This window comes from Actinophytocola sp. (genome assembly GCF_036378875.1).
Lineage (GTDB): Bacteria > Actinomycetota > Actinomycetes > Mycobacteriales > Pseudonocardiaceae > Actinophytocola.
The window spans coordinates 57,672-254,004 of sequence record NZ_DASUVO010000073.1; the positions used below are offsets into that span (position 1 = coordinate 57,672).

Consider the following 196,333-nt stretch of genomic DNA (forward strand, 5'->3'; position numbering starts at 1 on the left):
GCGGACCATGAGCACCAGTGCGGAAGGGACCGAGTACCAGATGGTGATGCGTTCCTCGTACAGGAACTGGACGAGCTGGGCGGGTGCGTAGGCGAGCTCGGCCGCCAGCAGGTGCACCGAGGCCCCCACGGCGAACGCGGCGTACAGGTCCAGCACCGACAGGTCGAACACCAGTGGCGCGTGGTTGGCCAGCCGGTCGTGCTGGCCGACGGCGAGTTCGGCGACGGCCCAGTCGACGAAGGCCCGCGCGTTGCGGTGGCTGACGCACACGCCCTTCGGCACCCCGGTCGAGCCGGAGGTGTAGAGGATGTAGGCGAGGTCGCGGTCGTCCGACTCCTCGTTCACCGGGTCGATGTCCATGGTGGACGGACTGTGCAGGTCGAGGCACGGCGCCGATCCGGCGATCGCCGTGCCCGCCTCGGCGAGCCGGCCGGCGTCGGTGCACACGGCGGCGGCACCGCAGTCCGCGGCGAGCATCGTCACGCGGGCCACCGGGGACGTGCCGTCCATCGGCACGTAGGCGGCGCCGAGCCGCAGCACACCCTGCATCGCGGCGATCATGTCCACGGACTTGTCCGACCACAGCACGACACGGTCGCCTCGGCCGACACCGTGCTCCCGCAACCGGTTCGCGAACCGGTTCGCGGCGTCGTCGAGTTCCCGGTAGGTCAGGGTGTCGCCGCCGCAGGACACGGCGAGCCGGTCCGGGTGCCGCGCGGCGCTGTCGATGGCGAGTCGATGCAGTGTCACAGGCCCGTTCCCCTCGCGACGATGCTCAGGTGGATCTCGTTCGTGCCGGAGAAGACCCTGCTGGGCAAGGCGTCGCGCAGCTGCGCTTCGATCCCGGTCTCGGTGAGGTAGCCGCTGCCGCCGAACACCTGCATCGCCGCGAGGCCGTTGGCGACCGCCGCCTCGGACACCGCGACCTTCGCGAGCGAGATCTCCGTGACGTCCGCGCGGCCCTGGTCCATGTGCCGGCAGGCGCGGTAGAGCAGCAGCCGGGCGGACTCCAGCCGTAGCCGCATCGCCGAGATCGAGTGTGCGACGGCCTGGTACTCGCCGATCCGCCGGCCGAACTGGCGTCGCGAGCGAGCGTGCCGGACGCACCGGTCGAGCTGCTCGGCCATCAGGCCGAGGTAGATGGCGAACAGGCAGGCCCGCTCCCAGCCCATGGAGTGCTGGAAGATCGCCCCGCCCTGGCCGGGCTCGCCGAGCAGGTGCGTGGCCGGCACCGGTGTGCCGCTCATGGTGAGCCGTCCGGCCGGACAGCCGTGCAGACCCATCTTGGCCATCGGCGGTCCGATGTGGACACCGGGCAGGTCGCGGCCGACCACGAAGCCGGAGGTGCCGAGGAAGCCGGCGGCCGGCTCGGTCACCGCGTAGGTGACGAACAGGTCGGCGATCGGCGCGTTGCTGGCGAAGGACTTCTCGCCGGTGAGCAGGTAGCCGTCGCCGTCCGGGACCGCTTTCGCGGTCAGGCTGGCGACGTCCGACCCCGCTTCGTCCTCGGTGATCGCGTTGGCCGCGACGAGACTCCCGTCGGCGAGGCCGGGGAGGAGCCGGGCCGCGAGTTCCGGCGTGGCGAAGTCCCGGATCGCCACGGCGCAGGCGAGCAGGTGCGCGGCGACGCCGAACACCAGGCCGGTGTCCGGGCAGGCTCGGCCGAAGGTCTCCAGGCACAACGCGGTGTCCAGCGCGCCGAGGCCCTGCCCGCCGAGGCCGGCCGGCAGGCACAGCCCGGTCAGGCCGAGTTCGGCGGCGACCCGCCAGCGCTCCCTCGTGACCTGTTCGTCCGATGTGGACGGTCGGGAGTCGCCGAGCCGTTCGCGCACCGCGGCGTCGAGTTCCTCGCCGCGGCGGCGTTGCTCGCGCGTGAGATCGAAGTCCATGTCCTTCTCCGGTTCGGCGGCACGACACGTCCAGCGTTGATCGGCGGGCTATATTTCGGCACTACATCCGCTCTGGCCGGGACGGAACGCGGCCCCGGCTCTGGTCCGGTGTCGGCAGCGCGGCCCGGTTGACCTTGCCGTTGCCGTTCGTGGGGAACGCGGTCATGCCGAGATAGCTGGCCGGCAGGTGCGTTCCGGGCAGCCGTTCGGCGAGATACTCGTGCAGCCCCGATGGCACGTCACCGTCGTCGGTGTGCACGTACGCGGCGAGTCGTGTGCCGCCGGCCGCTGGAAAGCCGGTGACGTGGACGCCGCGGATCCCGGGATACGCGGCCAGCGCCGCCTCGACCTCGCCTGGCTCGATCCGGACGCCGTCGACCTTGACCTGGTGGTCGATGCGACCCAGGTACTCCAGCGTCCCGTCGGCGCGCTGCCGGACGAGGTCGCCGGTGCGGTACAGCCGTGCCCCGGCCGGGCCGGCGGGGTCGGGCACGAACCGTTCGGCGGTGAGGCACGCCCGGCCGAGGTAGCCGCGCCCGACGCCGACGCCGCCGGCGAGCAGTTCGCCCTTCGCGCCGGGCGGTAGCGGTTTCCCGTGCTCGTCCGCCACGGTGGCGCGCATCCCGTCGATCGGCGTGCCGATCGGCACCGGGCCGGACCGTTGCGCCGGGTCGAAGCGGTGTGCGGTGACGTCGATGGCGCATTCCGTTGGGCCATAGGTGTTCCACACGTCCACCGCGGCCGGTTCCGGCAGCCGTTCGAGGAACCGGTGGACCAGTTCGGCGTGCAACTGCTCGCCCGCCGAGAACAGCAGCCGGAGCGTGCCGCAGCCCGACCAGCCGGGCTCGTCGATCAGGGCGGGCAGCATCGACGGGACGACCTGCAGGATCGTGATCTTCCGCTCGGCCAGGACCCGCATCATGATCGCCGGATCCCGCTCGGCACTCGTCGGTGCGAGCACGACGGTGCCGCCACAGACCAGCGGCGCGAAGATCTCCCAGCCGGACGCGTCGAAGGTGAGCGCGGTCTTCTGCAGCACCCGGTCGTGCGGGCCGATGCCGTGCGTGCGCACCGTCCAGAGCACCCGGTTGGCGATGCCCGCGTGGTGGATGACCACGCCCTTCGGTGTCCCGGTCGAGCCGGAGGTGTGCAGTACGTACGCGGCCCGGTCCCCGGTCACCTCGACGGGCTCCGTCGCCGGCCGGCCCGCGGCGACGGTCAGGTCGCGGTCCAGCATGACCGTGTGCACACCGGCCGCAGCCACGAAGTGGTCGGTGATCGTCTGGGTGAGCGCCACCCGCACGCCGGCTGCCCGGAGCATCGCCTTGACCCGCCTGGCGGGATCGGTGGGATCGAGCGGCAGGTACGCGCCACCCGCGCGCCACACGGCCAGCAGCGCCACGACCAGCGCCACGCCCCTGTGCAGGCACACGCCGACCGTGGTCTCCGCACCGTCGGCGCCGATCCCGTTGGCGCGCAACAGGTTCGCCAGCCGGTTGGCGCGCTCGTCGAGCTCGGCGTAGGTCAGCGAGCCCGCCTCGTCGACGACGGCGACCGCCGCCGGGGTGGCGGTCGCCTGCCGGGCGACGAGCACGGGGATCAGGCCGTCGAACCGACTCATCGGGTCTCCTCGCCGGGTGCGCTCAAGCCAGGACGTGCCCGTCCAGTTCTCGCATCGGGCGTGAGCGCCGGTGGTCGAGATGCACGAAGGTCCGGTAGAGCCAGCGGTCAAGGCCGTCGTAGCGCGGAGTGAACAGCGTCCGGCCGTGCAGCGTGACCCGGTTGTCCACGATGGCCAGGTCACCTGGCGTGAGCAGCAGCGTCTCGGCGATGGAGACGACGGCGTCCCGCAACAGTTCCAGTGCGTTCTTGGCGTCGGTGTCGTGGCCGTAGGTGGCATGGAAGTCGACCTGGACGTCCGGGTCGGTGGGCTCGCCGGTGAGCACCGCGTGCAGCGGGGCCGCGTCGTCCGGCCTGCCGAACGACGGCGGCGCCTGGGTGGTGAACCGGGCCTCGGCGAGCACGGCACGGATCTCGTCGGGTAGCACGTGCACCGCCCGGCGGACGCAGGCGAGCTGCAGACCGGCGACGCGCTCGTGGTCGGCGCGCACACACATCAGGCCGACGTAGTCCGGCCTGCGCGGGTGGAAGGCGTTCTCCACATGCATCTCCAGCGGAGCGGAACCCGCGTTGCTCTGCTGGGTCTCCTGACCCGGCACCGGCACCACGTTCTGCACGAGCGCGCCGGACTTCTCGTTGCGGTAGGCGATGACCTCGCCAAGCTGCATCGACACCAGGCTGATCACGGCGGCCCCGACGGTCGCGTCCCGCTCGACCGAACCGGGCTCGTTGGGGGTCGGCCGGTCGGCGGCGCCGGGCAGGTTGCGGATCAGCAGCGCGCCGTACTGGCCTGGGTCGCGGCGGAACTCACGTAATCGCACGCGAAGTCGCCTCGGCAGCGCCGTGGAGGCCGTCCGGCAGGCGTCGACCCACGTGGGCTCGTCGACTTTGCGGGCGGGGATCCCGGTCAACCCGTCCGCCACGGACCTGGTCTGCGCGCTTTCCTCGGCGGTCAAGGTGAACACGGCGTCGTCGTCCATCATTCTCCCTTCACCGCACCGATGGCGGTTCCTACGCGAGGTCGAATGGTGGGCGTGGTGCCTATGCCTGAGCTATACGGCCGGCGGACACGCTGATATAGCTCGACCATAGCCGTTCGAGCTAGGTATTCCCGGAATTGTGGACCATGCCCCTTAGGGGGTTCACCTCGGGGAATGTCAGGGGATGCACCCGATTCCGTCTTTTCGCGGCCCTGTTGTACTCGATGTACAACCCGAAGGGTGACGTGAATGGCCTACTGGCTGTGTATCGGGTTTGTGCTGGCATTCGGCATGGCGGTTTTTCCGTTCGGTAGCATCGAGGTGTTTCTCATCGGTCTCGCCGTCAACCGGCCCGACATCCCGTGGCTGGCTCTCGGCGCGGCGGTGGCCACCGGCCAGGTCCTCGGCAAGCTGGTGCACTTCTATGCCGCCAGGGGCGCGCTGCGCCTCCCGGCGCTCATCCGCCCTGCCCCGGACGCGACCCCGGAGCGCGGGCGCCCTGGTTGGCGCACCCGGCTGACGGCGACGATGGCATCGGCGACGGAGCGGGCGGAGCGGCATCCGGGCTGGCTGCACGCCGTGTTCGCGGTGAGCGCGCTCGTGGGCCTGCCGCCCTTCGGCGCCACGACAGTGCTCGCCGGGCTGGTGGGCGTACGCCCCGGCGTGTTCCTGGCGGTGGGCCTGCTGGGCAGGATCACCCGGTACAGTGGTCTGGCCGCGGCGCCAGGCCTGCTGACGCACGTGTTCTTCTGAGCCCCGGTGACTTCTGGCGAGGGTTTCCGATTGACCGGTCGGTGTGGAACGATCGCTGCGGCTGTAGCGACCGGAAGGTGCCTGCCTCGATCAGCCGAAGAGGAGTCGTGGTGCCCAAGCGGTGGTTGGTCGCCTTGATGGTGGTCGGATTCCTGGTGACCACGGGCGCGGTGGTCATGGTCATCGTGCCGAGCCGGACGAGCGGAGAGGCTCGTCCCGCCACGACGGTCGATGTGGACGGAGACGCCCCGGTGCGGACGGCCACCACCACCCCGTCCCTGAGTGCGACGACGACCACGACGAGCAGTCCGGTCCCGACGTCGACGCCGTCCTCGACCCCCGTGTCGGTGCCCGCACCGCCCGCCGGCGACGCTCCCCTGTCCGGGCGGATCAAGCCGGGGGTCGACTACGACGGCGTGGCGACCTTCTACAGCACCGACGGGAGCGGTGCGTGCGGGTACGACCCGAGCAGTGATCCGATGACCGCGGCGATGAACCAGACGGACTACGAAGCCAGCAACGCGTGTGGTGCCACCGTCCTGGTCCAGGCGGCCAACGGCGCCAGCGTGACGGTGCGGATCACCAACCTCTGCCCCTCCCCGTGCCGGGTCGGGCAGTTGGACCTGAGCGCTGAGGCGTTCGCCATGCTGGCGGAGCCCAGGCTGGGGGAGATCCCGATCACGTGGAAGCTGATCAGCCCGAACGCGACGGGAAGTATCTCCATCCGCTACAAAGTCGGCTCCAGCCAGTACTGGTGCGGTATCCAGGTGATCAACCACCGCAACCCTCTGGCGCGTCTGGAGGTTCGGGCGGGTGCGGGCTGGAAACAGCTGTCCCGTACCGACTACAACTACTTCCTCTCCGAGGACGGTTCCGGCTGCGGCGGCGCCATCGCCCTCACCGACATCTACGGGCAGCGCCTGGTCGTCGATCCCCTGCCCGTCAGGGCGGACGTTGTGCAGCCGACGAGCGTGCAGTTCGACCAACGCTGACCAGGCCACACGGTGGGCCACCGGTGATCTCGCTGTCTCCGGGCATCGCGGAAGTACTGGTGATGGGCGCTCGCGGGAGCTAATCTGGGAGCGCTCCCAATGACTGTTCGGAGGGGTGAGATGTTCGTGGTTCGCGCCGTTCGCGGTGGGCTGTTGTTCATCTGACCAGACTCGTTGCCCAACTTCTCAAAGGAGAGAGCATTGACGCAACGGCTGACGGTTCTGTTCGCCCTTCTCACGGTCACGCTGGCACTGTGCGGTGCGCCGACGCAGGCGGCCGCCGCGCAGGTGAGTGGTACAGGCACCGGTTACCTGCACACCAGCGGGAACAAGATCGTCGACAGCACCGGTGCGACGGTCCGGCTGACCGGTCTCAACTGGTTCGGGATGGAGACCGACAACAAGACCTTCCACGGCCTGTGGGCGAACGTGACGTGGAAGTCCCAGATCGACCACATGGCCCAGCTCGGCTACAACACCATCCGTGTGCCGTTCTCGAACGACGCGCTCAAGCCGGGCGCGGTGGCGACTGGCATCAACGACTGGACCAATCCGGACCTGGTGGGCCTGTCCCCGTTGCAGATCCTCGACCAGGTGGTCGCGTACGCCGGGCAGAAGGGCATGCGGATCATCCTCGACCGGCACCGGCCGACCAGCGCCCAGCAGACCGCCCTCTGGTACACGTCGGCGGTGCCCGAGTCGACGTGGATCAACGACTGGAAGGCCCTCGCGCAGCGTTATGCCGGCAACACGACGGTGATCGGCGCGGACCTGCACAACGAGCCGCACGCCGAAGGCACCAACCCGAACGCGACCGGCGCCTGCTGGGGCTGCGGTGTCACCACGCGCGACTGGCGGCTCGCGGCCGAACGCGCCGGCAACGCGATCCTCTCGGTGCAGCCGAACTGGCTGATCTTCGTCGAGGGCGTGAGCTGTCCGAGCGGTGGCTTGTCGAACGTCTGGGACGGCGACCCCAGCAACGACGAGGACTGCGGTTGGTGGGGCGGCAACCTGTCGAAGGCCGGCGAGTTCCCGGTACGCCTGTCGGTGGCGAACCGACTCGTCTACTCACCGCACGAGTACGCCACGTCGGTGTTCGACCAGACGTGGTTCCACGCCCCGAACTACCCCGCCAACATGCCGGCCATCTGGGACAAGTACTGGGGTTACCTGCACAAGCAGAACATCGCCCCACTGATGATGGGGGAGTTCGGCTCGACCCTCGCCAACCCGATCGACAAGGTCTGGCTGCAGAACCTGATGCAGTACACGGGCAGTGGGGTCGACGGGATGTCGTTCACCTACTGGGCGTGGAACCCGAACTCGGGTGACACCGGCGGCATCGTCAAGGACGACTGGGTGACGGTGCAACAGGAGAAGCAGACCATCCTTCAGCCATACCTGATTTCCCCGAACCCATAGCCGAGATGCTGGCGAGTATCTGTTACGGGATGCCGACCCGCTGCTGGGCGATGTGCGGGCGCGCGACGGCCTCGGCCCGGCGGTGTGCGCCGAGCTTCTGGTAGAGGTTGCGGATGTGGGTCTTGACGGTATTCCGCGAGACGGACAGTTCGTTGGCGATCTCGGGTGCTGACAGGTTGGTCGGCAGATAACGCAGCACGCGAATCTCGCTGTCGCTGAGCGGCTCGAGTACCGGTAGCGGCGCGATGCGGGTGTGAAAAGGTTGGACTATCAGCTGAGTGCTTGAATCTCGGTCGCTAGCTTCTCCTGGCTGGCCGCCCACGACGCCAACAGGGCTAGACCGTCCGCGGTCGCCGTGCCAGCGGGCGCGGTGTAGACGGTCAGGAGCAGGCCGGGTTCGGCAGGCAGCTCCATCGACTCGACGTCCAGGTCGAGCTGGCCCACTACCGGATGGTGCACACGCTTGCGTCCGGACCGGTGGAGCCGAACGTCCTGAGATGCCCACCGCTGCCGAAATAGTTCACTGCGTGTCGATAACTCACCGACTAGGGCGATCAGCTCCTCGTCGTGCGGATTGCGGCCCGCTTCCATGCGTAGCTTCGCGGCCACATCGCAGGCGATTCGGTCATAGTCGACAAAGAACGTTTTTGCCGATTCGGGATCTAGATACACGAACCGCGCGGTGTTCGCCGGCCGTCGCGTGTCGGCCAGCACCGGTGAATACAGCGCGCGGGCAAGGTGATTCATGGCCAGCACGTCATAACGGCCGTTGCAAATCCACGCCGGCGCATCGGTGATGGCGTCGAGCACCTGCTGAAGCGTCGGACGCACCGTCACGGCGGGGCGCCGGCGGCGTGGACCGCCGGGCGCCCTGGACTGCCGCGCAAGGTGGAACAGGTGATCGCGCTCGGCCTCGTCAAGTTGCAAGGCAGAGGCCAACGCGTCGAGCACCCCGTCGGAGGCGCCGGCGAGGCTGCCGCGCTCCATACGCACGTAGTAGTCGACCGATACCCCTGCTAGTAGAGCTACCTCTTCGCGACGCAGACCTGTGACCCGGCGGTTGCCGCCGTAGGCGGGCAGTCCGGCCCGCTCGGGCGTGATCCGCGCGCGACGCGAGCTCAGGAATTCCTTGATCTCAGTGCGCAGGTCGATCGTGGCCACCCCTTCACCGTAGGCCCTGTCCGGAGGCGAAGGGAGGTACTGCTGGTACCCCCGTTGAGACCCGACTTTGGAGCTATTCACGAGGGCCCGTCGGCCGCCGGCAAAGCCTCGCGTCGACGCCTAGGTACCCGATGCGGTCGTCGCGGTGCCGCCGTCGACCGGGACGATGGTGCCCGTCAGGTAAGACCCGGCCCGGCTAGCGAGGAACACGGCGACACCTGCCATGTCGTCGTCGCGGCCGAGCCGGCGCAGAGGGGCCTTCGCCGCGATCGTGTCGCCGATGGCATCGATCGTGGCCGCCATCATCTGCGACGGGAACACTCCCGGGGCTACCGCGTTCACCGTGACGTGCTGTGGGCCCAGTTCCCTGGCAAGCACCCTGGTGAGTTGATGGAGTGCCGCTTTGCTGCTGGCGTACGAGTAGTTGGGCGCCTCGGCGACGTGGATGGCGGCGATACTACCGATGTTGATGATCCGCGCGGGATCATCGGCGGTGCCCGCCCTGCACAGTGCGGGCAGCAGCGCCTGCACCAGCCAGAACGGCGACTTGAGGTTGAGGTCGATCACTGCGTCCCAGGCCTCGGCCGGGAACGTCTCCAGCGGCTCGCGCCACATCGCTCCCGCGTTGTTGACGAGGATGTCCAGGCGTTCCGAGTCGGCCTTGACCAGATCAGCGAGGCGCTGACACTCGTCGTACCTGGACAGGTCGGCGGGGATTGCTTGAACGTCGCCGAATTCGGACAGTAGACGCTGTGCCTCCGCGCACGCGTCTGCCTTGCGTGAGCTGACGACGACGCGGGCGCCCGCCTGCAGAAGGCCGCGCGCGATCATCATCCCAATGCCCCTGGTGCCGCCAGTGACAAGTGCGTACTTCCCACTCAGATCGAAAAGGTCTGAGTGAGTGGTGAACTGGTTGTCCGCCATTGGTCTTCGTCCGTTCTATCGTGGAAGCATGTGCTGACACGGTCGCGCGTCCGGTGCAGCTGAATTAAACTGATGGGGGTAAAGCTGCGGTGCGTGTCCATGAAGTGTTGTCGGCGCTTTCGTTCAGGGCTCCTGGGACTGATTCTCGGGCGGCCGCCGTGCGCCTCCCGTGGATCCATTACTTCTCCTCCGTGTATCAGGAAGCCGGCTCAAACAGGTTGACAGGCGTCCTGGACGTCTGGGAGACCCTGGCGATACAGGTACTGTGAGAGCCTCCCTTGCCTGGCGCGCCGGCCCACGCCGCCACAATCCCTCCTGCACGGTCATTTCCTTGATGCCGCTGGAGCACTAAGCCCGTCGACTTTCTGCGCCGGTCACCTCGTCAGCCGATTCCGGCGCAACCCCAGAACAACTTTGGCGCAGGGGTATCACGTTACCGGTGCGCACGCAGGCTGTACTCACTTAAAAATGATGTTGCATAGGGTTAATCAAGCCACTTGATATTTCAGGCCGTTTTCCCGCTGGCCTGAAGACGCCCACCGCCCGAATGGATCGACTGGGACGACAACTCCGAACCCGGTTCCAGCGCCGGCGACCGTCACTGACGATCCGTACGATCTCGTCGGCTGTCGAGAAGTCGAGTAACGGGCTATGCGACGTGTACTACCGTTCCACGTCGTCCGAACGGCCGCAGATATCTTTAGGGGACGGTGCTATCCGTAACGCTGTGTTCGTCTTAGGTCCCAGATCGTGCCATCACGTCTGCTTTGCGGCTTGATCGACATCGTTCGGGGTCGTGTGTTTTGAGCTGGACCCGTGCGCGGGGACGTTGTTGCTGGGCTTGGCCAATGTGGTGGTGACCGACCTTCACATCGACCCTGGGGAGCTGTGGATGACCGTTCGCTCCGACGCCGCCGGAGCGAACTGCCCAGCGTGCGCGGCGTGGTCGGCGAGGGTGCATGGGCGGTACTCGCGGTCGTTGACCGACCTTCCAGCGGTTGGTCGACGCACGGTGCTTGTTATGCGGGCGCGACGGTTCGTGTGCTTCACCGTCGAGTGTTCGAAGAAGACGTTCGTGGAACACGTCGTCATCGAGGAAGACCACCGCGCTGTTGGTCTCGCCATAGCTCAGGGGCGGCATCCACCGGCCTGGGTGGACCGCGGGGTCTGTGAACCACCCAGGTGCCCGGGACGAACTCTCCAGGGCTGCTACCGCTGCGGCGAGCCCAGGGTCCGACTCCTGCGCGGCCTTGCCGACCTTGAACCCGCCTAACGATGTCTTGACCTCGGCTTCCATGTCCCGTAGGCGGTTCGATCCTTTCGGCAGATCCGGTGACAGTTGCCGAAGCTTCGTCTCTGAGACGTGGACCAGTTCGCGCATGATGAATGCCGGTAGAACCGACCGTCGTCCCGCGATCTGGATCCGCACCCGGCAAACTTCAGCCGGACAGGACACGGAGGTTAGCGGCTCGCCCGCCTGCGGAGCTCGTGTCTCAGACCGTCTGGAACACCCACTTCTGGTCCGGGTAGTTCAGGCAGTCGAACTGGAACGCCGGTGAGCCGTTGTAGTTGTCGGCACCCCGGATGATGAGGCAACGCTGGGTGTAGGAGTTCTGGATCCTCACGTACCGGCCGCCACTTCCCTCGTCGAAGATGTTCCAGTTCTGGTCCTCGTAGCCGGCGCAGTCGTGCTGGAAGGCGGGTGCGCCGTTGACGTTGTTCGCGCCCCGGACCGCGAGACACCTGCCGGTGTACGCGTTGCGGATCCGGCTCCGCCCAGGGGTGATGTACTCGATGTTCCAGTGCTGGTCCGCCGCGCTGCCGATGCAGTCGTACTGGAACGCCGGTGAGCCGTTGACGTTGTTGGACCCCTGGATCGCGAGGCAGCGGCCGGTGTGGAGGTTGATGATCCTGACGGACGCCAGGATGTTCACGTCGTCGGTCGTCGCCTGGACGGCGGGCGTTAGACCGAGTGTGAGAACGAGTGTCGCGAAGGCGACGAGAGCATGACGAAACAAGGACATGGCAACCCCCAGTTACTCCTTGATCAATGCCCCTGCAGCGTACATCTCCGTGAACGCCGCCGCTACGCGGTGAAACCGGCGAGATGCTCGCGGAGGCCCGGAAGACCCGTCTCGATCTTGTTCATCCCGGCGCCGGTGCCCACGCCCTCGGCCGTGACTCACCACATGGTCAGATCCAGCCGCGGGCAATGCCGCGCACACTGGTTACTACCGGTCCGACAGGGGACTGGCGTGGGGCTGGGTGTTCTGCGGTGCCTTGTCCGCCGGACGGAGTGGAAGTGACCGAAGAGCGCTCAGGTGGTGTGGGACGGGGGCGTCGTCCGTCGTGGCAAGCAGTCGGCGTCCGGCGGACTCCGGTCGGACGTTCGGGCCGTCGCGTGTCGGGGTGCCCGGTCGGCAGGTGGCAGTCCGGATCATGTGCTCGTCGACCTGGATGCCGATGCCTGTCGAGTCGCCGAGGACGAACTGGCCGTCCTCGACGTATAGGTCGAGGTAGACGCCGACCGGTGGGTGGAGGTCCTGCAGTTCGCTGACCAGGTGGTTCGGTGTCGCGGTCGCGGCGTGCAGGAGGCCGACGGAGGTGTTCCCGACCGGGCTGACCGGTAGGTCGTGTGCGTGGGCCAGGGTGGCGACCCGCAGGAAGTGGGAGATGCCCCAGACCGCGCCCGTCTGGACGATGTCGATCGCTCCGGCGGCGAGCAGTGGGCGGAACTGTTCGAGGCCGGTGAGGTTCTCCCCGCTGGCCACCGAGGCCCGGATGCCTCTGCCGACGACGGCCATGCCTTCGGCGTCCCAGCGGCGGACGGGTTCCTCGACCCAGGTGAGGTCGAGGCTGCGTTCCAGTTCGGACACATGGCGGACGGCCTGTTTGCGGGACCACGCCTCGTTCGCGTCGAGCATCATGGCGGGGCGCGGTCCCCGGCCGGCGTCGGCGTCGGTCAGGACCTCGCGTACCAGGGTCAGCCGGTGCCGGTCCCGGTCGACGTCCAAGCCGCCCTTGAGCTTGGCGGCGCGCAGGCCGTGCTCGGCGTAGGTCTGGTACACCCCAACGAGTTCGGCGTCGGTGAGGCCGATGTCCAAACCGGACGCGTACGCGGGCACCGTGCGGTCACGGCCGCCCAGCAGACGCCAGAGCGGTTCGCCCGCGGCCTGGGCCTTGATGTCCCACAGCGCGGTGTCGAACGCGCCGATGGTGCCGAACACCGCTCCCGCGTGGCCGGCCTTGAACGTCTGCCGCAGCATGCGGTCGTAGAGTGCCGTGACGCCGCGCGGATCCTCGCCGTCGATGGCGGCGAAGACCGTCTCGGCGCCCGCGTGCGGGCCGAAACCCACGCCCGTGATCCCCACATCGGTGTCCACCAGGATGATCGGTACGGGGATGAGCCCGTCGGCGAAGACGCCGTTGGCGTCACCGACCGGCCGGCCCCATTCCTGGACCGTGTTCAGGCTTCGAAACCCGGTGATCCGCATGTCAGCCTTTCGTGGAACCGGCCGTGACGCCTTCCGCGATGTGGCGCTGGAAGAACAGGTAGATCACCAGCACGGGCACGGCGGCGATCAGGACGCCTGCGGCGAAGGTCGGGATGTCGTCCGAGTACTGCCCGCGGAGCGAGGTGACCCCCACCATGAGGGTGCGGTTCTCGGCGGACGGCATCATCAGCAGGGCGATGAGCACGTCGTTCCAGCAGAACAGGGCGTTGAGGATGCCGACCGAGATCAGTGCCGGGGCGCCGATCGGCAGCATGACCCGCCGGTAGACGCCGACCAGGGTGTTGCCGTCGATCCTGGCCGCGTCGACGATCTCCGCCGGGACGTGCGCGTAGTAGCTCGCCATCAGGAAGATCGTGAACGGGAGGAACTGCGCGACGTAGGCGAGGACCAGCCCGGGACGGGTGTCGATCAGGCCGAGGGTGGCCATCGTGCGGGCGAGCGGCACCATGATGACCTGGAACGGCACGAACAACGCCGCGAGGCAGCCGAGGTAGAGCGCCCGCGAACCACGGAACCGAAGCCTGCCAAGGGCGAAGCCCGCCATCGAGCCGAGCAGGAGCAGCAGTGCCACCGCACACGTCACCACGATGAGCGAGTTGGTGAAGTAGCGGGCCATGCCGACGCTGCCCCACGCGGTGGCGAGGTTGTCCAACCGTGGGGAGTCGGCGGGGGAGAAGCGGTCGAGGACGTACTCGTGCCGTGTCTTGAGCGCCACGTTGGTGGTGAACACCAGCGGGTAGATCGTGGCCAGCGCGAGCGCGGCCATCGGAACGGCGGCCAGCCACCTGCTCGTCCGCATCATTCCGCCCTGTCGGACCGGCGGAGCACGCTGATCTGCAGCAGTCCCACCACGACCATGACTCCGAAGAGCACGGTGGACGCGGCCGAGGCGAGTGCCGGGCGGTTCATCTGGCCCTGCTGGATCCAGATGTAGTACTCGGGCAGGTAGGTGGTGCCGCCGGGGCCGCCGCTGGTCATCACGTAGAGCAGCCCGAACATCGACGTCAGCATCCCGATCATCGTGGTCACGAAGACGAACTGGATGGTGCGGGACAGGCCCGGGATGATGACGTGCCAGATGATGTGAGGCAGTGCCGCGCCGTCGATCCGTGCGGCGTCCAACAGTGATGAGTCCAATGTGGAGAATCCGGCGAGGAACACCACCAGCGCCATCCCGAAGGTGGCCCAGACGTGGACGCCGACAACCGTGTAGATCGCGATGTCCGGGTCGCCGAGCCAGTCGACCGGGCCGAGTCCGACGGTGTCGAGAAGGGCGTTGAGGGGGCCGTCGAAGGCCAGCAACAGGTTGAAGATCGCGCCGACGATCACCGGTGACAGCACGGCTGGGAAGAAGTAGACGCCGCGGAAGAGCCGGTGCCCCGGCACGCGCAGGTAGATGAACGTCGCGAGCAGCCCGGGAATCGCGACCGCCAGCGGGAGCAACAGCACCAGAAGCCCCACGTTCCGCAGCGCGCCGAGGAAGAGCGGGTCGCGCAGGAGGGTCACGTAGTTGTCCAGCCCTACGGTCGTTCCGTCGCGTTCACCGTCGCCGGTGAAGGAGAAGTTGACGCCGAGCACCAGCGGGTACAGCCGCAACGCGACGATGACCAACACGGCCGGGGCCACCAGCACGTAGGGCGCGAGGCGGTCCGTGTTCGTGCTGCGGGACACCGGGCGGGCGCCCGCCCGCTCGGCCAGGCGGGCGCCCGGTCCGGCTGTCGGTCCGGCCGGTGCGGGACGGACCGACGACGGTGTGCCCCCGGTCGGCACTCGGTCAGCCTTCGTTGTCCGAGGCGGCGAGCTGCCCCAACGCCTCGTCGAGGGTGACCGACCCGCTCAGCAGCTGCTGGGACAACCGCCCCATCAGGTCGAGGGTCCGCGAGGACAGGGCCACGTGCAGGGCTGGTTCGCCGCTGGAGATCCCGGAGACGATCTCGGCGACGGCCGGTCCGCCCTTGGACACGTCGATGCCGGTGTCGGCGGCGACCGCGCCCGCGTCGGCGTAGAACGCCGTCAGCGCGTCCCTCGAGGTCAGCGAGCGAACCAGGTCGGCGGCGAGCGCCGGGTCAGCGGTCCACTTCGCGACCGCGTACCCGATGCCACCGTCGTACGGCAGGCTCGGCGTCGCCCCGGCGGTGATCACCGGCGCAGGCATGACGCCGATGTCGCCCGGGTCGAGGAACTCGCCGAAGTCCTTCCAGTGCCCGACATCCGACATCAGCCCGATGACATGGACGGCCTTGCCAGAGGAGAAGAGCGCGAAGGCGTCGTTGAACAGCGCCGTCGAGTTGGCCCCCTCGTTGTTGAGGCCCGCGCTGTTGACCTCCGTCCACAGCTGGAAGATCCGCTTCACGTTCGGCGCGGTCCAGTTCCGCTTCCCGGCGATCCAGTCGTCGTACTCCTGGTCGGTGAGCGCACCGGATCCCAGGCCCGACAGGAAGAACTGGATGCCGATGCCTTCCTTGTTGCCGAGCGCGAAACACGTGGTCCTGATCGTTTCGCAGCCGCTGACGAAGTCGCTCCAGGTCGCGGGTGGACCGTCGAGGCCTGCTTCCTTGTAGAGCTTCTTGTTGTAGTAGATCGGGTGACCCTGCAACGTGACCGGCGAGGCGTAGGCCTTGCCGTCCTTGCTGAACGCGTCCCAGCCTGCCAGGCGGTCCCGGTCCTCGGTGACGTAGGAGTCCAGCGGCACGAGCGCGTCGACCCGGTCGCGGATCTGGCCGCCGCCGTTGAACAGCATGACGTCCGGCCCTTTGCCTGCCTGGATGGCCGCGCCGAGCAGCGTGTAGTACTGGTCGAACGGTTGGGCCACGAACTCGACGGTGACGCCCGTGTGCTTCTTCGCGAAGTCGGCCTTCGCCTTCGCGATGTAGGCGGCCGCGGCGTCGTCCCCCGACTTCCAGTCCCACACGACCAGCTTGTTCTCACCACCGCCGGACGACGAGCCCGGCCCCGCGGCGCTCCCGCAGCCCGACAACACCAGTCCCGCTGCCAGGGCGACCGTCCACAGTGTCCGTTTCCTCATCGCAGGCTCCACTGCTGGTTCGTTCCGCCATGACACGACCAGAGATGGAGCAGGGTGCCGTTCGCGGTGCCGTTGCCGCTGGCGTCGAGGCACAGGCCGGACTGCACGCCGGTGATCGTGCCGTTGGCATTGACGTTCCACTGCTGGTTGGTGCCGCCGTGGCAGTCCCAGATGATCGCCGCGGTGCCGTTGGCGGTCCCCGCCCCGGACGCGTCGAGGCACTTGTTGCCGTACACGACGAGTTGCTTGCCGGCGGTGTAGGTCCATCGTTGGCTGGTGCCGCCGTTGCAGTCCCAGAGCCGCGCCCTGGCGTTGTTGGCCGTGCCGTCGACGTCGACGCAGCGGCCCGACTGTCCACCCACGATCGCGCCGGCCTGCGGGTTGCCGCCGGTTCGAGGCCCGGCGTTCGCCATCACGGCCTGGGCGCCGGCCGGCCAGTTGCCATTGGTGACCGTGACGTTGCCGGACACGACGTTGCCTCGGTCGCCGTTGGTGACGTTGGTGCTGCCGTTGGTCGACCAGTTGTTGGTGACCGTCCAGTTGCCCATGTTCTCCCCACCCCAGTAGTTGGCGGTGGCCCACGTGCCGGTGGCGGAGAAGACGTTGTTGGTCGCGGTGTAGTACTTCGAGCCTTCGTCGAAGTAGATCCCGAAGTAGCCGTTGGTGCGCAGGCAGTGGTTGCCGCTGATCACCGCGTTCGGGTTCCACGCCAGCGTGTAGATGCAGCCGCCGTCGTTCATCTGCTGCATGACGTCGTGGACGTAGTTGTTGACGAGCTTGTTTCCCGACGCGGTGGTGGGCGTCGAGTACCTCGGCTGGAAGTTGTACAGGCCGCGGCCCGCGTAGTGGTCGCTGCCGCCCGCGTCGTTGCTGCCCCAGCCGTAGCCGATGGACATGCCGGAGTACGGCATGTTGTAGACCTCGTTGTGCGACACGTCGGTGGTCGTGACGTAGGTGGTCAGGACCGACACGTTGCCCCGGTACTCCACGCCGAGGTCGTGGATGCGGTTGTCGGTGACGGTGATGTTCCGGTTGACCATCCGCTGGTCGCTCGGGTGGTGCGCGTCGGCGCGGACGCCGCCGGCGATGATGCCGCCGGCCGAGTTCCTGGCGATCTCGGACCGGGTGACCGTGATGTCACTCGCGCCGAGGCCGACACCGCTGGCGTGTGCGCCTGTGTCGTTGCCGATGCCGATGGCCGTCTGTCCCAGGTTGACGAACGCGGAGTCGGTGAAGGTGATGCCGCGGGCGGCGGAGACCTGTACGGCGGCGGGCATCTGGGACCAGTGCGGCCGGACGGCCTCGAACTGTTGGCAGCCGTTCTGGCAGGACGTCAGCCGGTCGGCGGGCCAGTTCCAGTTGCCCGCCATGTAGGCGCCGGTCTGCTGGTCCGCGTACCCCTGGTTGCTGCTGGGGCCGAGCCAGCTCGTGCCGGTGAACGTGATCCCGCTGAACGTGATGTCGTGCGCGGGCGCGTCGTAGGTGCCGCCGACGTTCACCAGCGACTGCAGCACCGGCAGCTCCACGCTGACGTTGCTCATGTTCTGCCCGGCCAGCGGGATGTAGAACAGCGTGCCGGCCTGCGGGTTGACGTACCACTCGCCGGCCGAGTCGAGGAACTCGTACGCGTTGGCAAGGTAGAAAGGGCCGGCCCGGTGCGGGGCCGTGAGCGTGTCGTACCCGAAGGTGTTGTTGTTCCACGCGGGTTGCTGCATCGTGATGACGTTCCCGCTGATGCTCTGCACCGGCGAGTACCGGTCGGTGAACGAGTTGACGCTCTCCACCTCGACCCGGTTCTGGTTGGCCAGGTTGTTCAGGTAGCTCAGTGCGCCGCCGGCGAACGTCATGCCCGAGTTGGTGAAGGTGAACGAGGACCGGTTCACCTGAGTCCGCGCGCGGGTGGCGATCGCGCCGTCGACGTACAGCTGCCGGGAGTCGATCCCGGTGCCGACGTTCGCGCGCCAGATGTTCTTCCCCGCGTCGGCGACCGACCAGCCGGTGACCGCGCGGGCGCCGCTGAGCACCGGACGCGCCGACGGGGCCGCCCGCCACACCACCTGGTGACCGCCTGTGCCGGAGTCGGCCGCGGTCAGCCGCAGTGGCGCGGAAAGCCGGTACACCCCGCCGGCCAACTCCACGACGATGTCGTCGGACATCGAGCCGGTGAGCGACCGCACCGCGGCCTGTGCCGAGGACAGCGAGCACGGATCGGCGGCGGAGCAGCTGGTGCCGGTGCCGGACGGGGAGGCGTACAGGGTGGTCGTGGCCGCGGAGGCGGAAGGAGCCGGGCCCACCACGGCCAGCGCGGCGGTCAACGCGGCGGCCCACGCCATTGTGGACGAGGACGCGAACACAGGATCTCCTTACATGGGGGGATGTGCTCGGCGAACGCCCTGCAGGGAAGGTCAGTTCACCATACGAATGACACATACGCAAGCAACGAGAGTCGATGGATCGTACTTATTGGGAGCGATCCCTTGACGTCGCGTCATATGACCGCTGTATGGTGTGATTCGGGCGCCTCAGCTCACCGGCAATAGATCAGATTCATCTGAACGGTGTCATCACAACAAAGGAGTTGTGTGCTGTTGAGGTACAGATCCTTCTTCAGATCCGTCGTGGCCGCGGCGCTTCTGGTCGTCGCCGTGGGGGGTGCGGCGTACGGCAGTCAGACTCGCGCCGCCACGGCCGGATGTGGCACCGCCCCGACGCTGACCAGCGGGACGCACACGATCCAGAGCAACGGCAAGGGCCGCGGCTTCATCCTGAAGGTCCCGGACAACTACGACAACAACCACCCCTACCGGTTGGCCTTCGGGTTCCACTGGTGGGGCGGCACCGCCAACGACGTCGCGTCCGGCGGGAGCGACGGCTACGCCTGGGCCTACTACGGCATGCTCTCCCAGGCCAACAACTCCACGATCTTCGTCGCACCCCAGGGTATCGGCAACGGGTGGGCCAACTCGGGCGGCGAGGACGTGACCTTCACCGACGACATGATCAGGGTGATCGGGAACGCGCTCTGTGTCGACACGTCACAGGTATTCTCCGTGGGGTTCAGCTATGGCGGTGCCATGAGCTACGCGCTGGCGTGTGCCAGGCCGACCGTCTTCCGCGCTGTCGCGGCCATTGCGGCCCCTGGCCAGATCAGCGGCTGCAGCGGTGGCACGCAACCCGTGGCGTACATGGGAATTCACGGCATCTCGGACAACATCCAAAGTGGACGATCGTTGCGGGACAGGTTCGTCCGCAACAACGGCTGCACCGCACAGAATCCGCCTGAGCCGGCACCGGGCAGCCGGACCCACACGCTCACGACCTACTCGGGGTGCCGGACGGGCTACCCGGTCGTCTGGGCCGCGTTCGACGGTGGTCACCAGCAAGGTCCGGTGGACGGGTGCGCCGGCTGTGAGAGCGGCGCCAGGAGCTGGGCCAAGCCGGAGGTGTGGCGGTTCTTCACCCAGTTCGGCAGCGACCCGACCCCACCGACGAAGCCGGTCCCCGGGGTGTACTACCGGTTGACGGCCGCGCACAGCGGCAAGGCGCTCGACGTCAACGGTGCGTCAACGTCAGCGGGTGCGCTGTTGGTCCAGTGGTCCGTGCACGGTGGGCTCAACCAGCAGTTCGACTTCGTCTCCTCAGGCGGTGACCTCTACCGGATCCGGGCGCGGCACAGCGGTCTGGTGCTCCAGGCGGCGAACTCGAGCAGCGGCGCCGACATCGTCCAGCAGCCGGACACCAACGCCGCCAGCCAGCAGTGGCGGGTGGTCGACCAGGGCGGTGGCGCGGTGAGCCTGGTGAACCAGCCGAGCGGCCTGGCCATGGACGTGTGGAACACCTCGACCGCCGACGGTGCCCGCATCTCCCAGTGGACACCGACCGGCGCCGCCAACCAGCGCTTCCAACTCCAACGCGGCTGACCTGGAACAGGAGAAGAACAGCAGAACACCGTGTCCGCCGTGGCGGACGAACACCTCGCCCCGCGCATCGTTCCGATGCGCGGTCAGGTGGCGTGCCCCTGTTTCGATAAAAACGTATCAAGGTGACCATTTAGTGGGAGCGCTCCCGATAGCTGGAGTACACCATTGTCGATGGCAGATGTTCACGCTAACCGCTGCTAGGCTGCCATTGGCGAAACTTTCGCAATTCAGCTGTAAACGGGAGCTTGTTCTGGCAGTGGAAGTCGTGTTAGCGTTCACATAGAAGTCAATTGGATTGGCGACGTGTTTCCCGCCATTCAATCTCCCGTACACGATGGGAAAGGGGCGACGATGCCCGCGCGACCCTGCATGCGCCCAGTCCGCCTGCTCGCCGCCGCGGTCGTCGTGGCGATGGCGCTCTTGGTACCGCACCAACCGTCAGCCAAGGCCGCGCCAGGCAGCCCGGCGGTGACGCCGCCGTTGGGGTGGAACAGTTGGAACAGCTTCGGGTGCGGTGTCACCGAGACGGCGGTCCGGCAGGCGGCCGACGCGATGGTCAGCTCGGGGATGCGTGACGCGGGCTACCAGTACGTGGTGGTGGACGACTGCTGGTTCGACCCGAACCGGGACGCCCAGGGCAACCTACGTGCGCATCCGACGAAGTTTCCCAGTGGGATGAAGGCGTTGGGCGACTACATCCACGGCCGTGGGTTGAAGTTCGGGATCTACCAGGTGCCGACCGAACGGACCTGTGCGCAGCGGGTCGGGACACATCCCGGATCGACGGGCAGCATGGGGCACGAGGTGCAGGACGCGAACACGTTCGCCTCGTGGGGTGTTGACTATCTCAAGTACGACTGGTGTTCCCCGGACGGGACGCGTGACCAGCAGGTCGCCCGGTTCTCGCTGATGCGTGACGCGTTGCGGGCGACGGGACGGCCGATCGTCTACAGCATCAACCCGAACAGCTTCCACGCGATCACCGGTGACAAGTACAACTGGGGTGAGATCGCCGACCTGTGGCGGACCACGGAGGACCTGCTCGACATCTGGCAGAACGGCAACGTCAACAGCTACCCGATGGGTGTCGGCAACGTCGTCGACGTGAACGCCCCGTTGGCCGCGCAGGCCGGGCCGACACACTGGAACGACCCGGACATGCTGGTGGTCGGGCGGCCAGGGCTGACGTTGACGGAGTCGCGGTCGCACTTCGCGTTGTGGGCGCTCATGGCCGCTCCGTTGATGGCGGGCAACGACATCCGCACGATGTCCGCCGACGTCAGCGCGATCCTGCGCAACCCGAGGTTGTTGGCGGTGAACCAGGACCGGCTCGGCGCGGGCGGGCGACGGGTACGCGACGACGGCAACACCGAGGTGTTCGCAAAGCCGCTGTCGGACGGTTCGGTCGCGGTCGGGCTGTTCAACCGGGGTGGTGGCACCACCACGGTCACCACCACGGCCGCGCAGGTCGGGTTGTCGGGTGGCTCGTTCACGTTGACCGACCTGTGGACCGGTGGCACCTCGACCACCGCCGGCCAGATCTCGGCGAGTGTGCCGGCGCACGGCGTGTCGGCGTTCCGGGTGTCCGGCGGTTCCCTGTTGGCGAGCGCAACCGCCCGGCTCCGTGGCGAGGGGTCAGCACGCTGTCTGGACGTCGACAACGCCTCGACCGCGACCGGAACGGGCGCGCTGATCTGGGACTGCCACACCGCGGCGAACCAGCAGTGGACGACCTGGACGGGTGGGGAGATCCGTGTCTTCGGCGACAAGTGCCTCCAGGGCACGACCAGCGGTGCGCGGGTGACCATCTCGCCGTGTACCGGGCAGAACAACCAGAAGTGGACCCTCAACCCGAACGGGTCGGTCACCAACACCGGTTCCGGGCTCTGCCTGGACGTCAACGGAGCAGGCACCGCGAACGGCTCCACCGTGATCCTGTGGACCTGCAACGGACAGGCCAACCAGCGATGGACCCGCGTCTGAGCCTGTGCGACAACAGGGAAAGGAGTACCGATGTCGCGTCGACTGTGGATGGTGGGGAGAAGAAGGCGGCGGGCGGTGCTCGCCGCGGTGACGGCGTCCGTGGCGGATGGGTCTGCTCACCCAAACCAACTCACCCTGTTGAGATAGGCGCCGCCGCCCCACCGCTGGGAGCGCGGTGGGGCGGCGGATCTCTTGTGGACTCTCGAACAACCCGACACTTCAACGACGAACCGAGGGTTACGATGATCAACAGTTCACCCGCGCGCCGGCGCGGTCTCCTCAGGACGGCCGCCGCCGTCCTGACGACCTCCGGGCTCGCGGCGGCCTGCCTGGTGCTGTCCGCCGGGACCGCCAGCGCCGCCGACACGCTGGGCGCCGCCGCGGCGCAGAGCGGCCGGTACTTCGGCGCCGCCGTCGTCCCCAACCTCCTGGGCGACTCCTCGTACTCGGGCACGCTGAGCCGCGAGTTCAACAGCGTCGTCGCCGAGAACGTGATGAAGTGGGACGCCACCGAACCCAACCGGAACCAGTTCAGCTACGGCGGCGGTGACCAGATCGTCAACTACGCCCGCGCCCGCGGCATGACCGTCCGGGGACACACCCTGCTCTGGCACGCACAGCAGCCCGGTTGGGCGCAGGGACTTTCTGGCAGTGACCTGCGTTCGGCGGCGCTCAACCACGTCACCCAGGTCGCTACCCACTTCCGCGGTCAGATCCATTCTTGGGACGTGGTCAACGAGGCGTTCGCCGACGGCAACAGCGGCGGCCGGCGGGACTCGAACCTGCAGCGCACCGGCAACGACTGGATCGAGGCCGCGTTCCGCGCCGCCCGCGCGGCGGACCCGAACGCCAAGCTCTGCTACAACGACTACAACACCGACGGCATCAACGCGAAGAGCACCGGTATCTACAACATGGTGCGGGACTTCAAGGCCCGGGGTGTGCCGATCGACTGCGTCGGCATCCAGAGCCACCTCAGCTCGAACTCCAACCTCAGCAGCTACCAGGCGAACCTGCAGCGCTTCGCCGACCTCGGCGTCGACCTGCAGATCACCGAGCTTGACATCGGTGGCTCCGGCTCCGGCCAGGCGAACGTGTACCGGCAGGTCACCCAGGCGTGCATGGCCGTCGCCCGCTGCACCGGCATCACCACGTGGGGCATCACAGACCGGCACACGTGGCGGCCCAACGACACCCCGCTGCTGTTCGACTCCAACTACCAGAAGAAGCAGGCCTACCAGGCCGTCCTCGACACGCTCAACAGCGGCGGCGGTGGGGGCGGGGGTGGCGGCGTCGCGGTGCGTGCGGTGAGCGCGAACAAGTGCCTCGACGTGCCGGGCCAGTCCACCGCGAACGGCACACGGCTGCAGATCTGGGACTGCCACGGCGGCATCAACCAGCAGTGGATCCGCCAGACCTCCACCCAGGAACTGGCCGTCTACTCCGGAGACTCGCGGCGGTGCCTTGACGCCTCGGGCGCCGGAACCAGCAACGGCACGACGGTGATCATCTGGACCTGTCACGGCGGCGGCAACCAGAAGTGGAACGTGAACGCGAACGGCACGATCACCAATGTCCAGTCAGGACTGTGCCTGGAGGTCACCGGATCGTCGACGGCCAACGGCGCACTGGCGCAGCTGTGGAGCTGTGGCAACGGCACGAACCAGCAATGGGCCGTCCAGTGAGCGAGATGCCGGATCTGACGCGTCGGCAGGCGATGAAGCTCGGCGCGGCGAGTGCCCTGCTGGCGCAGGCCGGGTGGACGGCGACCGCCCGCGCCGACTCCACCGCACCGAGGGAAGTCCGGGCGGCGGGCGACCTGGCGCTGTGGTACGACGAGTCGGCCGGTTCGGACTGGCTGCGCGCGCTGCCCATCGGCAACGGCCGTCTCGGCGCCATGGTGTTCGGCAACACCGACACCGAACGCCTGCAGCTCAACGAGGACACGGTCTGGGCGGGCGGGCCCCACAACTACGACAACCCGCAGGGCGCCGGCGCGCTGGCGCAGATCCGCCAGCTGGTGTTCGCCAACCAGTGGACACAGGCGCAGGACCGTATCAACCAGACGATGCTGGGCAACCCGGCCGGACAACTGGCCTACCAGCCCGTCGGAGACCTGCGACTCACCTTCCCGGCGGGTGCCGTGTCGGGGTATGAGCGGTGGCTGGACCTCACCACCGCCACGACGGTAGCCACCTACGTGGCTGGCGGTGTCCGGTACCGGCGTGAGGTGTTCGCCAGCGCGCCGGACCAGCTGATCGTGCTGCGACTGACCGCGGAGACACCCGGCTCGGTCACGTTCTCGGCCACGTTCAGCAGTCCCCAGCGGGTGACGGTGTCCAGTCCGGACAGTGCGACGATCGCGTTGGACGGGATCTCGGGCGCACAGCGGGGGATCGCCGGCACGGTCCGGTTCCTCACGCTGGCCAAGGCGGTGGCCGAGGGCGGGAGCGTCACCAGCTCCGGCGGCACGCTGCGGGTCTCGAACGCCAACGCCGTAACACTGCTGGTCTCGATCGGCACCAGCTACGTCAACTACCAGACCGTGAACGGCGACTACCAGGGCGTCGCCCGGAGACACCTCGCGGCGGCTCCCGCGTACGACACTCTCCGGAGCCGGCACGTGGCCGACTACCAGGCGTTGTTCGGACGGGTCACCCTCGACGTCGGGCGCACGCTGGCCGCCGACCAGACCACCGACGTCCGGATCGCCCAGCACAACACCGTCAACGATCCGCAGTTCTCGGCGTTGTTGTTCCAGTACGGCCGCTACCTGCTGATCTCGTCGTCGCGACCGGGTTCCCAGCCGGCGAACCTGCAGGGCATCTGGAACGACCAGATGGCCCCGTCGTGGGACTCGAAGTACACGATCAACGCCAACCTGCCGATGAACTACTGGCCGGTGGACACGACGAACCTCGCCGAGTGCTTCGAGCCGGTGTCCCGCATGATCAACGACCTCACGGTGACCGGCGCGCGTACGGCGCAGGCGCAGTACGGCGCCCGGGGCTGGGTCACGCACCACAACACCGACGCGTGGCGCGGGTCGTCGGTGGTCGACGGGGCCGTGTGGGGCATGTGGCAGACCGGCGGCGCGTGGCTGTCCACAATGGTCTGGGACCACTACCGGTTCACCGGTGACGTCGAGTTCCTCCGGCGCAACTATCCGGCGATGAAGGGCTGCGCCCAGTTCTTCCTCGACACTCTGGTGACCGAACCCAGCCTGGGGCACCTGGTCACCAACCCGTCGAACTCGCCGGAGTGTCTCCACCACGGAGGCGTGAGCGTGTGCGCGGGGCCGACGATGGACATGCAGATCCTGCGGGACCTGTTCGACGGCTGCGCCGGCGCCAGCGAAGTGCTCGGCGTCGACGCCGGTTTCCGCGACCAGGTCCGGGCGGCCCGCGGACGGCTGGCGCCGATGAAGGTCGGCTCGCGCGGGAACATCCAGGAGTGGCTCCACGACTGGGTGGAGACCGAACCGGGCCACCGGCACATCTCCCACCTGTACGGCCTGCACCCCAGCAACCAGATCACCAGGCGTGGCACGCCTGCGCTGTTCACCGCCGCCCGCCGCACCCTCGAGCTGCGGGGTGACGACGGCACCGGCTGGTCACTCGCCTGGAAGATCAACTACTGGGCGCGGATGGAGGAGGGGCGCAGGGCCCACGACCTGGTCCGCCTGCTGGTGCGGCCGGACCGGTTGGCGCCCAACATGTTCGACCTGCACCCGCCGTTCCAGATCGACGGCAACTTCGGCGCCACCTCCGGTATCGCGGAGATGCTGCTGCAGAGCCACACCGGCGAGCTGCACGTGCTGCCCGCGCTACCACCGGCCTGGCCGGCCGGCAGCGTCCGAGGGCTGCGTGGGCGCGGCGGGTACACGGTCGGCGCGGCGTGGAGTGGTGGCCAGATCAGGGAACTGACCGTCACCCCCGACCGCGCGGGTGCCGTCCGGGTCCGCAGCCGTATGTTCACCGGCACTTATCAACTGGTCGACCAGACGACCGGTAGCGCGGTCCAGCCGACGAAGCCCGAGACCGACCTCATCGCTTTCACCGGCGAGGCCGGCCACACCTACCGTGCCACCGGCCAAGGATCAAGCCAGGTGGTGGAACCCGGCGTGTACTACCGCCTCGTCGCCCAGCACAGCGGCAAGCTGGCAGACATCTCCGGAGGGTCCACCGCCGCGGGCGCCGTGCTGCACCAGTGGTCGGCGACCACGGGGCAGAACCAGCAGTTCGACTTCCTCGACTCGGGCAGCGGCTACCACCGGATCCGCGCCCGGCACAGCGGACTGGTCCTCCAGGTGGCGAGCTCGAGCAGCGGCGCGGACATCAACCAGCAGCCCGACACCAACGCCGCGAACCAGCAGTGGCAGGTGACGGACCAGGGCGGCGGTCTGGTCAGCATCGTCAACAGGCAGAGCGGCCTGGCCATGGACGTGTGGAGCGGGTCGACCGCCGACGGTGCCCGCGTCTCCCAGTGGACCCCCACGGCCGCCGCCAACCAACGGTTCCAACTTCAGCGCGTCTGATGCTCCGGGAGAACAAGCCGCCGGCCCTGTTTCGCCGTCATCGGTGAAACAGGGCCGGCGGCCGTTCTCACGCCGGGATCCTCGCCTTCTCGAGCACCTGCATGAAGGCGCGGGACCACTGGGGCAGGTCGGGCCAGCCGCGGCAGGACACCATGGCCCCGTCGACGACGTCCGGGCCGTCCACAAAGGTGGCGCCGGCCAGCTCCATGTCGACCTTCAGCGGCGGGAACGCGGCCGTGGTACGGCCGCGGAGGAGTCCCAGCGCCGCCGGCACCTGTGGACCGTGACAGATCGTGCCGACCGGGAGACCGTGGTCGAAGAAGTACCCGACGATGCGGGCCACGTCCGGGTCCGTTCGGATGTATTCCGGCGCCCGGCCACCCGGGATCACGAGCGCGTCGTACTCCTCGGGTTTCACCTCGCTGAAGGCAACATCCACGGGTAGTAGGTGGCCCGGCTTCTCGGTGTAGGCGTCACAGTCGGGTTCGAAGTCGTGCACCACCAGCTTCACCGGCCGCGTTGTGGGTGCGGCCACGACCGCCTCGTGGCCGGCCTCGCGCAGGCGGAAGACCGGGTACATCGAGTCGAGTTCCTCGGCGGCGTCGCCGGTCAGGATCAGAACTTGTGCCATTACGGGTCCTTTCCGTGTCAGGGCAGGGTCCAGCGTTGGTTGGTGCCGCCGTGGCAGGTCCAGACGATGAGTTGGGTGCCGTTGGCGGTGCTGCCACCGTTGGCGTCGAGGCACTTGCCGGAGCTGACCAGTGACCCGTTGGCACCGGTGGTCCAGTTCTGCCCTGCGCTGCCGTTGCATGTGGACAGTTGGACGTTGGCGCCGTCGCTGGTACCGGTGGTGGTCATGCACTTGCCGAGGCTGCGCCACGTGTTGCCGTCGCGGGCCCACTGCTGGTTGGTGGCGCCGCCGCAGGTCCACAGCTGGATCTTCGTGCCGTCGGCGGTGCTGGAGCCGCTGACGTCGACGCACTTGCTGCCCGGGCCCACGATCGGACCGCTGGTGGGGGTGGTGCCACCCAACTCCTTGATCCGGATGTTGCGGAAGGACACGTCGTCGCCGGCGCCGTGGTTCTGGATGCCGACGTGCCCGGAGGCCAGTGAGCGGGCCGGGTCGGTGTTGGTGAAGTCGTTGATCCTGACGCCGTTCAGGAACACCTGCACGCGTTCACCTTCCACCAGTGCCTCGAAGGTGTTCCATTCCCCCGGCGGATTGAGCGCGGCATCGCGGGCGGCGACGTCCGATGTCTTGAAGCCGTAGATCGAGCCGGTGGTCCGGTCCGGAGTGTCGGTGGCGTCGATCTGGATTTCGTAACCCTGGTTGATCGCCGTGTTCGGGTCGGAGCTGGGTGGGAAGCCGATGAACACGCCGGAGTTGTCGTCGTCGGCCATCCGCCAGTCCAGCTTCAGCGAGTAGGAGCGGAACTCCCTGGTGCTGTACCAGAGCATGCCCATTCCGCCGGACGAGCTCAGCGTGCCGTTGCTGTTGGTGAAACCGCCGGGACCGGCTTGGGACCAGCCGGTGGTGGCGCCGTTGTACAGGGTGGTGTAGCCGTTCTCCGGCCGGCAGTCCGCCTTCGTCCGGTTGGCCGCGTACCGGATGCCGCCGAGTACCAGCGACCGGAAGTTCGCCTCGGTGTAGCTGGCCTGGGTGTGGCCGCTGCCGGTGTAGAAGGATCGTCCACTCTGGACCGTCTTGCACCAGGTGTGCGGGTGGTCCGCGCCCATGGCGCCGCCGGAGTACGTCGACTCGTCCAACGTGGCCAGCACGCGGGCCGTCGATCGGACGTTGGTCCGGAAGTTGTACCACTCGTCGGTGCGGACCCAGGTGGGGTTGAGGTGTTGGGTGGCCTGGTGCGCCCGGTTCTCCACCCGGACGGTGGCCTGCTGGATGGCCGGGTGCGAGGCGAAGTACGCGCCGACCAGCTCTCCGTAGAACGGCCAGTCGTACTCGGTGTCGGCGGCGGAGTGGATGCCGACGTACCCGCCTCCGCTCCGGATGTAGGACTCGAACGCGCTCTGCTGGCTGGCGTTCAGCACGTCCCCGGTGGTGTTGAGGAACACCACGGCTTCGTACCGCGCCAGGTTGGTGAGCTGGGCCGAGTCCTCGGTCACGGTCACCGTGAAGTTGTTGGCAGCGCCCAGTTCCCGGATCATCGCGATGCCGGCCGGGATGGAGTCGTGCCGGAAGCCGGTGGTCTTGGAGAACACCAGCACGTCGTACGGCGCGTCGGCCGCACTGGCTGGCGGGCTGGAGCTGCACGCGAGGACGGCGAGCGTGGCGGCGGAGACCCCGAACACGCGCCGGATGTGCTTCATCTCTTGCCTCCCAAGGAAAGCGTCCACTTCTGGTTGGTGCCGCCACCAGTCGTGCCGAAGGTGAAGGCGTCCAGGTCGAACAGGAAGCCGCTGCCGCCGGAGAACGTCAGGTACAGCGTCACGGTTCCGGCTGGGACGTTCGAGAGGGTGGTGGACACCTCGGTGAAGACGTCCCAGCCGCCCGTCACCGGCACGGCGACCGAGCCGAGCACGGCCCCGGTCGGCGAACCGGTCCGCACGGACAGCGTACCGCCGGAGCCGGCGGACGACACCCGCGCGGTGAACCGGGTCTCCCCGCCGAGCGCGTAGGGCTGGAACGCGATCCAGTCGCCGTTGTGTATGTCGCCGACCGTCCTGCCGCCCTCGGCGGTCGCCTTGTCGTACAGGCCGGTGCCGGACTGGGTGGCGCGGTGCTCGGCCTGCCGGTGTCGGGGCTGCAGGGTGTGCTGCTTGTGTGTCGTCAGCGCCGGTTGGCCGTTCCCACCGAGGTCGGTGTACTCGGCGTCGAAGCCCGCGTACAGGTTCGCCGCCGTGTCGTGCTCGCCGTCCGTCGGGATCTGCAGCGTGCCGGAGCAGCCGGTGCGAGAGGTGATCTCGTGGCCGTGTTCGTCGTGGCCGAGGTTGTAGGTCAGCTTCACCCGGTTGCAGTCGATCGTGCCGTCCTCCGGGTCGGTGACGGTGATCGTGTACGGCACGGCGTCGCCGAAGGTGAACAGGGACCCGTTGATCGGTGTGTTCAGCGTGACCGTGGGTGCGGTGTTGCCGACCGTGATCGTCACGTTGGCCGTCGCGGTGCGGCCGGCCGGGTCGGTGACCGTGAGGCTGGCGGTGCGCTGGCCGTTGGTGGTGTAGGTGTGGCTCGGGTTGGCCGAGGTGGACGTGGTGCCGTCGCCGAAGGTCCAGCGGTAGGTGAGCGCGCCGCCCTCCGGGTCCGATGAGCCCGCCGACGAGAAGTTGACCGTCAGCGGCGCGGCCCCGGACGTGCGGTCCGCGCCGGCGCGTGCGACCGGCGCCTGGTTGCCGGCCGGGTTGTACTCGATGCGGTACAGCGCCGACTCGGCGTTGCCGCTGCCCCAGCCACTGCCGTAGTCGAGCACGTAGAGGGCGCCGTCCGGGCCGAACGCGGTGTCCATGACCTGGGTGCCGCGCCACGGGAAGTCGTTGACCTGCCCGGCCGACCCGTCGGCGTTGACGTCGACGGTCTTGAGCCAGCGCCGACCGAACTCGGCGACGAAGACGTGCCCGTCCAGCGCGGGCGGGAACTTGACCGTCGACGGGTTCGCCGCGTCGTAGCGGTACACCACGCCGCCCATGGGCGACTCGGATCCGCAGCCAAACGCCGCGAACGAGCAGTTGTCGTAGTTGATCCACGCCGCGCGTGCGGCCGGCAGGTTGGTGAGCCCGGTGTTGCGCTGTGAGTTGTTGACCGGTGCGGCGCAGTTGAACCGGCTCCCGGACGGACCGGACGGGAACGTGTAGTCCACATAGGTCTCGGCGGTGGTGTTCTTGCCGGTGCAGTAGGGCCAGCCGTAGTTGCCGGCCGAGGTGATCCGGTTGAACTCCACCTGCCCGCCTGGCCCACGGCTGTTGCTGGCCGTGCCGGCGTCCGGGCCGTAGTCGCCGAGGTAGACCGCGCCGGTCCCCTTGTCGACGCCGAACCGGAACGGGTTGCGGAAGCCCATCCCGTAGATCTCCGGCCGGGTCCCCGCGGTGCCCTGGGCGAACAGGTTGCCGGCCGGGATCGAGTACGTCCCGTTGGCGTTCACCTTGATGCGCAGCAACTTGCCACGCAGGTCGTTCGTGTTGCCGCCACTGCGTTGCGCGTCGAACGCGGGATTGCGGTTGGTGCGCTCGTCGATGGGGGTGTACCCGTTGGAGGCGAACGGGTTCGAGTCGTCCCCTGTGGACAGATACAGGTTGCCGGCCGCGTCGAAGTCGATGTCCCCACCGACGTGGCAGCACATGCCACGGCTGGTCGGCACGTCCAGCACGGTCACCTGGCTGGCGGTGTTGAGCGTGAAGTCGGCATTGAGGGTGAATCGGGACAGCCGGTTCACCCCGTTCCACGCGGAGAAGTCCGTCCCGTTCTCCGGCGCGTCACCGCTCGGAGTGGACAGTGGTGGCGCGTAGTACAGGTAGATGAACCGGTTGCTGGCAAAACCCGGGTCCACCCCGACCCCCTGCAGGCCTTCCTCGTCGTGCGTGTAGACCGGCAGGGTGCCGATGACGCTGGTGACCCCGGCGGCGGTGGTGCGGCGTAGCACCCCGTTCCGGGCGGTGTGCACCACCGAGCGGTCCGGCAGCACGGCCATCGACATGGGCTCGCCCACCTCGGCGACGCCTCTGGCCAGCTCGACCTGCTGGAAGTCGGCCGGGTTCACCGCGTGCGCCGCCGCCGGCGTTGGCGCGGTGACCACGGGTAAGATGGCCGCGACCAGTACGGCCGCCGCAAGAGTTCGCACGAATGGGACTTTCGCTCGGGTCCGTGCCGCACGAATGGGACTTTCGTGCAGGACGGGGGAGCAAGATGGACGGTTCGCTCGTTGCCATGGAATGAGCGTCGGGCAGGGCGGGAGCGGGCGAGGGGACGTCGCGATCGACTTCGGCATGAGGACTCCGGTCCGGGAGCGGGTCAGGGCAGGATCCAGCGTTGGTTGGTGCCGCCGTGGCAGGTCCAGACGATGAGCCTGGTGCCGTCGACGGTGCCGGCGCCGTTGGCGTCGAGGCACTTGCCGGCGTTGGTCAGCGACCCGTTGGCGCCGGCGGCCCAGTTCTGCGCGGCGCTGCCGTTGCAGGTGGACAGTTGGACGGCGCTGCCGTCGGCCGTGCCGGCCGCGGTCATGCACTTGCCCAGTGCGCGCAAGGTGTTGCCCTCACGGGCCCACTGCTGGTTGGTGCCGCCGCCGCAGGTCCAGATGACGAGCGGGGTGCCGTCGGCGGAGCTGCCGCCGTTGACGTCGACGCACTTGCCGCTCCCGCCCGTGATCGGACCGCCGGTGACCGGGCCCGGGGTGCCGACACCTGGCCCGACGAACGTGATCGAGTCCAGGTCGTACGGGGCACTCGCGCTGGACTTGAACACCACGAACAGCTCCACCGTGCCCGCCGGGCGGGTCACCGCGACCGGCGCCAGGCTCACGTAGTTGTCCCACCCGCCCGTGCTGCCCACGGTCGCGGTGGCCACCAGCGTGCCGGTCGGTGAACCGGACCGCAGCTCGATGGTGCCGCCCGGTCCCGGCGAGGACACCCGGAACGAGACCTGGTTGATGCCGGTCAGGTTCATCGGGGTGAACGAGATCCAGTCGTTGTTGTTGATGTCGCCGATGCGTGCGCCGCCCTCCGCGCCTGCCTGGGCCACGACCCGGATCCCGGACGAGTTGGTGAAGTGCTCGGCCTGCCGGTGCTTGGGCTGCAGCACGACCTGGGCCCGTCCGGTGAGCGCGGGGACGCCGGACGCGCCGCTGTCCGTGTACACGGCGTCGGCCGCGTAGAACAGGTTGGCGTCGGAGCTGTGCCCGCCGTCCTGGGTGGGGATCACGCCGGAGCAGCCCGGCCGAGGGTCGAGCGGGTGCGCGTGCTGGTCGTGCCCCAGGGCCGGTGTCGTGATCACCCTGGCGCAGTCGATCGAGGCGTCCTCGGCGTCGGTGACGGTCACCGAGTACGGGATCTCGTCGCCGAAGTCGAACATGCCACCGTGTGGGGGCGTCGTGATCCGGACGGTCGGTGCGGTGTTGCCCACGGTGATCGTCACGTTGGCCACGCCCGTCCGCCCGTTCTGGGCGGTCACGGTGAGCTGCGCGTTGAACTGGCCACTCGTCGTGTAGGTGTGCGACGGGTTGGCCGCTGTCGAGGTGCCGCCGTCGCCGAAGGTCCACCGGTAGGTCAGCGCGCCGCCGCCCGGGTCGGACGATCCGGTGCTCGAGAAGCTCACCGTCAGCGGCGCTCCGCCGGACGACGGGTTGGCGATCGCACGGGCGATCGGGGCGCGGTCGCCGGAGGTGTAGTCGATCCGGTAGAGCGCGGAGTCTGGGTTGTCCCTGCCGAACCCGCTGCCCCATTCGAGCAGGTACAGCGAGCCGTCGGGGCCGAACTTGGCGTCCATCGGGGACCTGAAGGTCAGGTTGGCCAGGAACCTGTTTATCTTCAACAGGTTCCCCGACGAGTCGAGCCGGAACTCGTGCATGGTGTTGCGGGACCACTCACCGAAGAACGGCGTCTTGTCGAAGTACTGCGGGAACTTGGTGTCCGACGGGTTGTTCGGGTCGTAGCGGTACACGGGGAAGGCCATCGGGGCCTCGCCGCCACTACCCATCTCCGGGAATGCGTTGCCGTTGCTGCCGTTGCCGTACCAGACGGTGGCCGGTCGCGCCGCGGGCAGAGTGGTGAGCCCGGTGTTGTTGGGGGAGTTGTTGACCGGCGCGGCGCAGTTGAACTTGGCGCCGGAGGTGTTGTTCGCGAAGTTGAAGTCGTTGTACGGGACGTTGTTCGCGACGCAGTACGGCCAGCCGTAGTAGCCCGGCGACTTGATCACGTTCCACTCGACCAGTCCGCCCGGGCCTCGGTTGGCGTTGTCGGCGCCCGCGTCCGGGCCGTAGTCGGCCATGTAGATCGTGCCGTCGGTGTCCACTGTGAACCGGAACGGGTTGCGGAAGCCCATGGCGTAGATCTCCGGCCGGGTTTGTGCCGTGCCGGGGGCGAACATGTTGCCGGCCGGGACCGTGTACGTGCCGCCCGGTTCTGGATGGATCCGGAGAATCTTGCCGCGCAGGTCGTTGGTGTTGGCCGCGGTCTTCTGCGCGTCGAACAGGCTTCGGCCCGAACGCTCGTCGATCGGCGCGTAGCCGCTGGACTCGTGCGGGTTGGTGTCGTCGCCGACGCCGACGTAGAGGTTCCCGCCAGGACCGAACGTCAGGTACCCGCCGGTGTGCCCCGGCTCGGACTGCCGCGCGCCCGGGAAGGACAGCAGGACCCGCTCGCTGGCGAGGTCCAGCGCGTCACCGTTGACCGTGAACCGCGAGACCCGGTTGACCTCCTGCGAGCCGGCCGGCGCGTAGTACAGGTACACCCAGTTGTTGGTGGCGAAGTTCGGGTCCAGCGCGACACCGGCGAGGCCGTCCTCGCCGCCGGTGTAGACGTTGAGAGTGCCGGCGGTGACCGTGGTCCTGGTGCTCGGCTTGTAGATCTTCAGTTGTCCGCCGTACTGGGTGTAGAACACCCGGCCGTCCCGCGCCACGTCCAGCGTGCCTGGCGCGACCGTGTTGCCGTCCAGCTCGACCTTGTCGTAGCTGGACCACACGGTGGGACCGCAGTCGGCCGGTAGTGTGCCGGCCGCGGTTCGCACACCGCCCAGGATGTGCGTGCGGAACAGCGGCTCGGAGTACGCGGAAGCCTGATGCCCCATGGCGGTCGCCCACAGCCGGCCGCCTTCGACGTTGCGGCACCAGGAGATCGGGTGGTCGTGGCCCATCGCCGACGAACCGGGGTTGTACGTGGTCTCGTCCGCGGTCACCAGCACGTGCACGTCGCCGCGGGCGCTGCGGTTGAAGTTGTACCACTCCTCGGTACGGTTCCACCGCTGCGGCAGACCCTGTGCGGACGGGTGGGCCTGGTCGGCGACCTTGGCCGTGCCCGCGACGATGGCCGAGTGCTGGGTCATCGTCATCCCCAGCATCTGGTCCCACCACGGGAACTCGTTCTCGATGTTCATGTCCGTGGCGTTGTGGATGGCGACGATGCCGCCCCCGTTCCGCAGGTAGTTCTGGACCGCCGTCCGCTGCGCGGCCGTGGTCCAGACCATGCCGGACGTCTGGAACATGATGACCACGTCGTAGGTGGCCAGGTTGGCGTCGGTGAAGACGGTCGAGTCCTCGGAGTGGGTCAGCTGCCACCCGTTCTCGCCTGCCATCTGCTGGAACATCGCCACCCCGGCCGGGATGGAGTCGTGCCGGAAGCCGACTGTCTTGGTGAACAGCAGCACCTTCTCGCCAGCGGCCGGCGCGGCCGGTGCGGTGGGGGAGGCGAGGATGATCAGCAGCAGTGCGCTGACGATCGCGATCGCGTGTCTCATGGTCAGCTCACGCTCCATTGCTGGTTGCTGCCGCCGTGGCAGGTCCACAGCTGGACCAGTGCTCCGTTGGCGGTGGACGCTCCGGACACGTCGAGGCACAGCCCGGACTGCACGCCCGTGATGGTGCCGTTGGCGTTGACGTTCCACTGCTGGTTCGGCTGGCCGTTGCACGACCAGATGATCACCCTGGTGCCCGCGGCGGTGCCCTGGCCGTTGGCGTCGAGGCAACTGGCGCCACCGTTGACGGTCAGTTGACCCGACGAAGTGCGGCTCCACGCCTGGCCTGCGCCGCCGCCGCAGTCCCAGATCCGCGCCTGCGTACCGGCCGACGTGTTCGGGACGTCCAGGCACCTGCCCGCGCCCACCGCGCGCACCGTGCCCGTCGGGCTGGTGCTGCCGCCGTAGCCGGCCGCGACGATGTTGGCCTGCACCGCGTTCTCGGTCGCGTCGGACGGGTAGCCCGAGACCATGGCGCCCTCGTAGAAGGTGCCCGCGCTGAGGTTGGCGCCACCGCCTGGCTTGCAGCAGTCGCCGCCGCTGCCCAGGATGATCGCCCCCTGCTTCTTCATGGGGCTGTAGCCAGGAGGAAGGGCACCGTCCCACAGCGTGAACAGGGTGCCGGACTGCGCGTTGCTGCCCTTGATCGCGAAGCGGGTCGTGCCGTTGTTCTTCAGCGTCGCGGTGACGAACCGGTGGGGGAACGCCCGCTGGTTCGGGTTCCAGGCCTGGCTCCCGCCGGGGTAGAGCCCCCATTCGAGGTCCGCCTGGACCCACGGACCGGTGCCTGAGCACCCGCCGAACCAGCACTGCGTGCTGAAGTTGATCGCGTCCATCGCGCCGGCCGCGTCGGCGCTCCTGGTCGTCTCACTGTTGCCGTAGTCGAAGCAGCAGCCGTTGTTGACGTGCGTGCCGCTGGTGACCATGTACATGCCTTCTGGCGCGCTGCCGGTTGGCACGCCGGTCAGGTGGCCGTCGCGCCAGTAGCTGTTGCCGGGGTTGATGTAGAGCGAGTACGCCTTGCTGCCCCCGACCGTCAGCGACTCGGAGGTCGCGCTCGCTGGCCTGCTCTGGTTCGAGCCGGGCACCACGCTCGAACCCTGGTACCACAGGTCGTTCCCGCGACCGGACTGGTCGTAGACCACCGTGATGACGCACGAGGTGCCGGCGCAGAAAGAGTCCTGTGTCGCAGCGTTGGCCGCGCCGCCCTCGGCGAGCACGCCGACGTCCCTGGTCGCGTTGTCCGACGAGCGTCTGACCTGGTACAGGTTTCCGTTGTACGAGCCGTAGAGCGCCCGCACCGTGCTGTGCGCGGCAACGCAGGGCGTGCCGCCCGAGGCGTAGATGTCGCACGGCCCGGAACCGGCCGCGGGTGCCGCCGTCGATGCCGGTGCCGACCACGTCACCGTGGCTGCCGACACCATGGCCAGTGCAGCCGTCAGCCGCGCTGCTCGCGCACGCCACCCGCGGCCCGGCGAATCGGATGAGAACCTCATTGTTCTGCTCCTCGGGAAGAACTGCTCAAGATGCTGGGAGCGCTCCCAGATCGCGCCGCCCCCGGCTTTTCGTGACAGTGATCATGGGAGGGGTATGTGTACGCCTTATGGAGGCCGAGAGCGTGACCCGAATCTCACCATAGCCTGGTCCGGTGTCGGATAGTCAAGACCGGGCCACCGAATAGATCAGACTTATCGTCGCTCGGAGTACCTTCGGGGTAAGATCCTTCGATGACCGGAGGTCCAGTCGTACCAGTCTCCACGCCTGCTGTGGACGCATACCGGCCTGGCTACGAGCTGGTGGCCGAGCGGATCCTGCTGCTGATCTCCGAGTCGGGACTGCGGCCGGGTGACCGGATGCCGACCGAGAACGAGTTGGCCGCCCGGTTGGGCACCAGCCGGAGCATGGTGCGTGAGGCGGTGAAGATCCTCTCGGCGATCGGCAGGGTTCGGGCGCAGAAGGGTCGTGGCCTGTACGTCGCCGACGACGAGGGCATGCTGGGTTCGTCGCGTTGGGGAGGGTTCTTCCTCCCGACCGATCTGGACCACGTGTACATGCTGTTCGAGTTCCGCAGGGTCCAGGAGACGGCGGCGAGCCGGCTCGCCGCGACCAACGCGACGCCGGCGGAGCTGCGTGCGGTCGAGGAGGCGGCCGAGACATGCCGGCAGGGTCATGTGACCGGGGAGGCGGCGCTGTTCGACCGCGGTGACGACGAGTTCCACCTCGCGATCGCGGCGGCCTCGCACAACCAGTTCCTGGTCGCGGCCGTGCGCGAGGCCCGGCGCCTGCAGCGCCAGTCCAACATCATCGGCATGCACGGCGCGGTGGGCGGTCACGCGCCGGAAGCGATCGAGGAGCACGCGGCGATCCTCCAGGCCATCCGGGACGGCGACCCGGACGCCGCCGCCCGCGCCACCGCGACCCACCTGGACAACACCCTCGACGACTACCGGAACGAGATCCAACGCCGCCTCTTCGGCTGACCCGATCGCGGCGGCCCTGGCAGCGCCAGTCCACCATCAACGATTTCGGTCCATGCGCACGGATCATCAATCCATCGAACATTGATGCTTGCCGCGATGGATGGCTGATCGGGAAGGTGAGCACACTCGAAGCTCGCCGCGGGCACGGTCGACGGCGGCGTTGGAGGTCTGACATGAGAACTCTCGCACTGGCCGTCGCGCTGGTGTTGTGCGTCCCGGCCGTCGCGGCTGCCGAGACGAACAGCACGGAGCCACCACCACCCGCGGACCGGTTCTTCTCCTACGACCGCCCCGCCACCTACGGTGTCCACATCGGACGGACCGAGGTCCCGGTGCGGGACGGCAGCCACCTCGCCTGCGACGTGCACCGCCCGGCCGGCGTCGACGGACAACCAGCACCGGGCCGCTTTCCCGCGATCGTCTACGACTACAACGCCTACGACCAACTCGAGGCCCTTGGCGAGGCCGCGCGGTACTACGTGACGCGCGGCTACGTCGCCGCGGTCTGCAACGCACGCGGCTCCGGCGACTCGCCCGGTCACCTCGACCCCTTCAGCGCCCAGGAACAGCGCGACAACTACGACCTCATCGAGTGGCTCGGCACCCGGCCGTGGACCAACGGCCGCGTCGGCCAGATGGGCGTGAGCTACGGCGGCCACTCGTCGGTGCTGGTCGCGGTGAACAAACCGCCGCACCTGGCCGCGATCATCCCTGTCGACGCGATCAGCGACTGGTACGAGAACACCATCTACCGCGGCGGCATCTACTCCCCGCGTATCCGTGCCTGGCAGCAGAGCACCGCACCGGACACGCTGGTCACCTACGCGCAACATCCGCTCTACGACGACTTCTGGCGCGAGCGCAGCGTCAAGGCCCGTTGGCGCGACCTCGACGTGCCGACACTCCAGATCGCCGGCTGGTACGACCGCTACCGCGACGGCATGGTCGCGAACTACCAGGCACGCAAGGAAAACGTGTGGCTGGTGGCCGGCCCGTGGCAGCATGGCATGCCGGCCGGCCAGTACGCCGACATCGGCACCGGCGGGTTCCTCGCCTGGTGGGACCGCTGGCTGGGCGGACGCCGAGCGCCACTGCCCGCGAAGAAGATCACCTCGTTCGAGACTCCGGCGGGCGGCTGGCGCCAGTACGACGACTGGCCGGCGGCGAGTACACACACCAGCCGCCTCGCCCTCGGCGCCGACGGCCGGCTCGTCCCAGGGGCGGGCCGCCCGTTCACGGCCTCGTTCGCGGTCAACACAGAACCGGCGCCCGGGACACCCGACGAACGGCTCGTCTTCGCTACCGGCACACTGCGCCACGACCTCGTCCTCGCGGGCGGCATCGAGGCGAGCGTGCGAGCGACGTTCTCGGCGACCGACGGCAACCTCGCGGTCGTCCTGTCGGACCTCGCACCGGATGGCACCACCACCCGCATCACGCAGGGTTGGCTGAAGGCGAGCCACCGCAACGGTCACGAGCGGCTCGCCCCGGTCCGTCCCGGTGTCACCTACGACCTCCCGGTCCACGTCTGGCCGACCCACTACCGAGTCGAAGCGGGACACCGGCTTCAGGTGACGGTCAGCAGTGACGACTACCCGGAGATCGACTCGGACGCACCGGCCGGCCGCGTCACCATCACCCGCGGCACGGTCGCGGTCACCACGTTCTGACTGGGCGGCGTTACGAGCGTGTGGCCCAGAAGGCGCAGTGGTGTTCGGTGGCCAGGTCGACGTCGGTGATGTTGTCGGGCGCCAGTGACTGGACGTATGGCCGGCGGAGGGAGAAGCTCGGCCAGTCCGGTGCGTCGGCGTGGTTCGGGTCGCCGGTCGTGGCGAACGCCGCCCAGTAGTCGATCATCTGGTGGACAGTCGCTGTTGTGCCGGCGTGAACGGGGGCTGGTAGCCGCCGAGGTCGAAGAACGACCACAGGTCCGACGCGTGCTGGGCGCCCAGCGGCATCGTGGGCGGCGCGGGTGACAGCGGCGGCGGGGCCGGGTCGGCGAACTCGTACTGGTGCACCGTGGTTCGGGCGGCGAGCCCGCCGGAGGTCGTGTACTGGGGACAGGTCCACATCCGGTCGGTCACGATCGCCGCCCAGGTCAGGGCCGCCGAACCGTACTCCCTGGTCGGGTACGTCGACCGCACTTCGCCCGCGCTCGTACCGAAGGTCTCGTCGAGCACCTCGTCGAAGGTCTGCTCGCTCATCGGCGCGCCATGGTCGTAGGCGGCGATCCACGGCCTCGCCTCGTCGCGTGTGGTGCCGGACAGGACCGGGACCCGGTGGAACCGTCCGTCGCGCACCGCGTCACCCGGATACCGCGGCAGCGCCGGCGTGTCGTACGCGGGCAGGATGAACTCCTGCTGCACCGCCATCAGATCCGTCGCCGGCAGCTTCCGAAGGCATGCCACGTCGGCGCACCCGAGATCCGCCGCGACCTCCTGGCCGTGCTCGGTGACCGAGGACAGCGGCTGGAAGATCGTCGCCGCCCGCTCGCCCCGGTACTCGAAGTTGTCCAGGTACTCGGTCGCGCAGGAACCGCTCTGTAGTACGGCTTTGTGGAACAGCCCGGCCGCCGGGGGCGAGGTGAGCTGCGCGCACACGCTCATCGCCCCTGCGGACTGCCCGGCGATGGTCACATTGTGGGGATCCCCGCCGAACGCGCCGATGTTCGCCCGCACCCACCGCAACGCGGCCTGCTGGTCGGCCAGCCCGAACGTGCCGGAGCCCGCGAGTCCGGGCATCCCGAAGAACCCGAACACCCCGAGCCGGTAGTTGATCGTCACCACGACCACGTCCCCGCGCTCGACGAGCCGGCGTGCGTCGTAGTTGGCACCCGCGCCCATGAAGAACCCGCCGCCGTGCACCCACACCACCACGGGCCGGTGCTTGGCCGTGGCCGGCGCGGTGACGTTCAGGTACAGGCAGTCCTCACTCGTGCTGCCCTCGGGCAGTTCCCCCGGCAGCTGCGCGCACGCCTGCCCGGGCCTGGTCGCGTCCCGCACGCCCGACCAGCGCGTGTGCGGTCGCGGGTTACGCCACCGCAGCCCGCCCACCGGCGGCGCCGCGTAGGGAATGCCCTGGAACACATGGGTGGTTCCGAGCACCTGCCCACGCACCACACCGCCCCCGGTCCGCACGACCGGATCGACTGCCGCGGCCGCCGAACCACCCGGTACCAGCACCGCGGCCGCCGCACCGGCCGAGACCAGCGTCATCAACCATCGTCGTCGCAACACGACCTCCTTCGAGTCGGACGAAGTCCACCTGAACGGAGACCGAAACCGCGACGGCACATGGTCTAACCGCACTTCGACCAAAGTCGAACACCGACCGGCGTCGCGGCCTGGCTAGCGAAGGCCGGCCAGGAACCGGACGACTCGCCGGCCGATCGACGGGCGAGGTCCAGGGTCGGCGGTCCGTTCCGCGATCAGGTGGTACGCCTGCAGGGCGTTGCTCCGGAACGCGTGTGTGCCGCCCCAGAGGTACAGGCGGAACGCGCGGTAGGTCTCCGCGCCCCACCGGGCGGTGATGTCCTTCTCGGCGGCGTCGAGGCGCTTGGCCCACTCTCGCATCGTCAGCTCGTAGTCGCGTGTTTCCCTGGTGACGTCGACGATCTCGAAGCCGTGGTAGAGCAGCTCGGCGAGGACGTCCTGCAGCGTCATGAACGTGTGCGCGCCCGGCCAGATGTACTCGCGGGTGAACGCGCTCACCGAGAACTTCTGGACCGCCGCGGAGCCGTCCAGGTAGAGCCGACCGCCCGGTTTCAGCATCCGCCACGCCTGCGCGGCGAAGCGGCGGTAGTTGGGCAGGTGCTCGATCACCCCGTAGATCACCGCGTGGTCGTAGGGTTCCGCCGGCCGGTGGTCGAGGAAGTCCTCGAGGAACACCTCACCCGGCAGGCCGTTCTCGTCGATCAGGCGCCGGATGTAGCGTGCCGAGTCCTCGGCGATCGTCAACGTGGTGACGTGCACGCCGCGGGCGCCGCAGTACTGGGTCACGCCGCCCCAGCCGCCGCCGATGTCCAGCAGGCGCATGCCGGGCTTCAGGCCCAGCCCGTCGACCATGGACTCCAGCTTGTGCTCGGCGGCCTCCTCCAGCGTCTCGTCCGGCGACCGGAACAGTCCCTGCGAGTAGAACCGGAACCGCTTGTCGATGAACGTCAGGTAGAAGTCGTCTCCCCGGCCGTAGTGCCGGCCGATGGCCTTCGCGTTCATCGCCGTCGCGGTGCGGGCGAGGTCGAACAGGAACCGGACCTTCTGCAGGAGCGGGACTTTCGTGCGCAGTGCGTGCCGCACGCCGAACAGAGCGCCGAGGTCGCCGGTGACGTCGAGGTCGCCCGACACGTACGCGCGGCCGACGCCCAACTCGGTGAGCGGGGTGCGCAGCGCGCGGTCGGAGCGGAACGTCAACGCGTAGACCGGTTCCCCGGTGCCGACGGTGAACGTGGTGCCGTCGGGAAGGTGGATCTCACCGGGTATGTCGATCATCGCCAGCAACGCGGCGAGACTGCCGCCCGGTACGGCCTCGGTCATTCCTGTTCCAGCCCCCGTTTTCTGTGAAAACGGGTTGAGCGTAGCCGTGATGTCCGCTCACTCGGCAGCGTTCGCGCCAGAGCGGACACCAGGTCTGCCCGTTCGATCATTGGCTGGGACGTGGTGCTGCCGGCCACCTTTGTTCGGATGGCCGGCAGCACCGGTGTGGGACCGGACTGCTCCTCAGCGCAGCCACGGGTTCTTCTCGACAATGCCGAGCCTGGCCCAAACCTTGCCGAGCCCCCAGGTGTTGCCGGCGGCGACGATGGCCAGCCAGATCATCACGAGGGCGTAGAGGATGTGGTAGTCGAGGACGGGGTTGGTGGACATGGTGGGTTCGCCCGCGTCGGTGAACCGGTCGAGCGGCCATTCGGCTGCCCACATGAGCAGCATCATGAGCGTGCCGGACACGGCCGCGATCCGCAGCCCGACGCCGAACACGAGCGCGATGCCGATGCCGGCGAGGCCGAGCATGAACAGCCAGTCCGCCCAGCCGTCGCCGGCCCAGCCGCGGAAGGTGTCGGCGAAGGGACCGTGGTCGATGTTGCCGAGGAAACCCTTGGTGGGCGAGCCGCCGTTGATCCAGGCCCGCTCGTCGGGTGTGGCGTAGCCGAGGCCGAAGGTCTTGTCGAGGAACGCCCACAGGAAGACGAGTCCTGTGGCGATCCGGACCACGGCCGCGAAGCGCGCCGCGACACCCGGCGTGGTCGTGGTGACCGCGGTCGGGGTGGTGGCGGGTCGCACCGGGATGTTCTTGTTCTGTTGCGGGTGGTCCTTGATGGACATTGTCAGCCTCCTTCTCGGGTGGGATGGCTTCAGTGTTGGCCGTGCTCCACGCACGGGTCTGGAGTCCAAGGTCCTTTCTGTCGAAAGCGTTGGTCCCTGTTCGTGGGCACTGCGCACAGCGACCCTCGAACGCCGGACACATCGGGTACACCGGCCGCGGCGCTCACCGGCGCACTACGGGTCCGGGGGCCAGGACCCTGGTGAGCCGGCACACGGCCGGTTATGGCGCGAACACGGGAAGCACCGCCGGACGCGAGGGGCCGGCGGCGCGTTTCGATGGGATCAGCGGTTGATGTGGGCGCGCTGCTCGAACTCGCGGCCGGCGCGCAACTGCTCGTCGTCGTCCGCTCTCGCTGGAAGGTGAGTCCCCGAGGGAAAGGAGATCAGATGACGAGCACCGACAGCCGCGGCAGGTAGCCCAGCTCGACGGCGGTCCACTCGACGTGGCCGGGTCCTATCAGGACAGTGGCGAGTGTCCCAACCATGTTCCGCACGGCCGCTGGGTGGTGGGTGATCGTGGTCGTCATCTCACTGGTCCGTGTCGTCGAGACGAGCTGCTTCACGGTCCACTTCGGCCTCGGTGATCGGCCTGGCGAAGAAGGCGTTCCAGGCGTGCATCAGCAAGCCCGCGCCCCAGAACAGGATGGGGAAGACCGGCCAGAAGAAGCCGTCCGGGTTGGTCGCCGTCCAGATGACGATCAGGCCCGTGTTGATGACCAGGAACATGATCAGGTGCGGGAAGAACCCGCGCCGCTCCTCGATCCGTTTGCGTGCGGTCTCACGTACGTCGGGTGTGCCGGTCATGGCTCACACCTCCCTGGCTCGACTGTCACCTCCGAGCCTCGGCCGCGTGCGGGCCCCAGAACAGGGACCTCGGTAACCGAAGGAAGGACCCGAAGTCCCGACCGGAAGCTAGCGGGCGGGTAGTGGGAATCCGAGTTGGCGGCCGGCGTCGCGGAGGTGGTCGCGGGCGTTGGGGTGGGCGACGTGGTCGATGATCTGTTGGGCTTGGTCGGCCGCGTCGTGGCCCCAGATGGTGGCGGTGCCTTGTTCGCTGACGATGTAGCTGTGTTGGAAGGAGGTCACGGGTCCGGTGAGTCGGGGTACGACGGTGGACACGTCGGCCTTGGGGTGCCAGGAGGGCAGGGCGATGATGGCTTTGCCGCCGGGTGAGTGGAGTGCGCCGACGACGAAGTCGGTTTGGCCGCCGAAGCCGGAGTAGATGGCCCCGTGGACGCGGCTGGCGTTGGCTTGGGCGTAGAGGTCTATCTGTAGCGCGCTGTTGATCGAGACCAGTGATCGCTGGCGGGCGATCAGGCCGGGGTCGTTGGTTTTCTCGGTGCGCAGCAGCCGTACCCTCGGGTTGCGGTCCACCCACTCGTATAGCTCGGTGGTGCCGAACACGAACGACGCGGTCACCGGAGTGTCCGCGTCGAGGGCACCGGCCCGCTCCAGTCCGAGGACGCCGTCGCTGAACATCTCCGACCACACGGACAGGCCTTGCCGGTCGGTCAGCGCGGCGAGGACCGCGTCGGGGACGGCGCCGATGCCCAACTGGAGGGTGGCGGCCTCGGGGACCAGGGCGGCCACGCGGGTGCCGATCTGCTGGGAGACCTGGCTGGTGGGGCGTGGTGTTGGTGAGGTGAGTGGTTCGTCGGCCTCGATGGCGTAGTCGATTTCGTCGCAGGCCAGGACCGCGTCCCCGTAGGTGTAGGGCATGCGCGGGTTGAGTTGGGCGACCACGATGCCGCCGCGGGTCCGTGCCGCCTCGATCGCGGCCGGCAGGATGTTGACCTCGGTGCCCAACGACACGGTGCCGTCCACGGGGGACGAGGTGTGGATGAGCACGATGTCCGGCGGCAGTGACTGGGTGAGCAGGTGCGGTACCAGTGACAGGCGGGACGGGAAGTAACGCAGCCGGGGCGTGCCGCGCATACCCGCGCCGACGAACGGGGTCTCCAGCAGCACGCCGTCGCGGTCGGGCATGCCGGGTTGGGCGTTGAGCGCGAACAACCGGTACTCGGCGAGCGACTTGTCCAGCACCGCCAGTGCGGTGGCGGGTGTGGCGAAGTTCCCGCTGACCACCACCCGCGGTGTTCCGGCCACTCGGGACAGCACGGTGGCGAGTTGGGACTCGGAAAGAGTACGCATGATCCCTCGATGCTATGTCACGTGGTGGTGATGCCGGCGTCGCCGCCGTCCGGGTCAGCACTCGATTCAGCACTGAAGACCAGCCGGGCCATCCCTTCGCCGGCACGGCACCGGACGCCGCCGCTGGGCGACGGTCCCGGTGGTCCGTCGTCATAGTCTGATCAGCGTGACCGAACGAGCATTTCCCCTAGCGACCTTGGCCAGCGAACGACTGATGCTGCGCCCGTTCCGGTCGGATGACGCCGTCGACGTGCATGCCGTGTGGAACGACGAGGCCTACCTTCGCTTCGCGCCCGCGGGGTTGGCCACCGCCGGAGCTGACCTGCCGCGGGCGGTCGAGTGGTGTTCGAGTGGGCCGATCTTCGCCGTCGAGCGGGGTGCGGACGGGCGGCTGGTCGGCCATGTCGCGCTGTTCGGCACGGACTGGGTCAGCATGGTCACTGAGATCCACTACTGGACCGCGCCTTGGGGACGGGGCAACGGCTATGCGGCCGAGGCGGTCCGTGTCGTGGCCCGGTGGGCGCTGACCGCGCAGGGCCTGGCCCGTATCGCACTGAAGGCGGTGGTCGACAACGCCGCGTCGATCCGGGTGGCCGAGGCCGCGGGGTTTCGTTTCGAGGGCATCCTGCGCAACGCCGCTCTGACCCGGTCCGGCCGCGGCGACTTCGCCGCCTACAGCCTGATCCCCGCCGACCTCACCGCGTAGGACGCGACACGAGTAACACCAGGCGCCTACTGGTGGTGGCCGAGCCCGACCCATGTCACGGGCAGCCACACGCGCATCACGTCAGGTGCTCGGGGTCCTTGGGCCGGGTGGACAGGGACCTCGGACACTGCGACCGCCGGCCGCGATGCGCGACGATGCTCGGGGGAGCGGCGTGTGCGCACACCGCGGAGTGCGAAGGAGCAGGCGGTGAGAGAGACGACCATGACCGTCCACGCGGGACTGGCGGCGCGTGCGGTCAACGTGAGCAAGGTGTTCGGGTCGGGCGACACGGCGGTTCGTGCCCTGGACCGGGTCAGCGTCGAGTTACCCAGCCGGCGGCTCACCGCGGTGATGGGGCCGAGCGGTTCGGGCAAGTCCACTCTGATGCACTGCATGGCGGGGCTCGACCGGGTCACCGAGGGGGAGATCTGGATCGGTGACACCGCCCTGAGTGGACTGTCCGAACGGCAGCTCACCCTTCTGCGGCGCGAGCACGTCGGGTTCGTGTTCCAGGCGTTCAACCTGCTGCCGACGCTGACCGCCGGGGAGAACATCGAGCTGCCCATGGCGATCGCCGGCCGCAAGCCCGACAAGGCGTGGTACGACAAGGTGATCGACGCGGTCGGGTTGCGTCCGCGCCTGGGGCACCGGCCGGCCGAGCTGTCCGGCGGCGAACAGCAGCGGGTCGCCGGCGCCCGTGCGCTCGTCGGCAGACCGACGGTGATCTTCGCCGACGAGCCGACCGGCAACCTGGACTCGCGGGCGAGCGCCGAACTGCTGCGGTTCATGCGCCGGTCGGTCGACGAGTTCGGGCAGACCATCGTGATGGTCACCCACGACCCGAACGCCGCCGCGTTCGCCGACCGGGTGCTCTTCCTCGCCGACGGCCGGATCGTGGCCGAGATGCTCGAGCCAACGGCCGAGAAGGTGCTCGAGTACATGAAGCACGCCGGGGACTGATCCGCGATGTGGAAGGTCGCTCTCCGTGGCCTGCTGGCGCACAAACTACGGTTCGTGCTCACCGGGCTGTCCATCGTGCTCGGTGTCGGTTTCGTCGCCGGCACGTTCGTGCTCACCGACACCATCGACCGCACCTTCAGAGACCTGTTCACCGAGACCACGAAGGGCATCGATGTCGCGGTCCGCGGCAAGGAGGCCTTCGCCGTCGCGGGTGGCGGCGAGTTGCGGGAACCCGTGCCGGCGGCCCTCGTCGAGCAGGTCGGTGACGTTCCCGGTGTCGCGTTCGCGGAAGGCTATGTGTTCAGCTACGCGCAGTTCGTCGGCAAGGACGGTGAGCCGGTCACCACCGGTGGGGCCCCGACTCTCGGGATGTCGCTCCACGACTCGGCGCGGCTTCGGGCCGGGGCGACCATGCGGGAAGGCGAGTATCCGCGCGGCTCGGACGAGGTGGTCGTCGACCGGCGTACCGCGGACAAGCAGGGATACCGTGTCGGTGACCGGGTCCAGATCCAGTTCCAGGGCGGGCCAGGCGAGTTCACGATCAGCGGCATCATCGGCTTCGGCCCGGCCGACAACCTCGCCGGCGCGACGATGGCGGGCTTCGACCTGACGACGGCCCAACGGGTGCTCAACCGGGAAGGCGTCTTCGACCAGATCGACGTGGTCGCCGAGCCGGGGGTGGGCCTGGAGGTGCTGCGGGACCGGATCGCGGCCGCGGTCGGCCCCGGCTACCAGACCCTCACCAACTCTCAGCTGGTCGAGGAGATCGCCGCGGGGATCGCGCAGTTCACCGACATCATCAACTACGCGCTGCTGGCGTTCGCGTTCATCGCCCTGTTCGTCGGCTCGTTCATCATCGTCAACACCTTCACGATCATCCTCGCCCAGCGCACCCGTGAGCTGGCTCTGCTGCGTTGCATCGGGGCGTCACAAGGGCAGGTGCTCGCCTCGGTGCTGGCCGAGGCACTTGTCATCGGGCTGGTCGCGGCTGTGGTCGGACTCGGCTCCGGTGTGCTGATAGCGATGGGACTGCGGTCCGTGTTCGCGCTCGTGGGTGCGGACCTGCCGACGACCAGCCTGGTGGTCGAGCCGCGCACCATCGTGGTCGGGCTGGCCGTCGGCGTCGGCGTGACGTTGCTCGCCTCGCTCGTCCCAGCGCTGAAGGCGATCAGGGTGTCACCGGTCGCGGCACTGCGGGAGCGTGCCGTGACCACCACCCGGTCGCGCGCCGGCCGGCTGCGCGTCGTCACCGGCGCACTGGTCACCGCCACGGGCGTCGCCCTGCTGCTGTTGGGGCTGTTCGGTTCCGCGGGCAACGAACTGCTCACCATCGCCGCAGGCGTCGTGGCGATCTTCATCGGTGTCGCCGTGCTCAGCGCGCTCGTGGCCAGGCCGATGGCCAGGCTGATCGGCTGGCCGTTCGCCCACTGGTCCGGGCAGCCGGGCAAGATCGCCCGAGACAACTCGATGCGCCACCCACGTCGTACCGCGTCCACCGCGGCCGCCCTCATGATCGGGCTCGCGCTGGTGAGCCTGGTGACCATCTTCGCCGCGTCTCTCAAGAAGACGGTGAACAGCACGTTCGACCAGGCGGTCACGGCCGACTACGTCCTGGCCACCTCGAGCACCAGCGGCCAGGGGTTCAGCGCCGAGGTCGCCCGGCGGCTCGCCGAGCAGCCCGAGATCGCCGCGGCCGCGGGCGTCCGGATGGGGCCGGTCAAGGTCGATGGCGTCAACCAGCCGCTCTTCGGCGCCGACCCGGTCGCGTACGACCGGACCACCAACCTCACCATGACGGCCGGCAGCCTCACCGACCTCACCGCGGGCGGGGCAGCGGTACGCGCGGACGTGGCCGCGGAGCACGGCTGGCGGGTCGGCGACACGGCGACCATGGACTTCCCGGTCGGCGGTGCCCAGCGGGTACCGGTCAGGGCGATCTACGAGGGCACCGACTTCGACCAGCCGTTCGTGCTCGCGCTGTCGGACTTCGAGCGTTACTACGCCGACCAGCTCGACCTGTTCGTACTGGTCAAGGCCGAGTCCGGAGTCCCGGCGGCCGTCTCGAGGGCCGCGGTGGAGCGGGTGACGGCCGACTTCCCGACCGTTCAGGTCTCCGACCACGCCGAGTACAAGGAGCAGCAGACCAACCAGATCGACCAGATCCTGATGCTGTTCTACCTGCTGCTGGCGCTGGCCGTGGTCATCGCGTGCATCGGCATCGTCAACACGCTGGCGCTGTCGGTGCTCGAGCGGGTGCGCGAACTCGGTCTGCTGCGTGCCCTGGGGATGACCAGGACCCAGCTGCGCGCCATGATCCGGTGGGAAGCGGTGATCATCGCCGTGCTCGGTGCGTCGCTGGGCCTGGTCGTCGGCACGTTCTTCGGCTGGACGCTGGTGCGGGCGCTACGTGACCAGGGCGTCACCGAGTTCGCCCTGCCCGTCGGCACGCTCCTGCTGTTCGTGCTCGCCGCCGCGGTCGCCGGCGTCCTCGCGGCGATCCTCCCCGGCCGGCGTGCCGCCCGGATCGACATGCTCCGCGCGATCACCACGGAATGAGCGGAGCTCGTTCAGCTGGACCGGCCACGCGCCTGTCCCGAGTCGACCCCTGGTTGTCGAGGCGTTAGTCGAGTGTCCAGTACACCGCGTGGGATTTCCCGGCAGCGGTGGTGGCGTCACCGATGACACGGCCGCTCTCGGTGATCAGGTAGGCGTCGCTGCGGTTGCCGCCGGGCAGCATGCCGAGTTGCCTGCGCTCCCCGTTTCGGTACCAGACGGTCGCTTGACTCCGGAGACTGCCCACCACGGTGCCGTGTGCGTCGACCCCTCCGACGTTGGCGCCACGGCCGTCGTCGGGCAGGACGGTGAGGTTGCCGTCGGGGTCCCAGAGCACCGCCGATCGGGCAGGGGCGTTGAGGTAGCCGAAACCGACCACGTAGCCGGTAGGGCCGATCTGTGAGAGCCAGACCGAATGAGGGCTGGGCCATTCCAGCCTGCGTATCGTGCCGTCCAGATCCCAGGTCACCGGGATGGTGGGACCACTCATGGTCTCGTTCATCGTTCCACCGGCCACACCGTGTTCGTTGATCTTGATGGTCCCGCTGCTCCAACTTTGTGGCGCCAGATCGGTGATCGGCCCGCCGTTCACCCACCGCACGGCGTGGTTCGCCCCGGCGCGGTTGGCGAGGCCCACGATGATGCTGCCGTCGCTGGAGATGTCCTCGACCATGCTCCAGGTGTCGCCGGGCAGCACGCCCAGGTCGGTGGCCTGGCCGTCCGGGTCCCAGCGGAAGGCGTGATACTCGTTGTCCGGCGTCGACCAGTTTCCGACGACGACGCCGGTGTCGCTGATCGCCCACGCCGTGGCGTTGTGGTAGCCGGGTGGAATCTGCAGCGTGGTCGGCTGGCCCTGGGCGTCCCAGCGGGTCGGCACGGCGGCGGTCGGGGTCAGCACGTAGCCGGCGGAAACCCCGTGATTGTTGATGTCTCGCACCTGCCCCTCGCTGCCGCCTGGCGTCGGCAGCGCCATGATCTGCCCGTCGGCGTCCCAGCGAACCGGACGACTGCGCCGCGGAGTGGGGCCTGCCAACGACAGCCCCACCATCTCCCCCGCGTCATTGACCGCCAGGACCCTACTGTCGTCGTCGCCGGGCAACGTACCGAGATCCACCGGCCCAACCGGGGAGGCCTGCGCGATCCCCGTCAGCGCGCCGGAGAAAACGACAAGAGCCGCCACCAGCGACGTCGCCGGTCTTCGACCACCGGTCACAAGATTCCTCATCATGATGACTCCCATTCTGTAGCAGTGATCGCCTTCCACGCGAATAGCCGACTGATTCAACGATCTGAAAGAAACCGGCGTGGCGCGAATTGGCAATGACGCCCTCACGCGGCAAGGCTGGCGTCTGAAAGCGCGCTCTGTTCAGCCACCGAACCAGGCGAGGCACCACTCGCCGTTCTCCCTGATCAAACCTATCTCGGTCTGACTGGTCGAGTCGGTGTAGGTCACGGTGACCTCGCCGACCGCCTTGTCGCCGCCATCGAGGCGGACGGTACCCAGTTCGGCACCCACCAGCGGGGAAGGGGCGACCTGGTCGAGTGGATTTGAGGCATCGGAACACAAAACGGCGGCGAGCGCCTCAGCGTCCTTGTCGGCGAACGCGTCGACAGCAGCCTCGGCCGTGCCCTCCGGTGTGCTGGTATCCGGTCCGTTCGTGAGCACGACGACGAGAACCACGACCACGGCGATCACGAACACGGCCACGCCCGAGAGCAACCACATCTTCTTCTTCACGCCGACAATCTTTTCAGCTCGACCGCCAGTTTGGCGGACTCCAGCCGACGAAGCCGCTCGGACGCTCCACAAGTAGCTGCCGCGACGCACGCCGAGGAGTGTGCACATCACGGTCCTGATGATGGATTGGAGAGTCAGGTCGGTTTGCGGCCCCATGCGGTGATCATCGGTGCGAGCATGAGGTGTAGGTCGCCGCTGGCGAGGTTCGCGAGGTGTGTCTCGATCTCCTCGGGGGTAGCCAGTTCCGCGGCCAGCAGCTGGTCGCGGACGTGCTGGATCGTGGCCGCCTCCAGGATGGTGCAGGCGCGTGATCCGATCGGGAAGTAGGCCTCCGCGCTGACGTCCTCCAGGTCCGACTCACGCAGCAGCCTGGGCAGCGTGCGACCGTACGCGAGGTCCGCGCCGCGTTCGGCCAGCAGCGTGCGGATGTGGGTGCGCAGCCGGTTCGCCAGCTCCTCGGCGGGGCCGCGCTCGTCCGGACAGGCGAGCGGCTGCAGCGAGGGGTCCGCATCCTCGATCACCAGCCATCCGCCAGGCCGCAGCGCGTCGATCATGACCCGCAGCGCGGCCGCGCGATCCTTCAGGTGGACCAGCACCAGTCGGGCGTGGACCAGGTCGAAGGTCTCCGCTGGCGGCGGGTCGCTTGTCACGTCGTGCCGACGTACTTCCAGTACACCGCCTGCCGCGGGCTCGGTCCACGACACGTCGATGTCGGTGGCCAGCACCCGGCCGCTGGATCCCACGCGCTGTGCCAGGCCGTGCGGTACCGAGACGCCGCCGGCACCGACCTCCCAACACCGCCATCCTTCGCCAAGCCCTATGTCGTCGAGGTGGCGAAACGTCCATGGATCGAACAGTTCGGCGAGCGCTGCGAACCTTTCGCCCGCTTCCGGGCGACGGTTGTCGAGCAGATAGCGGTTCACCGCAACAGCATGACCCCGTCACCGTCGCGCGAGAACTGACGTTGACCAACATCACGCGCCCGGCCAAGAGCCGCGCGCCCGGACTTGAATCGGTCGGGCGGTGTCGTAGGCGGCCCAAGTGTCGGCGGTATGGATTCCTGCCATCGGAGTCGGGGTTCTGGCGCGGTCACGTGAGCGGCAGCGCCATCAGTCGCACGTGGTAGGGGTCCCAGCGTGACATCGCGAAGTGCAGTACCGAGCTGTTGGCGCTGTCCGGGTGCAGGAACGCGCCGTACAGACCGGGATGTTGAGTGCCGTCCGCGACGACCTGTCCGGTGGTCCACGGTCCGGTCGGCCGGGGTGCGGTGCGCAGCACGATGGCCGCGCGGTGCTCGTCCAGGTACAGCGCGACCCACTGGCGGGTCACGGTGTTGTACTGGACCGACAGCTCGCCGACGGGGCCGTTCATGACCGGCGCGGCGTTGTCGATCGCCGCCTCGTCCTCCCAGGTGGTCCCGGTCCAGTACCTGTACGCGGTCAGCCGACCGACGGCCGTCTCGGTCACCCTGGCCACCCTGGCATCGCCGAGTCGCCCGTTGGGGGTGCCGAACAGGTAGACGTGGCCGTCGTGGCGTGCCATCGCACCGAGTTGGAAGCCGCTGCCGACGCCCTGGTTCGGCCATCGTGCGGTGCTCGGCTTGGTCCAGGTCTTTCCGCCGTCGGTGGAGACTGCCAGACCCGCGTAGTTGGTCGTCCACTGCCCACCGGTGCCCCATTCCCGCACGGACATGTAGTGGATGTAGTCGCGGTCGCGCGAGGAGATCGCGGCAGTGGGGATCACGGTCACCTCGGGCACGCTCGGGTCGCCGGCCAGGATCTGCGCGGCGTGCCCCGGCCGGTCGGTGATCATCGAGTCGATGCGAAGCCCGTCGGACAGCGTCGGGTCCACCGAGTGGGCGAGGGTGTTGAAGCGCCAGTCCGCCGTTTCCGGGCCGGCACCCTGGCCGCCCCACCCAACGCCGTAGGTGTCGCCGAACGCCATAGCGACACGGCCCCTGCTGTCTCGCCACATCACACCGAGATCTGTGGCGTGCACCGCGAACCGCGTCGCCGTCTGGTTGATGTCACCCGTTCCCTGCCCCGCGATGAGCCCCACCACCCGGGCCTGTGCTGGTCGTCCCATGAACCCATCATCACCCGGCCAGGACCGTTGCGCAGCAACCCGTCTGACCGCTGCGTTCCCCTTCCGCTCGGTGATCTGCCTACGGCAGAAGGGTTTGTCACGGTCGGCGAGGCTTAGTGTGTCGGTTGTGCGTCCGATGACCCGAGAGGAACGAGAGGCCTTCCTCGCAGAACCGTATGTCGGAATCCTGAGCGTCACGGCCGAGCCGGAACGTGCCCCGCTGACCACCCCGATCTGGTACGAGTACCAGCCGGGCGGGCTCGTCAAGGTGATCACGGCCCCCGGCCTGCGCAAGGTGCGGCTCATCGAGGAGGCGGGCCGGTTCGCGTTGTGCGCGCAGGTGGCCAATACAACGCACGCTCATGCCGATGTGCGGATGGATCGTACAGGCGGGGGGATGGTGGTCTGAGGTCAGCCTGGTGCGGTGACGATCGGTCCCAGTGGGCTGGGGAGCGCCGCCAGGTCGCGCAGCCGCTGGGGCGGGAAGTCGGTCCATGTCGGGCTGGGGTCGCGGGCGGCGTGCAGGTGCTGGTCGAGGAAGTGTTGCCAGCGCCGCAGTCCGTCAACGGCGGTGGCTATGTCGAGTTCTCCTGCTTCGATCGCGTCGGCGAACTCGTCGAGATCGAGCAACCGCTGGTGGCGGCCGTCAGTGGGTACCAGGACATCGGCGTAGAGGTCCCGGACGGTGATCGAGTCCCGCGTGGTCGAGACGTGCACGAGGTCCACATACCAGGTGGTCGGTCCGGCCTGGGCGCGGTCGGTTCCACGGGTGGACCGCCAGGCGGGAATGGACATGCTCACCCCGAGGTCGAGCAACACGAACACGCGTTCCAGCAGCGTCCGACCGGGCCATGGCACGAAGCTGTCCGGCAGTTGGAACTCGTAGGCAAGCGTGTCACCGAGGCGGACGCCGGGCAGCGGCCCGAACAACGGTCTCGCATCGCCGTGAGCGCCTCGCCAGACCTCAACCTGTTCATGAACCATTCGTACCCGACACGGCAGAAGGATGCGGCGGTTCCCTCCAGACGCGCACATCGTGATCGACAACGTTGTTCGCGAACACCATCGCCGACAACGCACTGTCATGCCGCTTATCGAGCGTTCGAGAACGCAGCCCTCGCCAATCGACAGCGCGATAACCTGTTCCACTTCTGCGCTGCTGTCGGTGACCCACCACTGGCAACGCGGTGGTCCCGCAACGAGGCAAGTCACGGGTGGAGCGCCCAGCTGAGGACGAACGACCTGGAGGGTGCGCCGAGTAGCGGCCAGACTTGATCGCGAGGAACCATGGGTGCGGTCGAAATTCAACGACATTGATCACGACAGATGATCAACATGTGCGTTCAGAATCCACAAACAAGTGCGGTCAACTCGCGGACATAATCACGTGGTTTTGTCGGTCGGATGCGACCGCGTTTCCCCGCGACAACCGACCGCACCCTGTTCGGTGGGGAGGCTTGTGTTCGTGAGGTCCGACCGCACCCGATCCCGCGGCTCGCGAGGCTGGCACACTCCGCCCTTCCTCGATCCCGCTGCCGCCCTTGGCTGTTGCGAAGGCGTAGATGCGAGGGGTGCCGTTTGCCACCTGTTGCGAGATCACCACGTTGCCAGTTGGTGGACCATCGACGGCAGGTGATCCACCGAGAGAACGTGTTCCAGATCTGCCGCGTGGATCGATCATGTCGACGGCGACTGAATGTCCTGTCATGTCGAGCTGAGGACGGGTGAACGATCTCACCGCCAGCTTCGCGGGCCAAAACATCCGTCCGGCCCATCTACGCCCGGCGGCCGGGAACGGTCCCGGCGGCGAACCGTTAGCGTCGAACGTCCCTGCTGGAGCTGTCGAAAGGTACCGGATAAACCAACGCGGGTTCCCCATCCACACGTCGACCACGGTCTGGCGATGTTTTGTCAATCGTCGGGCGACGGCGTCGTCGACGTGGACGAGAAACCTGACTTCGCACTGATCAAGGAAGGATCCTCATGGCAAAGAAGGATTTCCACGTTTCCTTGTCCGACTGCTGGCTGTCCTCTGCGTGCCTCTTGTTTTGAGGACGGTATTCGCGTCAGCCGCGCCCGCCGACACCCGACGTGGCGCGGGACCGCAGAACGCGCGGTTCGACGGCAGGTCGATCGACCTCTCGAAAGGCTGTGGAAACGCCCAGAGCTGTGTCGTTCTGACGCCGGAAGTCCGTTGCTTCACCACCCACGCAGAAGCTGACGCCTTCCTCGGATACGACCGCGCGAGCGACCAGGCGGCCCGGACCGCCCAGGCCACGTCCTGTCCGAGCGGCTGGTTGTGCCTCTACGACGGTCTGAACGGGGCGGGCAGGCGTTTGCAGTTCCGGGATGAGTACTGGAACAACCTGTGGGAATACGACTTCGCGCGCAAAGCCTCTTCGGTGTGGAACAACCAAGGCTGTTCTGACGGCGGCGCGCTCGATGAAGTGCCTCCCGGCAACACCGTGGAAATACTCTCGTGCGCCTACTACTCCAATCTTCTCAATTGGGACAACCGGGCAACGGGCGTCCACGGCTGATCGACGTCGAGTTCTCGAACCACAGCAAACTCTGCACGCCGACTGACAGTAAGAAAGGCGGACCCTGAGTGGGGGATACCCCACAAGTCGGCATCCCCCACTCGTCCGTCAGATCTCCCGGTGCAGCGGTGAGCGCTGTCCGGGTGCGGTCGGCACCGGTTTCCTCGCGGTGCGCGACTTTTCCTGTCGACTTGTGCGACGAACAGAAGGAAGGACCCATGATGCTGTACCGAAGGAGATGGCTCGCCGGTGCGGGTGCCCTCAGCGCGGTGGCCGCGCTGGTGGTGGCCGGTGTGGCGATCGCGCAGCCGCCGACCGGGGCGGGCACGGACGTCTCGACGTGCAACAACCCGGTGCTGAACAAGACGCTCGCCGAGTGGGGATCGCTGCGCGGGGCGAGTGCGGTCCGCGAGGCCGTCGTCGACCACCAGTCGGCGAGGTTCGCCTACGCGCAGAAGAACAACTCCGTGCTGAACCCGTCGTTCTACCTGCCGCAGCAGCACGTCGTGAGCGGTGAGGTGTGGACCTTCGCCTACGACGTCGCGGCCGAGCAGAGCGGACGTGCCCGCGTAGAGGTCGACTGGTACTCCACGCCCGAGGGTGACAACAGCGGGTACCTCGGGAACGTCCCCGGCGCGTGGGTGTCGTTCGCGGCCGGTGGGTGGACCCGTGTCGCGAGCGAGTTCACCGTCCCGCCCGGCGCGGTGCGGGCGAACGTGGTCTCCGACCACGATTACGCCGCCACTGGTGCGAGCTTCCGGGCGACCGCGTGCGACTACCGCGTGGACTCCAGCCCCACGGTCCCGCCCACCGACCAGACGCAGGCCGCCGTTCGGCACGGCTGGGGTGCGCCGCTGCCGAGTTCCGACGAGTTCGGCAACACCGGTCCGGTCGATCCGGCGAAATGGTCGGTGCCCAGCGGCACTGTCGGCGGGACGGCGGGTTGTTGGGAGGGGCACAACGGCAACGGTCGGCGCTGCGCGAAGAACGCCTTGGTGGCGAACGGGATCATGAAGATGACCGGTGAGGCGAACGGCGACACGGGGTGGCTCAAGCACCGGCTCGACAGGCAATACGGCCGTTGGGAGATCCGGTCGCGTTCGCAGAACACCGGCGCCTCGGGCGGCCGGTACCACCCGCTGCACCTGATCTGGCCGACCTCCGAGCGGTGGCCCCAGGACGGCGAGTACGACTGGGTCGAGTACACCGATCCCGACGCCCAGTGCCTGTCGGCGTTCCTGCACTACCCGCACCCCTCGAACGTCGGCGTCCAACAGGAGTACCGCGAACGCTGTCCGGTGGACATGCGCCAGTGGCACAATTTCGCCTTCGAATGGACCCCTTCCGCGGTGGTCGGCTACGTGGACGGCGTCGAATGGTTCCGCGTCTCCGGCGGTGGCGGCCCGAACGGGCGGCAGAACATCCAGACCATGCCGTCGGGGCACCTCAACATCCAACTCGACAACTTCACCGGTAGTAGCGGTCTGCGTCCGGCGGTGTTCGAGGTCGACTGGGTCCGCGTCTACTCCTGACCCTCGACAACGAGAAGAGCCTGCCGAGAAAAGGGGGGTGCGTGGGGCGCAGCGGTAGGTACGCTGCGCCCCACGCGGCGGTGCGACTCCCGGCGGCACAGGGCCGCCATCAGCAGCCCGTGCAGCCGCTCGCGCTGCGGGTAGCAGGCGGCCAGAACTCGCAATTCCGGGACCGGTTCCGCGTCCCGCCCGCGCCTCCAAGTCCGGGCGTTCTTCCAGTACTGCCAAGCACTCCTCGGTCAACGCCTGTTTGATCGAGGCGACGCAGGGAGCGTTCACGTCCTCCAGCGGCTCACCCCGCCACAGTCCCAGTGCACGGCGCAGTACCGACGCCCTTCCCTCACCGCGGGACTGCGCGACCAGTGCGCGATCTGCCACAGACCCGATACGGCCTGCTGCAACACGTTGCGCGCCGTTCGCGGCATCCGGTCGTCGTCCCACAGCGCATCGACGAACCGGTCGAACACCACCACCCGACTGGCGTACCTCAGGAGCAGTGTCAGCACGCACCGTTGCCGCGCTTAGGGAATCGCGACCTCCACACCCGGTGCCACTCCGTGACCGGCCCCGACAAAGCCTGGTTCGCGTTGAACCGTCTGCTCACTTTCGGTAGACAGGACGGGTGGCGAGAGACGGCGGCCGGGGCGCACCACTGCCGTGGAGGTCATCGCGCTCGTGGGCATGTCCCACCACGTTTCTCCTCTCCGGGAACGAGCTACCCGCCAGCATGCCGCGACGGTCCGGGAGGATTTCCCTGCGAAAGCCCGGAAAAGCGGCTCGTCCGACCGGATACGACGCGACGAGGGAGAGCGAATCGTGCAGACGGAGCGAGTCGTGGCCAACAGGTACCGGCTGGAAGAACAGATCGGCTCCGGGGGCGGCGGAGTCGTGTGGCGGGCCACCGACGAACGCCTCGGCAGGCCGGTCGCGCTGAAGCGAGCCCTGTCCGGGGACGGGGACCCGCAGCGGTTCCGGCAGTTGGAGCGCGAGGCGAAGCTGCTCGCCCAGCTGAACCACCGGCATGTTGTGACGATCTACGACGTGCTCGACGACAATGGCGAGTGCTGGCTGATCATGGAGTACGTACCGGCGCGGAGCATGGCCGAGCTGGACGTCGTCGCACCTCGGCAGGCGGCGAAGCTGGGCGCGCAGATCGCCGACGCGCTCGCGGCGGTGCACGCGAAGGGCATCCTGCACCGCGACATCAAGCCCGGCAACGTCCTCATGATCTCCGACGACGAGGTGAAACTCGCCGACTTCGGCATCTCCCGTGACGCCGCGGGTGACGCGACCGTGACCGGCCCTGGGCTCCTCACCGGGTCACCGGGGTACGTGGCGCCGGAGGTGGCCAACGGTGCCGCGCCGACGGCGGCGTCCGACGTGTTCTCGCTGGCATCCACACTGTTCGCCGTGGTGGAGGGCGAGTCACCAGTCGGGTCGACGACCGACGACATGCGGCTGCGCCTTCGACGAGCCGCCAACGGCGCCATCGCCACGCCGCGCAGGAGCGGCCCGCTCGCGCCGGTACTGGAGCGAATGCTGCGGGTCGACGCCGGACAACGTCCCACCGCGGCCGAGGCGCACGAGATCCTCGCGGACATCGCCGGCGTGCAGACGACCCGGCGCGCAGACCGCCCGAGGTTCGCTGGGCGCCGCAGGCTTCTCGTGACTGCCGGAGCGCTGGTCGCGGTCGTGGCAGTGGTGGCGACCTGCATCCTGTTCTTCGATGAGCCAGGGACACCGACGGGGCCTGTGCTCGGTCCCGACGGGCGCACCGCCGATCCGTGCTCGCTGATCCGTGACGCGGCTCTGGAGCCGTTCGGCAATCCCAACCTGGTCTCGGACGATTCCGGGTTCAACCAGTGCAACGTCATCGTCAAGAAGGGCGGGAAGGAGGCGAACCTACGGGCGTTGATCGACAGCACTCCCGGCGAGCAGTCGCCCGTGCAGGCACAGGACAAGGGCCGGTACCGGCTCGTGACCGAACCGGCGGGTGAGGGGTCCTGCAGGCGCCGGCTGCTGTTGCCCGACGGCTACGAGATCCGGATCGAGGTGACCAGAGCCAACGCGATCGACGCCGACGCGTGCGCGATGACCGACGTCGCCGTCCGGAGCGCCGACGCGGTGATCACCAAAGGACCGATTCCGGAACGCCGGCCCGACAACCCGACGTTGCAGCTGAACTCCTTCAGCTGGGAGGACGCCTGCAGGGCCAAGGACTCGCCGTCGTTCCCCAACCGGCCCGGGATCGACCGCGAGAACCCGGAGGTCGGCTTCGGAGGCTGGACGTGCACCTGGACCAGTATTGCCGACGGGATCGTTTACCGGCTGCGCTTCACCCGGGCGAGGCCGTTGGTCAAGTCCGGTGCGACGGAGGTGGTGATCGACGGCCGGTATTCCGTGATCGGCTATCCCGGAGACGCACCTGGCGACGACACATGCGAGATCGAAACGCACAACCTCACCTACGTGGACGCATACGGCTATGACAAGGACGAGGTGTTGGAAACCACTGTTATCGGCAAGAGCCTGTCGCCGGACGAGCGGTGCCAGCTCGCGACCCGGTTGGCCACCGCCTTCTTCCCACCACGGTGACGCGGGAACCCTCCCGCCGGTCCCGGACAGGCTGGCGGGCATGCTGCTCACACGAGGCGCCAGGAGGCGGACATGCCAGGACAACGGCTGAACGAGCTCCCGGCGAACCACCACAGCTTAGCCCTCGGAGTCCCCGTCAGCGTCGCACCCGGCACGCTGCACGTGCTGGCTGCGACCGGCGGCATCACCGTCGGCTCAAAGGAGGGGCGGACTATCCTCTTCGGACGGAGCAGACCGGATGTGCACGTCTGCGTCGGCGAGGACGACCTGCGCATCAGCAGGGAGCACGGGGCGCTCACCTGTTGCGGTGACCAGTGGTGGATCAGCACCCTGGGTCGCCTGCCGTTGCGGCTGCCCGAATCCCGCCTGTTGTTCCGCCAGGACGAGCCGATCCCGTTGCGGACGGGGTACACCCCGCTGTTCGTCCGCGGTTCCCACGAACGACTGCACCTGCTCGAAGTGCACGTGCAACCAAGGGACGGCAACCGACCACCGGCCGACCACCACGCGCCGACCAGGCCTCCACGCACCTGGCACCTCACCTCCGTGGAGAAGCGCGTGGTCGTCGTGCTCGCCCAGCGGTACCTCCTGCACGAGCGGCACCCGATTCCCCTGTCCTGGCGTCAGGTCGCGGAACACCTCAACGAGATCCGGCCCGCCGACGACTGGAACCACAAGAAGGTCGAGCGTGTCGTCGCCGAGGTGCGGAACCGGTTGAGCGGCAACGGTGTGTCCGGCCTGACCCGTGAAGAGGTCGGTGAGCCCATCGGGAACACGCTGAACCACAACCTCATCCGCGAACTGATGGAGAGCACCACTCTCGTACCACCGGACCTGCGCATCCTCGACCACGACGGCTGAGACCTGCACGGTGCCGGCCTCAGACACCCTCTTCTGCCGCGAAGCGGGCGACCGTCGTGGTCCAGCAATGCACTCTTACGCTGATGTGGTGTGTGCTCTCCGCCGGCTCGGTAATGGAAACCCCACCGGCCGCCTCTACAGCTGCCAGTCCCTGGAAGGGATCCCCCTTCGAAGGTGAACTTTCGTATTCGGCAACGTCTGTGAAGAGGTTTGATCCCGTCGGCTGCGGCGCTACACGTAAGCAGTAGCCTTGTTATCACCCTCGCTTTGATTCGCCCCGACAGACAATGGGACAATAACTGGGCGTCCTGGGCATGAGCGGGACGGAACGGCTAGCGTGGAACCACGGATCCTGCTGTGGTGCGTCGGCCGGACCTTATGTGGTACACGATCGCGCGCGGCGCCGGTGGATCTTCCTTGCCCAAGGCCTCGATTCCGGGCACGCGGTGGGTGCGCAGTGCCAGCCCCGGCATGGTGGTCACGCCCATGCCCGCGGCGACCAGTGCCTGCTTGACGATGATGTCGTCGCTCGTGTCCGCGATGGGCGGGACGAAGCCCGCCTTGTCGCAGGCCTCGAGGAACCCGCGGCGGCAGTTCTCGCAGCCCGCGATCCAGGCGGAGTCGCGATTGCGGAAGACGACCGCGACGTCGACCTGCCCGGCTCGCAGCAGATCGAGTGCCACGCGCGGGTGGGCCTCGATCAGGTGCAGTTCGATGCCGGGGTGCTCGCGGCGCAGGGTGCCAGCGGCGTGCGGCACCAGCGCGGCGAGCGCCGACTGGAAGCCGGCGACCCGGACGCGGCCGGTGCGCAGGCCCACCATCGCGGACAGTACCGCGGCGGCGGAGTCGACCCGGCCGACGATCTCGGTGGCGCGCCGGGCCAGGTGCTCGCCCTCCGGGGTGAGCCGGATACCCCGGCCGACCCGCTGGACGAGCCTGGCGCCGGTCTCGGCCTCCAGCCTGGCCAGATGATGGCTGACGGCGGGCGAGAACCCGTAACCGCAGGACGAATGAGTCGGAGTGCGGGAGGCTGCGAGGAGCTCATGCAGAGACAGAAGGAACACCAGGAGATCATCATGAACGAAACCGACCAGCGAGGTCCTGGGCGCGGGACGGTCCAGCGGATGGACAACGTCGCCATCGTCGTCGACGACCTCGCGGCTGCCAAGGCGTTCTTCGCCGAACTCGGACTGGTGCTGGAGGGCGAGGCGACAGTCGAGGGCAGCGCGGTGGATCGCCTCGTCGGGCTCGGGGGAGTCCGATCGGACATCGCGATGATGCGCACCCCGGACGGCCACGGACGGCTCGAGCTGACCAAGTACCACACGCCGTCGAGCCCAGTCGGCGACCCGCGCGCTCCGGTGAACACGCTGGGCGCCCATCGCATCATGTTCGCCGTCGAGGACATGGACGACATCCTCGATCGCTTGCGGCCACACGGAGCCGAACTCCTCGGCGAGCTGGTGCGGTACGAGAACAGCTACCGGCTCTGCTACCTCCGCGGCCCCGCAGGCATCCTCGTCGCGCTGGCCGAGCAGCTCAAGTGACCGGTCGCCAGCATCGGGGCCACCCTTCAGTTTCTGCGGCGTGTCATTGGTATGCCTTGGCCATGGCGTGGAAGGACTGTTTGGGGGCGAGGCTGCCGTCGGGCATGAGTTTGCATACCCCGTAGGAGGCCATGTCGAGGTCGAAGCGCGGGTCCGTGCGGTGCGGGTACTCGTAGCCGGCGAAGGTGAACCAGAAGGCGGTGTCCACGCCTTCCTCGTCGAAAACTGCCAACATCTCACGCAGGTAGCGGGCCTGTTCGTCCTCGTCGCGGGTGTAGTCGCCGTCGAGGCGGGGCGGGTCGGCTTCGTGGTCGACGATGGCCCAGCCGAGGCCGCCGCGTTCGGCCGCGCCTCGGTAGGTGCAGCAGCCGAACTCGGTCGCCGCGAGTGGTTTGCCGTGCCGGAGGTATTCCCGCACGCCCTGGCGGAAGGCGTCGCTGGTGTCGCCGTAGGCGTCGACGCTCACGATGTCGAAGGGCGCCCAGTCGATCTGTTCCCATGTTCCGGCGGCGTAGGTGACTTTGCCGTGGAACCGTTCGCGCACCGTCGCCGCGGTGTCGGCGAGCACGGCGTCCAACCGGGCGGGGAGTTCGGCGAGTCGGGCCAGTGCGTCGGGGTCGCCGTTGGTCAGGGCCTTGATCCTGGCGAGGCTGTCGTCTCCGGGGAGGAAACCGGCGGCGAACAGGCTCAGCTCGCAGCCGGCGACGAAGACCTCCGCTCCTACCTTCTGGGCGCGGTCCGCGCAGTCAGCGAAGTACGGCAGCAGCTCGGATGCGGACAGTTCGCAGGGGAACGGGGAGTACCAGACCTCCAGCCCGGCGTCGGCTGCGTGTCCGGCGGCGACCGCCAGCCGCTCGGGGTCGCCGCCGGTGATCCGCACGGCATCGCAGTGCAGATCGTCGGCGATGACACGGATCTCCCGCCGCACCGCGTCGGCGTCGAAGACAGGCCGCGAACTCCGCCCACCGGGAGTGAAGCCGGTGTCGTAGGTGATGCCCTTGACTCGCATTCATCGCTCCTCATCAGGTGACCGAAACGCGGTCACCCCTCATCCGCTGTCGGATCCGAACGTTAGGCAGAGCGCGAAACACCGGTCAACGAAACCTCTCCAGGATTCGCACTGTTTCCGCTGTTCACAACCGTGATCGGCGATTGCAATGACAATGCCGGCTAATGCACACCCGAGACCGCCGTTGCAACGGTTGACGACTGGCTCGCATACTGGCGCCCGAGAACGACCGAAGAGGAGGGGCCGGCCGGATGCCAGGACGCAGGCTGACCAGCGCCGACCGCCGGCAGATCGCCGCAGGCTTGGCGCGGGGCCTGGACTACGCCGGGATCGCCCACCAGTTGGGTCGTCCCACCTCCACGGTGAGCCGGGAGGTCGCGCGCAACGGCGGGCCGGGCCGCTACCGAGCGGACCTGGCCCAACTCGCCACCACCCACCGCGCCCGGCGCAGCCCCCGCCCGCCGGCAGCCGCGCAACGGGCCAGCGAGCACAGCGGTCCCGACCCCGACGCGGCGGCCGCGTTCATGACCGACCTCACCACGGCACTCATCGAGACCGGCATGCCGCGCACCGCCGCCGGGGTGATGGCCTGTTTGTTCACCTCCGACACCGGCAGCCGTACCGCCGCCGAACTGGCCCAGCACCTGCGGGTCAGCGCGGCGACCATCTCGCACGCGGTCGGCCTGCTGCACCAGCACGGGCTGATCCGCCGCGACCGCGACGGCCAGAGCCGGCGCCACCGGTACTTCCTCGACGAGAACGCGGGCCTTCGCTCCGCGGTGGTCGGCGTCCGCGCGAACCAGCGATTCGCCACCACCGCCCTGCGCGGCGCCGACATCTTCGGAACAGACACCGCTGTCGGAAGCCGGCTCGCCGCCGCGGGCCGATTCCTCGAACAACTCGGCAACGACATCCTCCGCGCCGCCGAAAAGCACTGGCGCACCACCGTGGGCGCCGGGTCAACGCACACGCGGACAACCCACCCCACGACGATGCACCAGCGGTAACACCCGGTCACGTAAGCACGTTTGCTCATGTTCACGCGGAACCTGCAGCCGCGTAACGGTTCTCGCGTCCTCGCCGTCGCCAACGCCCACGCCGAGCATGGCGTGGAACGGCCGGGTGTCCAGTCGCTGTCCAGTGCGGGCGGTGATGGTCGGGCTCTCACCGAACGAGGAGGGAACATGGCCGTTCGATACAACCTGGTCGTCCGCGTCGTCGTTGCGTTACTCGGCTTCGCCGCGACCACCGCCGTGTCCGCATCGCCCGCGGCGGCCAGCCCGGACGCGGGACGGGCCGCCCCGGCAGGCACGGTGACCTACGTCGAGCAGGGCCACCGCACCGACAAGGGCACCTGTCGGTTCGAGTCCGAGGGCGAGCGGCACGTGGACGACGGGGCGGTGGTGCTCTACTTCACCGAGCTCGCTTACGATCCGGCGACCTGCGTACGCAGGATGGCGAGAGCGGAGTACAGACCCGACGAGGTCCCACCGGCCATCGCGAGACAACTCGCCGCCGGCTCGTCGAAGGAAGCCGCCGGGCAGCACCGCGCGGAGAGCGGGCAACGCGGTTCGGCCGCGCGGCCCGGTGTTCAGGCCGTCATCCCCTACACGATGACCGTCCAGGTGTGGTGGGAGGATCCCGTCTACATCGACCTGACGATGACCCGCTCGACCCTCGGGTGGGCATACAGCACTCCGGATCTGCTGCTGTACGGCCCGAGTTACCACGAGGCCTACTGGTACTGGTTCGACGCCAGCGGCTGGAAGCGGGACCACGCCGACTACCTGTTCTACGACGACGGCGCCAACACCGGCACCAACACGGTGGGCCGGTTCAGCAATTCCAGCTTCTACCTTCCCGTCATCTGCGACACCGTCGGCGGTACGACCTATGCTGACCACGCCCTGACCTACGCCTGGGCGTCCAACTACGGATACTTCGGCTACAGCCTCTACAGCGAGAAGTCGGGCAACTGCGCCGACGGCATGTACGGCAGCTACATCGTCACCCTGGCCTGAGCCCCGCAAGGGACACGAGGGCGCGCCAGGTCATGGTCTCCTTCGTGGAGTCGAAGTGGACGGACGCGCACGGTGCGGTGGTACTGGTGGAGTGCTCGTCCAGCGCAGTGCGAGCCACAGTTCGGTGCGCACGTCCGGGTCGTCGAGGTCGACGTCGAGCATCGTCGTGAGCCGAGTGATTCGGTGTCGGACAGTGTTGCGGTGCACGCCGAGCGCGGCGGCGGTGGTCTCCCAGTTTCCGTTGTGGGCGAGCCAGGACCGCAGTGTGCCGAGCAGGTCGGGCGGAACCGGGGCGAGCAGCGCGTCGGCGAACGCGGTCGCGTCGCGAGGCGTGACCAGATTGTCCACTCCGGACTGATCGGCGATCGTGCGGCGGCGGCCGTCCAGTAGCGCCTCGGTCAGTAGGCGGTCTGCCTGGCGGGCCGCCGACGGCAGGTCACCGACGGCGACAGCGCCGCTGATGGTGGCCAGCCATGTCGGGTCGAGCACGATGTCGATGTCGGCGGGTACGACGGCGATCAACCCACGGTCTATTGTGGACGCGACAAGTGGGGAGTCGAGTTGGTTGGCGAGTTCGGTCACCGACTCGGTGCGGCCGCGCCGGACCGCGCGCAGCACCCGCCAGTGAACGGTGCCGGTCATGGCGGCGAGCAGCTCCGTTGCCGGGCCGCAGGCGCCGTCGGTGAGCAGTGTGAGCAACAGAGGTATGACGTCGGCCGGTGGGTGCCGGCGGTCCGTGGTGAGCAGGCCCAGCAGGGCGCCGCCGACTCCGAGTACTGCTCGGTCGCTCGGTCGGAACGGTGCTGGGCGGCCGGCGACGAGCACCGCGTCGGAGCCGAGGCGTTGCACCACGACCTGGGTGTCGCGGTGGTGTGTCGTCGCCGATGCCGGGCCGTGCGGCGCACGCACCGCCGCGGTCAGCTCGGCCACCTCGTCGGCCAGGCTGGCGGGCACCTGGCTGCCCGCCATGTGGCGGTTGGCCGCGTCGGTCAGCAGTACCCACCCGTCGAGCTGCCTGGCCAGTTGGGCGACCACCGCGTGGAGGCCGTCCGGCTGGGCGGCGGCCTTGGTGAGGGCGGTCTGGGCGGTGGCGAGCCGCCGCGCGTCGGCGCGCTCGGTCGCGGCGAGCATGCCGGAGACGGTCTCGCTGATCCGCAGGAACGACACGTCGGCCGGCACCTCGAGCAACGGCAGGCCGTACCGGGCGCACGCGGCCACGAGCGAGGCGGGTACCGCGTCGTACACCGGGGTCACACCGAAGCCGAGCGCGGCGGGGTCCGCCTCGACCAGCCGCGCCACGTAGTGGTCGATCTCCTCGTCCTTGGTTGGAAAGTTGACACCCGCGGTGAGCAGCAACTCCTGGCCGGTCAGGTACAGCTTGGGGTGCGGCAGTTCGCAGATGTGCACCCAGCGCACCACCCGGCCGTCGACATCGCCGGTCAGCACCCCGAGCCGGAGGTCGGTGCGTGCCACGACATCACGGAGCGGGACAGTCATGGGCGATCCGTCCAATCTGTGTGGACTGATTGTACGGATCGGCTACTGGGCCTGTGCGGCTTGACGTTCCTATGGTCGAAAGATGGCCGCTGACTACGTGGTGATGATCAGCTACCTGGTGGCGATGGTCGCCATCGGTTGGTACGCGGCGAATCGGGCGCGTACCAAGAGCGATTTCCTGGTCGCCGGTCGGCGGCTCGGCTACGTCATGTACTCGGGGACGATGGCCGCGGTCGTGATCGGTGGCGGCTCCACGATCGGCGGTGTGCGCCTCGGTTACCTGTACGGCATTTCCGGCGCCTGGCTGGTGCTGACGATCGGCCTCGGCGTGCTCGGGCTGAGCCTGCTGTTCGCCAAACGGATCAACCGCCTGAAGATCTTCACCGTCTCGGAGATGCTGCAACTGCGCTACGGCGGCGCGTCCGCGGCCATGTCCGGCGTGGTGATGTGGGCCTACGCGCTGATGATCATGGTCACCTCGACGGTGGCCTGTTCGACGATCTTCGGGGTGCTGTTCGACCTGGACAAGACCGCGTCGGTCGCGCTCGGCGGCGGCATTGTGGTGATCTACTCGGTGCTCGGTGGCATGTGGTCGATCACGCTTACCGACATGGTGCAGTTCGCCGTGAAGACCGTCGGCGTGCTGCTGGTCCTCACCCCGGTCGCGGTCGGCAAAGCGGGTGGCTTCGACGGCCTGCGCGCGGCCGGCCCGGAGACGTTCTCGCTGTGGCACATCGGCGCCGAGACGATCTTCACCTACGTGCTCATCTACTTCCTCGGGTTGTTCATCGGCCAGGACATCTGGCAGCGGGTGTTCACCGCGCGGGACGACCGGGTGGCCGTCATCGGCGGGTCGGTCTCCGGGCTGTACTGCGTCGCGTACGCCTTCGGCGGCGCGCTGATCGGCACGGCGACCAAGGTGCTCTACCCCGACCTCGCGCTACCTGACGACGCGTTCGCCACGGTCGTGAACGGCGTGCTGCCGACCGGAGTGCGCGGGCTGGTGCTGGCCGCCGCGCTCGCCGCGGTGATGTCGACGGCCAGCGGCGGGCTGCTCGCCTGCGCGACCGTCGCCGGGAGCGATCTGTGGCCACGACTGCGCCGCCTGCTCGGCCGTACCGGCGACTACGACGAGGTACGCGCCAGTCGGGTGCTGATCCTGCTGTTCGGCATCACCGGCATCGTGATCGCCGCCTTGCTGAGCGACGTGCTGGAGGCGCTCTCGATTGCCTACAACCTGCTGGTCGGCGCGCTGCTGGTGCCGATCATCGGCGGCCTGGTGTGGCGGCGCGGCAACCGGCAGGGTGCGATGGCGGGGATCGTCGCCGGTGGGCTGGTGGTGGTCGTACTGATGATCACCGATGGCCCGCTGGCGAACGAGCCGATCATGTACGGCCTTCCGGTGAGCCTCGTCGGCTACGTCGTGGTCAGCCTGCTCACCCCACGCACCGAGGCGGCGGTGCTGGAGGCGTGGCAGCGGCGGTTGGCCGGCGCCGCCGCCGAGCCGGACGAGGTGGTGACGACGTGAGCGTTGTCGTGGAGAGCGAACGCCGGACGGTCCTCACCTGCGGCTGCCCGCACGAATGGGACTTTCGCTCGGGTCCAGGGCGCACGAATGGGACTTTCGTGCAGGTCCAGGGAGCGGAATCGGCGGTTCGCTCGTTGCCAAGTGGAAGGCGGCGCGCGCGGGCGAGGGGGCTTCGTGAGTGATCCGGTCGGTCCCCTCGACGCGTCGCGGTCCCCCCGGTTCGCCGGGCCGGCGACGTTCGCCCGGCTGCCCCGCCGCGACCAGGTGGAGCGGTGCGACATCGGCGTGGTCGGGATCCCGTTCGACGCCGGGACGAGCTACCGGCCTGGCGCCCGGTTCGGGCCGGCGGCGATCCGGGAGGGCAGCAGGCTGCTGCGGCCCTACCACCCCGGCCTGGACGTGGCGCCGTTCAGCCGTGCGCAGGTCGCCGACTGCGGTGACATCGTGGCGAACCCGTTCGCCATCGACGAGGCGCTCGACCAGATCGCCGAGGGAGCCCGCGCGCTGCTGGCCGACGGCACGGTGCCGATCGTCCTCGGCGGGGACCACACCGTCGCGCTCGGCGTGCTGCGCACCATGCCGGAACCCGTTGCCGTGCTGCACTTCGACGCGCACCTGGACACCTGGGACACCTACTTCGGCGCGCGGCACACGCACGGCACCCCGTTCCGCCGGGCCGTCGAGGAAGGGCTCGTGGACACCGAGCGGCTCGTCCACGTCGGTATCCGCGGCCCGCTGTACGGGTCGGACGACCTCGACCGGGACGCGGCGCTCGGCTACCGCATCCTGTCCACAATGGACGTCGCGGAGATGGGTGTGCGTGCGGTGGCCGCACGGGTGCTCGAGATCGTCGGCGACGCGCCGCTGTACGTGTCGGTGGACATCGACGTGCTCGACCCGGCGCACGCGCCGGGCACCGGCACCCCGGAGGCCGGCGGGCTGACCAGCAGGGAACTGCTCGGCATCCTGCGGCTGCTGACCGACGCGCGCATCGTCGGGGCCGACATCGTCGAGGTCAGCCCGGCCTACGACCACGCGGAGATCACGTCGATCGCCGCCGCGCACGTCGCGTACGAGCTGATCTGTCTGGTGGCAAGGAGAATCGGTTGATCACCCGGGTGAGTACCAAGGTAGCGTCGTTCACCGAGTCGGTGATCCGCGAGATGACCCGGCTGTCGGACGCGCACGGCGCGGTCAACCTCTCGCAGGGGCTGCCCGACTTCCCCTGCCCGCCAGAGCTGAAGGAGGCCGCGGCGGCCGCGGTCGACGGCGACCGCAACCAGTACCCGACGACGTTCGGCGAGAGCGCCCTGCGCACGGCGATCGCGGCGAAGACCGCGCGCGTCTATCCAGGGTGGACGGTCGATCCGGAGACCGAGCTGTGCGTGACCTGTGGCGCCACCGAGGCGATGGTGGCCACCATGCTGGCGCTGGTCGAGCCTGGCGACGAGGTGATCCTGTTCGAGCCGCACTACGAGAACTACGGACCGGACACCGTGCTCGCCGGCGCCCGCCCGGTGTACGTGCCGCTGCGGCGTCCTGATTGGACGATCGACGAGGACGCGCTACGTGCCGCGTTTTCTCCGCGTACCAGGGCGATCGTGGTGAACACGCCGCACAACCCGACCGGAAAGGTGTTCAGCCGCGCGGAGCTGGACCTGATCGCCGAGCTGTGCCAGCGCCACGACACGCTGTGCGTCACCGACGAGATCTACGAGCACATCCAGTTCCTCGGCCCGGGCGGACACATCCCACCGGCGACCGTGCCGGGCCTGGCCGACCGTACGGTCACGATCAACAGCCTGTCCAAGACCTACGCCGTCACCGGCTGGCGTGTCGGTTGGACCATCGCGCCGGAGTGGGCCACCCGCGCCATCCGCACGGTGCACGACTTTCTCACCGTCGGTGCGCCGACCCCGCTGCAGGCGGCCGGGGTGACCGCCATGGAACTGCCCGCGACGTACTACACCGACCTTGCCGAGCACTACCGCGAGCTGCGCGACACGCTGTGCCCGGCCCTGGCGGACCTCGGTTTCGAGCTGCGCGAACCAGACGGCGCGTACTACGTGTTGTGTGGCACCGGCGCGTTCGACCGCGACCGCGACGACGTGGCGTTCGTGCGACGGCTGGTCACCGAGATCGGCGTCGCGGCGGTACCGGGATCATCGTTCTACGCCGACCCCGCGCAGGGCGCCGACCTCGTCCGTTTCGCCTTTCCGAAGCGCCAGGACACGCTCCGCGCCGCCATCGAGCGTCTGAGCGATCTGCGTTAGTGGCGACGTGCGATTAGGCTGGAAGAAAATACCGGTCGAAATCTGGGGGTGCTTGACTGGTGGGGGCACACGTCCGAGTGCGCGAACGGCTTCCGCTGCCGCGTAGCTCGGAAGGGGACGTGATCACAACCGCTGACCGGCAGGATCGGTACACGGTATTCGTATGCCGGCACGAGCGAGCCGCGGTCGACCGGCTCCGTGCCGAGATCGACGGCAGACGGGTCGCGCTGATCAGCGATCACACGGTGACGAGGCTGCACGCGCGACGCCTCGCGAACGCACTCGCCGACAGCGGGCTGGAGGTCACCGCGACCTCGTTCCCGTCCGGCGAGGCCAGCAAGAGCATGGCTACCGCGACCTCGTTGCTGGACTGGCTGGCCGGCACCGCACTGGCACGGCGGGACATCGTGCTCGCCGTCGGCGGCGGGGTGGTGATCGACACCGTCGGCTGGGTGGCCAGCGCGTACATGCGCGGCGTGCCGTACATCAACGTGCCGACCACACTGCTCGCGCACGTCGACGCCGCACTCGGCGGCAAGGTCGCGGTCGACCACGCCACGGCGAAGAACCTGATCGGAGCTTTCTACCAACCGAAAGCGGTCGTCTCCAACGTCGGCTACCTACGTACGCTGGAACCGCGGCAGATGCGTGCCGGGCTGGCCGAGGTGATCAAGAAGGGTGTCATCGCGTCGCCGGAGCTGTTCGAGTTCATCGAGCGCCGCCACGCCGACATCCGGGCAGGCGACCCGGCGACCACGGCGCGTCTGGTGCATGGCGCGAGCGTGGTCAAGACCAGCCTGGTCGCCAAGGACCCGTACGAGCTGGACCTGCGGCGGCCGCTGAACTTCGGGCACACCATCGGCCACGCGGTGGAGACCGTCACCGGCTACGGCCCGATCCTGCATGGTGAGGCGGTCGCGTTCGGCATGGCGTGCGCGGCGCGGATCGCCGAGCGGCGGGGCCTGCTGGACCGGCGGACGAGGGCGCGGCTCACCAACCTGCTGGCCGCGGTAGGCCTTCCGGTGGTGCTCGACGACCTGCCCGTGTGGCTCGACGTGCCGGCCGCGTTGGGCGCTCTGCGGCAGATCCGCAAGATCCGCGACGGTGTGCTGCGCTTCGTCCTGCCGGTCGCCCTCGGCGAGACGGTGATCGCCGACGACGTCACCGAGGCGGAGATCCGCGACTCGATCATGGCCGGGGCGGCCGGATATGGGCGGCTGCGCACGGGCTGAGTCCTGAGTGGACGATGACGGAGGAGAATGTGGTGGCGGGGGAACTGCGCGCCGACGTCGTCGTGGTCGGGGGTGGTGCCGCCGGATGTGTGCTCGCCGCCCGGCTCAGCGAGGACGAGCGCCGTTCGGTGCTGTTGCTGGAGGCCGGCCCGGACTACGGGCCGCACCGGGAGGGTCGGTGGCCGCCGGATCTGCTGGACTGCCGGGCCGCCGCACGCAGCCACGACTGGGCACCCGGCGGGCCGTCGTGCTGCTCGCGTGCCCGGTTGGTCGGCGGGTCGTCCGCGCACAACGGTTGCTGGGCCACCATCGGCGTCCCCGCCGACTACGACGCCTGGCGCGCGTACTCCGACGGTGCCGTGGACCACGCCGCCCTCGCCCCGCACCTTGCCGACGCCATGCGCACGCTGCGGGTGCGTGACGTCCCGGAGGCCGACCGCACCGCCTGGCACCGCGCGGTGCTGGCCGCCTCGGCGGAGCTGGGCCTGCCGTCGCTGACCGACGTCAACGGCGCCGACGCCAGGGAGGGTGCCGGCTGGGTGCCGCTCAACGCGGTCGGCGACACCCGCTGGCACGCCGCGTTCGCCTACCTCGACCCCGCCCGCGGCAGGCCGAACCTGCGGGTGGTGGCGGACGCTCTCGTCGCGAGCCTGGTGGTGAAAGGGGACCGCGCCACCGGGCTCGTGATCGTGCGGGACGGGCGGGCCGAACAGGTCGCCGCGGACACGGTGGTGCTGGCCGCGGGCACCTACGGCAACCCGCCGCTCCTGATGCGCAGCGGGATCGGGCCGGAGCCGGTGCTGCGCGAACTGGGTGCGCCGGTGGTGCTGCCACTGGCCGGGGTGGGGGAGAACCTGACCGACCACCCTTCGGCCGCCGTCGAGCTGACCCCCACCGAGGCACTCGCACACGCGCTGCCGGACCGCGACATCTACCTCGCCCAGACGGTGATCAAGGCCCGGTCGAGCATGGCGGGCGACGAATGCTGGGACCTGCACATCGTGCCGTCCGCCGGGCCGGGCGAGGACGAGCACCGCAACTACACCGGACCGCTTGCGGCCGGGCTGTACGTGTCCGTGATGGCGCCGAGATCCCGGGGGACGGTGCGTGCCCGATCACTGGACCCGTTGGCTGCGCCGCTGATCGAACACCGCTTCTTCGCCGACCCGGACGGCCACGACCGTCAGGTGGTCCTCGACGGTGTCGACCTCGCCCACGCGCTCGCGGAAACCGCGCCGTTGAACGAGTTCGCAACGCTCACCCCGTGGCCACCGGCACGCCGGGAGGCCGGCGCGGTCGCCGAGATGTCGTTCGGGTACTGGCATCCGGTCGGCACGTGTGCGATGGGGCCGGTGGCCGGCGGCGACGGGCGCCTGCACGGTCTGTCCAATGTGTACATCGGGGACGCCTCGCTGATGCCGGTGATCCCGAGGGCCAACACCCACGTGACCACCGTCGCGGTCGCGTCACTACTCGCGGAGTCGGTTCGATGAGGATCGGGTTGCTGTCACCGAACATGCCACCGTTCGACACGCCGGAGGCGAGTCGGGCCATCGCCGGGCTGGCCGAGCGGCACGGGGTGGACTCGCTGTGGGTGCCGGAGCACGTGGTGCTGCCGGCGGAGTACCGCACGCCCTACCCGTACGCCGAGGACGGCCGGCTGCCGGTGCCGGCCGAGTGGCCGTACCCGGACCCGTTGGCCTGGCTGGCTTTCGTGGCCGGGCTGACGAGCCGCGTGCGGCTGGTCACGGGGATGCTGATCCTGCCGCAGCGCAACCCGGTGGTGTTGGCCAAGCAGGCCGCCACCATCGACGCGTTGTCCGGCGGCCGGCTGGAGCTCGGGCTCGGCCTCGGTTGGTTTCGCGAGGAGTTCGCCGCGGTGGGCGTGGAGTTCGCCGACCGCGCGGCCCGGTTCGAGGAGTACGTGGCCGTGCTGCGTGCGTTGTGGAGCGACGACGAGAGCTTTCACGGGCGCTACCACGACTTCACGTCGATGCGCTGCTACCCGAAACCGGTCGGGCGCATTCCGATGATCATGGGTGGCCACACGGTCGCGTCGGCCCGCAGGGCCGGCAGGCTGGCCGACGGTTTCTTCCCGGCGGTCGCGGACCCTCGTGCGCTGTTCGCCGAGTGCCGCGCCGCCGCCGAGGCCGCCGGGCGGGATCCGGACGGGATCGAGTTGGTCGCGGAGGCGGCGCCCGCGGTGCCGGAGCGGGTGGCGGAGTTGCGGTCCTGGGGTGTGACTCGCGTGGTGGTCTACCCCCCGCAGGTGCCGGTGGGGGTGCTGCCAGAGGCGTTCGCCGAGTTCGCCGAACGGTTCCTGCGACCGTGCGCGGACCTGTGACCGGTCACGCGGCGAGGCCATTCCGGTCCGCGGTGACCGTCTCTCCTTCGAGCACGATGGTGTCCGCCACCGTCACGCCCTCGGCGATCGTCGCGCCGGGTAGCACCACCGAACCGCGTACCACGGCACCCGGCTCGAGCCGGCAACCCGGGTGGAGGACGCTGCTGTCCACCGTCGCGTCCGGCGTTGGGTCCTCGCCGACCAGGCTGTGGTGCTCCGGCAGGTAACGCGGCGGCGACCCGGAGAGGGTTCGTGGCATGGCCATCGGGTCCATCGGCAGGTCCAGGAGCTTGAGCTGCTCCAGCAGGTACCGCTCCACCGTGCCGATGTCCGCCCAGTAGCAGGAGATCGGGAACGCCGACACCCGCCGGCCGGTGGTGATCATGTGCGGCAGGACGTCCCTGCTGATGTCGTGCTGCCAGCCGTTCTCGCCGAGTGCGGACAGCTCGGCGAGCACCTCGCGCAGCGCGTCGATGCGGAACAGGCAGAACGCGGTGAAGATCAGGTCCGAGGTCGGGTTCGCCGGCTTCTCCACGAGCGCACGCACCCGCGACTCACCGTCCACTTCGACCATGCCGAACAGCGACACGTACCGCCGCTCGATGCGTTGCACGCCGATCGTGCACCCCGCGCCGCTGTCCCGGTGTGCGGCCACCATCGGCCCGTAGTCCATCAGGTACACGTGATCCGCGTGCTGCACCAACACGTCCCGTGCCCCCGGCGCGAACAGGTACTCGGCGTTGGTCAGCAACGCGTCCGCGGTGCCGTGTTCCGCTGGGCGTGGTGGCAGCGGCTCACCGTCGGCCAGCCCGCCCGAGTGCACCAACTCGTCGTGCGGTCCGAAGTGGATCCTCGTGTTCCCCTGGTTCGTCCAGTGCCGCAACAGGTGCCGTGCCAGGTCGGCCTCGCGGTGCAGCGACAGCAGCACCACCTCGGGGATCCCGGACCGCACCGCGTTGACCAGGCTGAAGTCCACCAGGCGGCACGACGCCGCGTACGGCACGAGCGGCTTGCACAGCCGGTCGGTGAGCGGCCCCATCCGCTCACCGAGCCCGCCCGCGAGCAGGCCGGCCCGCACGCCGTTCACCATGTGCGCCCCTGCGGCGCCCCGGCCGGCAGCAATGTGCGCAACGCCGCCACCGACGTGGCGATGCCCTGTTCCGTCGGCAGCAGCGTGTCCTCGTGCTCCACGTAGATCACCCCTCGGTAGTCCTCGTCCAGCAGCGTGGCAACGATCTCTGCCCACGGCAACTCGCCGCAGCCGAGCGCGCGGAACCGGATCGGCGGCCCCGGCCCGTACCGCGACCACCCGGCGCCGCGCGGGTCGTCGGGTAGGCGCCACACCTGCAGGTCCTTGGCGTGCACCGCGGCCAGCCGGTCGCCCCAGCCCCGGGCGGCGTGCACCGGGTCGTGCCCGACCGCCGCCAGGTTGGCCACGTCCAGGCACAGCCCGATCTCCGGCGCGGCGGCCAGCAGCGCCCTGGCGCTCGCCGGGTCGTAGACGACCTGCTTGGGGTGCGGCTCCACCACCACGCGCACACCCGACTCACGGGCAAGGTCGAGTGCCGGTGCGGCGGCCTCGACCCACGCGGACACGTTGTCCCGCCAGGACACCTCGCTGCCCCACCAGGACAGCCACCGGCCCAGGTCCGGCACTCCCAGCATCAGCCGAGCCAACGGCGCTCCGAGTGCTGCGGCCAGCGCGACGGTACCGAGCGCGGCACGCTGCCCGTACGCCCGCTTGTCCCCCGTCGAGCCGGCCAGCACCGGATCGGTGTGCGGCCCGTGCGGACCCAGCGCGAGCTGGGTGTCGCGGCTGTTGCTCACACACCCGACCCGCGCTCTCGCCACCCGCAGCAACGCACTCACCTCGCGGTGGTGTTCCGGATCGGCCAGCCGGTCGGCGTCCACCAATCCGAAGCTGCGGTCCGCGGGCAGGTCCACCACGTCCACACCGACCCCGGCCGCGGTGGCCAACGCCCCGCGCAGGCCCATCGGTGACAGCGCCGCGAGACACACCCCGACCTTTATGGGCTCATTCATCAGACCCCCAGGTTCCTGGGCCAGGCCCAGCCGGCCAGGTTGTCAGGAAACGCGTCGCGATGCGCGGTGGCCGCGGCGAGCACCATCCCGGCGGGGTCGTCGACCACCGTCGGGGATGTCGCGCCCAGCTCGGTGGCGAGCCGGTCGGTGAGTAGGGCGGCGAACTCCGGGCAACCCCGCACCACGCCGCCGGACAAGACCGCGGACCAGGTCCCGCCGTCGAGTCCGGCGCGGTCCCTGGCCGCACGCACGCCCGTCACCAGGTCGTCCAGGGCCGTGTCGATCACCGCGGCGGCCACCGGGTCGCCGCCAAGCCAGCACCGGAACACCGCCGGGGCGAGCGCGGCGACGGCGGCCTTCGGGAACGGTCGTGCCGCGAGCGCTCTGGCCAGCTCGGTGATCGAACCACCGGACGTCAGCTCACGCCCGAGCGCCGTCGCCGGACCTCGGCCGTCCGCACCACGAACGGCCGCCCGCAAGCCAAGGAGCCCGATGTCGAACGCGCCGCCTTCGTCGCTGCCCAGGTACTCGCACCCGCCGACGGACACCGGCGCATGACGGCCGTCGCCGGCCAGAAAACCCGATCCAGTGCCGCACACGACCGCGACGCCCCGTCCGCGCAGTGGGTCCGCGGCGAGCAGCGGCACGATGTCGCGGGAGATCACCAGCGTCCCGGCGAGCCCGGCCTCGACGGCCAGGCCGGCCAGCCGGTCCAGCTCCGGTTCCGGAGTGCCGGCGTCCACGGTGGCGGTCGCGAACCAGCCGAACGCCGGTCTCGGACCCAGCTCGTCGGCCACGGCCGCGAACAGTGCTTTCAGCTCGGCATCGGCGACCGGCGCGCCGACGGAGGCCGGGTTGACCGAGCCCCGGAGCCACCGTTCCCCACCGTCTACCAGGGCCGTCGTACTGCTGCCCCCGGCGTCGATCCCCCAGCACCTCACCGTTTGCCTACCTCCCCCGTCAACGTTAGTGACGGGTGCCCGACGGGTAATCGGGCAAACGTGGCCATTGTCCGGAGCGGTACGGTCACGGACCGTGCCGAATGATCACGACGGAGGCCACGTGCGGGGGACCACTGGAGGGGTGCTGGGGCTGCTGGCGGTGGCCGCGAGTTGGGGAGTCTTCTGGGGCGGCTGGGCCGCGCTGATCCCGGACCTCAAGGCCACTCTGGGGCTGGACACCAGAGAACTTGGGCTGTCGCTGTTCGCGATCCCGATCGCCGCCGTGCCCGCGATGGCGTTCACCGGCCGGCTCGCCAACCGCGTCGCACAGCACACCCTGCCGCTGGTCACCGCGCTGTTCGCGGCCGGCATCGGGGTGGTCGCGTTCGCCGGCACGGTGCCGGTGTTCGTCGCCGGGCTGCTGCTGGTCGGCGCGGCGAGCGGCGCCATCGAGGTGGCACTGAACGCGACCGCCGCCGCCCACGAGGCCAGGGACGGCGTGCGGCTGTTCAACAAGGTGCACGCGGCGACCCCCCTCGCCATGGTGCTCGCCGGGCCGTCGGTGGGCCTGGCCAGACAGCTCGGCGTGAGCCGGACCGCGGTGCTGCTCGTGGTCGCGGCCGTCGTGCTGGGCAGCGCGGCGCTGGCCGTGGACCGGCGCGGCTGGCGGGGCGCCGACACCTCTGCTGAACACGGGACCAGGCGAGCACCGGTGCGGTGGATGCGCCCGTTCCTGCTCGTCGGCGCGGTCGCGGCGGCCGTGCTGCTGATGGAGAACGCGGTGGAGCAGTGGGGTGCGGTGCACCTCGAGCAGAATCTCGGCGCGGGGCCGCTGCTCGGCAGCGCCGGTCCGGCGGCGTACATGGCGGGCCTGTCAGTGGGTCGGATGCTCGCGCAGTGGAAGGGCGCTCTGCTGCCGGATCACACGCTGGTGCGGCTGGGCGCGGCGGTAGGCGGTGTCGGCCTGGCCGTCGGCGCGTTCGCGACGTCGCCGTACCTGACGCTCGCGGGGTTCGCGTTCGCCGGGATCGGGCTCGCGCCGGTGGTGCCCACGCTGCTCGCCGCCGTCGGCAGGGCGGCCGGACCTCGGGACCGGTCGACGGCCATCTCGGTGGTGACCACCACCGGGTACGCGGGTTTCCTGGCCAGCCCACCGCTGGTCGGGTTGCTGGCCGCGGGGATCGGCCTGCCACCGGCGCTGGGTGTGGTGGCCGGCCTCGGACTGATGGTCCTGCTCGGTGCGCACGTGCTTCGCCTGCTGGCGAATAATCAGCCTGCGGAGTACCAGGTCCCCGGTTAGGGTGACTGTAGTGGCCTGATCAGCCACAGAACGTCACCGGCTTCACGGGGGAGTGAACGCATGCGGGTGCTGGTGGTCGGTGCCGGTTACCTCGCCTCGCACGTCGCCCACCGGTTGCGGGCGGCGGGCCGACGCCCGACGCTGAGCTCGCGCCGCAAGCCGGACACACCCGAGACCGCTGACCTGCCCTGGTCCCCGGTCGACGTCGCCGATCCGCTGCGGGTGCGTGAACTGGTCGACGAGGTCCGCCCGGACGCGGCGGTCGTGGTGCACGGCCCGTCCGACATCACCTGGTGTGAGCGCCACCCCGAGGAGGCCGACGCCGCACACGCGGGCGGGGCCGCGCACCTGGCCGCCGCGCTCGGCGGCAGGCGGCTGCTGCTGATCTCCACCGACAACGTGTTCCCCGGCCACAAGGACAGCTGTGCCGAGTCGGAACCCCCGGCGCCGGCCAACGCCTACGGGCGCGCCAAGCTCGCCGCCGAGAAGGAACTGCTGGGCACCGGGGCCGCGCTGGCGCTGCGGGTGAGCCTGGTCTACGGCTGGGATCCCGCCGGTCTGCGCCCGAACTTCTTCACCACCTGCGTCCAGGGTCTGCGGGCGGGCCGGCCGGTCCCGGTGCCGGACGACCACTGGAACAGCCCGGTGCTCGTCGACGACGTGGCCGCGTGGACCGACGCGCTGCTGGACACCGACCACACCGGCGTACTCCACCTCGGCGGCCCGCGCCGGCTCAGCAGGCTGGACTGGGCACGCCACCTGGCCGCCGTGTGCGGTGCCGACCCCGCGCTGGTCCGGCCGGTGCCGAGGAACTCCAGCGAGTACGCCTGCCGGCCACGCAACGCCTGCCTGCACAGCGAACGAGCCTCCCGACTGTCCGAACTGGACGGTCTCGACCCGGTTGACGTCCTGTCCGCGAGCACCCGCCTGATCACTGGAGGAACCGCACCGTGACCGACCGCCACCTGTTCCTGGCCAGCAAGCGGGCCGCGGTGAGCTTCGCACCCGACCCCGACACCGGGCAGCTGAAGCCGTGGCTCGCGCCCGGCGGCACCGGCAACGTGGTGGCCGACCAGGCCGGCGTGCTCGGCGTGTCCTGGATCGCGAGTGCGGACACCGACGACGACCGGCGGGCCGCGGCCGAACACCCGGACGGCCTGGAGATGCGGCTACCGTCGGGTCGGGACATCCGCATCCGGCTGCTGCGGCACGACCGGGAGACCTTCGCCGTGGTGCAGAACTTCCTCACCGCGGAACTGTTGTGGGCGGCCAACAACTACGGCTGGGACAAGTGGACCACCCCCACCTTCGACCGGCGGACGCGCGAGGCGATGGACCACTTCGCCACGTTCACGCAGGACTTCGCCGGTGCCATGCTCGACGCCTCCGCGGAGGTGGCCGACCCGACCTACCTCGTGCACGACTACCAGCTCGTCGGTGTGCCCGCGTTGCTGCGTGAGCGCAGGCCCGACGCGCCGGTGCTGTTGTTCGTGCACATCCCGTGGCCGAGCGCGGACTACTGGCGGATCCTGCCGAAACCCATGCGCACCAACCTGCTGATGAGCATGCTGCCGGCCACGACGATCGGGTTCTTCGCGCAGCGCTGGGTGCGAAACTTCCTCGACTGCGTCGCGGACCTGGTGCCGGACGCGGAGGTCGACCGCGACTCCGGCGTGGTGCGCTGGCGGGGCAACCGGTGCCGGGTGCGGGCCATGCCGCTCGGCTACAGCCCACTCGCGCTGCGCGGGCGCGAACCCCGGCTGCCCGACGGCGTGGGGGAGTGGGCCGGCGACGACCCACTTGTCGTCCACAGTGGACGAACGGACCCGATGAAGAACGCCGAGCGTGCCGTGCAAGCGTTCGTCCTCGCGGTGCGCTCCGACGAGCGAATGAGTGCCGCGAAGCTATTGGTGCGGATGAATCCCAACCGGCTCTACGTGGAAGCCAACGCCGACTACGTGCGGCGGGTGGAGGAAGCGGTCGTGTGGGCCAACGGCGAGCTGGGTGGTGAGCGGGTGCGTAGCCACTGCGACAACGAGGTGGACCACAGCATCGCCTGCTTCCAGCGTGCAGACCTACTTGTCTTCAACTCCACGGTGGACGGTCAGAACCTGAGTACGTTCGAGGCGCCGCTGGTCAACGAGCGGGACGCCGACGTGATCCTGTCCGAGATGTGTGGCGCGGCCGAGGTGCTCGCCCCGGTGTGCCGGACGGTGAACCCGTTCGACCTCGTCGAGCAGGCCGAGGCGATCGTCGCGGGCCTCACCGCGCCTGCCGCAGAACGTGCGGAGTCGGCCAAGCGCAGGCGCGAGGTGGCCGCCCCGTGGACACTGGAGGAGTGGGTGCGGGCGCAGCTCGATGGGCTCGCGCGGGACCACGAGGACCGTCATGGTTGAGGCGCCCGACCCACAGGACGTCGCGCAGTACCAGCTCGGGGACGCGCTGCTGGTCGGTGGGTCGGGTGTGCGTGCGTGGGACAGTGCCGGCCGCGAGTACCTGGACTGCGTGTCCGGCACGTTCAACCTGCTGCTGGGGCACAACCACCCCGAGGTGATGGCCGCGGTCCGCGAACAGACCGAACGGCTGGTGTTCGCCAGCTCCTCGTTCCAGACCGAGCCGACCAACGAGGTGATGCGGGAGCTGGTCAGGATCAGCCCGGACAACCTGACCAGGGTGAACCTGCGCAGCTCCGGCGGTTCGACGGCGAACGAGGGTGCGATCAAGATCGCCCAGCACCATACGGGGAAGCGGGACGTGATCGTGCCGTTCCGCGGCCAGATCGGCCAGACGCTGGCCGCGGCCAGTCTCAGTGGCAGCAGTCGCATGCGGGCGCCGTTCCCGTACCGGTTCCCGGGGTCGGTGCACGTGCCGGAGCCGTACTGCTACCGGTGTTTCTACCGGCAACACCCGGACACGTGCGGTTTCTGGTGTGTGCGACGGATCGACGACTTCATCGACTACGCCAGCTCCGGCAGCGTGGCGTGCCTGATCATCGAGCCGGTGAGCGGCGTCGGCGGCAACGTGATCCCGCCACCCGGCTACCTCGCGGACCTGAAGGCGTTCTGCGAGGAACGCGAGATCCTGCTGATCTTCGACGAGATCCAGACCGCGTTCGGCCGCACGGGACAGATGTTCGCCGCCGACCACTTCGGCGTCTCACCACACATCATGACCGTCTCGAAAGGACTGACCGGTAGCGGGCTGCCGCTCGCCGCGATCCTCACCGAAGAGCGCATGGCCGGCTGGGACCGCTCGCTGCACGGGTTCACCTACGGCGGGCACACGCTGTCCGCGGCGGCCGCGGTGAAGACACTGGAAATCGTGCAGCGGCCCGGATTCCTGGAGAACGTGCGGGCCAGCGGCGCGGTGCTGCTCGACCGGCTGCGTGCGCTGCAGTCGGATCACCCGGTGCTCGGCGACATTCGAGGCCTCGGGTTGATGATGGGGGTGGAGCTGGTCACACCGGACGGCGGCAAGGCCACCGCCGCGACACACGCACTGCAGCGCGAGCTGCACCGCCAGGGCGTGCTCACCCGGGTTTCCGAGCACGGCTTGGGCAACGTGATCGAGCTGCGCCCGCCGCTGGTGCTCAGCCCGGCCGACGCGCACCTGGTCGCCGACCGGTTCGGGGCCGCGCTGGACGAGCTGCGATGAGGGTCGAGCTGGGGCCGGACGGCCCCGTGTTGTCGCACACGCCGCCCGAGCGCCCGCCGGACGGACCCGCCGTGCTGGTACGGATCGAGCTGGCCGGACTGTGCCGGTCGGACCTCAAGGAGGTGGCCGGAGCACGGCACGGCGCGAGCCAGTTCGGCCACGAGATCGTGGGTGTGGTGGCGGAGTCCGGTGTGCCGGGGCTGCCGCCGGGACGCCGGGTCGGCCTGGACCCCAACGTGGCGGCGGTGCGCCGTGGCTCCGGGTTCGCCACCGCGATGTGGGTGGCCGGTCCGGCCGAGAAGTTGCTGGCGGCCCTGCCGACGCTGCCCGCCGGGCTGTCCGCGCGTCGCCTGGTGTTCGCCGAGCCGGTGGCCTGTGTGCGGCACTGTCTTTCCGCGCTCACCACGCATCTCGGCCGGCCGTTGCCGGGTGTGAGACTCGCCGTGCTCGGCGCCGGCACCGCCGGGGTGCTGACCGCGGGACTGGCGCAAACTCTTGGCGCGTCGGTGATCCTCGGCAACCGAGGCGGTGACCGCGTCGCGTTCCTGCACGAGCGTCGGCTGCTGGACGCGCCTGTCGGGCCCTTCGAGGAGCTGCCGTCGAACGGCGTCGACGCGGCGGTGATCACCACCAGCTTCGTGCGGCCGGACGTGTTCACCGAGGCCCTGCGCGTGGTGACGCCCGGCGGGTTCGTGCTGCTCTACGGCGGCACCGCACCGGGCGACAAGCTCGACGGCCTCGACTGCGACCTGGACACCGTGCGGCGCACCGAGACCGTGGTACCCGTGCGGTGGCGGGGCAAACCGGTCCTGGTCGGCGGCAGCTACGGCACGGTGCGGTCCGATTTCGCCGCCGCGGTCGGCGCACTGGCCGACTCCGCACTGCCGGTGGAACGGATGATCACGGGCGAGGTGCCGCTCGCCGAGCTTCCTGGAGTGCTGCGCGAGCAGGTGACCCGCCGCGTGCTCGGCAAGACGCTGGTCGTGCCGTAGGGATCAGCAGCCGGCGAGAGCGAGCACGCCAGCCAGCCCGCGTGGCCGGTCCGCCGCGCGGTCGTGCGGCAGCAGGTACACCGGCATGCCGACGGCCGTGGCCGCACCGTCCCGAACCGGGTCGTCCCCGACGAACAGCGTCCGCGCGGCCGGCACGCCCAACCCCGCACACCCCGCCTCGAACATGGCCGGCTCCGGTTTGACGACGCCGTGCTCACACGACAGCGTGAAGCTCGGGATGAGGTCGACGACTCCGAGCGCGGCGAACGTGGGCCGGATGTCCCAACCGATGTTGCTCACCACCCCGAGCCGCACGCCGGCGTCGTGCAGTTGTGTGAGTACCGAAAGGGTGTCCGGATAGGGCCGCCAGCTCAGCGGGTCGGTCAAGCATGCGTACACCGCGTCGGCCAGCGTCTCGGGTTCCTGCCCGGGCAGGAACCCGGTGGCCGCCGTGGTCAGCAGCTCCGTCCACACGGCACGGTGCCGATCCGCCGATCGGTCACACCCTTCGCGCCGCGCCCGCCCGTCGGGGGAGTCCGCCGTGGCGAGTGACATCTCGATGAGCCGAGCCGCCTGCCCGTCGTCCAGTGCCACACCCCGCGCACCGGCCGCGGCCCGCACCCCGGCAACGGTCAGCACGGCGGCGTCGTCGAACAGGGTCCCCGAGAAGTCGAACAGCACGGCGTCCACGTGTCTGGTCACTACTCAGACGTTACCTCCACGGTGGCCGCCTAGATGAGGACCTTACTTTCACGAGCAGGCTTCGACTGCCGCGCCGAACAGCGCGCCGAACACGTCTTCCGCGTGTTCCAGACCTTGCCCGTCGGCCAGGTTCGGGTTCGCGCTACCGGCGCCGATGGTCTTGTCGGAGCGAACCGTGACCGACTCCGGTCCGCCGTTCGCGAGCCAGAAGGCGGCGAAGCAGGCCTGGTCGGTTCCGGGTGGGGCGAACCCGGCGATGTCCTGCGCGGTGAGGATCGTCCACACCGTCGAATTCGTGCCCGCCTTGGCGTCGCCCTGGTCGGAGCGGTTGTCGATGAAGCACTCGTGCGCTGACGCCGTGCCAGCGAACAGGAGCAGTGAAGCCAGTGTGGCGACGCCGGTCATGAGGATCTTACGCATAGTCAGTTCCTCCTTTGAGGACCAAGAGTGTGTGTCAAGTAGACCGTCGCGGCGACATGTGCCCTGTTACAGGCCGGTCCCTCGTGCGAGAAGGCGAGCACATAGCGTGATTCCGGTGAAATCGGCATGGAAACCACTGTGCACTGGGAGTAGGGGAAACTTGCGAACTCCGCATACCTAGTACTACGATGCATCATGCTTCTAGGGTTGGAGGTCGGGTGAAGGTCACCAAGGATCTCGTCGCCGCCTCGGCGACGCCGATGGTGTTGGGGATCCTCGCCGAGGCGGACAGCTACGGGTACGCCATCCTGAAGCGGATCAACGACCTTTCCGGCGGTGAGCTGGATTGGACGGAAGGGCTGCTCTACCCGTTACTGCACCGGCTCGAACGGCTCGGGCATGTCGAGTCACGGTGGCAGTCGGTCGCCGGGGAGCGCCGACGCAAGTACTACCGCATCACCGACACCGGGCTGGCCGAGCTGACCGAACAGCGCCGGCAATGGGACACGGTGGTGGGCGCGCTCACGGAGATCTGGCGCGGCAATGGGGGTTCCCAGTCGCTGACCCTGTTTCCGTTGGGGGGCACCGCATGACCGGGCCCAGCCGCGACCTCGAGGCGCAGTTCGCCCAGTGGCGCCACTATGTGGAGCGTCGCCGTGAACTTGGGCCGGCCGACGCCGACGAGCTCGAAGATCACCTCCGGGGTTCGGTCGACGAGCTCGTCGCCGCCGGGCTGCACGACGACGAGGCGTTCCTGGTGGCGGTCAAGCGAATGGGCAGCCTGGACGACCTGTCCCGCGAGTTCGCCAGGGAGCACTCCGAACGGCTGTGGAAGCAGTTGGTGCTGACCGGCGGGACCGACGCTCCGGCGGCGGGCGTCCGGTCGCGGCGGGATCTGCTCGCGATGGGGATCTGCGCGGTGGGCGCGGCCGCGTCGATCAAGGTGCCGGAGCTGTTCGGCAAGCACATCGATCGCGACATCGCCTTCTACGCACCGAACTTCGGCCTGTTCGCGCTGGCCTGGCTCGCGGGTTTCCTGGCATGGCGCCGCCGGGCGACGACGGCGGTGATCGGTGTTCTGGCGACGTTGTTCGCGCTCGGCGCCGTCGCGGCCAACGCCTACCCGCTCCGCGACGACTCCCAGTCGGTGGTGCTGACCACGATCCATCTCCCGATCGCCCTGTGGTTCGCGGTCGGGCTGGCCTACATCGCCGACGATCTTCGGTCGCCGCGCAGGCGCATGGACTTCGTTCGCTTCACCGGCGAATGGTTCATCTACTACGTGCTCATCGCGCTCGGCGGCGGTGTGCTGATTGCCTTCATGATCGGCACGTTCAACGCCATCGGGATCTCCCCCGAGACCTTCGTGGGGGAGTGGCTCGTGCCGTGCGGCGCGGCGGCCGCGGCGGTGGTGGCCGCGTGGCTCGTCGAGGCGAAGCAAAGTGTCGTCGAGAACCTCGCGCCGGTCCTCACGCGACTGTTCACCCCGCTCTTCGCTGGGGCGATGATGGCCTTCCTCGTCGCGTTCGCCGTCACCAGTGACGGCATCGACATCGAGCGGGACTCGCTGATCCTGTTCGACCTCCTGCTCGTCGTGGTGCTGAGCCTGCTGCTCTACTCGATCTCGGCGCGCGACCCGCTGGCCCCGCCCGGGCTGTTCGACAAGCTGCAACTCGCCCTCGTGCTCGGCGCACTCGCCATCGACGTGTTGGTACTGCTGGAGATCACCGGTCGCATCACGGAGTTCGGCACCACGCCGAACAAGGCGGCCGCGCTCGGCGAGAACGTCATCCTGCTGGCCAACCTCGCCTGGTCGACGTGGCTGCTGCTCAGGCTCGTCCGCCGGCACACGTCCTTCGCGACGCTCGAGCGCTGGCAGACCACCTATCTCCCGATCTACGCCATCTGGGCGTGGATCGTGGCCCTGCTCTTTCCTCCGCTGTTCGGCTATCTCTGAGCGCCGTCGGCAATTCCCGCGGCGGGTTGATCCAGAATTTGCGGAATATGGAATTACATACCGGCGAGGGTGCACGTAACCATGCGTCGGAAAATACCGCCTGATCAAAATGTCGGCGCTACTTCGGTGTGACACTTCGTCACACGGATGGCGGTACGCCGCGCATCGCGTTGCTCCCTAACCTTTCGACTGCAACGTGAAAGATTCTCAACATCGAGGACGGCGACCGACACCCTGCTTTTCATCGCCACGTAGTCCGTCGTCGGTTCCGTAATTTCCCCTGCACACGATCAAAGGAATAACTCATCATGAAACGCACCGTAGTGGCGCGTTTGTGCGCGGCTGTCCTGCTGGCCACCGGACTCGGCGCGGCCAGCCTCACCTCCGCATCGGCGTCCGCCAAGCTCGCACCGGTCTCCCCGCTGACGGCGCCGAGAATCACGCAGGCCATGTCCGAGGCCATGCAACGCGACCTCGGGCTGTCCTCGGCTGAGGTCAGGACCAGATTGGCCCAGGAGGAGGCCGCACGCGCGGCCGAGCAGAGCGCGCGGACGCGGCTGGGCGACAGCTACGCCGGCAGCTGGTTCGACCCGAAGTCCGGCACCCTCGTCGTACAGACCACCGACCGTGCCAGGGCCGCACGGCTCGGCACGGGCGTGACGGTCCGCGTCGTCGCCAACAGCCGCGCCGAACTCGACGCCGTGAAGACCGGCATCGACCGGTTCGCCGGCAAGGCGGCACCGGCCGCGATCAACGGCTGGCACGTCGACGACAAGACCAACAGCGTGGTCGTGGCGGTCAACCGGCACAAGATCGACGCCCCCGCCAAGTCGTTCCTCTCCTCGGTGACCGCCATGCACTCGTCGGTCCGCGTGGTCGAGGAGGACAGCTCGCCGCAGACCGTCGCCGACGTCGTCGGCGGCTGGCCGTACTACATCGACTTCGCCGCCCGCTGCTCGGAAGGCTTCGCCGTCCACGGCGGGTTCGTCAGCGCCGGCCACTGCGGCGTCGCGGGCAGCACGGTCAGCGACCACACCGGAGTCGTCATCGGTTCGTTCGCCGCGTCTTCCTTCCCCGGCAACGACTACTCGTTCGTCAGCACCGACCCGAGCGTGACCCTGTGGGGGTACGTCGAGGGCTACAACGGCTTCTGGTACTACGTGTACGGCTCGGCCCAGGTCCCGGCCGGCTCCGGCATCTGCCGTTCCGGCTCCACCACAGGCATGTGGTGCGGCACCCTGCTCGACCGCGGCTGGACCGTCAACTACCCGCAGGGCACCGTCTTCAACCTCACCCGCACGAATGTGTGTGCCGAGCCGGGTGACTCAGGCGGCTCGTGGCTGAGCGCGAACCAGGCCCAGGGCGTGACCTCCGGCGGATCGGGCAACTGCAGCGTCGGCGGCACCACGTTCTACCAGGAGATCAACCCGATCCTCGCGGCCTATGGCCTGACGCTCGTCACCAGTAGCTGACCCAACCACCCTGGCGGCTCCGGCTTCGTGCCGGAGCCGCCACATCGAGCATTGACCTTGACGTAACGTCAAGCTTTAGCGTCGGCGAACGTGACGATCACCGTTCTCGACACCTACTCCACGATGAAGCAGATCCTGCGGGCTCCGGCCGAGGATCGCGTCGACCTGCTGCGCTCGATGATCGAGCCGGTCAGCGGCATGTTCCGTTACTTCCCCGGTGACGTCGACCTGGTGGCCATGCACGGGATGGCGTCCGGCTTCCCCGTCGACCGCGACGGGGAACGGTGCCTGGACGCGCTCGAGACGTTGGCGTCGGCCCGTGCCTGGGAGCGGATGCGGGACGCGCTCGACCAGGCGCTGGCCGCGCAGCTGGCGGCCACACCGGAGCTGACGGTCCCGGACATCACGGTGCTGGTCGTGCTGGGTGACCCCGGCGACGCCCACTTCATGGGTCCCAGCCTCGGCCTCACGGGAAACGGGGGGATATCGGGCTACATCCTGATCACGCTGTGGCCGTTCCCCGAGAACGTGGCACGGCTGGAGGCCACCGCCGTGCACGAGCTCAACCACAACCTGCGCTACGGCCCCGGTGGGGTCGTGTGGGACCCGATGACCGTCACGGTCGGTGAGCACGTGGTCTCGGAGGGCCTGGCCGACGCGTTCGCCCGCCAGCTCTACGGCGACGAGCTCGGCTACACCCGCATCGGCGTGCCCCCACTGCACGACGACGCGGTCTTCGCCAAGGTGGTGACCGGCCTCGACGTGACCGGTATGCAGAACTTCACCGCCTGGGTACACGGCGACACCCACGCGAAACGCTTCGGAGCCACCCCGGTGGGCCTGCCGACCGGAGCGGGCTACGCCGCCGGTAACCGGCTGGTCGACGCCTATCTGGCGGCGACGGGACAGACAGCGGCGCAGGCTCTGCACGCCCCCAGCTCGGACATCATCGCCACCGCACTCGACCGTTAGAGGCACGCGGACAGGGCCTCCATAGTTGACAACTACCGTCACAACACAAGAGCATCCGGTGATCACTTCACGCGTCGCGATCACGCAAGGTAGTCAGGAGGAGTTCGCCGCATGCCCTTTGCTCTGCCAAGGAGAAGGTTCCTGAGTCTCGCCGCCGTAGCCGCCGGGATGGGAGTGGCCGGCGCACCACGCGCCAGCGCACAACCCGACGGATGGCAGGCGATCGCAGACGACGTCCGGCGCGAGACCCAATGGGCCTGGCAATCTTATGTGGACAGAGCGTTCGGGCGTGACCAGATCAAGCCGGTTTCCGGCGGCGGCGAGGATTTCTTCGCGCAGGGCCGTTCGGTCGGGCTCACGATCGTCGAGGCGCTGGACACCCTGTGGTTGATGGAGCTCGACGCCGAGGTCGAGCAGGGCGTCGATTGGGTGAAGAACAACCTGAGCTTCGACATCGACGCACCGTTCCAGGTGTTCGAGACCAACATCCGCCTGGTCGGCGGCCTGCTGTCGGGCTATCACTGCACCGGCGAGCCGCGCCTGCTGGAGCTCGCCGTCGACCTGACCGACCGGCTGATGCCGGCGTTCACCTCGTCGCCATCCGGGGTCCCCTACCGGTATGTGAACCTGCGCACCGGAGCGGTGAGCCGTCCGGACACCAACCTCGCCGAGTTGGGGACCTACATCACCGAGTTCGGCACGCTCTCGGAGTTGACCGGTGACCGCAGATACTACGACGCGGCAAAGCGCGCCCTCCAGGTGACCTTCGACCGGCGCTCCCCACTCGGCCTGGTGCCCTACTCATGGCTGGCGCCGACGGGGACGTGGCTCAACACCACGGCGACCGTCGGCCCGCCCGCCGACTCGTACTACGAGTACCTGTGGGACGGCTGGTCACTGTTCGGCGACGGGGACCTGAAGGTCTGGTACGAGACGCTGGTCTCCGCGATCCTGGCCCGCCAGTCCGAAGTGGTCGACGGCCGGCTGTGGTTCGCTCAGGTCGACGCGCTCACCGGCCTCAAGCTCAGCCGGGAGCAGAGTGAGCTGGCGGCCTACTTCGCCGGGCTGCTCGCCGAGGGTGGCGACATCCAGAACGGCCGCAGGTACCACGACTCGTGGAACGCCGTCCAGGACCGCTACGGCGTGCTGCCCGAGGCGATTGACTACTCCAACATGTCGGTCGTCAGGAAGGGAAACCTGCTCCGCCCCGAGTTCGCCGACGCCGCGCTGAACCTGTGGCTGGCCACCGGCGACGACCTCTACCGGCACCGAGCGCAACGCCACTACGAGCTGATGAAGGCGACGTCCAAGGTCCAGTACGGCTACACGATCCTCAACGACGTGACCACGAATCCGGTGGTGCGCGGGGACTCCTGCCCCGGCTACTGGTGGTCGGAGCAACTGAAGTACTACTGGCTGATGTTCGGGCAGGCGCGCCGGTTCAACTACGACGACCACTACCTGTCCACCGAAGGCAACCTGCTCAAAGGCGCCGTGCGGCAATGAAACCCTGACAGGCCGATCAGTGCGGCGCGTCCTGGCGCGGTGGGAGTTCGATGTGGACACACGCACCCCATCCCGGCGGCGGGTCGACGAAGCGAACGGTGCCGCGGTGGGCGTGGACGGTGTTGGCCACGATGGCCAGCCCCAGGCCGGAGCCCGGTAGGGCACGGGCGGAAGGGGTGCGCCAGAACCGGGCGAACGCCTGCTCGCGGTTCTCCGCTGGGATACCCGGCCCCTGGTCGGTGACCACGAGCCGGCCGGGCTCACCGTGCACGGAGACCGTCGACCCGGGGGGCGAGAACTTGATCGCGTTGTCGAGCACGTTCAGCACTGCCCGTTCCAGGGCAGCGGCGTCGCCGACGGTGGACCACGGTGTCAGCTCGACGGTGAAGTCGTGGTTCGCCGTGCGGCTCCGTGCGCGGGTCAGGGCGCGTTCGACCACGGTTGCCACCGGCACTTCCTCGTGGGCCAGTTCGCGCGCGTCCCTGGCTAGTTCGACGAGTTCGTCGACGAGGTCGCTGAACTCGGCGGTCTGTGCCTGCAGCCGGTCGACGATCCTGGCGCGCTGACCGGCTGGGATGGCGCGGCCGGTGCGTTCGCTACGGGCCAGCAGGTCGACGTTGGTGCGCAGGCTGGTGAGCGGGGTGCGCAGCTCGTGGGCGGCGTCGGTGACCAGTTCGCGCCGCCGTTGTCGGGACTCCCGCAACGCGGTCGTCATGGCGTTGAACGCCCGTCCCAGCCGGCCGACCTCGTCGCGGCCGGTGACCGACACCGGTGTCTCCAGGTCCTCGGTGTTGGCGATGTGTTCGGCGGTGGCGGTGAGCCGTGCCATGGGCGCGAGCGTGCGTCGGGCGAGCAGCAGGCCGATCGCGCCTGCGATGACCACACCGGACACGCACACCAGGATCAACAGCGTGCGCAGGCCGGACAGCGTCTCGTCGACGGGGACGAGGCTGCGGCTGATGGCCACGACGTCACCACCGCCGACCGGGCGCAACATCACCCGCGCCGGCACTCCCGACTCGGTGATCCCGTCCCGCAGCGTCACCGCCGTCACGGCGCGGTCCGCCGGCGTGGTGACCACTCCGTCCACACCGTCGGGAACACAGGCCGTGCCGTCGGCCCGCAGGAGCTGGATGCCCTCCAGGAAGCCCTGCAACTGGTGCTCCGGCGGATCACACAGCAACGCCTTCTGGGCCAGTGTGGGCTCTGTCGCTCCCGTGTGGATGGTGGTGAGTGTCGGGAGCTTCCTGTCGAGCAGGGTCTGGTCGAGCTGGGCGAGGAGGTGGTGCCGGGTCGCGAACCAGGTGATGGCTCCGATGCCGACGACGGCGGCCGCGACCACACAGGCCGTGATCGCCGCGACCCGACCGCGCAACATCATTCGGCCGTGCGAAGGACGAAACCGACACCACGCACCGTGTGCAGCAGCCGGCCACCGCCCTCCGCCTCGGTCTTGCGGCGCAGGTAGCCCACGTAGACGTCGAGGGTGTTCGTACCCGGCGTGTGGCCCCAGACCCGCCGCTGGAGGTGCGCGCGGGGCAGCACACGTCGTGGGGCGGCCAGGAACTGGCGCAGCAGGTCGAACTCGGTCGGCGTCAACGCGATCGGCCGGCCGTTCCTGGTGACCTCGCGGGTGACGGGATCCAGCGCCAGGTCCGCGTACCGCAGTGTCTCGTGGTGGGATCGGCGGTTGTTCCTGAGCAGCGCGCGCAGCCGGGCGAGCAGTTCCTCCAGGGCGAACGGCTTGACCAGGTAGTCGTCGGCGCCGGCGTCGAGGCCGGTGACCCGGTCACCGAGACCGTCCCGCGCGGTCAGCATCAGCACGGGCAGCCGTGCGCCGCTCGCGCGCAGGCGTCGGCACACCTCCATACCGTCCATGCCCGGCATCATCAGGTCCACAATGGCGAGATCGGGGCGGGGCTCGGCCAGGAGCCGGTGCAGCGCCCGCTCGCCGTCGGCTGCGGTGTCCACCGCATACCCCTCGAACTCGAGGCTGTCGCGCAGGCTCTCCCGCACGTCCCAGTCGTCATCCACCACGAGAAGTCGCACGGCCACAACGTAATCCGGCGAACCGGAACAGCGGCCCGCTCTCACGATCTTCTCAGTTTCCGGCCAGGTTCCTTTCACCGTTCCACTCCCACCATGATCGCCATGAACGATCTCAGTCGCCGCACGTTCCTCATGGGCGCCGGCCTCGCCGCCGCCGCGCCGCTGTTGAGCACTGGCACGGCGAGCGCCGCCACCGAACCCGACCAGCTGTTCTCCGACGGCTGGTTCAGCGCCGCCGACCGTGGCTACGCCCGGATCCTGCGTGAGAACCCGGCCAACGCGCACGCTGCCGCACAGCGGGGCTACATCGCGTTGCTGGGCAACAGGTTCGCCGACGCGGAGAAGCACCTGTCACGGGCGATCAGCCTGGGAGACCTCGTCTCGAGGCAGCGGCTCGCGGAGTGCTTCGTCCGCCAGGACCAGCACGCCCGCGCGGTCCCCCTGCTCCGTGCCGGCAACCAGCGTGACCAGGCGTACGCCGAGCTGTACTCCCGTCTCGAAGGCCCGGCGTGGCAGGTGCACGGCGCACGAAGCACACGCGTCCCGTTCCTGATGACGGATCCGGTCCCCGCCGTCCAGGCGTCACTGAACGGCGGGCCGCCCAAGGGTTTCCTGCTCGACACCTACTCGACGCTCGACCTGAACCAGGCTGACGCGGAGGAGGCGGGGCTCCGCTCGGTCGCGACCGTGACGGGCGTGGCCATGGGCGGGCCCGTCACGATCCACCTGGGCATCCTGGATTCGATACGCATCGGCGACATCGAGCTGCGCAACATCCCGATGCAGTGGATCGACATGCGACGCCCGGCCCTCCCGGACGGCTCGCAACCGGCAGGCGTGCTCGGTACCACGACCTTCTACCACCTACTGACCACAATGGACTACGCGGGCCAGTCACTGGCGCTGCGACGCAAGACGTCCGGGTTCCGGACCTCCGGCGACCGGCTACCCCTGTGGCTGGCCGGCGACCACTATCCCTGCTCGCTGGGCAGCATGAACGGCTACGGTCCACGAGTCGTCACCCTCGACACCGGCGGGCTCGCCCACGGCCTCGACACCACGGTGGAGATGGCCGAGCGAGTGGGCATCACCGTGGACTACGACCACCCACGCCAGATGGGCGGGACCACGGTCTACCCGATCACGGCGGACCGGATCAGCCTCGGCCGGGCGGTCGGGCACGACGTGCGCGGGTTCGCCAGCGAGAGAGGCGGCATGGGCATCCCCGGGCCCGGCCAGGCCGCGCAGTTCGGGTTCACGCCCATCGCGAACTTCACCCACGAGTTCTTCAAGCCGTTCGCCGTCACGTTCGACTACACGGACATGCACGTGTACATCCGCTGACCGGTGACGACCCCGCTGGGCCGGTGGATCACGGTATGTCCACCGGCCCAGCCGGCGTGGTGCCTGCCTGGTCAGGCATGAGGGAACCGAGGGCGCGGTAGAGGTCGTCTGCTTGTTGGAACAGGGCGATGGCTTCGGCGTTCTTGCCGCTTCGGACGAGGCATCGGGCCTGTCCTGTGAGGGCGTGTGCTTCATGGGCGGTGGTTCCGATGTCACGCGCGATGGCGAGTGCACGGCTGAACCTTTCGAAGGGATCGCCGGCGGCGGGGTGTTCCAGAGCGAGGTCGCCGAGGTAGTTGAGTGCCTCAGCCTGCCCGTCCGGCTCACCCAACTCGGTGTACATGGTGTGGGCGCGGGTCAGGGTGTCGGTCGCCGCCGTGTACGCGCTCTGCAGGTACTGCATGCGCCCGAGATTGGTGAGTACGTTCGCTTGCCCCAGTCGGCTGTCCAACTCGGTGACCAGGTTCTGGGCGTGGGTCAGGGTGTCCGTGGCCTTCGCGTACGCGCCCTGGAGGTACTGCACGCGTCCGAGGTCGTTGAGCGCGTTGGCCTGCCCCAGTCGCGCACCCAGTTCCGTGTAGAGGTCGTTGGCGCGGGTCAACATGTCCTCGGCGCTCGGGTAGTCGCCTTGCCGGTACCGCACGCGTCCGAGGCCGAGGAGGGCGTTGGCCCTGCCCCGCCGGTCACCCAGCTCGGTGAACAGGTCGTTGGCGCGGGTCAGCGTGTGGTTCGCCGCCGAGTAGTCCCCCCGCAACTCCTGCACGTAACCGAGGTCCTCCAGAGTGTTCGCCTGTCCCAGCAGGTCATCCAGCTCGATGAACAGGCTGTGCGCACGAGTCAGCGTGTCGGCCGCCAGCTCGTACTCGCCTCGAAGATCCTGCGTGCGTCCGAGGTCGTTGAGCGCGTTGGCCTGCCCCCGCAGATCACCCAGCTCGGTGTACAGGGTGTGGGCGCGGACCAAGGTCTGTTGTGCCGCGACGTAGTCATCCAGAAACTGGTGCAGTTGTCCGAGGCCGAGGAGGGCATTGGCCTGCCCCAGGCGATCGCCCAGTTCGGTGTACAGGTCATGGGCCCGGGTCAGGTTCTCGGTCGCCGACGCGTACTCGCCCACGAGCCGCTGCGTCAGTCCGAGGTTGGTGAGAGCGTTGGCCTCGCCCCGCCGGTCCTTGACATGGGTGGCTGTGGTGAGGGCGGCACGGTGGATGCTGAGTGCTTGGTCGTGGTAGCCGTTGAGGCGGAGGAAGGGTTGGAGCGTGGTGGCGAGTCGGAGGACCTGTTGCCGGCGGCCATGGGATGGGGAGTGGGTGATGCAGGCGGTGAGGGTGGGTAGTTCGGTCGTGAGCCAGGCGTGCGCGGCGGAGGGGTTGTCGAGCCGGGGTGCGTGAGCTGGGGTGGTGAGGGTGGGCCCGTCGGGGAGCGTGTTGTGCTGGGGAAGGTGGGAGCTGGCGATGGCTGCCGTGTGCAGGTAGTAGTCCAGCACGCGGTGCAGCGCGTCGTCGCGTTCGGTGGGCTCGAGGCCGGTGCTCAGGGTCGTGGCGTAGGCGCGGATGAGGTCGTGGAGTTGGTAGCGGCCGGGGCTGGTTTCCTGGACGAGGTGATCGGCGTGCAGGGCATCGAGATGCCGGTGAGCGTCGATGAGGGTGTGGCCGGCGATGGCCGCGGTCGCGTAGGCGTCGATCTCCGGACCGGGGTGGAGACCGAGGAGCCGGAACAGGTGTTGTCGATCTGGGGGCAGGTGACGGAACGACGTTTCCATCGCGACGGTGACCGAGCGGTCATCGGCATGGAGGTGGTCGAGCCGTTCGTGTGCGTCGGCGAGGAGATCGGCAAGGTAGCGGGCGGTCCAGCGCGGGTGGCTGCGCAGCCGGGCGGCGGCCACCGCGATCGCGAGGGGTAGGCGGCCGCACCGGTCGACGATGTCGGCCACCGCCTTCTCGTCGTGTCGATGTGGTTCCTGCCCACCGATGCGGAGCAGCATCTGGACGGCCTGCGCACGGGACAGGACGTCCAGGGTGAACGGCTGGACCCCGTCGAGCGCCGGCATGCGATGCCGACTGGTGATCAGCACGAGACTTCCGGACGTCCCCGGGATCAGGGGACGAACCTGGTGGTGGTCGAGAGCGTCGTCGAGGACGAGAAGGATCTTCTTGCCGGCCGTGTGGCGACGCCACGCGCGTGCGCGGTCGTCGAGACTTCGCGGGATCGCTGTGGGGCCAAGACCGACCTCCAACAACAGCGAGTGCAACGCCTCGGCCGGTCGCGTGGAATCACGGCCGGGTGTGTGACCGTGCAACTCGACGAGCAGGACGCCGTCGGGGAAGCGGTCCGCGATGTGGTGAGCGACATGCACGCTGAAAGCGGTCTTACCAACACCGGGCATACCGTCCACGGCGTGGATCGCGATCGCGTGGACCGACCGGTCGAGCTCGGTGACCACGGCGTCGACGAAGTCGCGCAGTTCGTCGTGCCGTCCGGTGAAGGTCGCGATGTCCGCGCGCAGACTGAAACTCCCTCGCGTCGCGGGAACGGAGGGCGGCTGACCCGACGCCCCGAGACCGGGATCGGAGCTCAGGATGCGGCTGTGCAGTTCGCGCAGCGGCGGGCTGGGGTCGGTGCCGAGCTCCTCGCGGAGTGCCGAGCGGATCAACTCGTAGTGCCGTAGCGCGTCGGCCTGCCGACCGGAGCCGCACAGCGCCCGCATGTACTGACCCGCGACACGCTCGTTCATCGGATGTGCTCGAGTCAACGCAACCAGTTCACCCAACACGTCCTCGTGCCGTCCGGTTCGGAGCGCGAGGTCATTGCGCTCCAGCGTGGCCGCGAGGCGTTCAGCGTCGAGCTCTGTGCGCACACTGCTCAACCAGAGGTTGTCCGAGGTCGCGAAGGCTGTCCCCTGCCACAACGCGAGCGCACGGTCGAACGTGTCGAGGGCCGCCGTGTCGTCGGTCTCGGCGCGTCCCGCAGCGATCAGGCCGCGGAAACGGTGCAGGTCAACGGACTGCGGATCGACTACGAGCCGATAGCCACCCTTCGCGCGGCCGATCTCGACCTCACCAACCCCCGCGAACACCTGCCGGAGCCGGGACACATAGCCCGACAGGGCGTTTCGGGCGTGTCGGGGCGGGTTGTCCGCCCAGACACGGTCGACCAATGTGTCCACCGAAACAACCCGACCGAGGTCCACCACCAACGCCGCCAGCACCACACGCTGACGCGGATGCCCGAGATCGATCTCCTCACCGTCGTGGAAGGCGGTGACCTCGCCGAGTACCTGAAGCTGCAGCGCCGCCATCCAACGCCCCCAAGCGATCAGGACCTCGGGGCCATCCTTCCACAGCAAAGGTGCCGCTGTGCAGGCACTTCATGATTCCCGAAACATCCTCGAAGGGGAGTGTCGCAGACTGTTTCCACGATTGGGTGTGTTCGCGCAGGGGGTGCGGCGGTGGTCGTTCTGGTGGCAAGGTGAATCACCAGGTCGACCACCGCCACCCCGAAGGCCGGCGCGCGCCTCAACTTGTCATGTGTCGACGCCGCCGCTGCACCAGAGGCGCAGGGTTTGGCTCGTGGATCCCATGGCGTTGCTGACCGTCACGGTCAGGTCGTGGTAGCCCTGGCCGCAGGGGACGTACATCCATGCCGTTCCGTCGCCGACGGGGGTGCCGTCGAGGATCCACTGGATGTTGGTGGAGCCCTGGTAGTTCGCGTCGACCTGGCACATCAGGCTGCCCTCGCAGCGGACGAGCTCGATGACCGGTGGTGGTGCCGGGTGCGTGATCAGGGTCAGTCCGTAGGCGGCCAGGATCGGTGCGATCGGCTGGAAGTAGGTGGTGCCGCCTGTGGTGCAGTTGCCCGAGCCGCCGGACGTGACGCCCTGGGCCTGCTGCCCGGCGAGCCATGAGCCGCCCGAGTCGCCGGGTTCGGCGCAGACGTTCGTGCGCGTCAGGCCGTTCACCACGCCTTGGGGGTAGGCCACGGTGGCGTTCTTGGCCTCGATGATGCCGCAGTGCCAGCCGGTCCTCGAGCCGGACCGGCACACGGCCGCCCCGACGAGAGCTTCCTGAGCGCCGGCGACGCTGACGTTGCCGGCGACATAACCGTGGGAGTTGACCCAGGAGGCCGTTGCCCACCCGCCGTTGACCGCCACCCAGCCGTAGTCCGAGCCGGGGAAGACCCGCGCCTGCACCGTGCCCTGCTGGCCGATCTGGTTGTAGCCGTAGGTGGCCGCGCCGGGCCCGCCGCAGTGCCCGGCCGTGACAAACCCGCCGACCACGGCGAACCCGATGGAGCAGAACTGGTTCAGGTTGCCGATGTAGTACCGGTCACCGCCCCGGACACCGTACAGCGGCCTCGGCTTCTCGCCGCCCGGCACGACCCGAACGGCACCTTGGCGCATCGCCTCGGCGGCGCCGGCTCGCTCGACGAACGCCGTGGCCGAGCCCACGTTGCCGGCGGTCGCCTCCACGACGACGGTGTCGCCGGCCAGGTCGACGTACCAGCCGGCGACAGACGCGGGAACGCGGCTCGCCGCCCGGTCCAGGGTCCCGGCGACCGCGGCCAACTGGTCCCGCCCGTGGGTGACGAGCCGGGGCTCGGCGCCTGCCGCCCGCACCACAGCCGCCGCACCGGCATCGGTGACCGCCACGACCAGTCGCCGGCCATCGTCGGCCAGCCACGCACCTCCGTAGGCGGCACCCAGAACCGCGCGCAGCTGCCCGTCGGTGGAGGCCGCCGACTCCTGTGCGGCCATCCGCTGGCGGGCCGCGGCCGCGCTGATCCCCAGGTCCCGCTCCATGGCGGTGTACAGGTCGCCAGCTCCACCCGCGTTCGGCGCCGCGACCACGGGGCGTTGCGGCGTGGCGGCGGCGGGATCTGGAAGCACTCCGACGGTGACGACGAGCGACGTCGCGAAAATCAGGGCCATTTTTCGGCCAAACATCACAACTCCTTTTCACGCGAGCGGGTTACGCATGAATGAAAATCAGTTCGGCGTCAACGGTGTGAATACGGCGGAACTCAGCGCTGGGAATCGGCGGTGAACAGTCGTCCGATCGGGCATCCAGCGTGAGAATCTTCAACCATCGGATCCGACCAACGCAAGGTGCGGTTGCGTCAGCCGTCTGGACGGCGGCACCCGTCGGACCGAACCACCGAAGATCCGTTGCGCGGAAAGCAGGAACGATCCGATGCTTGCTTGTGCGGCGCGTTGACGTTCGTGCGGCTGGGCAGGACCTCTCACAGTAGTTCCGCGGTTGCCCGGCGGAGTCGGCTGTCACAGGCCAACCGCGATCGAACAGCTTGCAGAAGGTAATTCCCTGTCATGCAAGGGGGGAAGGTTGTTGTGTTCGACCGGCCACAGTATTGGAATCCCAGATCGAATGTGTTCGGTGGCTGAGTATCGGGGTAACCGTCTGGTTCGGCCCGGCCTGGTAAGGGAGAGTGAGATGTCGTTACAAACTGCGATACGCGATGGGATCAACCGGGCGCTGCGGCCGATGGGAGTACAGGTGGTGCGCGGGTACAGTACCGACCGCGCGATTCAACCGTTCCTTTCCGCACACAGAACCGAGACGGCCGCCCGGCGTGCCGGACTGTCGATAGAGGACTACATCGACCGGTACAGTGCCGCGCCGGGTGCGACCGCGGAGACGGTGGAGGTGTTGCTGCGACTGGCCGACCTCGGCGATCACGTGGCCCGGGTGTGCGAGATCGGTGCCGGGACAGGCCGGTACACGGCACGGGTGATCGGCGCGCTGCGACCGGATGTGTACGAGGTGTACGAGACCGCGCAGGACTGGCTGCCCCGGCTGCGCGCATTGCCGAACGTGATCATCCAGCCCGCGGACGGGCACACACTGCGGGCGACGAGGACAGCTTCGGTCGATCTCGTGCACGCCCACAAGGTGTTCGTCTACCTCCCGTTGGTCGTCACCGTCGGCTACCTGGAGGAGATGGTCCGGGTTGTGCGGCCGGGCGGCGTCGTCGCCTTCGACATCGTCACCGACAACTGCCTCGACGAGCCGACCACGAAGGCCTGGGTGTCCTCGGGCGCGACCCTTTACGGCATGATCTCCCGCAGCTGGATCGTCGACCTGCTCGCCCGGCGGAACCTTTCCCTGGTCGGCGGTCATTTCGTGCCATTGAGCGAAGGAAGAACCGAACTGCTGGTGTTCCGCCGCGACTGAACGCCACAGCGGGCCGGCGTCGATCACACAGGTAATCGGGCTTCTCGCCCATGGCTCGCGCCGGGGCGGTCGTGTTCACTAAGTGTGATCGGAAATCCATCGGAAGGGCCGTGATGAGCACCGACGCCGGTTCGCTGACCGCCGAGGACCTCGAGTTCCTCCAACGCCCCCTGCACGGGTTCCTGTCCGTGGCCGCGGGCCCGATCCCGGCGCAGCCTCGACCGGTGTGGTTCGAGGCCACCGCCGACGGCACGGTCCAACTGTTCACCGGCCCGGACACGCTCAAGGTGCGGCGCCTTCGCCGCGATCCCCGTGCCTCGATCGTCGTCGCGGCTCCGGTGGATGAACGCGAGCGCTGGGTGTCGATCGCGGGCGGTGTCACGATCGAACTCGACGGAGCGCACGACCTGGCTTCCCGCCTGGCCGCCCGTTACTGGGACCTCGACGACCCGACCCGCGCCGCCGACCTCGCCGGGATCCTGGCCGAGGACCAGGTCCGCCTGGTCATCCACCCGGAAACCGTGAACCGGTACGCGTACTGACCGGTCAGCGACCGAATCGGGTCGCGAGACCGTCGAGCACGCACTCCAGACCGAACGCGAACTCGACGTCGGGGTCGGGTTCCTCGGCTTCGTGGACGCGGCGGGCGAGCATCGGGTGCTCGCCCGCCGCGAGGACCTCGCTGATGTAGGGGCCGAAGCTGCGCTGCCACTGCTCCTCGGTCAGGCCGGTGCGCTGCTCGGCGCGCCGAACGGCCTGCTGGGTGGCCACCGAGCCCAGCACGTACGCGCGCACGGCGCTGAGCGCCTGCGAGGCCAGGGTGATGTCGGGCGTGAGCGCGACGGCGGCGCGCAGCGCGGATTCCGACCGCCGCAACGAGTTGGGGCCGAGCGAGGGCCTGCCCGCCAGTTCGCCCGCCAGCCACGGGTGCCGCAGTAGGGTCGCGCGCAGCGTGTGCGCGACCGCGGCGAGGCCGGCGCGCCAGTCCTGCGTTGGCTCGGGGAGCGGGTCCTCGCCCTGCGCCGCGTCGATCATCAGGTCCACCAGTTCGTCGCGGCTGGCGATGTAGCGGTACAGGGTGGCCGTCCCGGAACCGAGGTCGCCCGCGACCCGGCGCATCGACACGGCTTCCAGGCCCTCCGCGTCGGCGACGGCCAGCGCGGCCGCCACGTACTGGTCCACCCCCGGCGCGCGCCTGCGCGGTTCGGGGCGCGGCCTGGTCCACACCGACGAGGGAGCGGGTTCGGTCATCGAGTGGTTCCTTTCCTCGTTTGACCGGCATCCTACCTTCTGGATACGGTGTAGCCATGACGGAAACAGCGTATCCAGAAGTGTCGGTGCTCGTGGTCGGAGGCGGTAGCGTCGGGCTGCTCACCGCGGCGCTGCTCGCCCACCACGGCGTCCCCGTGACGCTCGTCGAACGCCGGTCAGGGCCGTCGGTCCACCCGCGCGCCACCGGCATCGGGCCGCGCACCGTCGAGATCCTCCGCGAGCTCGGCCTCGACACCGCCGTCGACGCCGACGCGGTCGACCTCCGGGGCGCCACGGCCAAGGCGGTGGCGCGGACCGTCGTCGAGATGGGGGCCGGCGACGTCGTGGCCGTGCCCATGCCGCCCCCGTCCGCCGCCGAACTGGACACGACGCCGTTCAAGCTGCGCGGTGTCTGTGCGCAGGATCGCCTCGACGCCGTGGTGGCGGCCGACCTGGAACGCCGCGGAGCGGATCTGCGCTGGTCGACCCGTCTGGTCGGCATCGCGCAGGACGTCGACGGGGTCGACGTCGAACTGGAGGGGCCTGACGGCCGCTACTCACTGCGCTGTGCGCGCGTGGTGGCCGCGGACGGCGCGCACAGCACCGTGCGGACCGCGCTCGGCGTGGGTACCTCCGGGGCGGGCGACCTGGGCAAGTCGAAGATCAACATCCTGTTCCGCGCCGACCTCCGGCCCCACCTGCGGGGGATGTCCTTCGCCACCTGCACGATCACCACGCCGGAGGCGCCCGGTCTGCTGGTGACCGTGGACGGCGAGACGAACTGGGTCTTCCACATCGCCCGCGACGTCGACGGGGGAGAGCGCCCCGAGGACTTCACTCACGAGCGCTGCGCCGCGGTCGTCCGCGCGGCGGTCGGCGATCCCGACCTCGATGTCGAGGTGCGCAGCGTGCTCCCGTGGCGGCCCCGCAGCTCCCTGGCCGACCGCTTCGCCGTCGGCCGCGTGTTCCTCGTCGGCGACGCCGCACACACCGTGGCCGCCATCGGAGCGTTCGGCCTCAACACCGGCGTCGCCGACGCCCACAACCTGGCGTGGAAACTGGCCGCCGTCCACCACGGCGAGGCAGGCGCCGGCCTGCTCGACACCTACGCGCAGGAGCGCGAGCCGGTCGCCGCGGCGACGGTGGACCAGGCGATGCTCAGGTTCGCCGACCCGCGGCTGCACTGGGGGCGTGGCCCCGAGGCCGACGCCGCCAGGGCGGCGGCGGGGGTGTGGGCGCCGCCGGTCGTGCACCTCGGCCAGCGGTACGAGTCGGCCGCTGTCGTCGACCCCCGGCCGGCGCTACCGTCCACAGTGGACCTGGCGGTGGTGCTGGACGGGTCACCGGGTTCACGGGTGCCCCACGCGTGGGTCGACGGGGTCTCCACGCTCGACCTGGTCGCGTCCCGGTGGACCCTGCTCGCGGGTGTCGCGGGCGATCGGTGGCTGTCCGCCGCGGCGGACGTCGGCCTGCTGGCACACCGGGTCTCCGCACCATGGTTGCCCGACGACGGGGCCCTGCTCGTGCGCCCGGACGCGATCGTCGCGCTGCGGGTCAGTGCCCCGGTCCCGGACCCGGCACGGTTCCTCACCGATGTCCTGGACCAGGTGCTGGCCAGGCCCGTCCCGGTGCCGAGCACCTGACCGGGCGCCTCGACGGCCGCGCGTGACAGCCATAATTTCCAGGTGCGCGTCACATACGATCCGGAAGCGGATGCGGCCTACCTCTACCTCACCGATGTCGATCTGCCGGTGGGACGGGACTCCATCCCGCTTGAGACGCCAGCAAACACACCTGCGATGGTCGTCATGGATTGGCGTGACGGGAAGATCGTCGGTCTCGAAGTTCTGGATGCGTCGTCCCTGCTGCACCCAGATCTGATAGCGCAAGCAGAGCGGCTGTAGACGCTCTTTGTCCTGCCGAGGTCTGCGGCCTACCGTGAGGCTCAGGTGATCTTCTCGCCTACGCCGGCCCAGACGACGGACTCGCTGGATGTCCCGAAGGTGACCGTTTGCTTGGTGGGTCCTGACTCTTCGGGATGCCAGTCGGGGGTCCATGTCCATCCCGGTTCGACGAGGCGGAAATCGTCGAGGAAGGCGGCGATGTCCGCACGCGAGCGCCAGATGCCGTCGCTGCTGCTCGACTCGTCATACATGCGTTTGATCTCGAGCAGCTTCTTCACCAGGGTCTCGGGAACGCCGTCAGCGGTCATGTGGGAGATCGCGAGGTAGGAACCTCGTGGCAGGAGGTCGCGGAAGCGGGCGACTGACTCGGCGCCGATGTCGTTGCCGTCGGGGTCGGGTTGGTGCACGTGAAGTACGGCGATGAGCAGCAGCGCGATCGGCTCGTCGGGGTTGAGCAGTTGCGTTTTCCGCGCCTTCTGCCACAACTCGTCGGGGTTACGGAGATCGCCTTCGATGACGGCGTGCCGGGCGGGATCACCGTCGCTGTCGAGCAGCATGGCCGCGTGTGCGACGGCTACCGGTTCGTTGTCGACGTACACCACGCGGACGTCCGGCACCTGGCCGGCTTCTCGTTTGACGGCGTCGGCTACCTGGTGGGTGTTGCCGGCGGTGGGAACCCCGGCACCGATGTCGAGGAACTGCCTGACGCCCCGTTTGGTGAGATACCGGACCACCCTGGTGAGGAAGAGCCGGTTGGCGAGCGCCATGTCCTTCACCAGCGGAACCTTTTCAATGATGCGGTCGCCGAATTCGCGGTCTACCGCCCAGTTGGCGGTACCGCCGAGGAGGTAGTCGTAGACCCGGGCGACGCTGGGGCGCTGCAGGTCAACTCCGGGTGGTGGGACCGGATCTGAGTGTCTTTCGAGCACGGACCGCGCCTCCGGGCGTCGCGTTCATCGGAATAGTCAGGGAGCGTACGCTACTGAAAGACGTGCATACTAGGAACACGTCATTACCATGTGCGGGCTTCGGTAATAAGGGTATGCAGGAATTTACGGGTCTCGTCGACGCTCAGGGCGGCTTCGTGGACCATTGTCCAGTATCCGATGTGCTCGGAGACCTGCTTCTTACCCTTGTACAGCCTGCTCTCGCCGACACCGTACTCACGATAGATCTGGTTCTCGGTCGAGTCGTCGAATCTGAGCACAATGAGGTCGTGCGGCAGGAACGCGAGCTGCGCCTCCCACGGGACAACCTGAATGGACAGATCGTCCGAATACCAGTCGGCCAGGGCGAGCAGGTGCTGTGCCTGGTCGATGACCAGCTCCGCGGTTCGTCCCCCTGGCATGCGGTGCAGCGCCGACACGCTGAACAGGGCCCGGTAGCGCGGCGGCCGGACGCTCATGAACAGCTGGTGCTCGCGTTCCCGTCTGGCTTGCAGGATCTTGGCGATGTCCACGGACTGGCCGGCTGCCTGGTATTGCATGAGCATGTAGTGCTCGGACTGCAGCAGGTTGGGGATCCGTTCGGCATGCAGCGACAGCACCTCGGTCGCCGTGCGTTCGAGTGCGAGAAGTTTCAGGTACTCGCTGTTCGCCTGCGTTCCGGCCGACGGGCCGGGGCCGCTCTGAGCCGCGAGCACGAGGATCCGCTCGTGCTGGTCGTCCGGTGGAGCGTACAGACGGAGGAGGTCGTTGAGATCTTTGGAGCTCACCATGCAGGTGGTGTTCTCGATCTTGTTGATCTTGGACTGAGTGCACCCCAGTCCCGCGGCAGCGCGGTGCTGCGTCATGCCCGCCGCGTTCCGCGCCGCGGCTAACTCATGGCCCAGTTGTAATCGCTTCGCCGCGTCACTTGCCATTCGACCCTACCCACCTCGTCACTCGAAGGACTCTCGCGCCCACTCGAGAGGTCGAGGCAGACGACGATCTCTCGAGCCACGTCCACCCCCCGCGTTGTCGACATCCCTCGCACGTGCGCGTGAGGGACACCGACAACATCCAAGTTTAGCCGACGTGACGCCCCAGGAAAATATTCCACTGGTCCCGGTGGAACGTCAGGACGGCACTGTCCACATTCTTCGAGTCCCGAACCGTGACAACGTCACCGCCGAACCGGAGTTCCACGCAGTTGTTGTTGGGCGTGCACTTGCCGGTCCGAACCCACTCGCCGTCGGTTGCGCTCGCCGACACTCTCTCCGTGATCTTGCCGTGCATGATCAATTCACCCTCCCCAGAAGTCGCGATACGAATAATCGTCCTCGACGATTATTCCGCACTCAGGTGCAGGTGGTAACCCGTTCTGCTATTTGCGCTGGTAGATGCTCTGGCAGGCTCGCGTACGGATCGACCCGAGGCTCATGGCAATCACTCGCGGGCAACCGCCCGCTAGGCCAAATGAGTGATGGCGGCGCCAGTTGGCCTAGTCGTCACCCGCGTTCCGATACCGGCCGTGGTGGAATACTGAAAAGTAATCCCGAAAAGGATGATCACGAGATCGGGTCGCCGAATCGTGTTGCGGAATAATCCGCGGCGTCTTTCGGTAATATGTCGAGCCAGTCGCCCGCTGTTCATTCGCGACCATTTTGTGCAGATCACCCTCGGTTTGGCAAATGGCGGTACGCGATGTGAAACGGGAGAATTGGGCCGGGGCGTCGGCCCCGACGTGCGCTACGGCATGCCGCACGACCCCGCTCCGCCCGTCACACGTTTGGGTGCAATCGTTCCGCGGCATCTTGATGGCCAGGGAGAATGCTCGGATCAGGATCTACCTCGCATCGCAGGGAGTCAAGGTGACCGAGTTACAGCAGACGCGGGCCGTTGTGGTTCTCGACCCGTCCCAGGTACCTGCTGCTCGCACGCTGGCGGCGGAGCACGGTGTCGAGGTGGAACAGGTCCCGCGTCGCGGCATCGAACCCATCGCCACGGTGACCCTGGTCCTGTTGGGTGCGGCTGCCGCCGTCGGCGCCGTGCTGCACATCCTGGAGCAGCGCAAGGGCGGTCAGGTGATCGATCTGCGGCCGGGTGCGCCGAAGGCGTTCTACCGCACCTCGGATGTGGTGTACGGGACGGTCGTCATCGTCACCGCGGATGGCAAGGTGACCGTGGAGGTCAAGGAACCGGAAGGCATGTTCGGCAAGGTGATCTCCACCCTGCCCGAACTCGTCGCCGGAGGCGACAGCGGCGCCGAGCAGATCGCCCAGTCCGTGACGGAGAGGTTCGGTCCCGGCGTCACGGTCGAGACAGCCGACATCCCCGCGCCAGGCGAAGGAGAATGACCGCTCGCGAGGAGGCACAGCGTTTTCTCGACCAGCTCCGGGCACAGACCGATCCCTCTTTCGGCTGGGTCGACGCGGCTCGTGCGAAGGACGTCGTCGACCAGTTCCTGCGGGAAAGCATCCCACCTGAGCAACGCCGGGACCCGCTGTTTCGGGAACAGTGGAAGCAGGGGGTCACCGACCGCCTGCGCGACATCGACGGTGCCCTTGCCGAGCATCTGGCCCGGATGCAGGCCAACATCGAGCGGACCGCGGCCGCCCGAGCCGGGGGCGCCGATTTCGACTCTCCTTTGGTGGGGTACCTGCGTACCGGACAACTCAACGCCGTGAGCTTGCCTGTACCGGGTCGGTCGGACGCCTATCTGGTGCTCTTCGAGGACCAGATGCTCGCCTTCATCCACATACTCGCGGACGCGATCGTCTGGGCCCTCCCTCGTGATCCGGACGGAGCCGACGGCGAGGTCCAGTTCGGCTTACGCGCAGCGGCCGTGGCCGAACGAATCGCCGCCGACGCGACGGTAGTCGGCACATTCGCGGCTCTCGTCGGGTCCTACACCGTCATGGGCCGAATCATGTCGGTCGGCACTCGGCTGCCGCCAGACCGGTACCCCCTTGCCCGTCAGCTGTCCACCTCGATCTCGTACTTCGTTCTCGGCCACGAATACGCGCATGTCCTGCTGGGCCACCTGGACACGACCACCTCCCGCGCGGGCGTGTTGCCGGCAACCGATGTCGAGACCCTGGCGTACTCATGGCAGCAGGAAGCCCACGCGGACGAGCTCGGCACACACCTGTCGATCAACGCGCTCATCGAACACGAGCGTCAGACTCTTCCCGTTGCCTTCGCGGGTAGTTGCCTGTTCTTCGACGCGGTCGACGTGATGGACCGGGCTGTCGCCCTTCTGCAGACCGGCGACGAGAACGCCCGCCAGCTCGGCTCTCATCCACCGGCTGGTCTGCGCAAGCAACGCCTACGCGACGTCCTGCCGCAGATGGCCAAGGGCGACCCGGCGACGCTCGACCTGGTGCGAGGGGCGCTCGTGCTGGCGGACTTGCTCGAGGAGATCGTCCGGCTGCTGTGGGAACGCACCCGGCCGGTCCTGGTCGACCTGCGTGATCAGGGCGTATCCGCGGCTCCCACGTGGCGGACCGTTCCCAAGGAGACCAGCGGCTAGTGGCGCGTCTCAGCCCACGCCGGTGACGGTGGTGCCGTCGGGCTTGAAGATGACGATGGCGCCGGGAGCGGGCACCAGGTCGTGTTCGACCTCCTTCAGGTCCGTGTCCTGCTCATCGGGGCGTGGCACCTTGACCGTCGACCTGTCCGCGCCGGTCCAGGGTTGTGTGATGACGGTCAGGTCGTCGTCGCCGTTGGCCAGGAGCGCGTAGACCCGGGCGTCGGTCGCTGTGGCGGCTTCCCGGAAGCCGCCAGGTAGTCGCAGGGTGATGGGACCTGAGTCCGGTCGGGTCAGCGTGTAGGTGGTGGTGTCCCCGGACGTCGTGGCCAGCCACTCGTTCGTGGCGCCGATGACGCGGTCCGCGTCCGTTCCCGGTGCGTCGAGCACCGTCGCGCCCGTCGCGGGGTCAAGCAGGGCGCCGAAGCCGTCGCACTGGAGGAACACAGCCGAGCCGTCACCGGCGGGCACGAGCTTGGCCACCAGGACGCCGTCCCGCGTGTGCTGCCAACGCTGCTGGCCGGTGCGCTCGTCGAGGCCGACCACGGTGACGGTGACGGGCTCAGGGTTGCTCGGGATCCGCACCGGCGGCTTGTCGGGCCCGCACACCATGCCCACCGTCACGACACCGGCGCCGGCCATGGCCGGCGGCTGCTCGTCCCATACCTTGCACTCCGCCGGCGGTGTGTACTCCCACCGGGGCTCTCCGGTCCTCGGGTCGAAGGCGCGTACCGGCTCGGCCACGCCGACCAGCACGTGGTCGGTCAGCACCCTCGAGGAGTAGCTGTCGACGAAGCTCCACGGATCGCCGGTCTTGTCGAGGATGACCGTCCCGGTCGTCGCGTCCAGCACGAGCACGCGAATCTCGTCACCGCTCTCGCGCGGCACGATGTTGAGGGTGAGCGTGTCACCGTCCGGGGTGACCGCCGCGAGCCCCACGTTCGCGCCGGCGACCCGGTAGCGCCATCGTTCCCGTCCGGTCACGCCGTCCAGCGCGATCACCCCGTCCTCGACCTCGACGACCACCCCGGCGCCCGCCGGGACCACCTCGTGGACCGTCAGGCCTTCTGGCGCGTGCCACATCCAGGTCCGCGTGCGCGGCGCGGCCGGCACCGGAGCGGGGCGCGTGTCCGCCGCCGTGGTCGCGTCCGCCGACCGCACCCCCGTGCTGGCGAGCCCGAACGCGACCATCACCGACGCGACCGGCGGCACCAGTGCGAGCGCGATCCACGGGTGCGGCGTGCGTTGGTGCCGCACCGCCAACCCGCCGGCCACGAGGCACACCAGCACACCGGCGGCGGCGCCGCAGGCAGGCAGGACCGAGACAAGGGCCTGCATCCCCTTCGAGCAGATCGGCAGGCTCGGGTAGCTGCTACAGGAGAACTCGTTGACGGTCATGACGGCGCCGAGGACAGCAAGGATCGGCACGGCCGCCAACAGCAGCCCTGTCGCTCGGCGCAACGCCACGTGGTGCGGGTTCCTCGGCCGGTCCCCGTCGCTGTCGTCCACAGTTCGATCCCCTTCCGTCGGTCACCTCGGGTCGCTGGGACGAGGGGGCGGCGTCGACGGTTGCGACAGGGTGGGTGGAACGTTCCGCGATCGTCGTGAAGTCAGAGGCTTTTCACCTGCACGGCTCGCTGCTCGACATCCAGCGACCGGTACACCGGCGTGCCCGACCGGTCCGCTGTGCGGATCTCCCAGCGCGCGGCCAGTTCGGGCACCTGATCGACCTGCACGTTCCAGGCCGCGGCCACCCGTTTGGCTGGCCACCACTGCCGGACGATCCGTTGCTCCACGACGACGAACTCGTGCCGGACCGGCACACCGGCCGGGCTGAGCAGTTCGCTGAGCCACCCGGCCAGCGCCCGTGAGTCGACCCGCCGCAACGGGCTGAGCTCGCCTCCGCGACAGGTCTCGGTCCGGCCACCGGTAACCAAGTCGACGTCGATACGGGCGAGCCGGCCGTGTCGGCGCCGCTCCCGCACCACCACCTCGGTGAGCTCGGCGACCGGTACGACGTGGCGCCGGCACCACAACCGCAGCACGATACGGGTCGGAGTCGCCAGTGGCCGCAACTCCAGCCACCGGAGCGACCCGCTCAGATTCAAAGTGACGGCCACCGGTACTCCGATAAGCAGCGCGCCCACCGCCTGCAGTACGGGCAGCGCCACGGTGGCTTCCAGTAACAGCCGGCCTTTGTCGTACACCGAGGCACAAATCCAGACGACCCCCACCATTGGCGCCAGAAGTGCCCACACGAAGCCCACCATGCCAGCGCAGTCGGCCACCATTTCGGTCAGCGCTGGAGCCAGCCGCACCCGCCACCCGACGCGCCGCGCACGCACCCCTCCGCGCAGCGCGGCCGGTACGGCTTCAGACATTCCCCCAGTGTAGAAACATATCCCGGGAATCGGTGATCAACCGTCGTGCCAACGGAGCGGGAGTGGCCATGACATCGACGCGGGTCGGTCACGTGGTTGGCGGACGTTACCGGTTGGTCGCCGAGTTGGGGTCCGGCGGGTTCGGGCGGGTCTGGCGGGCTCGTGACGAGACCTTGGACGTCGACGTGGCGATCAAGGAACTGCGCTTGCTGCCGGGGATGTCACCGGCGGAGCAGGCCGAGCGGCTGGCTCGCGCGACGCGTGAGGCGCGCAACGCCGCCCGGTTGCGCATGCACAAGAACATCGTCGCGATCCACGACATCGTCGTCGAGGACGGTCTGCCGTGGATCGTGATGGACCTGATCGACGGCCGTTCGCTGGACGAGCACCTCAGGACGCACGGACCGCTGCCGGTGGACAGGGTCGCCACCATCGCGGTGGCGTTGCTGGCGGCGATCGGCGCGGCACACCGGGAAGGTGTCGTGCACCGCGACATCAAGCCGGCCAACGTCATGCTCGCCGAGGACGGACGGGTTCTGCTCACCGATTTCGGGACGGCGGTCCACGACACCGACACCGCCCTGACCGCTACCGGGATGGTCGTCGGCTCGCCGGAGTACACAGCCCCAGAACGCCTTCGTGGCACCGACGGGCTCCCGGCCAGCGACCTGTTCTCCTTGGGCGCGACCCTCTTCCAGGCCGTCGAGGGCGTCTCGCCGTTCCACCGTGGGAGCCCGACCGCGACATTGTCCGCGGTCCTGCTGGATCCGGCTCCGGTGCCGCGGCGAGCCGGGCCGCTGACCCGGGTCATCACCGGGCTGCTGGACAAGAACCTGGCCACGAGGCCGACTGTCCCCGAGGCGCTGGCCATGGCCGGCGTGCCGGCCGACGCGTCGACGACACCGGTCCAGCTGCCGGTCCGGCAGCACACCAAGGTCATCACAACCCGCGACGGCAGGGGAAGGCCGGTTGGCTGGCGGAGGGCGGTCGAGGTGCTGCTGGCGTTCGCCGCCGTGCTCGGCGTCGTCGCCTTCACCGGTGGAAGCGTCACCATCGTCCTGGAAAGCTTCGGCTATGGGGTCATACTCGGTGTCGTCGTCGACGGCGTGCTTGTCGGCGTGCTGTGCGCCGGAGTCGCCCGACTCGTACCGGCGAGCGCGGGTCGCACCGTCTCCGTCGTCGTCGGTGCCGCCGGGTTCCTGATCGGCGGCGGTGCCGCGAGTTTCCTCATCGGGGAGATCCTCGCGAACGTGACGGTGCGAGCGATGTTGGGGGAAGCGGGGGAGGACGACGTGTGGACCTCGCTGATCGTGATCACCGTCGTGCTTCTCGCCGCGGTCGGCTGGACCCGGCTATCTCCGACGACGCGACGACCGAATCGCGACGCGACCTGATCCCGTCATGAGACCGCTCGCACCGGTCGGCCGACGGTCAGTGAGTCGAGGACCGTGCACAGGCGGGCCAACTCCTCCGCCGAGTTGTAGTAGTGCACCGAGACCCGCAAGAGGCTGTCGAGGCCCCGCTTCCGCATGTCGACGCATGCGGAGTTCGCCAGGCACACCCACGTGTTGATGCCGGCCCGATGCAGCTCCGCCCGGACCGACGCCGCGTCCCAGCCCCGCACGGTGATGGCGACGGTGCCGCATCGTTCCTGGCCTCGGTCGTGCACCGTCACTCCCGGGATGCTGGCGATGTCCGCGCGCAAATCCTCCGCCAGCTGCCGGATTCGCGGCCAGGTGTTTTCCACTCCCCAGCTCAGCGCGTAGTCGATGGCGACGCCGAGTCCGATGCGGGCCGCGCAGTTGGTCTCCCAGGTGTCGAACCGGCGGGCGGCGGGCGCGAGCCGGTAGCCTTCGGCGGCCCACCCGACGCCATCCAGGCCGACCATGACCGGCGAGAGCTGCTCGGCGAACTCCCTGCGAACGAACAGGAAACCGGTGCCGCGCGGCCCACGCAGGTACTTCCGGCCGGAACCCGCGAGCATGTCGCAGCCGATCTCCTCGACGTCGACGGGCATCTGACCAACCGACTGGCAGGCGTCGACCAGGAACGGGATCCCGTGCTGACGCGCCACCTGGCCGATCATCGCCACCGGGTAGACCAGACCGTCGTGCGTCGGCACGTGGGTCATCACGATCAGCTTCACGCGGTCGTCCAGCCTTGCCCGCAGCTCCTCCACGGTCACCAGACCGTTGGCGTCCACGGGCAACACCTCCACCCGCACCCCGCGGCGGGTGGCCAGGTGCAGCAGGGAGAGGTAACAGCTGCCGTACTCCATCGGCGAGGTGAGCACGCGGTCGCCGGCCCGCAGCGGAACGCTGGCCAGTGCCATTCCCCAGGCCCGCGAGGCGCTGTCGAACAGGGCGACTTCCTCGCTGTGGCAGTTGAGCAGAGCACCGACAGCGGTGTGCCCGCGTTCGACGGCCTCGTGGCTGCGCTCGGCGGCCTCGTAGGGGCCCACCTCGCTCTCCAGCCGCACATGGTCCACCACCGCGTCGACGACGGCCTTCGGTGCGAGGCTGGCGCCGGCGTTGTTCAGGTGCGCGACGTGGTCCACGCCAGGTGTGTCCGCACGCGCCCGCGCGAGATCGAGGTTCATTCCGTCAACTCGACCGGGAGGCTCGCGTACGCGGTGACCAGGTTGGTCGGTCTGCGGATCGGGGGGCCGAGCAGCCCGATGGACTCGACGCGGGACAGCAGGGACTCGAACACCAGGCGGATCTGCAGGCGGGACAGGGACGCGCCGAGGCAGAAGTGCTTGCCGGCGGTGAAGGCCAGGTGGGGGTTGGGATCGCGGTCGATGCGGAACGCGTCCGGCTCCGTGAAGATCTCCTCGTCGCGGTTGGCTGACGCCACCCAGACGCAGAGTAGGTCGCCTGGTTTCAGGTCGGTGCCGCCCAGTGTTCCCGGCCGGAGGACGGTGCGCGTCACGTGCTGAATCGGTGAGGTGTAGCGCAGGATTTCCTCCACCGCCGAGTCCAGCAGTTCCGGCCGCCGGCGCAACAGCTGCCACTGGTCCGGGTTTCGGCTGAACGCGACCAGGCCGCCGGTGGTGGCGTTCTTGGTGGTCTCGTTGCCGGCGATGGCCAGGTTGAGACAGTTCAGCAGCACCTCCTCGCGGGTCAGCCGTTCGCCGTCGATCTCCGCGTCCAGCAGCCGCCGGATCAGCCCGTCGTCGGCAAGTTCGGCGTGGTCGAGCAGGCCGGCCAGATGCACCAGCAGTTGGCCGTTCGCCGTGGCCGTGGAGCGTCTGCGGGCGGACAGGTCGCCGACTTCCTCATCCTCGTGGCTGAGTGAGCTGCACAGGGCTCGGCTCGCCCGATCGGCCAGCTTGTCCCATTCCCACTCTGGCAGGCCCAGCAGCAAACCGGTGGCCGCGGACGGCACCCGTTCGCTGACCGCTTCGACGAAGTCCACCGCGCCGGCCCGTACGGCGTCGGCGACCCAGGTGTCCACGCGCCAGCGCAGGGCACCAGCCATGCTGTTGGCCACCGAGCGGTTCAGGCCACTGCTGACCAGTTTGCGCAGCCGCCGGTGACGGGGCGGGTCGGTCAGTTCGACCATCTTGCCGGCGGCCGGATCTTGCGAACCGAGAGCGGTGTCCAGTGTCATGCCGCTTTCGCAGCTGTAGTTGGTCGCGTCGCGGGCGACCGAGTCGACGTCGTGGTAGCGGGTGACCGAGAAGAAGCCCGGGGCGTTGCGGCGTTCCTGGAACGCCAGGCCGTCCTGGCGGCGCATCGCCGCCCACGCCTGGTACGGCGGCTCGGGGATGAAGGTCCTCGGGTCGGTCAGATCCACCTGGACGTCAAGCATGGTCGGCCCTTTCGAGGGCGGGGATGAAGCCGGAGTCGTGGAAGTACCCGACATAACCGTCGAGCAGCTCCCGGTCCACCGGCGGACAGACCAGCTCGCTGCCGGCCAGGTCCGCGTCCAGCCGGCTTCGGTCCAGCTTCGGTGAGATCCGCGTGCAGGACATTTCCTGGATGGTGATGTCGGGGGTGACTCGTTGGGTGTACAGCTGGGTCAGTGGGGTGAACGGGTGGCCCGGACGGTCGGCCAGATAGGCGAGCATGGCCTCGGTCCAGGACTGGTAGTCGACGGTGCGGATGCGGTGGCCGTGCACGCGTAGGCGGTCGACCATGTCGCCCAGCAGCGCCTCACGCGGGTTGACCAGGTGGTAGGTCTGGCCCTTCGCGGGCTGGCGCAGTCCAAGGTGGACGATGGCGCCGGCGACGTAGTCGGCAGGGACCAGGTTGAGAGCCAGGTCGAGATCCGGCGCCAGCTCGAGTTCGGTGATGAGCCGGAACAGCTCGCACAACGCCACTCCGCTGCCCCAGGCGAATCCCTCGGTGTGACCGGAGATCTCGTGCGGCCGGTGGATCACCGCCGGCAGGCCGGCGGCGGCCGCGGCACGCACCATTTCCTCGGCGACCCACTTGCTCTCCCAGTAGCCCATGCCGAGCAGTTCGACGTTGTCCAGCGGCGTGTCCTCGGTGACCAGCCGGACACCCGCCACACCCATGCCGTGCACCACCGACATGGTGGACACGTGGTGCACCGGGACCGCCCTGCGTGCCGCGAGGCGCAGCACCTCCTGCGTGCCGAACACGTTGGCGGTCCGCAGTTTCTCGTACGGGTAGAGGAAGTTGACCTCGGCACCGCAGTGGTGGATTACGTCGGCGTCGGCGGCTTCCTGTTCCCATTCGGCTTCGCCCATACCGAGCCTCGGCTTGGTGAGGTCGCCCAGTACGGGCCGCACCCGATGTTCTGGCAGCGGCCGGTGGATCCCGTAGCGGCGCTGCGCGTCGGCGAGGCGGCGCTGCGCGAGTGCGACATCGCGTCCCCGGACCAGTGCGTGGATCCGGGCGTCGGTCCGGTCGAGCAGCTCACGGAGCAGGTGTGCGCCGAGGAAGCCGGTCGCACCGGTCAAAAACACCTGTCGCGGGTCGCGCCAGTTCGGTTCGGGGCCGGCGTGGGTGACTCGCGGGACGTCCCATTCGACGTCGGGCCGCCAGCGGTCGACTGGACCGACGCGGGTTGCCGTGCCGGCGCGCCGGATGTCCTCGACGGTCGCGGTGAACGCGCGCATGGTCGGCTCGTTCAGCAGGCTGGTGACCAACAGGTAGTTGTGCTCGTCGTCGATCCCCAGCTGCTCCTGGACCTTCGCGACCAGTTGGACGGCCAGGAGCGAGTTGCCGCCGCCGTCGAAGAAGTCGTCGTCCGGTTCGGCCTGACCGGCCGGCAGGGTCGAGGCCCAGACCCCGGCCACCGTTTCGGCGACTGATCCGGAGCCGCCGGAGGAGGGCGCCGTCGGCGACGGCAGCGCGGCGCGGTCCAGCTTGCCGCTCGCCGTCACCGGCAGCCGGTCGAGCACTGTCACGGTGGCCGGCACCTGGTAGTGGGGCAGCCGGTCACGCAGGAAGGCGAGCAGTTCCCGGGCGTCCGACCCGCCGTCGGTCGTCACGTAAGCCGCCAGCACGCGGGTGCCGCCCTCTCCTCTGACCACCACAGCGGCGTCCCCGACACCGGGGTGGGAGGTGAGGACGGCACAGGTCTCACCGGGTTCGACCCGGAAACCCCGGATCTTGACCTGATCGTCGCGGCGGCCGACGAACTCCAGCACGCCATCGGGGCGGCGGCGGACGATGTCACCGGTGCGGTAGACCGGAACAGGCTGGCCGCCGGGGCCGAACGGGAGGCTGACGAAGCGAGCGGAGTTCGCCTCCGGCGCGTTCAGGTAACCGGTCGCGCCGCCGCCACCGCCGATGCACAGCTCGCCGTCCTCGCCGTCCGCCGTGAGGCTGTCATCGGGGCGCACGACGTAGCAGGTGGTGTCCGAGATGGGCACCCCGATCGGCACGCTGACCGCGTCCGGTGGCACGTCGGTGACCTCGTACGCGGTCGAGAAGCAGGCGATCTCGGTCAGACCGTAGGCGTTGACGAGATGCGCAGGGCGGCCGTGTTCGAGCACCCGGCGGGCGGCCTCCGCCTGCAACGCCTCGCCGGCGGTGATCGCGTACCGCAGTCCGGCGAACAACTCGGGCCGCGCGGCGGCCATGTTGTGGAAGATGCTGGTGGTCAGGAGCAGGACACTGATCCGCTCCCGTGTCAGCAGCGCCTGCAGGGCGGGCGCGGACAGCAACACGTCCGAGGCGGCCGGCACCAGGCAGGCGCCGTTCAGCAGCGTCACCCATATTTCGAAAACGGAGACGTCGAAGGACAGCGACGACACGTGCAGCACGCGGTCCGCCGGCTCGATGTCCGCGAAGCCGTTGTCGATCGACAGCCGTGCCACACCCCGCTGCGGGATCGCGACGGCCTTCGGGCGGCCGGTGGTGCCGGACGTGAACATGACGTAGGCGGGAACCGTGGCGCTCGGCGTCGGACAGTTGGAGCCTGAGCGACCGGCGTCGAGCACGTCGGCGAACTCGAACACCGGCCCGTCGACGGTCTTCGCGGAGCTTGCGGAGCGAACATCAGACACAGTCGCGCCAGGCAGCCGAATCACCGCTGTCGAGCCGCTGTCGGTCAGCATGCGGCGCAACCGGTCGGCGGGCAGCGACGGGTCCAACGGCACGTACGTGAGCCCGGCGCACGCCGCGCCCAGGATCGCGACGACCGCGTCCCCGCCGCGCCCGCCCGCCACCCCGACAACCGCGCCCTCGGGCAGTCCGAGGTGCCGCAGCCCGCGAGCGAACCGCTCGACGAGCGAGCCGAGTTCGGCGTAGCTGAGCTGTCCATCCGCGTCGGCGATCGCAGGCCGGTCCGCGTGGCGGCGTACCTGAGCCAGGAACAGCTCGGCGAGCGAGCTGTCGTATACGTCGGTGACCGGTTCGGCCGCTACGTCAGCACTCACGTGGGCCTCCGATCCGGTTGGCTTCTGTCTCAGGCGGCCAGCGTAGAAAACCGGAATCGACGATCAAAGCTCATGAAACGCTTGTGGCGACGGTGCCGGAGGGGCTGGAGCGGCCGTCCGGGGCTGGCGTCAACGCTTCCGCGTCACGTCCTCCCGGAGACGGTACTGCGAGGTCAGAACCGGTTCCGAGAACGCACGGCGACTGCTGGGGGCGACATCGACGCCGAACGGTGACGCCGCACCGCACCGCTACTGAAGAAGGCTCGGATTCACGAGGACTTTGGCATACGTGTCGGATGATGTCGTCGTCGTATGGGGGTGGTTGAGTGACCGCATGTGACCGGATCGGTACGCGCTCGTTGGTGGACCTGCCCAAGGCCCATCTGCACCTGCATCTCGATGGCTCGCTGCGCCGGTCGACCGTCGAGGAGATCGCCCGGGAGGAGGGTCGCGAGGTTCCCCGGCCGACGGGATACGGCTCGTTCGGCCATTTCATGGAGACCATCGCGGCCGCGGCGGCGTGTCTGCGGGACGAGGCCGACGTTCGGCGTGCTGTGCGGGAGATCGTCGAGGATGCCCAGGCCGCTGGTGTGGTCTGGCTTGAGCTTTCCGTGTGGCCGGGGCTGTTCGCGGGCCGGCTGGGTGACTACCGGGCCGCGGTCACCGCGGTCCTGGACGCCGGTCGTGCCGCCTCCGGCGAGTTGGGTGTCGGGTTCGGGCTCATCGCCGCCGCCAACCGCGGCGTCGGTGTCGACGACGCGGCCACCGTGGCCACCGTCGCCGCCGAACTCGCCGGCGATGGCGTCGTGGGGTTCGGACTGGACGGTGACGAGGCAGCCGCTCCGGCGGCATGGTTCGGGCGGCCGTTCGACATCGCGCGTGAGGCCGGTCTGCTGTCGGTCCCGCATGCCGGTGAGATCGCCGGGCCGCAGTCGGTTCGCGACGCGCTCGAGGTTCTCGGCGCCGACCGTGTGATGCACGGGGTACGTGCCATCGACGATCCTGTTCTCGTCGAGGAGCTCGCGGCGCGTGGCACGACACTCGACGTCTGCCCGACGAGCAACGCCCTGCTCGGCGTCTACCACCCGGTCGAGGCGAACCCGTTGCCGAGGTTGCTTGACGCGGGCGTCCGATGCACGCTCAACACCGACGACTCACTGCTTTTCGAGACCGATCTTCTCCGCGAGTACGAGATTGCCCGTTCGGTGCTCGGACTGAGCGATGAGCAACTCGCGGCGGTGGCGACAGCCTCCGTCAACGGCTCCGCCGCCCCGGTCGAACTGAAAACCGCGGCACTGAACGCGATCGCGACATGGCTGAACGCCTGATCTTCAATCGCGGCAGGTGGTCATTTCGCCGAGCGGTCCGAGCACCCCCACCCGCAGGCCGGGCGCGGCTGTGCGGTTCGTGCTCAGCTTCCCGCAGCCCGGGGGAGGGGGCGGTGGTGGGCGACCCGTTGGACCGGGCGATGCTCACCCAACTCGACATCGTCATCACCCACGCCACGACGGCGTTGGAGGCGTTCGAGTACACCACGGCGTTGGAGGTCACCGAACGGTTCTTCTGGCTGTTCTGCGACGACTACCTCGAACTCGTCAAACCCCGCGCCTACGCCGACATCGCCGACACCACCGGCTGGGACGCCGCCCGCCTCGCCCTCCGCACCGCCCTGTCGACCCTGTTGCACCACCCTCGACTACCACCCCACCACCGAGCCACTCCACTTCCAGGTCACACTCCACCAACCCTGAGGCCGGCTGTGCCGAAATGACCGGTGCGAAAACGGTGTCCCGCTTTTACGGGCCACCGTTTTCGTGATCGTGCGGTCGATTCGGCCCAGGATTTCCAGGTGGAGGAAGAACGTCTCGTCCCTGATCTCGCCGCGGCCAGGAATCGACGGGACGACGCATTTCCCTACACCCGGCGGGTGCTCGTCGAAACACTGGGCGAGGCGGCGGTAGCGGACGTCCCCGACCTCGGCGGCGTGCCAGCGGAACTGGCCGAACCGATGGCGATGTTGGCGTGCGCGCCTCAGCCGCCTATCTTGTCGAGGACGAAGGTCGCGGCGTCGTCTTGGCGGCGGCGCAGGTAGGTGGAGTGCACGGCGATGTTCAGACCTCTGTCGCAGAACGTGTCGCCGGAGTCGCAGAAGGCCTGGATCCGGTCCGCGAAACCGGCGAGCGTCCGCAGTTGGTCGGCTGAGCGGGGGAACAGGCCGTCACGTGTCGAGGTGCCGACCTCGAACGGCTGGTCCACCACGTGCCGAGGGTCGCCGAACGTCGTGACCGCGGTGACGTGCCGCGCGATCGACGAGGAGATCGGTGGCGTTGCCGTGCCGAGCACACCGCCCCCGCCGCCACCGAGGACGTCGAGCACCACGTGTGCGCCCTGGGAGAAGCCAGCCAGCACGATCTTCTGGTCGGGGCACTCCCGCACCTGATTGGTGAGTTGCGTCGTCAGCGCGGACACGCCCTGCGCGGAACTGTTCGCGTAGTTGGTGAGCGTGGCGGGGTAGTCGACCGCCGCCCGGCTCAGGGTCTGGTCGCTCGTGTTCACGATCTGCGTCACCAGCGCACCGGTGCTGCCCTCGCCGGGTGCCTCGGTCGAACCCCGCGCGGTGATCACGTGCACGTCCGCACAGTCGGCCCCGCGCGCCGTCGCACTCGCCTGGTTCGACGCGACGATGGCCACCGTGGCGAGCCCACTCGCGGCGGCGACGGCGAGCAGACCCAGCGACTTACGTCTCGACGGGCGGGAATGAGCTGGACTCATGGTGTACTCCAATTCCTGCCTGGAAAGTTTCAATGAAGAATCCTGTGCTTTGCCGCCCAGCAAAACACCCGCGCACCATGGACACGGGACATTCCCAGGACAGGTTCACGGTCAGACCAACCGTTGATTCAGGTGTGCGTCTACCGCTGCCGACGCCGATCCCGGGGTGCAGGAGGCAAACCGACATGGGATCGGCAGGCTGAGCCGCGCTAGAACGCGCCTTGGCCGTGCACTGAAGAAGCTTCTGGCCGCACCCGCGCCATCATCCGAAGGACGGAAGGCGGAGTGCGGCCAGGATGTATATGGGGCTAGGTCAGGCTTGGGTGCTGTCGACGATCTCGGCGTTGCCGGCGTTGCGTTTGACGGAGTCTATGCCGTTGAGAACGCCGGATTTGGATTCGTAGGCTTCGCCGGAGGCGATGACCTCGCCGTTGCCCGCCTTGAGCCGGAACCGGAACTTCCCTGAGCTGTCGGTGTAGACCTCGAACTTGCCTGCCACGATGTCGTCCTCCACGAATCGAAGGTGTCGTCGATCAGACGCGGGAAACTGTGCGTCCTCGTTCGCGTACCCCACACGGGTGGGGATAATCCTCCGATGGAGTGACGTGTCCTTGTTCAGCTGGAACGATCAACGGCGGGTGTGCCGTTCGACATCACGTGGTCGGTCCACCGAGCTTGCCGAGCACCTTGTCGACCATCCATCGCGGGCCGATGACGGTGGCGCTGGCCGCGTCGAAGTGAACCGCGATGCGGTTGAGGTGGGCGGCGCTCATGTTCTTGAGCGGTCCGACGTCCATCACGCCGGTCGTTGGTGCGTCGTAGTGGACGAGGTTGTCGTTGATGACCGTCGGGGTGTACATCAGTGCGGCCATCTCGACCATGAGTCGCTGCTCGAAGCTCACCCGGTTGTCGAAGTGCAGGGTCGCCCGCTTGGTGCGCAGGAAGGGGATCATGCAGATGGCGAAGGCGAGACCGAACAGAAAGCCGAAGATGATCCCGGTCTCGAGGTCGCCGTTGATCGTGCCGAACAGTATCCCGGCTGGGAGCGCGGTGAGGGCGAAGATCGTTGAGGCGACGCCGAAGCTGCTGCCGGGGTCGGTCCAGTCGCGTGACGTCATGGGTCCCCCCAGCACCGTGACATGAAGGAAGTTCGTCTACTCCGCCAAGTTGGAGGTAGCTCGAATGTCGCCCACTTTCGGGCGAACGTTACGTATTCCGCGCCGCGCGACATCCGGAGCTGGTGTGGTGTAGCGAACCGATTGGTTGCGGCGATGAGGTGAGTGTCGCATGTGTTCAGATGCTGGATGCGCGGCACGCCACCCAGCGTCGTGAGTCCATGCTGGACACAAGGAGGTGCGGATGACCATGGCGCAGGAAAGGTGGGAATCGATCCACAGGATCGACACGATGCTGGACACGCCCCAGGACGATCGTGAGACGAGCCTCGCGGCGTGGACGTACACGACGAGGCTGGACGAGGACACTGTGGACGACGGGTCGGCCCCCACTGTCCTCCGCGGCATCGACTGACGTCGGCGTCACACCGTGTAGCCGCGCGAGCGTTTCCTCGTCGCGCGTGCGATCCGGTCGCGGCCCACCTCGACGCACCGCTGCTCGGCTGGGCCTCCCGACCCCACCATGCCGGTCCCGCGCCGTTCGCGGACCAGTGCGGCGCGGTCGGGCAGGGGGAGCAGCGGGCAGTTCTGGCACAGCCGGCCGTGCCGGTCGCTGTGCTGGTACAGCATGCAGCACAGATGCCGTGTCTGGATGCCGTGCGCTGGCTCGCCACCGTCGTAGGGCAGCCACTCCACCAGGCCCCGCAGCGGATTGTGCCCGGCAGTTCCCGGCAACGAGTCCGCGGCCAACAACGCCTGGCAGTCGGCAACGAACGGCGCGGCACTGCTGGGATCGAGGTACTCGATGGCGGCGTCCATCAGGACCGCCACCCACTCCGCGGCGTTCGTCCACAGTAGCCGTTCCGGAACGTTCACCATCCGTGTCGCCGCGGTGAACAACAACCCGAGGTTGTGGGCGTACAGATTGGTATAGACATATTCGCGCAGCTCGTCGAGGGTCGCCACCACCGGCCCGCTGACCGGCCACGAGGTCGGTCGCTCGGCGCACCGCAGGACCTCCCGGCCCTCGTACTCCGGCCCTATCGACACCCGCGACGGCACGTTGTTGTCGAAGGTCACCGAGTATCGGCCGGGCGACAGGTCGATGCCGACACCGTTGGCGAGCCCCGCCAACGCGACACAGTTCAACGCCGCACAGTACAACCGTGACATCCGCGAGACACCGATCCGCGGATCGTCGTCCCGTGAGCCATCGCCCGTCGTCGGTTCCGCCGGCCTGGCCCGCATGATCGCCGCACGCAGGAACTCGGCGTCCAGCAGCCGACTACCGGACACCTGCGCCAACCCAGCCGGATCGGGCAGGTACCGCGGCCGAACCGTCGGACCCAACTCGTCCAACTGGCGGACCAGATGCCACTGCCAGTCCAACTCCGGACGCAGCACGGACATGCACGGACGGTATCAACCACCCGTGCCGGCAACCATGCCCAACTTCTACCTAAGGGCAGCGCGGAGGCGCCGCGTTCGCCAGGTCGTCGATGCTTCCGGACATGATCGTGCGTAGGTGGTCGGTGAGGTGCTCGAGCGGCCAGTCCCACCAGGCCAGTGCGAGAAGGCGGTCGACGTCCGCGTCGCTGAAACGGCGGCGGATGAGCCTGGCCGGGTTGCCGCCGACGATGCCGTAGTCGGGGACGTCGTCGACGACGACCGAGCCGGAGGCGACGATCGCGCCGTGGCCGATGCGGACGCCGGGCATCACCATGGACCGGTAGCCGAACCAGACGTCGTTGCCCACCACGGTGTCGCCCCGTCCTGGCAGGCCGGTGACGAGGTCGAAGTGCTCGGCCCAGGAACCGCCCATGATCGGGAACGGGAACGTCGACGGTCCGTCCATCCGGTGGTTGGCGCCGTTCATGATGAACCGCACGCCCTCGCCGAGTGCGCAGAACTTCCCGATGACCAGCCTTTCCGGCCCGTAGTGGTACAGCACGTTACGGGTCTCGAAGGCGGTCGGATCATCCGGATCGTCGTAGTAGGTGAACTCGCCGACCTCGATCAGCGGCGAGGTGACCAGCGGTTTCAGCAGCACCACCCGCGGCTGCTCCGGCATCGGGTGCACCACGGTCGGGTCGGCGTGCACAGGCGGCCTCCGTCACTAATGCGACAACTGATGCATTAAGGTTGTCACAACGCAGTCCCACCGAGCAAACCGGACCATCGATGACGACACGACCGGAACCCGCGCGCCGCCCCGGCGGCCGTACCGCCCGCACCCGCACGCGGGTGCTCGACGCCGTGCTCGCGGAGCTCGGTGAGCACGGCTACGACGGGCTCACCATGGAGGCCGTGGCCGGCCGAGCCGGTGTGCACCGCGCGACGGTGTACCGCCGCTGGGGAGACGTCGGCGGCCTGCTCGCCGACGTCCTGGACGCGGCAGGCGACGACGCCTGGCAGCCCCCGGACACCGGCTCCCTGACAGGAGACCTGACGGCGCTGAACCACGAGATCCAGGACGCGCTGACCGCTCAGCCACCGATCGTGGCGGCCCTGATCGCCGCCTCGTTCCGCTCAGAGAAGGCCGAACACGCCCAACGGCGGCTCTGGGAGGACCGGTACGCCCGCTGCGAGAGCATCGTCGGCCGGGCCGTCCAGCGCGGCGAACTCCCGCCGCGCACCGACGCCCGGCGACTGCTCATCGCCGCCACCGCGCCGGTGTACCACCAACTGGTGCTCCTCCGCACTCCGCCGGACCCGGACCTGCCCGACCAGGCAGCCAGAACCGCCGCCCTCGCCGCCTCCGCCGGCGCGTTCGGAGCAGCGGAGCCCGCGTGACGACGTGGTTGAAAAGAAACCACGCATAGTCAGGACGCGACGGGTTCCAACACGGTCTACGACACTCGAAGACCGTCGCTCTTTGATTTGAAGAAAACCTGCTGCCGTTGTACGTTGCTGAATTAAATATCAAGCTCAACCGTACGCGGAAGTGGCCCTCATGCTCGAAGCGCGGGAAATCCTGGTCCCGAAGAACGGCGTACGCGAGCAGAACCGGCGCAACACGATCATCGAGATCATGGTCAACGCGGACCGGCAGGTCAGCATCGCGAACCGACTGGGACTCTCCGCGGCTTCCGTGTCGAGTGTCGTCAAGGAATTGGCCGACGAGCGGATCGTGGATGACAACCGCGACACGGATCGCCGCAAGGGCCAGACCGTCCGGCTCAGCGCGATGCGTGGCGTCGCGCTCGGGATCGACCTCGGATTTCAGCGCACCGCGGTCATCGGACGCCGGGTGGACCAGCCGTTCTCCGCAATCTCGGTGCGTCGCCGCGACGAGGGTGCCAACCGTGGTTTCGCCAACATTCTCGGTTCCATCCGGGAAATGATCGCCGAGGTGGTCGAGGAGACCGGGCAGGTGCACGCCGACATCGTGTCGGCCGGCATCGCGGTCCCCCGGATGATCGATCCGAGGACCGGGCGCTTCACCGCCCCGGTCCTCCCGCCGTGGACCGAGACCGACGAGCCGGCGAAAGAGCTCGAGAATCTCCTCAAGGTCCGGGTCGCGATCGACAACGACGCGAACCTCGGGGCGATGGCCGAGCAGATCTACGGTTCGGACGAACCCGTCGAGACGGTCGTCTACGTGAAGGCCTCGACGGGGATCGGTGCCGGCATCATGATCGGCAACGTGCTGCTGCGCGGGGACCGCGGCATGGCCGGCGAGATTGGTCACCTGACCATCGACCGTGACGGCGAGGTGTGCCTGTGCGGCGGCCGCGGCTGCCTGGACACCATCATCGGCGCCGAGGCCCTGCTCGCCCAGGTCCGGCAGGCGCGGCGACGTACGCTGCACGACCAGCCCACCGCCCTGCGCTCACTGATCGACCAGGCGCACGCCGGCGACGCCGCCTGCCGCCGCATCCTCAACGACGCGGGCAGGACGCTCGGGCTGGGACTCGCCCAGCTGTGCAACCTGATCAACCCGCGACTGATCGTGCTCGGCGGCGAACTGTCGGCCGGGAAAGAGCTGGTGATCGAGCCGTGCGCGCAAGAACTGCGCCGGTTCGCGTTGTCCGGCGCGGTCAGCAGCCGAAACGAGTTCCAGCTGCGTCTGAGCAACCTCGACGGCCTGGCCGAGGCTCAGGGTGCGCTCATTCTCGGGCTGCGGGCCCGGCAACTCGACGCGGTCGCGTAGCCGCACGTCATCGAATTCGACGTTTCAGCGCGACTCCCCGGCGTCGCGACGTTCGATTTGGGAACTCGTCGACATCAATTTTGTTCTCACCGTCCTCAGGTGAACACTTTTCATCGGAACGGGCGCGTCCGAAACACGACGAATGCCGGCACTGTCTCGATTCCTGTCTGTTCAGCGAGTCCCGACGGGAAGATAATGGGTTCCGCTACTATGCGGCGTCCGGTGAAGACAAGTCTCCTGGATCCTGTTCCTCCGGTGGTCGAAGCATGAAGGTGTGAGCCATGAAACTGTTCCGCATACGGAAAACCGTGCCCGCGGGCGCATCCGACTCGCGCGCGGCGGATCTCCCCGTTCTCGGCACGGAGCCGTCATACGAGCCGCCCCGGGTATCGGATCTCGGTCATGTGCGTGAGCTGACGCTGGGCAGTTCCTCCAGCGGAAACGCCGATTCGAACTCCCAGTACTACTGGTAGGGACATGAGCGAGGCGCCTGTGCTGGTCGGCTCCTTTCCTGACCGGGACGGGGTTTCTCCGCCGACGATGCGCACCTGGGGATCGTGGCGGCCCGGCGAGCTGCGCACCGTCGAGCACATCGGTGGGCGGCTGGTTGTCGTCGGCCAGTGCTTCGCGGACGATCGCCGCCTGCGAGCCGATTTCGAACGGGCACTGGCGACCGACCGGCCGCGGTCGCTCACCCGATGGCCGGGCAGCTACCTCACGCTGGTGTTCCGAGAACACGACCTCACCGCGTTCACCGACCTCGCCGGCCAGTACCCGCTGTACTACCGGGTCGCGGACGGTCAGACGGTTTTCGGCACGCACGCGAGGGCGACGGCGCGGGCGAGCGGCCTCGAACCTGAGCCGGACCTGCTGACACTGGCGGCGAAGGTGATCTGCCCGGATGTGCCGATACTGACCGAGGACCGCTCCGTCTACATGGGACTCAGCCGACTCGGCGGCGGTCAGGCGCTGCGGGTCACGCGTGGTGGCCACCACGCGACCTGGACCTACGAGACACTGGCGCCCGATCCGGCGACGTCGTTCGCCGATGCCGCCGGCGCGCTGAAGGAAGCGCTCGACGCCGCCGTGCGCGCACGGGTCGACGCGGCACCGCGCGTCTCATCGGACTTCAGCGGTGGACTCGACTCGACGTCATTGGCATTCCTCGCGGCACGGCATCGGCCGAGCGCCCCACTGCCCGTCTTCACCTATCAGCAGTCGGCGGGGCCGGCGAGCGACGCCGACCACGCGAGGCGCTACGCCGGCCTGGACGCACGACTGCGGCTCACGGTGGTACGGGGCACGAACAGCACGTTGACCTATCAGGACCTGGACCAGGCCGAGGCGACCGAGCTGCCGGGCGCCGGTGTGGTCGTCCATGCCAGGACGCGGGAACTACTCAGCCGGGTCGCCAATGCCGGCGCCGGGATCCACCTCGGCGGTGAGGGCGCGGACGCACTGCTCGTCGCGCCGCCCGGCTATCTCGCCGATCTCGCCCGTCAACGGGCCCTGCGACGGCTCCGGCGGGACTGCGTGGAGTTGGCCCGCATCCGCAAGGTCTCTCCCGCCAGAGTGCTGGCCAGGTCGACCAGACTGTCGGTGACCACGGTCGACCGGGCGCTGCGCTCGCTCGCGCGTCGGCTGGACCGCCCGGTCGACAGGTGCGTCGAATGGCTCGACGCGATTGCCTGGTGGCCGCGACCGGGCCCCGAAGGTGGCTGGCTCACACAGGAGATGCGGCGGGAGCTGACAGCTCTCGTGCGGTGCAAGGCCGAGGGCACGCACGAGCTGGGCGGGCTCGGTGTGGGCGACGTCGCCGCGATCGGGGAGGTCCGGGTCGCCGGCGCCGTCCAGCGACAGCTCGACGAGGTCGGCAGGACGATGGGCGTCTGGCCGCAGGCGCCGTTCCTCGACAACGAGGTCATCCGCGCCTGTCTGTCGATCCCGGCGTCGCGGCGCGCGAATCCGCTGGCGTTCAAACCGCTGCTGGCCAGTGCGCTGGCCGGTCTGGTGCCGGCACCGGTCCTCTCACGACAGACCAAGGGCAACTACTCGGCGGAGGACTACCGAGGCGCACGGCTCGCGTCCGGCAACCTGAGGAACCGCGTCGCTCGGCTCCGGTTGGTGGAGCTCGGTGTGGTCGAAAGGGCGCCGGTCATGGCCTCGCTCGAGAACGCGATCGACGGGTTGCGGGCACCGTTCTCCGCCTTCAACCGACTACTGGCCACCGACCTGTGGCTCGACGGCATCGAGCAGGCCACCAGCTCTGGAGGAGGTGACCGTGAGTAGCGTGCGGATTCCCCGTCATGTGCGCAGCAGCGTCGCGGACCATGGCGGCAGTGTCGTACTGAACCTGCGGACCGGCCGCTGGCACGCGTTGAACGCACCGGCGCGACAACTGTGGACCGAGCTGTGCAGGACGGGCGACTTCGACGACGCGGTGAGCAGTATCGCCGCAGGCTATCCGGCGGAGTGGCGACCACGGATCCGGGAGGACGCCGAGACGCTCCTCGCCGCGCTGTCCGACCGCCGTCTCGTGGTGCTCGGACCGCGGGCGGAGCCCGCGCCGGCCGACGTCGACGCCGAGTCGGCACGTCCGTCCACCGTGGTCACCGCGACCGCGACCGCGACCGGGGCCGAAGGGGCGGAGCGTCGGATCCGCGCCCATGTCGGGCTCGTCCTGGCTCTGCTGTTGCTGAGACTGCCGTTCCGCTGGACGACCCGGACCGTCGCGTGGACTCGCCGTCGATGCCGGACAGAGGCCACCGTGCCGGAGGCCATCGGCATGCTTCTCGCGGTCGACGAGGCAGCGAGACGCTGTCCGGCGCGTGCCGCGTGCCTCGAACGCTCGCTCGGCGCCGTGCTGACCGCCGCGTTGTGCGGACGCCGGGTGGACTGGGTGATGGGGGTTGCCGAGGACCCGTATCGGTTCCACGCGTGGCTCGAGACCCGCGGTGCCGCGGTGCTCAGCGCACCGGAAGCCGATCTTCACACGTTCCGCCGGGTGTTCGTTCAATGAACACCCGGCGGAACACCGTGCGGTCACCGGAGGAACGACTCGATCACCGCCGCCTCGTCGTACCGAAGGACCAGCAGGACCAACACGATCACGATGATCCACCGGGACTGGCGTGCGCCGGGCAGGGCGATGGTCGGCATCGCGCTGCAGTGAGCACTGAATGTGATCTCGGCTTTCATGACTCTCCTGTCGGGGTTTGAACAGCTGACAAACAAAGTCATACGCCTTGTTTTCGGGAGTGCAACAGGCATGACAATCGGCCGTGCGCGGCACTCTTCGACCGATGCCCGTGTCCCGAATCGGAATTCTCCCGACGCGTCCCTTGATTTTGACACGCGCTGTCGTTCGAGTTTGGTGTCGGCCCTGGTGTCGCGGCCCGGCGACAACGCGAATTCGACGAGATGGCGGACGGTCGCCCCGGTCTGGCGTCGGATGCCCTGTTGTCGACCGAAAATCTACCAGCCGGTAGTGTCAGGCGGCCGCCGGCCGCTCGCATGATCGACGCGGGGCTCGCGCCGGTCGGTGTCGACGACGTCAGTCGAGCGTTCGAGCAACAGATTGAACAAACCGACCGCGCCGACGCCGGTCCACCGACTCAAAACCAGAGAAATCCCGGTCTTGTCTTGGAGATGAACACCAATCGTCGGGCAGCTGGACCGACGCGCGCAAAGAATCTTGAGAAAGGCCGAAAATCACCCGAGCGGGCGATACGCGGTCCTCGGGTGTCGTCGTACCCCACGGATGGCCGTCGACGTCTTCCGCACCGGCGGCCTGGTCGTGGTCGTCGACGACGAGGACCGGGAGAACGAAGGCGACCTCATCTGCGCCGCGGCCACCATCACACCGGACGACGTGGCGTTCATCGTCCGCCACACCAGCGGCATCGTCTGCGTGCCGATGTCGCCCACCATGGTGGACCGGCTCGGCATCCCGCAGATGACCCGACGCAACCGCGATCCGTTCAGCACGGCGTTCACCGTCAGCGTCGACGCTCGGCGTGGCGTGACCACCGGTGTGTCGGCGGCTGACCGGGCACACACCATCCGTCTCCTGGCCGATCCCCACGCCTCGGCGGACGATCTCGTCACGCCGGGGCATGTGTTCCCCCTGCGCGCCGCGGAGAACGGCGTGCTGGACCGTCGTGGTCACACCGAAGCCGCACTCGACCTGGCCCGCCTCGCGGGTGTGCCGGAAGCCGGCGTCCTGGCCGAACTGGTCAACGACGACGGCACGATGATGCGCGGCCCCGAGCTGCGTGCGTTCGCCGACGACCACCAACTGCCGCTGATCTCGATCGCGGACCTCGCCGCCCACCGGGAGTGAGCGATTCGTGGGTCGGCAACCTGTGGCGCCGGCGCGCGTCCTGCCCACTATGAGGCGGTTTCGGTGGTTCGCGGCCGGTGGTGCGGTGGTCGCGGTCGCGGTGACGTGGTGGCTGCTCGCACGCGACGAACCGCCGATGGACGAGGCGCTGCTCGAATCGGTGCGACCGACGATCCACGAACAACTACCGCGAAGCCGGGAGGTCAGCGGGGGCGGCATGCTCACCGGGTCACGCCAGGATCTGCGACCGCGGTGGTTCTGTGCGGAGAAGCCGATCGAGATCTGGCGGCAGGGCACCGACATCCGGGTCGGGCTGGTCACCCACTGCGCCGAGTACGGACGAGACGGCGACGCCCTGGTCAGCGGCACCGCTGTCAGCGGCGCGATGGCGGTCACGGTGACCGGTGAACCGGGGTCGTACCGGCTGTCGAAAGTCCGGTGGGGGAGTGACGGCGCCGCGCACGTGTCGTCGATCGAGCGGATGTTCACTCCGGCGGGTGCCCGGGAAGCACTCCAGGCCGAGCGTGGTGGTCACGGGCCGGGCTCGGCCACGCTGGAGGAGGAAGCACGTCGCCATTTCGGGCTGCCGCCGAACGCGCCGGTGCTCCCTGGGTGAGCAGCGCTCGCCGACCTCCCGTGCGTGACGTCGCTGCCGTGAATTTCTTGTTGCCCTGACCGATAATCTCTCCTCAGCTCTGCTCGGGGTCAGGGCACAACACCTGTCGTCCTGGGGAGTAAGAGACGTGACCGAGCAGCAGCAGGCTGTGTATGTGCCGCCCAAGAAGAAGAACGTCGGCATGTGGGCGACTGTCGGCCTCCTGGTGGTGATCGTCGTCGTCGCGGTGGTGTTCGCGGAGTCGCCCGAGCCCGCACCGGTCGCGGACGCCTCGCTCGAAACCGGGTTGCTCGGCGCCGCCGACTTCCCGACGGGGTTCTACGTCTCGAACATGACGCAGGCCGAGCTGGACGAGCTGCCGACGTCGGAGATGCCGGAGACGGTCAACCCGACGGAGTGTTCGGAGCTGTTGCGTGACGTCGAGCCGGTGAGGGAGAGCCAGTCGATCGCGGTGGTCCAGGCGAGTGACGCCGAGCATGGCGTCTGGTACACGCAGACCGTCGTGCGTGCCAGCGAGGTGCCGGACTTCGACCCCGTGCGGGCCGACGCGATACTCGAGGCCTGCGCCGAGATGATCTACCGGGACAAGGACGGCTTCTTGGCCACCGTGTACGCCAGCCGGGTCGACGGGGTGGTGGGTGAGGGCTACGCGCGGACCGTCGGCACGGCCGAGGACTACGGCATGGGTGGGTTCACCGTCGCGGCCGCGGTGACGAAGGTGGAGGCGCACATCGTCGTGTTCGTCGGCGTCGGTGCGTACAACGCGTTCGGACCGATGCTCGACGAGGTCGAGTTCGTGCGCCTGGCCAACGCGGCCAACGACCTGGTCCGGTCGGCTCTCTGACCAGACCGAGCGTGAGACGTCGTCACGTTTCCCCAAGTAGTTGTTGGACGCCCGCCGCTTCTTTCGTTCGGTTCTGGGTCTTGTACAACCGCAGGGCCTGGTGCCACGCGTCGCGGGCCCGCGCGTGCTCGCCCATGGCGGCGTGCGCCTGCCCCAGCGTGGTCAGGATGTCGGCTTCGTAGTAGGTATTGCCGATGTCGCGGTGCAGAGCGATCGATCGGCCGCTGTAGTCCAGGGCCTGGCGGTACTGCCCGGTCCAGAAGGCCAGGTAGGCGTGGATACCGAGCGACAGCGCCTCGCCGTTGCGGTTCTGATGGTCGCGGTGGAGTTTGAGAGCTGCCTCGCAGTAGGTGCGGGCCTGCTCGTACTGACCTGTGTGCCCGGCGTACCAGGCTGTCTGGTTGAGCCCGCGGGCCTCCCACTCCTGGTTGCCGAGCGTCTGGAACAGTTGCAGGGAGCGGGCGGCGTGCTTCAACGCCAACGCGACATTTCCCTGCTGACCCCAGGCCCATGCGAGAATTCGCTGCGTGTGAGCTTGGCTGGGCATATCTCTGGCGTGTGTCGCCAGGGTCATGGCCCGGTCGAGATGGTCGAGGGCCTCGGCATGCTGTCCCAGCAGGGCACATGCCTCCGCGAGCAACCGATGTGCCAGGGCCTGGACAGCCGGGTCCCCCAGGTGCCGGGCCGCGTTCAGTCCGGCGCGACCAACGGCGACCTGATCGGACAGGCGTCCCCGCCGCCAGTGGTAGGTGTGCAGTGCCGGGGCCAACTGCCACACCGGTGTGTGCCACCCCATGGCGACGGCCAGACGTTGCGCTGCCAGCAGACCGGGGTGTTCGGTGTCGAGCCAGGCCAACGCCGTCGCCGTGTCCTGCGGGGCGTGCGGATGACAACCGGGCGCGTGTTGGGCGAGCTCGACCGACTCGCGGTGCGGGTCGAGTAGTTGATCGGCGGCGTAGGCGGTGTGCACGTAGAAGTCGCCGATTCGCCGGAGCGCCGCCAGCTGGACGGGCTCGGAAAGGTGCTTCGCGGCCTGGTCCTTGGCATGCAGGCGAACGAGGTCATGCATTCGCCATCGGCCGGGCACATGCTGTTGGATCAGGGACACCCGCTCCAGGGCTTCGAGCGCGACCTTGGTCCGGGAAACGGGCAGTCCGTTCAGGTCCGCCGCGGCCGCCGTACTGATGTCCGGCACCGGCGCCAGGCCGAGTAGTGCGAACGTCTCGGCTTGTTCCGTGGCCAACGTCGCGGTCGACCATGACAACACCGCCGTCAAGCTGGCCGTGGGATCACCGGTGTCGAGGGTGTCCAGGCGGGTGGCGGAGTCCCGAAGCTCGTCGACCCAGGTAGCCAGCGGGAACGCGCGATGCTCAGCAGCGCGGCCGGCCACGATGCCCAACGCCAACGGCAGTCCCGCACAGTATGCGATCAGTTCAGCGACCGCCTGGCTCTCGGTCTTCTGGCGCTGTCGACCAAGACGGTCTGCCAGCAGTTCGTCGGCCTCCTCATCGGTGAGCACATCCAGGTCCACGCGGCGAGCGCCCTGGGTGGCATTCAACCCGATGAGCTTGTCGCGGCTGGTGATCAGCACGGTGCAGGTCGGACTGCCTGGCAGCAGGGAAGCGACATGAGCGCTGTCCTTGGCGTTGTCCAACATGATCAGCATTCGTCTGTTCGCCACCATTGTGCGATACAGCCCCACCTGCGCTTCGAACGTCCCCGGAACCAGAGCGGGCTCGACACCGAAGGCGTCGAGAAAGTACCGCACCGCGACCGTCGGCGCTGTCGGTTCTCCGTCGGGACTGAACCCTCCCAGGTCGACGAACAGTTGCCCGTCCGGAAAAAGGTGGCGGTGTTGATGTGCCCATTGCAGGCCAAGCCACGTCTTGCCCACCCCGCCCGGCCCGGTAATCGTCGAGATGACCACTGTTTCGCCCGCGCCAGCCGCGTCGTCCATGGCCGCGGTCAACTGGGTGAGTGCGTCACGCCTGCCGATGAAGTGGCCCGGCGGCGGCGGTAACTGGCTCGGCGCGGGAAAGGAGCGGGAGATGCCCGGTGGCTCTTCCATGGAAGCTGTGGCGCGGCGACCAGAAGTCTGCAGAGAGTGCCACCTTTCCTGCCATGGCTTCCATGCTTTTTCTTGCACGCCAACGGCTGCGTACACAACGAACCGAATGCTGTGACTCCACTCCCAGTCGGAGATGCGATCGCGTTTCGCGAACCAGTTGTAGAAGGTCGACACGGCGATGAAATCCGTTACCCCTTCCTCGCTTGCCAGGTTGCTGGCGGCCGCGTACCAACTGCGTTTGTTCATGCCGAGTTTCTCTGCTTCGCGAAGCAGGTCGCGAAAATAAGACCGCGGAGTGTCGGGATCTCGGCTGCCGCGAGACATCACCTTGACTCCGATCTTGTTCGCAGAATGCGATCTCTGGGTTTCTTGGACGCGTCGCCCTTTCTAAGATCGTGGACGGGCTTGTCCTCGGCGTTGCACGCTTGAGCCTGCTTCTCCCGCCACGTCGATATGATATTCCAGGAGCGTTCCACGTCATGGTTACCTTCGATCTGAACCGACGCCCAGGTGCCCTCACGCCCGCGCTCGGCCTTGGCGTCGACATCGTCGGCTACGGTTGCCGGCCGGCGCGTGTGCGGCAGGACGCGCAGCAGCGGCTGCTCGCGCTGATGCGGGGGGTGTTGGGCGACGTCGGCATCCAGCTCGGCACTGTGCTGTACGGAGGGATGTCGGGCGACAGCATGTCCCTCGTCCTGCCTCCGGCGACAGACCCGACTCGCGCGCTCCCCGGCCTGCTGATGGCCGCGTCAATGCGGTTCGCCGAGGACAACGAGCGTTACCGCGACCGGATCAGAGTCCGGATGGGCCTGGACTTCGGCCTCGCCGGCCGCGGCCCACTCGGGCTCGTCGGCAACCTGATCGTCGATCTCGACCGGCTCACCGACAATCCGGCGATCCGTCAGGCGGTCGTCGACCACCTCGACGCGGATGTCGTCGCGCTGATCTCGAACCGACTCCATGGGCTCGTCGCGCCGATCGAGCAGCTGAGCCTCAAACACGTCGAGGTCATCGTCAAGGAGTACGCCGCACCCGCGTGGCTCTGGACGCATGGCGATCGAGAGTGGTCAGCGAGCCTCCGACGCGCCGCCCTGGTGCGGTAGCGCGCGGTGGATCCGGCCGGGCACCAACTGCAGCTCCGAGGTCGAGTAGTGGTGGTAGATGAGGTCGTTCTCGTTCCGCCACGCCTTCACGCTCTCCGGCGTCCACCCTCTGCCGAACTGTCGAGCGAGTGCCTCGTCGCCCAGCTTGTTGTCCACGGAGCCCTCGCCGGTCAGTCGCATCCCGGTCAGGTTCGGTTCCCTCGCGCCCGGTATCCGATCAAGTGGGAGCCGGTGCTCGGACAGGTCCGGGACGCCGTCGCGCCAGCGGATCGACTCGCCGGGGTGCAGGCCGTAGTCGCCGGGTCGGTGTGGCACCCATACGCCGTGGCCCGGACGGCCCTCGACCCAGTCACCCGCGCCCTTCCGAGGCAGCCGGATCCGGCCCTCGACCCCCCAATCGAGCTGGTCGTCCGTGTCGCGTCGACCCTGGCGGCGGATACCGAGGCGTCGGCCACCGCGCCTGCCGCCTCCGCCCCCGCTCATCGCGTCGATGATCTCCTGCATTTCCTGCTTTGCCTGCACCGCGTGCTTCTCGAGCATCGTGTTGGCGGTCCGGATCTGCGTGCGAGCCTCGTCGGCGAGCTGCTTCGCGCCATTGACCTTGGTCTGCGCGATGCCGATCAACGCCGCCGCGTCCTGCCGATCCGACATGTACGCGCGCACCGTGAGGTCGGGCTGGATGAACAGGCCGTTCCTGTCGGCGAACCGACGCGCGTCCTCGAGTTCCTGCCTGGCTCGCGCCATGGACTTGGCGGCGACCTCGAGCCCTTTGGCGTAGGTGTCGAGCGGACTGCCGATGCCCTTGATCGCCATGCTGAACCGGTACCAGTGCCGCTGCATGGCGCTGGCCGCGTCACCGCCCCACCTGTCCGGCACGGTGTCCATGACATCGCGGTTCACCTGTTCGGTCAGCCGCTCCAGCTCACCGCCGGTCTGCCGTGCGGCGGCGCCGAGCGTCTGCACACTCTCCGACGATCCGAAACCCTCTGGGTCAGCCATGTCACACCTGCGGCACGTCCGTGCGCACGCCGAGATCTTCGGCGGCGATCCGGTTCATGTCCTCGGCGGAGTCGAGGTCGCTCGTGTCGTAGTCCTCGGCGATCTCCGTCAGGATGGTCCCCGTCAGCTCCAGTCCCTGGCCGAACTGGCCGAACAGGGTGTTGATCGTGTCGATCAGTGTCCGCGTCTCGGCGTCCAGGGCGGCCTCTCCGGTGTCGACGGCCGCCGCGCTCTGCTGAACGGGACCGCCGAGTTGTTGAACGCCCTTCTGTTGTCCGGTGAATGTGCCGGCGAGCCGGACAAGCGATGGCGTGGACACGCGGTAGCCGTCGGACATGGCGCACCCTTCGGGAGTGTGGTCGTCCCCTCACCAGATGTTACGGCCCCCGCGGGCCCCCACGAACCGGAAAGTTCCCTAAAGAAAAGTCCTGATCGTCTCCGTTAGGCCGTTGGAGTGACAAAATGGTCTGGACCCTTGCATCCCTTGTGGTCTAGACCACATGTTGGGGCAACGCTCCGTCCCTGTTGCAAGGAGTCTGATGTCCAAGCTGAAATGGCCCCACATGGTGGGGATCTGTACCGCCACGGTCGCGCTCGTGCTCGGTGTCACCGCGGCGCCCGCGTCCGGCGCGGGCGGTGTCTCGGCGAGCTTCACCAAGGGTGCCGACTGGGGCACCGGTTACGAGGGCAAGTACACGATCACCAACGGCAGTTCGTCGGCACGTTCGTCGTGGCAGGTCGAGTTCGACCTGCCGTCCGGCCACCGGATCTCCAGCCTGTGGGACGGCGGCTACACGGCCAGCGGCCAGCACGTGACCGTCAAGAACACCTGGAACGGCAGCATCGCGCCGGGCGCCTCGGTGAGCTTCGGTTTCAACGTCGCCTACTCGGGCGCCTACGCCGCGCCGGCCAACTGCAAGCTGGACGGCGGCTCGTGCGACGCGGGTGGCACACCACCCACCGACCCGCCACCCACGGACCCGCCACCCACCGATCCGCCGCCGAACCCCGGCGGCCTCAAGAACCTCGGCTACTTCGCGCAGTGGGGCGTCTACGGCCGCCAGTACTTCGTGAAGAACATCGTCACGAGCGGGTCGGCCGCGAAGCTGACGCACATCAACTACGCGTTCGGCAACGTGACCAACGGGCAGTGCGCCATCGGTGACGCCTACGCCGACTACGACATGGCCTACACCGCGGCCAACAGCGTCGACGGCGTGGCCGACACGTGGGACGCCGGCGCGTTGCGCGGCAGCTTCAACCAGCTGCGCAAGCTGAAGCGGCAGTTCCCGCACATCAAGGTCCTGTTCTCCTTCGGCGGATGGACCTGGTCCGGCGGCTTCGGTCAGGCCGCGGCGAACCCGGCCGCGTTCGCCGACTCCTGCTACCGGCTGGTCGAGGACCCGCGCTGGGCCGACGTGTTCGACGGCATCGACATCGACTGGGAGTACCCGAACGCCTGTGGTCTGTCCTGTGACAGCAGCGGCCCGGCCGCGTTCAAGAACCTGATGCAGGCACTGCGTGCCCGCTTCGGCTCTGGCAACCTGGTCACCGCCGCGATCACCGCCGACGGCTCGAACGGCGGCAAGATCGACGCGGCCGACTACGGCGGCGCGTCGGCGTACCTCAACTGGTACAACGTGATGACCTACGACTACTTCGGCGCGTTCAACGCGCAGGGCCCGACCGCCCCGCACTCGCCGTTGACGTCGTACACCGGTATCCCGCAGGCCGGCTTCAACTCCGACGCCGCGATCCAGAAGCTGAAGAGCAAGGGCGTCCCGGCGAGCAAGTTGTTGCTGGGCATCGGGTTCTACGGCCGCGGTTGGACCGGCGTCACCCAGGAGGCCCCGGGTGGTTCCGCGACGGGCGCCGCGCCGGGCACGTACGAGGCGGGCATCGAGGACTACAAGGTTCTCAAGAACCGTTGCCCCGCCAACAGAACGGTCGCCGGCACGGCATACGCGAAGTGCGGAAGCGAGTGGTGGAGCTACGACACCCCGGCCACGATCGGCGGCAAGATGTCCTGGGCCAGGACCCAGGGCCTCGGCGGCGCCTTCTTCTGGGAACTGTCCGGCGACACCGGAAACGGTGAGCTGATCACCGCGATGCGCAACGGCCTGGGCTAGCACTCGACCGGGAACGCCACGGCCCTCGTGCTCTGTCACGAGGGCCATGGCGTGTCCGTCAGACCCGGTTGTACTGGAAGTACCAGCCACCGTTGGAGAAGTAGCACCCCCAGGCCGGATAGACCTGTCGTTTTTGTTCCATGTCAACCTGGCAGGGCGCCTGTTCGGCGTAGGGGCCCACGGTGATCCAGTTCGTCGCCTGCGCCACGCCGGGCGTGACGAGTGCGATGACGGCGGCCGCGGCGAGGCTGGCGGTGGTCAGGACGCGCATGGCTTGTACCTCCTCGATGTACGCGATGCCATGGTGCCCAAACATTCCGTCTCACCACACCGCCGATCGGTCGCAGTGGTCTAGTCCAATTCTCAGGTCGTGTAGCCGGCCACCAGATCGGCGACGGCTCCCGGGCGGGTAACGAACGGGCGGTGGTCGGTCGGCCATTCGACCACAGTTTCCGCGCGTGCCGCCATCGTGCGTTGCGAGTCGGCGGGGATGGCGTTGTCGTTGGCGCAGACCACATACGTCGTCGGGATCGTCCGATAGGCCGGTGTCACGATGGACAGTCTGGCTGCCGCGTAGGAGACCACCGCGCCGCCGTAGGAGCGCGCCACGACAACGGTTCCTGGTCGGGCGGCCTGGATCGCGGACCTGGTGGTCGCCACGTCGGCGGTGAGGCCGGCGAGCGGCAGTTCGACGGCTGTCGCTGCCATGTCGCGCCGCCGCTTGGTCATGTCGGTGAATCCATGAGGGACTGGAGGATGGCCACGACCTCGTTGTGCCCTGGGCTGTCGGGACTGGCTGGGCACCATTCCAGCGGCGTGCGGTGTCGGGCGGGGTCGCGGAGGTTCGGGTCCGCGCCGTGGGTGAGTAGCCGTCGGACGGCGGCGGGTCTGCCGTTGCCGGCGGCGATGTGCAGCGGCAGCCGCTGCCATTTCGCGTCCGGTTCGTTGACCGGGGTGCCGGCGGCCACGAGTTGGTCGATGACCTCGAGCCGTTGGTGGTCGGCGGCGAACACCAGTGCCCGCAGGCGGCTCTGTCGAGTGGACCGGTCCAGGGGCGAGCCGCTGATGTCGCCTGCCGCGGCGGCCATTTCCAGGCTGTCGACGCGGGCGCCGGCGGCTACCAGGAGGTCGAGGACCTCGGTCATGCCGAAGACCGCCGCGTGCTGCAGGGCGCTGCCGCTGGGCACGCCGCCGGAGTCCGGTGTGGAGACGGCGTCGACGTCGGCGCCGGCCTCGATGAGGACCTTGGCCACCTCGGCGTCACCGTAGCTGGCGGCGGTGATCAGCGGGGTTTCCCGGTCGCCGGGGTGTCCGTCGACGGGCGCTCCTGCAGCGATCAACGCGGCCGCCATGGTGCCGGTGCCGGGCAGTTCGCGTGGCAGGCCGAGTCGTTCGTGGTCCAGGCACAGCGTGGCCAGGTAGCCGAGCACGTCGGCGCCTCTCCTGTGGTCACTCCAGTGTTCCATCCTGGTGGTGGCCACCTCGGGATGTTCGGCCAGCAGCTCGCTCAGGCGGGACAGGTCGCGGTTGTTAAGGATGTCCCGGCGCTCGACCTCCAGCTTGAGCTTGGCCCAACTCGAGAACCCGTAGTCACGGGCGAGCGCGAGTTGTGCCGAGGCGAGGATGACCCGGTCGGACACCGCCCGAACACGGGTGAGCGCGTCGTGGTCGCCGCGCTGAGCGGCGTGCAGGAGGTCCTTGGCCTGGTGCCGCAACTGGGCGAGGTTCGGGCGGGCGGGCAGGTCGGGCATGACGTCTCCTTCGTTGCCCCGCGGTCCGCGTCGGGGTCGAAAGAGATCGTCATGGGCGGCGACTCGTGCACTGGTGGAGGTGGACTCTGTCCTGCCCGCGGACCCGGCGGCGCCCTCCAGCGCCTGCCGGCCATGGTATCGCTACTGGCTAGTGCCGCTTTTGGACCCGCTGGGCCGGTGTCATGAAAGACGCGATGGGGACGTTCAACGACATGAGCGCGTCTTTCGAGACATTGCCCGCAGAGTGGCCGCGGCCCGTCAGGCTTGCGGCCCTTGTGGTAAGCGGCGTGGGCCGGGGCCTTCGCGGCCCAGGATGTCGCGCGGGTTGGTCAGGTGGCAGATTTTCAGTGACAGGCAGCCGCAGCCGATGCAGTCCGTGAGGTCGTCCCGGAGTGCCTGCAACTGTTCGATGCGCGTGTCGAGCTCGACTCGCCATGCCGCCGACAGGCGGGCCCAGTCCTCGCGGGTCGGGGTGCGTTCACTCGGCAGTTGGTCCAGGGCATCGCGGATCACCTTCAGTGAGATGCCGACGTGTTGGGATGCCCGGATGAACGCGACCCGGCGTAGTGCGTCGCGGCTGTAGCGGCGTTGGTTGCTGGCCGTCCGGGTGCTGCGCAGGAGGCCCTGGCGCTCGTAGAAGTGCAGCGTGGAGATCGCGACGCCGCTGCGGTCGGCGACCTGCCCGACGGTGAGTTCGTGGAACGTGGTGCGGGGTCTCGGCATGGGCGGAACCGTAACGCTTGACCTCAACCGAGGTTGAGGCCAGAGAATCGGCGCCGTCCACGAAATGCGATCAAGGAGCTCATCTGTGACCACCGTTCTCGTCATCGGCGCCACCGGGAAGCAGGGTGGCGCCGTTGCCGACCTGCTGCTCGACCGTGGACACGACGTCACCGCCTACGTGCGGTCACCCGAGTCGCCGTCCGCGCTGGCACTGTCCGACGCTGGGGCGATGCTCGCCACCGGCGACCTGGCCGACCCGGACGCACTCGCCAGGGCCACCGACGGCGTCGACGCGATCTTCGGCCTCTCCGTGCCGTTCGGATCCGGCGGCAAGGACGAGGAGGTCGCCCAGGGGCGCCTGCTGGTCGACGTCGTGGCGCGCACCGGCGCGCACCTTGTCTACTCCTCGGTCCGCGGCGCCGACCGGATGGTGGAAACCGACATCGACCACGCCGACAGCAAGCAGCTCGTCGAGGCGTACCTGCGGGAGCAGCAGGTCCGGGCGACCGTCCTCGGGCCGGTGTACTTCATGGAGAACGTCCTCAACGTCGGGTTCAGTCGCCTCACCGACGGCGTCCTGGCCAACCCGCTCTCCGCCGGCAAGCCGCTGGACCAGGTGACCGTCCGGGACATCGCCGGCCTCGCCGTGCACGCCATCGAGCATCCTGGCCGGTTCGTCGGCGAGCGGATCGACGTGGTGTCCGATCGCGTGACCGGTGAGGAGGCGGCCCGGATCCTGAGCAAGGTGCTCGACCGCGAGATCCCTTACCAGCGGATGCCGTTGGACCAGGTCCGGCACTGGGCCGGCGACGAGGTGGCCGACATGTTCCAGATGTTCGAGGACAACACCGAGTTCGTCGACGTCGACGGGCTGCACGCCAGGTACCCGGACGTGCGGTGGCACAGCTATGCCGACTGGGCAAGGACGGTCGACTGGGACCTCGTCCTGCGGAGCAAGTCGACAGCCGGGTGAGCACGCCCGCCCGGCGGCGTGTCGCAGACTGTTGATGTGGTTGGCGAGTCGGTGGTGTCGCGGGTCGTGCGAATCGTGGAGGCGTTCGCGGCGGGGGAGCGGGCGTTGGGGGTTTCGGAGATCGCGCGGCGGAGCGGACTGCACGTGGCGACCGTGTCGCGGCAGGTGGAGCAGCTGGTCGGGTCCGGGTGGTTGGAACGCACCGAGGACCGGCGGGTACGGATCGGGGTGCGGCTGTGGGAGGTCGCGTCCCGGGCCTCGCCGACCGTGGGGTTGCGCGAGGCCGCCATGCCGTTCATGGAGGACCTGCACGCGGTCGTCGGTCAGCACGTCCAGCTCGGGGTCCGGGAGGGCACCGAGGTCCTGTTCGTGGAACGACTGTCCGCGCCGGGAGCGGTCATCAACCTGACGCCCATCGCGGGGCGGCTGCCGCTGCACGCGTCGTCGGGTGGACTGGTGTTGCTCGCGTTCGCCCCGCCTGACGTGCAGGAGGAGGTCCTTTCGGGACGGTTGCGGCGGTTCACCGACCAGACGATCACCGACCGGGGGCGGTTGCGAAAGGTGTTGGCCGAGGTACGCCGGAACGGTTCGGTGGTGTGCCGTGGGCACATCCACGTCGACGCCGCCGGCGTGGCGGTACCGGTGCGGGACGGGGCCGGTGTGGTGGACGCCGCGCTCGCGGTGGTGGTGCCCAACAACCGGGAGGCGCATCGGGTGGTGCCGGCGCTGCAGACGGCGGCGCACGGGATCACGCGGATGCGGGAGACGCTATCTCGCTGAGTGAGAATCGGGTGGAGGGCGACGCGTTCGGCCGTTGATGCTCCTCGTAGTTCGGGAGCGAGGAGTGTCAATGGCTGACACAGCAAGCCAGTTGCGGGTCACGGCGAAGCGGCGGGTCGCCGGGGGCGTGGTGAGTCTGGACCTCGCGCACCCGAATGGTGGGCGGTTGCCGGACTGGACGCCCGGCGCGCACATCGATCTGCGGCTGCCGAACGGCGTCGTCCGCCAGTACTCACTGTGTGGGGACAGGTGGGACACGCACACCTACCGCGTCGGCGTGCTGCGCGAACCGGACGGGCGGGGTGGTTCGGCGTTCGTCCACGATCGGCTCGAGGTCGGTGACGTGGTGGGTTTCGGCGGGCCGAGGAACAACTTCGCGCTCGCCCCCGCGCGCCGGTATTTGTTCGTGGCGGGCGGAATCGGGATCACGCCGCTGTTGCCGATGGTGCGTCAGGCCGATCTGCTCGGTACGGACTGGCACCTGCTGTACGGGGGACGCACCCGGTCGTCGATGGCGTTCACCGACGAGTTGGCAGCCCACCGCGACCGCGTCACGATCGTCCCGCAGGACGAGTGCGGCCTTCTCGACGTGGCCGCCCATCTGCCTGAACCGGCCGCCGACGTGAAGGTGTACTGCTGCGGCCCCGCGCCGCTGCTGGCCGCGGTGGAGCGGTTGTGCACGGGCTGGCCGCCGGGTTTGCTGCGCAGCGAGCGGTTCGTGCCGAAGGTGTTGCCCGCGCCCGTGCGGACCGCGCCGTTCTCCGTGGAACTGAAGCGTTCCGGCCCGCAGGTGACCGTCTCGAACGGACAGTCCGTGTTGGACGTGGTGCGGGCGGCCGGCGTGCCGGTGCTGTCGTCGTGCCGGCAGGGCACCTGCGGCACGTGTGAGACCACGGTGCTCGCGGGGGAGCCGGACCACCGGGACTCTCTCACCGACGACGGCGAGCGCGACCGGATGTTCCTGTGCGTGTCCCGTGCCCTGTCCGACCGCCTCGTGCTCGACCTGTGAAGGACGACACCATGACCACGGTGGACGTCGACCCGTTCGCGCCGGGGGTGCTGGCCGAACCCGACGGCATGCACGCGGCCCTGCGCGATGCCGGGCCGGTCGTCTACTTGAGACGCTACGGCGTGCACGCGGCCGCCCGCCACGCCGAGGTCCACGAGGCGTTGACGGACTGGCAGCGTTTCGAGTCGTCGGCGGGGGTCGGCCTGTCGAACTTCCGCGAGGAGGAGCCGTGGCGGCCGCCCAGTCTGCTGCTCGAGGCGGACCCGCCACACCACGACGCGCCCCGCGCGGTGCTGACGTCCGTCCTCGGCCCGCGCGAGCTGCGCAGGTTGCGGGACGCGTGGTTCGCCGACGCCGACCAGCTGGTGGACGAGGTGTTCGCCGACACCGGGGAGGTGCTCGACGGGGTCACCGCGTTGGCGGAGGCGTTCCCGCTGCGCGTGTTCCCTGACGCGGTCGGCATCGGCAAACAAGGCCGGGAGCACCTGCTGCCCTACGGCGACCACGCGTTCAACGCCTTCGGTCCGCGCAATGCCCTGGTGGCCAAGGGAGAACCTCGGGTGCCGGAGCTGTCGGCGTGGATCGCCGCCCAGTGCGCGCGAACCGCGTTGAACGCGGACGGGTTCGGTGCGCGCATCTGGGCCGCCGCCGATCACGGCGACATCACCCACGAACAGGCCCCGCGCGTGGTGCGGTCACTGCTGACGGCCGGAGTGGACACCACGGTGCACGGCCTGGCGGCCGTGCTGTACGCGTTCGCCAGGCATCCCGAGCAGTGGCAGCGTGTGCGTGACCAACCCGCGTTGGCGCGGGTGGCGTTCGACGAGGCGATCCGGTGGCAGTCCCCGGTGCAGACCTTCTTCCGCACCGCGACGGTCGACCGGATGCTCGGCGGTGTCCCGATTCCGGCGGGCGGCAAGATCCTGCTGTTCCTGGGAGCGGCGAACCGCGATCCGCGCCGGTGGTCGGCCCCGGACGTGTTCTACCTGGACCGGGACCCGTCCGGACACGTCGGGTTCGGGACCGGCATCCACCAGTGCGTCGGCCAACACGTCGCCCGACTGGAGGCCGAGGCGTTGTTGACCGCGTTGGCCCGGCGAGTGGAGCGGTTCGAACTCGCCGCCCCACCGCGCCGGCACCTCAACAACACGTTGCGCGCCTGGGAGTCACTGCCTTTGAGGGTCCATCTCGGAAGTCTGTCCGGCGTAGAGGACACAGCCTGACCGCTTCTTCTGCGACTGTTGCGTCATGACCGTGCTCGACACCAGGGCGCTCAACCGTGCGACGCTCGCCCGGCAGCTGCTGCTCGACCGCGCCGACCTGACGGTGTTCGACGCCGTGGCGCACCTGTGCGGCATGCAGGCGCAGGAACCGCAGGAACCGTTCATCGGGCTGTGGTCACGGCTCCGCGCCTTCGACCCGGCCACACTCGACGACCTGGTGACCGGGCGGCGCGTGGTGCGGACCCACCTCATGCGCCGCACGATCCACCTCGTCACCGGTGACGACACCCTGGCCTGGCGCGCCCGCCACGGCGCCATGCTGCGCCAACGGGTGCTCGGGGTCTACCGCCGCGAGTTCGACGGTGTGGACCTCGAGGAGCTCGCGGTGGCGGCGCGGGCGCTGCTGGCCGACGAAGAGCCCCGCTCGATGGCCGAGGTCGGCCGCACGCTCGCCGCGCGCTGGCCGGACACGGGACCGCGGGCACTGGGTGAGATGGCGATCGCCGCCCTTGTCCCGGTGGTGCAGCTGCCACCGCGCGGGCTGTGGCGGGTGAAGGCAGGCGTGCGCACCGTGCCGCTCGCCTCGTGGCTGGGGCGCGAGATCGACCCGCTCGCCCCGGATGGCTCCGATCCGGTCGGCGAAGCGCTGGTGCGGCGTTATCTGGCGGCGTTCGGACCCGCTGCCGTAGCCGATCTGCGTGCCTGGTCGGGCCTCGCCGGACTCCCCGACGCGGTGGCCGCGATCCGCGAGAAGCTCGTCACCTTTCGCGACGAGCGTGGCCGGGAACTGGTCGACCTCCCGGACGCCCCGCGCCCCGACCCCGACACGCCCGCCCCGGTCCGGTTCCTGCCCGCCTTCGACAACGCGATCCTCGGCTACCACGACCGCGGCCGGATCATCGACGACGTCCACCGTGGACTGTCGGTCGCCGGCGCGCGTGTCGCGCTGGTCGACGGCCGAGTCGCCGCGACCTGGACCGTCGAGGCGGGCACGGTGACCGTCACTCCGCTGCGCCGTTTCTCCCGAGCCGAGCACACCGCCGTCGCCGAGCAGGGACGGGAACTGGCGTCGTTCCTCTCCGACGACGGCCACGACGTACGGATCGCGGAGCTTTGACGACTCAGCCGAGGAAATCCTCGAGCAGACGGCGGACCTTGTTCGCGACGTCCGGTTCGTCGAGACGCATGGCGATGTTGGCCGCGGTGAGCACCGCCCCGATCCGGAAGGCGGCCAGGTCGGGGTCCGGGTCGGTGATCTCACCGGCGTCGGTCGCGTGGCGGACCTCGTCGGCGAGAAGAGCCAGCCAGGCTTGGTGCTGACGCCGCAGGGCGTCGCGGATCGGGCCAGGGCGGCTGTCGAATTCCGGTAGGTTCGCGGCCCAGAAACAACCGCCGGGGAACAGCGGCTGCTCCGCGTAGGAGATCCAGCGCTCGATGAGAACGCGCAGCCGGGTGACGCCGGGTGGCGCATCCGAGGCTGGCCGCACGACCGCGTCCAGAAAAGCCTCCCTGGCGGTCTCGACGGTGGCGAGCTGGAGTTGTTCCTTGGTGCGGAACAGGGCCGCCACCCCACTCTTGCTCAACCCGAGATCGTCGGCGAGCTTGCCGAGGCTCAGGCCGTTGAGGCCCGTCACGGACGCGACGTCCACGGCGTGCCGGGTGATCGCTTTTCTGGAGCGCGCACCGCGCACCAGTCGTTGGTCGGGGGTCATGGCTGCTCTCTCGACGCTTGCACAATATGTACGAACGATCGTACGGTTTGTTGATGAGCGCAGCAACCGTCCCACTGACCGAAGAGTCCGATCCGTACTGCCTGTCCGCGGCCCAGGCCGCCGACCTGCTGGTCCTGGCACCGTGGCGCCGCTTCGCGACCATCGGCGACAGCCTGTCGGCCGGCACGGGGGACCCGAGTCCCGGATACGCCAGCATGGGCTGGCCCGACCGGGTCGCGGACGTCCTGCGCCGGGTCCACCCCGACCTGGCCTACCGCAACCTCGCCGAGGTCGGCGCGACGACCGCGAGAACGCTGGACACGCAGCTGGACCGGCTCGTCGAGTTCGGCCCTGACCTGGTCCACCTGCCCAGCGGGGCGAACGACCTGTTCCGGCCCGAGCCGGACTACCCGACCATCGCGGACGAACTGGGGCGCGTGTTCGAGCTCGCCGCCGGGACCGGGGCGCGGCTGACGGTGTTCACCCTGGGCAGGGCGTTCGTCGTGCCGCGATACCCGGACTGGCACGACCGGGTGCTTCGGGTCAACGACATCACCCGTGGCCTGGCCGCCGATCACGGTGCGGTCCTGGTCGACATGTGGGACCACCCGGTCAACGACCGCCCGGAGCTGCTGAGCGCGGACCGCATCCACTTCGCCGCGGCCGGGCAGGCGGTGATGGCCACGGAAGTCGTCAAGGGTCTCGCCGGCCTGCTCGACGGCAAGGCGGCGCAGCCGTGACCGGCCGGGTCACGCTGTGGGGTGCGGTCTCGGTCGTGCTGGTCGGGGCGTTCATGGCGACCCTCGACTCGTTCATCGTGATCGTCGCCGGGCCCTCGATCCAGGCTGACCTGCGGGCCACCGACGGTCAGCTGCATGGATCCTGGCCGGGTACCAGCTCACCTACGCGGTTCTGCTCATCACCGGCGGGCGCCTTGGGCCGTCGCCGGGTCTTCCTCGCCGGCATGGGTGTCTTCACGGCGGCCTCGGTCGTGTGTGCGCTGGCGCAGACCGCCTCCGTGCTCATCGGCGCGCGGTTCGTCCAGGGGCTGGGGGCGGCGCTGATGCTGCCCCAGGTCTACGCGTTCCTCACCGTGCTCGTCCACGAGCGGGACCGGGCACCGTGCGTTCGGGGTGCTCGGCGTGGTGCTCGGGCTCGCCTCCATCGCGGGACAGCTGGTCGGCGGGCTGCTGATCGGGGCCGACGTGCTCGGGTCCGGCTGGCGGCCGGTGTTCTGGATCAACGTGCCGATCGGGCTCGCCACGATGCTCCTGGCGGCGGCGTGGCTGCCGGAGTCCACGGCGGATCAGGCACGCCGGCTCGACCTGCGGGGAGCGGCCGTGCTCAGTGTCGCCCTGTTCCTCGTGACCTTCCCGCTGATCCAGGGCCACCAGGCGGGATGGCCCGGATGGGCATGGGCATGCCTGGCCGCGAGCGTGCCGTGTCTGGCCGCCTTCGTCATCCTCGAACGCCGGATCGCGGCCCGCGGTGGCGCGCCCCTGGTGCGGATCTCCCTGTTCCGGGCACGGTCGTTCGCGGTCGGGATCCTCCTGGTCCTCGTCATCTACACCGTGGTGACCTCCTACTACCTCGTCCTGTCCCTCTCGCTGCAGGACGGGCTGGGCATGTCCGCCCTTCAGGCGGGCCTGGTCTACACACCCGCGGCCGCCACGTTCTTCGTCTTCAGCCTGATCGCCGGGAGGCTGGTCCCGGTCCACGGCCGCCGCGTCCTGGAGATCGGCGCGCTCGTGCTCGTACTCGGGTACGCCGCCACCGCGGTCCTGCTCGTCAGCGGTGCCCCGTTCACCCCGGAGGTGGTCATCCCGACGCTCATGCTGCAGAGCGCTGGCGGCGGCCTGCTCATCACCCCGTCGCTGGGCGCCGTGCTGAGCCGGATCGACCCCGGAGACGCCGGTGTCGCCTCGGGCGTGCTCTCGACCGCCCAGCAGGTCGGCGGCGCGCTCGGGGTCGCCGTCATCGGGGTCGTGTACTTCGCCGCCCTCGACCAGACCGGCGCCCCGGCCCACGGCTTGGCCATGGCGTCATTCGCCACTCTGACCGCGGCCGTCCTCGCGGTCGTCCTGGTGTACCTGCTGCCCAGGCACGGAACAGCCCCACGGAACATGCGAGACGGCGCTACTTTGGTGAACACCGCGGGCGACGATCGTTGACAGCGCACGGGTCCGGCCGGTTCCTAGCGTGGCGGCATGCTCAAGATCCTTCTCGCGCTCGCGCTCGTGGCACCACCAGCCGCGGATGTCGCGTCGCGTCAGCTGAACTGGCAACCCTGCCCCGATGCCGGCTCGGTTCCGCTCCAGTGCACCGACCTGAACGTCCCGCTCGCCGAGCCCGGCAGCCGTGTGATCACGCTGAAGGTGGCACGGCTGCCCGCCACCGGACCCAAGCGAGGCACGGTAATGATCAACTTCGGCGGGCCGCAGGGCAACCAGATCGCGATCATGCGCTCCCGCCCGCAGATCTTCGACACGATCCGGCGTTCCATGGACGTCGTCACCTGGGACCCGCGTGGCTACCCCGGACTCAGCAGCCCCGTGCTGGACTGCGACTGGGGCAAGCTACGGACGCCGCCGTTCCCGGCCGACCAGGCGGAGCTCGACCGGCTCGCCGCGGCCAACCGCGCCAGGGGCGACCAGTGCCGGGCGAGTGATCCGGAGTTGTTCGACCACATGGACTCCGCGAGCGACGCCCGCGACGCCGATGCGATCCGCCAGGCGCTGGGCGAGGACATGATGAACTTCATCGGCACCTCGTACGGCGGCATCATCGCGCAGGCCTACGCCCGGCAGTTCCCCGAGCGGGTGCGCACGATCTACATCGACGGCACCGCCAACCACGGCGTGCGCAGCTGGTCGCGGGAGCTCGAGACGATCGCACGCGACTTCGACCGGTACCTGGAGCGGTTCCTCGACTGGGCCGGGCCGGGAACCGAGCAACGCTGGCAGGCGCTGGTCGCCAGGGCCGACGTCGCACCGATCCCGGCCGGCGCCGCTCGCTACGACGGCACACAGCTGCGTGCGCTCGGCATGATGAAGGTGACGCGCGGCCCGGAGGGCTGGCCGGCCCTGCTGAACGCCATCGGCGCCGCCGAGGCCGGCGACGCGTCCGGCTTCGCCGCGTCCGGCAGCGATCCCTACCCAGGATTCGTCGGCGGCGGTGTCAAGGAGTGCCTGGACTACCCCCGCCCTCGTGACCACGCGGACATCGCACGTTCCGTCGCACGCCTCGACCGTGTCGCCCCCAACATCGGCGCAGCGTTCCCCCTCGGCTGGCACCTGCCGACGACCTGCGTCGGTTGGCCCGCGCCGGTGACCAACCCGCCCGCGCCACTGCCCGCCACGCTGCCGCCGATGCTGGGCGCGGGCACCTGGCTCGAGTTCAGTCCGACCGCACGAGCCGTCGCCGCCGTCCCCGGCAGCCGCACGATCTACCACGACGGCCCCGGCCACAACCTGTTCGCGGCCATGGCCAACCCGTGCGTGATCGACCATGTGAGCCGCTACGTCACCGACCGCGTACTCCCGCCACGAAACGCCCGTTGTTAGCACCATCGGCTTGACCGGGCGGCCGTCCCAGCATGGGATCGGTCGCCCGCGTCGCGTTGCCTGCAGGTGCACCGCGCAGGCCCGCCGACATGGCGGGCGGTGGCTCTGGTCGGCGAGAGATCTCTTGACAGCTGCGCGGATGTAGACCAACAATTCAAGCCGTAGATCCTATAGGATCCACGATAATCGAGACTGGGGGTGGACGGTGGCTGTCGTCCGGGCTGCGGAGGCGTTTCTCGTGGATGTGGCCGTCGAGCGGGTTCGGCAGGACGCGGTTCAGGCCTTCCAGCGTCAGGAGACAATCTTCGTCGAGCTGGCCACGGATGACGGCGCGACCGGCCTCGGCTACTCGTACACGATCGGCACCGGCGGATCCTCCGTGCTGGCGCTTCTCAACGATCACCTGCTCCCTCGGCTGATCGGCGTCGACAGCAGGCGGATCGAGTGGATCTGGCGGGACCTGTTCTCCTCGACCAGGGCGACCATGGTCGGCGCCATCACCTCGCTCGCGCTCGCCGCCGTCGACACCGCGCTGTGGGACCTGCGGTGCCGCCGGCAGAGCGAGCCGCTGTGGCGCGTCGCCGGTGGGTATCAGCCGCACGTTCCCATGTACGACACCGAGGGCGGCTGGCTGCAACTGTCCACCGACGATCTCGTGACCGGCGCGAAGGCTGCCGCCGACGCGGGGTGGCAGGGCGTCAAGGTCAAGGTCGGCAAGCCGTCCGCCGTCGAGGACCTCGAACGGCTTCAGGCGGTGCGTGAGGCGGTCGGGCCGAGGTTCGCGCTCATGGTCGACGCCAACCAGTCGATGACCTGCGCCGAGGCCATCCGGCGCGCCGAGTTGTTCGCGCCGCTGCACCTCGGGTGGCTCGAGGAGCCGTTGCCCGCCGACGACGTCGAGGGGCACGCCCGACTCGCCCGCGCCACCGGCATCCCGATCGCGGTGGGGGAGTCGCTCTACTCGGTCGCGCAGTTCCGCGAGTACCTCCAGCGCGGCGCGGCCTCCGTCGTGCAGGTCGACGTCGCGCGCGTCGGTGGGATCACGCCGTGGCTCAAGGTCGCGCACCTCGCCGAGGCGTTCGGCGTCGACGTCTGTCCGCACTTCTTGATGGAGCTGCACGTGAGCCTCGCCGCCGCCGTGCCCAACGGCCGGTTCGTCGAGCACATCCCGCAGCTGCGCGCGATCACCACCCGTGATCTGTCCGTGGTGGACGGTCAGGCCGTCGCACCCGACGAGCCGGGGTTGGGGATCGCGTGGGACCGCAACGCCATGGATGACCGCAGAGTCGCGTGAGTTCAACGAAAGGTGTGCAGATGAGGAAATGGGTCGCGGGGCTTGCCGCCCTCGCGTTGACCCCGGTCGTGGCGCCCGCCGCGGCGCCAGCGGCGGCCGCGCCCGCCCCGACCACCATTGCCGAGAAGCCGTACATGGGATGGAGTAGCTGGAGCCTGCAGGCGACCAACTATCCTGGCGTCAACCCGAACGGCCCGGCGAGCTGGCTGAACGAGGCCAACGTCGTGAAGCAGGCCGACGTGATGGCCGCCAAGCTCAAGAGACACGGCTACACCTATGTGAACGTCGACGCCGGCTGGCACAAGGACTTCGACCAGTACGCCCGTCCGCGCGTGGACCCGGCCAAGTTCCCCCACGGCATGAAGTGGCTGGGCGACCACGTGCACCGGAAGGGGCTCAAACTCGGCTCCTACCTCGCGGTCGGCCTCTACACCGGCGCGTACAACAACGGCGACTCCCCGATCTATGGCACCGACAACTGCCACACCCGCGACATCGTCTACCCGGATCTGCGCACGACCAACGGCTGGGACCAGGCCTACAAGATCGACTTCTCGAACCCGTGCGCGCAGGCGTACATCGACTCGGTCGCGGATCTCCTTGCCGGCTGGGGCGTCGACCTGCTGAAGCTCGACGGTGTCGGCCCCGGCTCGTTCAAGGGCGGCGAGAACTACGACAACACCGAGGACGTCAAGGCGTACCGCAGGGCACTCGACCAGACCGGCCGGCCGATCGAGTTCCTGATCTCGTGGGCGCTGTCGCCGACCAAAGTGGACGTCTGGAAGAACCACACCAACGGCTGGCGCGTCGACACGGACGTCGAGTGCTACTGCGACACGCTCGTCACCTGGAACAGCTCCGTGAAGCAGCGGTGGAACGACGTCGTGCAGTGGATCCCGCACGCCGGTCCAGGCCGCTGGAACAACCTCGACTCGCTCAACGTCGGCAACGCCGAGATGGACGGGCTGAACGAGGCCGAGCGCCTGAGCTACATGACGTTGTGGGCCATCGAGTCCTCGCCGCTCTACCTCGGCGACGACCTGACCACATTGGACGACTACGGGCTCTCACTGATCACCAACGACGAGGTCATCGCGATCAACCAGGCCGGGCGTCCCGCGAAGCCGCTCAGCCAGGCCACCCGCCAGCAGGTGTGGTTCTCGCGTCAGGCCGACGGCAGCTACGTGGTCGCGCTGTTCAACCTGGACGACGTGCCGAAGCGGGTCATCGCGAGCTGGGCCGACCTCGGCATCACCGGCAAGGCGGCCGTGCGCGACATCTGGAACAAGCGTGACCTCGGCTCGACCGACGGCATCAGCACCGTGGTCACCACGCACGGCACACAGCTGCTGCGAGTCACGCCACGCGACGCCGGCAAGCTCCCCGCCACGCCGACTCTGGTGCGCGGCACAGGATCGACCGCGTCGAGTGTGTCACTCGCCTGGGACAGGTCGGAGTACTCCCGGGGGATCGCGCGTTACGAGATCCGGGCCGGCAACCAGACCGTGGCGTCCACCTCGGACACGTCGGCGACCGTGTCCGGGCTCGCGCCGGCGACCACCACCGCGTTCTCCGTCGTGGCGGTCGGCAAGGACGGCAAGAAGTCCGCGCCCAGCAAAGCGATCGAGGTGACCACGCCGACCGGACCGGTTTCCTACGAGGCCGAGGCACAGGAGAACGCCGTCGACGGCGGCGCGTCCCGTGGCGGCTGCGGTGGCTGCTCAGCCGGCGGCAAGGTCGGCAACCTCGGCGGCAGCGGGTCGCTGACGTACTCGAACGTGACCGCGCCGGCGGACGGGACCTACCTGATGGCGATCGACTACGTGGACGGCTCGTCCAGCCGCACGATCGTCGTCACCGTCAACGGCGTGAGCGCCCAGCTGCCGATGGCCGGCTCGGCCGACGACAACTGGGACCGGGCGCAGCGGGTCGTCGTGCCGGTGAAGCTCAAGGCAGGCGCCAACACCGTGAAGTTCGGCAACCCGAACGACTACGCGCCGGACATCGACCGGATCACGGTCTGAGAAGAAGGGAGAGAGCCGTGACGGTCACAGCGCCGAACAGTCGGGTGGTGCCGCGTGCCGTCGCGGCCTCTCCCACCCGGCCTCGCCGGCCGAAACCACCCGCCGCCCGACGCGGTGACGCGAAGGTCGCGTGGCTGCTCGTCACGCCCGCGATCGTCGGGTTCGTGGCCTTCTACGGGTTCCCGCTCGTGCGTGGGATCTACCTCAGCTTCACCGAGTTCCACGTGCTCACCCCGCCGAAGTGGGTCGGGCTCGCGAACTATCGCGAGCTGTTCGGTGACGAGGTGTTCTGGCACTCGCTGTGGCTCACCGTCTACTTCGTACTGCTGCAGGTCGTGATCGGCACGGTGGTCTCGCTCGCGATCGCCGCGGTCCTGCACCGGTTGACCCGGTCGGCGCTCATTCGTGGCGTGATCCTGTTGCCGTACCTCATCTCCAACGTGATCGCCGCGCTCGTGTGGCAGTGGATGCTCGACCCGCAGCTCGGCATCGTCAACGTGGCACTCAAGAGCCTCACCGGCGACACCATCCAGTTCTTCGGCAGCAGCGGGTGGGCCATTCCGACACTCGCCGCGATCTCCATCTGGAAATGGATGGGCTACTTCGCGATCCTGATCTTCGCGGGCCTGCAGACCATCCCGCCGACGATCTACGAGGCAGGCCGGGTCGACGGCGCGAGCGAGCCGCAGATGTTCTTCCGGATCACGATGCCGCTGCTGCGGCCGATCCTCGTGATGGTCGTCGTGCTGTCGGTCATCAACTCGTTCCAGGTGTTCGACATCGTCCAGATCACCACCCAGGGTGGTCCGGCGAACGCGTCGAACGTGCTGCAGATGTACATCTTCAACAAGGCGTTCGGCCAGTTCGACTTCGGCTACGCGGCCACCATGTCGCTCGCGCTGCTCGTGGTGCTCGCCGGCATCACGTTCCTCCAGCTGCGACTCACCCGCGCCGACCAGTCGGACCTGAGCTGAGGAGGCCCGCCATGACCGTCCGAACAAGACTCTTCTCGCCAGGTCGCATCCTTGCCGTCGCGTTCCTCGCCGTGGTCATGGTCGTGACGCTGTTCCCGTTCTACTGGATCCTGCGTACCGCGCTGTCCAACAACTACGCGCTCGCCACCGACCCGGCTTCCTTGCTACCGGTGGACTTCACGATCGGGCCGTTCAAACGGGTGCTGGGGCTGTCGACGATCGCCGAGGCGCAGGCCGAGGGTGGGTCCGGCGCGTCCCTGGACGTGTTGCTGTACCTGCGGAACTCGGTGATCTACGCGGTCAGTCTGACCGTGGTCGTGGTGGCGTGTTCCGCGGCGGGCGCGTATGCCTTCGCCCGTCTGCACTGGCGTGGCCGCAACATCGTGTTCTCGGTGCTGCTGTGCGCGCTCATGATCCCGACGGTGTTCACGGTGCTGCCGAACTTCGTGCTCATCAAGGACCTCGGGCTCACCAACTCGTTCGCCGGGCTCGTCGCGCCGAACGCGTTGTTCTTCGCGTTCGCCCTGTTCTTCCTGCGGCAGTTCATGCTCGGGCTGTCGACCGAGATCGAGGAGGCCGCGCTCATCGACGGCGCTGGCCACTTCCGCATCCTGTTCCGGATCATCCTGCCGATGTCGAGCGGGCCGATCACCACGCTCTCCCTGCTGATGTTCATCGTTGCGTGGAACGACTACTTCTGGCCGCTGCTCGTGACGAGCAAGGCCGACGTGCGGCCGCTGACCCTCGCACTGGGCGTGTTCAAGCAGTCGTCGCCGAACACCGCGCCCGACTGGGCAGGGCTCATGGCGGCGACGTTGATCGCGGCGCTGCCCATGCTGGCGCTGTTCGTGATCTTCGGTCGGCGGATCGTGAACTCCATCGGATTCACCGGGATCAAGTGATGAATGACCTAGTTCTGTCCTGGCCCGCGCCCGCCGCCGAGTGGGTCGAGGCCGCGCCGGTCGGCAACGGACGCATCGGCGCCATGGTGTTCGGCGACGGTCGCATCCAGGTCAACGACTCGACCGTGTGGTCGGGCACGCCGGCCGGCCCGGCGCTCGGCCTCGCCGAGGTGCTGGCGAACGGTGCTGGGCCCGCTCGCCTCACCGAGGTCCGGGAGGCCTTGCGCGCCCGGGACTTCCGGCGGGCCGAGGCGTTGCTGATGACGTTCCAGGGGCGGTACAGCCAGGAGTTCCTGCCGTTCGCCGACCTGTCTCTGACGCTGCCGGGGGAGATGGTCTACGAAGGCCGCACGCTGAACCTCGACACCGCGGTCGTGCACGAGCGGTTCACTGTGGACGGTGTCTCGGTCGAGCGGCACACGTGGGTGAGCCATCCCGCGCAGGCACTGTGCGTCGCGATCTCCGCTCACGGCACCGTGGACCTGCGAGTCGCGCTGGGCTCGCCACTACGCGTCGTGCACCGGGCCGGGCTCGCGCTGGGCGTGGAGATTCCCGTCGACGGTGCGCCACAGCACGAACCGCAGGTGCCGGAGCCCTTGCGGTACGGCCAGGTCGACGGCTACGACCCGTTCGGCGCGGTCGTCGTCCGCATCGACACCGACGGCCATCTGGCGGAGGGTCTGGTCACCGGCATGACCCGGACGCTGGTCACGTTGTCGACCGCGACCGCGGCGGCCGACGCCTGGTCCGGTGTGGACATCAGGGAACGGGACACCTACCTCGCCGAGGCCGCGGCCGTCGCGAACCGTGCGCTCGAACTCGGCGCCGCCACCCTCCTCGCCGACCATGTCGCCGACGTGAGAGATCTGCTCGGCGGCACGTCCGTGCGGATCGGGTCGCGGGACGGGGTCCTGCGGGTCGCCGACGTCTTGTCCGGAGAGGACAGCGCGCTCACCGCGACCGTCATGTGCCAGTTCGGCCGGTACCTGCTGGCGTCCTCGTCGCGGCCGGACAGCGGGCCGCCCGCCAACCTGCAGGGCGTGTGGAACGCCGAGCTGCGGCCGGCCTGGTCGTCGAACTACACGGTCAACATCAACACCGAGATGAACTACTGGCCCGCCGAGGTCGCCGGCCTGCCCGACTGTCACCTGCCGCTCGTCGACCTCCTCGACAAGCTGGCCGTCACCGGCGCCGAAGTGGCTCGCGAGTTGTACGGCGCACGCGGGTGGGTCGTCCACCACAACACCGACATGTGGAGCTGGGCGCTGCCCGTCGGCATGGGGCACGGCGACACGTCGTGGGCGATCTGGCAGATGGGTGGCGTGTGGCTCGTCCAGCACGTGTGGGATCACTACGAGTTCACCGGCGACAAGGCGTTCCTCCGTGACCGAGGGTGGCCGCTGCTGCGCGGGTGCGCCGAGTTCTGCCTCGACTGGCTCGTCGAGTCGCCCGACGGCCACCTCGACACGGTCCCGGCCACCTCACCGGAGAACCAGTTCCTCGTCGAGGGTCGCCCCGAGTCGCTGACGTCCTCGCCCGCGATGGACAGTGCGCTGATCCGGGCCCTGTTCACCCGGTGCCTGAGCGCCATCGAGGTGCTCGACCTCGACGACCCGATCGGCGCCCGGCTCGCGGCGGCCCTGCCACGGCTGCGGCCGCCACTGGTAACCGAGGGTGGCTGGCTGGGGGAGTGGGCGTCGGACCTGCCCGAGGCCGACCCGCGGCACCGGCACCTGTCCCAGATGATCACCGTCTACCCGCTCGGGCAGATCGATCCCGCGACCACACCCGCGCTCGCCGAGGCCGCGACCGCGTTGCTCGACCGGCGCGGGCCCGGCGCCATGGGCTGGTCGTGGGCGTGGAAGATCGCGTTGCGGGCCCGGCTCGGTGACGGCGAGACCGCGCACGCGTTGTTCGGTGAGGCGACCCGCCCGTTGACCGGCGACTCGCAGTGGGGCGGTCTGCTGCCCAACCTGTTCTCCACGCACCCGCCGTTCCAGATCGACGGCAACTACGGGTTCACGGCCGCGCTGGTGGAGTTGCTCGTACAGAGCCACAACGGGATCCACCTGTTGCCCGCGCTGCCGTCGGCGTGGCCGTCCGGCGCCGTGACCGGTGTGCGGTGCCGGGGCGGGCTGTCGGCCGATCTGTCCTGGGTGGACGGACGACTGACGTCCGCGGTGCTTCGGCGGTTGGGCGGCGACGCCGGCGAGACCGTGACCGTCCGCTGCGGATCCCTGCGGGAGGAGTTGACGGTGGACCAGGAGGTTCGGCTCGACGGGAGGCTCACGCCGTGTTGACCGACCTGGACCGTGCCGGCCTCGAGGCCTACCGCAGCACACACGAGACACCGGACGACTTCGACGCGTTCTGGCGGTCGACGCTGGCCGAGACACGTGCACATGACCTCGACCTCGAGGTGACTCCGGTCGACACCGACCTCGTGACCGTCCGCGTATACGACGTGCGGTTCGCCGGCTACGGTGGGCATCCGGTTCGCGCGTGGTTGCGCATGCCGCGCGCGGACGGCCCCTTTCCCGCCGTCGTCCAGTTCCACGGCTACGCGAGCGGCCGCGGCGCGCCGATCGAGGACCTGCTGTGGGCGTCCGCCGGGTACGCGCACCTGCTCGTCGACGTCCGCGGCCAGGGTGGTCAGTACGCGGGCGGCGGCGCCACGGCGGACCCGGTCGGCGGCGGACCCAGCCACCCCGGGTTCCTCACCCGAGGCATCGAGGACCCTGAGACCTACTTCTACCGCAGGGTGTTCGCGGACGCGGTCCGCGCAGTCGACGCCGTGGGCGCACTGTCGTGTGTGGACTCCTCGCGCGTCGGCGTGGTCGGCGCCAGCCAGGGCGGCGGCATCGCGCTCGCCATCGCCGGACTCGCGGACGTCACCGCGCTACACGTCCAGGCGCCCTTCCTGTGCGACATCCGCAGGGCGACGCTGATCACGGGTGCCGGCCCGTACACGGAGATCTCCGAGTACCTGGCCGCGCGCCGGACCTCGGTGCGGCGGGTGTTCGACACGCTCGCCTACTTCGACGGCGTCGGGTTCGCCCGGCGCGGCACCGCGCCCGCGTGGTTCTCGACCGGACTGATGGACGACGTGTGCCCGCCGTCCACGGCGTTCGGCGCCTACCACGCGTACGCGGGGCCCAAGCACATCCAGGTGTGGGACTACAACGGCCACGAGGCGGGTGGTCCCGAGGACCTGGTGATCGCGCTGGCGGAGTTCAGGACTCTGCTGAAGCCGCAACGAAACGAGGAACAACAATGAGGTTGAAGCAGTTCGCTGCCGTTGTGGCCGCCGCCATGGTCCTGGCATCGTGCTCGTCCAGCGGTGACGCGGAAGCCGGTGTCATCAACTGGTGGACGTGGGACGACAAACAGGCCGCCGCCTACCAGACGTGCGCGGATGCCTTCCACAAGGCCAATCCCGACCTGACGGTCAAGATCTCGCAGTACGCGGTCGACGACTACTTCACCAAGCTGACCGCCGGGTTCGTCGCGGGTGACGCGCCGGACGCGTTCCAGAACAGCGTGCAGTTCTTCCAGGCGTACACCTCGCAGCACCAGCTGCTCGCGCTCGACGACCTCATCAAGAGCACCGACTTCGACCTGTCCCGTTTCTCCGTCGGCACCGAGGCGTGGAAGTTCACCGACGGCAAGCAGTACGCGCTGCCGTTGGACTGGGCCGCGACGGGCATTTTCTACAACACCGACGCGGTGACGAAAGCCGGCTACACGCCAGAGCAAGTCGCGACGCTGAACTGGAATCCGGACGACGGCGGCACGTTCGGCGCGATGGTGGCGCACCTGACGATCGACGAGAACGGCGTGCGCGGCGACCAGCCGGGCTTCGACAGGTCGAAGGTCGCGCAGTACGGCTTCGGTCAGCTCGCCGCCAAGGACTTCATCGGGCAGACCACGTGGAGCTCCTTCGTGTCCACTTTGGGTTGGCGGCAGGGTGACAAGCCGTCGTGGCCAACGAGGTTCAACTACGCCGACCCGAGGTTCGTGAAGACGTTGGAGTGGGTGCGCGGGCTCACCGACAAGGGGTACGCGCCGAAGATCGGTGAGTTCACCAGCAGCGAGGTCGACCAGCTGTCGTCCGGGAAGGTCGCGATGCTGACCGGCGGCTCGTGGACCGCGTCGACGTTCGCGAAGATCCCCGACATGAAGGTGGGCCTCGCCCCGACGGTGCTCGGCCCGGACGACAAGACGCGTGCCGTGCTGTCGAACTCCAACGGCAACAACATCTGGGCCGGCACGGCGCAGCCGGAGAACACCTGGAAGTGGGTGTCCTACATGGGTTCCGAACAATGCCAGACGATGGCGTCGAAGACCGGCACGTTCTTCCCGTCGATCGCCACGTCCATGGACGCGTCCGCCGCCGCGCTGAAGCAGGAGGGCATCGACCTGTCGGTGTTCACGAACGCGTTACGCGACGGCGTGCTGTACCCGTCGGTGGTGTACGGCAACGGCGCGGAGTTGCAGAGCGTGATGGAGCCGTTGTTCGAGCAGTACTTCGCACACCAGCGCGACGACGACGTGTTCCCGGAGATGGAGCAGAAGAGCAAGGACATACTGGCCAAGTCCGCGCAATCGTAGATCCTGCACGATAGGCTGACTGCCTGACGAGTATTCCGGGGAGGCGGAACAGTCATGACCGGAACGCCACGGATCGTGGTGCCCCCGAGCCGGCAGGTGCTCGCGGACGGCGTGTACGAACAGATCCGGGCCGTCATCATGAACCACGGCCTCGAGCCGGGCGCGCGTGCCAACATCGAAGAGCTGGCCCGTGAGCTGGACGTCTCCGGGACACCCGTGCGCGAGGCGCTGGCCCGGCTCGAGTCGGAGGGTCTGGTGTCGCGGTTGCCGCTGCGTGGTTACCGCGTCACCGAGTTGTTGACCCGCAAGGAGGTGGAGGACATCTACGGGCTGCGGTTGCTGCTGGAGCCACCGTCGGCGGAAGCCGCGGCCCGCGCGATGACCCCCACCTTCGCCACGGCGCTCGAGGAGGAGCTGGCCACCTGCCCGGCGGCGCCGGCCGGCTCCACCTACGAGGGCTACAAGGCTCTGACGGCCCACGACGCCCGACTGCACGAGCTGATCCTGCGCATCGCGGACAACCACGCGATCGAGCAGGCCTTCACCCGCACCCACTGCCACTTACACTTCTTCCGGCTGTCGTACAACCAGCCCTTCGGTGAGCAGACGATCACCGAACACCGGGCGATCGTGTCGGCACTGGCAGCGGGCAAGCCGACAGCGGCCCGCGCCGCGATGACCCACCACCTGGAAACCGCCCGCGATCGGCTGTTGTCCAGATTCTGAGGACGGGGGTGACACTCCGTTGAACACCGTGCCTCGCCGATCCGGCAACTGGAAACTGTCCCAACCCCTGTCGGCTGAACATCCCGTCCGAGTGAAATCGTGACGAATCGGTAGTGCCTTTACCGGCCCAAGTAAGTGGCACCCGAATGTCGCAGTCGGCTCATCCGCCTGCCTTGATCAAACAATTGCGATACTCGCGGATTCATATCTGTTGACAGTCAAGAAACCCGGGACTATTGTTGGGCCCGCCTATCAGATCGAAATATGCAGCACCGGTGTGGTGCACACTTTGGGGGAACCCTTTCCTGATTGACTTCGGAAAGGTGGTCTTTGTGTTGGGGACTCCGCGATTACCCTGGCTGGGTCGACCGCATTTCCGTCTTGCGACCAGACTGTCGCAGTCGGCGACCGGACGTCGCCGTCTGCGACATTTCACATTCGGCCAGGAGGAACTGAAGGAAGGGGTTCATGACCTCTGAACAGGAAGTGGAGGTCGCGCCCGAGACCGCGTCGACGCAGCGTCGCGACAGCCTCATGCGCAACCGGGACTTCCTCAAGCTCTGGTCCGGGGAGACGGTGTCGCTCATCGGCACCCAGATCACGCAGTTCACGCTGCCACTGGTGGCGATCCTGACGCTGGGTGCCACGGTGTTCGAGGTCGGCGTTCTCAACGCGACCCGCTACGCGCCGGTCGTCATCCTGTCGCTGCTGGCCGGGGTGTGGCTGGACACCCGGCGCCGAAGGCCCATCCTGATCGCCTGCAGTCTCGGCTGTGCGTTCCTCATCGCGCTGGTGCCCGCCTCCTACGCGGCCGGCCTGCTGTCGATGACCCTGCTCTACGTGGTGTCCGCGCTGGTCGGCTCGCTGACCGTGGTCTTCGACGTCGGTGTGCTGTCGTACGTGCCGGGGCTGGTGGAGCCTCGTCACCTGGCCGACAGCAACGGCAAGATCCAGTCCAGCACCGCGCTCGCCGGCATCGCCGGACCGGGGATCGCCGGTCTGCTGGTGGGAATCCTGACCGCGCCGGTCGCACTGGCCGTGGACGCGGTCTCCTATCTGTGCTCCGCGCTCGGTCTGGCCACGATTCGCAAGACCGAACCCGCGCCGGAGGTGCCCGAACAGCGCCCCACGATCCGGTCCTCGATCGCCGAGGGGCTGCGCGCGGTGTACGGCAGTTCCATACTGCGCTCGCTGCTGACCCAGTCCGGCACGTTCAACTTCTTCCAGAACGCCATGATCACCGTGTTCGTCGTGTACGCGGTGCGCGAGCTGGGGCTGACCCCGGCTCAGCTCGGCATCGTCATCGGGGCGATCTCGGTCGGCGGGCTGACCGGCGCGCTGCTCGCCAACCGGATCCGGTCGCGGTTCGGGTTCGGTCGCACGATGGTGACCACCACGGTCGCCGCGGCCGTGTTCCCGTTGCTGCTCCTGGTCCCACAGGATGCCACCGCATGGTCGATGGCGCTGCTGATCGGCGCCGAACTGCTGTGCGGGTTCAGCGTGCTGGTCTTCAACGTGAACACCGTGACGCTGCGCCAGACGATCACCCCGAACCGACTGCTCGGCAGGATGAACGCCAGCTACCGGCTGGTCCTGTTCGGCACCGGTCCGATCGGCGCGGTCCTCGGCGGACTGCTTGGCGCGTCCCTCGGGCTGCGGCCGGCCATGGTGATCACCGTGATCCTGTTGACGACTCCGGCCCTGTGGGCCTTTTTCTCACCGGTGTTCCGGCTCAAGGAAATGCCGTCCGGTCCGCCCGAGGACACCGACACCGATCAGGTTCTCCCGAGAAACGGACACAAGTCATGAACGCCAAGGGGCAGGGAATGCTGTCGGACTCTCAGCGGGATTTGTTGGCCGCCCGTTTGCGCAAGGGTCGGGCCCAGAAACTCGGGGGAATTCCTCGGCGCGTTCCCGGGGTCGAGGTTCCGCTGTCCTTCGGGCAGGAGCAGCTGTGGTTCATCGACCAGTTCGCGCCAGGGTTGGCGACCTACAACGTGGCCGGCGGTCTGCGGATGCGTGGGCCGTTGAACGTCCACGCGCTCGGCAAGGCGCTGGAGGCGTTGGTGGCCCGGCACGAGGCGTTACGCACCCGGCTGGTCAGCGGGGTGGACGGCCGCCCGCTGCAGGAGATCGACGAGCTGGCCGAGGTGCCGCTGCCGGTCGTGGATCTGTCGGACCTGGAGATCGGCGTGCGCGAGACCCGGTTGCGGGAGCTCGCGATCGAGGAGGGCGCGCGTCCGTTCTCGCTGGCCGACGGGCCACTGCTGAGGCTCCGGCTGTTCAGGCTGGCCGAGGACGAGCACCTGCTGGAGATCGTGGTGCACCACACCGTGTTCGACGGCTGGTCGTTCGAGGTGCTGCAGCGCGAGCTGGCCGTGCTGTACGAGTCGGAGGTCCTCGGCACCCCGTCGAAGCTGGCCGAGATGCCGATCCAGTTCGCCGACTACGCGCTGTGGGAACGGGAGCGGCTGCAGGGCGAGGTGCTCGACGGGCTTGTCGAGTACTGGCGGGAACGGCTCGACGGGGTGCAGACCGTGCACCTGGCCACCGACCGCCGGCGTCCGGTGCTGGCCAGTTTCGACGGTGGGCTCGAGCGCGTCCCGATGGGCGCCGCCGTGCTGGACGGATTGCAGGAGCTGAGCCGGCGTGAGGGAACGACCCTGTTCGTCACCCTGCTGGCGGCGTTGCAGGTGTTGCTGCACCGGTACACCGGCCAGGACGACATCGTGGTGGGGACCGCGAGCGCCAACCGAACCCGGGAGGAGTTGGCGCCGCTGATCGGCTTCCTGGTCAACACGTTGCCGATCCGGACCGACATGTCGGGCGATCCGACCTTCGTGGAGCTGCTGAGCCAGGTGCGGGACACCACCGTGGCCGCCTACGCCCACCAGGATCTGCCGTTCGCCAAGCTGGTCGAGGCACTGCGCGTCGAGCGTGACCCCAGCCGGGCGCCGCTGTTCCAGATCGGGTTCACCCAGGCCAACATCGGCGAGAAGACCCCGGTCGCGGACCTGGTCGTGCAGGCGGAGCCGGTGGACATGCTGCCGGCAAAGTTCGACCTGAACCTGTTCGCCAAGATCGGACCGGATGGTCTCGCGGTGGACGCCTCCTACGCGAAGGCCCTGTTCGACGCCGCGACCGTGCGGCGGATGCTCGGCAACTTCCGGGTGCTGCTCGGCGGCATCGTGGCGGACCCGACCAAACGCCTGTCCGAGCTTCCGTTGCTGACACAGGAGGAGTACCACCGCGAGGTGGTCGAGTGGAACGACACCGCGGTGGAGTTTCCCGTGGTGTGTATCCATTCCCAGTTCGAGACCCAGGTGCGGCACGCGCCGGACGGGATCGCGGCCGTCCATGGCGAGGAGTCCGTCACCTACGCGGAGCTGAACCGGCAGGCGAACCGGATCGCCCGCTGGCTGCGGGACAAGGGCGCCGGGCCGGAGGTGCTGGTCGGTGTGTGCATGCCGCCGTCCATCCGCCGGCTCGCCGTGCTGCTCGGGATCATGAAGGCGGGCAGCGGGTACGTGCCGCTGGACCCGGCGCTGCCGCCGGAGCGGCTTTCCTACATGGTCGGCGACGCTCGGATGCCGGTGGTGGTCACGGATTCCGCGGGGCCGTCGCTGCCCGGGGACGCCGAGGTGGTGTCGATCGACGAGGCGTGGCCGGCCGTCTCGGAGCTGCCCGACACGAACCTCGAGGTGGCCGTTGAGCCGTCCAACCTGGCGTACGTGATCTACACGTCGGGGTCGACCGGGCAGCCCAAGGGCGTGATGGTCGAACACCGGCACGCGATCAACTTTCTGATCGGGATGATCGAGCACTTCCCGATCAGGCCCGGTGACCAGGTACTGCAGTTCGCCTCGCTGAGCTTCGACGTGTCGGTCATGGACATGTTCATGACGCTGCTGTCCGGCGCGACCGCGGTACTGGCCAACCGCGAGACCCTCATGTCCCCGCCACGGCTCGGCGAGCTGCTACGCGACCGGAAGGTGACCTTCGCCTGCCTGCCACCGGCGGTGGTGAACCTGTTGACCGGTGAGGACTTCCCGGATCTGCGGATCCTCCTGTCGGCCGGCGAGGAGCTGTCCTCGACGCTCGTGCGCAGCTGGCTGCGGCCCGGCCTGCGCTTCCACAACGGTTACGGCCCGACGGAAGCCGCGATCGGCGCGACGTTCATGGAGCTGGACGGCACCATGGACCCGCCACCGATCGGCCGTCCGAAGCCGAACTACCAGGCCTACGTGCTCGACGCGCACCTCAACCCGGTGCCGGTCGGGGTGATCGGCGAGCTGCACATCGGCGGCGCCGGCGTCACCCGCGGCTACCTCAACCAGCCGGAGCTGACCGCGCAGCGGTTCATCGACGATCCGTTCCGCCCCGGCGGGCGGCTGTACAAGACCGGTGACCTGGTGCGCAGGCGACCTGACGGGCTGATCCAGTTCGTCGGGCGGATCGACGACCAGGTCAAGATCCGTGGCCTGCGGGTGGAACCCGGCGAGATCGAGACCGCCATGGTCTCGATGGTCGGCGTCGCCCAGGCGTTCGTCACGGTGATCGAGGACCGGGCAGGCGAGAAGCAGCTCGTCGGCTACGCGCGGGCCGCAGAGAACGGCAAGGTCAGCCCGGCCGACTTGCGCCAGCACCTGACCCGCTGGCTGCCCGCGTACATGGTGCCGACCCACCTGGTCGTGCTCGACACCTTCCCGCTCACACCGAACGGGAAGATCGACAAGTCGGCGCTGCCCGAACCGGGCGCCGGCGACACCACCACGCTCAACCCGCCCACCACGTTGATCGAGACCATGCTCGTCGACCTGTACGCCGGTCTGCTCAACAACCAGGTCGGTGTGGACGACAGCTTCTTCGACACCGGCGGCAACTCCCTGCAGGCCATGCAACTCATCACGCGACTGCGCAACGAGCTGGCCGTCGACATCGACGTCACGGCCGTGTTCCTCGCGCCGACCCCGCGCCGGCTCACCGAGGTCCTCGTCGTCCAGCACGGTCTCGAGGACGTCGAACTCGGCGAGGACGGCATCGAGGGACTCGAGGGGTTCTCGGACCCGGCTGCGTCGCTGAACTAGATCGCGGACAGGGGGTCACGGGGATGTTGTCGGATGCTCAGCGGGCGATGGTGGCTGCCCGCCTGCGCAAGGGGCGGGGCACGGCGGCGGGGGGAATTCCTCGCCGCACCCCCGGGGGTGCGGTTCCGTTGTCCTTCGGGCAGGAGCAGCTGTGGTTCATCGACCAGTTCGCTCCCGGGTTGGCGACCTACAACGTGGCCGGTGCCATACGGCTGCGGGGCGATCTGGACGCGGCGGCTCTCGGCCGTGCGCTGGACGGGTTGCGGGAGCGGCACGAGGCGTTGCGGACCCGGTTGGTGAACGGGCCGGACGGACAACCGACCCAAGTGGTCGATAACCCGGTCCCGGTTTCGCTGCCCGTCGAAGAGGTGTCCGAGGAACGCCTGCGAGAGCTGGCCGTGGCGGAGGGGAGCCAGCCGTTCTCGCTGGCCGACGGCCCCTTGTCGCGGGCCCGGTTGTTTCGGACGGGTGCGGATGAACATCTGCTCGTGATCGTCGTGCACCACGCGGTGTTCGACGGCTGGTCGTTCGGCGTCCTGCTGCGCGAGCTGTCGGCGCTCTACGAGGCCGAGGTGTCGGGTGTCTCGGCGCCGCTCCCGCCGCTGCCGATCCAGTTCGCCGACTACGCCGTCTGGGAGCGGGACCGATTACAGGGGGAAACCCTTGCGGGACTGGTGAAGTACTGGCGGGAGGAACTCGACGGGGCGCAGACCCTCGAACTGCCGACCGATCGGCCCCGGCCTCTGCTGGAGAGCCATCGTGGCGACGTGGTGACCCTGCCGATGGACACGCGACTGTTGGACGGGTTGCGGGAGCTGAGCCGCCAGCAGGGGACGACCCTGTTCGTTGTGCTGCTGGCGGCGTTGCAGGTGTTGCTGCACCGGTACTCCGGTCAGGACGACATCGTGGTGGGCACGCCGAGCGCGAACCGGAGCCGGGCGGAGTTGGCTCCGCTGATCGGGTACCTGGTGAACACGTTGCCGATCCGGGCCCGGATGTCCGGCGACCCGACGTTCGTGGAGCTGCTCGACCAGGTCCGCCAGACCACCGTGGCCGCCTCCGCGCACCAGGACCTGCCGTTCGCCAAGCTGATCTCGGCGTTGAACGTGCCGCGCGACCCGAGTCGTACCCCGGTGTTCCAGGTCTCCTTCAGCAATGCCGAGGGCGGCGAGCACAGCGTGTCGGCCGCCGGTGTCGAGATGGAGGTCACCGCCGACTACGCCGAGCCGGACACCGCCAAGTTCGACCTGACCTTCTTCGTCGGATGCACGGCGGAGGAGTTCGTTGCTGTCGGGCAGTACGCGACCGACGTGTTCGACGAGTCGACGGTTCGGCGGATGCTGGGCCATTTCGCGGTCCTGCTGGGCGGGATCGTCGCCGATCCCGGGCGGCGGCTGTCCGCGCTTCCGCTGCTGTCCGCGCGGGACCTGCACCGGGAGACCGTCGAGTGGAACGACACCGCCGTCGACTTTCCGGTGGTGTGCCTGCACGAGCGCTTCGAGTCCCAGGCCGCCGCGACGCCGGACGTCGTCGCGGCGGTGCTGGGGAACGAGTCCATCACCTATGCGGAGTTGAACGCGCGGGCGAACCGGATCGCCCGCTGGCTGCGGGACAAGGGTGCCGGGCCGGAGGTGCTGATCGGCGTGTGCCTGCCGCCGTCCATTCGCCGGTTGGCCGTGGTGCTCGGGATACTGAAGGCCGGGAGCGGATATGTGCCGCTGGATCCGGCACTGCCGCTGGAGCGGCTTTCCTACATGGTCGGCGATGCTCGGATGCCGGTGGTGGTGACGGACTCGGCGGGGCCGTCGTCGCTCGGGGACGCCGACGTGGTCTCGGTCGACGAGGCCGACATTTCCGGGTTGTCCGAGACGAATCTCGAGGTGGCCGTTGAGCCGTCCAACCTGGCGTACGTGATCTACACGTCGGGGTCGACCGGGCAGCCCAAGGGTGTGATGGTCGAACACCGACAGGCGATCAACTTCGTGCTCGGGCAGGTCGGGCACTGGCCGGTGCTGCCGGGCGACCGCGTGTTGCAGTTCGCGTCGCTGAACTTCGACGCGTCGGTGCAGGACATGTTCGTGTCGTTGCTTTCCGGTGCCACCGCGGTGTTGGGCACCCGGGAGACGCTGCTGTCGCCGCCCCGGCTGACGAAGCTGCTCCGCGGGAACCGGGTGAGCGTGGCGTGCCTGCCCCCGGCGGTGGCGAACCTGATCGCCGACGAGCAGTTCCCCGACCTGCGCGTGCTGATGATCGCCGGTGAGGAACTGCCAACGACCCTGATGCGCCGCTGGCTGCGCCCGGGTCTGAGGCTGTGCAACGGATACGGCCCGACCGAGACCACGGTCACGCCGATGTTCGCGGAGCTGGACGGCACCATCGAGCCGCCGCCGATCGGTCGCCCCGCACCCAACTACGTCGCCTACGTCCTGGACGCCACGCTCACTCCGGTGCCGGTCGAGGTGATCGGCGAGCTGCACGTGGGCGGCGCCGGCGTCACCCGCGGTTATCTGAACCGGCCGGAGCTGACCGCGCTCCGGTTCATCGACGATCCGTTCCGTCCCGGCGGGCGGCTGTACAAGACCGGTGACCTGGTGCGCCGGCGGCCCGACGGGCTCATCCAGTTCGTCGGCCGCGTCGACGACCAGGTCAAGCTGCGCGGGCTGCGGGTGGAGGTCGGGGAGATCGAGGCCGCGTTGACGTCCCACCCCGGCGTCGCCCAGGCCGTCGTGATCATGACGCCGGATGCCGGCGGGGACAAGCAACTCGTCGGGTACGTCCGGCTCGACTCCCCGGCCGGCTCCGGTGAGCTGCGCCGGCACATCGCGCGATGGCTGCCCGACTACATGGTGCCTGCGCACATCGTGGTCGTGGACGCGTTCCCGCTGAACGCGAGCGGGAAGATCCACAAGGCCGCGCTGCCCAGGCCCGGGGTGGCCGACCCGGTCGCCACATACCAGGCGCCGACCACGCTCACCGAAACCGTGCTCGTCGAGCTGTACCGCGCCTTGCTCAACCGTGAGCGGGTCGGCGTCGACGACGGTTTCTTCGACCTCAGCGGCAACTCGTTGCAGGCGATGCAGCTCGTCACCCGGATCAGGAACGACCTCGGCGTCGACATCGGGGTCACGGCGGTGTTCCTGGCCCCGACGCCGCGCCGGCTGGCCGCCCGGATCGAGGCCATCCGGGCCGGCACCGCTCGGCCGGCCTCGTCGGGGCTGGTGGTCGAGCTGTCCGACGGCGGCGAGCCGTTCTTCCTGGTACACGCGGTTGGTGGAACCGTGTACGCGTACGCGCCGCTGGCCCGGGAGCTGCCCTTCGCGGTGTACGGCATCGAGGCCGCCGGGTTGACCGAGGGCGTGCCCGCGTCGTCGCTGGCCGGCATGGTCGAGCGGTACGCCAAGGAGATCCGCGCGGTGCGGCCGGGGCCGTACCGGCTGGGTGGCTGGTCGATGGGCGGGGTCGTCGCGTACGAGCTGGCTCGGCACCTCGAGTCGCTCGGCGAGGAGGTCTCGCTGGTGGCGTTGCTGGATCCGCCGTTCTCGCTTCCGCCCACGACGTTGGCGGAGTTCGCTTCGGAGTTCGTGGCCGACGCGGCGCGGACCCTGGGGTGGACGTCCGCCTCCGCAGCGTGGGAATCCGACCCGTTGGGGTGGCTGGCCAGGAAGCTGTCGTCCGGGGCGGCCGACGTCGACGCCGTGCGCGCGGCGATCGAACGCCGGTTCGAGGTGTTCGGGGCGCACCGCCGTCTCATGGCCGGTTACCGTCCGCAGGCCGGCGTCGCCGCCGATCTCGTGCTGGTGCACGCCACGGCCTCGCCGAACCTGGCCGGTCAACCGTTGTGGCTGGAAATCCTCGGGCCCGTGCTGGCCACGGCGGTCGACGGTGACCACTACACGTTCCTGCAGCCACCACGCGTTCGGGTGGTGGCGGAGCTGATCGCCGCGGCACAATCGGGTGTGTCCCTCACCGCCGCGGCGAGCGTGCGGCCCCATGTCTGACCGTCCGCCCGGTCACCGGACGGATGCCGGGGGCGCGCCGCTCCAGAACCGGGTCCTGCCCACCGGCGAGATCGTCCGCGACCCGGCCCGCGGCATGCTCATGGGCAACCGCGGGTGCATCCACGACGCCGACCGGCGGCTCGGCGTCTCCCGCTGGCGCACGAAGATGTGGATCAGCTGCGTCCTGGTCTGGCGCGATGTCCGCCGTGACGTCATGCCCCCCGGGCGCTGGACCGCCCTGTTCTTCCTCGACGAGGTGACCGCGCTGGCGGCCGGTCACCGCCCGTGCGGGTTCTGCCGGCGGGACGACCTCCAGTGGTTCGCCGAATCATGGCGGACCAGGCACGGGCTGGCTTCGCGGCCCCGTGCGGGAGAGATGGACAGTCAGCTGCACGCCGAACGGGTCGACCGGCGCACCCGGCGTCAGCTCACCCGGCCGGCGCGGATCGGCGACCTCCCGGACGGCGCGATGGTCATGCGGGACGGGACGCCGGCACTGGTCACCGACGGTGCCCTGCTGCCGTGGTCGTTCGCCGGATACGGGCCGAGGCAGGACGCCCCGGACGACCTGGTGGTCGAGCTGCTGACGCCGCCCACGATCGTCGACGTGCTGGCGGGTGGTTACCGGCCATTGGTGCACCCCAGCGCTGTGACCGATCACGCCGGCCGGCTCACTCGGATGCCGTGAAAGACGCTTTCACCACACCGGCCCTGCTGATTAGGCGCGTTGGGGACATGGCCGGTGTCATGAAAGACGCGATCGGGACGTTCAACGACATGAGCGCGTCTTTCGAGACATCGCCCGTGGTGTGAACACGGATTTCTAGTCAACGCTGGAGCGGATGGGGATATTCGTCCGGAGAAAGGACAGCCAGTCGTCGGCGGCTTCGGGAGTGGGCGCGGCCTGGTGGAGGCCGGGCGGGAACTGTTGCCTGAGGATTTGCGTGATTCCGTACGCGAGAGGGAGGGAGACGCAGCGGGCCATGGCGCTTTCCTCGGCGTCCCCGGTGACGTCGAGGAGGTATTCGCCTGACCATTGTGGTTTCCCGTCGGCGTGGAGATTCAATGCCACGGTGAGGATGACGCGGTCCCGATCGGACTCGGTGGTGGGGTACCGGGCGGCGAGGTCGCCGGCCAGAGCCGCGACACGGGCGCTGTCTCCGGTGAGCAGCTCGTCGAATACCGCCGACCAGGCTTTGTGCCAGCCTTCCAGGCGCAGGGTGCCCCGGACGAACCTGTCGAGGCGCCAGGTGGGAGGAAACGCGTACTGCGAGATGTACGGGATGCTGTCGCGGTTGGGATAGACCTCGAACGGTTCGTTGTCGACCGCGTGCGGGTGGGTGGCTTCCCAGGGGTGGTCGACCGTGCGTTCTTCGCCGTCCTCCAGGTAGCGAGCGGGCGCCAGCAACGCGTTCAGGACCCCGCGTGGAGCCCAGCTGAAACGGTAGCGGAACTCGTTGGCGACGGCGGGGATGCCGCCGCAGTAGGAGGTGAACTCGGCCGTGACGGGCAGGTCGCCGACCGCTGCCTGGGCCTTGGCGACCAGGAGGTCGGCGAAGAGGTGGTCGATTCCCGGATCCAGACCGGCCTCGGTCAGCACGACCAGGCCGGCTTGCTCGGCGTCGTGGGACAAGGCCGCGATCGGGTCGGAGACATAGCTGGTACAGGCGAAGTGGGCGCGGTGCTCGACGCACAGGCCGAGCAGCGTGGCGTGTTCTGTGCCGGGCAGCATCGATATGACCACGTCGCCGGCGCGCAGCTCGGCGGCGAGCGCGGACGGGTCGTAGGCCCGGGTCTCCGCCTTGCCGGACAGCCCGAAGCGGCGCAGGACCTGCTCGGCGCGGTCGGTCGTGCGGCCCCAGAGCACCAGCTTGGCCGCGTTGTCGATCAGAACGCGGAGGCCGCTGGGGCCGGTGGACAGCCCCGTGCCGATCCAGTGCACGGTCCCGGTCGGGGGGAGCGATGTCTCAGACATTGATGCGCTCTCTGTCGCAGGCCAGACGGAACGTTTCCAGCGCGCGTTGCCACGGCGGCGAGTTGTCCACAAGGGATTGCAGGTGTGGGGTCAGTTCGGCGGAGAAGGCGAGGCTCGCCTCCTTCGGCAGCAGCGACGGGAGGTTGTCGATCGCGATCACGTCAACACCGGTGCCCGAGGGACGCATGACCGGCTCGGTCCACGTCGTGGTCTCGTCGTAGATCGGCAGCACGTTCCATTCCGAGGTCACGTCGCAGGTGACGTCCGCCACGAGGGACAGGCGGTGGGACTCGTGGCGCAGCAGCGCGGTGGTGAGGAAGGGCTGGGTCGGGCCGGTGACCAGGACGGCGTTGACCAGGATGTCGTGGTCGAGCAGCGCGGGCAGGTCCAGCGAGCGGGTTTCGGCGAGATCCCAACGGGTGGGCTCGATGCCGGCCGTCACCATGGCGTCGCAGGCGCCGCGGCCGGACCGGCCGAGCGCCCCGACCACCAGCGCGCGCACCGGTGCCGAACCGTCGCGGAGCAGGGCGTCCAACGACTCCTTGTCCGTCGGTACCAGAGGGACGGTGAGTTGGTCGCGGTGGTGCAGGACGGCCAGGGCGGCGCCGATATAGCCTGCCCAGTAACCGAAGGCGGCCACTCTGCGGCCGTCATCGTCCACAAGGTACTCGAGGTCGAGCAGCGCGCCGCCGCCGGTGACGAAGCGGCGCAACAGGTCGCGCGCGCCGCGCTGGCCCTTGTAGGCGTGTCCGAAGTAGACGTGCCGGTGGCGCAACGCGGGTGGCAGGTCGGGGAGTTCCTTGAGGCCGACCACGTACTCGTCGTCGGGTGCGTTGAGCCATGACCCGGCCGGGGCGATGCGGCAACCGGCGTCCGCGTAGTCCGACACCGGGAACACCCGGTGGGCGGACTCCTCGACGGTCACGGTGATGCCGTGCGCGACGAGCCGGGCGGCATCGGCCGGGACGATCGGCGCGCGGCGTTCGGTGTCGCGGACCTCGTGCCGCACAGTGATCCCGCTCATGACGCCCCCTCGCCCGCTCCGCGGCACCGGAACGCTCCGCAAGCTCCGCTCATGATGCGACCGACAGCACGGGAATGCGGATGTTGGGCAGCGGGCGGTAATCCACCTGATCCGGCAGGCTCGCCGCGTCGAAACCGTTGCCCAGCAACTCACCGACGACGCCGACGGTGATCGCCACCGCGAGCGTCTGCCCCGGGCAGCCGTGCGGTCCGGCGCCGAACGTGAACACCACCGGGTCGGCGCGGTCGGCGCGGAACTCGTGGGGATCGGGGTTGACCTCGGGGTCTCGGTTGGCGGCGGCCACGACGGCCAGGACCGACTGACCCGCTTCGACTTCCGCGTCACCGAACCGGAACGGGGCGACGGCGAAGCGTCGCGTGTTGTGCACCGGGGCGTCGTGGCGGACGACCTCGTCGACGAACGCCGTCAGGTCGGCCGGCGCGGGGTGGCGGGCCAGGGCCAGCAGCGTGTTGCCGATCAGGCCGGCGGTGGCGTCATAGGTCTGGGACAGGAAGCCGATGCCGTTGGCCAGCAAGGGCCCGGTCTCGTGCCAGTCGGCGCCCTCGGCGGCACGAACGAGGTCGCCGAGCAGGCTGCCGGACCGGCGGTCCAGCGCCGGACCCATCAGGTCACGCAGCGCGGCCGCCGCCGTGGCCGCCGCCGTCAGGTCGTCCGGGGTGGCGGAGGCGGGCAGGCAGCGGACGAAGTCGCCGATGAGGCGGGCGGCCTCGGCGCTGTGGCCGTCGTCGAGGCCACAGACGGTGGCGACGACCTGTGCTGGGACGTTGAACATGAGTTCGTCGAGGCGTTCGGTCCTGGCCGCGCGGTCGGCGGCGAGCTTGACCACCTGCGCGCGGTCGACCCGACCGAGCGCGGTGACCACGACGTCCTTGAGGCGGTCGTGCAGGTCGCCGTCGGTCATCCGGACGAGGTTGCCGAACACGTCGCCGGCGGGCGTGCCCACGATGCCGGGCGGGACCGGTGCGTCGGCGGGGCGCACGCGCAGTGTCGGGTCGGACAGGACCGCGTCGACCGCACGCGCGCCGGCCGCCACCCACAGGCCGAGTTCCTCGTCGAACGAGAACGGCCGTTCGGCGACCAGGCTCGCGTAGTAGGGATAGGGGTCCGCCTGACGGACGGCGTCGATGGGCGACACTCCGCGCACTCCGAATCAGATCATCAGCTCGGCCAGGTCGTCTCCGGGAGACGTCAGGCCGCGCAGCAGTTGGTGTTCGACAAAGTACGCGAACGAGGCGTAGCCGCGCCACACGCGTCGCCACTCCTCACCCACGGCGGCCTCGCCGACGGTGCGTGCCACACTGTCCAGATAGGACACGATGATGTCGGCGGCCTGTCTGGTGTGACCTGCCGAGAAGTTGTCGATGGCCAGGTGCGCCGCCTCGTAGCAGTCGTCGAACCCGTGATGACGCAGCTTCTGCGCCTCGTGCAGCCGCAGCTCGCCGGACCCGAACATCTCGATCGCCAGGTTGTAGCCGAGGATCTCGTTGTAGAACCGGTCCGGATGCAGGCACATGCACAGCTGGTGGATGGAGAAACCGTACAGGTCGTCTGGCAGTTCGTCCTGCTCCATGAACGCCGCGTCCCGGATGTGCGGCAGCCGCAGGCCGAGGCTGGCGATCACGCGGTGGGTCAACGTGATGTGGTTCTTGCGCAGGTCACCGTGTCCCATCTCGTCGGCGTAGATCGAGAACAGCATGGCGTCGCTGTCCCGCTCACCGTGGCCGAGGTGACCGAGGCGGTGCAGCCAGGCGCCGTCGATCAGGTAGCCGAGCAGGTACGTGGTCTGGGTGAAGATCACCTCGTCGCGGTCCGGGATCGTCTCGAGCGGAGAGTACGGGTCGACCAGCTTGTCCCAGTAGACCCGTTCCGCCCGTTCGTAGAGCGCCTCGGCGCTGTACTCGAACCAGGTCGCGTCGGTGTACCTGCCGGCGGCCCCGTGGGTGAACAGGATCTCGGCGTCGGCCAGGTAGCGCTCGGCGCGTTGCCGGGCCAGCGGCAGGGTGTTGGGGAAGTTCTCGATGTTCGCCAGGCGATAGAACAGTTCCCGGTCGTTGAAAGGCTCGGGCTCGGCGATCACGACATCCGCGGGGGCGCTGTCGGCGATCGCGCGACGCCATGCCTGTGCCCGGCCGTCGCCGACGGTGTTGGGGGAGATCACGATCTCCGGTCGGTGTCCGGCTTGGACGGTGGCCACCCAGTCGCGGAAGGTCGCGGCCTCGCGTTCGTCGAAGATGCCGAACATGGGTCCGCCGAACTTCATCGCGCGGATGAACCGGCACGGCCCGTCGGGTTCGGGGCGCAGCTGGCGGGACTCCCGGAACTCGGCCAGGAACGCGGCGAGATCGAGGTCGGGCTCGCCGAACGTGTCGGACAGGAGCAGCTCGCCGATCCGCACGCCACCATGCTGACGCCCGGCCATGGGAGCGTGGCGCGCGATGATCTCGGCCACCCTGGACTCGAGCGACAGGCCCGCGCGCCAGGCACTGAGCTCGGCGAGCATCGCCACGTGCTCACGTTCCAGGGTGATCACGAGCTGGATGGCCGCCGCGGTGCGGTGCCGGGTGGGTTCGTCGGCCATGCCGAGGTACTCGGTCAGGACGTCACGCAACTCCTGCTCGGAGAGCACCGGTGAGGTTCCGGCCAGCAGGTCGTCGACGCCCAGCGTGTGGAACGCGTGGTGCACGCCGACGACCTCCGGCAGGAAGTTGGCCGGAAGCCTGGTCAGGGCCAGGTAGAAGCAGGCGTGCAACGCGGTCAGTTGGCGGGCGTTCGCCCGGCGAAGGAAGTCGGCCGCCCCGATCTCCGGGAGGTAGACGCCCATCGCCTCCATGGCTCGCCGGCGCACGTTGTGCACCGCGCGTTGCGGGTTGCCCTCGCCGCGCTGCCGGAAGTGTTGTGCGTACAGGCGGTTGACGATGATCGCCGGTTGGGTGGCCGGCTGGGACACGGCCTCCAGCCAGCAGCCGCCGAGCAGGCTGAGCGGGGCGCGCTGACGCAGGACGTCCTCGTCGTGAGCCAGGTCGCGCAGCACGGCGGCCAGCTCGTCGCGGGTCGAAAGCAACTGGGCCGCAAGGGTGTCGCTGTCCGTCGCGTCGGCCGGCAGAAAGGCGCTCAGGATGCGACGAGCGGCGAGGAAGGTCGACTCCGACTCCTGATCGCGCAACAGGCGGTGGAACAGCACGTCGGGTTCGGCGGCCAGGATGGTCGCCGTCTCGTCCACGGCGAGCTTGCTGAACTCGAAGGGACGCGACGGGAGCGCGGTCATCGTGTCCGGCAGTTCGAACGTGTCGTTCATGGTCCCCCCTACTGGACGAGTTCTCTGAGCAGGACGCCGGTTCGCGCGCCAGGGACACTGGATGCCAGCAGGTGGTACTGGCCGGGCCTGACGTGGCCGAGGGCGGTCCGGTCGACCAGGTTGATCAACGGGTCGGCGGCGAAGCAGTGGCCGACCCTGCTGATGTTGGCGGTCCAGAGCTGTTCGGCGGTGAACCCGGCCTGTCGCTCCTTCATCACCAGCAGCGGCAGGAAGATGTTGTTGTGCATGAGGCCGGCCACGTCCCCGAGCTTCATGCCCAGCGGCCCCAACAGATCCTCGTTCACCTGGCGGGCGAGGTCGGCGTCGATCTGGTTGGCGCCGTCCAGCGAGCCGGTGTCCTGGGCGGACGCGCACGCGACCAGGTGGAAGCCGTCGCCGCCCTCGTCGCCGGCGGTCACCACGCAGCTCGCCGCCCCGTCGCTGAACAGGGCGTAGTTGGCCATCCGGTCGGCCTCGTCGCGGACCTGGTCGGTGGTGATCACCAGCACCCGGCCGAACCGTCCACTCGCGACGAACGAGCGCGCAACGTCGAGCGCGGACAGGAAGTTCAGGCACCGGTTGAAGTTCAGCCCGAAGAACGGGATGTCGCGCAGGCCGATACCGGTCAGCACGGCCTCCATGACACGACCGTGCCCGTCGGCCGGCCCGGGAACCTCGGTGCTGCACAGGATCAGCGCGTCGATCGACCCCGGTTCGAGCCCGGCGGCACGCAACGTGGCCGTGCCGCTCTCCGCCGCCATCGCCGCCAGGCCACGTTCGGTGCGGAACACGCTGCCCCAGCCCCACAACCCCGGGTCGGGCACCATCCGGAACTCCTCGGCCCTGGCCGGTAGGTTCGCGATCTGACCGTGCTCGATCTCGTGCTCGCCGAGCACGTAGGCGGGCCCGCGCAGTAGGACCGAGCTCATGTTCGCTCCTTGGTGGACAGCAGTGCGTTGATCTCGGCGTACGGCACCGCCCGGGTGGTGAAGGTGAACGTGCCCGACTCCTGGATCTCCCGCGCGGCACTCAGTGCCTCGCCCAGCGCGGCCCTGGCCAGCGCGGACCCGAGACTGATCCGCCGGACGCCACAGTCGCGCAGCTCCGCGACCGAGTACGGCCCGCCGATCGTGACGTGGTTGACCGGACGGCTCACCGCCGCGCAGACCGTGCGGACCGCGTCCAGGTCGGGCAGTGCCGGCGCGAACAGCACGTCCGCCCCGGCCTCCTCGAAGGCCTGCAGGCGGCGGATGGTGTCGTCCAGGTCCTGCCGGCCGTACAGGAAGTTCTCCGCACGCGCGGTCAGTGTGAACGGGAACGGCAGGGCCCTGGCCGCCTCGACCGCGGCGGCGACCCGCTCCACGGCCGTCTCGAACGGCCGGATCGGCTCGTCCGGGTCGCCCGTCGCGTCCTCGATCGAGCCGCCGACGGCCCCGGCCTCGGCCGCCAGCCGGATGGTCTCCCCGATTCCGTCGGCATCCGAGGCGTAGCAGTCCTCCAGATCGGCCGACACCGGAAGGTCGGTCGCCGCGACGATCGTGCGCGCGTTGGCCAGCGTCTCGTCCCGGTCGATGGCGCCGTCGCCCCGGCCGAGCGAGTAGGCGAGGCCCGCGCTCGTGGTTGCCAGCGCGGGGAAACCCAGCTGGGTCAGCAGACGCGCGGAGCCGGCGTCCCATGGGTTCGGGATGACGAACGTGTCCCGGTGGAGCTCGGCGAACGCGACACCCCGGCGGTGCTGCTCCTCGGCGGCAAGCTGCTGCATGACCACGATCCTCCTGAGTCAGATCAGTTCGACGTGGTTGTCAGCATGGACCAGTTCGCGCAGCAGCTCGATGACCACCGCCGGTCGCGTGTCGAGGTAGAAGTGGCCGCCGTCGACCCAGTGGCGGGCCGGCGGCTTCACGCACTCGTGCTGCCACCCCTCCAGCTGCGCGGGCCCGACGTGTGGGTCCTCCCTGCCGTTGATCAGCGAGACGTCCACGGCCAGCGGTGGCGCGGGCCGGTACCGGTAGCCCGCGGCCAGCCGGAAGTCCGCGATCACCCCGGGCAGCAGCAGCTCGAGCACGTCCTCGTCGGCGAGGATCTCCGGTGGTAGGCCGCCGAAGAAACCCAGCGCCTCGGCGAACTCCCTGCCCCGCAGCCGGGCCAGCTCGCGTACCCGCCGCGACGGCAGCAGCGACGGCGCCGACAGCCCGGACGCGACGAGATGGCGCAGCTCCGGCAGATCATCGAGCCGGCGGGCCACCTCGAACGCGATCAGCGCGCCGAGGCTGTGCCCGAACAGGTAGACGGGTCGACGGTCGGCCTTGGTGGCGGCGCGCACCGCCGCGGTCGAGGCGTCGATCACCTCGTCGATGGATCCGCCTCGGATCGGCATCCCGACGAGGACCGCGTCCGATTCCAGGTCGGACTGCCAGGCGGAGAACATGTCGGGGTTGCCGCCCGCGTACGGAAAGCAGAACACCCGGGGTGACCACCGGTCAGGCATCGATGCGTTCCCTTCCGGACCGGAACGTGTGCGTCGACGCGCCGGCCGGGTCGCCCCGGCGGACGTGCAGCTCACCGGCCCCCGGGAGCATGACGACCGCCGCGACCGTCCTTTCACGACGGATGTCCCCGGTGTCGGTGACCCGGATGGGTTTGGTGGACAGCAGCTCGAAGTGCTCCGCCACGTCCGCGTCCGGCGTCATGGCGGCCAGGCCCTTACGGCACGTCTCCAGGCGTTGCACGGAGGAGTTGCGTGCGAACACGTTGAGTTCGTCGTGCGGTACGAAGTCCGGGTGCAGGAAGTGGTTGGTGTGTATGACCTCCGTCGTCGCCGCGACGCGGACGTCGTCGCCGAGGATCTCCACGTGCGTGGCCTTGACCGGGTCGCACAGCGTCAGCGAGCGGGAGCTGGCCAACCGCAGCCCGTGGAGGATCTCCAGCGCCTCGTCCATCCCCGTGGCGGTGTCGAGCAGGTGGCGGATGGCGAGGTACGGCGGCAGGCCGGGCCGCCACTCGCCGCCCAGCACCAGGTTCAGCCCGATCGCCAGCCCGTGGCGGTTCACCCCGAGGTAGCCGAGCAGCCCGCCGAAGCTGAGTACCAGCGCCTGTCCGGTGTCCAGCACGCAGATCTGGTCGTCGAGGTCGCCGTTGAGGTCCACCGTCTGGGCCAGCACCGGGGAGGCGCCGGCGCTGGCGTAGGTGGTGCAGTCGCCCATCGTCGGAATCCGCTGGTACCCCATGATCTCGCGACGGAGCTGCAGCAGTAGCGCCTGTTCGGGGTCGATGCCGGCGCCCTGTGCCAGGCCCCGGATCTCCTCGGCGAGCGCGGGTGTCGCGTCTTCGATCTTCTCTTGGTAGTCGGAGATCAACGGCCGCAGCGACGCCATGGTCGTCGGGGCCGGGAGGATCCGGTTGAGCCGGCACAGGTCGTCGTCGAGAAAGGCGTGCAGTGCCGCCGCCCGCGCCGCCCCGTGCCGGTAGCCGCGCTCGAACGGGTCGCCGTGCACCCGCACCAACGGAACGGTCATGGTGCCGACAACACCTTCGGTTGGCTCAGCAGCTCCTCACGCAGCTTCGGCCATTCGGGCCTGAGGACGCTGAAGAACACGGCGTCGCGGCGGCGCCCGCCCGGCATCGGGTTGAAGCTGCGCAGCGTTCCTTCCTCGGTGGCCCCGATGTTGCGCAGCCCGTGGCGTGCCTGGATGTTGAGGGCGTCGGTCTTGAACTCCACCCGCTCGGCGCCCAGCTCCTCGAATGCCTGTCGCAACATCAGGAACTTGGCCCAACGGTTGATGCCCTGACCGCGGAAGTCCGCGCCCAGCCAGGACCAGCCGATCTCGAGGCGGCCATCCGCCTCGGCGATGTTGCAGAAGCTCATGCTGCCGGCCGCGCGACCGGTGCTCCTGTCGGTGATGTGGTAGACCACCCGGCGCCCGGCCTCCTGGTCGGCGATGGCCGCGTCGAAGAACGCGTCGAAGTCGGCGTCGGTCTCGATCAGCGTGATGAAGTAGCGCCAGATGTGCGGGTCCATCGCGATGGCACGCAGCGACTCCCGGTCGTCCGGCCGAAGTGGACGGAGGACGACATGGTCGTTCTCCAGTGCGGTCATGGCCTGCTGTGCCCAGCCCATCACGCCACCGTCCCCACGTTCTGTGCCAGCGCCTCGGTGACGTCGCGCAGGGTGCGCATGGCGCTCACGTCGGCCTCGGTGAACGCGCTCACGCCGACGCCGGTGTCGTCGCACACCGACATGAGGAACAGGACCTTGTTGAGCGAGGTCAACCCGTAGCCACCGGCCATGTCCACGTCCAGGTCCAGTTCGTCCGGCGCGGACCCGGACTCCAGCACCCTGGCGAGGTTCTCCCTGGCCAGTCGCTCGATTTGGGCAATGTCACCGTGCATGGACACCTTCCCCCACGTTGAAGACCTCCGCACGATAGGCGGCGAGGATCTGCTTGCGTTTCGGCTTGAACTGCGAGGTCAGCAGACCGTTGTCGATGCTGAACCCCCGGTGCGCCACGACCACCCGGCTGATCTGCTCGTCGTGGCCGAACGTGGCGTTGGCGCTGGCGAGCTGGGCGGCGATGGCAGCCTCGTCGGCGGGTTCCGTCGCCGGCGAGACCACCGCGACGAGCTGGGTCTGCAGTGGACAGAACAGCACGCACTCGGCGATCGCGGGGCTCTGCTTCATGTGTTCCTCGAGCGGGCGCACGATGATCTTCTTGCCGTTGCCGAGAACGATCACGTCGTCGGCGCGCCCGAGGATGAACAGGTAGCCGTCCTCGTCGAGGTGTCCGAGGTCGCCGGTGCGCACCAGCCCATCCGGCCCGAACACGCGCTCGGACTCGCCGGGTGGCGCGTACTCGTAGCGCACGTTGACCGGGTGCTCGCTGCGGATGCTGATCAGCCCGTCCTCGTCGAGGAGCACCTGCTTGCCGGGCAACACCTTCCCGACGCTACCGGGCCGGTGCGCACCAGGATGGTTCTTGCTGACGATGCACGTCTCGTTGAGCCCGTATCCTTCGTAGACCGGCAGACCGAGATCGGTGAAGAACCGCAACGTCGTGGCCGCGGCCGGCGCCGAACCCGTCCACAGATAGCGGATCCGGTCACCGAACAGCTGGCGGGCGGCCTTGCCGTGGTCGGGCTTCGCCTCGATGTGCTTGCGAGCCGTCTCGTAGAACGCGGGAACGCCCATCACCACGGTGGGCTCGGCACGTCGTAGTGCGGGGAACGCGGCCTCGTAGGTGCTGACCGTGACGTCGTGGCCGAACCGCAGCGCCGAGTAGATCCAGTACCGCTGTTGGAGCAGTGACAGCGGCAGGAACACGAACAGGTCGTCGTTCTTGCCGTGGTCGAACACCTGTTGCACGGCGGAGATGGAACCGTCGATGCTGCCCACGGTGGCCGCGATCGCCTTGGGCTCGCCGGTGCTGCCCGAGGTGAACTTCAGCGTCGTCACATCGTCCGGGTCGTAACGGATGACGGGTGGCCGTCCGGTCGCCTCGTCGGCCAGCCGCCGAACCTCCGCGATCGGGATGAACTGGCCGTTCCGCGGCCGGTCGGTGAACAGCAGCTTCAGGTCGTACCGGGACGGCAACGAATCGTCCACGTCGAACTTTCCCGGCTCGAACCCGGCGGTGACCGCGCCGAGGCGCAGCGCAGCCAGATCCAGTAGCACCCACTCCAGGCAGTTGGCTGCCAGGATCCCGATCCGGTCGGCGCGCCGCACGCCGAGTCCGCGCAGTGCCACCGCGACCCGCCCGGCCATGTCGTACAGGTCGGACAGGCTGATCGTCTCGTCGCCGTCGAGGCGGACGAACCGGATCCGACGGTTCTCCTCGGGTGGGTGCGCGAGGACGTGGTTGATGATCACGTGACACTCCCGATCCTGGCGGCCATCGCACGCACGGTCTCGACCTCGCGGAGCTGGTCGAGCGTGATCGAGACCCGGAACCGCTTGCGCACCCCGGCCAGGATCCGGGCCGCCGCGATCGAGTCGCCGCCGAGCTCTCCGATCGTGGTGCCCACGTCCACGACGGGCATCTTGAGGACGCGCGCCCAGATCTCGGCGACGTCCTTCTCCAGCTCCGAGTCCGGTGCCGCCCCACCGGCCGCCCGCTCGGTCGGAGTGGACGCGATCAGCGCGGCACGGTCGACCTTTCCGTTGCGGTTCAGCGGAAGAGCTTCGTGCCACTCGATCGCGGCCGGGATCATGTAGTCGGGAAGGTGCTGGCGGAGGGCCTCGCGCACCTCCGAGTCGGACGGGCGATGCTCGGCGGTCGGCACGAGATGGGCCAGTAGCCGCGCGCCGGCGACGCCGTCCTGGCGGACGACGACGGCCTGGCGCACGGCTTCCAGGCCGACCAGGCGGGTCTCCACCTCGCCTGCCTCGATCCGGTAGCCGTTCACTTTGATCTGGAAGTCGGTCCGGCCCAGGATGTCGATGTCCCCGTTGGGCAGGTACCGGCCGAGATCACCGGTGCGGTACAGGCGCTCGCCCCGGCGCTCGTCGTCGAGGAACCGCTCGGCGGTGCGGGCGTCGTCGTTCCAGTAGCCGCGGGCCAGTCCGGTGCCGGCGGCGCAGATCTCGCCGGGCACCCAGTCCGGGGTGTCGCAGCCGTCGGCGTCCACGACGTACGCGCGGTTGTTGGCGTTCGGCCGCCCGTAAGGGATGCTCCTGGTGCCGTCCTCGTCCACCCCGACCGGGTGCAGGATGTTCCAGATCGTGGTCTCGGTCGGCCCACCCAGCGAGATGATCTCCAGAGCGGGCTTGAGCTTGCGCAGCGTGGCGGGCAGCGTCGGCGGTATCCGGTCCCCGCTCATCATCACCAACCGCAGCGTGGCCAACGCCTCCGCACCGTCTACTTCGGCCTGGTCGTTCAGCAGCGCGACGATCGCCGGCACCGAGTTCCACACCGTGACCCCGGCCATGTCGCACAGCCGCAACCAGTGCGCCGCGTCGGTGGCCTTGTCGGCGTCCGGCAGGACGATCGCGGCGCCGGCCGACAACGCGCCGAACACGTCCCACGCGGACAGGTCGAAGTTGAACGCGCTGATGCCGAAGAACCGGTCGCCCGGCCCGATGCCGAACCGGCCGTTGCAGTCGGCCACCACGTTGGCCACGCTGCGCCGACTGACCATCACACCCTTGGGCTCGCCCGTGGTCCCCGAGGTGTACAGCACGTAGGCCAGATCATCCGACCCGGCTTCGGCGGCGACCCGACTGGTCACGGGCTCGGCTGGACGCCGCGCGTCCAGGGCGAGCGTGTCCCGCCCGTCGTCCGACCAGTCCACATTGGTCAGCACACAACGCACTCGCCCGTCGGTCAGCAGGTAGTTCCGGCGCTCGGCCGGGAGCGCGGCGTCGACCGGCAGGTACGCCGCCCCGGCGAGCACGGCGGCCAGGATGCCGATCACCTGCTCCGGTCCGCGCCGCATCACGAGGCCGACCAGTTCGTCGCGGCCGACCCCGCGTGCCCGCAACCAGGAGGCGGCGTGCAGGGCGTGGTCACACAGCTGCCGGTAGGTCAGCTCCCCGGTCTCGGTGATGATCGCGGGGGAGTCCGGCACCCGCTCGGCGTGCGCGAGGAAGGCGTCCAGCAGACCGGAGTCCGGCAGCTTCACCTCGGTGTCGTTGGCCGCGCGCCGCCGTTGCCGCTGGTCGGCCGGAAGCAGGTCGAACGTCGTCGCCGACCAGGCCGTCTCGTCGAGCAACGTCTCGAGCAGCGTTCGGTAACCGCCCACGAGCGCCTCGACGAGGTTCTCCGGGAACAGGCCGTCGACACTGTCGAACTGCACGACCAGCCCGCCGTGCTGCTCGAAGGCGAAGGCGTTGAGCCATACCTGGGGCGTCTGGCTGCACGTGTAGGTCTCCGGCCCGAACAGCTCAAGCGCCGAACCGTCCACATCGGAGCGCAGATAGCCGAGCGCGCTGTTGAAGGTGTAGGGCATCCGTGCTGTGCCGCCCCGGCGGGCCAGCTCGCGCAGTACCTCGATGCCGGAGAAGTGCCGGTTGTCGAGCTGGCGGCGCAGCCGCGCCTGCAGTTCACGCGCGCGATCGGCGAACCCGGCCGACCGGTCGATGTCGAGCTCCACCAACATGGTCTCGGAGAAGTTGCCGATCGCCTCGACGATCCTCGGGTGGATCGGCGGGCGGTTGGCGAACGTCGTGTTGAGCGTGAACCGGGGCCCGGCGCCCCAGCGGGCCAGTGTCTCGGCGTAGCCGGCGAGCAGCATGGTCGTCGGGGTCACGTCCTCGGCGGCCGCCCTGGCCTTCAGCGCGGACCAGGCCGGGGCGGCCAACCGAACCGTGTGTTGCGTGAACCGAGGGCGGGTGATCGCCGCGGGATCCGTACACAGTGGAAGATCGGGATGTGGGGCGAGATCCGCCAGTCGTTCCAGCCAGTACGCCCGGGACCGGCGCGCCGGCGCCCGGTCCCGCGCCGCCTCCAGTGCCTCGACGTACGCCTGGAACGAGGCTTCCGGTTCCGGCCCGGCGTCCTCGCCGTTGTAGGCCCACCACCAGGCCTGGAAGAACAGGTACGCGCTGATCGCGTCCATGACCAGCCCGTCGGTGCTGATCTGCAGCACCATCCGGTCATCGAGGATGAGCACCGCCACGGCCAACAGTGGCGCCTGGTCGGCCGGCAGCACCCGGTGTGACCACGCCTCCCGCCGGGCGACACGCGCATCCGGAGACTGCCCACGCAGATCGACCCGTTCGATCCGGACGTCCACAGCGGACTCCTCGACCTGCCGGCCGTCCGAGGTGAACCGGGTCCGCAGCATCCCGTGGCGCGCCACCACCGAGTTCAGCGCCGCCTCGAGCCGGTCGAGATCCCAGCTGCCCTCGATCTCGTGGTAGATGTGGCTGGCCACGTTGCCGATCTCGAACAGCTCGCCCCTGCCGACGAGATAGGCCTTCTGCAGCTCGGTGAGCGCGAACCCGCCAGACGCGTCGAGGTGGGCGATCAGCTCCGCCTTATGCGCTTTGATCCGCCCGATCAACTCGGCGTCCATCCGCTCCTTGGGGCCCTGCAACCGAAGGTTCGAGTCGGCGGCGGTGATGGACAACCCGCGTTCCTCGATGTCACGCAGAATCTGTGGAACACTCACGCGTGCACCGCCACCGTGTCGGGCACCACGCCGTTGTCGAGAAGTGTCGCGAGCTCCGCGACGCTTCGAGAACCCATCAGCTCCTCGACCGTGATGTCGGCGCCGAGGTGCGCGGTGATCTGGTACTGCAGGGCGACCGCCTGCAACGACTCCATGCCGAGCCCGACGAGCGTCTTGTCGTCCACCCACTCGTTCTCCGGCAACCGAAGCGTCGACCGGACCAGTTCGGACAGCCAGGGCAGCAACGCCGATGGCTCGGGTCGGGCGCCGAAGAACACCTGGCCCGCCAGGTCGACACGGGTGCCGGCAGGCACCAATGGCACGGTGTGCGGCCACACGGCCGGCTCGGGCAGGCCCAGCGCGGCGGACAGCTTGCCGGCGAACCGGGGGATCACCGGTGCCGCACAGGTCGCCAACAACCGGGCCGCGGCCAGCTCCAGTGCGATCGCGGTGCGTGCCTCGTCCTTCCACTCCGGAATCTCGGCCATCGCGGCCTCCCGCGCGGCGAACGCGGTCGCGTCCGTCACGATGCCGGACAGGGCTTCCGCGGCCGCGTTGAGCGAGAACCCGTCCTGCCCGAGGCTTCCGGTCAGTGCCAGGCGGCGGGACTCCAGCCTGGCGAGGAAGGCGGTGTGCTCTGGCGTCCAGATGCCCGCGTCCGGCGCCTTCCCGCCGTAGTGCTTGTCGATGCGGGCTCCGAGGTCGTTGAGCCAGCGCTGCCAGCCGCCGACCAGCGTCTCCTGCGTGAACTCCTCGTAGGCGGCCAGCTCGAAGTTGGTGCCGCGGCCCTCCGGACGGGTCAGCGACAGGTAGAACCGCACCGCGTCCACGCTGTGCGGGCCCAGCACGTCCTTGCCCCAGACGGCATGCCGGCGGCTGGTGGAGAACTTGCTGCCGTCGAGCCGGTAGAACTCGTTCAGGTTGTAGTCGATGTCGGGGTGCCAGTCCGGGTACGCCAGCCGGTACATCGCCGGGCAGAAGATCGAGTGGTAGAAGGTGTTGTCGTAGCCGAGGAAGTGCACGATCTTCCAGTTCTCCCTCGGCGCGTCCGCACGCCAGTCCTCGCCGACGCGCCGGCCGATGGACTCGATCCCGTGCAGGAACCGGTAGGCCATGTCCACCCAGACCCAGATGACCTGACCATCCACTTCGGACTTTGGTGGCTCGACCCCCCACTCACCGGGATGGCTGATCGCCAGATCGATCCGGTCCCGCTGGAACACCCGGTTGGTCAGCTCCTTGACTCTCGCCGGTACCCGGCCGAGGTGGTGGTGCGTTTCGATGTCCGCACGCAGCTCGTGCAGTGCCAGCATGTAGCGGGTGATGTCGCCGACCCGAGGGGAGGCGTCGGAGGAGGTGGCCCTTGGTTCGGTGAGGTCGAAGGAGAAGTTGGGCTCTCCGCAGTCCTCGCACATGTTCCCGCTGGTGCCGTTGCCACACGTGGGGCAGCCACCGGAGATGTCGCCCTCGTACAGGTAGCTCCCGTCCGCCCCGTCGAACAGTGCCGGCCCCTCGCGCGGCTCCACCAGTGGCGAGGCCGCCACCCGGGAGAAGAACGCCCGCAGGCCGTCGAGATAGGTCGGGTCCTGGTTGGACACCGTGTACTCGTGGACGTCGATGTCCATCATCCGGTGCGTGGCGAGGATCTCCGCGCTGTAGTGCGCCGCGGTCTCGGCAGGCGATCGACCCTCGCGCCTGGCGGTGCCGACGACCCAGCTCTGGAAGTCGTCACTGCCGGCGATGTGCCAGGCCCGCACGCCGTTCATCTGCTGGTAGCGGACGAACGCGTCGGCGCCGAGGTACGGCCCGGACAGGTGACCGAGGTGCAGGTCGCCGTTCGGGGTTGTCGGCGAGGAGAACACGAAGATCGGCCGCTGGTCGAACCGCCTGCGGTTGATCTCGCCCGCCTTGGGCACCGCGCGGTCGGTGTCCCGCCAGTAGAACGTGGCGAAGACCAGGTCGGTGTCCCCGGTGTTGTCCAGGTAGTGCGTCTCGAACGGCTCGAACTGCAGCACCATGCCGGGCTCGACCGGGCGGCGGCCTGCGTCGACGATCAACTCGCCCGTCCCGGCCACGATCACGAAGGTCTCGGTCTCGTCGTGCTGGTGCGGGTCGGAGTGGACGCCCGGTGCGACCCGGCCCCATGCGGCCCCGACCCCCATCGACTCGACCGGGCCCATGTCGATGGCGCTCATGTCGATGCCGAAGGACTCCCGCAGCGCTTCGGCGGAGTAGGTGCTGATGATCATGCGTGGCTCCTCACCAGGTGCAGCAGGTCCGCGGCCTCCGACGCCATGGCGGGGGCGAGACGGTATCCGGAACCGTTGGCGGCGCCGGCAAAGACGATGCGTCCGTCGGAGTCGAGTGGCCGCACCCTCGGATCGCCGGTGCGGCTGTACGCGTCGCAGAACACCCGGCCGGAGGTGCAGCGCTCGGCCATCGCGGGAGCGTAGCCGCGCAGGTGCTCCCTGGCCTCGTCCAGGTCGCGGGCAAGCAGCCCACCGTCCACAGTGTCCGGATCGACGTCCCACTCGGTGCAGGTGTAGCTGTACAGCCAGTGTCCCCGCTGGCCGAGTGGCAGCAGGAACGCGTCCTCGTCCTGGAACACGACCACCTGGTCGTCGTCGGCCGGCGTCTGCTCGACGTGCAGCGCCACCACCTTCTTGACCCGGTTGCCCAGCGGGGCGAGCAGTTCACGCCACGCCGTCGCGGCCAGCCACGGCCCCGGTGCCAGCACCACCTGGTGGGCGACGAACGTCTCGCCGGTGCTCAGCCGCAGGGCCACCCCGTCCCGCCGCGCGTCGATGCCGTCGACTCGGACGCCCTCGCGCAGACCGATCCGGCCGCGTAACTGTGCGGCCAGAGCCTGGGTCAGCGCCTGCACGTCGGCGTACTGGCAGCCGACGCCGGTCCAGGCCTGCATCTGGTCGGGCAGCCGGATCCCGGGGACCTCGTCGGTTGGGGTCAGCCGCGCGCTCTCGAGGTAGACCTCGGCCAGCTTCGGCGCGCTGCCCGCCGCGGCAACGACGGACATACCGCGCTCGTGGATCGGCAGTGTGGGAGAGCCGGCCTTGAGCCGGGCGTAGTAGTCCTGGCTGTACTCGCTCATGCGGCGCACCCGGTCGGTCGAGCCACGCGGCAGGTGCAGGCCGGCCGAGCGCCGGCTGGCTCCGCCGCCGACGGCGTCGCGGTCGAACATGACGAGTGATGTCCCCGGCGCCCGGGCAATGACTTCGCGCGCGATCACGCACCCGACGATTCCGGCGCCGACGATCGCGATGTCGGCCTCCATGACCGATCACACTCCCCGCAGCAGGGTGTCGTCAGGGGATTTCGTGGACCACTCGATGAACGAGGCCAACTGGTCGGTGGATCGCACCTGGCGCAGGCGGTCGAGGATGCGCTGGCTGCGCCACGCGATCAGGCTCAGGTTCGGGTCGGCGAGGCCGCGCTGCTCGCGGGCGGCGTTCTGGAGGAAGATGTTGCGGTCGGGCGGGCCGTCCCAGCGGATGGCGAAGTCCTGGTCGATCTGGTACTCGTCGCCCACCCTCGCCAGCCGTCCGGCCAGCGGCGCGAGGAAGTCGGTCGCGGCCGGGCGAAAGCCGGTGGCCCAGACGATCGTGTCCACCTCGAAGTGCTCGACGGCGTCGGGCCGGTCGTTGGGGACGGTCCGAATGGCCCAGCCGGAGCCGTAGTCGGTCACCTCGGTGACGCAGCGGTTCGGGAGGAACGTGAGCAGGTCGGTGTTGCCGTGGATGAACCGGTGCACGTAGCCGCGCTGGTAGATCTCGCGCAGCGTGGACTCGGAGATCCCGTCGCTGGTCAGCACGTTCTGACTGTTGATCGCCTTGCGGGTGGCCATGTCGAGGCTGGAGAAGTAATCCGAATAACTCGGCGTATAGTATTCGTTGGTGAACGGAGTGTCATCGATCGGGAAATAGTTTCCCCGTCGCGACACCCACGTCACCCGGCGGGGCAGGTCCTTGGGTGGGCGCGAGATGAGGTCCAGAAATGCCTCCGCGCCGGACTGGCCACCGCCGATCACCGCCGCCCGTTTACCGTGCAGCCCCTTCGCCTTGTCGACGAACTCGCTGACGTGGAATTGTGTTTCGCCGAGCTTGTCCCGGCCTGGCGTCGGCACCCACGGCTGGCTTCCGACCCCGATCACGATGTTCTCGGCGGTTACCACGCGACGGTTGGTCTCGACGACGAAGTGTTCGTCGAACTCGACGCCGAGCACCTCCTCGCCGAATGCGACGTTCTCGTTCTTCTGGCTCGCCCAGGCCATGTAGTTGCGGAATTCCTGGCGTGGCACGGCGTCGAACTGCGCGTTGACGAAGTGGTATATCTTGCCCTGTTCGTGCAGGTAGGCCAGGAACGAGAACGGGCTCGTCGGGTCGGACAGCACGACAAGGTCCTTGAACAGCGAGACCTGTAGCGAGGATCCGGGCACCTGCTGGCCGTCATGCCAGTCGAACACGGGTTTCTTGTCCAGAAAGAGGTTAGTCACGTCTGGATGACCGTGTAACAACGATGCCAAGCTGAGATTGGCGGGTCCTACTCCGATGCCAATACATCGGTACTGTGCCTGCGTCGAGCTACGCCCCCCTGACCCGCGAAAATCGCCAGGTAATCCCACGACGGTAACCACCCCTAACGCTGGTCGTCGCAAAAAGTAAGGTCAACACGATCGCGGCGATGTCGCGGAAAGGGATTCCCCTAAAAGTGCGCCGTGGTGGCCTTGCCCCCAAGGCAGGGTAACAGACGGGATAGGGGCTGCCCACACGTTTGTTCACCGGACATGATAAATGGGCCGAACGCAGTAGCTCGGGTTACCACGCCGGTCGTTAAAGATCCGAATCATACGGTCATGATGACCAATGAAATATCCCTTCGACTACACCTGGCGCGAGATCCGGCGGCCCTTCGGAGCAGTCGGCTTGCTTCGCATCGGATCAACCGTGTTGGTGTAACTGGGGGGATTTCCCGTCATGCGTCGCTGGCGTGCGTATTCCTCGCCGAGCAGCTCGGCCCGATCTCGATCATGACATGACACAGGGAGTGTCATGTCGTCCACCCGAGTTCCGCGGCGTTGACCGCGGCGACCGCTGACGGTGGTGACCAGCGCGCTGTAAACGGGCAGATCACCCCCTCGACTGGCCGACGTCGTCCAGGTGGGCGATGATCGGACCGTCCTCTGTGGAGAGGAGTGTCCACATGCGTATCGCGGTTCTGGGTACGGGGATGGTCGGACAGGCGCTGGCGGGCCGGTTGGCCGAGTTGGGTCACGAGGTGACCACGGGCACCCGCGACCCCGCCGACACTCTTGCCCGCACCGAGCCGGACGCGATGGGTAACCCGCCCTACCGGGAGTGGGCCGATGCGCACCCGCAGGTGCGGCTGGCCACCTTCGCCGAGGCCGCGGCGGGTGCCGACCTGGTCGTCAACGCGACCTCCGGGCAGGTGTCGATGGCCGCGCTGACCGCGGCCGGGCGGGACAACCTGGCGGGCAAGGTCCTGGTGGACGTCGCCAACCCGCTGGACTCCTCGGCCGGCTTCCCGCCCACCCTGTTCGTCAAGGACACCTACTCCCTCGGCGAGCAGATCCAGGTCGCGTTCCCCGAGGCGAAAGTGGTCAAGACGCTCAACACGATGACGGCCTCGCTGATGGTCCACCCCACACAGTTGTCCGACGGCGAGCACACGGTCTTCGTGTCCGGCAACGACGTGGACGCCAAGCAGACCACCATCGCGCTGCTGGAGAGCTTCGGCCACACCGACGTGATCGACCTCGGCGACATCTCCACCGCGCGGGGAGCGGAGACGCTGCTGCCGATCTGGCTGCGCCTCATGACCGCCGTCAACACACCGATCTTCAACTTCAAGATCGTCCGCTGACCGCTGTTACATTCGGGCGGAGTCTGGCGCGGGGCGGCGTCGCGCCATGAGAAAGATGCCGGCCGCGGCGGGGACGATCGTCCAGGCCACCCGGCTGGACCGCCTGCCGGCGCATTCGGCGAGTCGTTGATCGGTGTCGGTCTCGGGACTCAGGAGTCCCGGACTGGTGGGGATGAGCGCCGAGCCGCACCAGGCGTCGGTTCGATCGTCGGACTGGGGCAGCAACAGCAGGGCGCTGGCGAGGGCGAGCAGCGCCAGACCGCCGGCGGTGGGCCCGTCCAGGTAACGGCCGGATCGACGCATGAGGCCGGGAATCACCAGAAACCCGCCGATCGTCAGCACCGCGAGCGATGCGGTCCAACGCTCACCCCGAGCGGCGACGCACATCTCGGTCTGCAGGGCGTAGTCGTCGGAGCCGCCGCCGGGCTTCACGGCGATCCCACAGCCGGGCTCGCCATACCTGGCAGGCCCACTGACCGGCGTGACCAACATGATCACGGCGATGACCACCACCAACCCGCCCGCGACGAACCACGGTGTACCCGCCCACCGGGACACCGCGGTCTCGGTCGCTCGGTGATCGGTCGTCATGTCAACGGCTCCCAACGTCGGCCGGCTCGCGTCAGCCAGATGCTAGGACGCCGGACCATGAACGGTGTGGGAACGACAATTTCCCAAAACAGGTGCGGTGAGCGCGAAGGTTCGCTACCTGTTTGCGCATGAGGTGCTCCGGCCGGTGTCCTGAAAGACGCGATCGGGACGTTCAACGACATGAGCGCGTCATTCAGGACACTGCCCGTGGGCCGGGCCTTGGTGAAGGGAGCCTTCCTCACCGCGGGCGTGAGGAAGGCTCCCTTCATCGCGTGGCCGCCGGCTCGAGCTGGCCGCTTCGCGGGGCTTCGCCGGGCCGCTTCGCCGGGCCGCTTCGCGGGCTTCGCCGGGCCGCTTCGCGGGCTTCGCCCGCTCAGTCGGCCTCCCCGCCTCCCATCGTCCGAGCGAGCCGGTGAACATGGCATCAGACCCGCAGGATCGCCGCGAGTTTTCTGGCGAAGCGGCCGCCTCTGGCGATGGCGAGAGCGCCGAACAGCACGACCACCCACGGCACCAGTGCCACGCTCCTTCCTTCCGTCGCGACCGCATAGATCAGCACCGACAGGAACAGCAGGATGCTCAGCGTGAAACTCAGACCCCTCCAGAACCTCATCTCGGAATCGTTGTTGACGTAGTAGTTGATGACGAAGCCCACGACGGAGAACGCGAATACGAAAGCCACCTGAATGTCCAGTGACGTGACGAACAGCGTCTGCGCCCTCGTGGACCCCTCCGGGAGTTTCGCGTCGGGATTGAGGAGGTAGTAGCCGAACAGGTTTCCCCTTGCCCAGGCCAACGCGGTCAGCGCCGCGGACACGAGGCAGGTGACGCCGCCGACCGGGTGCTCCCACAGGAAACAGATGACCAGTCCACAGGTGAGGGTCATGGCGGTGATCGCGTGCGGCAGGGTTGTCGCGCGTAGCCACCAGCCCGAGCCCGCCGCGAGGAGCAGCATGATGCCGCTCGCGACGACCCAGGTCTTCCTGGCGTGCTCGGTGCCGCCCGCCATGCTCAGCAGGTACTCGACGACCCAGTGCCCCAGGCATTTCGGCTCGCCGAACTTGCGTCGGGTGGCTCGGCGGCCGCACGGCGTCGCCGCTTCCCCGTCCGCTGCTCGGACGTAGGCGCAGGAGAAACCGAGTGTTCTCACCCTGACACCTCATACGACGGGCTGGGCGGGAGTTGGCTCGCACGCGCCGCGACCACCTGTTTGTGCAGCCAGTGGATCGCGGCGCGGCGGCTGGACTGCCAGACCTTCCACCAGGGACCCTCGGTGAGCGGCACGGAGAACCACCGCTTGAGCTCGTCCACCGAGACGGCATGCCGCGCCACCTCGCTGACCACCCTGCGTCGGCGGCGCCACAGCAGTCTGCCGACGATGTTGCCGAACATGGCGAGCCCCGAGATGGCGACCAGGGTGATCGCGAACCACTGCGGCAGGAAGGAGGAGTCCTCCTCCGGCTTCTCGGCCTGGATGTGCATGAGCATGCTGGTGAGACCGGTGGCCAGTATCGCCAGGTAGACGGCCGCGACAAAGTAGGAACGGCGTATCGTTCGACCGAGCGACTCCCGGGTGACCTCCGCCCAGCCGGGGTTGTTGACGAGCCACAAGGACCACTTGCTGAACCGGTCCCATTCGCTCGGCAGGAAATCTCTGTGCTGGCCGTCGCAGCCGTTACGGTCGGACGCGACGAGGATCTCGTGCCAGGCGTGGCTCAGGTCGTCGTAGCCGAGCTCGAAGTTCGGGCGGCCCTCTTCCCAGTCCTGGAAGAGCTTGCGGTCGAAGGGCAACCAGTGGAAGCTCTTGCCGTAACCGGGATCTCCCCAGTGGCGCACCAGAGCTTCCCTGCTCGGCACTCGGTTGACCACCGTCTCGACGCGCATCCGGTTGAAGTCCTCGACGGTCTGTGCGCAGTTGCTCAGGATGGTTTCCCGTGAGTCCTTCGCGCCGGCTCTCGCGGCGGCCACGACGAACGGGTGGTGCGCGGCGGTGATGGCGTTGACGACGAGTGGGTCGAACTGCGCGCCACAGTCGATGACGACACAACTCGCACCCTGCCGGATGCCCCTGTCGAACGCCGCGTCGAGGATCTGCCTGCACACCGTGTTGGAGCGGCGGTCCTTGATCTCGGCGACGAGGTTGAACACGAACAGCTTGTCGCTCGTCCGCGCGGCGGGCAGCAGGAGGATCTTCCCGCAGTCGAACCGCTTCAGGTACTCCGGGGTGACGTCGAGCAACCGGTCGTTGAGATGGCGTTGCTGGGTGCGGGTCGGTTCCTTGGAGAACGCCGCCACGTGGTCGGAGAAGGTGCGGACCGACCCGACGTCGACCTTGGCCCGCTGGCACCACTCGCTCGTGCCGCCGTGCTGGGCGATGTCGGCGTCGAGGTAGAGGACGTTGTTGCCGGACTCGGCCAACAGTTCGGCGGTCATCATCGCCAGCGTCGTCTTGCCGACACCACCGGACGTCCCGACGAAAGCCCAGCTGGGCATGGGTGGTTGGTACGGGGCGGGAGTCGGCAACGGGATGCTCCAGTCGGTGCCCTGGGCGGCCACGTGCAGGGACGGTGTCTGGCTGCCCCTGGTCTCGCGGCGCACCAGCTCGCGGATGTCGGACATCAGGGCGGTGACGCTGGTCCGGCGGTCACCGTGGTCGAGGCCGCGTTCCAGCACGGTGAGCACCGCCGTGGTGAAGTGGCCGTGCCCCCGGCTGTCGTTCTCGCGTGCCACCTCGTTCGGGCCGCACGCGGAGATCACGACACGGCCGTGGCCCTCCATGCGCAGGAAGTCGTCCGTCGCGTCCACCGCACTGCCCCTCGCCCCGATGGTGAAACCGCGGCTGTCGCTCGCGAAGGCGCCGCTGAAGCAGGTGTCCAGCATGACGAGCAGTCGACGTGTCTTGATCCTGTTCAACAGCGCCCACACCTGCTGGACCGGGAAGGCCGAGGCCAGTGGTTGGTCGATGTCCGCGTCGTGAGGGAGCAGGAAGGTCGACCAGCCGCGGTCGCTGTCCGCGCTCTCCCGCAGGTCGGACATGCCGTGTCCGGACCAGTAGATCAGCACGGGGTCGTCCGTGTCCCTGACGCGCTCGTTCAGCCCGACCTCGAGCTCCCAGTGGATGTCCCGACGCGTCGCGGCCTGGTTGGCGAGCGTGACGACCTCGAAGCCCGCGGATTTCAGCCGTTGGGAAACCTCCTCCGCGTCGTTGACGGCACACTTGAGTGACGGAATCCGTTTCGCGGAATATTGATCGATACCGATCACGAGGGCGTGCGGCATTGTTCCTCCATGCCGGCCGATGGGGAATCGACGAAACTACCGACGGCCAAGAGTCATTCCCCCCGGTTCTGGGTCGTCGTCGCGCTTCCGGCCCGAACTGGCGAGCTCGGCCGCCAGTCGCTCCGCCTCCCTGGCCGAGTACCCCTCGATGGACACGGACCTGCCCTCGACCTCGAAGCGGTGCACCTTCCCGCTGTGCCGCCGGAGAAACGCCACCACCGTCCCGCCGACGGCCGTCCACGCGGCGGGGTTCTCGGCCGTGGCCACGATGACCTCGACCAGTGCCGAGCGGGCAACGCCTTGCGGGACGCGGAACCCCTGTCCTGTCAGGTGGTCACGAAAGTCGTCGACGAACGCGGTCGGCAGCTTGATGGACAGCTCAGCCGAACCATCGACCGAGACCAGCGTGAACGTGGTGATGTCCTCAAGATGCATGCCGTGACGGTAGCCAGCATGTCCGGGGACCCCTCCCGAGATTTCACCGGCTCGTGCGGAGGTAGCTGGTGATCATCGCTACCAGTTCGTTCTCCAGTTGTGTGGTGTCGATGGAGCCCGGCGCCGCGATGAGGTGGTGCACGGTCAGTTCCACAGTGGACGCCACGAGGCGCGCGGCTGTGTCCTTGTCATGGACCTGGACCTCGGGGTGTTGGTGGAGCAGGTCGCGCAGGTCACCGATCATCTCCCATTCCAGCCGGGTGACCTTCTCCAACAGCTCGCCGGAGCGGGGTGCCTCCTCGATCATGATCCGCAGTAGTTGCGGGTCGTCCAGATGGTTCTCGATGACCGTGCGCACGAACGCCCGGATGATGTCCTCGAGTGACGCCGGGAGTCCTTTGTGCTGGCGGAGCGTCGCGGCGGCCTTGTCGGCGTCGAGGTGGCGGGTGAGCAGCTCGGCCAGGATCGCGTCCTTGTTCGGGTAGTACTGGTACAGCGAGCCGATCGAGATCCGCGCTCGCTCGGCGATCCGGTTCGTGGTGCCCGCGGCGTAGCCGTACTCGGCGAAAATGTGAGCAGCGGCCGTGAGGATGCGCTGCCGGGTCAGCTCGGCCCGGACCTGGCGTGGCTGTTTACGTGGCTGAAGCCGGCGCTGCTCCGACGTCATGACACCTCCTGCGAACCGGCGCGAAAGCGAGTAGCGCACGAACTGAATGATTGCTCATAATTGTGCCATGACCAGCAGAAATGTCATGGCGCGCCCGCGTCGGGTGTCATTCGGGCAGGTACGGGCTCGGCTCGGGGAGCCCGACGACATGATCAGGGCCAAGGTCGGTGACCGCATCGACCGGCATGTGCGTCGTTTCATCGCCCACGCCCCGTTCGTGGCGATGGCCACGTCGGACGCGACCGGCCTGCCCGACTGCTCGCCGCGTGGCGACTACCCGGGGTTCGTCAAGGTGCTCGACGAGCGCACGCTCGCGATCCCCTACCGGCCGGGCAACAAGCTCGCCGACTCGTTCCGCAACCTCGCCGAGAACGACGGGATCGGGCTGATGTTCGTCGTCCCAGGCGCGCGGGAAGTGTTGCGTGTCAACGGTCGCGCGTATCCGACCGACGAACCGGACGTGCTCGCCCGCATGCGGACCGAGGGCAAGGACGCGGAGCTGGCACTCGTCGTGGCGGTGGCGGAGGTCTTCTTCCACTGTGGACGCGCGTTGATTCGGTCCCGACTGTGGGATCCCGCCAGCCAGGCGCTGGCCGAGGAGTTGCCGTCCGTTGGCGAGGTCGCCGCCGACAAGATGGGGCTCGATCCGGCGGTGCTGGACCGGATGCTCGAAGCCGGCTATCGGCAGCTGTACTGATGACGATGCAGCGAACAGTTCTCGAACAGGTGGAGTCGGTCGCCGATGGCGCCGTCTCGCTCGTCCTACGCGGCGCCGATGGTCCGCTGGCGCCGTGGAAACCGGGCGCGCACGTCGATCTGGCACTGCCCAACTGGCTGACCCGGCAGTACTCGCTGTGCGGAAGCCCGGCCGACCGCGACAGCTACCGTGTCGCCGTCCGTCACGACCGGCTCAGCCGGGGCGGCTCGGAGTACGTCCACCTGTTCCTGCGCACGGGCCGCACGCTCGATGTTTCGGTGCCACGCAACAACTTCCCCTTGCTGCCGGCGCCGGAGTACCTGTTCCTCGCCGGCGGGATCGGCATCACCCCCATCGTGCCGATGCTGACGGCGGCGGTCGAGGCGGGAGCCTCGGTGACGTTGGTGTACGTGGGCAGGTCGGTGGCCACCATGCCGTTCGCCGACGAACTCCGAACCGTCCACGGCGATCGGGTCCGCATCCACGCCACCGAGGAGCACGGCAGACCCGACCTCGCCGCGCTGGCCGCCGCGCTGAGCCCTCGAGCGCTGGTGTACTGCTGCGGTCCGGCGTCGATGCTCGACGCGGCCGAGGCGGCGTTTTCCCCTGAGCGTCTGCACATCGAGCATTTCCGGCCGGTGGTCAGGGAGTTCGCGCCCAGCAAGCCGTTCGAGGTGCACTGTGTCCGATCAGGACAGACGGTGCCGGTCGGTGCGGAAGAGTCCATGTTGGACGCCCTGAACCACGCGGGACACCGGATACCGTCCGGCTGCCGCGAAGGGGTGTGCGGCAGCTGCGAGATCGCCGTCGTCGATGGGGAACCAGAGCATCGCGACGACATCGGTGCGGCACCCGGCCGCGTGTACTGCTGCGTCTCCCGGGCACTGTCGCCCCGCCTCACCGTCGACCTCTGACCCGAAACCGCCGAATATCCTGGACGTCGACCTGCGTGTCCCGAAAGACGCGTTCGGGGCATCGTCGATGTCTCGAAAGGCGCGCTGAGGACGTTCAACGACAGGAAAGCGTCCTTCGGGGCATCGCCCGGTGGCACAAACACGCCGTTCGCAGCGCTTGATTTCCGGGCCGGTGCTACGCGCCCGGCCCGGAAGCGGCGAAGCCCGCCCCGCTTGCTCACGTGGCCTACGCGGGCAGCAGGACCATCAGCGGATTCGCGCTCAACACGGTCGGTGTCATGAAAGACGCGATGGGGACGTTCAACGACATGAGCGCGTCTTTCAGGACATCGCCCGCAGAGTGAACGCGCCATTCGTGCGCGGCCAGCGCGACGTGAGCGGTGTGGTGAAGGACGCCTCTCACGCTGGCGGTGATGAAGCCTTCCTCGCATGGCCGCTGGCCCAGTCGCGACCGCCACTGATTACGGGCGGTTGGGGGGCGGT

Annotated in this window: 167 protein-coding genes and 4 pseudogenes (1 of these 171 running past the window's edge); 82 read left to right on the top strand and 89 right to left on the bottom strand. The window is 68.8% G+C overall.

Annotated features, from left to right (window positions below; genetic code table 11):
• The 4 genes from VF106_RS20445 to VF106_RS20460 form a co-directional block, all read right to left on the bottom strand.
• Nucleotides 1-750: the start of an amino acid adenylation domain-containing protein gene (locus tag VF106_RS20445; RefSeq protein WP_330841361.1), read on the bottom strand. The gene continues 777 nt to the left of window position 1, outside the view; the window shows 750 of its 1,527 coding nt (coding positions 1-750); it begins with the start codon at nucleotides 748-750; the stop codon falls past the left edge of the window.
• Nucleotides 747-1,889 (bottom strand): acyl-CoA dehydrogenase family protein, encoded by a 1,143-nt coding sequence (locus VF106_RS20450; protein ID WP_330841362.1) that lies wholly within the window; start codon nucleotides 1,887-1,889, stop codon nucleotides 747-749. Before VF106_RS20450 ends, VF106_RS20445 begins: the two co-directional genes overlap by 4 nt.
• Before the next feature lie 61 nt (nucleotides 1,890-1,950).
• Nucleotides 1,951-3,510, bottom strand: a complete 1,560-nt coding sequence (locus VF106_RS20455; RefSeq protein WP_330841363.1) for an amino acid adenylation domain-containing protein — start codon at nucleotides 3,508-3,510, stop codon at nucleotides 1,951-1,953.
• 22 nt (nucleotides 3,511-3,532) lie between these two features.
• On the bottom strand, nucleotides 3,533-4,489 hold the full coding sequence (locus tag VF106_RS20460; RefSeq protein WP_330841364.1) for a TauD/TfdA family dioxygenase: 957 nt from the start codon (nucleotides 4,487-4,489) through the stop codon (nucleotides 3,533-3,535).
• Nucleotides 4,490-4,738: 249 nt separating this feature from the next.
• Here VF106_RS20460 and VF106_RS20465 point away from each other — a divergent pair, with 249 nt between their 5' ends.
• The 3 genes from VF106_RS20465 to VF106_RS20475 all read left to right on the top strand — a co-directional run bounded on the left by VF106_RS20465 (nucleotide 4,739) and on the right by VF106_RS20475 (nucleotide 7,656).
• The gene (locus tag VF106_RS20465; RefSeq protein ID WP_330841365.1) at nucleotides 4,739-5,242 is read left to right on the top strand and encodes a hypothetical protein; all 504 of its coding nucleotides are present in this window, start codon (nucleotides 4,739-4,741) and stop codon (nucleotides 5,240-5,242) included.
• Between the two features lie 110 nt (nucleotides 5,243-5,352).
• Nucleotides 5,353-6,234, top strand: a complete 882-nt coding sequence (locus VF106_RS20470) for an expansin EXLX1 family cellulose-binding protein (RefSeq protein ID WP_330841366.1) — start codon at nucleotides 5,353-5,355, stop codon at nucleotides 6,232-6,234.
• 201 nt (nucleotides 6,235-6,435) lie between these two features.
• A complete protein-coding gene (locus tag VF106_RS20475) occupies nucleotides 6,436-7,656 on the top strand; it encodes a glycoside hydrolase family 5 protein (protein WP_330841367.1) in 1,221 nt (406 codons plus the stop codon).
• Nucleotides 7,657-7,678: 22 nt separating this feature from the next.
• On the opposite strand, the gene VF106_RS20480 is transcribed toward VF106_RS20475, so the two are convergent.
• The 3 genes from VF106_RS20480 to VF106_RS20490 all read right to left on the bottom strand — a co-directional run bounded on the left by VF106_RS20480 (nucleotide 7,679) and on the right by VF106_RS20490 (nucleotide 9,741).
• Entirely contained in the window at nucleotides 7,679-7,978 is a 300-nt protein-coding gene (locus VF106_RS20480) for a helix-turn-helix domain-containing protein (protein WP_330841368.1), read from the bottom strand.
• Entirely contained in the window at nucleotides 7,927-8,817 is an 891-nt protein-coding gene (locus VF106_RS20485; protein ID WP_330841369.1) for a helix-turn-helix transcriptional regulator, read from the bottom strand. Before VF106_RS20485 ends, VF106_RS20480 begins: the two co-directional genes overlap by 52 nt.
• A gap of 120 nt (nucleotides 8,818-8,937) precedes the next feature.
• Nucleotides 8,938-9,741 (bottom strand): SDR family oxidoreductase, encoded by an 804-nt coding sequence (locus tag VF106_RS20490; protein WP_330841370.1) that lies wholly within the window; start codon nucleotides 9,739-9,741, stop codon nucleotides 8,938-8,940.
• Between the two features lie 892 nt (nucleotides 9,742-10,633).
• On the opposite strand from VF106_RS20490, the pseudogene VF106_RS50930 reads away from it, so the two are divergent.
• Nucleotides 10,634-10,774 (top strand): annotated as a pseudogene (locus tag VF106_RS50930) (transposase family protein); the annotation flags it as partial.
• A gap of 117 nt (nucleotides 10,775-10,891) precedes the next feature.
• On the opposite strand, the pseudogene VF106_RS50935 reads toward VF106_RS50930, so the two are convergent.
• The 7 genes and pseudogenes from VF106_RS50935 to VF106_RS20520 all read right to left on the bottom strand — a co-directional run.
• A pseudogene (locus VF106_RS50935) lies at nucleotides 10,892-11,122 on the bottom strand (SAVMC3_10250 family protein); the annotation flags it as partial.
• Nucleotides 11,123-11,234: 112 nt separating this feature from the next.
• Nucleotides 11,235-11,765: an RICIN domain-containing protein gene (locus tag VF106_RS20495; RefSeq protein ID WP_330841371.1), complete on the bottom strand. Its 531-nt coding sequence runs from the start codon at nucleotides 11,763-11,765 to the stop codon at nucleotides 11,235-11,237.
• Between the two features lie 207 nt (nucleotides 11,766-11,972).
• Nucleotides 11,973-13,235 (bottom strand): mandelate racemase/muconate lactonizing enzyme family protein, encoded by a 1,263-nt coding sequence (locus VF106_RS20500; RefSeq protein WP_330841372.1) that lies wholly within the window; start codon nucleotides 13,233-13,235, stop codon nucleotides 11,973-11,975.
• A 1-nt stretch (nucleotide 13,236) separates the two neighbouring features.
• On the bottom strand, nucleotides 13,237-14,055 hold the full coding sequence (locus tag VF106_RS20505; RefSeq protein WP_330841373.1) for a carbohydrate ABC transporter permease: 819 nt from the start codon (nucleotides 14,053-14,055) through the stop codon (nucleotides 13,237-13,239).
• Nucleotides 14,055-15,026, bottom strand: coding sequence for a carbohydrate ABC transporter permease (locus tag VF106_RS20510; protein ID WP_330841374.1), 972 nt, complete (start codon nucleotides 15,024-15,026; stop codon nucleotides 14,055-14,057). The genes VF106_RS20505 and VF106_RS20510 overlap by 1 nt, the downstream gene beginning before the upstream one ends.
• 4 nt (nucleotides 15,027-15,030) lie before the next feature.
• Entirely contained in the window at nucleotides 15,031-16,281 is a 1,251-nt protein-coding gene (locus tag VF106_RS20515; protein WP_330841375.1) for an ABC transporter substrate-binding protein, read from the bottom strand.
• Nucleotides 16,278-18,635 carry a ricin-type beta-trefoil lectin domain protein gene (locus tag VF106_RS20520; RefSeq protein ID WP_330841376.1) on the bottom strand — a complete coding sequence of 786 codons (2,358 nt, stop codon included), beginning with the start codon at nucleotides 18,633-18,635 and terminating at the stop codon, nucleotides 16,278-16,280. Before VF106_RS20520 ends, VF106_RS20515 begins: the two co-directional genes overlap by 4 nt.
• A 231-nt stretch (nucleotides 18,636-18,866) precedes the next feature.
• Between VF106_RS20520 and VF106_RS20525 the strand changes: the two genes are divergently transcribed.
• The 4 genes from VF106_RS20525 to VF106_RS20540 all read left to right on the top strand — a co-directional run bounded on the left by VF106_RS20525 (nucleotide 18,867) and on the right by VF106_RS20540 (nucleotide 26,721).
• Nucleotides 18,867-20,201 carry an RICIN domain-containing protein gene (locus VF106_RS20525; RefSeq protein WP_330841524.1) on the top strand — a complete coding sequence of 445 codons (1,335 nt, stop codon included), beginning with the start codon at nucleotides 18,867-18,869 and terminating at the stop codon, nucleotides 20,199-20,201.
• A gap of 351 nt (nucleotides 20,202-20,552) precedes the next feature.
• Nucleotides 20,553-22,184 carry a glycoside hydrolase family 27 protein gene (locus VF106_RS20530; protein ID WP_330841377.1) on the top strand — a complete coding sequence of 544 codons (1,632 nt, stop codon included), beginning with the start codon at nucleotides 20,553-20,555 and terminating at the stop codon, nucleotides 22,182-22,184.
• Nucleotides 22,185-22,426: 242 nt separating this feature from the next.
• Nucleotides 22,427-23,869 (top strand): endo-1,4-beta-xylanase, encoded by a 1,443-nt coding sequence (locus tag VF106_RS20535; protein ID WP_330841378.1) that lies wholly within the window; start codon nucleotides 22,427-22,429, stop codon nucleotides 23,867-23,869.
• Nucleotides 23,870-23,874: 5 nt separating this feature from the next.
• Nucleotides 23,875-26,721 carry a glycosyl hydrolase family 95 catalytic domain-containing protein gene (locus VF106_RS20540; RefSeq protein ID WP_330841379.1) on the top strand — a complete coding sequence of 949 codons (2,847 nt, stop codon included), beginning with the start codon at nucleotides 23,875-23,877 and terminating at the stop codon, nucleotides 26,719-26,721.
• 67 nt (nucleotides 26,722-26,788) lie between these two features.
• On the opposite strand, the gene VF106_RS20545 is transcribed toward VF106_RS20540, so the two are convergent.
• The 5 genes from VF106_RS20545 to VF106_RS20565 all read right to left on the bottom strand — a co-directional run bounded on the left by VF106_RS20545 (nucleotide 26,789) and on the right by VF106_RS20565 (nucleotide 36,609).
• Nucleotides 26,789-27,352: a DJ-1/PfpI family protein gene (locus VF106_RS20545; RefSeq protein ID WP_330841380.1), complete on the bottom strand. Its 564-nt coding sequence runs from the start codon at nucleotides 27,350-27,352 to the stop codon at nucleotides 26,789-26,791.
• 17 nt (nucleotides 27,353-27,369) lie between these two features.
• Nucleotides 27,370-29,049 carry a ThuA domain-containing protein gene (locus tag VF106_RS20550; RefSeq protein WP_330841381.1) on the bottom strand — a complete coding sequence of 560 codons (1,680 nt, stop codon included), beginning with the start codon at nucleotides 29,047-29,049 and terminating at the stop codon, nucleotides 27,370-27,372.
• On the bottom strand, nucleotides 29,046-31,466 hold the full coding sequence (locus VF106_RS20555; protein ID WP_330841382.1) for a PQQ-dependent sugar dehydrogenase: 2,421 nt from the start codon (nucleotides 31,464-31,466) through the stop codon (nucleotides 29,046-29,048). The genes VF106_RS20550 and VF106_RS20555 overlap by 4 nt, the downstream gene beginning before the upstream one ends.
• 215 nt (nucleotides 31,467-31,681) lie before the next feature.
• Nucleotides 31,682-35,116: a ThuA domain-containing protein gene (locus VF106_RS20560; RefSeq protein ID WP_330841383.1), complete on the bottom strand. Its 3,435-nt coding sequence runs from the start codon at nucleotides 35,114-35,116 to the stop codon at nucleotides 31,682-31,684.
• Between the two features lie 2 nt (nucleotides 35,117-35,118).
• Nucleotides 35,119-36,609, bottom strand: a complete 1,491-nt coding sequence (locus VF106_RS20565) for an arabinofuranosidase catalytic domain-containing protein (RefSeq protein ID WP_330841384.1) — start codon at nucleotides 36,607-36,609, stop codon at nucleotides 35,119-35,121.
• 231 nt (nucleotides 36,610-36,840) lie between these two features.
• Between VF106_RS20565 and VF106_RS20570 the strand changes: the two genes are divergently transcribed.
• Together VF106_RS20570 and VF106_RS20575 are read left to right on the top strand one after the other, a co-directional pair.
• Nucleotides 36,841-37,593 (top strand): FadR/GntR family transcriptional regulator, encoded by a 753-nt coding sequence (locus tag VF106_RS20570; RefSeq protein ID WP_330841385.1) that lies wholly within the window; start codon nucleotides 36,841-36,843, stop codon nucleotides 37,591-37,593.
• A 173-nt stretch (nucleotides 37,594-37,766) separates the two neighbouring features.
• Nucleotides 37,767-39,263 carry a CocE/NonD family hydrolase gene (locus tag VF106_RS20575; RefSeq protein WP_330841386.1) on the top strand — a complete coding sequence of 499 codons (1,497 nt, stop codon included), beginning with the start codon at nucleotides 37,767-37,769 and terminating at the stop codon, nucleotides 39,261-39,263.
• A 10-nt stretch (nucleotides 39,264-39,273) separates the two neighbouring features.
• On the opposite strand, the gene VF106_RS20580 is transcribed toward VF106_RS20575, so the two are convergent.
• From VF106_RS20580 to VF106_RS20610, 7 genes are all read right to left on the bottom strand, one after another.
• Complete coding sequence (locus VF106_RS20580; RefSeq protein ID WP_330841387.1) at nucleotides 39,274-39,450, bottom strand: hypothetical protein; 177 nt, start codon at nucleotides 39,448-39,450, stop codon at nucleotides 39,274-39,276.
• Nucleotides 39,447-40,826, bottom strand: coding sequence for a carboxylesterase/lipase family protein (locus tag VF106_RS20585; protein WP_330841388.1), 1,380 nt, complete (start codon nucleotides 40,824-40,826; stop codon nucleotides 39,447-39,449). The genes VF106_RS20580 and VF106_RS20585 overlap by 4 nt, the downstream gene beginning before the upstream one ends.
• 114 nt (nucleotides 40,827-40,940) lie before the next feature.
• Nucleotides 40,941-42,125 carry a class I SAM-dependent methyltransferase gene (locus VF106_RS20590; protein ID WP_330841389.1) on the bottom strand — a complete coding sequence of 395 codons (1,185 nt, stop codon included), beginning with the start codon at nucleotides 42,123-42,125 and terminating at the stop codon, nucleotides 40,941-40,943.
• Nucleotides 42,126-42,308: 183 nt separating this feature from the next.
• Nucleotides 42,309-42,911, bottom strand: coding sequence for a hypothetical protein (locus tag VF106_RS20595; RefSeq protein ID WP_330841390.1), 603 nt, complete (start codon nucleotides 42,909-42,911; stop codon nucleotides 42,309-42,311).
• Between the two features lie 383 nt (nucleotides 42,912-43,294).
• Nucleotides 43,295-43,438, bottom strand: a complete 144-nt coding sequence (locus tag VF106_RS20600) for a hypothetical protein (protein WP_330841391.1) — start codon at nucleotides 43,436-43,438, stop codon at nucleotides 43,295-43,297.
• 1 nt (nucleotide 43,439) lies between these two features.
• Nucleotides 43,440-43,715, bottom strand: a complete 276-nt coding sequence (locus VF106_RS20605; RefSeq protein ID WP_330841392.1) for a 2TM domain-containing protein — start codon at nucleotides 43,713-43,715, stop codon at nucleotides 43,440-43,442.
• Between the two features lie 108 nt (nucleotides 43,716-43,823).
• On the bottom strand, nucleotides 43,824-45,062 hold the full coding sequence (locus VF106_RS20610; protein ID WP_330841393.1) for an acetyl-CoA hydrolase/transferase family protein: 1,239 nt from the start codon (nucleotides 45,060-45,062) through the stop codon (nucleotides 43,824-43,826).
• A 166-nt stretch (nucleotides 45,063-45,228) separates the two neighbouring features.
• Between VF106_RS20610 and VF106_RS20615 the strand changes: the two genes are divergently transcribed.
• The 3 genes from VF106_RS20615 (at nucleotide 45,229) to VF106_RS20625 (ending at nucleotide 49,284) form a co-directional block, all read left to right on the top strand.
• A complete protein-coding gene (locus VF106_RS20615) occupies nucleotides 45,229-45,768 on the top strand; it encodes a GNAT family N-acetyltransferase (RefSeq protein WP_330841394.1) in 540 nt (179 codons plus the stop codon).
• A gap of 222 nt (nucleotides 45,769-45,990) precedes the next feature.
• Complete coding sequence (locus tag VF106_RS20620; RefSeq protein ID WP_330841525.1) at nucleotides 45,991-46,728, top strand: ABC transporter ATP-binding protein; 738 nt, start codon at nucleotides 45,991-45,993, stop codon at nucleotides 46,726-46,728.
• 6 nt (nucleotides 46,729-46,734) lie between these two features.
• A complete protein-coding gene (locus VF106_RS20625; protein ID WP_330841395.1) occupies nucleotides 46,735-49,284 on the top strand; it encodes an ABC transporter permease in 2,550 nt (849 codons plus the stop codon).
• Nucleotides 49,285-49,348: 64 nt separating this feature from the next.
• Here the strand turns inward: VF106_RS20625 and VF106_RS20630 are convergent, their stop codons facing one another.
• The 4 genes from VF106_RS20630 to VF106_RS20645 form a co-directional block, all read right to left on the bottom strand.
• Nucleotides 49,349-50,509 (bottom strand): HAF repeat-containing protein, encoded by a 1,161-nt coding sequence (locus VF106_RS20630; protein ID WP_330841396.1) that lies wholly within the window; start codon nucleotides 50,507-50,509, stop codon nucleotides 49,349-49,351.
• Between the two features lie 138 nt (nucleotides 50,510-50,647).
• Nucleotides 50,648-51,175, bottom strand: a complete 528-nt coding sequence (locus VF106_RS20635) for an Rv0361 family membrane protein (RefSeq protein ID WP_330841397.1) — start codon at nucleotides 51,173-51,175, stop codon at nucleotides 50,648-50,650.
• On the bottom strand, nucleotides 51,154-51,942 hold the full coding sequence (locus VF106_RS20640; RefSeq protein ID WP_330841398.1) for a methyltransferase domain-containing protein: 789 nt from the start codon (nucleotides 51,940-51,942) through the stop codon (nucleotides 51,154-51,156). Before VF106_RS20640 ends, VF106_RS20635 begins: the two co-directional genes overlap by 22 nt.
• 166 nt (nucleotides 51,943-52,108) lie before the next feature.
• A complete protein-coding gene (locus VF106_RS20645) occupies nucleotides 52,109-53,104 on the bottom strand; it encodes a glycoside hydrolase family 183 protein (protein WP_330841399.1) in 996 nt (331 codons plus the stop codon).
• A gap of 136 nt (nucleotides 53,105-53,240) precedes the next feature.
• Between VF106_RS20645 and VF106_RS20650 the strand changes: the two genes are divergently transcribed.
• The gene (locus VF106_RS20650) at nucleotides 53,241-53,513 is read left to right on the top strand and encodes a pyridoxamine 5'-phosphate oxidase family protein (protein WP_414639035.1); all 273 of its coding nucleotides are present in this window, start codon (nucleotides 53,241-53,243) and stop codon (nucleotides 53,511-53,513) included.
• Between the two features lie 2 nt (nucleotides 53,514-53,515).
• Here VF106_RS20650 and VF106_RS20655 read toward each other — a convergent pair whose 3' ends face one another.
• Nucleotides 53,516-54,034: a DUF402 domain-containing protein gene (locus VF106_RS20655; RefSeq protein ID WP_330841400.1), complete on the bottom strand. Its 519-nt coding sequence runs from the start codon at nucleotides 54,032-54,034 to the stop codon at nucleotides 53,516-53,518.
• A gap of 1,106 nt (nucleotides 54,035-55,140) precedes the next feature.
• On the opposite strand from VF106_RS20655, the gene VF106_RS20660 reads away from it, so the two are divergent.
• Both VF106_RS20660 and VF106_RS20665 read left to right on the top strand, forming a co-directional pair.
• Complete coding sequence (locus tag VF106_RS20660) at nucleotides 55,141-55,644, top strand: peptidase inhibitor family I36 protein (protein WP_330841401.1); 504 nt, start codon at nucleotides 55,141-55,143, stop codon at nucleotides 55,642-55,644.
• 218 nt (nucleotides 55,645-55,862) lie between these two features.
• Nucleotides 55,863-57,176, top strand: coding sequence for a glycoside hydrolase family 16 protein (locus VF106_RS20665; protein WP_330841402.1), 1,314 nt, complete (start codon nucleotides 55,863-55,865; stop codon nucleotides 57,174-57,176).
• Here VF106_RS20665 and VF106_RS50940 read toward each other — a convergent pair.
• Both VF106_RS50940 and VF106_RS20670 read right to left on the bottom strand, forming a co-directional pair.
• Nucleotides 57,167-57,554 (bottom strand): annotated as a pseudogene (locus tag VF106_RS50940) (AfsR/SARP family transcriptional regulator). The gene VF106_RS20665 and the pseudogene VF106_RS50940 overlap by 10 nt on opposite strands.
• A complete protein-coding gene (locus VF106_RS20670; RefSeq protein WP_330841403.1) occupies nucleotides 57,452-57,682 on the bottom strand; it encodes a hypothetical protein in 231 nt (76 codons plus the stop codon). Before VF106_RS20670 ends, VF106_RS50940 begins: the two are co-directional and overlap by 103 nt.
• 310 nt (nucleotides 57,683-57,992) lie before the next feature.
• On the opposite strand from VF106_RS20670, the gene VF106_RS20675 reads away from it, so the two are divergent.
• Together VF106_RS20675 and VF106_RS20680 are read left to right on the top strand one after the other, a co-directional pair.
• Nucleotides 57,993-59,771, top strand: a complete 1,779-nt coding sequence (locus VF106_RS20675) for a serine/threonine-protein kinase (RefSeq protein WP_330841404.1) — start codon at nucleotides 57,993-57,995, stop codon at nucleotides 59,769-59,771.
• A 240-nt stretch (nucleotides 59,772-60,011) separates the two neighbouring features.
• Nucleotides 60,012-60,632: an FHA domain-containing protein gene (locus tag VF106_RS20680; RefSeq protein ID WP_330841405.1), complete on the top strand. Its 621-nt coding sequence runs from the start codon at nucleotides 60,012-60,014 to the stop codon at nucleotides 60,630-60,632.
• 332 nt (nucleotides 60,633-60,964) lie between these two features.
• Here VF106_RS20680 and VF106_RS20685 read toward each other — a convergent pair whose 3' ends face one another.
• Nucleotides 60,965-61,696, bottom strand: a complete 732-nt coding sequence (locus tag VF106_RS20685; RefSeq protein ID WP_330841406.1) for a LysR family transcriptional regulator — start codon at nucleotides 61,694-61,696, stop codon at nucleotides 60,965-60,967.
• Between the two features lie 12 nt (nucleotides 61,697-61,708).
• Here VF106_RS20685 and VF106_RS20690 point away from each other — a divergent pair, with 12 nt between their 5' ends.
• Nucleotides 61,709-62,179, top strand: coding sequence for a VOC family protein (locus VF106_RS20690; protein WP_330841407.1), 471 nt, complete (start codon nucleotides 61,709-61,711; stop codon nucleotides 62,177-62,179).
• 43 nt (nucleotides 62,180-62,222) lie between these two features.
• Here VF106_RS20690 and VF106_RS20695 read toward each other — a convergent pair whose 3' ends face one another.
• Nucleotides 62,223-63,188 (bottom strand): glycoside hydrolase family 113 protein, encoded by a 966-nt coding sequence (locus VF106_RS20695; protein WP_330841408.1) that lies wholly within the window; start codon nucleotides 63,186-63,188, stop codon nucleotides 62,223-62,225.
• Nucleotides 63,189-63,439: 251 nt separating this feature from the next.
• On the opposite strand from VF106_RS20695, the gene VF106_RS20700 reads away from it, so the two are divergent.
• Nucleotides 63,440-64,195, top strand: a complete 756-nt coding sequence (locus tag VF106_RS20700; RefSeq protein ID WP_330841409.1) for a helix-turn-helix domain-containing protein — start codon at nucleotides 63,440-63,442, stop codon at nucleotides 64,193-64,195.
• Nucleotides 64,196-64,372: 177 nt separating this feature from the next.
• The gene (locus VF106_RS20705) at nucleotides 64,373-65,209 is read left to right on the top strand and encodes a hypothetical protein (protein WP_330841410.1); all 837 of its coding nucleotides are present in this window, start codon (nucleotides 64,373-64,375) and stop codon (nucleotides 65,207-65,209) included.
• Nucleotides 65,210-65,239: 30 nt separating this feature from the next.
• Here the strand turns inward: VF106_RS20705 and VF106_RS20710 are convergent, their stop codons facing one another.
• A complete protein-coding gene (locus VF106_RS20710; RefSeq protein ID WP_330841411.1) occupies nucleotides 65,240-66,706 on the bottom strand; it encodes a PucR family transcriptional regulator ligand-binding domain-containing protein in 1,467 nt (488 codons plus the stop codon).
• Nucleotides 66,707-66,788: 82 nt separating this feature from the next.
• Between VF106_RS20710 and VF106_RS20715 the strand changes: the two genes are divergently transcribed.
• The 6 genes from VF106_RS20715 to VF106_RS20740 all read left to right on the top strand — a co-directional run bounded on the left by VF106_RS20715 (nucleotide 66,789) and on the right by VF106_RS20740 (nucleotide 74,083).
• Complete coding sequence (locus VF106_RS20715) at nucleotides 66,789-68,234, top strand: sodium:solute symporter family protein (RefSeq protein WP_330841412.1); 1,446 nt, start codon at nucleotides 66,789-66,791, stop codon at nucleotides 68,232-68,234.
• A gap of 174 nt (nucleotides 68,235-68,408) precedes the next feature.
• Nucleotides 68,409-69,344, top strand: a complete 936-nt coding sequence (gene speB / locus VF106_RS20720; RefSeq protein ID WP_330841413.1) for an agmatinase — start codon at nucleotides 68,409-68,411, stop codon at nucleotides 69,342-69,344.
• A gap of 8 nt (nucleotides 69,345-69,352) precedes the next feature.
• On the top strand, nucleotides 69,353-70,507 hold the full coding sequence (locus VF106_RS20725) for a pyridoxal phosphate-dependent aminotransferase (protein WP_330841414.1): 1,155 nt from the start codon (nucleotides 69,353-69,355) through the stop codon (nucleotides 70,505-70,507).
• Nucleotides 70,508-70,626: 119 nt separating this feature from the next.
• Nucleotides 70,627-71,739, top strand: coding sequence for a 3-dehydroquinate synthase (gene aroB, locus VF106_RS20730; protein ID WP_330841415.1), 1,113 nt, complete (start codon nucleotides 70,627-70,629; stop codon nucleotides 71,737-71,739).
• Nucleotides 71,740-71,753: 14 nt separating this feature from the next.
• Nucleotides 71,754-73,232 (top strand): GMC family oxidoreductase, encoded by a 1,479-nt coding sequence (locus VF106_RS20735; protein WP_330841416.1) that lies wholly within the window; start codon nucleotides 71,754-71,756, stop codon nucleotides 73,230-73,232.
• Entirely contained in the window at nucleotides 73,229-74,083 is an 855-nt protein-coding gene (locus VF106_RS20740) for a TIGR03619 family F420-dependent LLM class oxidoreductase (RefSeq protein ID WP_330841417.1), read from the top strand. The genes VF106_RS20735 and VF106_RS20740 overlap by 4 nt, the downstream gene beginning before the upstream one ends.
• Nucleotides 74,084-74,087: 4 nt before the next feature.
• On the opposite strand, the gene VF106_RS20745 is transcribed toward VF106_RS20740, so the two are convergent.
• Genes VF106_RS20745 through VF106_RS20755 form a run of 3 tightly spaced genes read right to left on the bottom strand, consistent with a single transcriptional unit; the run spans nucleotide 74,088 to nucleotide 77,067 of the window.
• A complete protein-coding gene (locus VF106_RS20745) occupies nucleotides 74,088-75,173 on the bottom strand; it encodes a sugar phosphate nucleotidyltransferase (protein ID WP_330841418.1) in 1,086 nt (361 codons plus the stop codon).
• On the bottom strand, nucleotides 75,167-76,126 hold the full coding sequence (locus VF106_RS20750) for a sugar phosphate isomerase/epimerase family protein (protein WP_330841419.1): 960 nt from the start codon (nucleotides 76,124-76,126) through the stop codon (nucleotides 75,167-75,169). The genes VF106_RS20745 and VF106_RS20750 overlap by 7 nt, the downstream gene beginning before the upstream one ends.
• Nucleotides 76,126-77,067: a BadF/BadG/BcrA/BcrD ATPase family protein gene (locus VF106_RS20755; protein WP_330841420.1), complete on the bottom strand. Its 942-nt coding sequence runs from the start codon at nucleotides 77,065-77,067 to the stop codon at nucleotides 76,126-76,128. The genes VF106_RS20750 and VF106_RS20755 overlap by 1 nt, the downstream gene beginning before the upstream one ends.
• A 121-nt stretch (nucleotides 77,068-77,188) precedes the next feature.
• Between VF106_RS20755 and VF106_RS20760 the strand changes: the two genes are divergently transcribed.
• From VF106_RS20760 to VF106_RS20780, 5 genes are read left to right on the top strand one after another with little or no spacing between them, the layout of a single operon-like run.
• Nucleotides 77,189-78,367, top strand: a complete 1,179-nt coding sequence (locus tag VF106_RS20760) for an MFS transporter (RefSeq protein ID WP_330841421.1) — start codon at nucleotides 77,189-77,191, stop codon at nucleotides 78,365-78,367.
• Nucleotides 78,368-78,427: 60 nt separating this feature from the next.
• Nucleotides 78,428-79,321, top strand: a complete 894-nt coding sequence (locus VF106_RS20765; protein WP_330841422.1) for an SDR family oxidoreductase — start codon at nucleotides 78,428-78,430, stop codon at nucleotides 79,319-79,321.
• Nucleotides 79,318-80,763 (top strand): trehalose-6-phosphate synthase, encoded by a 1,446-nt coding sequence (locus tag VF106_RS20770; protein ID WP_330841423.1) that lies wholly within the window; start codon nucleotides 79,318-79,320, stop codon nucleotides 80,761-80,763. Before VF106_RS20765 ends, VF106_RS20770 begins: the two co-directional genes overlap by 4 nt.
• The gene (locus VF106_RS20775; RefSeq protein WP_330841424.1) at nucleotides 80,756-82,021 is read left to right on the top strand and encodes an aspartate aminotransferase family protein; all 1,266 of its coding nucleotides are present in this window, start codon (nucleotides 80,756-80,758) and stop codon (nucleotides 82,019-82,021) included. The genes VF106_RS20770 and VF106_RS20775 overlap by 8 nt, the downstream gene beginning before the upstream one ends.
• On the top strand, nucleotides 82,018-83,013 hold the full coding sequence (locus tag VF106_RS20780; protein ID WP_330841425.1) for an alcohol dehydrogenase catalytic domain-containing protein: 996 nt from the start codon (nucleotides 82,018-82,020) through the stop codon (nucleotides 83,011-83,013). Before VF106_RS20775 ends, VF106_RS20780 begins: the two co-directional genes overlap by 4 nt.
• 3 nt (nucleotides 83,014-83,016) lie before the next feature.
• Here the strand turns inward: VF106_RS20780 and VF106_RS20785 are convergent, their stop codons facing one another.
• Nucleotides 83,017-83,715, bottom strand: coding sequence for an HAD family hydrolase (locus tag VF106_RS20785; RefSeq protein ID WP_330841426.1), 699 nt, complete (start codon nucleotides 83,713-83,715; stop codon nucleotides 83,017-83,019).
• Nucleotides 83,716-83,763: 48 nt separating this feature from the next.
• Nucleotides 83,764-84,135, bottom strand: a complete 372-nt coding sequence (locus VF106_RS20790) for a hypothetical protein (RefSeq protein ID WP_330841427.1) — start codon at nucleotides 84,133-84,135, stop codon at nucleotides 83,764-83,766.
• Between the two features lie 218 nt (nucleotides 84,136-84,353).
• On the opposite strand from VF106_RS20790, the gene VF106_RS20795 reads away from it, so the two are divergent.
• The 5 genes from VF106_RS20795 to VF106_RS20815 all read left to right on the top strand — a co-directional run bounded on the left by VF106_RS20795 (nucleotide 84,354) and on the right by VF106_RS20815 (nucleotide 90,042).
• Nucleotides 84,354-84,728, top strand: a complete 375-nt coding sequence (locus VF106_RS20795) for a PadR family transcriptional regulator (RefSeq protein ID WP_330841428.1) — start codon at nucleotides 84,354-84,356, stop codon at nucleotides 84,726-84,728.
• Entirely contained in the window at nucleotides 84,725-86,092 is a 1,368-nt protein-coding gene (locus tag VF106_RS20800; RefSeq protein WP_330841429.1) for a permease prefix domain 1-containing protein, read from the top strand. The genes VF106_RS20795 and VF106_RS20800 overlap by 4 nt, the downstream gene beginning before the upstream one ends.
• Nucleotides 86,093-86,400: 308 nt before the next feature.
• On the top strand, nucleotides 86,401-87,564 hold the full coding sequence (locus VF106_RS20805) for a S1 family peptidase (protein WP_330841430.1): 1,164 nt from the start codon (nucleotides 86,401-86,403) through the stop codon (nucleotides 87,562-87,564).
• 90 nt (nucleotides 87,565-87,654) lie between these two features.
• Entirely contained in the window at nucleotides 87,655-88,536 is an 882-nt protein-coding gene (locus VF106_RS20810; protein ID WP_330841431.1) for a DUF2268 domain-containing putative Zn-dependent protease, read from the top strand.
• Nucleotides 88,537-88,647: 111 nt separating this feature from the next.
• Nucleotides 88,648-90,042 carry a glycoside hydrolase family 47 protein gene (locus VF106_RS20815; protein ID WP_330841432.1) on the top strand — a complete coding sequence of 465 codons (1,395 nt, stop codon included), beginning with the start codon at nucleotides 88,648-88,650 and terminating at the stop codon, nucleotides 90,040-90,042.
• A 16-nt stretch (nucleotides 90,043-90,058) separates the two neighbouring features.
• Here VF106_RS20815 and VF106_RS20820 read toward each other — a convergent pair whose 3' ends face one another.
• Nucleotides 90,059-91,423: a HAMP domain-containing sensor histidine kinase gene (locus VF106_RS20820; protein WP_330841433.1), complete on the bottom strand. Its 1,365-nt coding sequence runs from the start codon at nucleotides 91,421-91,423 to the stop codon at nucleotides 90,059-90,061.
• Complete coding sequence (locus VF106_RS20825) at nucleotides 91,420-92,091, bottom strand: response regulator transcription factor (RefSeq protein WP_330841434.1); 672 nt, start codon at nucleotides 92,089-92,091, stop codon at nucleotides 91,420-91,422. The genes VF106_RS20820 and VF106_RS20825 overlap by 4 nt, the downstream gene beginning before the upstream one ends.
• A 102-nt stretch (nucleotides 92,092-92,193) precedes the next feature.
• Between VF106_RS20825 and VF106_RS20830 the strand changes: the two genes are divergently transcribed.
• On the top strand, nucleotides 92,194-93,435 hold the full coding sequence (locus tag VF106_RS20830; RefSeq protein ID WP_330841435.1) for an aspartyl protease family protein: 1,242 nt from the start codon (nucleotides 92,194-92,196) through the stop codon (nucleotides 93,433-93,435).
• Between the two features lie 28 nt (nucleotides 93,436-93,463).
• Here the strand turns inward: VF106_RS20830 and VF106_RS20835 are convergent, their stop codons facing one another.
• On the bottom strand, nucleotides 93,464-96,727 hold the full coding sequence (locus VF106_RS20835) for an AfsR/SARP family transcriptional regulator (RefSeq protein ID WP_330841436.1): 3,264 nt from the start codon (nucleotides 96,725-96,727) through the stop codon (nucleotides 93,464-93,466).
• Between the two features lie 225 nt (nucleotides 96,728-96,952).
• Nucleotides 96,953-98,371, bottom strand: coding sequence for a S1 family peptidase (locus VF106_RS20840; RefSeq protein WP_330841437.1), 1,419 nt, complete (start codon nucleotides 98,369-98,371; stop codon nucleotides 96,953-96,955).
• Nucleotides 98,372-98,876: 505 nt separating this feature from the next.
• Between VF106_RS20840 and VF106_RS20845 the strand changes: the two genes are divergently transcribed.
• Both VF106_RS20845 and VF106_RS20850 read left to right on the top strand, forming a co-directional pair.
• Nucleotides 98,877-99,617: a methyltransferase domain-containing protein gene (locus tag VF106_RS20845; RefSeq protein ID WP_330841438.1), complete on the top strand. Its 741-nt coding sequence runs from the start codon at nucleotides 98,877-98,879 to the stop codon at nucleotides 99,615-99,617.
• 113 nt (nucleotides 99,618-99,730) lie between these two features.
• Nucleotides 99,731-100,159, top strand: a complete 429-nt coding sequence (locus VF106_RS20850) for a pyridoxamine 5'-phosphate oxidase family protein (RefSeq protein ID WP_330841439.1) — start codon at nucleotides 99,731-99,733, stop codon at nucleotides 100,157-100,159.
• Nucleotides 100,160-100,163: 4 nt separating this feature from the next.
• Here the strand turns inward: VF106_RS20850 and VF106_RS20855 are convergent, their stop codons facing one another.
• A complete protein-coding gene (locus VF106_RS20855) occupies nucleotides 100,164-100,868 on the bottom strand; it encodes a TetR/AcrR family transcriptional regulator C-terminal domain-containing protein (RefSeq protein WP_330841440.1) in 705 nt (234 codons plus the stop codon).
• A 56-nt stretch (nucleotides 100,869-100,924) separates the two neighbouring features.
• Between VF106_RS20855 and VF106_RS20860 the strand changes: the two genes are divergently transcribed.
• Both VF106_RS20860 and VF106_RS20865 read left to right on the top strand, forming a co-directional pair.
• Nucleotides 100,925-102,511 (top strand): FAD-dependent monooxygenase, encoded by a 1,587-nt coding sequence (locus tag VF106_RS20860; protein WP_330841441.1) that lies wholly within the window; start codon nucleotides 100,925-100,927, stop codon nucleotides 102,509-102,511.
• A gap of 42 nt (nucleotides 102,512-102,553) precedes the next feature.
• Nucleotides 102,554-102,772: a DUF2283 domain-containing protein gene (locus tag VF106_RS20865; RefSeq protein WP_330841442.1), complete on the top strand. Its 219-nt coding sequence runs from the start codon at nucleotides 102,554-102,556 to the stop codon at nucleotides 102,770-102,772.
• 41 nt (nucleotides 102,773-102,813) lie between these two features.
• On the opposite strand, the gene VF106_RS20870 is transcribed toward VF106_RS20865, so the two are convergent.
• The 3 genes from VF106_RS20870 to VF106_RS20880 all read right to left on the bottom strand — a co-directional run bounded on the left by VF106_RS20870 (nucleotide 102,814) and on the right by VF106_RS20880 (nucleotide 104,988).
• Nucleotides 102,814-103,701, bottom strand: a complete 888-nt coding sequence (locus VF106_RS20870) for an SAM-dependent methyltransferase (protein ID WP_330841443.1) — start codon at nucleotides 103,699-103,701, stop codon at nucleotides 102,814-102,816.
• Between the two features lie 83 nt (nucleotides 103,702-103,784).
• A complete protein-coding gene (locus VF106_RS20875; RefSeq protein ID WP_330841444.1) occupies nucleotides 103,785-104,633 on the bottom strand; it encodes a helix-turn-helix domain-containing protein in 849 nt (282 codons plus the stop codon).
• 145 nt (nucleotides 104,634-104,778) lie between these two features.
• Nucleotides 104,779-104,988 (bottom strand): DUF397 domain-containing protein, encoded by a 210-nt coding sequence (locus VF106_RS20880; protein WP_330841445.1) that lies wholly within the window; start codon nucleotides 104,986-104,988, stop codon nucleotides 104,779-104,781.
• Between the two features lie 575 nt (nucleotides 104,989-105,563).
• On the opposite strand from VF106_RS20880, the gene VF106_RS20885 reads away from it, so the two are divergent.
• Both VF106_RS20885 and VF106_RS20890 read left to right on the top strand, forming a co-directional pair.
• On the top strand, nucleotides 105,564-106,049 hold the full coding sequence (locus tag VF106_RS20885; RefSeq protein WP_330841446.1) for a hypothetical protein: 486 nt from the start codon (nucleotides 105,564-105,566) through the stop codon (nucleotides 106,047-106,049).
• Nucleotides 106,046-107,224 (top strand): M48 family metalloprotease, encoded by a 1,179-nt coding sequence (locus tag VF106_RS20890; RefSeq protein WP_330841447.1) that lies wholly within the window; start codon nucleotides 106,046-106,048, stop codon nucleotides 107,222-107,224. The genes VF106_RS20885 and VF106_RS20890 overlap by 4 nt, the downstream gene beginning before the upstream one ends.
• 9 nt (nucleotides 107,225-107,233) lie before the next feature.
• On the opposite strand, the gene VF106_RS20895 is transcribed toward VF106_RS20890, so the two are convergent.
• Together VF106_RS20895 and VF106_RS20900 are read right to left on the bottom strand one after the other, a co-directional pair.
• On the bottom strand, nucleotides 107,234-108,730 hold the full coding sequence (locus tag VF106_RS20895; protein ID WP_330841448.1) for a BamB-related PQQ repeat family beta-propellar protein: 1,497 nt from the start codon (nucleotides 108,728-108,730) through the stop codon (nucleotides 107,234-107,236).
• Nucleotides 108,731-108,831: 101 nt separating this feature from the next.
• Nucleotides 108,832-109,602, bottom strand: coding sequence for a hypothetical protein (locus tag VF106_RS20900; RefSeq protein WP_330841449.1), 771 nt, complete (start codon nucleotides 109,600-109,602; stop codon nucleotides 108,832-108,834).
• Between the two features lie 68 nt (nucleotides 109,603-109,670).
• Between VF106_RS20900 and VF106_RS20905 the strand changes: the two genes are divergently transcribed.
• The gene (locus VF106_RS20905) at nucleotides 109,671-110,996 is read left to right on the top strand and encodes a serine/threonine-protein kinase (protein WP_330841450.1); all 1,326 of its coding nucleotides are present in this window, start codon (nucleotides 109,671-109,673) and stop codon (nucleotides 110,994-110,996) included.
• Nucleotides 110,997-111,001: 5 nt separating this feature from the next.
• Here VF106_RS20905 and VF106_RS20910 read toward each other — a convergent pair whose 3' ends face one another.
• From VF106_RS20910 to VF106_RS20920, 3 genes are read right to left on the bottom strand one after another with little or no spacing between them, the layout of a single operon-like run.
• On the bottom strand, nucleotides 111,002-112,201 hold the full coding sequence (locus VF106_RS20910) for an aminotransferase class V-fold PLP-dependent enzyme (RefSeq protein WP_330841451.1): 1,200 nt from the start codon (nucleotides 112,199-112,201) through the stop codon (nucleotides 111,002-111,004).
• The gene (locus VF106_RS20915; protein ID WP_330841452.1) at nucleotides 112,198-113,415 is read right to left on the bottom strand and encodes a cytochrome P450; all 1,218 of its coding nucleotides are present in this window, start codon (nucleotides 113,413-113,415) and stop codon (nucleotides 112,198-112,200) included. The genes VF106_RS20910 and VF106_RS20915 overlap by 4 nt, the downstream gene beginning before the upstream one ends.
• The gene (locus VF106_RS20920; protein ID WP_330841453.1) at nucleotides 113,408-116,458 is read right to left on the bottom strand and encodes an amino acid adenylation domain-containing protein; all 3,051 of its coding nucleotides are present in this window, start codon (nucleotides 116,456-116,458) and stop codon (nucleotides 113,408-113,410) included. The genes VF106_RS20915 and VF106_RS20920 overlap by 8 nt, the downstream gene beginning before the upstream one ends.
• A gap of 326 nt (nucleotides 116,459-116,784) precedes the next feature.
• Between VF106_RS20920 and add the strand changes: the two genes are divergently transcribed.
• Entirely contained in the window at nucleotides 116,785-117,786 is a 1,002-nt protein-coding gene (gene add, locus VF106_RS20925) for an adenosine deaminase (protein WP_330841454.1), read from the top strand.
• A gap of 116 nt (nucleotides 117,787-117,902) precedes the next feature.
• On the top strand, nucleotides 117,903-118,229 hold the full coding sequence (locus tag VF106_RS20930; RefSeq protein ID WP_330841455.1) for a class I tRNA ligase family protein: 327 nt from the start codon (nucleotides 117,903-117,905) through the stop codon (nucleotides 118,227-118,229).
• A 260-nt stretch (nucleotides 118,230-118,489) separates the two neighbouring features.
• On the opposite strand, the gene VF106_RS20935 is transcribed toward VF106_RS20930, so the two are convergent.
• From VF106_RS20935 to VF106_RS20945, 3 genes are all read right to left on the bottom strand, one after another.
• Nucleotides 118,490-119,230 (bottom strand): cutinase family protein, encoded by a 741-nt coding sequence (locus VF106_RS20935; RefSeq protein WP_330841456.1) that lies wholly within the window; start codon nucleotides 119,228-119,230, stop codon nucleotides 118,490-118,492.
• A gap of 313 nt (nucleotides 119,231-119,543) precedes the next feature.
• Nucleotides 119,544-119,744: a YegP family protein gene (locus VF106_RS20940; protein ID WP_330841457.1), complete on the bottom strand. Its 201-nt coding sequence runs from the start codon at nucleotides 119,742-119,744 to the stop codon at nucleotides 119,544-119,546.
• A gap of 139 nt (nucleotides 119,745-119,883) precedes the next feature.
• A complete protein-coding gene (locus VF106_RS20945) occupies nucleotides 119,884-120,348 on the bottom strand; it encodes a hypothetical protein (protein WP_330841458.1) in 465 nt (154 codons plus the stop codon).
• A 241-nt stretch (nucleotides 120,349-120,589) separates the two neighbouring features.
• On the opposite strand from VF106_RS20945, the gene VF106_RS20950 reads away from it, so the two are divergent.
• Complete coding sequence (locus tag VF106_RS20950) at nucleotides 120,590-120,760, top strand: hypothetical protein (protein ID WP_330841459.1); 171 nt, start codon at nucleotides 120,590-120,592, stop codon at nucleotides 120,758-120,760.
• 8 nt (nucleotides 120,761-120,768) lie between these two features.
• Here the strand turns inward: VF106_RS20950 and VF106_RS20955 are convergent, their stop codons facing one another.
• Nucleotides 120,769-121,755, bottom strand: coding sequence for an IucA/IucC family C-terminal-domain containing protein (locus VF106_RS20955; protein ID WP_330841460.1), 987 nt, complete (start codon nucleotides 121,753-121,755; stop codon nucleotides 120,769-120,771).
• Nucleotides 121,756-121,804: 49 nt separating this feature from the next.
• Nucleotides 121,805-122,416, bottom strand: coding sequence for a CatB-related O-acetyltransferase (locus VF106_RS20960; protein WP_414639038.1), 612 nt, complete (start codon nucleotides 122,414-122,416; stop codon nucleotides 121,805-121,807).
• Nucleotides 122,417-122,526: 110 nt separating this feature from the next.
• On the opposite strand from VF106_RS20960, the gene VF106_RS20965 reads away from it, so the two are divergent.
• The 5 genes from VF106_RS20965 (at nucleotide 122,527) to VF106_RS20985 (ending at nucleotide 127,517) form a co-directional block, all read left to right on the top strand.
• Nucleotides 122,527-123,138, top strand: coding sequence for a TetR/AcrR family transcriptional regulator (locus VF106_RS20965; RefSeq protein WP_330841462.1), 612 nt, complete (start codon nucleotides 122,527-122,529; stop codon nucleotides 123,136-123,138).
• Between the two features lie 160 nt (nucleotides 123,139-123,298).
• The gene (locus VF106_RS20970) at nucleotides 123,299-124,498 is read left to right on the top strand and encodes an ROK family protein (RefSeq protein WP_330841463.1); all 1,200 of its coding nucleotides are present in this window, start codon (nucleotides 123,299-123,301) and stop codon (nucleotides 124,496-124,498) included.
• A 281-nt stretch (nucleotides 124,499-124,779) separates the two neighbouring features.
• A complete protein-coding gene (locus tag VF106_RS20975) occupies nucleotides 124,780-124,971 on the top strand; it encodes a lasso RiPP family leader peptide-containing protein (protein ID WP_330841464.1) in 192 nt (63 codons plus the stop codon).
• 4 nt (nucleotides 124,972-124,975) lie between these two features.
• Nucleotides 124,976-126,787 (top strand): albusnodin/ikarugamycin family macrolactam cyclase, encoded by a 1,812-nt coding sequence (locus tag VF106_RS20980; protein ID WP_330841465.1) that lies wholly within the window; start codon nucleotides 124,976-124,978, stop codon nucleotides 126,785-126,787.
• The gene (locus tag VF106_RS20985; protein ID WP_330841466.1) at nucleotides 126,780-127,517 is read left to right on the top strand and encodes a lasso peptide biosynthesis B2 protein; all 738 of its coding nucleotides are present in this window, start codon (nucleotides 126,780-126,782) and stop codon (nucleotides 127,515-127,517) included. The genes VF106_RS20980 and VF106_RS20985 overlap by 8 nt, the downstream gene beginning before the upstream one ends.
• A gap of 23 nt (nucleotides 127,518-127,540) precedes the next feature.
• On the opposite strand, the gene VF106_RS20990 is transcribed toward VF106_RS20985, so the two are convergent.
• Nucleotides 127,541-127,696 carry a hypothetical protein gene (locus VF106_RS20990; RefSeq protein ID WP_330841467.1) on the bottom strand — a complete coding sequence of 52 codons (156 nt, stop codon included), beginning with the start codon at nucleotides 127,694-127,696 and terminating at the stop codon, nucleotides 127,541-127,543.
• 562 nt (nucleotides 127,697-128,258) lie between these two features.
• Here VF106_RS20990 and ribB point away from each other — a divergent pair.
• From ribB to VF106_RS21005, 3 genes are all read left to right on the top strand, one after another.
• Nucleotides 128,259-128,840 (top strand): 3,4-dihydroxy-2-butanone-4-phosphate synthase, encoded by a 582-nt coding sequence (gene ribB, locus VF106_RS20995; protein ID WP_414639037.1) that lies wholly within the window; start codon nucleotides 128,259-128,261, stop codon nucleotides 128,838-128,840.
• A 49-nt stretch (nucleotides 128,841-128,889) separates the two neighbouring features.
• The gene (locus VF106_RS21000) at nucleotides 128,890-129,456 is read left to right on the top strand and encodes a hypothetical protein (protein ID WP_330841468.1); all 567 of its coding nucleotides are present in this window, start codon (nucleotides 128,890-128,892) and stop codon (nucleotides 129,454-129,456) included.
• A gap of 127 nt (nucleotides 129,457-129,583) precedes the next feature.
• A complete protein-coding gene (locus tag VF106_RS21005; protein WP_330841469.1) occupies nucleotides 129,584-130,300 on the top strand; it encodes a hypothetical protein in 717 nt (238 codons plus the stop codon).
• A 22-nt stretch (nucleotides 130,301-130,322) separates the two neighbouring features.
• On the opposite strand, the gene VF106_RS21010 is transcribed toward VF106_RS21005, so the two are convergent.
• A complete protein-coding gene (locus tag VF106_RS21010) occupies nucleotides 130,323-132,368 on the bottom strand; it encodes an ATP-binding protein (RefSeq protein WP_330841470.1) in 2,046 nt (681 codons plus the stop codon).
• Between the two features lie 479 nt (nucleotides 132,369-132,847).
• Between VF106_RS21010 and VF106_RS21015 the strand changes: the two genes are divergently transcribed.
• Nucleotides 132,848-133,471 (top strand): hypothetical protein, encoded by a 624-nt coding sequence (locus tag VF106_RS21015; protein ID WP_330841471.1) that lies wholly within the window; start codon nucleotides 132,848-132,850, stop codon nucleotides 133,469-133,471.
• On the opposite strand, the gene VF106_RS21020 is transcribed toward VF106_RS21015, so the two are convergent.
• Complete coding sequence (locus VF106_RS21020) at nucleotides 133,436-134,470, bottom strand: hypothetical protein (RefSeq protein WP_330841472.1); 1,035 nt, start codon at nucleotides 134,468-134,470, stop codon at nucleotides 133,436-133,438. The genes VF106_RS21015 and VF106_RS21020 overlap by 36 nt on opposite strands.
• Before the next feature lies 1 nt (nucleotide 134,471).
• Nucleotides 134,472-134,807: a DUF6317 family protein gene (locus VF106_RS21025; RefSeq protein ID WP_330841473.1), complete on the bottom strand. Its 336-nt coding sequence runs from the start codon at nucleotides 134,805-134,807 to the stop codon at nucleotides 134,472-134,474.
• Between the two features lie 202 nt (nucleotides 134,808-135,009).
• Here VF106_RS21025 and VF106_RS21030 point away from each other — a divergent pair, with 202 nt between their 5' ends.
• The gene (locus VF106_RS21030; protein ID WP_330841474.1) at nucleotides 135,010-136,599 is read left to right on the top strand and encodes a glycosyl hydrolase family 18 protein; all 1,590 of its coding nucleotides are present in this window, start codon (nucleotides 135,010-135,012) and stop codon (nucleotides 136,597-136,599) included.
• A 58-nt stretch (nucleotides 136,600-136,657) separates the two neighbouring features.
• Here the strand turns inward: VF106_RS21030 and VF106_RS21035 are convergent, their stop codons facing one another.
• From VF106_RS21035 to soxR, 4 genes are all read right to left on the bottom strand, one after another.
• Nucleotides 136,658-136,915, bottom strand: coding sequence for a hypothetical protein (locus VF106_RS21035; RefSeq protein WP_330841475.1), 258 nt, complete (start codon nucleotides 136,913-136,915; stop codon nucleotides 136,658-136,660).
• 47 nt (nucleotides 136,916-136,962) lie between these two features.
• Entirely contained in the window at nucleotides 136,963-137,328 is a 366-nt protein-coding gene (locus tag VF106_RS21040) for an alpha/beta fold hydrolase (protein WP_330841476.1), read from the bottom strand.
• Entirely contained in the window at nucleotides 137,325-138,350 is a 1,026-nt protein-coding gene (locus tag VF106_RS21045; protein ID WP_330841477.1) for an ankyrin repeat domain-containing protein, read from the bottom strand. Before VF106_RS21045 ends, VF106_RS21040 begins: the two co-directional genes overlap by 4 nt.
• A gap of 258 nt (nucleotides 138,351-138,608) precedes the next feature.
• Entirely contained in the window at nucleotides 138,609-139,073 is a 465-nt protein-coding gene (gene soxR / locus VF106_RS21050) for a redox-sensitive transcriptional activator SoxR (RefSeq protein WP_330841478.1), read from the bottom strand.
• An 85-nt stretch (nucleotides 139,074-139,158) separates the two neighbouring features.
• On the opposite strand from soxR, the gene VF106_RS21055 reads away from it, so the two are divergent.
• The 5 genes from VF106_RS21055 (at nucleotide 139,159) to VF106_RS21075 (ending at nucleotide 144,175) form a co-directional block, all read left to right on the top strand.
• Nucleotides 139,159-140,046, top strand: a complete 888-nt coding sequence (locus VF106_RS21055) for an NmrA/HSCARG family protein (RefSeq protein WP_330841479.1) — start codon at nucleotides 139,159-139,161, stop codon at nucleotides 140,044-140,046.
• 36 nt (nucleotides 140,047-140,082) lie between these two features.
• The gene (locus tag VF106_RS21060; RefSeq protein ID WP_330841480.1) at nucleotides 140,083-140,826 is read left to right on the top strand and encodes an IclR family transcriptional regulator; all 744 of its coding nucleotides are present in this window, start codon (nucleotides 140,083-140,085) and stop codon (nucleotides 140,824-140,826) included.
• A gap of 70 nt (nucleotides 140,827-140,896) precedes the next feature.
• Complete coding sequence (locus VF106_RS21065; protein WP_330841481.1) at nucleotides 140,897-141,835, top strand: PDR/VanB family oxidoreductase; 939 nt, start codon at nucleotides 140,897-140,899, stop codon at nucleotides 141,833-141,835.
• Between the two features lie 11 nt (nucleotides 141,836-141,846).
• Entirely contained in the window at nucleotides 141,847-143,058 is a 1,212-nt protein-coding gene (locus VF106_RS21070) for a cytochrome P450 (RefSeq protein ID WP_330841482.1), read from the top strand.
• A gap of 25 nt (nucleotides 143,059-143,083) precedes the next feature.
• On the top strand, nucleotides 143,084-144,175 hold the full coding sequence (locus VF106_RS21075) for a winged helix DNA-binding domain-containing protein (RefSeq protein WP_330841483.1): 1,092 nt from the start codon (nucleotides 143,084-143,086) through the stop codon (nucleotides 144,173-144,175).
• 4 nt (nucleotides 144,176-144,179) lie between these two features.
• On the opposite strand, the gene VF106_RS21080 is transcribed toward VF106_RS21075, so the two are convergent.
• Complete coding sequence (locus VF106_RS21080) at nucleotides 144,180-144,770, bottom strand: TetR/AcrR family transcriptional regulator (RefSeq protein WP_330841484.1); 591 nt, start codon at nucleotides 144,768-144,770, stop codon at nucleotides 144,180-144,182.
• 53 nt (nucleotides 144,771-144,823) lie between these two features.
• Between VF106_RS21080 and VF106_RS21085 the strand changes: the two genes are divergently transcribed.
• The 16 genes and pseudogenes from VF106_RS21085 to VF106_RS21155 all read left to right on the top strand — a co-directional run bounded on the left by VF106_RS21085 (nucleotide 144,824) and on the right by VF106_RS21155 (nucleotide 168,637).
• Complete coding sequence (locus tag VF106_RS21085; RefSeq protein WP_330841485.1) at nucleotides 144,824-145,510, top strand: SGNH/GDSL hydrolase family protein; 687 nt, start codon at nucleotides 144,824-144,826, stop codon at nucleotides 145,508-145,510.
• 35 nt (nucleotides 145,511-145,545) lie between these two features.
• Nucleotides 145,546-145,878: pseudogene (locus VF106_RS50945) on the top strand (MFS transporter); the annotation flags it as partial.
• Between the two features lie 25 nt (nucleotides 145,879-145,903).
• Entirely contained in the window at nucleotides 145,904-146,941 is a 1,038-nt protein-coding gene (locus tag VF106_RS21090; protein ID WP_330841486.1) for an MFS transporter, read from the top strand.
• 36 nt (nucleotides 146,942-146,977) lie between these two features.
• The gene (locus tag VF106_RS21095; RefSeq protein ID WP_330841487.1) at nucleotides 146,978-148,333 is read left to right on the top strand and encodes an alpha/beta fold hydrolase; all 1,356 of its coding nucleotides are present in this window, start codon (nucleotides 146,978-146,980) and stop codon (nucleotides 148,331-148,333) included.
• Nucleotides 148,334-148,538: 205 nt separating this feature from the next.
• On the top strand, nucleotides 148,539-149,627 hold the full coding sequence (locus VF106_RS21100; RefSeq protein ID WP_330841488.1) for a mandelate racemase/muconate lactonizing enzyme family protein: 1,089 nt from the start codon (nucleotides 148,539-148,541) through the stop codon (nucleotides 149,625-149,627).
• A gap of 20 nt (nucleotides 149,628-149,647) precedes the next feature.
• A complete protein-coding gene (locus VF106_RS21105; RefSeq protein WP_330841489.1) occupies nucleotides 149,648-151,651 on the top strand; it encodes a fibronectin type III domain-containing protein in 2,004 nt (667 codons plus the stop codon).
• 17 nt (nucleotides 151,652-151,668) lie between these two features.
• Nucleotides 151,669-152,625, top strand: coding sequence for a carbohydrate ABC transporter permease (locus tag VF106_RS21110; RefSeq protein WP_330841490.1), 957 nt, complete (start codon nucleotides 151,669-151,671; stop codon nucleotides 152,623-152,625).
• Nucleotides 152,626-152,636: 11 nt separating this feature from the next.
• Complete coding sequence (locus VF106_RS21115) at nucleotides 152,637-153,527, top strand: carbohydrate ABC transporter permease (RefSeq protein ID WP_330841491.1); 891 nt, start codon at nucleotides 152,637-152,639, stop codon at nucleotides 153,525-153,527.
• Complete coding sequence (locus VF106_RS21120; RefSeq protein WP_330841492.1) at nucleotides 153,527-155,827, top strand: glycosyl hydrolase family 95 catalytic domain-containing protein; 2,301 nt, start codon at nucleotides 153,527-153,529, stop codon at nucleotides 155,825-155,827. Before VF106_RS21115 ends, VF106_RS21120 begins: the two co-directional genes overlap by 1 nt.
• Complete coding sequence (locus VF106_RS21125; RefSeq protein ID WP_330841493.1) at nucleotides 155,821-156,804, top strand: acetylxylan esterase; 984 nt, start codon at nucleotides 155,821-155,823, stop codon at nucleotides 156,802-156,804. Before VF106_RS21120 ends, VF106_RS21125 begins: the two co-directional genes overlap by 7 nt.
• Complete coding sequence (locus VF106_RS21130) at nucleotides 156,801-158,138, top strand: ABC transporter substrate-binding protein (protein WP_330841494.1); 1,338 nt, start codon at nucleotides 156,801-156,803, stop codon at nucleotides 158,136-158,138. Before VF106_RS21125 ends, VF106_RS21130 begins: the two co-directional genes overlap by 4 nt.
• A gap of 54 nt (nucleotides 158,139-158,192) precedes the next feature.
• Nucleotides 158,193-158,864 (top strand): GntR family transcriptional regulator, encoded by a 672-nt coding sequence (locus VF106_RS21135; RefSeq protein ID WP_330841495.1) that lies wholly within the window; start codon nucleotides 158,193-158,195, stop codon nucleotides 158,862-158,864.
• A gap of 468 nt (nucleotides 158,865-159,332) precedes the next feature.
• Complete coding sequence (locus VF106_RS21140; RefSeq protein ID WP_330841496.1) at nucleotides 159,333-160,673, top strand: MFS transporter; 1,341 nt, start codon at nucleotides 159,333-159,335, stop codon at nucleotides 160,671-160,673.
• Complete coding sequence (locus VF106_RS21145) at nucleotides 160,670-163,951, top strand: non-ribosomal peptide synthetase (protein WP_330841497.1); 3,282 nt, start codon at nucleotides 160,670-160,672, stop codon at nucleotides 163,949-163,951. Before VF106_RS21140 ends, VF106_RS21145 begins: the two co-directional genes overlap by 4 nt.
• Before the next feature lie 23 nt (nucleotides 163,952-163,974).
• The gene (locus tag VF106_RS21150) at nucleotides 163,975-167,949 is read left to right on the top strand and encodes a non-ribosomal peptide synthetase (RefSeq protein WP_330841498.1); all 3,975 of its coding nucleotides are present in this window, start codon (nucleotides 163,975-163,977) and stop codon (nucleotides 167,947-167,949) included.
• The gene (locus tag VF106_RS21155; protein ID WP_330841499.1) at nucleotides 167,942-168,637 is read left to right on the top strand and encodes a hypothetical protein; all 696 of its coding nucleotides are present in this window, start codon (nucleotides 167,942-167,944) and stop codon (nucleotides 168,635-168,637) included. Before VF106_RS21150 ends, VF106_RS21155 begins: the two co-directional genes overlap by 8 nt.
• A 135-nt stretch (nucleotides 168,638-168,772) precedes the next feature.
• Here the strand turns inward: VF106_RS21155 and VF106_RS21160 are convergent, their stop codons facing one another.
• From VF106_RS21160 to VF106_RS21230, 15 genes are read right to left on the bottom strand one after another with little or no spacing between them, the layout of a single operon-like run.
• Entirely contained in the window at nucleotides 168,773-169,924 is a 1,152-nt protein-coding gene (locus tag VF106_RS21160; RefSeq protein WP_330841500.1) for a saccharopine dehydrogenase family protein, read from the bottom strand.
• Nucleotides 169,917-170,948 carry a saccharopine dehydrogenase gene (locus VF106_RS21165; RefSeq protein ID WP_330841501.1) on the bottom strand — a complete coding sequence of 344 codons (1,032 nt, stop codon included), beginning with the start codon at nucleotides 170,946-170,948 and terminating at the stop codon, nucleotides 169,917-169,919. The genes VF106_RS21160 and VF106_RS21165 overlap by 8 nt, the downstream gene beginning before the upstream one ends.
• 49 nt (nucleotides 170,949-170,997) lie before the next feature.
• Nucleotides 170,998-172,104 carry a cytochrome P450 gene (locus VF106_RS21170; protein ID WP_330841502.1) on the bottom strand — a complete coding sequence of 369 codons (1,107 nt, stop codon included), beginning with the start codon at nucleotides 172,102-172,104 and terminating at the stop codon, nucleotides 170,998-171,000.
• 15 nt (nucleotides 172,105-172,119) lie between these two features.
• Nucleotides 172,120-174,264, bottom strand: a complete 2,145-nt coding sequence (locus VF106_RS21175; protein ID WP_330841503.1) for an iron-containing redox enzyme family protein — start codon at nucleotides 174,262-174,264, stop codon at nucleotides 172,120-172,122.
• Between the two features lie 8 nt (nucleotides 174,265-174,272).
• Nucleotides 174,273-175,193, bottom strand: coding sequence for a hypothetical protein (locus tag VF106_RS21180; RefSeq protein ID WP_330841504.1), 921 nt, complete (start codon nucleotides 175,191-175,193; stop codon nucleotides 174,273-174,275).
• On the bottom strand, nucleotides 175,190-176,026 hold the full coding sequence (locus VF106_RS21185; RefSeq protein WP_330841505.1) for an isocitrate lyase/PEP mutase family protein: 837 nt from the start codon (nucleotides 176,024-176,026) through the stop codon (nucleotides 175,190-175,192). The genes VF106_RS21180 and VF106_RS21185 overlap by 4 nt, the downstream gene beginning before the upstream one ends.
• An 18-nt stretch (nucleotides 176,027-176,044) precedes the next feature.
• The gene (locus VF106_RS21190; RefSeq protein ID WP_330841506.1) at nucleotides 176,045-176,752 is read right to left on the bottom strand and encodes a thioesterase II family protein; all 708 of its coding nucleotides are present in this window, start codon (nucleotides 176,750-176,752) and stop codon (nucleotides 176,045-176,047) included.
• The gene (locus tag VF106_RS21195) at nucleotides 176,745-177,779 is read right to left on the bottom strand and encodes a C45 family autoproteolytic acyltransferase/hydrolase (RefSeq protein WP_330841507.1); all 1,035 of its coding nucleotides are present in this window, start codon (nucleotides 177,777-177,779) and stop codon (nucleotides 176,745-176,747) included. The genes VF106_RS21190 and VF106_RS21195 overlap by 8 nt, the downstream gene beginning before the upstream one ends.
• A complete protein-coding gene (locus VF106_RS21200) occupies nucleotides 177,776-178,381 on the bottom strand; it encodes a GNAT family N-acetyltransferase (RefSeq protein WP_330841508.1) in 606 nt (201 codons plus the stop codon). Before VF106_RS21200 ends, VF106_RS21195 begins: the two co-directional genes overlap by 4 nt.
• The gene (locus tag VF106_RS21205) at nucleotides 178,381-178,653 is read right to left on the bottom strand and encodes a hypothetical protein (RefSeq protein WP_330841509.1); all 273 of its coding nucleotides are present in this window, start codon (nucleotides 178,651-178,653) and stop codon (nucleotides 178,381-178,383) included. The genes VF106_RS21200 and VF106_RS21205 overlap by 1 nt, the downstream gene beginning before the upstream one ends.
• Entirely contained in the window at nucleotides 178,643-180,127 is a 1,485-nt protein-coding gene (locus tag VF106_RS21210; RefSeq protein ID WP_330841510.1) for an AMP-binding protein, read from the bottom strand. Before VF106_RS21210 ends, VF106_RS21205 begins: the two co-directional genes overlap by 11 nt.
• Complete coding sequence (locus tag VF106_RS21215; protein WP_330841511.1) at nucleotides 180,124-183,369, bottom strand: non-ribosomal peptide synthetase; 3,246 nt, start codon at nucleotides 183,367-183,369, stop codon at nucleotides 180,124-180,126. Before VF106_RS21215 ends, VF106_RS21210 begins: the two co-directional genes overlap by 4 nt.
• Entirely contained in the window at nucleotides 183,366-185,618 is a 2,253-nt protein-coding gene (locus tag VF106_RS21220) for a class I tRNA ligase family protein (protein WP_330841512.1), read from the bottom strand. Before VF106_RS21220 ends, VF106_RS21215 begins: the two co-directional genes overlap by 4 nt.
• Nucleotides 185,615-186,661 carry an NAD(P)/FAD-dependent oxidoreductase gene (locus VF106_RS21225; protein WP_330841513.1) on the bottom strand — a complete coding sequence of 349 codons (1,047 nt, stop codon included), beginning with the start codon at nucleotides 186,659-186,661 and terminating at the stop codon, nucleotides 185,615-185,617. Before VF106_RS21225 ends, VF106_RS21220 begins: the two co-directional genes overlap by 4 nt.
• Before the next feature lie 6 nt (nucleotides 186,662-186,667).
• Nucleotides 186,668-188,008 (bottom strand): lysine N(6)-hydroxylase/L-ornithine N(5)-oxygenase family protein, encoded by a 1,341-nt coding sequence (locus VF106_RS21230; RefSeq protein ID WP_330841514.1) that lies wholly within the window; start codon nucleotides 188,006-188,008, stop codon nucleotides 186,668-186,670.
• A 578-nt stretch (nucleotides 188,009-188,586) separates the two neighbouring features.
• On the opposite strand from VF106_RS21230, the gene VF106_RS21235 reads away from it, so the two are divergent.
• A complete protein-coding gene (locus VF106_RS21235) occupies nucleotides 188,587-189,267 on the top strand; it encodes an NADPH-dependent F420 reductase (RefSeq protein WP_330841515.1) in 681 nt (226 codons plus the stop codon).
• Nucleotides 189,268-189,273: 6 nt separating this feature from the next.
• Here VF106_RS21235 and VF106_RS21240 read toward each other — a convergent pair whose 3' ends face one another.
• From VF106_RS21240 to VF106_RS21260, 5 genes are all read right to left on the bottom strand, one after another.
• Nucleotides 189,274-189,858 carry a hypothetical protein gene (locus tag VF106_RS21240; RefSeq protein ID WP_330841516.1) on the bottom strand — a complete coding sequence of 195 codons (585 nt, stop codon included), beginning with the start codon at nucleotides 189,856-189,858 and terminating at the stop codon, nucleotides 189,274-189,276.
• 424 nt (nucleotides 189,859-190,282) lie between these two features.
• Complete coding sequence (locus VF106_RS21245; RefSeq protein ID WP_330841517.1) at nucleotides 190,283-191,008, bottom strand: hypothetical protein; 726 nt, start codon at nucleotides 191,006-191,008, stop codon at nucleotides 190,283-190,285.
• Nucleotides 191,005-193,137, bottom strand: coding sequence for a caspase family protein (locus VF106_RS21250; RefSeq protein WP_330841518.1), 2,133 nt, complete (start codon nucleotides 193,135-193,137; stop codon nucleotides 191,005-191,007). Before VF106_RS21250 ends, VF106_RS21245 begins: the two co-directional genes overlap by 4 nt.
• A 36-nt stretch (nucleotides 193,138-193,173) precedes the next feature.
• Nucleotides 193,174-193,572, bottom strand: coding sequence for an effector-associated constant component EACC1 (locus tag VF106_RS21255; RefSeq protein WP_330841519.1), 399 nt, complete (start codon nucleotides 193,570-193,572; stop codon nucleotides 193,174-193,176).
• A gap of 43 nt (nucleotides 193,573-193,615) precedes the next feature.
• Entirely contained in the window at nucleotides 193,616-194,239 is a 624-nt protein-coding gene (locus VF106_RS21260) for a TetR/AcrR family transcriptional regulator (protein ID WP_330841520.1), read from the bottom strand.
• Nucleotides 194,240-194,306: 67 nt separating this feature from the next.
• On the opposite strand from VF106_RS21260, the gene VF106_RS21265 reads away from it, so the two are divergent.
• Together VF106_RS21265 and VF106_RS21270 are read left to right on the top strand one after the other, a co-directional pair.
• A complete protein-coding gene (locus tag VF106_RS21265; RefSeq protein WP_330841521.1) occupies nucleotides 194,307-194,936 on the top strand; it encodes an MSMEG_1061 family FMN-dependent PPOX-type flavoprotein in 630 nt (209 codons plus the stop codon).
• Nucleotides 194,937-194,941: 5 nt separating this feature from the next.
• Nucleotides 194,942-195,850, top strand: coding sequence for a PDR/VanB family oxidoreductase (locus VF106_RS21270; RefSeq protein WP_330841522.1), 909 nt, complete (start codon nucleotides 194,942-194,944; stop codon nucleotides 195,848-195,850).
• A gap of 226 nt (nucleotides 195,851-196,076) precedes the next feature.
• Here VF106_RS21270 and VF106_RS21275 read toward each other — a convergent pair.
• A partial coding sequence (locus tag VF106_RS21275) for a hypothetical protein (RefSeq protein WP_330841523.1) occupies nucleotides 196,077-196,333 on the bottom strand: 257 nt, incomplete at its 5' end.

Coding starts and splice junctions, on each gene's coding strand:
- VF106_RS20450 (WP_330841362.1), bottom strand. CDS start 1,889: ATGGACTTCGATCTCACGCGCGAGCAACGCCGCCGCGGCGAGGAACTC.
- VF106_RS20455 (WP_330841363.1), bottom strand. CDS start 3,510: ATGAGTCGGTTCGACGGCCTGATCCCCGTGCTCGTCGCCCGGCAGGCG.
- VF106_RS20460 (WP_330841364.1), bottom strand. CDS start 4,489: ATGGACGACGACGCCGTGTTCACCTTGACCGCCGAGGAAAGCGCGCAG.
- VF106_RS20465 (WP_330841365.1), top strand. CDS start 4,739: ATGGCCTACTGGCTGTGTATCGGGTTTGTGCTGGCATTCGGCATGGCG.
- VF106_RS20490 (WP_330841370.1), bottom strand. CDS start 9,741: ATGGCGGACAACCAGTTCACCACTCACTCAGACCTTTTCGATCTGAGT.
- VF106_RS20495 (WP_330841371.1), bottom strand. CDS start 11,765: ATGTCCTTGTTTCGTCATGCTCTCGTCGCCTTCGCGACACTCGTTCTC.
- VF106_RS20500 (WP_330841372.1), bottom strand. CDS start 13,235: ATGCGGATCACCGGGTTTCGAAGCCTGAACACGGTCCAGGAATGGGGC.
- VF106_RS20505 (WP_330841373.1), bottom strand. CDS start 14,055: ATGCGGACGAGCAGGTGGCTGGCCGCCGTTCCGATGGCCGCGCTCGCG.
- VF106_RS20515 (WP_330841375.1), bottom strand. CDS start 16,281: ATGAGGAAACGGACACTGTGGACGGTCGCCCTGGCAGCGGGACTGGTG.
- VF106_RS20530 (WP_330841377.1), top strand. CDS start 20,553: ATGCCCGCGCGACCCTGCATGCGCCCAGTCCGCCTGCTCGCCGCCGCG.
- VF106_RS20535 (WP_330841378.1), top strand. CDS start 22,427: ATGATCAACAGTTCACCCGCGCGCCGGCGCGGTCTCCTCAGGACGGCC.
- VF106_RS20540 (WP_330841379.1), top strand. CDS start 23,875: ATGCCGGATCTGACGCGTCGGCAGGCGATGAAGCTCGGCGCGGCGAGT.
- VF106_RS20545 (WP_330841380.1), bottom strand. CDS start 27,352: ATGGCACAAGTTCTGATCCTGACCGGCGACGCCGCCGAGGAACTCGAC.
- VF106_RS20550 (WP_330841381.1), bottom strand. CDS start 29,049: ATGAAGCACATCCGGCGCGTGTTCGGGGTCTCCGCCGCCACGCTCGCC.
- VF106_RS20560 (WP_330841383.1), bottom strand. CDS start 35,116: ATGAGACACGCGATCGCGATCGTCAGCGCACTGCTGCTGATCATCCTC.
- VF106_RS20565 (WP_330841384.1), bottom strand. CDS start 36,609: ATGAGGTTCTCATCCGATTCGCCGGGCCGCGGGTGGCGTGCGCGAGCA.
- VF106_RS20570 (WP_330841385.1), top strand. CDS start 36,841: ATGACCGGAGGTCCAGTCGTACCAGTCTCCACGCCTGCTGTGGACGCA.
- VF106_RS20575 (WP_330841386.1), top strand. CDS start 37,767: ATGAGAACTCTCGCACTGGCCGTCGCGCTGGTGTTGTGCGTCCCGGCC.
- VF106_RS20580 (WP_330841387.1), bottom strand. CDS start 39,450: ATGATCGACTACTGGGCGGCGTTCGCCACGACCGGCGACCCGAACCAC.
- VF106_RS20590 (WP_330841389.1), bottom strand. CDS start 42,125: ATGACCGAGGCCGTACCGGGCGGCAGTCTCGCCGCGTTGCTGGCGATG.
- VF106_RS20595 (WP_330841390.1), bottom strand. CDS start 42,911: ATGTCCATCAAGGACCACCCGCAACAGAACAAGAACATCCCGGTGCGA.
- VF106_RS20600 (WP_330841391.1), bottom strand. CDS start 43,438: ATGACGACCACGATCACCCACCACCCAGCGGCCGTGCGGAACATGGTT.
- VF106_RS20605 (WP_330841392.1), bottom strand. CDS start 43,715: ATGACCGGCACACCCGACGTACGTGAGACCGCACGCAAACGGATCGAG.
- VF106_RS20610 (WP_330841393.1), bottom strand. CDS start 45,062: ATGCGTACTCTTTCCGAGTCCCAACTCGCCACCGTGCTGTCCCGAGTG.
- VF106_RS20620 (WP_330841525.1), top strand. CDS start 45,991: ATGACCGTCCACGCGGGACTGGCGGCGCGTGCGGTCAACGTGAGCAAG.
- VF106_RS20625 (WP_330841395.1), top strand. CDS start 46,735: ATGTGGAAGGTCGCTCTCCGTGGCCTGCTGGCGCACAAACTACGGTTC.
- VF106_RS20630 (WP_330841396.1), bottom strand. CDS start 50,509: ATGATGAGGAATCTTGTGACCGGTGGTCGAAGACCGGCGACGTCGCTG.
- VF106_RS20635 (WP_330841397.1), bottom strand. CDS start 51,175: ATGGGGCCGCAAACCGACCTGACTCTCCAATCCATCATCAGGACCGTG.
- VF106_RS20645 (WP_330841399.1), bottom strand. CDS start 53,104: ATGGGACGACCAGCACAGGCCCGGGTGGTGGGGCTCATCGCGGGGCAG.
- VF106_RS20650 (WP_414639035.1), top strand. CDS start 53,241: ATGACCCGAGAGGAACGAGAGGCCTTCCTCGCAGAACCGTATGTCGGA.
- VF106_RS20665 (WP_330841402.1), top strand. CDS start 55,863: ATGATGCTGTACCGAAGGAGATGGCTCGCCGGTGCGGGTGCCCTCAGC.
- VF106_RS20690 (WP_330841407.1), top strand. CDS start 61,709: ATGAACGAAACCGACCAGCGAGGTCCTGGGCGCGGGACGGTCCAGCGG.
- VF106_RS20695 (WP_330841408.1), bottom strand. CDS start 63,188: ATGCGAGTCAAGGGCATCACCTACGACACCGGCTTCACTCCCGGTGGG.
- VF106_RS20700 (WP_330841409.1), top strand. CDS start 63,440: ATGCCAGGACGCAGGCTGACCAGCGCCGACCGCCGGCAGATCGCCGCA.
- VF106_RS20705 (WP_330841410.1), top strand. CDS start 64,373: ATGGCCGTTCGATACAACCTGGTCGTCCGCGTCGTCGTTGCGTTACTC.
- VF106_RS20710 (WP_330841411.1), bottom strand. CDS start 66,706: ATGACTGTCCCGCTCCGTGATGTCGTGGCACGCACCGACCTCCGGCTC.
- VF106_RS20715 (WP_330841412.1), top strand. CDS start 66,789: ATGGCCGCTGACTACGTGGTGATGATCAGCTACCTGGTGGCGATGGTC.
- VF106_RS20735 (WP_330841416.1), top strand. CDS start 71,754: ATGACGGAGGAGAATGTGGTGGCGGGGGAACTGCGCGCCGACGTCGTC.
- VF106_RS20740 (WP_330841417.1), top strand. CDS start 73,229: ATGAGGATCGGGTTGCTGTCACCGAACATGCCACCGTTCGACACGCCG.
- VF106_RS20745 (WP_330841418.1), bottom strand. CDS start 75,173: ATGGTGAACGGCGTGCGGGCCGGCCTGCTCGCGGGCGGGCTCGGTGAG.
- VF106_RS20750 (WP_330841419.1), bottom strand. CDS start 76,126: ATGAATGAGCCCATAAAGGTCGGGGTGTGTCTCGCGGCGCTGTCACCG.
- VF106_RS20765 (WP_330841422.1), top strand. CDS start 78,428: ATGCGGGTGCTGGTGGTCGGTGCCGGTTACCTCGCCTCGCACGTCGCC.
- VF106_RS20775 (WP_330841424.1), top strand. CDS start 80,756: ATGGTTGAGGCGCCCGACCCACAGGACGTCGCGCAGTACCAGCTCGGG.
- VF106_RS20780 (WP_330841425.1), top strand. CDS start 82,018: ATGAGGGTCGAGCTGGGGCCGGACGGCCCCGTGTTGTCGCACACGCCG.
- VF106_RS20790 (WP_330841427.1), bottom strand. CDS start 84,135: ATGCGTAAGATCCTCATGACCGGCGTCGCCACACTGGCTTCACTGCTC.
- VF106_RS20800 (WP_330841429.1), top strand. CDS start 84,725: ATGACCGGGCCCAGCCGCGACCTCGAGGCGCAGTTCGCCCAGTGGCGC.
- VF106_RS20805 (WP_330841430.1), top strand. CDS start 86,401: ATGAAACGCACCGTAGTGGCGCGTTTGTGCGCGGCTGTCCTGCTGGCC.
- VF106_RS20815 (WP_330841432.1), top strand. CDS start 88,648: ATGCCCTTTGCTCTGCCAAGGAGAAGGTTCCTGAGTCTCGCCGCCGTA.
- VF106_RS20820 (WP_330841433.1), bottom strand. CDS start 91,423: ATGATGTTGCGCGGTCGGGTCGCGGCGATCACGGCCTGTGTGGTCGCG.
- VF106_RS20830 (WP_330841435.1), top strand. CDS start 92,194: ATGAACGATCTCAGTCGCCGCACGTTCCTCATGGGCGCCGGCCTCGCC.
- VF106_RS20835 (WP_330841436.1), bottom strand. CDS start 96,727: ATGGCGGCGCTGCAGCTTCAGGTACTCGGCGAGGTCACCGCCTTCCAC.
- VF106_RS20840 (WP_330841437.1), bottom strand. CDS start 98,371: ATGTTTGGCCGAAAAATGGCCCTGATTTTCGCGACGTCGCTCGTCGTC.
- VF106_RS20845 (WP_330841438.1), top strand. CDS start 98,877: ATGTCGTTACAAACTGCGATACGCGATGGGATCAACCGGGCGCTGCGG.
- VF106_RS20850 (WP_330841439.1), top strand. CDS start 99,731: ATGAGCACCGACGCCGGTTCGCTGACCGCCGAGGACCTCGAGTTCCTC.
- VF106_RS20855 (WP_330841440.1), bottom strand. CDS start 100,868: ATGACCGAACCCGCTCCCTCGTCGGTGTGGACCAGGCCGCGCCCCGAA.
- VF106_RS20860 (WP_330841441.1), top strand. CDS start 100,925: ATGACGGAAACAGCGTATCCAGAAGTGTCGGTGCTCGTGGTCGGAGGC.
- VF106_RS20875 (WP_330841444.1), bottom strand. CDS start 104,633: ATGGCAAGTGACGCGGCGAAGCGATTACAACTGGGCCATGAGTTAGCC.
- VF106_RS20880 (WP_330841445.1), bottom strand. CDS start 104,988: ATGCACGGCAAGATCACGGAGAGAGTGTCGGCGAGCGCAACCGACGGC.
- VF106_RS20890 (WP_330841447.1), top strand. CDS start 106,046: ATGACCGCTCGCGAGGAGGCACAGCGTTTTCTCGACCAGCTCCGGGCA.
- VF106_RS20900 (WP_330841449.1), bottom strand. CDS start 109,602: ATGTCTGAAGCCGTACCGGCCGCGCTGCGCGGAGGGGTGCGTGCGCGG.
- VF106_RS20905 (WP_330841450.1), top strand. CDS start 109,671: ATGACATCGACGCGGGTCGGTCACGTGGTTGGCGGACGTTACCGGTTG.
- VF106_RS20910 (WP_330841451.1), bottom strand. CDS start 112,201: ATGAACCTCGATCTCGCGCGGGCGCGTGCGGACACACCTGGCGTGGAC.
- VF106_RS20915 (WP_330841452.1), bottom strand. CDS start 113,415: ATGCTTGACGTCCAGGTGGATCTGACCGACCCGAGGACCTTCATCCCC.
- VF106_RS20935 (WP_330841456.1), bottom strand. CDS start 119,230: ATGAGTCCAGCTCATTCCCGCCCGTCGAGACGTAAGTCGCTGGGTCTG.
- VF106_RS20945 (WP_330841458.1), bottom strand. CDS start 120,348: ATGACGTCACGCGACTGGACCGACCCCGGCAGCAGCTTCGGCGTCGCC.
- VF106_RS20950 (WP_330841459.1), top strand. CDS start 120,590: ATGACCATGGCGCAGGAAAGGTGGGAATCGATCCACAGGATCGACACG.
- VF106_RS20955 (WP_330841460.1), bottom strand. CDS start 121,755: ATGTCCGTGCTGCGTCCGGAGTTGGACTGGCAGTGGCATCTGGTCCGC.
- VF106_RS20960 (WP_414639038.1), bottom strand. CDS start 122,416: ATGCCGGAGCAGCCGCGGGTGGTGCTGCTGAAACCGCTGGTCACCTCG.
- VF106_RS20965 (WP_330841462.1), top strand. CDS start 122,527: ATGACGACACGACCGGAACCCGCGCGCCGCCCCGGCGGCCGTACCGCC.
- VF106_RS20970 (WP_330841463.1), top strand. CDS start 123,299: ATGCTCGAAGCGCGGGAAATCCTGGTCCCGAAGAACGGCGTACGCGAG.
- VF106_RS20975 (WP_330841464.1), top strand. CDS start 124,780: ATGAAACTGTTCCGCATACGGAAAACCGTGCCCGCGGGCGCATCCGAC.
- VF106_RS20980 (WP_330841465.1), top strand. CDS start 124,976: ATGAGCGAGGCGCCTGTGCTGGTCGGCTCCTTTCCTGACCGGGACGGG.
- VF106_RS20990 (WP_330841467.1), bottom strand. CDS start 127,696: ATGAAAGCCGAGATCACATTCAGTGCTCACTGCAGCGCGATGCCGACC.
- ribB (WP_414639037.1), top strand. CDS start 128,259: ATGGCCGTCGACGTCTTCCGCACCGGCGGCCTGGTCGTGGTCGTCGAC.
- VF106_RS21000 (WP_330841468.1), top strand. CDS start 128,890: ATGAGGCGGTTTCGGTGGTTCGCGGCCGGTGGTGCGGTGGTCGCGGTC.
- VF106_RS21010 (WP_330841470.1), bottom strand. CDS start 132,368: ATGGAAGAGCCACCGGGCATCTCCCGCTCCTTTCCCGCGCCGAGCCAG.
- VF106_RS21015 (WP_330841471.1), top strand. CDS start 132,848: ATGGTTACCTTCGATCTGAACCGACGCCCAGGTGCCCTCACGCCCGCG.
- VF106_RS21020 (WP_330841472.1), bottom strand. CDS start 134,470: ATGGCTGACCCAGAGGGTTTCGGATCGTCGGAGAGTGTGCAGACGCTC.
- VF106_RS21025 (WP_330841473.1), bottom strand. CDS start 134,807: ATGTCCGACGGCTACCGCGTGTCCACGCCATCGCTTGTCCGGCTCGCC.
- VF106_RS21030 (WP_330841474.1), top strand. CDS start 135,010: ATGTCCAAGCTGAAATGGCCCCACATGGTGGGGATCTGTACCGCCACG.
- VF106_RS21035 (WP_330841475.1), bottom strand. CDS start 136,915: ATGTTTGGGCACCATGGCATCGCGTACATCGAGGAGGTACAAGCCATG.
- VF106_RS21040 (WP_330841476.1), bottom strand. CDS start 137,328: ATGACCAAGCGGCGGCGCGACATGGCAGCGACAGCCGTCGAACTGCCG.
- VF106_RS21045 (WP_330841477.1), bottom strand. CDS start 138,350: ATGCCCGACCTGCCCGCCCGCCCGAACCTCGCCCAGTTGCGGCACCAG.
- soxR (WP_330841478.1), bottom strand. CDS start 139,073: ATGCCGAGACCCCGCACCACGTTCCACGAACTCACCGTCGGGCAGGTC.
- VF106_RS21065 (WP_330841481.1), top strand. CDS start 140,897: ATGGCTGACACAGCAAGCCAGTTGCGGGTCACGGCGAAGCGGCGGGTC.
- VF106_RS21070 (WP_330841482.1), top strand. CDS start 141,847: ATGACCACGGTGGACGTCGACCCGTTCGCGCCGGGGGTGCTGGCCGAA.
- VF106_RS21075 (WP_330841483.1), top strand. CDS start 143,084: ATGACCGTGCTCGACACCAGGGCGCTCAACCGTGCGACGCTCGCCCGG.
- VF106_RS21080 (WP_330841484.1), bottom strand. CDS start 144,770: ATGACCCCCGACCAACGACTGGTGCGCGGTGCGCGCTCCAGAAAAGCG.
- VF106_RS21085 (WP_330841485.1), top strand. CDS start 144,824: ATGAGCGCAGCAACCGTCCCACTGACCGAAGAGTCCGATCCGTACTGC.
- VF106_RS21095 (WP_330841487.1), top strand. CDS start 146,978: ATGCTCAAGATCCTTCTCGCGCTCGCGCTCGTGGCACCACCAGCCGCG.
- VF106_RS21105 (WP_330841489.1), top strand. CDS start 149,648: ATGAGGAAATGGGTCGCGGGGCTTGCCGCCCTCGCGTTGACCCCGGTC.
- VF106_RS21115 (WP_330841491.1), top strand. CDS start 152,637: ATGACCGTCCGAACAAGACTCTTCTCGCCAGGTCGCATCCTTGCCGTC.
- VF106_RS21120 (WP_330841492.1), top strand. CDS start 153,527: ATGAATGACCTAGTTCTGTCCTGGCCCGCGCCCGCCGCCGAGTGGGTC.
- VF106_RS21130 (WP_330841494.1), top strand. CDS start 156,801: ATGAGGTTGAAGCAGTTCGCTGCCGTTGTGGCCGCCGCCATGGTCCTG.
- VF106_RS21135 (WP_330841495.1), top strand. CDS start 158,193: ATGACCGGAACGCCACGGATCGTGGTGCCCCCGAGCCGGCAGGTGCTC.
- VF106_RS21140 (WP_330841496.1), top strand. CDS start 159,333: ATGACCTCTGAACAGGAAGTGGAGGTCGCGCCCGAGACCGCGTCGACG.
- VF106_RS21145 (WP_330841497.1), top strand. CDS start 160,670: ATGAACGCCAAGGGGCAGGGAATGCTGTCGGACTCTCAGCGGGATTTG.
- VF106_RS21150 (WP_330841498.1), top strand. CDS start 163,975: ATGTTGTCGGATGCTCAGCGGGCGATGGTGGCTGCCCGCCTGCGCAAG.
- VF106_RS21155 (WP_330841499.1), top strand. CDS start 167,942: ATGTCTGACCGTCCGCCCGGTCACCGGACGGATGCCGGGGGCGCGCCG.
- VF106_RS21160 (WP_330841500.1), bottom strand. CDS start 169,924: ATGTCTGAGACATCGCTCCCCCCGACCGGGACCGTGCACTGGATCGGC.
- VF106_RS21165 (WP_330841501.1), bottom strand. CDS start 170,948: ATGAGCGGGATCACTGTGCGGCACGAGGTCCGCGACACCGAACGCCGC.
- VF106_RS21175 (WP_330841503.1), bottom strand. CDS start 174,264: ATGAACGACACGTTCGAACTGCCGGACACGATGACCGCGCTCCCGTCG.
- VF106_RS21180 (WP_330841504.1), bottom strand. CDS start 175,193: ATGAGCTCGGTCCTACTGCGCGGGCCCGCCTACGTGCTCGGCGAGCAC.
- VF106_RS21185 (WP_330841505.1), bottom strand. CDS start 176,026: ATGCAGCAGCTTGCCGCCGAGGAGCAGCACCGCCGGGGTGTCGCGTTC.
- VF106_RS21190 (WP_330841506.1), bottom strand. CDS start 176,752: ATGCCTGACCGGTGGTCACCCCGGGTGTTCTGCTTTCCGTACGCGGGC.
- VF106_RS21195 (WP_330841507.1), bottom strand. CDS start 177,779: ATGACCGTTCCGTTGGTGCGGGTGCACGGCGACCCGTTCGAGCGCGGC.
- VF106_RS21200 (WP_330841508.1), bottom strand. CDS start 178,381: ATGGGCTGGGCACAGCAGGCCATGACCGCACTGGAGAACGACCATGTC.
- VF106_RS21205 (WP_330841509.1), bottom strand. CDS start 178,653: ATGCACGGTGACATTGCCCAAATCGAGCGACTGGCCAGGGAGAACCTC.
- VF106_RS21220 (WP_330841512.1), bottom strand. CDS start 185,618: ATGATCATCAGCACCTACTCCGCCGAAGCGCTGCGGGAGTCCTTCGGC.
- VF106_RS21225 (WP_330841513.1), bottom strand. CDS start 186,661: ATGGAGGCCGACATCGCGATCGTCGGCGCCGGAATCGTCGGGTGCGTG.
- VF106_RS21235 (WP_330841515.1), top strand. CDS start 188,587: ATGCGTATCGCGGTTCTGGGTACGGGGATGGTCGGACAGGCGCTGGCG.
- VF106_RS21240 (WP_330841516.1), bottom strand. CDS start 189,858: ATGACGACCGATCACCGAGCGACCGAGACCGCGGTGTCCCGGTGGGCG.
- VF106_RS21250 (WP_330841518.1), bottom strand. CDS start 193,137: ATGCCGCACGCCCTCGTGATCGGTATCGATCAATATTCCGCGAAACGG.
- VF106_RS21255 (WP_330841519.1), bottom strand. CDS start 193,572: ATGCATCTTGAGGACATCACCACGTTCACGCTGGTCTCGGTCGATGGT.
- VF106_RS21260 (WP_330841520.1), bottom strand. CDS start 194,239: ATGACGTCGGAGCAGCGCCGGCTTCAGCCACGTAAACAGCCACGCCAG.
- VF106_RS21265 (WP_330841521.1), top strand. CDS start 194,307: ATGACCAGCAGAAATGTCATGGCGCGCCCGCGTCGGGTGTCATTCGGG.
- VF106_RS21270 (WP_330841522.1), top strand. CDS start 194,942: ATGCAGCGAACAGTTCTCGAACAGGTGGAGTCGGTCGCCGATGGCGCC.